The sequence below is a fragment of the Lentzea sp. NPDC058436 genome, from assembly GCF_042721515.1.
GTDB lineage: Bacteria > Actinomycetota > Actinomycetes > Mycobacteriales > Pseudonocardiaceae > Lentzea.
Genome location: NZ_JBHXLF010000001.1, coordinates 1659144 through 1833466 on the forward strand (window position 1 = coordinate 1659144; position 174323 = coordinate 1833466).

Genomic DNA, 174323 nt, shown 5'->3' on the forward strand with positions numbered 1-174323 from the left:
GACCGGCCTGCTGCCGTTCACCACGACGTTCGGCGACGTGCCGCTGTTCGGCGAGCCCGTGGCCTGGTGGGTGCCGCTGCTCGTGGTCGCGGTCTTCGGCACGGCGGTGGCCTACGCGAGCGGCATCACCGCGTCCGGGATCCTCGGCTCGCGGCTCGCGTCGTTCATCGCGCTGCTGGAGGTCGTCTCCGCCTCGCTGTTCGCGTGGCTCCTGCTGGGCGAGGCGCTCTCGCCGCTGCAACTGTTCGGCGGCCTGCTGATCCTGGCCGGCATCGCCTCGGTGAAGGCGGAACGGCAGAAGGTGGAACCGGTGGTCGCACCCGCGATCGCTTAGCCGGGGTGGAATAGTTTCGGCATCGAGAACGCGAATGGCGCATTTGTAACAACGCGCGCCGCGCGGGCTATGTGCCGTGCATGACTCCGCCCAGCCGAAGATCTCCGACCTCCTGGCAGAAACGACTCGGTGCCGGCCTCGTGGCCGCATTCCTCACGCTGGCGCCTGCCGCCGTGACCGCGCCGGTCGGCCACGCACAGCCCTCCACGTGCGGAAAAGTCGAGGTCGTGACGTTCCGCGGCAGCGGAGAGGGCGAGGTCGGCGACGGAGACCGGTCGAACGGATTCTCCGGCGCCACCCTGCAGAAGATCATTGACAAGGCCCGCGCCGTTCCTTCCTCATCGGGCTTCTCGCTGGCCGACATCAGGGTTTACGGGGTGCCCTACCCGGCCATTCCGGCGGAGGAGTACCTCGATGAGGACCAGGACCTGTTCGACTCCGTCGAGTACGGCCGCCTGCTCGGAAACGGATACCTGCAGAAGCGTCACAAGGAATGCGAGTCGGCCGGGACGCGGTTCGTTCTCGCCGGATATTCCCAGGGTGTCATCGCCGCGCGCGAGGTCGCCCAGGACGTCCCGCAGAGCTGGATCGCCGGGGTGTTCGGCGTGGGTGACCCGGCGCAGAAGGCGAACGCGCGGGGAGTCACCGGGGGCGGGGCGAACGGCACGGGCGTCTACCGGAAGCTGACCGAGAAGGACGACGGCACGGCGAGCAGCGACTCGTTCTACGACCTGCTGGTGCCGACCTACCTGCTGTGCCACGACAACGACCCGATCTGCGACATCACGCTCAGGGCCTGGTGGCCCCCTGCCGACCTCGCACCGCACCTGGACTACGGCGGCACCGACGCGGAACTGTCGGACCTCGCCACCCGGCTGCGCGACATGGCCGAGGACGCGACGACCACGCCCGCTCCCCCGGACGGGTCGGGCACCGGGCCCGCGGACCTCATGTTCGCGATCGACACGACCGGGTCCATGACGCCCTACCTCGCCGCCGCGGTCGCGAGCGCCAAGAGCACCGCCGACGCGCTGCACGCGGTGAGCTCGAAGGCCAGGGTCGGACTGGTCGAGTACCGCGACCACGGAGACAGCTACGCGGCGCGCACCGTCGTCGCGCTGACCGAGGACTTCTCGGCCTTCGAAGCGGGACTGCGCGCCCTCGGCGCGAACGGCGGCGGTGACACGCCGGAAGCCGTCTACACCGGACTCGTCACGGCACTCGGCGCGGACTGGGACCGGTCCGCCACACGTGCGCTCATCGTGCTCGGCGACGCCCCCGCGCACGATCCCGAGCCGGTGACCGGGCTGACCGCCGCCGCCGTGACCGAGATCGCCAGGGGTGTCGCGCCGATGCCCGACCTGCCACCGACCGTGGGCACCGACGCACGCATCGCCGCGGAGACCACGGCTCCCGGCCAGGAACGCGCGGACAGGATGCGGACCACCCCCAGGATCGCGGGAGCGCCCGGCGAGAAGATCCCGGCGGTGCCCGTCTACGCGCTGTCCGCCAACGACGCCCTGAGCGCGCAGATGGGCCCGATCACGGCGGCGACCGGTGGTGCCACGTTCCCGATCGGGTCACCCGACGAGGTGACCAAGAGCGTCGTGCGCGCCGTCGAGGACGCGACCACCGCGCCGACCGCGCGGCTCAAGGCGGCGGCCACCGTGCTCGCCGGCAACAAGACGACGCTCAGCGGCCTCGGCTCCAGCTACTCCGGCGACGCCACGTTCGCGTTCGACTTCGACAACGACGGCACGGTCGACCAGACCGGCCCCGAAGCGACCGCGGCGCACACCTACCCGTCGCCCGGTGGCGTGAAGGCGCGGCTCGTGGTGACGGACAGCCGCGGCCGTTCGTCCGAGGTGGTGGTGGACATCGAGGTCCGCGCCCTGGAGTCGTTGCGCCGCAGTGAACCCGCGCCCACCACCGAGCCCGGCACCCCGCCGCCGACGGCACCGGAGACCACCTCGACACAGGTGTCGGCACCGGAGCCCCCGGCGACCGGCGGCCTCGCGTTCACCGGCACCACGGGGCTCGGTCTCGCGCTCGGACTCGGCTGCGTCCTGCTCGGCTGCGGGATCTTCGTGTTCGTGCTGGCCAGGCGCCGCAGGCGGCACTGACCCCGAAGACGCGTGTCAGGCGACGACGACCTCGACCCCGGCCGCCCGCAGCTTGTCCAGTTCCTCCGCGGGCGCCGAGGAGTCGGTGATGAGCACGTGCACGTCCGAGATGCTCGCGATGCGGGAGAACGCGCGCTTGCCGACCTTCGACCCGTCGGCGAGCACCACCACGCGGTCGGCGGTGCGCAGCAGGCAGTTGTCGGTCTGCGCCTCGACCTCGTCGTGGGTGGCGATGCCGCTGCGCGCGTCGATGCCGTCCACGCCCAGGAAGACCAGGTCGAGGCTGATGCCGGCGAGGGCCCGGTCGGCGATCGGGCCCACCAGCTCGTAGCTCTCCGGCCGGACTCCGCCGCCGGTCACGACCAGGTCGATCATGGGGCGCGGGCACAGGTCCGACGCGATGTTGAGCGCGTTCGTCACGACCTTCAACGGCCTGGTGACGGCCAGGAGGCGCGCCAGTTCGGTGGTCGTGGTGCCGCCGTTGAGGCCGACCGAGTGGACGGACTCGGTCACGAGCCTGGCCGCCGCCTCGGCTATCTGGCGCTTCTCCTCGCGGCGGCCCACCCGGTAGCGCAGCGGCAGCTCGTAGATGACCTCGACCGCCACCGCGCCGCCGTGGGTGCGTTTGAGCAGCTTCTGCTCTTCGAGCGACTGGAGGTCGCGCCGGATCGAGGCGACGGACGTGCCCAGGTCCTCCGCGAGCCCCGTGACGCTCACCGAGCCCGTGTCCGCGAGCCTGCCCAGGATCGCGGCGAGACGCTGCTCTTGACGCATTCGATCAGCATAGCGCACGAATGATGCTCGGTTTGGTGTTGAATGACCGGGAATCACGCAAGTTGTGTGCTCGTTATGTCCTCCGCAGCGCCGCGGGCAGCAGGTCGCCGTGCGCCGTCGTCATGGCCGCCACGAGGTCGTCGATCTGGCCGGCGGTCAGGGCCGCCGCGGTCGCCGGGTCGCACAGCGCGGCGTGCCGGACGTGGGCCGGGTCGCCCTCGACGGCCGCGGCCACGGTCAGCTCGACGACGTTGAGGAAGCTCCGGTTGACCGCCGCGAGCTGACGGGGCAGTGCGCCGACGCGGTGCGGGTGCACACCGAGCCGGTCGAGGGTCGCGGGCACCTCCACGGCGGCGCCCTCGGGCAGGTTGGAGATCAGGCCGTGGTTCGCGACGTTCACCTGGATCGTGCGCTGACGACCGGTGACCAGGCTGTGGATCACCTGCGGCGCGTACTCGACGGCGTCGTCGGCCAGCGGCGGCAAGGGCTCACCGGCGGTGAGCGCGTCGCGGGTCTTCTCGTACGTGGCCACGTTCTCGGCGCTGATCGTCGCGTAGTCGCGGACCGGGATCCGCAGTCGCTCCACTTCGGACTCGTGCCGCAGGTACCACGGCACGTACTCGGAGGAGTGCTCGCTGGTCTCCGTCGGGTAGAAGCCGAGCCGGCGGTACAGGTCCACGCGCACCCGCCGCGCCAGTCCGGGGTCGGCGGCGATGGCGGCGTCCAGCGCCGGGTACAGGTCGCGGCCCTGGTGCTGCCACCGCAGGATCCACGCCTGGTGGTTCACGCCGGCCGACAGGAAGTCGACCTCGTCGTGCGGGACGCCTACCAGCGCGCTCAGGTCGTGGATCGTCCAGTACACCGAGTGGCACAGCCCGACGGCCTTCAGCCGCGGCGCCACGGTCGCGAGGTACTGGATGTTCATCGCCATCGGGTTGGTGTAGTTCAGCAACCACGCGTCCGGGCACACGGCGAGCATGTCGGCGGCGAGCCCGTCGAGGAACGGGAACGTGCGCAAGCCGCGGAAGATCCCGCCGATGCCGAGCGTGTCGCCGATGGTCTGCCGCAGCCCGAACGACTCCGGCACGTCGAAGTCCCGCATCGTCGCCGCGTGACCGCCGATCGCAACCATGTTGACGACGACGTCCGCGCCCTCCAGCGCCTCGCGGCGCGAGAGCGAGGTGCGGATCCGGGCACCGGTGGAGCCCGCGGCCAGGCGGGCCAGTCCGGCGGCCACCTCCAGCCGTTCGGGATCGATGTCGTGCAACGAGATCGCGCAGTCGGCGAGCTCGGGGAACGACAGGACGTCGCGGAGCAGCTGGCGGGTGAACTCTACGGAACCCGCGCCCACGAACGCGATGGTGAACATTGATCAGCCTTCCAGTGCGAAAGTCGGGTGGCAGGCGAACGCCGGGCAGCGGGCAAGCGCCACCGTCGGCTCCTTCACGGCGTGCCGTCGAGGATCACCGACCGGCTCAGGTTGCGCGGCGTGTCGGGGTCGAGTCCCCGCAGCAGCGCCACCTCCACGGCCAGCCGGTGCACGGACACGAGCTCCGCGAGCGGGTCGCGGTCGCGGGCGAGCCACCTGCCGCCGGTCGCGGCGACGTCGGAGTCGAGGCCCTCGGGCGCCGGGCCGAACACCCACACCAGCGAGCCCTCGTCGGTGATCGCGATCGGTCCGTGCCGGTACTCGGCGGCCGGGTAGGACTCGGTCCAGCTCAGCGACGCCTCGCGCATCTTGAGCGCGGCCTCGGCGGCCAGGCCGGTGGTCCAGGGCGCGCCGCCGAGGAACGTGAACTGGTCGCGCTGCACCAGGTCCGCGGGCACCGGTTCGGCGAGGGCCTGTTCGGCGTCGAGGATCGCGCGCTCCAGGCTTTCGCCGAGGTGGGTGCGCAGCAGGACGAGCGCGGTGGTCGCGAACCGGGTCTGGACGACCGAGCGTTCGTCGGCGAACTCCAGCGCCACCACCTGGTCGGCCAGTGCGGTCACCGGGGTGCCGGGGGTGCCGACGATCGCTGTAGTCGGGACGGTCAGCCGCCGCACCACGTCGATGACCTCGGTCGTCGTACCGGAGCGGGTCAGTGCCACGACGCGGTCGTAGGTGCGGCCGAACGGGAACTCGGACGCGGCGAACGCGTCGGTCTCGCCGTGGCCCGCGTCCTCGCGCAGCCGGGCGTAGGCCTGGGCCATGAACAACGACGTGCCGCAGCCGACGACGGCGACGCGTTCGCCGTGCCGGGGCAGGGCTACGACGACGTCCGGGGCGGCGGCGAGCGCGACGGCTCGGCGCCAGCAGCCGGGCTGGGTCGCGATCTCCGCTGCGGTGTGCTGTGCGGCGGACCTGATGTGCATGGCGGAATCCTCCGGTCGATCGGTCACTTGATGCCCGCCGCGGCCACCGACCGCACGAAGAACCGCTGGGCGAAGAAGAAGACGAGCAGGACGGGCAACTGGCTGAGCACGGTGCCGGCCATGAGCTTCGGCCAGTTCGTGGTGTGCGCGCCCTGGAAGCTCTGCAGTCCCAGCTGGACGGTCATCACCTCCGGGCTCTGGACGGCGATGAGCGGCCACAGGAAGTCGTTCCAGGTCTGCAGGAACGTCAGCACGGCCAGGGTCGCGAGCGTCGGCCGCATCAGGGGCAGCAACACCTGGAGCAACGTCCGCAGCCTGCTCGCCCCGTCGATCCGCGCGGCCTCCTCCAGCTCCCTCGGCAGCGTCGTGAAGAACTGCCGCATCAGGAACACGCCGAACGCGGTGGCGAGGTTGGGGGCGATCAACGCGCCGAGCGTGTCGACCAGCCCGAGCGACCTCATCATGATCAGCAGCGGCAGCATGACGATCTGGAACGGCACCATCAGCGTCGCGAGCATCAGCACGAACGCCACCTTGCCGCCGATGAACGGGATGCGCGCGAACGCGTACCCGGCCAGCGAGCAGAGCAGCAGGTTGCCGGCAACGCAGACGACGGACACCACCAGGCTGTTGCCGAGCCACGAACCGAGGGGCGCGTCGTTCATCGCCGCCGCGTAGTTCTCCCACTCGAACCCGCTGGGCAGGCCGGGCGGGAACCGCCGCGACTCCTCCCGCGTGGAGATCGACACGAGCAGCATCCACACCAGCGGCGTCACCATGACGGCCGAGAGCGGCAGGAGGATCAGGTGCAGCGCGCTGGGCCTTCTCATCGGACCTCGTAGTGGGACGTGCGGCGGTTGAACCGCAGCTGGACGAGCGTGAACGCGCCGATCACCAGGAACACCGCGCAGCCGATCGCCGCCGCGTACCCGCCGTCGAAGCTGACGAACGCCTCGTTGTAGAGGTGGTAGACGAGCACGGTGGTCGCGCGCAGCGGGCCGCCCTTGGTCGTCACGTACACCGCGTCGAAGAGCTGCAGGCCGTTGATCGTGAGCCACACCAGCAGGAAGCCCGTGGCGGGCGCGACCAGCGGCAGTTCGACGTGCCAGAACGACCTGGCGCGGCCGCAACCGTCCAGAGAGGACGCTTCGATCAGGTCCTTCGGCACGTTCTGCAGCGCTGCCAGGTAGATGATGACCGCGAAGCCGAGCCAGCCCCACACCGTCATCGCCACGACGGCGAACAGCGCCTGGCCGGGATCGGAGAAGAACCCCTGCTTGGGCAGGCCGACGGCGTCGAGCGCGGCGTTGACCAGGCCGAACTGCGGGTTCGCGAGCCAGCTGAACATGATGCCGGTCGCGACGGTCGAGGTCACCAGCGGCACGGACACGGCGAGCCGGTAGAACACGACGCCGCGGATCTTCTGGTTGAGCATCACCGCGATCGGCAGCGCGAGCGCGAGCGTGACCGGCACGAACAGCACGACGTAGACGAGGGTGCGCCTGGCCGCGTCCCAGAACAGCGGGTCGGCGACGAGCTTGGCGTAGTTGTCGCCGCCCGCGAACGTGCCGGGCGAGGTGAGGTCGGTGTGCTGGAACGACAGCACGAACGACCACACCACCGGGACGAGGCCGAACACGCCGATGAGAATCACCGCGGGCGCGGCGAAACCCCACCCGGCGAGGTGGTCCTCCAGCTTGCGCCGGTCCACTCCCGAACGCCCCCCGACCTCCGCCGTCACGAGGCCGCCAGCTCCTGGTCGACCTCGGCGGTCGCCTGGTCGAGGGCCGCCTGCGGTTCGGCCTGGCCGAGCAGGACGGACTGCACGGCGGTGCCGAGGATCTGCGAGATCTTGGGGTACTGCGGGATGTTCGGCCGCGCCTTGGTGACGTTCTTCGCGAGGTTGTCGACGAACACCTTGGTGCCGGGGTACTTGACCTCGAACTCGGCGTAGCCCGCGAGGTCCACTTCGGACTGCCGGATCGGCAGGTGCCCGGTCTCCATCGCGAACTCCAGGTGGATCTCGGCGGAGAGCAGCCACTTCAGGAACGGCAGCGCGTTCTTGCGGCCGTTCTCCCCGAAGACGACGAACGTGTCCGGGCCCGCGATCGTGGCGTGGTTGACCTTGCCGGGCAGGATCTGCACGCCGTAGGACACGTCCTCGTTGATGGCGCCGAGGTCCCACGGGCCGGTCCAGAGCATGCCGATGCGGCCGGAGTTGAAGAGGTTGAGGTACTGCTGGTCGCCCGCGTCCAGGTACACCGACTTGTCCGTGACGGCCATGTCCCGCAACAACCCCATGGCCTGGCGGCCCGCGTCGGAGTTGAACGCCGCCTTCTTGCCGTCCGCGGCGAGCAGATCGCCGCCCGCCTGCCAGAGCAGGGCGAGGAAGCGCCAGACCGTGTCCTCGGTGCCGTCGTTGACGTAGGCCCAGCCGAAGCGTCCGTCGGCGGTGAGCTTCTGCGCGGCGGAGCGGAAGTCGTCCCAGGTCCACTGCTCGGTCGGGGGCGCGATCTTGGCTTCGTCGAACAGCTTCTTGTTGTAGACGAGGGAGAGGTTGTCGACGAGCGCGGGGACGCCGTAGATCTTGCCGTTGACCGTCGCGGCCTCGCGTCCGGCCGGGAAGAGGTCGTCCCAGTCGAACGCCGAGTCGCCGCGCAGCAGGTCGGTGAGGTCCTGGGTCTGCGGGCGGTCGATGAGGCCGGTGAGCGAGGAGCCGTACTGGTAGGCGACCTCGGGCGGGTTGCCGGACGCGAACGAGGCCAGCGTCTTCTGCAGCACGTTGTCGTTGCCACCGTTGAACACCGCCTCGACCTGCTGCTCGGGATGCGTCGAGTTCCAGCGCGCGACGAGCTTGTCGAGCGCGGCGGCCTCCTTGTCGGTGTAGCCGTGCCACACCTTGACCTTGCCGTCGCCGCCGGAGCCCGATCCGCAGGCGGCCGTCATGACGAGCGTGGCGCCCATCATCAGCACCGTGCGGCGACTCAGCCCTCTGCCGTGCGCCATGTCGACTCCCTCGCGTGGTGGGTCCCGGCTGTGTGGTCGCGAACACTAAGCGCGAATCGCTCAAACAAGCAAGCATTCTGACCGAATGAGATTGCTTGCTGGTCACTTCGTCCGCTTCTCGCTACTGTCGCTCAGACCCGATCACCACTTCTGATCGATCAAGGAGACAGGCGCCTATGAAGTCCCCTGCACGCGCCCTCACCGGCTCCGCACTCGCCGCACTGGCGTTGGCGGCCTGCGTGGCCGGACCCCTGACCTCGGCCAGCTCGGCGGAGGGCATCTCCGCGGCGGCGGTGGAGCTGCCACCGGCCGGTGCCGTCCTCGACTACCAGCTCGGCGCGGCCTACACGCCGCCGCGGGGCGTGAACCTCGTGACCCGCGACGCCACCGCGACACCGGCGCCCGGCATCTACAACATCTGTTACGTCAACGGTTTCCAGACCCAGCCCGGTGACCGGAACGTCTGGCTGAACCAGCGCGGGCACCTGATCCTCAAGGACTCGCGCGGCAACCCGATCATCGACCCGAACTGGCCGGACGAGTTCCTGCTCGACACCTCGACGTCGGCCAAGCGCACCGAGCTCGCCGGGATCATCGGCGCGACGATCGACACGTGCGCGAACAAGGGCTTCAAGGCCGTCGAGGTGGACAACCTCGACTCCTACCTGCGGTCCAAGGGCAAGCTGACGGTCGGCAACAACCTGGCCTACGCCAAGCTGCTCGCCGACCGCACCCACAACCGGGGCCTCGCGATCGGCCAGAAGAACTCGGCGGAGCAGGCCGCGCGCGGACGCTCCGAGGTCGGCTTCGACTTCGCGGTCTCCGAGGAGTGCCACCGGTGGGAGGAGTGCGCGTCGTACTCCGACGTGTACGGCTCACGCGTGATGGACATCGAGTACACCGATGACCTGCGCGGCACGTTCGAGGACGTGTGCAACGACCCGGACACCCCTGCCACCACCACGTTGCGCGACCGCTACCTCGTCGGGCCCGGCGACTCGGACTACGCGTTCGACCACTGCTGACGACCGGCCGGCTCGTGGGCACTCCGCTCACGAGCCGGGCGGCGGGGCCTGCGCCGCTCCAGAATCCAGTCCGTGAGCAGCAGCAGGAGCAGTGGGCTCAGCCAGACTCCGATGCTCGTCGCCGTGTTGCGCATGAGCTCCTCGCTGCCCCCGAACGCCGAGTCGACCCGCGGCGTCAGCACGATCACGGCCGGGACGTTGATGACGCGGCTCAACGCGATCGACATCGCGAGCGCGAAGCTGCGGGACATCCACCGGCGGTGCTCGTCGTAGCGCCGCTTCAGCGCCATGCGCAGTCCGATGACCGTGACGACGAGCCACAGCGCCGACCCGGCGAGGTTGGCCACCAGCACCGACGGGCCGGCAGCGGTGTGCCAGCCGATGTAGAGGCCGAGCACACCCGCGGGCAGCGCCCCTGCGTAGACGTAGATCCGCCCGGTGATCCGGTGTCCCACCCGGTGACGCGCGCGGAACGCCGGCCAGACCTGGAAGCAGGCGGTGGCCATCGCGACCGCGCCGAAGAGCACGTGCGCCACCAGCAGCGGGTAGTAGAGGTCGTTGCCCTCCGGCGGTTCCAGCCGGGAGCGGGCGGGGTCGAACGTCAGGTAGGGCGGCACGGAGAACGCCAGGAACGCCGCGACCACCAGCATCAGCGGCACGATCCAGGGTCGCCGCCACCAGACGACGTTCTGGCGGGTGGGTGTCGCGTTCGAGTTCATCGCAGTCCGTTCAGGTGGGGACCAAAACTATGTACACCATACATAGAAACGTATGTCGTACATAGTTTTAGGATGGCACCCGACGACCGAACGGGATGGGCGGATGACGACACGTGACAGCAAGGGCCCTGACCTGGAGCGCAGCCTCACGCTGCTCTGGTCGGGCCGCACCCGTGGCCGGCGCGGCCCCCGGTCCCGGCTCAGCGTGGAGCTGATCGCGCAGGCCGCGGTCCGGGTCGCGGACGCCGACGGGCTGGAGGCGCTGTCGATGCAGCGGGTCGCCACCGAGCTCGGCTACTCGACGATGTCGCTCTACAACCACGTCCCGAGCAAGGACCTGCTGCTGGAGGTGGCGGCGGACGTCGGCGCCGGCGCTCCCCCGGACCTCGGCGACACCGCGGACTTCCGCCGGGCGGTGCGCCAGTGGGTCGGCGCGCTGTGGGCCGGCTTCCACAGCAGGCCCTGGATGCTGCGCGTCCCGCTCGACCACGCGCCCGTCGGCCCCAACCAGCTCGCGTGGCTGGACCGCCTGCTGCGCCCGTTGCTGGCGGCGGGTCTGGCCGGCGGTGAGGCCCGTGCGGCGGCCCTGCACCTGACAGCGGTCGTCCGCGGCACGGCGCAGATCAGCATGAACATGGCCGCCGAGGCCAAGGGCGGCAACGGACTCCCGCACGCCGGTCTCGCCAGGGTCGTCACCGAGCTCGTCGACCCCGAGGACTACCCGGCGCTGACGGCCGTCCACGCCGCGGAGGCCGCCGCCCCCGCACCCGCGGACGACTCCCTGCCGTTCGAGCTCAGCTTCGGTGTGGACCGGTTCCTGGACGGCGTCGAGGGATGGGTGGCCGCCCGGCGCTGATCACGCGAACTCGACCACGGCCCGGTACCGCGTGCTTCCCTCGCGGACGCGGCCGAGCGCCTTCTCGAACTCCGCGACCCCGAACGTCTCCACCACCGGCCGGATGTCGTGCCGTGCGGCGAAGTCCAGCATCTGCCGGGTGTGCGCGGCGGACCCGACGATGCCGCCGACGACCCGCTTGGCGGCGGGCAGCAGGCTCATCGGAGACAGGGCGATGGGCTGCTCGGGCACACCGACGACGCACAACGTGCCCTGCGGCCGCAGCAGGCCGACGTAGTCGTCCCACGGCAGGTTCGCGGAGACCGTGCACAGGACGAAGTCGAACGAACCGGCCGCCGCCCGCAGTGCTCCTTCCTCACCGGACGCGATGAAGCCGGAGGCTCCGAAGCGTTCGGCGTCGGCCTTCTTGGCGGGCGTGGTCGAGATCGCGGTGACGTCGCAGCCCCACGCGGCCAGGAACTGGATCGCGAGGTGGCCCAGGCCGCCGATGCCGACGACGGCGACGCGGTCGGTGGGCCGGACGCCGTTGACCAGGAGCGGCGAGAACACCGTGGTGCCCGCGCACAGCAGCGGTGCCGCCTGCGCCGACGGGATCGCGTCGGGGATCGGGTGCACGTGCCGCCAGTCGCTCGCCCGCACGTGACCGGCGAACGCACCGCGGTCGCCGCGCATCACGGTGTCGTCCCTGGCCGGGCAGAGGTTGGTCTCGCCGCGCAGGCACCACTCGCAGTGGAAGCAGGAGCCGGCGATGGCCCCGACGCCGACGCGCCGGCCGACGGACAGGCCCTCGACCGCATTCCCCACGGCCTCGACGACACCGATCGCCTCGTGGCCCGCGACCACCGGGAAGCGGGAGATGCCGAACTCGTCGTCGAGCAGGCCGATGTCGGTGTGGCAGATGCCGCCGTGCGTGACCCGGACGTCGACCTCGTTCGCGCCCAACGGCCCGCTGTCGTACTCGTACGGCCGCAACGGTCCCCCGGCCTCGTGTGCCGCGTATGCCTGAACCCGCACGTCGATCACGTCCCCTCGACTAAAAGAAACTAGTTAGTTACTCCTCCAGGTAAGCATGAGGTGACAGATAGCGCAAACCAACGAGTTAGTTACTATGGTCGTCATGAACGACGGCAAAGCCACCAGGCAGCGGCTGCTCGACGCGGCCGCCGAGGAGTTCGCCACGTACGGCATCGCGGGCGCCAGGGTCGACCGCATCTCGGCCAACGCCAAGGCGAACAAGGCGCAGCTCTACGCCTACTTCGGCGACAAGGACCGCCTGTTCGACACGGTGTTCCAGACGCACGCCGACGAGCTCGTCACCGTCGTGCCGTTCACCGCCGACGACCTGCCCGGCTACGCCCTCGCCCTCTACGACTCCTGCCTGACCAGGCCGAACCTGGTGCGGCTCGCGACCTGGGCCCGGCTGGAACGGATCCCCGCCGGCGTTCTCGTCACGTCGATGCCCGAGGCGACGGAACGCAAGCTGGCGGCGATCGCGGACGAGCAGCGGGCCGGGCGGATCGATCCGGCGCTGGAACCGGGTGACGTCCTCGCGATGGTGTCCATGCTCGCCCTCACCTGGTCCCCCGCCAGCCTCTTCTTCACCGCGACCGCGGCTGACGACGACACCGCCCACGAGCGCCGGCGCCGGGCACTCGCGGACGCGGTGCGCCGCGCCTTCAGGCCGTGACTCAGGCCTGGACGATCCAGGTCACGCCGAACCTGTCGGCGAGCATCCCGAACCCGGCCGCCCACTGCGAGGGGCCGAACTCCTCGATCACGGACGCGCCGTCGGACAGGCCGTCCCAGATCGGCTGGACCTCGTCGACCGAGGCTCCGCCCACCGACAGGAAGAACGGCTCCTTCGTGATCGTGGTGCCGTTCTCGCGGCGGGTCGTGGGCTCGCCGGACGCGACCGGCTCGTTCGCGCCGGGCACGTCGTAGGCGAGGACGCGGAACCCGTTGTCGGCCACGACCTCGCCGAACACGACGTTCTTGGCGCCGGGAACCTCGGCGGGCATGCCGAAGTCGGCGTAGGTGACGACGTTGATCTGTCCGCCGAAGACGGAGCGGTAGAACTCGAGCGCCTCCCGGGCCTGGCCGCGGAAGTTCAGGTGTGCAGTTGCGTTGAGTGCCATGGGAGAGACTTTGTCAGCAGTACCGGACAGGGAACGTCCGCTACTTGTGCGAAGCTGAGAACATGCCGATCGCGACTTCCACGACCACGTCAGGCCGCCTGCTGTCGCTGCTGTCCCTGCTCCAGGTCCGGCGCGACTGGCCGGGCCTGACGCTGGCCGAACGGCTGGGCGTCAGCGAACGCACCGTGCGCCGCGACGTCGACCGGTTGCGCGAGCTCGGCTACCTCGTCCACGCGGTCAAGGGCCCCGACGGCGGCTACCGGCTCGAAGCGGGCAGCCAGATGCCGCCCCTGCTGTTCGACGAGGAGCAGGCGGTCGCGCTCGCCGTCGCGCTGAAGATCGCCGTCGGCACGGGCGCGGGCATCGAGGAGGCCGCGGCGCGGGCGCTGACGACGGTGCGGCAGGTCATGCCGTCACGGCTGCGTCAGCGCATCGACTCGCTGGAGATCGAGTCGGCCGGACGCGGCACGCAGGTCGACACCGAGGTGCTGCTCGCGCTCAGTGGTGCCATCCGCGCGTGCGAGGAGCTGCGGTTCGACTACGCCTCCCCCGGCCGCCCGGAGTCCGCCGGGCCGCCGCGCCGGGTGCAGCCGCACCACCTCGTGGTCCGGTCGGGTCGCTGGTACCTCGTCGGGTGGAGTGCGGAACGCGAGGACTGGCGGACGTACCGCGCGGACCGCATGACGTTGCGCGTGCCGAACGGGCCGCGGTTCACGCCGCGCGAGGTGCCGGGCTGTGACGTGGCGGAGTTCCTGGCCGCGCGGTTCAAGGGTTCGGACACCAACGCGTGGCCGTGCCGGGGAGAGGTGGTCCTCGACCTGCCGCTCACCGAGGTGGCGCCGTTCGCCGGCGGTGGGACCGCCTCGGAGGCCGGTCCTGGACGGACCCGGTACGTGGCGGGCGCGTGGTCGTGGGCCGCGCTCGCGGCGAACCTCCTGCGGTTCGACGCGGACGTCGAGGTGGTCGGGCCGCAGGAGCTGCGGGACGCGTTCGCCGCGCTGTCGCAGCGCGCCGCCCGCGCCCGGTAGCCGTCACCGGGCGCGGTCCACTTAGGAGCGTTACGGCGTCACGGGTGCGTTGGTCAGCCCCTTCACCGCCCCGGTCACGGTGTTCGACGCGTACACGACGTTGGGCAGCGCCGAGCACTTCGACACCGAGGTGACGTTGATGGCGTACTGGCCCACGCCGCCGAGGTCGGAACGGTTGCCGCGCCACGTGTTGCCGCACCCGTTGGGCAGGGCCGGGGTGGTGCTGGTGTTGTGGGTCTCGTAGCCGTTGGCGAACGTGCCGGGGCTGCGGAACGTGCCGGTGTTGTCCTCGATCAGGTAGCCGATGCCCTTGACGTCGACCCACGAGTCGGCCGAGTTCTGGCCGGTGATGCCCTGGCCGTCGAACGTGTTGCCGCGGATCACGCCGTCGTAGGTGCCCTCCTTGACGTCGATCGCCTCGGCGGCGACGTTCGGGCCGATCCTGTTGCCCAGCACCTGGATCCGGTCGCTGCGGTCGATGCCGCCGTTGTTGCCGTGGCAGGCCCAGTTGGAGTTGGCGGAGCCGAGGTAGACGCCCTCGCCGTAGCCGGGCTGCACGAGGCCGGTGTCGGTGATCACCGAGTTGCGGATGACGCTGTCGGCCGACGAGCGCCGGAAGTGGACTGCCTCCTCGTCGAGGTGGTGCACCGACACCGAGTCGATCGTGGTGTGGTGCGAGTTGTCGAGGACGATGCCCTTCTTCGACTCCTGCACGGTGAACCCGGTGAGGTTCCAGTGCGGCGAGTCGAAGACCCACAGGCCGTAGCCGGAGTCCCAGCCCGCGGTGGGCGCGGGGCAGGACGGGGCCTCACCGGACGGGCCGTCGTTGATGATCACGGCCGTGCGCGGGCCGGTCAGGGTGATGGGCTGGGACGCGGTGCCCGCGCGGGCGTTGACGACGAACGAGCCGCGGTAGGTGCCCGCGGCGAGCCTGATCGTCTGGCCGGGCGTGGCCGCGGCCAGTGCCGCCTGGAGCTGGGCGGCGGTGGAGACGTCGACGGTGGTGCCGCCGCCGCTGCCGGGGCTGGTCGTGGCGCTCACCGGCGTGCTCGCGGCCGAGGTGTTGCCCGCCGCGTCCTTGGCGCGCACGGAGAACGAGTACGCGGTGGCTGCGGAGAGGCCGCTGATCGTGGCCGACGTGCCGGTGGTGGTCGTGGTGACCGCGCCGCCTTGCAGCACCTCGTAGCCGGTGACGCCGACGTTGTCCGTGGAGGCCGTCCAGGACAGCGCGACCGAACTCTGCGTCACGCCCGTGGACCTCAAACCCGTTGGCACCGTGGGCGCCTGGGTGTCGGTGGGCGGGGTGGTGCCGCACGGGGCGCCGTTGATGGTGCAGTTCGTGGGCAGGCTGCCGCCGGAGGCGTTGAAGCCGAACTTCACGCTCGCGCCCGGTTTGACGGCGCCGTTGAAGCCCGCGTTGGTGAACTTGTGGTGCTGGCCGGTGCTGGTGCGCACCGAACTCCACGAGCTGGTGATCGTGGTGCCGGACGGCAGGTCGAACTCGATCGTCCACGACGTGCTCGCGGTGTCACCGGAGTTGGTGATCGTCACGTCCGCGCCATAGCCGCCGTTCCACACGGAGGTCTGGGTGACCGCGGCCTTCAGCACCGGGGCGGCTTGGGCGGGTGCGCCGCTGAGCAGTGCCGCGACGGTCGCGGCTCCCACGGCGAGTGCTCGTGTCTTCATCGGGTGCCTCCGCAGGGGTTGCCGTTGAGCGTGCAGCCGGTGGGCAGGCCGGCGCCCGAGGCGTTGAACCCGAACTTCGTGGTGGCGCCGGGTTTGATCGCGCCGTTGAAGCCCGCGTTCGTGAACTTGTGGTGCTGGCCGGTGCTGGTCCGCACCGAACTCCAGGAGCTGCTGACCTTCGTGCCGGACGGCAGGTCGAACTCGACCGTCCACGACGTCGTCGCGGTGGCGCAGGCGTTGGTCAGGGTCACGTCCGCGCCGTAGCCGCCGTTCCACACCGAGGTCTGGGTGATCGCGGCGGTGAGGCACGAGCCCGGCGGCGGAGTGGTGGTGGTGGTGGTGGTGGTGGACGTAGTGGTGCTGGTCGGCGGGGTGCCGTTGATCGAGATGAGGAACAGGGACGCGGACGGGTCGGTCCTCGTCGCGTCCACGCCGTGGCCGCCGGTGAAGTCGCGCTGCTCGTTCGAGGCCCAGTCGGTGATGGGCGTGCCGCCGACATCGAGGTGCTGGTAGCCCGTGCCGTTCCAGCCGAACTGGTAGATCCGCGTGCGGTCGGCGTAGAAGTCGGTGAACGGGCCGCCGGTCGCGGTCTGCTTGGTCATGGTGTTGTTGAAGAAGACGTTGCGGGGGCCGGACGCGCCGGACCACTTGATCGCCTTCTTGCCGGCGCCCCACCAGATCGGGAACCAGTTGGAGTTGTCGGGACCGCCGCCGCCCTCCTCGCCGCAGTTGGCGCGGCAGTTGGCGGAGCGGTGCGCGTAGGGCACCCGGACGGTGTTGAGCTCGAAGAGGTTGTTGCGCTCCCAGCCGCCGTGCAGGTTCAGGTCGGAGTCGAAGTCGTTGCCGATCACGACGTTGCCCGAGGCGGACCACTGGAACGTGAAGTGCCGCAGGTTGCGGGAGGTGTTGCCGGCGTAGAGCGAGTCCCACACGCGGGAGCCGCGGAAGTAGCCGTTGCCGCCCTTGCCCTTGTTCCACGAACCGTCCAGCTCGTTGTTCACGATCTGGAGGTTCTTGGCCTCCTCGGTGACGATCGGGTGCGACCCGGTCATGTCGGCGCGGACGCCGCGGACCCACGAGTTGGCCGCCCACTTGAAGACGATGCCGTGCATCTCGGCGGCGGGCGCCATGTTGCCGTAGTTGTTCACGGAGTCGGCCTGGTTCAGGCCCGGCATCGCCTGCATGAAGCCGAAGTCCTCGAAACCGACGCCCTCGACCGGGTCGACCAGCGGCGACACCTTGGAGTCGTACGGCGTGCCGTCGATCGGCGCCGAACCGTCCGAAGTGGAGTTGACGGGGACGTCGAACTCCAGCGGCCTGTCGAGCGTCACCACGTTCCCGGAGACCGAGGTGACGGTGAAGATCTGCTGCCGCATGTGCATGTTCAGCATCGGGTACGGCGTGCCGGTCGCCTGCTGCTGCTCGTAGAACTTGACCGAGTTGGCCGCGCGGACGTTGACGAACATGCCCGCCTTGATCCTGGACGCCGACTGCACGCTGACCGTGCGGTCACCGGTCCTCGCGGCGGCGGCCACCTTCGCGCCGACCTTCCAGTGCACGTTCACCGTGCCCTCGAAGATGTCCTTGCGGTTCTCCGGCGCCGCCGCGTGGTCGCTCGCGTAGCTCGGGTCGACCCCGCGCGACTGGACCCGGAACAGGCCTCGGCCCGGCCACAGCCAGCCGCCCTTGCCCGCGCCCGAGGTCATGCCGTCCTCGTCCCAGTCGGAACCGTCGGGCGTGAGCGCGTCGTAGAGGGTGTTCGCGTCGGGCCGGTAGGTGATCTTCGTGGCGTCCTTGCCGGCGCCGCGGATGATCAGGTGGTCGGCGTCCACGTGCAGTTCGCGCGACACGGCCAACTCGCCGGCGGGCAGCGTGATCAGGCTCAGTTTCGTGTAGCTCGCCGTGGGCGAACAGGTCGACTTGATCGAGTCGATCGCGGCCTGCAGACCGGCCGAGTCGTCCTGTCCGTCGTTCGGCCTGACGTTGAACTGGCTCGCGAGCTCGGCCGCGGTGATCTGACAGGCCGCGGCGGGGTTGACCTCCCCCGCGCCGGGCAGGTTCTGACCGCCCCGATATCCGGTCCTGCTCCAGTCGTACAACCCGCTGACGGGCGCCCGGCGGTTGCCCGCCGAGGTGTCCAGACCGGTCAGCGCACCCGCCCCCGGCGCCGCGCCGGCCACGTTCACCAGCACGGCGATGCCCGCCGCGGCGAGTGCGCCCGCGGTGCCGAGCGCGGCGGCTCGTCGCAGGCCTTGACTTCGGGACACGCTTGCCTCCAAAGGAACTGATTCGTGTCACGGTTGTGGGGCGGCTCACACCGTGGAGACGAATTGTGAATAGCTCCTCAGGCAGCGTCAATGATTCGCACTCAATTCGCGGAAATGTTCGAGTACGTGAAAAGTCAGGTATGTGAATTAGGGAATTGCGACCGTTTGCAGAACTCTATTCGGCGTTCTTGAAGGCGATCATCACCTCGTCGGCGGCACGTTCGCCGGACACGACGGCGCCTTCGAGAAAGCCGTTCCACACCGACGAGGTCTCGGTACCGGCCCAGTGCACGGTGCCGGTCGGCGCGCGCCAGCCGTGTTCACCGTGGTCGGTCCAGCCGCCGGGCGTCACGAAGCACCCGTAGCCGCCGATGGTCCAGCCGTCCTCCGACCACGCCATCTCGGCGTAGTCGACGGGCATCCGCGCTCGCGGTCCGGCCACCTCGTTCAGCGCAGCCAGAACCTCGGTGCGGCGAACGGAGTCGGGCGCGGTGGCCCAGCCGTCGACGCGGTCGCCGTGCAGGAACGCCACGAGCACGCCGGCCGAGCCGTCCTCCGGCGAGTTGTCGAACACCAGGCCCACGGGGCCGCGGCTGAGGAACGTGGCCGTGCCGGAGCGTTCCTTCCTGCGCCAGAACGGTTCCTCGTAGACGGCGTGCACCTTGGCGACCCTGCCCATCGGCGCATAGCCCGCCCAGCCCCGACGCGCGGGCGGGAGCACCGGGTCGAACGCGATCCGTTCCAGCGCGGCCGGGGGCACGGTGACGATCGCCCGGCGTGCGCGCACGACCCCGTTGGCGGTGACCGCCTCGACGCCGTCGGCGGTGTGCCGGATCGTCTGGACCGGCTCGCCGAGCCGCACGACTCCCGGCATCGACTCCGCCAGCGCCACGGCGACCGCGTCCCCACCGCCCGCGAAACGGGACTCCTGCGCGAAGCCGGTCTCCGTCAGCCGTTCGAACCCACCGGCCGAGGCCAGGCAGAACAGCACGTGGAAGAACGAGATCTCCCTGGGCTCACAGCACCACACGGCCTGCACGAGGAGCGCGAGCCGCCGTTGCGCGTCCTCGTCGTGGGTCTGCGCGGCGAAGTACTCCTCGGCGGACTGGGCGTCGAACTCCGCGAAGTTCGGGGTGCGCCAGGGCTCTTCGAGGTCGACGGTGACCCCGAGCTCGTCGAGCTGCGAGGTGACGCGGCCGTACTCGGCGACGCCGGGGCCGGAGTGGTCGGTGCGGGCGCCGTCGTGCCCGATCTCGGTGTGCGTGCCGGTCCGCCACGCGGGGAAGGTCCTGCCGAACCGGGCCGCGAGCTCGTGGAACCGTTGCTGGGACTGGCCGATCCACTGCGCGCCGTGGTCGACGCGGACCCCGGACGGCAGCTCCTCGCTGAACGCCCTGCCGCCGACCCGGTCCGCGGCCTCCAGCACGACGACGCCGAGCCCGGCCGTCACGAGACGGGAGGCGGCGGCCAGTCCCGCGTAGCCGGCACCGACGATCACGACGTCGGTCGAACCTTGATCCGCTGCAGTCACGCCGCACACGATTGGGCAGTGGCGGCCCTCAGTCAAGGTCTCCGGTCACAGCTCCGTGTTGATGATCGCCTCGACCAGCACCTCACCGTCGTCGGTCAGCGCGACTCCCCCGGCGTCGACCGTCACGAGTCCGCGTTCGGCCAGTGATCGGAACTTCTCCCGCCACGGACCGTCCTGCAACGAGCTGCCGAAACGGGCCTGGTGCAGGTCGTCGCGCACCGGCTGCAACGTCGACAGCGCCATCTTGACCGCACGGGCCTCGCGCGCGGTGGCGTCGAACCCGGTGGCCGAGCCCAGCGGCACCCTGCCCTCGTCGACCGCTTGGGCGTAGTGCTTCCAGTTCACGTCGGTGATCGCCTCGGACACCCGGCAGCTCGAACTGCCGCCCAGTCCGATCGCGACCTCGGCCTCCTGCTTGTCCTGGTCGACCATGATGGACTTCCACTTCTCCGGACCGAGGCCGTCGCGGGCGAAGTACATCGTGGGGTGCTCGTTGTAGCCGGCGGCGCGCAGGCCGTCCGTCAGCACCTCGCGCATCCGGTACTGCTCCTGCAGGGTGGGCCAGAAGTGCCCGTCCCGCACCAGCTTCTCGCGGTACTGCGGCAGCTGCCACGGCGCCGGCTGCTCCCCCGCCACCCCGGTCCTGGTCTCGGCGTAGGACTTCAGGTGCAGCTTGGTGCACACCACGGCGGTGACCTCGTTCTCCAGCACCACGTCGAGATCGCGCCTGACGCTGTCGACGGTCTGGTCCAGCAGGCCGTACATCAGGTCGATGCTGATCCACTCGAAGCCCGCGGCCTGGGCGTTGCGCACGAAGTCGACGCACATCTGCGCCGAGTGCTCGCGGCCGCACTCGCGCAGCACGTCGTCGTCGAACGACTGCACGCCGCTGGACAGCTTGGTGCAGCCCAGTTCCCGCAGCACCTCCAGCTTCGCCGGGGTGAACGTGCTCGGGTCGCCCTCGAAGCGGATCGTCGTGTCCTCGGTGAACCCGAAGTTGTCCCGGTAGAAGTCGAGCAACCGCCGGATGTCCTTCTCCGGCAACAGCGACGGGGTGCCGCCGAAGACGTTGAACTCACCGACGGGCGCGGTCGCGAGCTCCGGCACGCGGTGCAACCACAGCTCGGCCTCGCGGATGTTCCAGTCGACCCACTGCGTCAGCTTCTGCTCGTTGCGCCCGCCCTTGACCAGCACGACCGGGTACTGGCAGAAGCGGCACTTGTAGGCGCACGTGGGGATGTAGGACCAGAGGTGGATCGGGGCCGTGGTGGTGAGCTGGTCGCTCAGGTCGTTCAGGAAGTCCTCGACGCCGTAGCCGGGCACGTTGCCCGGGAACACGTGCGCGCCGAACGGGTCCTCGGTGACGTAGTCGAGCAGGTGCGCGTTGGCCGGGTCCTGCAACGCGGCCCACACCCTCGGTTCCGGATCCGTCAGAACACGATCCATCAGAACACGCCTCCATTGCCGAAGTAGTTGTGCGCCTCCCCCGACTCGCGGTCCTCGCAGTAGTACTTCACGAACTCGGCGAACCGCGCTTCCGGCACGTCGTCGAAGCACTCCGGCAACGGCGGCGGGAAGCCGATGTCCTCGCCGACGGTGGCGCGCAGCCTGGCGAAGATCTCGTCGCGGAACTCGAGGTACAGCCGGTAGGTCGGCGTCTTGTAGGAGTGGATCGGGACGAAGTCCACGACGCTCATCTCGGCCTTGATCTCCGCGACGCGCGCGCCGAGCCTGGCCGCCAGGTCGTCGCCGAAGAACTCGACCACCGCGTCCTCGTCCAGGAACGACGGTGTGAGCAGCACGGGGAGAATGGCGTTCTTCGGTGTGAAGTCCTTGATGGAGAACTCCCATGCCTGCAGCGCCTCGGCCTCGGTGAGGTCGGCGGTCTGCGCCGTCTCAGGCGCCTCCGGACGGATGTCGCGCATGACGATGATGCCGTCGCTGCCGTACGCGCGGCCGGTGATGACCTCGTCGATCGCGTGGTTGACGCGGCGCGGGTTGATCTCGACCTTCGACTTCGGGGCGTAGGCGATGTCGTGGCCGGAGCCGCGCACCCTGATGCCGAAGTCCCAGTCGTCGGACAGGTGGTTCACGAACCGCCCGCCCTGCAGCTGGTAGAAGATCTCGATGCCGCCGACGTCCTCGTAGGCGTCCCGTTCGACGGCGAAGCCCTTGCCGTCCGGGAAGCCGCCGAACAGCGAGAACGTCACCGCGCGGCACCGCAACGTGCGCTGGATGGCGTCCCACAGCCGTGGCCTGCCGACGAAGTGCTCGGCGTTGTAGTAGTAGTCGCACACCCCGATCGCGGCCTTGTCCTCGTCCATCACGGCGAGGAGCTCGGTGATCCACCGGCCGTCGACCCGGCAGTCCGCGTCGGCCGACAGCAGGTAGAAGCGCTCTCCCGGGTCCTTGCGGTTGCGGCTGCGGCGCACCGCGAACTCCATGCCCGCCCTCCGCGCGCACGCCACGCCCTGCTCGCGTTCGCTGATCACGTGGATGTCGACCGGTGAGGTCTCGGCGAACCTGCGCGCGATCTCGACCGTGTCGTCCGTGGAGTTGTTGTCCACCAGCACGATCTCGTACTTGCCCGGGTCGACGTCCTCCTGGTCCCGCAACGACCGCAGCACCGCCTCGATGTTCGCGGCCTCGTTCAGCACGGGCAGCACGACGCTGGCGCGGACGTCCGCGCCCATCACGGGCGGGAACAACGTGCTCACCAGGTCGTCCGCGACCTCTCGGGTGTGCGTGCCGAGCTGCCGGTTGTGCGCCACCACTTCGGCCCGCCTCTCCGCGTTCGTCATGAGTTCGTGGACCTGCCGGGCGAACTCCGCCGTCGGCAGGTCGTGCTTCACGATGTCGAGCACCGGCGCCTCGAAGCCCGCGTACACCGTGTCGTACAGGGCGTAGCGGCTCGCGATGTACGGCACTCCGGCCGCGATCGCCTCGCCGATGGGGTTGCCGTAGCTCTCGTAGTCGTACGACGTCAGGAACGACACGACGTCGGCGTGCGCCAGCAGGTCGCGCACCGAGAACCCCGGGCCGGCCGACTCGCACGGCTCCAGCACACCGCCGAACACGACGTCCACCCGCAGCTCCCCGGCGAGCGCGCGCAGCCTCGCGGTCTCGGCCGGGTCCTCCTCCGTGTCGCCGGCGACGAACAGGCACGTGCCCGGCAGCCGGGCCAGCAGGTGCAGGTCCCGGTCGATGCGCTTCTGCGGGATGATCCTCGTGCACCGGGCGATCAGCCTGGTGTCCGGCGCTATTCCGTGGTGTTCCCGGAAATCAGGCCGGCCTGGGCGACTTGGCGGCGTGAAGGTGTTCGGCAGCACGTCCAGGTTGCGCAGGTGCGGCATCCACTCCAGCGTGCGCCGCCGCGCCTCCTCGTGCAGCGCGAAGTAGTGGATGTGCGGCGAGTTCACCATCGGAGGCGTCGCCGGATAGGGAAAGCTCCCGTACTTCGCCGGCTCGCTCTGCCACATCAGGTCGTGATCACGCCACAGCACATATCTGCCGAGGTCATGTCTCGCACCGTAGATGGCAATGGCCTGGTAGAGCGCTTTGGTGTAGGTGACGTTCTCCGGCAACGTGCCGTTCTCGACCATGACGAGCTCGACACCGCGGTCTTCCCAGGTCCGGACGATCGCGTCGGCGAGTTCCCCGGTGACGCGATCGGTCCGCGGCGGCTCGTCGCGCCGCACGGACTCCAGCGTCGCCGCCACGAATTCCCGGTCGTATCCGGCAATGCGCCCGAGACCGTCGACGCGGTCCAGCGTGACCCATTCCGGCACGTGTTCGTGCCGGTAGTCGTGGAAGAAGCGGCCTTTGTCCGCCTTGATGTCGTACCCGAGGTCGAGATGTACGCGATAACCGCGGTCGGCGAAGGATTTCGAGGTTTTGAGGAATTCGACCACCACGCCCGACATGGCCGTGGCATCGAACGAGACACCCCAAAGCACCGGCATGGGCTGCTCCGTTTCGAGTGGTGTCACTCTTCTCCGAACCTAGCATGAAAGCGCTTCCCCGCCAGGTCGCGTCTCAATCGGCGGTCCCGCGAAAAGCAATCCGCGCCAACGGGTTTGAGCCGTCCGCGGCCGGGTAGTTGATCACGGGATCGTGGATCATCCGCCGGAGGCCGTTCATGTTGTTGCCCACCGCCCGTGGACCGCTGAGCGCCGGCATCATCGCCGCCCTGCTCGACGTCGGCCAGAGCCCGCCACCGCCGACGGTCGACGAGCCGGAGGGCGCGGACTTCCAGCTCGCGCTGTGGATCTCCCTCGAAGACGGCTTCGCACCGGATCGGACCCAGCACCCCGACGTCCTGCGCTGGCGGGCGGAACTGAGCCGCCACTGGATCGCGGCACTGCGTGCGACGACCACGCCCGCGGTCCGCGAGGCGGGCGGCGACACGGCATCACCCGCACGGATCGGCGACCACCTCATCAGCCTGATGAGGACGGGCCACACCGCTCTCCACTCGTTCATCGAGACCGGGGCGACCGCCGCGCAGATCCGCGAACTCCTCACCGCGAGGTCCCTGACCGCCGTCGAACGCGTCCCCACCGCCGCGATCGCCGCCCACAACACGATGCGCGTGCTGAGCCGCGCGGACACCGCCACCGCCGTCGGCCACCAGGCGGCGTCGGCCGCGCTGTCCCTGCTGTCGGAACGGAAGCTCGCCGCCGGTCTGCACCGGCTCGGACTCCCGCACACCGCACCGGAGGAGACCGCGGACCAGCGGTGGACCCGGCACCTGGCGCTGTGCCGCGACCACCTGTCGGCGAACCCGGCCAGGACGCAGGACCTCCTGCACGCCGCGGCCGCCGCCGTCGAGATGGAGGCCAGGCTGTGCCGGCACCTGCTGCGCTGCTGGACCCAGGCCACCCCCGCGCTGGAACCGCAGCGGCCGGTCGCGGTGACGGTCGTCGGCGAGCGCGTGCTGACACCGCCGACGAAGCTCGGCACTCCCTAGTCCGGCGGGAGGACCCGGTGGATCACCGGCAGCAGGACTGACCGCGGCGGGTCCCAGACGTGCCGGTCCTCGTACCGCCACGCGTAGGTCAGCGCGCCGTCGCGAACGCAGTCGAGCAGTCCGGGCGCCGAGAGCTCCCCCGCCGACCACTCGTAGAGCCGCTGCATCCTCGGCACGATCATGCCGAAGTCCACGAGCCGGGCGAACCCGTGCTCCTGCGCCAGGTAGTGCGGGACGCGGGCCCGCAGCGGGTACTCGTCCGGCAGCACGCGCGACAGCTGCAGGAAGATCCCGGTCATGCCCAGCCGCGGATCGCCGAGGAACGGCGCCAGCACCCTCAGCGGCCCCAGCGAGAACCGCGGCGCGGCCACCAGGGCGTGCGTGTAGAGCACCCGGCACAGGATGACGTTCAGGAAGAACCGCTCGGGCTCGTTCTCCGCCTCGGCGAGATCGCGGTGCTCCAGGTAGGCGGCGACCACGCTCCCGTTGTGCGCGCGGTACCAGGCACGAGCGGTCGGCTCACGCGCGAACGCCAGCCACAACCCGGCCGTGTGCGACGACGGCGGGCCACCCAGCCCGCCGCTCAACGCCACCGCCTCGCACCCGTCACGCAGGATGCGCTCGTTCACCGCACGCCACCACGGGCTGCCGGACCCCGGCCGCAGCACGCCCCGCCGCAACTGCCAGCGCATGAACGACCGCGCCGCCCGCCGGAACGGCAGGTGCCGCGGCGCCTGGCCGAACGGACCGGAGTAGCACCGCTCCATCAACGCCAGCCGTCCGGCGGGGTCGTCGCGCACGGCCGCGACCAGCTCCTCGGCCCAGGCCGCGGCCTGTGTCATCGGGCTAGAAGTGGTCGGAGCTCGTCAGTTCGTGCTCGAGGACGTCCGCCCGGCCGACCAGCAGCTGCAACGGGCGTTCGAACTCCTCCCGCACGCTCAGGTCCTCCAGCGGCGCCACGTGCTTGAGCAGCGCGACCCCGTCCACCACGGCCGCCCCGCCGACCTGCGACTCACCGGCCAGTTCGAGGAACCGCAGCAGGTCGATCTCGCCGGCGCGCCCGACCGGGGAGGACAGCTCCACCCACGCCGAACCGCCTTCGTCGGTGATGTGGTGCACGGAGACCTGCTGCGTGCGTGCGCCGTCCGTGTCGAGGCGGAAGCGGAGCCAGACGTCCGACTCCTCCAGCACCTCGTACCGCAGCCGAACATAGTTGATCACTTCGACCCAGGACGTCACGCCCGGTTCCGCCTCTCTCACGGCCTCTTTCCGACACCACCGTAATGCGCGAACAGGGCGTTCGTGTTGCTTTGGACGATCGTGTCGGACGGCGTGCCGCACGCCCGCCCCCGTACGATCCGCCCGTGGCCCCTGCCAACGACAGCGCCGTGAAGCTAGCCGTCCTCATCGACGCGGACAACGCCCAGCCCTCGATCACCGAGGCACTGCTGGCCGAGATCGCGAAGTACGGCACCGCCCACGTCAAACGCGCCTACGGCGACTGGACCGGCACCAGCCTCAAGGGCTGGAAGGACCACCTGCTGGCCCAGTCGATCCAGCCCATCCAGCAGTTCGCGTACACGACCGGCAAGAACGCGACCGACGCCGCCATGGTCATCGACGCGATGGACCTGCTCTACTCCGACCGCTTCGACGGCTTCTGCATCGTCTCCAGCGACTCCGACTTCACCCGCCTCGCCGCCCGCCTGCGCGAGTCCGGCCTCACCGTCTACGGCTTCGGCGAGCGCAAGACGCCCAAGCCGTTCGTCGCGGCGTGCGACAAGTTCGTCTACGTCGAGAACCTCGCCCACCCCGAGGCCTCGGCACCGGAGCAGGCTCCGTCCGCAGGCAAGTCCACGGTCTCCGGCGCTCAGCTCAAGGGCGACACGACGCTGGTCAACCTGCTGCGCAACGCCGTCGAGGCCGCCTCCGACGAGGACGGGTGGGCGTCGTTGTCCGCCGTCGGCAGCATCATCACCAAGCAGCGGCCCGAGTTCGACTCCCGCACCTACGGCTACTCGAAGCTCAGCGACCTGGTGACGGCCACGACGTTGTTCGAGGTCGACCGCCGGGCTCCTGGCGAGGGCAAGCAGTCGGCGGTGTACGTGCGGGACCGGCGTAGGTGATTGTTTTCGGTCAGCACTGAAGCAATAGAGATGCCTGTATGTTTGAGTCCTGGCCGATTCGGGTATGCGGAGTCAGGTCGAGAACACCAGGAGGTTGACGTGATCGGGTTCATCGTGGCCGGACTGATCATCGGCGCACTCGCCCGACTGATCAAACCCGGCAAGCAGAACCTCGGCGTCGTGGCGACGCTGCTGCTCGGGCTGGTCGGCTCCGTCATCGGCGGCACCATCGCCAACCTGCTCGGCACCGGGGACATCTTCGAGCTCAACGTGCTGGGCTTCATCATCGCCGTGATCGCTTCCGTGCTGCTGATCGGCGTCGCGGAGGGCATCGCCGGACGCAACCGGTCGAGCGCTCGGTAACCACGAACCCCAGCGGCCCCGGTCACCTGTCCGGTGACCGGGGCCGCTGTCCGTTCACCAGGCCAGCCCGAGCCCCGCGACGTAGTCGGTCAACAGACCGGAGATCAGCCGGTGGTCGCGCTGGGAGAAGTGCCAGTCGCACCCGAGCCGGTCGAGTGCGGGATCGGCGTAGTTCCAGTAGCGGACGCGGCCATCCTCCCGCGCCACCTCACGGACCGCGTCGGCGAACACCCCACTCGCCTCCGGCACGCTGACGACGATCGTCGTGCGGGGCCCGTACCGGGCTCGCAGCCCGTCCAGGAACCCGTGGTAGGCGCTCTTGTACGCCGCCACCAGGCTCTCCGGTGTCGGCCACTGCTCGCCGGGCCGCAGCGCGGTGGAGAAGTCGTTGGTGCCGAGCCCGATCACGACCAACTGGGGCCGCCACGTGCCGGGGTTCTGCCACACGTCGCCGTCGACGTTCAGCAACGCCCGTTCGTAGTAGGTGCGGTAGCTCGTGCCGGGCTCACCGCCGTTGTAGTTGCGCACCATCCCCCGGCCGGAGAACGCGTTGACCTGGTAGTCGGCGCCGAGTGCCCGTGCGGCGAGCGCGCCGAAACCGAGGTCCGCGTTGGTGTTCTGGTCGACACCACCGTTAGCGGAGCAGTCGCGCGTGGTCGACAGGTTGCCGTAGCCCGCCGTCAGCGAGTCCCCGATGAACTCGATCTGCCGCCTGCGATCGGGCGGCTTGGGCAGCACAGCCCCGACGAACCCACCGAACTCCCCCACCGCCCAAGGACTTTCGGACCGCTTCACGACCCTCACCCGGTGCTCGCCGTTGCTCAGGTTCCGCACGCGGTAGGTGATCCGGCCGGGCTTGGCCAGGGTAGCGACGGTGCGCCCGTCGATCTGCACGTCGTAGTAGCTCGCCGCGTCGTTGAGCACGACGCCGACGCCGGTGCCGCGGAACCGGCCCTCGAAGTAGACGCCGGGCCAGGAGTACTGGCCGGACTTCGTGACCCTGCCCGCGGTGTGCGCCCTGTCGAGCGGACCGGGCGCGGCCTGTGCCTGTGCCTGTGCGGCCGGGACACCGACCAGGGCGGTGAGGAGGAGGACCAGTGCCGGGCGGAGTGACCGCCCGCCGATGAGCGGTCGCGACATGGTTCGAAGCTGGCAGGGCGTACTCGCCCTCGTCAAGGTGGTGAGCCGGAAACCGTTGTGGGATCGACGAATTCGATTCGCCGGGGCGTCGAACGGCCGGTCGCCGGCAGCGCGATCAGCAGCTGTGCGGCAGGTCGACACAAGCGCCCGAGAGGACAAGCAGCCCGGTGGGAACGACTCGCGGCGTCGGCGCGCAAGGCGCTGGGGCCGACAACAGATCGACGTTCGCACATCGACCTCCGCTAACCATCGCGTCGAGCGACTCCGCACTGACGGCCCACAGGAGTCCGCACCACGACGCGCACCGGCGGAGGCCGAAGATCATGGGGATCGAGTGCCGTCGAACTTCACGGCATGCCAGGCGACATGGCATCCGACTAACGCCGCCCGCCAGCTGTGCGACAGCACGGACATGGCGACAGCGATCTTCGGCTTCGTTGGAGTGCTGCTCGGCTCGCTCACCACGTTGGTGGCGGCCATCTACAAGGAGCGCGTGACCGACCGGCGCGAGACCGCCCTTCGTGAACAGCTGCACGAGCGAGAACGTCTGAACGCGCGCAACGTCTTCCAGCGCGACAGCATTCTCGCTCTGCAGTCGGCGGTCACCGACATGATCGGCTCGGCCTACGCCGAGCTCGATCGCGTCATCGCGGTCGAGCGGGAGACGGGCACCTGGCCTGCCCGCCAGTGGGCCACGCCCACCGCCGAGGGGTGGTCTCAGGCGCTTCTGGCGCTCGAAACCGCCCGAGCGCGGGTGTTCAACGACGAACTGCGAAGGCGCGCCGACGAACTCCGAACCCGCGCCGGCGACTCCGTCTGGGCGCCCAGTCGCGCTGTGGCGGAGCAGATGAGCGAACCTCTTGAGGGTCTCCTGGGACAGTTCCACGAGGTCGTCACCAGGACGTTGCCAGACCTCTACTGACCACAAATTTCGGTTAACACTGAAGCAACAGGGACAACGAGACGCGCGGACCGACCAGGCCCGCGCGTCCCCCGGCTCACCGCCAGCCCAGCCCCGGCGCCACGTGCGTGAGGATGCTCTCCAGCACGTGCACGTTGAAGTCCACCCCGAGCTGGTTGGGCACGGTCAGCAGCACGGTGTCCGCCTCCGCGATCGCCTCGTCCCCCGCCAGCTGCTCGACCAGCACGTCGGGCTCCGCGGCGTAGGAACGGCCGAAGATCGCCTGGTTGGGACCGTCGATGAAGCCGACCTGGTCGGTGCTCTTGCCGTCGCCGCCGAAGTACATGCGGTCGAGGTCGGTGGTGAGCGCGAAGATGCTGCGCGACACCGAGACCCGCGGCTCGTGCTTCCAGCCGGCCTCGGTCCAGGCCTTGCGGAACGCCCTGATCTGGTCGGCCTGCTGCACGTGGAACGGGGCGCCGCCCTCGTCGTACTTCAGGGTCGAGCTCATCAGGTTCATGCCCTGCGCGGCGGCCCACTCGGCGGTGCCGTTGGAGGCGGCGCCCCACCAGATGCGGTCGCGCAGGCCCGGGGCGTGCGGTTCGATCCGCAGCAGGCCCGGCGGGTTCGGGAACATCGGTCGGGGTGCGGGTTCGGCGAAGCCCTTGCCCTCCAGCACCTTCAGGAACAGTTCTGTGTGCATGCGGGCCATGTCGGCCTCGGTCTGGCCTTCGGCGGGCTGGTAGCCGAAGTGCCGCCAGCCGTCGACGACCTGCTCGGGTGATCCCCTGGAGATGCCGAGCTGGAGCCTGCCGCCCGCGATGAGGTCGGCGGCGCCCGCGTCCTCGACCATGTACATCGGGTTCTCGTAGCGCATGTCGATCACGCCGGTGCCGATCTCGATGCGGTCGGTCTTCGCGCCGATCGCGGCGAGCAGCGGGAACGGGGACGCCAGCTGCCGCGCGAAGTGGTGCACGCGGAAGTAGGCGCCGTCGGCTCCCAGCTCCTCGGCGGCGACGGCCAGGTCGATCGACTGCAGCAACGTGTCGGCCGCCGACCTCGTCTGCGAGTGCGGGCTGTCCGTCCAGTGCCCGAACGACAGAAAACCGATCTTCTTCATGCCACCAAGATAGTTCAACTTTCAAGTAAACGCCGGGCGGTGTCCGTCACGTGCGGCGGAGGAGCCTGTGCGTGCGCCGGACGGCCGCCAGGCGTTCGTCTCCGTTGATCGCTAGCGCGCGCACCACCGGGTCCTCCGGGCCGCGTCGCTGGCGGATCTCGGCGAGCCTGCCCTGCACCGTCGTCGGCTGGCCGTCGGGGCCTGTGCTCATGTCGCAGTACCAGAGCGCGTCGCGCAGCCTGCCTCGCTGGTCGGCGAACTCGCCGAGGCCGTCGGCCAGTCCGACCAGGCCCGCGACGGCGGACGCGCCCGAGTGGTGCGCTACCAGGCCGCAGATGCGGTCCGAGACGCCCGCCCTGCGCAGGTAGCGGGCACCGTCGAGGGAGTGCAGGCCGGTGTCCTTCAGCTCGGAGGCGTAGCCGATGTCGTGCACCCACGCGGCGGCGACCAGCAGTTCGCGTTCGTCTTCCGGCAGGACGCGGGCCACGTGCTCGGCTCGGCGTGCCACTCCGGCCGTGTGCGCCCAACGGCGTGGCAGCTCCGCGGCGAGCAGGCGGCGCGCGGTGTTGCGGGCCCAGCTCGACAGGTGTGTCCCCGTCGTCCCGGTGACGGGGAAGGCCTTCGCCGACGCCCGCACCTCGCGGGCCACGAACAACGGCACGAACTCCTGCACTCTCGCGCCGCCGAAGCGCGCACGGGCCCGTTCGATCCACTCGTGCACGAGGCTCGGTGGCACCGCGTCGTACTCGCGGACCAGCTGGGACTCCAGCCGCCGGATCCGTTCGTCCGCCTGACTCGCAACTTCCGCCGTGGTCGTCACGCGTTCCACGGTAAGCCCTCGCAACGCCCTAGCGAACGACTCCGCGCAGCCGGAGCAGTTCGGCACGGGCGTGGACGACCTCGTTCGTCTCCAGGCCTTGCGCGCGGGCCAGTTCGCGGGCAAGATCCGCCGCCGCGTCGAGCAGATGCCGTGACCTGCTGCGACCGTGCACGAGCTTGCGGAACGCCTTGCGGTCACCGCGCAGGCCGCTCACGGCGGCGAGCAGTGCGGGATCGATCACACCGGCGTCCGCCTCCGGCTGCAGCAGCTGCCGGATCCAGACCCGTTCCTGCCGCGCGGCGTGCCGCAGGACGTAGAAGAGGGCGACGAGCTCGACCGCCGCGATCACGAACGGCAGCACGACCGCCAGCGCGCCGATCCCGCCGCTCAGACCCGTCATGTCGTCCCACGCGAAGTGGAACACCATCGCGGCCAGCATGGTCAGGACGCCGCGCGGCACGTTGCGCTCGCCCGGCGTGCGGCCGAGCACCCACATCAGGCCAGCGCAGAAGACCGCGCTGAACAGCGCGTGCGACACGATGCCGGCCGCGCCGCGGACCACGAAGATCTGCAACGACGACGCGATCTGGCTCGCGCCGAACGTCTGCGCGGCGCCGTTGTAGACGTAGAGGACGTCCTCGAAGACCTGGAAGCCCAGGCCGAGGAACGCGCCGATGATGAACCCGTCGTAGGCGCCGCGCACCAGCCTCGGGGCCAGCCCGATCAGCAGGACGAGACCGAGCGCCTTGGCGAACTCCTCGTTGATGGGCGCGGTGAGCCCGGCCGCCCAGTCCGCCGCGAACGCCGTGCCGCCGAGCTTCGTCCAGATCTCCAGCAGGGCGGTGTTGGCGGGCAGCGCGATCCAGAACGTCGCCGCGAGACCGCCCCACGCGAACGCCGCCGCCAGCAGGGACGCCGGCTGGGCGGTGTAGCGGTTCTGGTGGCGCAGCAGGAGCAGCCACGGCACGAGGTACAGGCCGAACAGCAGCACGCCGCCGGTCAGGGCCGGGCTGTAGAAGTGCGCTCCCGGACCGAAGTAGCGCAGGATCGCCAGCACGCCACCGCCCACGCCGAGCAGGTAGACCCAGAACGCCAGGTTGCGCGGCTGGACGAACCGGAACGGCTGCCCCCAGCCCGACTCCTCGATCGCGGTGAGCTGGGCGGTCTTCACCTCGGAGGTCGTGGTCATCGGGCCACCCCCGCCGTGATGCTGCGCACGAACGTCCCCACGGTGTCCTGCTGCCGCTCGAACTGGCTCGGCGCGGTGCGGACCCGTACCAGCAACGCCGGTGCCGACTCCGCGTCCGCGGCCGTCCTGGTCATCTTGAACGCGACGTCCAGGCCGTCCCCCTGCGGTGACGTGCTCGCCTGCGCGACGCCGACCAGGCCGCTCGCGGTCGTCACGGTGCCGCGCGACCCGTCGATCCCCGGTGCACCGCCCTCCGAGCGCAGCACCTGGTCGAGGAACGCGTCGGCGGATCCGCTGAACGCGACGCCCCGCAGCGAGATCGCCGCGCCGCCCGTCGTCAGCTGGACCTCGACGCTCGCCGGGGACACCGAGCCGCCGGTCAGCGCGCCGGACTCCAGCTGCCAGCCCACCGGCGGGACTGCGGTCGCGCCGTCGCCCAGATCCAGCACGTCACCCGCGCGGATCTCGTTGTGCCACGGGATGAGCGCGTTCAGCGCGGGCAGCCCGTACAGGAGCAGCAGCGCGATGACCAGAACGCTCAGGGCCGGCCTGAACGTGCGCCGGTCGAGCCCGAGGAACCTGTGCTCGACCGGCACCCATCCGTGTGGCGCTGTGTCCGTCATCCGGTGCCCTTCTCCCGCCCGGCACGCGGTGAGGGCGCCGGATCAGCCGTTGAAGTTCGCGAAGAGAATGCTCGCGAGTCCCAGGCCGACCAGCAAGTTGAACACCGCGGCGCTGGCGAAGACCCCGATCGGCCTCCACCCCGCTTCGCGCAGCGGAGCGACCCGGAACTCCAGTCCGATCGAGACGAACGCCAGGATCAGGAACAGCGTGCGCAGGTCGTTGACCGTCGTGATGACGGTCTTGTCACCACCGGACTCCAGGAAGACCGTCGCCACGATCGAGGCCAGCAGGAAGCCGAGCACGAACTTGGGGAACCGCTCCCACAGCGCCTTGCCGCTGACCTTCGCCTCACCCGTGCGCTCGACCTTGAAGGCGAAGTACGCGGTCAGCGCGACGGCGACGACACCGAGCAGCGCGTTCTGCGTCGTCTTCACGATCGTCGCGATCTGCAGCGCCTCCTCGCCGACCAGCGCGCCCGCCGCGCTCACGGCGGCGGTGGTGTCGATGTTGCCGCCGATCCACGCGCCCGCCACCGGTGCGGACAGGCCGAGCGCGTCCACGGCCAGCGGCAGCAGGAAGATCGAGGGCAGCGCGAAGATGATCACCAGGCTCGCCGTGTACGCGAGCTGTTCGCGGCGGGCCTGCACCGCGCCGGCGGCCGCAATGGCCGCGCTCACACCGCAGATCGACACCGCCGACGCCAGCAGCGCCCGCAGCTTCGCGTCGATGCCGAGCTTGCCGCCGAGCCACCAGGTGAAGCCGAAGACCAGCGTGATGAGCAGGAACGCCTGGGCGATGGCGGGACCGGCCGCCTTGACGATCACCGCGAAGTTGATCGACGCGCCGAGCAGCACCAGACCGGTCTTGATGAAGAACTCGGTGCGGAAGCCCGCGGCGAGCTTGTCCCGGAACCCGAGCCCGGTCAGCACCGCGTTGCCCAGCAACCCCAGCGCGATCGCGTAGACCGGGTACTCGATGCTCTTCGCGATGTCCCCGAGCCACGTGCCCTTGGTGAACACCGGTACGTTCTGCTCCAGGTACCGGGTCAGCGCGCCCAGCACCACGACGACGGCCACTCCGCCGACGGCCCACCAGACCTGAGATCGTTGCCGCGTCTCGACTTCCGCCATCACGGCACCAGCCAGCCGGGCAGGATCTTCGCCAGCACCAGGGTGAGCAACACCAACCCGGCTATGGTCGCCGCCCAGTCCTCGTTCAGCGCGAGCTTGCGCTCACGGCCGACACCGTCCTCCGCGCTCATGTCGCCCCTCCGTCCACTCCGTGGTGGCGGCAATGGTCGGAGCAGGAGGTGTTCAGCGGCAAGGGCTCCCGCGATGTGGAACAGTCAGGCCGGGTAGACGTGGATCTCGGTCGCCTTCACCGCCGCCCAGAGCCCGTCGCCGGGCCGCAGGCGCAGTTCGGCGAGGGTGGCCGTGGTGATGTCGGCGAGCACGCCCGGCGGTCCATCCAGGCGGACGCGGGTCGTGTGCGCGTGCTGCTCGATCGCCGCGACCGTGACGGGCCAGACGTTGCGCGGACTGCCTTCCGGCTTCTCCGCGTGCAGGCTCACCGCGTTGGGCGGGAACACGACGTGCACCGGGCCGTCGGCGGGTTCGGCGACCGTGAGGCCACCACCGCCGTCCAGGTCGACCCGCGTGCCGGATGCCTTGCCGCGGAAGAAGTTCAGGCCGACGAGGTTGGCCACGTAGTCGGTGCGCGGCTGCCGGGCGACCTCGGCGGGCGGGCCGGTCTGCACGGCACGGCCGCCTTCGAGGATCACCAGGCGGTCGGCGAGGACCATGGCGTCCAACGGGTCGTGCGTGACGAGCAGCGTGTGGCCGCCGAAGTCGGCGAGGTGGCGGCCCAGCTCCGAACGGACCTGCAGGCGCGTGCTCGCGTCCAGCGCGGCCAGTGGTTCGTCGAGCAGCAGCAGGCTCGGACCGGTCGCCAACGCCCGTGCGAGAGCGACGCGCTGCGCCTGACCTCCTGACAGGGAACGGGGTTTCGTCTGCTCGTAGCCGTCCAGCCCGACCCGGTCGAGCCAGCGCGCCGCCTCTGCACGTGCCTCGGCCTTGCGCGTGCCGCGGGACCTGAGCCCGAAGGCCACGTTCTCCAGGGCGGACATGTGCGCGAAGAGCAGGTAGTCCTGGAACACCACGCCGATCGGCCGCTTCTCGGCGGGCAGGAACGCGTCCGGACCGTCCCAGGTGGACTCACCGACGCTGATCCGCCCGGACGTCAGCGGGAGCAGGCCGGCGAGGGCGCGCAACGCGGTGGACTTGCCCGCGCCGTTCGGTCCGAGCAGGGCGACGACCTCGCCCGGCGCGATCGTCACGTCCAGGTCGAGGGAGAAGGTGCCGCGCGTGACGCGCAGTTCCGCGTTGAGGGTCATGTCGGCCCGCTGATCCACCGGTCGCGCAGACCGGCCAGCACTCCGACGGACACCAGCAGCAGCACGATGCTCAGCACGATCGCCGCGTCCGGGTCGGTCTCCAGGGCCAGGTACACCGCGAGCGGCATCGTCGTCGTCTCACCGGGGAAGTTGCCCGCGAACGTGATCGTGGCGCCGAACTCCCCCAGCGCCCGCGCCCAGCACAGCACCGCGCCCGCCACGACACCCGGCAGCACCGACGGCAGCGTCACGCGCCGGAACGTCAGCCACTTCGAGGCCCCCAGCGTCGCCGCGGCCTCCTCGTAGCGAGGGTCGGCGGCCCGCAGCGCGCCCTCGACCGAGATCACCAGGAACGGCATCGCCACGAACGCCTCCGCGATGACGACACCGGCCGTGGTGAACGGCAGCGAGATGCCGAACCACGCGTCCAGGTGCTGCCCGATCAGGCCGCGCCGCCCCAGGACCAGCAGCAGCGCGACACCGCCGACGACCGGTGGCAGCACGAGCGGCACGGTGACGAGCGCCCGCAGGAACCCCCGTCCCGGCAGCCCGGAGCGCGCCAGCAGCCAGGCCAGCGGGATGCCGAGGAACAGGCACAGCACCGTGGCGAGCGAGGCGCAGATCAACGACAGTCGCAGCGCCTCACCGACCTCGGCGCTGAGCAACGTGGTCAGCGACGTCCACGGCGTCTTGATCAGCAGCCCGGCGAGCGGGACCAGCAGGAACGCCAGCCCGATCACGGCGGGCAGGACGAGGACGGCGGGGAGCCGCCCCCGCACCCGGTTGCGCGTCACGGACCGTCGAAGCCCGCCGCGCTCAGCACCGAACGCCCCTTGTCCGACAGCACGAAGTCGACGAACGCCTTCGCCGCGGCCGCGTTCGGCGCCTTGGCGAGCTGCGCGATCGGGTAGTCGTTGACCGCCTGGGAGGCCTCGGCGAACGTGATGCCCTCGACCTTGTCCCCCGCGGCCTTGACGTCCGTCTTGTAGACCAGGGCGCCGTCGACCTCGCCGAGCGAGACCTTGGTCAGCACGGCCTTGACGTCCTGCTCCAGCGTGTCCGGCGCGGCCGTGATCTTGGCGGCCTCGAACACCTTCTTCGACGCCGCCCCGCACGGGACCTGCTCGGCGCACAGCGCGATCTTCTTGTCGGCGTTCGCGAAGTCCGCGAGCCCCGCGATCTTGCCGGGGTTGCCCTTGGGCACGGCGATCTGCAGGGAGTTCTTGACGAACGTCTTCGGCGCGTCGGTGATCGTCTTGGTGTCGGTCACCTGCTTCATGTTGGCAGGTGCGGCGCTCGCGAACACGTCGGCCGGCGCGCCCTGGTTGAGCTGCTGGGCGAGCGCCGAGCTGCCGCCGAAGTTGAACTTGACCTTCGTGCCGGGGTTCGCGGCCTCGAAGTCCTTGCCCAGCTGGGTGAACGTCTCCGTCAGCGAGGCCGCCGCGAACACCGTGACGTCACCGGTGACCTTCGGCGCCTCCGACCCGGACGCCGGCGCGCTCCCCGTCGGCTGGGCGGAGCCGCAGCCCGCCAGCACCAGTGCGGCCGAGGCGACCACGAGGACGCCTCTGGCGATTCCGGACTTGATCCGCAGATTCGGCATACTTCGATCCTAGATGCCGCTGATAGGGAGCAAAAGCACCCCTTTCCTTCCGCAGATGCGCAAGTACTCTGAAACGTGTGACGTCGTCGTTCGCAGGCATACCGGCACCGCGCACACCGCTGTCCGAGGACCAGGTCCTGGTCACCGGAGACATCAACCACGAGTGGGTCTTCCACACGTCCCACCTCGACGCGCATGCCCGCGACCCGGTCAACGTCCAGTACCGGACGACCCGCGTCCGCGAGGTCCACCAGGTGCAGGGGGTCCCGCTGCACGAGGTCCTCGGCAAGGTCAGGCTGCGCACGTCCCGGGGCAGCAAGATGGACAAGCTCAGCTTCGTCGTGGTCGCCTCCTCGGCCGACGGCTACCGCGTGCTGCTGTCGTGGGCGGAGGTCGACCCGGAGTTCGGCGCGTGCTCGGCGCTGCTCGCCACCCGCTACAACGGCAGGCTGCTGACCAGGCCCACCCTCGTCACGCCGCACGACGGGCGGGCCAGCCGGTACGTGCGGAACGTGGCCAGGCTGGAGATCACCAGGTTCGGCGCCGGCGAGCCTTCGGCGTCTCCGGGTCTCTAGCCCGCGCCTGCCACCGGACGAACGCCCTAGGGTGACGTCATGGCCGACCTGGTGACCCTCCACGACGTCCGTTCCGCGGCCGAGGTGATCGAGGGCCGGGTGCTGCGCACTCCGACCCTCCCCTCCCCCGGGCTGTCCGCGCTGCTCGGCGTCCCGACGACGGTGAAGCTGGAACTGCTGCAGCGCAGCGGTTCCTTCAAGATCCGCGGCGCGTTCGCGAAGATCCTCTCGCTGCCGGACGAGGCGAGGGCCGCGGGCGTGGTCGGGGTCAGCGGCGGCAACCACGGGATCGCGCTGGCCGACGCCGCGAACGCCCTGGGCGTGGCCGCCACGGTCGTGATGCCGTCCTCGGCACCCGCCCGATCGGTCGAACTGGCTCGCGCCGCGGGTGCGGACGTGCGGCTCACCGACAGCCTCCCGGCGGCGTTCGCGCTGATGAACGACCTGGTCGCGGCGGGCGCCACCCTCGTGCACCCGTACGACGACCCGATCGTGATCGCCGGTCAGGGCACGGCGGGCCTGGAGTTCGCGACGGACGCCCCCGACCTCACCGACGTGCTGGTGAGCATCGGTGGCGGAGGGTTCGTCGCGGGCGTGGCGACGGCGTTCCACGCGCTCGTGCCCGGCGTCCGCGTGTGGGGCGTCGAGGTCGAGGGCGCCGACGCGATGCGGCAGGCACTGGACGCGGGCGGGCCGGTGGACATCACGCCGACGTCGATCGTGTCGACCCTCTCGGCACCGCACGCGTCGCAGCTGACCTACGACCACGCGGTCGCGCTGGTCGAGGACGTCCTGGTCGTGTCCGACGCCGACGCGGTGCGGGGGTCGATCACGCTGGCCGAGACGCAGAAGGTGTGGGCGGAGCCCGCCGCCGGATGCCTCGTGGCGGCGGCGCGCACCGTGCTGGACCGGGTCGGGCCCGGTGCGCGGCTGGGCGTCCTGGTGTGCGGCGGCAACACGACCTTCGCGGACGTCGTGCGCTGGTCGGGGAACTAGGCCGTGCCGGACGACCTCCTGGCCGCGGTGGCCGCCATCCGCAGTGGTGATCTGGCCGCGTTGAGACGACTGCTGGCGGACGAGCCCGGCCTGGCGACCGCGCGGCTCACCGACGACACGGGCAACCGGCGAACCCTGTTGCACGTGCTGACGGACTGGCCCGCCCGGTGCCCGAACGGCGCGCAGACCGTGGGCGTGCTGGTGGCGGCGGGCGCTGACGTCAACGCACGGTTCGAGGGTGCGCACCGCGAGACGCCCCTGCATTGGGCCGCCAGCGCCGACGACGTCGAGGTGCTCGACGCGCTCCTCGACGCCGGCGCGGACATCAACGCCGACGGCGCGGTGATCGGCGGCGGCACTCCCCTGGCGGACGCGCGGGCGTTCGCGCAGTGGCGTGCCGCTCATCGACTCGTCGAGCGCGGCGCGGTGGTCACGCTGGTGGACGCCGCGACGCTCGGGCTGGCCGACCGGCTGGAGACCCTGCTGGCCGGCGCGCCGCAGGAGGACCTGGACCTCGCGCTGTGGGGCGCGCGCCACGGCGGTCAGCAGGGGTGCTTCGAGCGGCTGGAGGCGCTGGGCGCCGACCCGGACTGGGTGCCGCCGTGGGAGCGCTGATCAGCCGGCCACACCCGCACCAAGCCGGCGACCGGTGATCAGCCGGCCACACCCGCCCCAAGCCGGCGACCGGTGATCGGCCAGCCACTCGCACCAGGTCAACGAACGGTGATCAGCCCAGCCGCTCGCGTGCCCAGTCGGCGAAGCTCGTGAGCGGCAACCCCATCTCACGCGCGAACTCGGGCCGTCCCACCATGCCCGACTCGTTCATCCGGTCGTGCCCCGCGCCCATCTCCGGCATCCCGGCGGCGCGGGCCTGCTCCAGGGTCATGTCCGGAGCGGCCAGCTCCACGCCGAGCACGCCGGAGAGCACCTCCGCGATCTCCGCCATCGACAGGTGGTCGCTGGTCAGCTCCAGTTCGACGCGGTGCCACCTGTCCGGGTCGGCGACGGCGGCGGCCACGGCGGCGCCGATGTCCTGCACCGCGACCAGGGACAGCCGGGTGCCGGGCTTCACCATGCTCACGATGCCGCCCTCCACTCCGCGCGGGAACAGGTAGGCGAACTCCGGCAGGAGGTTGTCCATGAAGAAGCCGGGCTTGAGCAGCGTCCACCGCTCGAAACCGGCCTCGCGGACCCGGTCCTGGATCGCGGCCTTGGTGTTGAGGGAGTCGGCGCGCATCGGGTAGAGCTCGTCCACGACGTGCGGGCCTGCGCCGTCCACCGTGGTCTGGATGAACTGCGGAACGCCCTGCTGGACGGCGGCCTCGACGAGGTTGGTCGCCTGGGCCAGCTCTCCAGGGAAGTCGAAGCCGTCCCCGGTGAACTCGGCCATCTGCACCGAGAAGACCGCGGTCGCGCCCTTGGTGGCGCGCACCAGCGACTCGCGGTCGCGCAGGTCGCCGCTGACGAGCTCGACCCCCAGCGCCTTGGCCCGGTCCGACTCCGGGTCGCGGACCAGCGCCCGCACGGGCACACCCGCCGCGGTCAGGGCGCGGACGGCCGCGCCTCCCTGCTTGCCGGTAGCTCCGGTGACGAGCACGGACATGGCTCTCCTCCACTGCGAACGTCAAAACGGCGGGGCCCGCCGTTTCTGTGTCCGCTACGATATGGCGGGCCCCGCCGTTTATCAACCACGAGGTTGCCATGACCGATCGCCAGCGCGCCGACGCACGGCGCAACCACGAGCGCATCCTCGCCGTGGCCGAGCAGGAGGTCGCCGAGCACGGCGCGAACGCGTCGCTGGAGCAGATCGCCCGCGTCGCCGGCGTGGGGTCGGCGACCGTGCGGCGCCACTTCCCCACCCGGCAGGCATTGCTGCAGGCCGTGCTGTGGCACCGGATCGAGGTGCTGTGCGAGAGGGCGCGCGAGCTGACCGCGTCGGACGACGGCGGGAAGGCGCTGCTCGCGTGGCTGGCCGACCTCGTGACGTACTGCGTCGGTGCCAAGGGGCTCGCCACCGCCCTGGCCTACGACAGCGACCCGACCGGACCGAACTCGTGCGCGTCGGCGATCGAGGAGGCCGCGGAACCGTTGCTGCGCAAGGCGGTCGAGGACGGCGCGGTCGCACGGGACATCACGGTGTCCGAGCTGGTCGGCCTGATCGTCGGCATCGCGATGGTCACCGAGCACCACGGCGAGCCGGAGAAGGCGGCAGGGCGGCTGTTCGCGGTGGCGGTGGCGGGGATCAGTCCCGTTCGCTGACCACGGCGGCTCTGAGCTCGCGGATCAGCTCACGGACCGCGAGCGAGTGCCTGGCCGCGCTCGTCGTCACGTGGACCAGCCTGCGGGACGGGCGTTCGTCGCCCAGGTCGACGATCTCCACGCCCTGCGGCGGGTTGTGCAGCGTCAGTCGCGGGAGGATCGCCATGCCGATGCCCTGGGCGACCATCGACAGCACGACGCTGTCGTCGGCCACGTCGAGCCGTCGCGGTGGCAGCCAGTCCTGCGTCTTCCACCAGTGGCGCGTGTAGGAGGAGCAGTTCTCCGGCCAGTCGAGCAACGGCAGCGTGCGCGGGTCCGGGTGCCCCGCCGGGTGCACCAGCAGGTACGGCTCGCTGAGCAGCTCGCCGTGGTGCAGGCCGGGCAGCTCCGCGTTGTCGTCGAGGGTGGCGATGGCGAGGTCGGCCCGGCCGTCCGCTACCTCGCCCGCGGCACCGCGTCCCAGTTCGGGCACGACCAGGACCTGCGGTTTCAGTGCGGGGAACCGGGTGGTCAGCCGGTCCAGCACCGGGGGCAGCAGGTGCGCGGCGGCCGTGCGGAACGTCGCGATGCGCACCGGTCCGGAGATCGACCCGGCGGCCGCGTCGCGCGCCTCGGTGCGCAGCAGTTCCAGCTGGCGCAGGATCTGCCGGGCGTGCACGAGCGCGCGCTCCCCGGCGGGTGTCGGCCGCGCGCCCGACCGGCCGCGCTCGAACAGCACCGCGCCGACTCGGCGTTCGGACTCCCGCACGGCGTGCGACACGGCGGACTGCGTGAGGCCCACCTCACGGGCGGCCGCCGTGAAGCTGCCGGTGCGGTCCACGGCGATCAGCAGGCGCAGGTCTGACGGGCTGAGGTCCACGGCTCCACTATCCATGAACGCGGCTCATGGAACTCGGCGATCGATCAACGTCGCGGTCTGCCGGGATCGGGCCGGTGATCCCTACGTTTCTCGCCCATGAGCACATTCCTCGCCGTCCGCCAGATCACCCGTCCTCAGGGCGCGCCCACCGCGGACGACTTCACCGTCGTCACGGAACAACTGTCCTCCCTCGCCGACGGGCAGCTGCTGGTCGAGAACGTTTACCTGTCGGTCGACCCGTACATGCGCCAGCTGATGGACACGGGCGAGGCCGGGCTGGAGGGCCGGGCGATCGGGCGGGTCGTCGAGTCGCGGTCGCCGGACTTCCCTGCCGGCACGACCGTGTTCCACCGCGCGGGCTGGGCGACGCACGCCGTAGTCGACACTGCGGACGTCCGGCGCGTGCACCAGGCCGACGGGGTGCCGTTGAGCGCGTACCTCGGTGTGCTGGGCGGCACGGGGCTGACGGCGTTCGTCGGGCTGACCAGGATCGCGCGGCTCCAGCCGGGCGAGGACCTGTTCGTGTCCGCCGCGGCGGGAGGCGTCGGCACCGCGGCCGGGCAGATCGCGCGGCTGATGGGCGCCGGGCGGATCATCGGCAGCGCCGGGTCGGCGGCGAAGGTGGCGCGGTTGAAGGAGATCGGGTTCGACGAGGCGTTCGACTACCGCTCGGGCCCGGTCGGCGAACTCCTCGCACAGGCCGCGCCGGACGGCATCGACGTCTACCTCGACAACGTCGGCGGTGACCACCTCGCGGCGGCGATCGACGCCCTGCGCCCCCACGGCCGCGTCGCGTGGTCGGGGGCGATCGCGCAGTACAGCTCGGCGCCGCCCGCGGCACCGCACAACCTGGCCGACGTGATGTTCAAGTCGCTGCGCGTCGAGGGCTACCTGGTCCGCGAGCACCTCGACGCCCGCGAGCCGTTCGAGCGGTTCCTGGTCCCCCACCTCCAGAACGGCTCGGTGGACGTCGTCGAGACCGTGGTGGACGGGTTCGAGAACCTCGTCGGGGCGTTCCTCGGGGTGCTGCGGGGCGACAACGTCGGGAAGATGCTCGTGCGCGTGGGGTCCACAGAGGACTAGTCCGCCTGGAACGCGCGGATCACCAGCGAGGCGAAGCGACGGGACGCCGCCGCGCGGGTGGCGGTGGTGGTCGCGTGGATCCCGTTGTTGGCCATGAGCACGAGGACCAGGTCGTCCAGCACGAAGTCCTGGCGCAGCCGGCCGGTCCGCTTGGCCTGCCGCGCCAGCTTCGCGACCGACTTCAGCGTGCGCTCGCGGCGGGCCGTGAAGTCCGCCGCGTGGGGGAAGTTCGCCGTGAACGCCGCCGTGAAGCCCCGGTCGCGGCTGTGCAGCTCGCAGATCTTCTCGATCACCGAGCAGAAGCCCTGCCACGGGTCGGGGTCGGCGAGGCCGTCCGCGACGATCGTCTCGCAGGCCCGCATCCGGTCGGCGAACGCCTCCGCCGCCAGAGCCTCCTTGGTCGGGAAGTGCCGGTAGAGGGTCGCGGGACCGACTCCGGCGCGGCGGGCCACCTCCCGCAGCGGCGCGGTCAGGCCGTCGGCCGCGAACACCTCGCGTGCCGCGTCCAGGATCTGCTCGCGGTTGTACCGGGCGTCGGACCGCTCGATCCGAGACGAACTGTCGGCCACGCTCTCACTTTAGCGAAACGGACGGGGGCGTCCATCTAGCTTCGGTGTCATGAGAGCTGTTGTGGTGCGGGCGTTCGGTGACCCCGACGGGATGGAGGTCGTGGACCTCCCGGTCCCGGTGCCCGGACGGCGGGAGGTGCTGGTCGCCGTCGAGGCGATCGGCGTCGGCGGCGTGGACGTCGTGATCCGGCGCGGCGACCTCGCCTCCTACGGGTTCCGGAAGGGTCACGTGCCCGGTGGTGAGGTCGCGGGCGTCGTGACGGCGGTGGGTGACGACGTGGACCGCTCCTGGGTCGGGCGACGCGTGTGGGCGGCCACCGGCACCGGCGGCGGGTACGCCGAACACGCCACCGCGTCGGTCGACGAGGTCGTCGTGCTGCCCGACGGTCTGTCCGGCGCCGACGCCGTGACGCTCGGGAGCGCCGGGGTGGTGGCGCACTTCGGGCTCGCGCACGCCCGCTTCACCGCCGGTGAGTCCGTGCTGGTCCGGGGCGCGTCCGGCAGTCTCGGGATCATGGCGGTCCAGCTCGCGGCGCTGGGTGGCGCGAGCGCAGTGGCCGTCACCACCTCGTCGGCCGACCGCGGCGAACGGCTGCGCGCACTCGGTGCGACCGAGGTGCTGGACCGTTCCGGCGGTGACGGCGGCCACGACGTGATCATCGACGTCGTGGCCGGTCCGGACCTGCCGTCGTTCCTGGACAGGCTCAACCCGAACGGCAGGGTGGTCGTGGTCGGGGCCGTCGGCGGTCAGCCACCGGCCGACTTCGGCACGCGGATCATGGCCTCGTTCCGGAAGTCGTTGTCGTTCGCGGCTTTCAGCGCGGCCACCGTGCCCGGACCGGAGAGACTCGCGGTGCGAACCGAGCAGTTCGCCGCTGCCGCACGAGGTGATCTGCGGGCGGTGGTGCACGAACAGCTGCCGTTGGAGGAGGCTGCGCTCGCGCACCGCAGGATGGACGCGGGTGAGGTGTTCGGCAGGATCGTGCTGATCCCGTAACCGGTCCCAGCATGTGGTAGGTCTTGTCCTGAGACCCTGCCGCGACAAGGCTTTTCCCGAGCGGACAGGAGTCTGTCCACAGGGGAGCGTGACATGACCAGGTACGTCGTCATCGGGGGTGGCGCGGTCGGCGCCACTCTCGCCGCTGAGCTGCACGAAGCCGGTCGCCAGGTGGTCCTGGTCGCGCGCGGAGCGAACCTGGAGGCGTTGCGCGCACGCGGTTTGCGCTACGTCACGCCACGGGGCGCCGCGACGATCGAGCTGCCGGTGGCGGGCGGTCCCGACGAGGTGGAGCTGCACTCCGACGACGTCCTGGTGCTGGCCACGAAGTCGCAGGACACCGAGGAGGTCGTGCGGGCCTGGGCGTGGCGGCCGGTGGGCGAGAGCACGGCGGCGTCCGAACTGCCGATCGTCCTGCTGCAGAACGGGCTGGAGAACGAGCGGGTCGCCCTGCGGCGGTTCGCGGCCGTGTTCGGCGCGGTCGTGTGGGTGCCGACGAGCCACCTGGCCGCGGGCGAGGTCGTGTCGCCCGCCGAGCCCGCCGCGGGCGCGTTGTGGCTCGGCGCCTACCCGAGCGGCGACCACCCGAGGCTGGCCGGGATCGCCGAGGACTTCCGCGCGTCGCGGTTCCACGTCGAGGTCGTCGAGGACGTCCGGCCGTGGAAGGCCGCGAAGCTCGTGTCGAACACGCTCAACGCCCTGGACGCGCTCTACCCGCCGAGCCCTCTGCGCGAGGCCGCCGCGCGCATCACCCGCCAGGAGGCCGAACTGGTGCTCGGCGTCCACGGCCTCACACCGGCCGACGTCACCAAGGCCGTCGTGGTCCACGACATCCCCGGCCACGACCGGCGAGGCGGCTCCACCTGGCAGAGCCTGCACCGCGGCGGCGCACCCGAGACCGACTACCTCAACGGCGAGATCGTGCTGCAGGCCCGGCTCTCCGGCCGTTCCGCGCCCTACAACGCCGCGCTGGCCGAACGCGTCCAGCGCGCCGCCGCCGAGGGGGTGAGCCCGAGCGGCCTCGACGACGCCGACCTCCTCGCCACGCTGCCCGACCTCCCGCGCCGGTCCGTCCTGGTCGAGCCGTCCGAGCTGCAGGACCTGCTCGCCGCCAGTCGTCCGCCGCTGGTGCTCGACGTGCGCTGGGCGCTGGGCGACCCGGCGGGCCACGACCACTACCGAGCGGGGCACGTCCCGGGCGCGGTCTACGTCGACCTGGACACCGAGCTCGCCGCGCCTCCCGGTGGGGTGGAGGGCCGGCACCCGCTCCCGGAACTCACTGATCTGCAAGCCGCCGCTCGCCGCTGGGGCGTCACCGCGGGCCGCCCGGTCGTCGTGTACGACGACAACGGCGGAACCGCAGCCGCCCGCGCGTGGTGGCTGCTGCGCTGGGCGGGCGTGAAGGACGTGCGCATCCTCGACGGCGCGCTGAAGTCGTGGCGGGAGAACGGGTTCGTTCTGTCCACAGGGGACGAGACCGCGGAACCGGGTGACGTCGAGCTGTCGCCCGGCCACCTGCCGACGCTGTCCGCGGACGAGGCCGCCGTGCTGGCGGACAAGGGCGTGCTGCTGGACGCCCGCGCGGCCGAACGGTTCCGCGGCGAGGTCGAGCCGGTCGATCCTCGCGCCGGCCACATCCCCGGCGCACGGTCCGCGCCCACCGCGGGCAACCTGCGGGACGGCGCGTTCCTGCCGACCGAGGAGCTGCGGGCCCGGTTCGCGGACGTGCGGGGTTCGGACGTGGGCGTGTACTGCGGGTCCGGGGTGACGGCCGCGCACCAGATCGCCGCCCTGGCCGTGGCCGGCGTCGATGCCGCCCTGTACCCCGGTTCGTGGTCGGCCTGGTCGTCGGATCCGGAACGGCCGGTCGAGACCGGAGAGTGACGACCAGGGGCTCGGGGCGGGTGCCCCGAGCCCCTGGTTCGAACGACTACACCGACGGCGCCCAGCCCAGCGCGGGCGCCACCGTCGCGGCCAGGTCCGTGAGCAGCCGCACGTTCTCCGCCAGCTCGAACCCCGGCGGCAGGAACAGCACCACCTCGTCCGCCACCGCCAGCCCGGGGTCCGCCAGCACCGCCGCCGTGACCTCCTCCGGCGAGCCGTGGAACACCGGGCTGATCCGCATCCCGGCGGGCAGGTCCGCGCTGATCACCGGTTCCAGCGCGCCACGCGGACGGGACGCGGCCATGCCCTCCGTCCGGCGTTGCAGGTCGTAGGACGCGTACTTCTCCCGCAACTCGGCGGTCGTGCCCGGCAGGATCGACGCGGCCACGGCGACCGGCGGTGGCGTTGTGCCGTGCTTCTCCCGCCACGCGACGCGGTTCGCCTCGATGATGCGGGCCTGGTACTCGCCGAACGTCTCGCCCTGGTCCAAGTCGTGCAGCACCGTGCCGGTGATCAACCCGATGCCCAGTTCCGCCGCCCGCACCGCCGAACCGAGGCTCGCCGCGCCCTGCCGCACCCGTGACAGCAGGCCGGGGCTGTGCGGTGTCACCTTCAGCGCGGTTCCCGGTGGGGCGCCCTGACCGGGTCCGTCGACCACGTGCAGGGTCTCGCCGCCGACCGCCGCGAGGAAGCGTTCCTGCCTGCGTTGCGCCTCGGTGCGGGCGTCCGTGCCGACAGTGCCGAAGACCGCGTCGAACGCGGCGTTGGCGCCGGTCGCCACGGCCAGTTCGAGGCGTCGGTCCACGAGCAGGTCGGTGGTGCCCGCCGCCTCCGCCAGCAGGATCGGGTCCTGGTAGCGCATCGGGAGCACGGCGGTGCCGAGGCGGATGCGGTGGGTGTGCTGACCGGCCGCGGCCAGGAACGGCAGCGGCGAGGACAGGTAGTGGTCGAAGTGGCGCTGGTAGACCCAGCCCGACTGGTAGCCGAGCGCCTCGGCCGCGCGGAACAGGGCGATGCCGTCGCGCAGGCCTCGTTCCGGGCCGTTGTCGTCGTCGAACGACACGCGGGTGTTGAAACCGAGCCGCATCAGAGTCCCTTCACGCCGGCGGGCACCGACTCGACGAGCGCGCGGGTGTAGGGCTCGCGCGGGGCGTCGAACACGGTCTCGACGGGGCCGCTCTCCACGATCCGGCCCCGGTGCATCACCGAGACCGTGTGCGCGAACTGGCGGACCAGCGCCAGGTCGTGCGACACGAACACGTACGTCAGCCCGAGCTCCGCCTGCAACGACAGCAGCACCTCGACGATCCCCGCCTGCACGGTGACGTCGAGCGCCGACGTCGGTTCGTCGAGGACGATGACGTCCGGTCGCAGCACCAGCGCCCTGGCGATCGCGACCCGCTGCCGTTGCCCGCCCGACAGCGCGGAGGGCTTGCGGGACAACAGCTCCGCCCGCAGTCCGACGGCGTCGAGCGCCTCGCGCACCCGTGCGGACCGCTCCCGGCGGTCCCCGATCTTGTAGCGGTCGAGCGACTCCCCCACCAGGCGCTCGACCGTCCACGTGGGATCGAGTGAGGTGAAGGGGTTCTGGTACACCAGCTGGAGGTGCCGACGCACGGACCGCAACGACTGGTGCGAACGCCCGGTCACCTCCTCCCCTGCGACGGTGATGCCGCCGCTGTCCGGCTTCTCCAGCCCGAGCAGCAGGCGGATCGTGGTCGTCTTGCCCGAGCCCGACTCGCCGACCAGCGCGTGGGTCTCCCCCGCACCGACGGTGAACGACACGTCGTCGACCGCGGTCAGCCGGAAGCCCTCGACGGTGAACGACTTCGTGACGCCGCTGACCTCGATCTTCGCCGGGCCGGCGGGCGACGTGCGCAGGTGCGCGTAGCGGCCGGGGTTCAGCGCGGGCACGTCCGCGTGCAACTGGCGGGCGTAGGCCGAGGCCGGCGCGGCGAACACCGTTGCCGTGTCACCGGCTTCCTGCACCACGCCGTCCTTGAGCACCACCAGCGAGTCGGCTCGTTCGGCGGCGATCGCGAGGTCGTGGGTGATCAGCAGCAGACTGATGTCCAGTTCTTCGCGCAGCCGGGACAGCAGGTCGAGGATGCGCTTCTGGATGGTCACGTCCAGCGCCGACGTCGGTTCGTCGGCGACGATCAACGCGGGCCTCGGCAGCACGGTGAGCCCGATCAGCACCCGTTGCAACATCCCGCCAGACAGCTCGTGCGGGTACGAGTCGTGCACGCGCCGCGGATCGTCCAGGCCCACCTGGGCGAACGTGTCGAGCACCAGGCCGGTGCGCTCGGCGCGGGAGGCCGGGCCCAGCAGCGCCGCCGCCTCCTGCGCCTGCGACCCGATGGTGCGCACCGGGTTCAGGGCGTGGCCGGGGTCCTGCGGCACGAACCCGATGGCACGGCCGCGCAACGGGCGGAAACGCCGTTCGGGCAACGACAGCACGTCCTGGCCGTCGAACGAGACGACCCCGCGCGCGTGACCGGAGCGCGGCAGCAGCCGCAGCACCGAGCGGGCGATGGTCGACTTCCCGGAACCGGACTCCCCGATGAGCGCGAGGCTCTCCCCGCGCCGCAGCGAGAAGCTCACGTGCGACACCACCTCGTGGTGTCCATAAGCGACGGTCAGGTCGTCCACCCGCAGCAACGCCGCCGTGTCCGGCACGACGTCGACGCGGTCGAGGGTCAGTCGGTCCTGCGTAGCCATCGGCTGATCCTGTTCACGGAGAGGACTGTCGTGATCATGACGAGGGCCGGTGCGTAGACCAGCCACGGGGACAGCGGGTAGTCCTTGCCGACCGAGATCAGCAGGCCCCAGTCGGAGGCGGGCGGCGGATCGCCGTAGCCGAGGAACGCGAGCCCGGCGATGATCAGGATCGAGTAGCCGAACTGCAGCACCGCCAGCGAGAGCAGCGACCGCGAGGCGTTCGGCAGGACGTGCCGCACGAGGACGTGCCACTGCGCCCCGCCCTGCAGGTGCGCGGCCTCGACGAACACCGCCCGGCGGGTCTTGATCACCTCCGACCGCATGACCCTGGCGAACACGCCGACCGCCGAGACGCCGGTCGCGATGGCCGCGTTGGTCGTCTCGAACCCGAGCGCGCTCACCACGATCACCGCCAGCAGGAACTCCGGGATCGCCAGCAGCACGTCGACCAGCCGGGCCAGCACCGTGTCGGCCCAGCCGCCGGCGAACCCGGCGACGAGCCCCATCAGCCCACCGACCAGCACGGCGATGCCCACGGCGATCAGCGCGCTGCTCACCGACGACGCGGTGCCGTGCACGACGCGGGCGAACAGGTCGCGCCCCAGGTGGTCGGTGCCGAACCAGTGCGCGAAGCTCGGCGCCTGGAACTTGTCGGCGGGCACGCCCGCGGCCGGGTTCTGGCCGGAGAAGAGCCCCGGCACGACCGACCACAGCAGCACGATCCCGACGACGCCGAACGACAACGCGGCGGTGAGCGGGACCGCCCTGCGCTGCCTGGTGAGGGTGGTCGTCACGACGCCACCACCTCCTTGTCCCGCGGCCGGACCCGCGGGTCGAGCAACGGGTAGACGAGATCGGCCAGGAGGTTCACGACGACGAACACCACGGCCGCGAGCGCGACGACGGCCTGCAGCACCGGCAGGTCCTGGGTCGTCACGGACCGCTCGACGAGGCTGCCGATGCCGGTGCGTCCGAAGATCTTCTCGGTGATCACGGCGCCGCCGAGCAGTTCGCCGACGGTCAGCGCGATCACCGTGACGACCGGCAGGGACGACGGTTTGAGCAGGTGGCGGAAGAACAACCGGGTCTGGCCGAGCCCGCGGGACCGGGCGACCGCCGCGTACTCCTGCCCCGCCTCGTGGTCGAGGTTCGCGATGAGCACCTCGGCCACCCGCGCGGACACCGGGATGCCCAGCGCGACCGCCGCGAAGAACGTCGGCAGCACGGCCTCGGCGTCGATCACCCGGAACCACCCGAGCTGGAACGCGAACACGTTGATCAGCAGCAGGCCGATCACGTAGTTCGGCACCGAGAGGAACAGCGACGGGAACGCCCGCAGCAGGCCCTGGCCGTAGCGGACCGGCAGGTACCGCGTGCCGAACGCGACCGCGAAGGCCAGCAGCACCGCGACCGCCAGCGCCGACAGCGCGAGCACGATCGTCGACGGGAGCACCTCGCCGACGAGCCGTGACACCGGCAGCCCCGACCGCAGCGAGATGCCGAGGTCGCCGGTCACGAAGCGGGACAACGACTCCCACAGCTGCACGTACACCGGGCGGTCCAGGCCGTAGTAGGAGACGATCCTGGTGATCTCCTCCTCGGTGAACCCGTTCTGCGGGTTGCGCAACGTGTTCGTCACCGGGTCACCGGGCAGCACGCTGATCACGACGAACGTGAACACGTAGGCCAGCAGGATCACCACGGCCGCCTGCACCACCCGGCGCAGCGCGTAGATGCCGTAAGCGCGGTTCATGACGTGAGCGAGGCGGTGTAGTAGTTGGCGTACGCGATGCCGTTGTACGTCACGCCGGTGAGCTTGGGCGACTGCAGGTAGATGCGCTGCACGATCTGCGTCAGCGGCACGTAGTAGCCCTGCTGCAGCACGTAGCCCTGCAGTTCGTCGAGCAGCTTGGCGCGGGCCTCGACGCTCTCGGACCGCGCGACGCCGGTCGCCAGTTCGACGAGCTTCTGGTCGCTCTGGCCGAGGCCGAACCAGTTCTCACCCTTGTTGGCGTCGGTCAGCACACCGGCGACCGTGCCCGCGTCGATGAAGCTGCGGGTGATCTCGTAGGCGGGCACGGTCGGGCTGTTGAGCTTGATCCGCTCGCCGTAGGTGACGACGTCGAACGACTGGATGCCGACCTTGAAGCCGAGCTTGCCCAGCTGCTGGGAGACCAGTTCGTCGATCGACTTGGACGCCGCCAGGTAGGGGTTGGAGAAGAGCGTCAGCGCGAGTGGCTTGCCGTCCTTGACGCGCACGCCGTCGGCGCCCTTGACCCAGCCGGCCTCGTCGAGCAGCTTGTTCGACTTGGCGGCGTCGAACGCGAAGTCGGCGCTGCGGTCGGTCGCGCCCGGCACGTTGCTCTGGAACAACGACTTCGCGGGCAGCCAGTCCTCGGTGTAGACGGTCGAGATGATCTCCGCGCGGTCGATGCCGTGCTGGAACGCCTGGCGCACCTTGAGGTCGTCGAACGGCGCGACCTTCGTGTTGACCGCGTAGCCGTTGACGAAGCCGAGGTAGCGCGGGGTCGCCGTGGTGAAGCCCTGGTCCTTGAAGGACTTCAGCTCCTGCGGCGACGGGTTGTAGGCGACGTCGGCCTGTCCCGACTGGACGGCGGAGGTGCGCACGGACGGTTCCGCGACGAGCTTGTACGTGATCGTGTCGAGGGTCGCCGGCCCCTGCTTGCCCAGTGCGCCCGGCGCCCAGTTGTAGTCGTCGCGCTTCTTCAGCACGACGCTGTCGCCCTCCTTCCAGGACTGGACGACGAACGGGCCGCTGCCGATGTCGTTGGACAGGTCGGCCTGCTGCGCCGCGGGCAGCGCGATGGTCTTGGGCGAGATGAGGATCGAGCCGTGGTAGCCCAGCGTCGGGATGAACCCGAGCGTCGGCGCCTTGAAGAACACCTTGACGGTCTGCGGGTCCACGGCCTCGGCGCGGTCGTAGGTCTTGGGGAACAGGCCGATCGGGTTGATGCCGCGGGCCGGGTCGCCCTTGGACCAGATGTCGAGGTTCGCCACGACCGCGGCGGCGTCGAGCGGTGTCTTGTCGGAGAACGTGACGCCGGTCTTGAGGTGCAACGTGAACTCGGTCGCGGTGGGGTTCTGCTCCCACTTCTCCGCGATCCACGGGCTGACCTTGCCGTTCTCGTCGACGTAGACGAGCTTGTCGGTGACGTGGCCCCAGATGTGGCCCTGGAAGCTGGAAATGGCGCTGTTGTTGGGAATCCAGGTGTCACCGAGGGAGTCGATCAGGAACGTGATGCCGCCGCCCTGTTTCGCTGCACCACCTCCCGGGGTGGCGCCGGCCCCGCACGCGGTGAGGGCCAGCACGGTGACGAAGCCGACGATGGTCCGGAACGCGCGGGTGGTCTTCATGCGAAGACGGTAAGAGCGGGCAGGTCAAGGGGTCCAAGACGAAATGGGGATCGGTTCCCATCACGGAGTCTTATCTCTGACACCGCCTGATCGCGGCTACCGTCGCCGGTGTGGAAACCAGCGCGCACTGGGGAACGTACCGCGTCGAGGCGTCCGGCGGCGAGGTCGTCTCGGCACACCCTCGCGACGCCGACGCGGCGCCGGCCATCGGCAACGTGGTGAGCGGCAACCGGCACCGCTCGCGGGTGGCACGGCCGAGCGTGCGGCGCGGGTGGCTGGAGAACGGTCCCGGGCCCGGCCCGCGCGACGGCGACTTCGTCGAGGTCGGCTGGGACACCGCTCTGGACCTGCTGGCGAACGAACTGGACCGGGTGCGGTCGCGGTTCGGCAACCAGGCGATCTTCGGCGGCTCGTACGGCTGGGGCAGCGCGGGACGGTTCCACCACGCGCAGAGCCAGCTGCACCGGTTCCTGAACTCCGTCGGCGGCTACACGCGCTCGGTCAACGACTACAGCCGGGGCGCGAGCATGGTGCTGCTCCCCCACCTCGTCGGCGCGCAGGCCGCCCTCGAACTGCGCTACCGGCCCACGTCGTGGGCTGACCTGGCCGAGCACACCGACCTGCTGGTCAGCTTCGGCGGCGTGCGCCGGTCCAACACGTGGGTCGCGCCGGGCGGGCAGGCGCGGCACATCGGCTCCGGGCACCTGAGGGCGGTCGGCCGCACCACCGAGGTCGTCTCCCTGTCCGCACAACGGGACGACGCGTTCGAGGACCTCGGCGCCGAGTGGATCGGTGTCATGCCCGCGACGGACACCGCCGTGATGCTCGCGCTGATCCACGTGCTGGTGACCGACTCGCTGGCCGACGACGCGTTCCTGGCCCGCTACACCGTCGGGGCGGACGAGGTGCGCCGGTACGTGCTCGGCGAACTCGACGGCGTGGCCAAGACCCCGGAGTGGGCGTCCGCGATCAGCCTCGTGCCCGCGGCGACGATCCGCGCACTCGCACACCGGATGGCCGTAGGGCGGACCCTGATCAACGTCGTCTACGCGTTGCAGCGCGGGGAGAACGGCGAACAGCCGATCTTCGCCGCGCTCACCCTGGCCGCGTTCCTCGGGCAGATCGGGTTGCCGGGCGGTGGTTTCGCGCACGGCTTCGGCTCGATGGGCGACTACGGCGTCGGCATCGCCGGGCCGCGCCTGCCGACGTTCCCGCAGGGCACCAACCCCGTCGCCGACTACGTCCCGTGCGCACGGATCAGCGACATGCTGCTGCACCCCGGCGAGGAGTTTCCGTACGACGGCGGACGGTTGCGGTTCCCGTCGGTGAAGCTGGCGTACTGGGCGGGCGGGAACCCGTTCCACCACCACCAGGACCTGCGGCGGCTGCGCGACGCACTGTCCAGGTTGGACACCCTGGTCGTGCACGAGACCCACTGGACGCCGACCGCCCGGCACGCCGACATCGTGCTGCCGGTCGCCTCCACGCTGGAGCGCGAGGACGTCGCCGCGGGGGCCGGGGACAGCCGGCTGCGGGCGATGCCCCGCGTGGTGGAGCCGTTCGGGGAGGCGCGCGAGGAGTTCTGGATCTACGGCCGGTTGGCGGCACGGCTGGGCGCGGACTTCGACGAGGGGCTCGGTTCGCGGGAGTGGCTGGAGAGGATCTACGAGGAGTGGCGGGCCTCCGCGGGATCACCTCCCGCGCCCCCGTTCGCCGAGTTCTGGCGCGACGGCGGCGTGGACCTGCCCCAACTCCCCTACTCGGACCCGGTCTTCACGGACTTCCGCGCCTCCCCCGGCACCTCGCCGCTCGCCACCCCGAGCGGCCGCATCGAGCTGTCCTCCCCGGTGGCCGGCCAGGCCCGCTGGCGTGAACCCACCCAGTGGTGGGGCTTGCCGCTGGCCACCGAGTTCGACCTCCACCTGCTGTGCAACCAGCCGTCGCACCGCCTGCACAGCCAGCTGGACATGGGAGACGCGAGCCAGTCCACCAAGATCGCCGGCCGGGAACCGCTGCGCCTCAACCCCGCCGACGCTCAGGCGCGCGGACTGTCCACAGGGGACATCGCACGGGTCCGCAGCGCCCGGGGAACCCTGCTGGCCGGGGTGCTCGTCACCGACGCGCTGCTACCGGGCGTGGCGCAGATGCACACCGGGGCGTGGTTCGACCCCAGCGCGCCGGAGGTCGCCGACTGCGTGAACGGCAACGTCAACGTCCTCACCAGGGACGTCCCGACCTCACCGCTCACGCAGGCGACCAGCGGAGCACACGTGTTGGTCGCCGTCACGAGGTTCGACGGCCCGGTGCCGCCGGTGCGGGCCTACGACCCGCCGAGCACGCGCTGACCCGCCGCGATCAGAGCGGCGTCCTCCTGCGGTGGGTGCACGCGCACGCAGAGCACGTCCCGCAGGTGCCGTTCCAGCGAGTTCCGGCGGGACAGCGCGGGGTTGCCGAGCGCCGCCACCGCCGTCTGCACGGCGGAGACCACGGACCGGGCGATGGCCACCTTGATCACCGAGAGCTGCGGCCCGATCGCGTCGCCCGCCTCGATCCGCAGCAGCGCGCCGTGCAGCAACGTCTCCGCCTGCGTGATCTGCAGGTCGATCTCGCCCGCCACGGCCTGGATCCGTTCGGTCTCGGCGATCGGCTTGCCGAGGGCGGCGGGCACCCGTGACCGGGTGAACTCGGCGAACGCGGTCCGGGCGGCCCGCGCCACCCCGATGTACAGCGCGGGGTGGCCGAAGCTGCCGGGACCGGCCGCCGCGGCGGGATCGCGGTAGACGCCGTCCGGCGAACGCGGGATCTCGACGAACGCGTCCAACGGCAGCTCGACGCCGTCGTAGATGACGTCGTGGGTGTTGGAGGCGCGTAGTCCCAGGTGGTCCCAGGTGTCGACCCACGTGATGCCGGGCAGGTCGCCGGGGACGATCACGTGCCCGACCCGCGGTTGCGGATCGTCGGTGACCACCCACACCTGGTGGTACGCCAACGCGGAGGCACCGGTGGCGTAGGCCTTGTGGCCGTGCAGGAGCCAGCCAGAACCCGAACGCGAAATGGTCGTCTTCGGCAGGCCGCCACGGGCGGGAGCACCGAGCTCGGGTTCGGCCCGGATGGCGTTGACCGGCGCCGGACCGGCCAACGAGCGGCGCAGCACGTCGTCGTAGTACGCGGCGGGCCAGTGCGCGTGAGCCGCCTGGGCGGAGTGCGCCATCAGCGTGTTCGCCACGATCAGCGCCACTGACGGGTCGCCCTCGCCCAGCGCGGTGAGGATGCGCGCGGTCTCGCGGGGGCCGGCACCCGGTCCGCCGAACCGGGTGCCGACGGTCGCCGTGAGCAGCCCTGCCCGGTGCGCGACCTCCAGGCCCCGCACCGGGATCGCGCCGCTCTGGTCGTACTCCGCCGCCGTCTCGGCGAGCTCCGCGGTGACGGCGGTGAGGTCCTCGACCGGGACGGGGAGGTCGTACGCGGTGCTCGTCATGCCTGTCCCGCGACGGCGAACCGGCGGTACTCCTCGCCGTAGCCGCCGAGGTGGTCGGCCTGCAGCGTGCCGCGGGTGCCGGTGGCCTCCCGGTGCGCGATCTCCTGCCGCACCAGGGGAAGCACGTGCCTGCCGTAGTCGACGGCGTCGGCCAGCGTGTCGTAGCCGCGGATGCTCACCAGGTCGGCGCCCCGGTCGACGTAGTCCAGGATCGCCGCCGCCACCGTCTCCGGGGAGCCGACGAGCGCGGTCGACGCACCGGCCGCGTTCGTGACGGCCGCCGTTCGAGTCCACAGTGCACGGTCGTACAGCTCGCTCTTCTCGGCGAACGACAACGCGCGCTGCGAACCGACGTTCTGCGGGTTCCCGGCGGTGATGAAGCGCTGCTTGCCGTACGCGGCCTTGCCGAACGTGTCGGCGATCTTCGCGACGTACTCGTGGGCCTTCTTCCACGCCAGTTCGTCGGTCTTGGCGATGATCGGCCGGAACGTCACCCAGATCCGCGGCAGCGTCGTGCGGCCGGCGGCGCGGGCGATGGCGTGCACGCGGTCGATCTCCCCGCGCAGGTCGTCGAGCGGCTCGCCCCAGAAGCTGAAGATGTCGGCCTTCTCCCCGCCGACCTGGAACGCCTCGTCGGACTGGCCGCCGATGGAGATCGGGATCGGTGAGCCGTACGGCGCGAAGCCGGGTCCGAAGTCGTCGAACTTGTAGAACTCACCGTCGTGGCTGAACGGCGCAGGTTCGGTCCACGCCCGCCGCAGCAGGTCGATGTACTCGGAGGTGCGGGCGTACCGGCGGTCCTTGGGCAGGTAGTCGCCCTGCCGGGCCTGCTCGGCGTCGCTGCCGCCGGAGATCAGGTGGACGACCGCGCGTCCCTCGGTGAGCTGGTCCAGGGTGGCGAGCTTCTGCGCGCCCACCAACGGGAACGTCGTGTTCGGCCGGAGCGCGACGATCGGCCTGATCCGTTCGGTGAGCTGGCCGACGGCCGACGCCACGACGAACGAGTCGGCGCTCGCGGCACCGTACGGCAGCAACGTGTAGTCGTAGCCGCCCTCTTCGAGCGAGCGGACGTACGTGCGGAAGTAGTCCAGGTCGATGCCGCGGGTGGGGATCGGGTTCAGCTCTGTCGACGGGTTCAGGTGCGACAGGCTGATGAACTCCACCTTCGGCGAGGCGGCGGCGGGGATCTTCGCGTCGAAGACGGGTTCGCTGGTCACGGTTTCGACCGTATGCGCCGGTCAGACGGGGCGTCCAAGACAAGTCCGCGAAGCAAACCGATAGCCGCGCCTTATCGACTCACGCCCCTTTCGGCACCAGCTGCAGGTGCGGCCGCTGGGCGAAGAAGTCGGTGCCCGCCGACAGGGCGGTCTGCTCGACGTCCGCCGCCAGGCCGCGTCGCGCGACCATCCGCAGGTGGGTCGTCCCGGCGTCGGGGAGGTCGCCGTGGACGGTCAGGCCGGTCGGACGGCCGCCGGCGCTCGGCAGCAACGCGACGCCCAGACCGGCGCGGACCCCGGCCAGCACGCCTTCCAGGGTCGTGGACTGGCCGACGACCTCGACGCGGTGGCCTTCGGCGGCGAGCACCGACAGCGCGCGTTCCCGCAGCCCGCAGGGTTCTTCGAACGCCACGAGCCGGCACGCCGGTTCCGGGGTCCAGCCCCGCGGCGCGTACCAGACCAGCGGCAGCTGCCCGACGAGGTGACCGGCGCCCTGCCCGCTCGGGTCGAGGACGAACGCGAAGTCGACGGTGCCCTTGTTCACCGCCTCGGTGAGCTGGGTGGACCTGCCGATCTCGAACCTCGTGGAGCAGCCGGGGAACGCCGACTGCAACGCCCTGATCATCTCCGGGAGGATCTGCTCTGCGCTGTGCTCGGTCGAGCCGACCACGATGGTCCTGTCCTGCTCCGCGACCAGCCTGCGCAGCGACGCGTCGTGGACCTCGATGATCGCGCGTGCCTCGGCCAGCACGCGTTCTCCCTCGTGGGTGAAGCGCATGTTGCGGCCGTCGCGTTCGAAGAGCTTGCGCTTGAGGCCGCGTTCGAGCTGCCTGACGTGCTGGCTCAGCGCGGGCTGGCTGATGTGCCGGACCGCGGCGGCCTTGCTGAACCCGCCGCACTCGGCGATCGCGATCAGCGTTCGCAGGTGTTCGAGGTCGAGCGAATTCGTCATGCCTCGATTAGAGCCGACCCGAGCACGATTCGAGATGCCTGACCGGCATGTGAGAACGTGCGCGCGAGGGGCTTGCGGATTCATCACGCATCCGCATCGGTAGTCATCGAGAAACGCTCTTGGACTTCGCCCGCGCCCGCCGACCAGGGTGGTGCCCGTGACCACCACCTCCAGCACCGGCGCTTGGGACGAACCACCCGGCCTCGCGGCGCGCGGCACCGTCATCCTGCTCACCGGCCGCGGCGAGACCGCGCGGACCTACCAGCGCTTCGGCCGCCGGATCGCCACCGACGCCTACCGGGTGCGCGTGGTCGAGACCGACCTGGACGACCTCGTGACCACCCGCAAGCAGGTCGAGGCGCTGCTGGCCGACGACGACCTGCCCGCACCCAGGGTGCTCGCGGGTTCGGACACCGGCGCGTCGTTCGCCTCCCAACTCGCGGACCTGGCCGACGGCGTGGTGCTCGCGGGGCTCGCGCTGCCGGACAGCACGCCGGTCACCGGCTGGCAGTCCGAACTGGACGCGCGGTCCGCGTGCCCGACGCACCAACGCGTTCTGAGCGAGGACGCGGACTTCACCCGAGGCGCGCTCGCCCGGCCCGTGCCGAGCGACTGGGTCGTGGCACCGTCCACGGTGCCGACGCTCGTGCTGCACGGCGACAAGGACCCCGTCACTCCCCTGGCCGCCGCGTTCGCACCGTTCTCCGAGGCGCGCCTGCGGACCGTCGTCGGTGGCCACCACGACGTCCTCAACGACGTCTCCCACCGCTCGGTCGCCGCGACCGTCGTGCTGTTCCTGGAGAGCCTGAAGCTCGGCGGCGACCTGCCGGACATCGTGGTGTGATGGGGTTTCTCGACGAACTCACCGCCTCCGTCGGCGGCGTGTCCACCACCCCGGACGATCTCGCCGCGCTCGCGACCGACCGGTCCGGCGCCTCGTCGGGGAGTCTGCCGCTGGCGATCGTCCGCGCGTCCACCGTGGACGACGTGCGGCAGACCCTGCGACTGGCCCACGAGCGCCGCGTCCCCGTCGTTCCGCGCGGCGCGGGCACGGGACTCGCCGGGGGCGCGGTGGCCGGGCGCGGTGAGGTGGTGCTGGACGTCAGCGGCCTGAACCGGATCCTCTCGATCGACCCGGTGGACGAGGTCGCGGTGGTCGAGCCCGGCGTGATCACCGCGGCGCTCGACCGCGCCGCCGGTGAGCTCGGGCTGCGGTACGCCCCGGACCCGGCCAGCGCGGAGATCTCCACGATCGGCGGGAACATCGCGACGAACGCCGGTGGCATGCGGTGCGTCAAGCACGGCGTCACCAGGGAAGCCGTGCTGGGACTGGACGTCGTGCTCGCGGACGGCCGGTTGATCAGCACCGGGCGGCCGACCGTCAAGGGGGTGGCGGGTCTCGACCTGACCGCCCTGTTCGTCGGGTCTGAGGGAACGCTGGGCGTCGTGGTCGGCGCGACCCTCCGCCTGCGCCCACTGCCGGTGCACACCCTCACCGCCGTCGCCGCGTACGACAGCGTGCTCGCCGCAGCCACGGCGTGCAGCGAACTCGCGCGGGCCCGCCGTGAGCCGAGCCTGCTCGAACTGCTCGACGGCGCCACCCTGCGCGTCATCGACCGGGCGCAGGGCACGGACTTCGCCGAACGCGGCCAGGCGCTCGTGATCGCGCAGGCCGACGGCGCCGCCGCCGAAGCGGAGATCACCGCGATCGGCGAGGTCCTCGGCAAGGAGGCCACCTGGACGTCGCTCGCCGCCGACCCCGCCTCGTCCGAGGAACTGCTCTTCGCGCGCCGCAAGGCACTGCCGTCGATCGAACGGTTCGGCCGCGCGCTGATCGAGGACATCTGCGTGCCCCGCTCCCGCCTGGCCGAGGCGTTCCAGGGCGTCGAACGCATCGCGGACGCGCGAGGGGTGGAGATCTACTCGTTCGCCCACGCGGGCGACGGCAACCTGCACCCGATCATCGCCTACGACAGGACCGCCGACCGCCCGCCGGAGGCCGTGCGGCAGGCAGGGGACGACGTCTTCGCCCTCGCCCTGGAACTGGGAGGAACGGTCACCGGCGAGCACGGCGTCGGCCTGCTCAAGCGGGACTGGCTCGCGCGCGAGGCGGGCGACGACGTGCTCGACGTCCACGCCAGGATCAAGTCCTCATTGGACCCGCGCGGAATCCTCAACCCCGCCAAGGGTTTCTGACGGCGTCAGCGCCGCCGTTGCGGTGGCACGGTCCGGACCGCGGCGAGTGCCTCGGCCAGGCTCGGGTGCAGCGACAGGACCGCGTCCGCGCCGGACATCTCCAGCGGGCGCGAGACCGTGCGGCCGCCGACGACGGCGAGCGGGACGCCGTCCGACACCGCGTGCCGCCACACGTTCAGCACCAGGTTGATGCCGGCGGACCCGAAGAAGCTCACCGCGCCCAGGTCGACGACCAGACCGGCGGGCTTGCGCCGCACGGCCGAGAGCGCCTGGTTCAGCGGCGAGTCCTCGGTCGTCATGTCGATCTCGCCGGCGACGACCACGACCGTGATCCCGTGGTGGTCGACCGTGTGGGCGGTCAGCACGCTGACCGTTCCGTCCGACTGCCGGTCCATCGCCCGCTCTCCCATCGGCACTCCGTGCGAAGCATCGGAGGTCAACCCTACCTCCACGCTATTGCCCCGCGGGGATCGTCACAACCGCTGGTCCTCGCACCAGACCAGCGCGTACACCGTCTTGCCGCCCTCCGCACGAGGCCGCGTGCCCCACGCGTGGGTGATGTTGTCGATCATCACCATGCCCCTGCCCCGGTTCCCGCCGAGCCTCGACTCCCCGTACACCGGCTGCTGCACCGAGTCGTCGTCGGCCTCCACCGCCACCTGGCAGCCGACCCGGTTGAGCAGCAGGCGCAACCGCCCGCCGCCGGTCGTGTGGTCGAGGACGTTCGACACGAGCTCGGTCACCACCAGCAGCACGTCGTAGAGGTGGTCCTCGCTCAGGCCGGGCAGGGCCTCCTGGACGTGGCCGCGCATCGCCGACACCACGGTGCTCCGCTCGATCGGCAGGTCCATGACCAACGACCAGAGACCCTCGCCTGTGGTAGTCACGGATGCAGTGCCTCCAACGTGCCGAGCCGTTCGCCACCCGGCACGGACCGTACCGTGATCCGTTGCTCAGCGGGCACTTTCGGGCGGGACACGACCGGCGGCCACCGCCACGACGACCTGCACGACGGCGAGCACGCCGACCAGGGCGAGGGACGCCGTCCACGAGCCGGTGCGCTCGGCGAGCACGCCCGCCAGGACCGGGCCCAGCGCCGCGAACAGGTAGCCGAGCGACTGGGCCATGCCGGACAGCTGCGTGGTCCCCTGCTGGCCGCGGCCGCGCAGGCTGATCAGCGTGAGCGCCACGACCAGCGACGCGCCCGTGCCGAGACCCGCGACCACCGCCCACACGATGCTCCACGACGGCAGCAGCAGGAGCCCGGTCACGCCCACGACCATCGGCACGCTGGCGGTGACGGCAGCGGTGACCTGGCTGTCGCCGCGCCGCATCAGGCGGGGGATCGCGAGGCCGGACGCGACGCCGACGATCTGGTAGACGAACAGGTGGACGCCGGCCTGCCCGGCGGGCACGCCCGACGCCATCTCGACGGTCGGCAGCCAGGTGACCATGACGTAGAACGTCGTGGACTGCAGTCCCATGAACGCCGTCACCAGCCACGCGGTCGGCTGACGCCACACGCTCACGGCCGCCTGCAGGTTCGTGTGCGCGGTCTCGACGACCGGCCTACCGGTCCACGCTCGTGGCAGCCACAGCACGGCGACGACCAGCGCGGGGATCGCCCAGAACGCGAGCGCGCCACGCCAGCCCGCGGCGTGCGACAGCGGCACCGCCACCGCGGACGCGACCGAGGCCCCGACGGTGATGCAGGCGGAGTAGACGCCTGTCGCCATCGACACGTGGTCGCGGTAGTCGCGCTTGACGATCGTCGGCACCAGCACGTTGCCGATCGCGATGGCCGATCCCGCGACCGCCGTGCCGATCCACAGACCGGCGTCACCGAGGACGGCCCGCAGCGCGGTGCCGGCCGCGAGCACGACGAGGGCGGCCAGCAGCGTGCGTTCCACCCCGAACCGCCGCGCGGGATGCTGCACCAGCGGGGAGATCGCCGCGAACGCCAGCAACGGCAACGCTCCCAGCAGCCCGAGCGCCCCCTCGGAGAGCCCGGTCTCCTCCCCGATCTGCGGCAGCAACGGCCCCACGGAGGTCAACGCGGGCCGGAGGTTGAGCGCGACCACGAACACCAGCGCGACCAGCACTGACGCGCGCACTCCCGTACGTTCGATCATCGGACCACCTCCGACCGCATTGTTCGCGTGCCGACCGGAAGCGCTTCGAGCGGGGCCTACGTGCGGACGGCGGTGAGTCCCCAGGTGGCGTACGGCAGCGTGACGGTGCCGCCCAGCTCGTCGACCGCCGCGCCGACAGCGGCCAGCACCTCGGCCAGCTGCTCCGGCGGAAGGGTCGTGAGGCCACCGGACGTCGGAACCAGGTCCAGCAGCTCGTCACGGCTGTAAGCGCGTTCCCAGTCGTGACGCCACAACACCGGTTCACCGAACCCGCCCGCCTCGCGGACCCCGTCGGCGGCCCGGACGTACAGCCCCTGATAGGCGTCCAAGATGGACACCTCGGATCTCCCCGCGATCGGTGAGTCAGGCGCGAGCCGCCGGTAAGTGGCAGCGAGGGCCTCCGCGACGACGGGCGGCAGTTCGTAGACGTGCCCGAACGGCGCGAGCACCCCTCCCGGACGCAGGACCTGGGCCGCCTTGGCCGCACCCGCGACGGGGTCGACCCAGTGCCACGCCGTGCCGGAGACGACCGCGTCGAACGTGCGCCCCGCAGGCTCCCACGCCTCGAACGTCGCGACCTCGACCTCGACGCCGGTCCCCCGCGCGAACTCGGCCATGCGCGCGTCGGGTTCGACACCGAGGACCGTCCGACCGGCCGCCCGGAGCTGCCGCGCCACAATGCCGGTCCCACAGCCGACGTCGAGACAGCCGGGCCCCACGGCCGCGATCCGCTCGATCACCGCTTCGGGGTAGGCGGCCCTGGTGCGGTCGTACCGCTGGGGATCAACGCCGAACGACTCCGCCAGCCGACGGTGCCGATGCGGTTCCGGTGCAGGTGGGGGCGCTAGAGTGACCATGTGCCCACTCTAGTGGGCAAGTGCCCACTCATGGGTTCGCCCTGAGCTGAAGGAGAAGGTGTGCCCACTGGAGTGGCGCTGCGCGACCCGCGTCAGCAGCTGTTCGACGCCGCCCGGCGCGTCCTGCTCAGGGACGGGGCCAGCGAGCTGACCAGCCGCGCGGTCACCGCCGAGGCCGGCGTCTCCAAGGGGGTGCTGCACCGGCACTTCGCCGACTTCGACGCGTTCCTCACCGAGCTGGTGCTGGACCGCATCGCGCAGGTCGAGGCCCACGCCGCCGACCTCGTGGACAGAGCGGGCTCCGGCACCGTCACGGACAACCTGACCACCGCCCTGGTCAACGGCTTCGACCCGGTCGTGGTGGCGATCGTGGTGCTCGTCATCGCCAGGGACGAGCTCCGCACCCGCCTCCGCGCGGCAGGCACCGCCCGGTTCCCGCTGGTGGGCGAGACGACGGCCGTGGTCGCCGGCTACCTGAGGGCCGAACGCGACCTGGGCAGGATCGCACCCGACGCCGACGTCGACGTGCTCGCGCCCACGCTGATCGGCGCCGCGCACCTGCGGTTCACCGAGAACGGTCCCGAGGCGCCCGAGTCGGTGCGCAAGGTCGTGACGACGGTCCTGGCGGGCGTTCTGCGGTGACCGTCAGCAGGTCACCGACGGCTCCACCACGTTCCTCAGCCCGGCCGCCATCCCCGTGAACCACGCGAGCGTCGGCGTGACGGGTTTCCCCGTCGCCCGGCCCGACTCGTCCGTCACCGCGTCGAGCACGGCCAGGTACCAGCGGACGACCCGCGCCCACGCGACCACGGCGTCGGGTCCGAGCGTCACCAGGCCTCCGGCGGGCGGCAGGCAGCCGAGGTGCGTCCGCACGCACTCGGCCACCTCCGCCAGGCAGGGTGCCTCCTGACAGGCGAGCACCCAGTCCGGTTCGGACTCCCCCAGTTCCGCGCGCAGGATCGCGAGCAGCCTCGGGTCGGCCGTGGTCCCAGGGGGAAGCGCACGGCCCGCCACCCCCGTGTAGGTACCGGCGCGGTGCGCGATCAGCCGCAGCAGGCTCGCCGCGTACCCGCGCAGCACACCGATCTCGAACTCGTCGAAGTACCCGACGACCTCGGTGTCACGGCGGTCCCAGCAGATCACGGTCCGAGTAGACCCGCTCCGGGAACGCCGGACGCCAGAACCGGCCCCACCCGACACCTTGGTGCGGAAACAGTGCCCTCACGTACATCGGAGGGCATCATTTCGTGGATCCCGCGAGCACGCCCTGCACGAAGTAGCGCTGGAAGGCCAGGAACGCCACCAGCGGCACCACCATCGACAGGAACGCACCGCTGGCGAGCAGGTCGATGTTGCTGCCGAACTGCCTCAGCTGCGACCGCAGCGCCACGGTGAGCGGCGCCGAGTCCGGGTCCGCGAACACCAGCGCCACCAACAGGTCGTTCCACACCCACAGGAACTGGAAGATCGTCAGCGACGCGATCGCGGGCTTGCCGATCGGCAGGATCACCCGCCGGAAGATCAGCCACTCCTTCGCTCCGTCCATCCGCGCGGCCTCGATCAGGTCGCGCGGGATGCCGGTGAAGAAGTTGCGCAGCAGGAAGATCGCGAACGGCAGGCCGAACGCGACGTGGAACAGCACGACACCCGTGATGGTGCCGAACAGGTCCAGTGCGCCGAACAGCTTCGCCACCGGGATCAGCGCCACCTGGATCGGCATCACCAGCAGGGCGACGACGACCAGCGTCAGCCAGTCGCGGCCGGGGAAGTCGATCCAGGACAACGCGTACGCGGCCAGCGCGGAGATCACGATCACCAGCACCGTCGACGGCACGGCGATGTAGACCGTGTTGAGGAACGACCGCAGCACGGTCGAGTCGGCCAGCAGCGAGGCGTAGTTGCCGGCGGTGAGCTCCGCCGGTTTGGTGAAGATCGTCCACCAGCCCGAGGACGTGTTGGCCTGTTCGTCCCGCAGCGACGCGACGAACAGGCCGAACACCGGTACCAGCCAGAAGAGCGCGACGAGCGCGAGCAGCACCTGGACCGCACCGCCACCCAGCCGCGCCACCAGCCTGGCGCCGCCCCCTCGCCGGGGAGCCCCGCTCACCGGAACCTCCACCTGCCCGGTCTCCCTGGTCATCAAGGTCGTCACGTCTGCTCCCGGCGGAATCGGCGGATGTTGAAGAGCATCGCTGGGGCGACCAGCAGGAACAGCAGCACCGCGAGCGCGCTGCCCGCGCCCTGGTCTCCGCCGGCGCCGAACGACACCTGCCACATCTGCAGGGCCAGCACGTTCGCCTCCTCCTGCACCGAGCCCGGCGCGATGACGAACACGAGCTCGAAGATCTTGAGCACGTTGATCACCAGCGTCACGAACACGACCAGCAGCACCGGAGCGAGCAACGGCACGGTGACCTTGCGGAACACCTGCCACTCGGTGGCGCCGTCGACGCGCGCGGCCTCCAGGGCGTCACGCGGGATCGCGGCGAGCCCCGCGGCGATGAACGTGATGGCGAACCCGGTCATGATCCAGATCCAGGAGGAGATGATCACCGGGGTGATCAGCGACGGACCGAGCCACGTGAGTCCGCGGAACGGCAGCGCGAAGTTCTGCTCCACGAGCCGGACGGTGTACTCCCCCTGAGCCAGACCGGCGAACGCGAACTGGCCGTCGTCGCCCGTCATCGTCCTGCCCGCCACCTGGCCGGACGGGTCGAGCGCCTCCACGGTGAGTCCGGGCAGGCTCCTCTCCGCCCTGTCAGGTGTACCGGTCACGCCGCCCGCGGACACGTCGAGCCACGCGACACCGCGCAGTTCGCCGGGGCGTGCCTGCGGTGGTGCGACGGCGGAAGCGGTGTCCGGCAGGTCCTTCGCCGGGAACCCGACCAGCGGCACCGTCACCACGTCGCCGGGCGCGTACCTGTCCGCGGTGGCGAATCCCTCGTCCCCGGCCGCGAAACCGGTGTTCTCCCTCGGCCGTGCACCGGGATAGGGCGACGGCGAGTCGAACACGTCGTGCACGCCGACCGCCGCCGCGTTCACGATGCCCTGGTCGGGGTCCTCCTCGTAGACCAGCCGGAAGATGACCCCGGAGGCGAACAGGGAGATCGCCATCGGCATGAACAGCACGAGCCGGAACGCTGTCGCCCAGCGGATCCTCTCGCTCAGAACGGCGAAGACCAGGCCCAGGCAGGTCACCGCCGCAGGGGCGACGACGACCCAGATCACGTTGTTGCGGAAGGCGGTCAACGTCCGGTCGTCGGTGAAGGTGTCGACGTAGTTGCGCACGCCGACGAACTCGGTGCCGGTCTGGTCGAAGAAGCTCCGCACGAGCGAGAACACCAGCGGGTACACGACGAGTGCGAGGAGCAGGATCGCGGCGGGCAGCAGGAACAGCACCGCGTTGCGGGGGGAGCGCCCCGGCAGCGCGGTGCTGCCGGGGCGCGGGGTGGGGCGGGTGGTGGGCACTCGTGTCACTTCCCGTAGGCCTTGGCGGCGTTGGCTTCAAGGCTCTGCACGACCGCGTCGAGCTTCGAGGGGTCGGCGAGGAAGTCCTGGAGGTCCTTCCACATCCCGGCGCCCTTGGTGCCGCCGAACGCGGACGGCGTCAGGTCGGACAGGTCGAACCGGACGTTGTCCCCGGCCTCGACGAGCTGCGTCGCGAGCTCCTGGCTCACCGAGTCCACGTAGGTCTTGACCGCGATGTTCTTGTTGGGCGAGAGGTAACCGCCCTTCGCCGCCCAGACCTCGCCGGCCTTCGGCTGCGCGAGGAACTTCATCAGCGCGTTCGTCGCTTCGTCGTCGCGGAACTGCACGGCGATGTCACCACCGACGACGGCGCCCTCGGGGCTGCCCCCGACCGACGGGAACGGGAAGAACTTGGCCTTGCCGCCCACGTCCGCCTTGGTGTTCGCGCGGATCACGCCAGCCACGAAGTCGCCCTCGAAGACCATGGCCGCCTTGGGCGGGTCGCTGAAGACGTTGGTGACGGACTTGGCGAAGTCGGTCTGCAGCGCGGTGGACGCACCGCCGTCGATCAGCTTCTGGTCCGCGAAGAGAACGGCGAGCACTTCAAGCGCCTTGCGCACCGACGGATCGGTCCACGGGATCTCGTGGAACGCCAGCTTGTCGTACATCTCGGGACCGGCGGTGCGCAGGTAGACGTTCTCGAACCAGTCCGTCAGCGTCCAGCCGTCCGCGCCGCCGATGGACACCGCGGCGGTCCCGGTCTCCGAGACGGTCTTGCTGACGGCGATGAACTCGTCCCAGGTCTTCGGCACGCTGACGCCGGCCGTCTCGAACGCGTCGGAGTCGTACCAGACGGTGGACTTGTTGGCCACCTTGAAGGTGATGCCGTACATCGTGCCGCCGACGCTGCCGAGCTTGCTCCAGATCGGCGCGTAGTTGTCGGCGACGGTCTGCTTCACCTCGTCGTTCAGCGGCTTCAGCACGCCCTGCTTCGTGAACTGCTCGACCAGGCCGGGCTGGGGCACGAGTGCCACGTTCGGTGGTGTGCCGCCCTGCGTTCTCGTCTGCAGGACGGTGGGCAGCTCGTCGCCCGCCGCCGTGTAGCGCACGGTGGCACCGGTCTGGGACGAGAACTCCGCGAGCACCGCCTCGAACGCGGCCTGCTCGTCCCCCGTCCACGTGCCGACGACGTCGAGCGTCGCCCCTTTCAGCCCGCCCTCACCGCTGCCGGCGGAGCCGGAACCGCAGGCGGTCAGCGTCAGCAGCGCCGCGAGTGCGACGGTGAACTTCTTAGCGCTCATCAGGTCTCCTGGAACCAGATTGACGACCCGTTGGCCGGGTCGAAGAAGTGCAGGCGAGACGTGTCCACCCAGACCGCCACCGGCTGGCCCTCGTAGACCTTGGTGCGGGGGCTGAACCTGCCGACGAGGACCGACCGGCCGTCCGCGGCGGGCAGGACGTCGTCCGCGCCGGTGTCCGCGGCCAGCGCCCGCGTGTCGTCGGTGACCACCGGGGCCGCCTCGACCGGGAAGTGCACGAGCACGTCGGACCCCATCGCTTCCACGAGGTCGGCGACCGCGTGCAGGATGCAGCCCTCGGAGGCCTCCACGAGCGTGGCGTCCTCCATGTCCTCCGGACGGATGCCGACCACGACGTCCTTGCCGACGTGGTTCCGCAGACCGGGCCGGTCGTGCAGAACGGACTCCGGCAGCAGCAGGGCGTCGGAGTTCAGCTCGACCCAGAGGCGGTCGTCGTCGTCCAGCGTCAGCCTGCCTGCCACGAGGTTCATGCCGGGCGAGCCGATGAAGCCGGCGACGAACAGGTTGACCGGACGGTCGTACAGCTCCTGCGGTGGGCCGACCTGTTGCAGCACACCGCTCTTCATCACCGCGACGCGGTCGCCGAGGGTCATCGCCTCGGTCTGGTCGTGTGTGACGTACACGGTCGTGACGCCGAGATCCCGCTGCATGCGCGCGATCTGGGCGCGCATCTGCACGCGCAGCTTCGCGTCCAGGTTGGACAGTGGTTCGTCCATGAGGAACACCCGCGGCGCGCGGACCATCGCGCGTCCCATGGCCACGCGCTGCCGCTGCCCGCCGGAGAGGTTGCGCGGCTTGCGTTCGAGGTGGTCGCCGAGCTCCAGCATCGCCGCGACCTTGCGCACGCGCTCGTCGATCTCGCTCTTCGACAGCTTGCGCAGCGTGAGGCCGAAAGCGATGTTGTCGTACACGTTGAGGTGCGGGTAGAGCGCGTAGGACTGGAACACCATCGCGACGTCGCGATCACGCGGCGGCACGTCGTTCACGACCGTGTCGCCGATGGTGATCGTGCCCTCGCTGATGGCTTCGAGGCCCGCGATCATGCGCAGCGCGGTGGTCTTGCCGCAGCCCGAAGGCCCGACGAGAACGAGGAACTCGCCGTCGGCGATGCTGAGGTCCAGTTCGGTCACGGCGCGGGTGCCGTCGCCGTAGGCCTTGCCCAGGCCGGTGAGAAGTACTTCTGCCACGCCAACTCCACAGCTGTGACTGAGAACACCGCTGGTGCGGGTCGGCGACGAACATAAACGTCGTTGCCCTAAAAGGAAGTTAAAGCGACGACACGGTTTCATAAGCCGTTCACGTGACCGAAACACCACGAGACCTGCCCGAAAGTTCGTTTCCGGGGAACGACTTCACGACTACCGTCGAACGATGGGCGCAACGCTGGTGGTCGAGGACGACGCCGCAATCCGGACCGCGATGACGCAGACCCTGCACGGACTCGGGCACACGGTCCACCCGGCCGCTTCGGCGGCGGAGGCACTGCGCGCGGCGGCGGCGATCGACCTGGACCTCATCCTGCTCGACCTCGGGCTGCCGGACCTCGACGGCGTGCAGGCGTTGCGGATGCTGCGGGGAATCACCACCACACCGGTGCTGGTCTCCACCGCGCGCACGGACGAGGACTCGATCGTGTCCGCACTTGAGGCGGGAGCGGACGGCTACATCACCAAACCGTTCTCCGCCAGTCATCTCACCGCACGGATCGGCGCGCTGCTGCGCAGGAGTTCCGGCGCCGCGGGTGGCCCCGCCGTCGCGGTGCTGCGCGTCGGTGAGCTCACCATCGATCTCGACGTGCGTTCAGCCGCTCTCGGAGAACGCCCGCTCACGCTGACGCGCAGGGAGTTCGACCTGCTCACCTTCCTCGCGCGCAAGGCCGGTCAGGCGATACCGCGCGACGAGATCTGCGAAGGCGTGTGGGGCAAGCGGTTCGATGGTGACACGAGGAGCTTGGAGGTGCACGTGTCCTGGTTGCGCCGCAAGCTCGGCGAGACGGCCGCCCGCCCGCGGTTCGTCCACACCGTTCGAGGAATTGGTTTCAAGCTCGCGGTTCCCCGGTGACGAGAGCGCTGCGCCGGGCGGTGTCGGCAGCGCTCCTCCTCGTCACCGTCGTCGCCGTTCTCGTGTCGTTCGCGCTGATGACCTTGCGGGACCGCGAGAAACGCCTCCAGGACGAGCGGGACGTCGAGCTGATCGCCGCGGTTCTCGCGGTCACGCAGGACCGGGAGGCGCTGCGCGGTGCCGTGGCCAGGACCCGGTCAGGTCCGGAAGGCCGCCTGCTGGTGCGGCTGCCGGACGGCGGCACCCTCGGCACCACCCCCGGTCCGGCGGCGGACCTCTCCGCCCGCCACCTGGCCGCGCCCGGTGGCGGGGTGCGGGTCGAGATCACGTCGTCCCCGGCGCGGTTGCCGCTGGTGGAGGCGGGAGTGCTGCTGGTGGCCCTCGCCGTCACGTGCCGCGCGGCCGCAGCCCTCGCGAGCCGCCTCTTCCACCCCGTCGTCGTCTCCCTCCGCGCGCTGACCGAGGCTGCGGGCAACGGCGAGCGAGTCGCGCTACCGGGCCCTCCCGAACTCGTCGCGCTCGCCGGTGCCATCAACGCGGCGACCGACGGGGCGAAGCAGTCGCTGGCGCGTGAACGCGAGGTGATCGCCGACGTGTCCCACCGCCTGCGCACGCCCCTGACGGCGCTGCACCTGGAGGTCGACGCGCTGGACGACGACCCGGCGACCCAACGCATCCGCGCCTCGGTCGTGGCGATGGAGCGCGACGTGGACAGGCTGATCCGCGCCTTCGCCACCACGGCACCGACGACAGCCGCCGGCACCTGCGACCTGGTCGCCGTGGTGGCCGCGCGCATGGCGTTCTGGTCGGTCCACGCGGAGATCCAGGGCAGGCACTGCGAACTGGCACTGCACGCGGACGCGGCGACCGTCCCGCTCAACCGCGACACGGTGGAGGCCGTGCTGGACGTCCTGCTGGACAACGTCTTCCAGCACACCCGACCCCCCACTCCCCTGCTGGTGGAGGTGGTCGCGCACGCCGGCTGGGCCAGACTGGTCGTCGAGGACGGGGGCGACGGCATCGCGGACTCCGAGGCCGCACTGCGCCGCGGCTCCAGCGCACGGGGCTCGACGGGGCTGGGACTCAGCATCGCCAGGACCGCCACTGAGGCGGCGGGCGGGGGCGTCCGGGTGGATCGCGGAAAGCTCGGCGGTGCCCGCGTGATCCTGTCGTTCCAGGAGAACGGCGACCGCTCCGCGCCCGAGAGCCCGCTCGCGTGGCGGTTGTGGACGGAGGCGCGCCGGCCCTCGTGAGCGGCGGCCTCGCATGGCGTCGGATCGAAGCGCACCGGTCGCCCCGAACCACGGCACAGCCCACGACCTCGCGCGCCAGCGGCGGGAGATCGACGGCGCGCGAGGTGGAAGCCCCGGTGCCCCGCGGATGGCGGCGGCACGGACGGAGCACCGGGGCGGTCTGGCGGGCGGTGTTCGCGAGGCGGGCGGAGTACGCAAGGCGGGCGATGTTCGCGAGCCGAGCGGAGTACGCAAGGCGGGCGGTGTTCGCGAGGCCGCCATGCGGGCGGTGAACCGACACTAATCCGGCGAACGCGCCGCGCAGCCCGATGTCCGCCCCGATGCGGCTGTTCGGGAAGGAACTCAGCCCGAACAGCCACCCCGCAACGCGTTCACGCCCCGGCGGTGGCGCCCAGGAGCTCACGTGGGCGTGCCAGTGCCGCCTCGGCCGCGACGTCGACCGACTCCTCCACCACCGTCCGGAAAGGACCGGGGGCCACGATCCCCGCGAGCAGGTCGAGCACCTGCAGGCGCAGGCGTCCGACGTCCTGGTTGTAGGAGCGGACCGCGGACCCGGAGTGTGCGAGGTCGCAGAGCGCCACCCGCGCGTTCGGCGCGGTGGCGGCCTCCTTGCGGAGCCTCGCGAGGCGGTCCTGGTTGGCCGGGTTCGCGGTGAACGCGTGCGCGAGCAACAAGGGCGGCGGAGGTGCGATCCCCGTTGCGGCCGACGATCCCGCAGCCGACCATCCCGCGACTGAGGATCCCGCGGCCGACCATCCCGCAGCCGCTGGACGGCAGGCACGGGTGGCGTCGTCGGCGTTGTCGGCGCTATCGGCGGCGATGCCCTGCAGCACACCGTGCATCAGGCCGAACTGCCGCCAGCGGTTGACGTCCTGTCCCGCCAGGGACGCGGCCATGGCGGTGTCCCTGGCACAGGCCGCGCCGAAGGTCGCCATGTGTTCACCCAGTACGCGCTCCCTGGTCATGACCGGCGGCTGTGGGGCGAAAGCGGCGAGCAGGCTGTCGACGGCCGAGGTCGTCGCCCTGGTGAGCGCCTCGCTCCAGGTCGCCCTGACGCGGCTCCTGCCCGGCAGGGACTCCAGGTACCGGTGCGGCAGGAGGGTCATCGTCGCCATGGCGCTTCGCACGGCGTGCGGCCCGCGCGCGTACCTCAGGCGTTCGAACCCCGACCACCAGAGGCTCGACACGACCGCGGCGGGCCGGGCGGGCGCTCCCGGCCGGCCCAGCGCTTCGAGCAGCACGACCGGCAGGAGCCTGGCGTGCCGGGTGTCCCGGTCGGCCAGGTCGCCGAGCGTGGTCAACGCGACGGTGGCGAGCGCCGGACTGGTGGCGCCGAGCTCCTCCGCGAAGGAGCTCACCTCCTCGCACAGCGCGTCGCCGTGTCTCACCAGCTTCGATCGAACGTCCATGGTGTCCCCGCAAACTCAAGGTTGCGTCCAAAGTAGGCAGACGAACCTCCCCCTCCACACGGGACGGACGCGTTCACTGTCCGGATTCCTGCCGCGGACCGCACGAACGCGCAACGCGGCGGTGCTCATCCGATGAGCCCGTTCCTGATCGCGGTGCTCACCAGGTGGGCGCGGTCCGCGGCTCCCAGTTCGGCGCGCAGGGAGGCGATCCGGCGCTTCACGGTGTGCGGCGACAGGGTGACCGAGCGGGCGATGGACCGCAGCGAGTGGCCGCCGGCGAGCATCCGCAGGACGTTCTGGTCGACGTCGCTGATCGGGCGCAACCCGGTGGGACGCGGGTCTTCCGCCTGTGGCTCTGCTCGTTTGACCAGGAGGCCGACGTTGCGGAACCGCGTCACCAGGTCCGCCGCGAGCGCGACGTCCTCGGGCGCCACCAGCAACATGAGCCGGGAGGACGGGGATCCGCCCACGTGCCGCACCAGCTCCGTCACGCCGACCTCGAACGGGTCGAGGTCGACCACCACGAGGCCGAACGTCCCGGCCTCCCAACGGGACACGGCCGCGCCGGCCGAGCTCTCCCGGCACACGGCACGCGCACCGGCCCGCACCAGGTCCGCCTCCAGACGTGCGCCCGTCAGCGTGTCGGGCGTGACCACCAGCGCGGAGAACCCGTCCTCCGCCGCGTCGATCGAAGACAAGCCTTCACTTCCCAGGAGTCGAGCCACGGGGACCGTTCAGGGACGAGGTCTGGACTCCAGCGGACCCACCGAGCCGACGCCACCTCCGGCCACCACGACACGGGCGAGCCCGGAGGCCATGTCGTTGAGCCAGGAGAACGTCCGCCACAGCACCACTTCCGAACGCGTGCGGCCCGACATCGCGAGCGCCCAGGTGCTGAGGTCGTCCAGCCCCCGCTGCCACGCCGCCACGTCGTCGGCGTGGGAGAGCTCCACGTGCCCGCGCGCGTTGCGGAGGGTCCTGAGCATGAGCGCCAGCGCGCACCACGTGCCGGTGAGGCTGTCGAGCTCGCAGGCCCTCAGCACCTCGTCCGGTTCGTCGAGTCCGAGCCCGTGTCCGAGTTGGACGATCGCACGCAGCCGGCTGTCCGTCGTGAACTCGTCGGGCGTGTCGGGCACGAACCCCGTCCTCACCGGGTAGGCGCTCAGCCGACGGTCGATCAGGCCGGACAACGCCGTCACGTAAGCGCGCAGCACCGCCACCTCCCCGGGATCGATCGTGCCGACGACGCCACCACGGTGAGTGGTCCAGCAGTTGCTCATCGTCGAAGTAAATCGGTACTTCTTCCGGGTGAACGGATTGACAAAAACTCCGTTGCACGAATGTACGGCCGATTCTGCACCGGACGGCCCGGCGGTTCACGCCGTTCCGCTTCCGGCACTGCCACAGACCGACGTTGCACGTAGGTGCAGAAATCGCCTCACCAAAGTTCCGAACCCCTTCAGGCGCAACGAATCCGTCTAATCTCGGCGCGATCACGAATGAGTTTCTTTTGCCCATCGGAGATGGATTTGTCAACGCCTCGAAGAGCCCTCACCGCGGCCTTGCTGGTGACGTGCGCCATGATCGGCGCCGGCGGCTGCGGTGGCCCACGGGCACTCTCCCCGGTCCTCTCGACCAGCGCGGAAGCCCACCTGACCATCGGTGTCACCTTCGACCAGCCGGGGCTCGGTCAGCGCCTGCCCGACGGCAGTGTCCGCGGTTTCGACGTGGACGTGGCGAAGTACGTCGCGCAGGAGCTGCGGGTACCCGCGGACGGCATCACTTGGAAGCAGGTCCTGCTCGCCGACCGGGAGAGCGCCATCACCCGGGGTGAGGTCCAGCTGGTCGTCGCGAGTTACTCGATCACCGAGGAACGGCAGCAGCACGTGTCGTTCGCGGGGCCCTACTACACCGCGGGCCAGGACCTGCTCGTGCGCGAGAGCGAGAAGACCATCAACGGCCCGAGCGATCTCGGCGACCGGCGGCTCTGCACCGTGCAGGGCACCACGTCGAGCGAACGGGTCCGGCAGCACCACGCGGCCACCGTCCGCCTCGTCGAGTACGCCAGGTTCGACATGTGCGTCAACGCCCTGCTGGCCATGCAGGTCGACGCCGTGACGACGGACGACCTGATCCTGGCCGGCTACGCCGCGAAGAACCCCGAGCTGCTGCGGCTGGTCGGGAGGAGGTTCAGCGAGGAGCGCTACGGGATCGGCCTGCGCAAGGGCGACGACGAAGGACGGCAGCGCGTTGACGAGGCGCTCGCGAAGATGATCGCCTCCGGTGCGTGGGCCGCCGCCCTGAAGAGGAACTTCCCGGACTCGGAGTTCCTGCCCGCCCCTGCGCCGCACGTCGGCGAGAACTGACGTGTCCTCGTCCCCACCACGTCCCAGCGCCAGGAGAAGTTCCTTGTCCGAGAAGACCTCGCGGTTCGCGCCCGGACGGAGGCGCCTTCCGCTGCTCGTCCTCTGCTCGTCGGCCCTGCTCCTCACGATCACGACGGGCATCGGCCACGTCGCCAGGACGCCGGCGTCGAGCACCGCGCCGAACGTGGTGCCGGCCTCCCGTTCGATAGCCGTGCCGAGCCTCGTGCCGCCGAGCACCGGCGAACCTGCTGTCGTGCCACCCTCGTCCGCACCCACGACGCAACCGCCCCAGGCGACTCAGCGAAGGCAGACCGCGGTCACCCGCACGCCCGAGCCCGTTCCCGGACCGGTGACGACCTCGGCTCCCGGCACCTCGGCGAGCCCCACCGCGACCTCGTCCAGCCGTTCGTCCGCCCCGAGCACGACCCCGTCGTCCTCCACCCCCGCCGCCAGCACGAGCGGGCGCTGAGAAGTCCCTACCCCGCTCGTTCGTAGACCCGGACGTGGTCGACGACCAGCCGGCTCGGGAACGGGGTCGTGCCGTCCGGCGGCCCTGGCCACCGCCCGCCGACGGCGAGGTTGAGCAGCAGGTGGTGCGGGCGGTCGAACACCCAGCGCGCGCCCGCCGGCAGGGTCGCCGGGGTGAAGGTGGCGGTGGCCCTGCCGTCGACCAGCCACGTCACCGACCCCGGCTCCCACTCGACGGCGTAGGTGCGGAAGTCCTGCGTCGCGCCGGGCGAACGGGTGCTGGCGGTCGGTCCCTGCGGGCCCGAGTAGCCCGGCCCGTGCAGCGTTCCGTGCACCACGTCGGGTTCCGAACCGAGGTGCTCCATCACGTCGATCTCGCCGGCGTACGGCCAGGCGTCGCCCTCTCCCAGCATCCAGAAGGCGGACCACAGCCCCCGCCCCTGCGGCACCCGCACCCGTGCCTCGAACCGTCCGTGCAGCCGGCTGAACTTCCCCGAGGTGTGCAGCCGCGCCGAGGAGTACGCGCAGGAGCCGTACCAGCAGGTCCCGCCGGTGGCCCGGTCGGCGGTGATCACGAGGTGTCCGTCGCCGTCCTGCTCGGCGTTGCGCGCGTCGTAGTCCTGCAACTCCTCGTTGCCCCAGCCGCCGCCCCCGGTCGCCGCCGTCCACCACCGCGGGTCCGGCGCCTCGCCGCGGTCGCCGTCGAACTCGTCGGCGAAGACGAGCTCCCAGCCGGGCAGCGAAGGAGCGCACGACCCGAGCAGCAGCAGGGCGCACAGTGCCAACGCCCCGCGGCACCTCACCGGTTCGACCAGACGATCACCGGAAAAGTGTTGCAGTCGAACACTTCCCGGACAGCCGAGCCGTACTAAGAGGCAGCTTCTCTGCCTCTACGTACCGGGCGATCAACATGAGCGTGCGCGCCCGGCCGCATCCCCAGTTCAATCGAACGCTGCCTCCCACGTCACACAACAGGAGTTCGTGGATGTCCTACGGTCTGGGTGTCGATCTCGGCACGACCTACACCGCGGCGGCGGTGTCGGACGCTTCCGGCACCCGCGCCGTCCCCCTGGGACGCGACGTCACCGTGCCCTCCGTCGTGTACCTCACGGACAACGGCGACCTGATCACCGGAGAGGCGGCGGACGGCGAGGCCAGGAAGCGGCCGCAGCGCTCGTCGGTCGGCCACAAGCGGCGCCTCGCGGACCCGGCACCGCTCAAGATCGGTGAGGCCGTGAGGTCGCCGGCGGCGTTGATGGCGGCGCAGCTGCGCGACGTGATCGCGTTCGTGACGGCGACGCAGAGATGCGCTCCCGAGTCCGTCGTGCTCACCTGCCCCGCGGTGTGGGGCCCGTACCGCCGCGAGCACTTCTCCGAGGTGCCGCGCCTGGCCGGGCTGAAGAACTGGCGCATCATCACCGAACCCGAGGCCGCGGCCATGCACCACTCCGTCGAACGCAGGCTCGGCGACGGTGAGCTCATCGGCGTGTACGACCTCGGCGGGGGCACGTTCGACGCGACCGTGCTCCGGGCGCGACCTCACGGCATGGAGATCCTCGGCACGCCGGAGGGCGTCGAGCAGCTGGGCGGAATCGACTTCGACCAGTCACTGCTGACCTTTGTGGACAGTCGCCTGGACGGGGAGATCGGGAGGCTGGACCCGGCCGATCCCGAGCAGGCCCGCGCGCTGCACGGCGTCCGCCAGGCCTGCAAGGAGGCCAAGGAGGCCCTGTCCACCGAACCGGACACCGTCCTGCACCTTGCGCTGCCCGACGGCCCGCGCAAGGTGAAGGTGAGCCGGTCCGAGTTCAACCAGGTCATCAAACCGCACCTGGACCTCACCACCGAGGCCCTCATCCGCTCCGTGAGCTCGGCGGGGCTGAAGCCCACCGACCTCGCCAGCGTGCTGCTCGTGGGCGGGTCGTCCCGGATCCCCCTCGTCACGCACACCGTGTCGACCGCGCTGGGCAAGCCGCTGCGGCGCGGGCTGCACCCCAAGCTCGGGGTGGCGCTCGGCGCGGCCACCGTGGCGCGACACGAGATCACCAAGCCCCGTCACACCGCTCCCACGCCACAACGCATCCCTCTCCCTCCAGCGCCACCTCCACGGGTGGGGCCGCCGAGCGTGACGGGACCGTTCACGCCTCACCGCCCCTCGCTGCCGGCCGGGCCACCGGAGCCCACGACACCGATGGCGCGGTTCGGACGGCGCAGGCTCGTGTTCGCCGCCGCGGCTGCCGCCGCACTTCTGTGTGCCGGCACGATCTCCGCGGTCGTGCTGACCGGGGACGGCCCGGACACGAGCACGGCACCCGTGGGCAGGACCTCACCCGACTCCCCCGCGCCGAGCTCGCAGCCGCCCGACTTCGTCCGCGACGGCAAGGACGTCTCGCCGTTCCGCAGTCTGATCGGCTCGGACGCGAACTGGACGGGCACGCCGCTGTCCGCGGACGGCAGCGTGACCCAGCCCGCCATCTCCGTGAGCCCCGCCGACGTCAACTCGACGCGGGACGGCAGGAAGGTCACCTGGACGGGCAACGGAGCCGGGCAGTTCTACCTGCAGAACTCCCAGGGAAAGCTCGACGCGCGCCCGTTCCTGAAGTCGGGCACGCTGACCTTCGACGTGGTGCTCCTCAGGGCCCCGACGGCCCAGGTCTCCCTCGCCATGCACTGCCACTACCCCTGCCAGGCACCGCTGAACGCCACCGGCCTGTTCCAGCAGCTGCCTCCCGGGCAGAAGACCACGGTCAGGATCCCGCTGGAGTGCTTCGCCTCCGGCGGGCTGGACCCCTCGAACGTCGACGTGCCGTTCCTGGTGCACACGACAGCGCCGTTCGAGGCGACGTTCGCCCAGCTGCGCTGGGAGTCCGCGGGCACTGACGCGGGCGGGCCCGTCACGCCGTGCGCGAGCCTGAGCTGACCGAGGCGGGGAAACGCGTGGAAGAGTTCTCAGGCAGGTCCGATCTCGCCCAGGTCGCACGCGTCCGAGCGCTGCGCAGGCAGCTCATGGCGAAGGCCGGCACCTGTTCACCCGACTACCTGGTGATGCTGCGCGACCGGCTCCACCGGCAGGACGGCACCGGCGTCGCGGACCACCTCCACCACCACGACTGCCAGACCGAGAGGGCGACCGCCCTCCCCAACGCGCACGTCGCCGCCTCGACCCGGTACGTGCTGCTGGACGACGAGGCGACGCAGGAGGTCAAGGCGACACCGGGAGCGACGAGCCTGCACGCGGCATGGCGCAAACAGGGCGACGACGCGGCCCGCAAGACCTACCTCGTCGGGTTCGACTGCCACACCACGGATCGAGCAGTGCTCGCGTCGACCCTCCGGCTCCACAGCACCCTGCACACCTCCGGTGTGAGCCGCGTCGTCGTGGAGTCCTTCAGCGCGTTCGACGAGCTGCCGGACTTCTACGCGTCCCTGCAGGAGAACGGCGAACTGCTCTGGCGACACCGGTGACCGGCCGGGTCACCGACGGGGCCGTGTTCGACGCGGTCCTGGACCTGCTCGCGGAACGCGGGTACGACCGGACCACGACCCGTGCGATCGGCGAGGCGGCCGGGGTGAACGAGTCCACCCTGTTCCGCAGGTTCACCTCCAAGGCGAACCTCGTCGAGCAGGCCGTGCGCAGTCGCCCCACCCCCGCGCCGGACCGCCTCCTGCCCACCGGTGACGTGGCCGCCGACCTGCTCCTCGTCCTGCGTCACTGCCGGAGTCGGCACGAGCCGGGATCGTCCACAATGGACCTCGATGTGCTGCGGCAGGCCGACGAGGTGATCCGGCACCACCAAAGGCGAGGAGCGCTCGTCGCCGAGTCACCGGGAGACGCGCTGTTCGCACTGGCGGGTCCGGTGATCATGCGCGCGTTCGCGGAGCCGGTCACCGATCTCGAAGCCTGGGTCCACCGGTTCCTCCACGGGCATCGTGTGGCGCCCGACATCCCCTAACCGACCCCGCCTGACCGCACTGGCTGCAGCATCGCGCCGGCCGGCACGGTGCGGAGTTCGCCTGCCTGCTCAACGGCTCCGCGCAGTGGTGCGGTCAAGCGGACTCCGTCGGGCCGGTCGCCCAGCGCGCCGTCGAGCAGGACGGCGAGGTGCTCGCTCGCCACTCCGCACAGCAGGAGTCCGGCGGCGATCAGCTGGGTCTGAGGGCGTGCCGCACCGTCGCCCACCTTGACCGCGACCGCACAGCCGTTCGCGAGCGCGGCGACCTGGACGCCCTCGGCGCCGTCCTTGGTCACGACGCCGGGCACGGCGCGGAGCAGTGCCGTGACGCCGCGTCCCGTGCCTCCCACCATCTCGGGGTGGGCACGCATGGCGGCCGCCACCGCCGCCGCGGCGGTCCCCTCCCGGCCGGCGGCGATCACGCCGATGGCGCGTGCCAGACCGCGCAGGGTGAGCGCGAAGGCCGGCGCACCACAGCCGTCGACGGCGACGTGCGCGGGCGTCTCGCCCGACAGTTCCGCGACGGTGGCGGCGATCGCCTGCTGCACCGGGTGTTCCGCGCGTTCGTAGTCCACAGTGGACCAGCCGCGAAGACGGGCCGTGGCCACCATGGCGGCGTGTTTGCCCGAACAGTTGTGCGCGAGCTTCTCGCGCCCGCGTCCCGCCGCGAGGTGGGCACGCCTGACCTCGGGATCCATCGGAAGCTCCGGCGGGTTGCGCAGGTCTTCCGGGCTCAGGTCGTGCAGCGAGAGGAGCTCGCGGGCACCCTCGACGTGCCGTTCCTCGCCGGAGTGGCTGCCCGCGGCGAGCGCCAGCAGGTCCGCCGGCAGGGTGAGCCCGAGTCGCACCATCGCGATGGCCTGCACCGGTTTCAGCGTCGATCGCGGGTGGTGCACGGCGTCCGGCTCTCCCGCGGCGAACAGCACTTCGCCCGCCGGATCGAGAACGATCATCGACCCGTGGTGCACGCTCTCCACCAGCCCTGCCCGCAGGACGTGGGCGAGCGGTTCGTGCCGTGGCGCGTCAGGCATGCGCGGGCACACCGGCGTCTTCGAGCAGGGGCACCACGTGACGCCGGAAGTCGCGCATCCCGGTGAGCACCTGGTCTCCGTCCTGCGCGAAGAAGTCGAACCAGAGCATCAGCCGGTCGTCGGGGTGGAAGCGGTGGACGATCTGGTCCGCGACGTCCTCCGGCGCACCCACCAGTGCGTTGTCCACGGCGTCGGCGACCCTGCGGTCGTCGAGCGTGCCTTCCATCGCCCGCCAGTACGCCGTGAGCGCTTCGCGAGCGTGGTTCTGGGCGCGGTCACGGCGCGTGGCACGAGAGGCGCCCGCGCTCGCGTCGAGGAACACGAAGGTCGTGCGCGGCATGTAACTCCGCTGCCACTTCCCGCCGTCCGGGTGGTAGTCGCCGGTCAGGCGGGTGTGGGTCTCCTCGATCACCGCGGGGGCGGTGATGCTGAGGTTGAAGGCGCGGACCGGGAAGAACTCGTTGAGGTGGGTCTGCAGGCCGGCGTCGTGCGTGCCCGCGTACAGGCGCAGCAGGCCGGTGCGGCGGTCCGGCACGATCCTGGTCGCCTCGAAGTCCCAGCGCCTCGGCACCCGCACCCGTTCCCGCCCTGCCGCACCGGCGAGCGAGGCGACCCGCGCGAACGCGTCGGCGTCCGGGAAGTCCTCTCGTTCGAGCCAGCGCTCCGCCACGTCCTGGGCGGCCAGCGTCTCACCGCGCAGCAGGCGCACGAACACCTCGCCGGCCTCCCACGACAGCGCCCGCTTGACCTGGGGCCACGCCAACGCCTCCCACTCGCCGCGTGGTGCGACACCGGTGGTGCGGGCGATGAAGTCGAACCGCCCGCCCGCGAAGCCGATCCGCAGGCGACGCCGCTCGGCGGGGTCGAGTCCGTGCCAGGCCACCGCGGTGGCCACGCGCTCCGCCGCCACCACGGGTCCGCCGCCCGCGACGATGTTGAGGATCGCGGATCCCACGTCGATCCGGCTGGTGCGTGCGAACACCTGTGGCGCCAGCTGGCACACGTCCGTGTTGACGCCCACCTCGCCCGTCCAATGTGGAATCACCGGGCGCCGGTGGCGCTTCTGCACCTCGCTGCTGAAGTGGCTCTCCGCGACCCACACGCACTCGTAGCCCAGTTCGTCGGCGAGCACGGCCTGGTCGAGGAACTCGCGCAGGACCGTCGCGTGCGGCGGCAACCCGTCCGGGCGCGGTGTCTGCGCCAGGCTGCAGAAGAGGTCGAACCTCATGGCCGTGCCCCTGCCCGTGCCACGACCACACCGTTGGCCCCCGCACCGCGGAACCGGACGACCTCGGCGTCCTCGAAACCCGCGTCCCAGAGCCAGGTGCGGTAGTCGAGCTCAGAGTGGTTGCGACCGCCCTGGGACTCCACGACCATGTTCATCCCCATCAGCGCCGCGAGTGGTGGCCCGCCGCGGTCCTCGTCGAGCAGCAACTCGCTGATCAGGATCGTGCCGCCGGGCTCGATCGCCTGGCGGCACTTGCGCAGCAGGTCGCGGCACGCCGCCTCGTCGAAGCAGTGCAGCACCATGCTCAACAGCATCACGTCGTGGCCGGCGGGCAACGCGGCCCCCGGCGCGCGGAAGTCTCCTGCCACGGCGTCCACGCGATGCTCCAGGGACGCCTCGGCAATGCGGCCGGCGGTCTGCTCGCACACGTGCGGCAGTTCGTACACCGTGGCCATGAGTTCGGGATTGCGGCGGCACAGCTCCAGGCTGTAGGCGCCGGAACCACCACCGACGTCCAGGAGCCGCCGGTGGCCGCCGAGGTCGACCGCGTCGGCCAGTGCCTCGGCCGTCGAGCTGGACAGCGAGTGCATGGCGTTCCAGAAGAGGGCGGTCATCACCTCGTCCTCGACCGCGTACCCGGTCTCCTGCTCGTCGGGGTTCCAGGTCTGCGGGCGGTCCGTGCGCAGCGCCTCGCCGAGGCTGAGCCACGCCGGGTACTCGCGGCGGTCGGCGTAGAGGACGAAGTCCCCGAAGTACCGGCGCCTGCCGGGCACCAGCAGGTCCTCCGCGAGGTCGTCGTTCGTGTAGCCGTCCCGCTCGCGGCGCAGCAGCCCCAACGAGGCGCACGCGGCCAGCAGCATGTCCGCGGGACGGTCCGGAATGCCCAGCTCGGCCGCGACCTCGGCACGGTTCAGGCACCGTCCGTCGCGCAGCAACGCGAACAGTCCCAGGTCGACGGCGGCGGCGAGCGTCTTGAAACTCCAGAAACCCGCCGTGATCAGCATCAGCTCCTCGGATGCCGCGTGCCGCGCCTGGTCGTTCGTCTCCCGTCGCCGGGGAGTGGAGGTCGTCATGATCGGATCCTGTTCGCCGTGTTCGGAGTCATCCGCGCGACATCACGCACCTTCGGCGCGGACGGTGGAGGCGTTCTGGTCGTGCACCGAGGAACGCGCCCGCCACAACGTCCCGAACGGTGCCGCGGTGCGCCTTTCCAGGTAGGCGGCACCACTGCTGCCGGCCGTCCCTCCCGCGTCGCCCAGCATCCACGCGGCCAGCCGCAGGTGCTGGTTCTGCCACTGCCAGACGGACTCGGAGAGCGTCAGCATCGCGTCGGCGACGCGCCTGACGACGTGGTCGGGGCTCAGACCGGTGAAGACGTCACCGATCTGACAACCGGTGTCGGCGAGCAGTGCCTCGAACGCCTCGAAGAGAAGGCCGTTGCGCTCGCCCGAAAGTCCGAGAACCAGTCTCAGCTCGCGGAACTGAGCCGACTGAGCGCCACTCGCGTTGCCGAGCAACGGCCGGAAGGAGGCGAAGGAGTCGACGCGCATCGAGTAGAGCCCGGACGTCAGGCCGGTGACGAGCCCGACCACCTCGCCGCTGCGACGCAGGTTGCCGACACACATCTCCAGGTCCCGGCCCGAGTCCGGAGAGGACATGACGCGAGCGGCCTGCCGCAGGTCGATCAGGACCTGCCGGAGCATCAGCTCACAGCTCTGGTGGACGACGATGAACAGGTGCTCGTCACCGTGCGTCCAGGCGTCCTCGGCCGGGTACCTCGGATGTTGCAGGTCGAGGAGAGGCGCCAGGCGCAGGTACTCCGCGTAGTCGCTCCCTCCGTTGCGGGGCACGGACATCAGGGACAACACCCCCAGCGGTCGCACGCCCGTGGCGCGGTCCCGTGGAACAGCGGTCGCTCGCGAGCGCTCATGTGGACGAGGTGGTCAGACCGCGACGGCTTCGACCACGGCGAGCACGCCCTGCGCGGGCACCACGCGTTCGAGCCGGAAGCCGGACTTCTCGAACAGCACGCCGAACTCGTCCGCGGTGCGCTCGCGACCCGACTGCATCATCAGCATCATCACGTCCATCATCTGCACGTCGTCGGCATCCCTCTCGGGCAGCACCACCGACTCGAAGACGGCGAGTCGAGCACCGGTCTCCATCGCCGCTCGCACGGTGCGGAGGATGCGCACGCAGTCCTCGTCGTTCCAGTCGTGGAGGACGTAGCAGAGGACGTAGACGTCGCCGCCGGACGGAACCGACTCGAAGAAGTCGCCGGCCACCTCGGACCACCGGTCGGCACCGACTCCTTCCGGCACCGCACCGGGGACCACGTGGTCGCGGTCGAACAGAACGCCCCTCAGGCCGGGCGACGTGAGCAGGATGTCGCGCAGGAACCCGCCCGTGGCACCGCCAACGTCCACGACCACACCGGTTTCCGGGAACCGGTAGCTCTCCAGCGCCAGCCTGCGGGCCGCCGCCGAGAGGCTCGCCATGCCGCGGTGGAAGAGATCCGCCTCCGCGCGGTCGCCCTCGATGAACTGGAAGTACGACCTGTCGAACAGCGTCTCCGCGGCCGAACGCCCGCTGCGCACGCACTCGACCAGGTCGAACGCGCTGTGCCACGCGTGGTTCATGGTGACCATCCGGATGCCCCACGCCGCGGACGAACGGGAGTCGGTCCGCAGCGCCTGCCCGAGCGGGGCCAGCGCGAACCGTCCTTCAGCGTCCTCGTGGAAGATCCCTCGTTTCACGAGCAGTCGCAGCACGCGACGCAAGAACTCCACGTCCGCACCGGTCTCCTCGGCGAGCTGCTCCACCGGACGGGCATCGTCACCGAGGCGGTCGGCGATCCCCAGCACCGCGACCGACCGCAACGCGGCGGCACGCAGGTAGCCCAGCGCCTCGCTGAACAGGTAGACGGCCGAGGTCTCCGGTGTGACCGTGTCGAGAGGACTGTTCATCCGAAGCACCGCTTTCCTTAGCGCCGGCAGGTTTTCCCGACCCTATGCAGCTCCGAAATGCTCGACGAAGGCGAACGTCCCGCCGTACCTCGCTCCTTGCATGAAAGCTCCACTCGACCAGGACCGAGCCGCGAGGGACGCCACCGATCCACATCGGACTGGCCAGGTTGCCCAGGCGTACGAACATGCTGCCCCTCCGGCGCTTCCGCCTTCGTTTCGCCTGCACCGCGCTTTAGTGTCGCTCGCGTGGGTGACCAGGAGCTCTTCGACCCGTCGTCGTGGAAGCCGGTCGAGGGCTTCGACTTCACCGACGTCACGTACCACCGCGCGCCCGACCAGGGCCGAAAGCCGCGAGACCGGCAAGATCCGCAGAAGAGCGGTGGCCGGCTCGCTGACGCACTGATCCCGTCCCGATTCCCCGCCCGCGGGAACGATCCGGAGGTCGTACATGTCAGGTTGTCCTCAGCACGACGAACAGCACGACGAGTCCGGCGCCACCGCCGAGAAGCCGATCCCCGAGGTGCCCGGACTGCCGGTGCTCGGGTGCGTGCCCAGGATGTTGCGTGGCATGGAGGAGTTCTTCCTCGACTCCTACCGGACGCACGGTCCCGTCTTCCGGGTTCCGGTGCCAGGACGCAGGATGCTGGTGCTGGCGGGAGCGGAGGCGGCGACGTTCCTCGGGTCCCGCCGTGCCAGGGAGGTGTTGCGCCAGATCGACCTGGTGCGCGAGGTGGCCGACGAGTTCGAGGCGTCCGAGTCGCTGGTGGGCATGGACGGCGACCGGCACCTGGAGCTGCGGGCCGCACTCATGCACGAGTACTCGGACAGGATCACCGAGGGGCACCTGGGCACGCTGGTCGAGCGACTCGACGAGTTCCTCGACCACGACTGGCCCGCCGGTGCGGACGTCCACGTGATGCGCGCGGTGCAGGACCTGGTCGTGGATCAGCTCGGCACGTTGATGACGACCCCCGTGCCGCGGAAGGCGGCGAACGACCTGCGCTACTTCTGGAGCCAGATCATCGCCGTGGTGTTCGCGAACCTGCGCCCGCCGCTGTGGCTCAAGCTGCCGCGCTACCGGCGTGCCCGCGACCGGGCGCGCCGGCTCGGCCGCGACTACCTGAGGTCGGTCCTGGCCGGCCGGCGTCACGACCGGCGCCTCCCGCCTCTGATCTCCCGGTTGCTCGACCTGCACGAGCAGCAGCCGGACCTGGTGCCGCGGGAGAACCTGAACCTGCTCGCACTGATCCCCTACTTCGCCGGGATGGACACCGTCGCGAACGCGCTCGCCAGCGCCGTCTACGCGATCACGAAGCATCCGGACGTGCACGCCCGCGTCGTCGCGGAGGCGGACGAGCTGTTCGACGGCAGGCCGGTGGACGTCGCCGCGCTCAGGGCCATGACGGCCACCAACGGCGCGATCATGGAGACCATGCGGCTGTGGCCCGTGGTCGTCGGTCTTCCGCGTCGCACCACGCAGGAGTTCGTGTTCGAGTCGTACCGGATTCCCGCCGACACGGACGTCTTCTTCGCCATCGCGATCCCGCACCTGATGGAGGAGTACTTCCCGAACCCGCGGGCCTTCGACGTCGACCGGTACTCGCCGCCGCGGCTGGAGCACCGCGCGAAGGGCGCGTACTCGCCGTACGGACGGGGCACGCACCGGTGCATCGGCCAGTCGCTCGGCGAGGTGCTGATGGCGCTCATGGCGGCACGGATCTTCCACACGCGCACGGTCACGCTGCCGTCACCGGACTACGTGCTCCCCCGCACGCTGCGGCCGGCGCCGGGGCCGTCCAAGCGGTTCTCGGTCCGCGTCGGCGAACGCACGCGCTAGCACACGCGAGACCGTTCCCGCAGGACGGTCCACAGCGAACAGCGGCGCCGCCCGAAGAGCCGTTGTCCCAATGTGCACGAATGTTGCCCGGCCGGAGGCACGCGGGGAACGAGCACTGGCAGTACGTCGGAGGCGGGCGTGAGATCGGGCAAGCAGATGCGATCAGTCGCATCCGCTTCTTCCCCCCACCCCCTCCGGAGGTACGGCAGTGCCTGTTCTGTGCACCCCTGCGGTAGCGGTTCCCGAACACGTGGTGACCCAGGCGGAGACCGTGGAGCTCGGCCGGCGCATGTTCGCGGGCCACCCGCACCTCGCTCTGGCGACGAGGATGATCGAGAACACCGGTGTGCTCAAGCGCCACCTGATCAGGCCGGTGCGGGAGACGTTGACCAGTGTGGACTTCGAGCACCGCAACCGCGTCTTCGAGCAGGAGGCGAGAACCAGGGTGCCTCCCGTGGTCGAGCAGGCGCTGCGGCTGGCCTCGCTCGCCGTCGAGGACGTGGACGCGATCATCTTCGTGACGTGCAGCGCCTACCAGATGCCGGCGATGACGGCGTGGATGATCAACGAGATGGGCTTCCGGCTCGACACCACGCAGATCCCCATCGTCCAGCTCGGCTGCGCCGCCGGGGGCGCAGCCATCAACCGCGGGTTCGACTTCTGCCGGGCGCGACCCGGTTCGAACGTGCTGATCGTGTCCTGCGAGTTCTGCTCGCTGCTCTTCCAGCCGGACGACCTCGCGGTGGGAAACCTGCTCTCCGACGGGCTGTTCGGCGACGCCGTCGCCGCCGCCGTCATCCGCGGCGACGACGCCGTGCCGGGGCTGCTGCTGGAGGAACGCGGTTCGCACCTCATCCCGAACACGGCGAGCTGGATCTCCTACGACGTCACGAACTCCGGCTTCCACTTCAGGCTCCACAAAGGAGTGCCCGGCGCGTTCCGGGACGCGATGCCGGTGCTGACGAAGTTCGTCGCGGAGAACGGCCGCAACCTGCCGGAGCTCGACTTCTACGCGATCCACTGCGGCGGCCCGCGCATCCTCGACGCGCTGCACGAACCGGGCGGTGTTCCCCGCGAGGCACTCCTGCCCAGTCTCGCGACCCTGCGGGACTACGGGAACATCGCGTCGGCCAGCGTCTTCGACGTCTTCCGCAGGATCGCCGAAGCAGGTCCCGCGGAAGGCGACGTCGGGCTCATCGCGGGCTTCGGGCCCGGGATCACGATGGAGCTGGTCATCGGCACCTGGACCGGCGGCCCGGCCCTCAGCGACACGGGGGCGAGCCATGTCGTTCGGTAGGTACTTCGAGGACTTCACCGTCGGGCACGTGTACCGGCACTGGCCGGGCAAGACCGTCGCGGAGTCCGACCACCAGTTCTTCTGCCTCCTGACGATGGTGCGGCACCCCATCCACCTCGACGCCCACCACTCGAAGTCCGCGACCAGGCTGGAGAGCCAGCTGGTCATCGGGACCTACGTCTTCTCCCTGCTGGTCGGGCTCTCCGAGGCCGACGTCACCGGGAAGGCGCTCGGGCACCTCGGATTCGACCGGGTCCGGCACCTCGCGCCGGTGCGCCACGGGGACACGATCTACGGCGAGAGCGAGGTCCTCGCCAAGGAGCCCGTGGACGGCAGGCCGGACCGCGGTTCGGTGGACGTGGAGACCAGGGCGCGCAACCAGGACGGTGAGCTGGTCATGAGCTTCCACCGCCGGATGGTGGTCGCCACGAGGAGCTACGCCGGCACCAAGATCGGCCCGCTCGGCGGGGAGGGGTGACGCCGTGCCCGAAGCCGTCATCGTCTCCGCCGTGCGCTCCCCGATCGGCCGTGCGCACAAGGGATCGCTCACGAGCATCCGTCCTGACGACCTGACCGCGCAGATCGTCAGTGCCGCGCTGGACCAGGTTCCCGAGCTCGATCCCGTGGACGTCGACGATCTGCTGCTGGGGTGCGGTCTGCCCGGCGGTGAGCAGGGTTTCAACATGGCTCGCGTGGTCGCCGTGGCACTCGGGTACGACCACCTGCCCGGCTGCACGGTCACCCGGTACTGCGCGTCCAGCCTGCAGACCACCCGGATGGCCCTGCACGCCATCAAAGCGGGCGAAGGCGACGTGTTCGTCTCCGCGGGCGTCGACACCTTCTCGCGCTTCGTGCACGGCAGCTCCGACACCTGGCCGGACACGCGCAACCCGCGGTTCGCCGGGAACAGCGATCTGCCGGACGTCTACACACCGATGGGCCTCGCCGCCGAGAACCTCGCGCGGCTGAAGAACGTGTCGCGCCAGGAGATGGACGAGTTCGCCGTCCGGTCGCAGAACCTCGCGGAGAAGGCGATCGCGAACGGCTTCTGGGCCGAGGACATCACACCGGTCACGATGCCGGACGGCACGGTCGTCGCGGCGGACGACTGCCCCCGCGCGGGCGTGACCCTCGCGGCGCTGTCAGGGCTGCGACCCGCCTTCCGGCCGGACGGCCTGGTCACCGCGGGCAACTGCAGCCCGATCAACGACGGCGCGGCCGCGCTGGTCGTCATGTCCGACGTCAAGGCGAGGAACCTCGGCCTCACCCCGCTGGCCCGCATCGTCTCGACCGGTGTTTCCGCGCTGTCACCGGAGATCATGGGCCACGGCGCGGTCGAGGCGTCCCGGCGCGCACTCGCACGCGCCGGGTTGTCGGCCGGTGACATCGACCTCGTCGAGATCAACGAGGCGTTCGCGGCGCAGGTCGTTCCGACGTACCGGGACCTCGGCATCGACCTCGGCAGGGTCAACGTCAACGGTGGCGCGATCGCCGTCGGCCACCCCCTCGGCATGACCGGTGCGCGGATCACGTCCACCCTGCTCACCTCGTTGCGGTACCACGACCGGCAGTTCGGCCTGGAAGCCGTGGCGGTGGCCGGCGGCCAGGGCATGGCGATGGTCCTCGAACGACTCTCCTGAGCCACGAGCGAAACGGTGATCTTCATGAACGCGGTGACCGAAGTGAGCAACCTGATCCTGTGCGAGCGCCAAGCCCGTGACCGCGGCTGGTGGACGACGATGAGCGAGAGCTTCCTCGAAGGCGCGCCCGTGTTCCTGAGCTGGATCGACGGAACCGCGGAGGAGTTCGTGGCCGGATCGGTCGGGATGTTCGACGCGGGCGAACGGCCCGTGCACCGGCTCGCACCGCCCGCCGTCACGGTGGCCGCCGACCGCGCGGTGGCCGAGGTCGGCGCCGCGATCGCCAACCGCATCACCATCGGTGGCGTGCAGGCCGACCTCGTCTCGCACTGCCGCCTGCTCTACCAGGTGTGCCTTACGGGCGGCGCGTGGCGGATCGCCTCGCTCACAGGCATCTACGAGAACGGGACCCTCACGCCGTCCTGGCCGGGCACCGCGGTCCCCTACGACCTGGAAGTGTTGCGGGGCATCAGGTACCCGTTCCGCTACCTCGGCTACTACCTCGCGATCTCGGGCAGGCAGGTCCCCGAGGGCCTGTACGGGGACGACGAACCCGAGCGGCTGGCCGGGCTCTACCGGCACGCCTTCGCCTGGCTGCACGACCACGACCTCCCGCCGGGCCGCCCGGTGGCCGTGAACACCACAACTCGTCGAGAACGGGGCTGACCATGCCGATGATCGAACTGACCGCGCCGGCCGGATCGCTGACCGACACCGGACGAAGAACCGTGCAGCGCGACCTCGCCGCGATCGCGCTGAAGTGGGAGGGCCTGCCGGACACCGAGTTCATCCGCTCACTGGCCTGGGCCTACCTGCACGAGCTGCCCGCGGGCGCGCAGACCACGGCGGCCGACGACCTCCCGCGGTTCCGGGTCGACGTCCGGGTGCAGGCGGGCGCGTTGTCCGACCAGCGCAGGGACGGGCTGGTGCGGGAGGCGACGGCCGTGGTGCTGAAGGCGGCCGGGCTCGACATCGCCGACGCGGCACGGGTGTGGGTGCTGATCCACGAGCAGGCGGTGAGGACGTGGGGCGCCGGCGGGCAGGTCGTGACGCTCGCCGCTCTCGACACGGCCGCCCCGCAGACGACCTGACCGGCGGCTGACCTCCACGCAAGCCTCACACGCCGAGTCAGGACACCAGTCGGGGTGGGTGGCCGCGGCACGGTCCCGCGACCACCCACCTCGCTACCACCGGCACCAGGCCATGACGACCCGCCCCCGCTCACACCGCCGCGACCACCCACCCTGGTCACACCGGCACCAGGTTGCGACCACCCGCCCCGCTCACACCGGCACCAGGTGGCGGGCCAGCCACCCTGATCACACCGGCACCAGGTTGCGACCACCCGCCCCGCTCACACCGGCACCAGGTTGCGGGACAGCCAGTGCTCCGGCCGCATCGAGATCGCGACCTGCTCGCCGTGCAGCGCCTTGGCCATGGCGAGGTAGGCCTCCAGCCTGTCCGGCGGCATGTACCGGGTCGCCATCGTGCGCACCATGGCGTCGGTGCCCGCCTCCGTGCGCACCACCGGCCCCTCGACGCTGACGTAGCAGACCTGCTGGGGTGTCATGGTCTCCACCATCAGGCTGAACCGGCCCGCCTCGGCGATGAGACCGGCCTTGCGCGACTGCGCGCCCGTGATCACCAGGACGTCGCCACCGGGGCGGTAGCTGTACCAGATCGGAACGGTGAGCGGGCCCCTTCCGCTCCCCGCCACGACCGAGATCGCCGCGATGTGCGGCTGGGCGAGGAACTCCTCGCGTTCTGCGACGGTCAACGACATGATTCGCACCTCCGTGCTGCCGTGGAACTGTTGCGCGGCCGGGTTCCCGCGCACCACGCCGCGGGCCTGGCGCGCTCGGGTCGCTCCTGCCGCCGGACGGAGAGTCCGGCGAGCACCGCCACCAGCGCGGCGACCTCGTCCGGTGACGGGTCACCGCGTTCGATCCTGATGTCCGGGGTCACGGGTGGTTCCCGTGCTTGCGGTCGGGTCGCTGCACGTGCTTGTTCCGCAGCGCCACCAGGGAACTGATGAGGATCGAGCGCGTGTCCGCCGGGTCGATCACGTCGTCGACGAGGCCCCGTTCCGCGGCATAGTAGGGGTTCATGAGTTCGTCGCGGTACTCCGCGATCTTGCGGCGGCGGGTCGCCTCCGGGTCGGCGGAGGCGGCGATCTCCTTGCGGAACACGATGTTCGCCGCACCCTCCGCTCCCATGACGGCGATCTCGTTCGTGGGCCACGCAAGGGAGACGTCCGCGCCCACCGACTTCGAGTCGAGCACGATGTACGCGCCCCCGTACGCTTTCCGCACGACGACCTGGAGGCGTGGGACCGTTGCGTCGCAATAGGCGTACAACAGCTGGGCGCCGTGCCGGATGATGCCGCCGTGCTCCTGGTCGACGCCGGGCAGGAAGCCAGGCACGTCGACGACGGTGACGAGCGGGACGTTGAACGCGTCGCACATCCGCACGAACCTCGCGGCCTTCTCGGCCGCGCTGATGTCGATCGCGCCCGCCAGCACCGACGGCTGGTTCGCCACGATCCCGACGACGTCACCGCCGAGCCTCGCGAGGGCGCAGACGACGTTCCTCGCCCACCCGGCCTGCACCTCGAACAACGTGGCGTCGTCGACGATCTCGGTCAGCACGTCCAGCACGTCGTAGGTGCGCGACGGGTCCGCGGGGACGAGGTCCAGCAGCTTCTCGCAGCGCCGGTCCGGTGGGTCGTCGCACCGGGTCTTCGGCGGCAGCTCCCGGTTGTTCGCGGGCAGCAACGACAGCAGGTACCGCACGTCCGCCAGACAGGACTCCTCGTCGTCGTAGACGAACGACGCCAGGCCGGACCGTTCCGCGTGCGCCTCCGCACCACCGAGCTGTTCGCGGGTCACGTCCTCCCCCGTCACGGCACGGACGACGTCGGGGCCGGTGAGGAACATCTGGGCGGTTCCGCGGACCATGAAGACGAAGTCGCACAACGCGGGCGAGTACGCGGCGCCTCCCGCGCACGGGCCGAGCATCACGGCGATCTGCGGGATCACGCCGGAGCTGCGGACGTTGCGGGTGAAGATCCCGCCGAACCCGGCCAGCGCGCCGACCCCTTCCTGGATCCGCGCGCCGGCACCGTCGCACAGCGCCACGAGCGGAGCGCCCGCAGACGCGGCCAGGTCCATGACCCGCTGGATCTTCGCGGCGTGCGCCTCCCCCAGCGACCCGCCGAAGACCTGGAAGTCGTGAGCGTAGGCGAAGACGGTCCTGCCGGACACCTCTCCCCAGCCGACCACGACTCCGTCGCCGTGCGGTCTGCGCTCCGCCATCCCGAACGCGGTCGCGCGGTGCCGGCGCAGGGCCTCCAGCTCGGTGAAGGTGCCGGGGTCGAACAGCAGGCCCAGCCGTTCCCGCGCGGTCAGCTTGCCCTTGGCGTGCTGGATCTCGGCCGCGCGATCACCGGCGGCCTCGGACTTCAGCGCGGCCAGGGAGGACGTGCGCTCGCGCATTCCGGAGTGGACGGTCACAGGAAGCACCAGTCGCCTGGGAGTTCGGTGCCGCAGCTCTGGCACCTGTCGTGGGTGCTGGTGTCGTTGATGCGACGGCACCCGCCGCACCGGGCGAGCATCCGGACGCTGTCGGCACGCCACAGGCTGTGGGCACCGCCCAGCGTGAACCCGTCGCGCACCACCTGGCGGACGGCGTCGCGATGCGGTCCCGGTCGCTCGCCGAGCAGGCGCGGGCCCGTCTCGTCGGCCCACGAGCTGACGGTGAACATCCGGTCGCCCGCGACGAACAGCGTCGCCCCGAGGAACCCGGGCACGGAGCGCAGCTCGGCCGCCAGCGCGGGACCGCGGCGTCCTATCTCCTGCCGTTCGTCCTCCGACCTCGTCTCGATCGTCGTGACGCCCAGGTACGCCGGTCTCCCGCTGGACGTCGAACGGACGTGGATGCCGAATCCGGGCACGAGGTGGTCCGGCAGGTTCTGGGGTGGGAAGTCGCTCATGGCCGACTCCTCTCAGCTCGGCCTGGCTTCGACGACGCACATCGGGGAGGCGGTCCGCGTCACGCCGGTCAGCTCGAACCCGGCGTCGGCGAGGAGCCTGCGGTGTTCAGGACCGGACCGCTCCCTGCCTCCGACCACGAGCAGCATCTCGAGGTCGAAGACCTTGCTCATGTGCGGGGAGTTCCCCGGCGGGACGATCAGGCCGATCAACAGCAACCGGCCGTCCGGCTTGATCACGGACCTCACGTTGCCGAGGATCTCGCGGACCTGGTCGTCGGTCCAGCTGTGGATGATCCCCTTCAGCACGTAGGCGTCACCGCCGGCGGGCACCTCGTCGAAGAACGACCCGGAGGCCACCGCGCACCGCGAGTCGACGCCCTCCCCGCGCAGCAGCGCACCCGCTCCCGCGGTCACCGAGGGCAGGTCGTACAGGACACCGCTCGTCGCGGGGTTCTTCTTCAGGATGGTGGCGAGCAGTGAGCCGTGCCCGCCGCCCACGTCCACCACCGTGCCGAACGGCGAGAAGTCGTACGCGGCCACGATCGCCGTCTTGGCGAGGTCCGACATGGACGTCATCGCGTCGTTGAAGATGGCGCCGTACTCGGGGTTCTCGCTCGCGTAGGCCCACACGTCCGTACCCCGGACCGACTCGACCTGGGGTCGTCCGGTCCGCACGGCCTCAAGCAGGTGCGACCAGTGTTCGCGGTGCTCGCTGGTCCCGAACAGGCGTGCCATGGCGCGCATCGAGGTCGGGCCGCCGGAGCACAACGTCCGTCCCAGCGCGGTCAGCGAGTACCGCGCCCTTCCGTCCTGGGCGAACACGCCCCTGGCGGCGAGACTGCGCAGCAACCGGCTGAGTCCGTCCTCGCTGACGTCGAGGCGCCGCGCCAGCTCGGAGGCCGTGCGCGGGCCGCCGGCGAGCTCGTCCGCGACCCCCAGCTCCGCGGCGACGGCGACCGCCTGGCTGAGCATTCCTGCCGTCACCAGTTCGAGCATGGCCGCGGGCGGCGGCATCAGGCGCTGCTCCAGAGCTCTCAACCGGCGTCTCAGCGCGTTGGAGGCACGTGCCACCGCTGCCGTTCGCAGTCGCGTCGTTGTCATGATCCCGGGTCTCCTCTCGGTCACCAGACGACGGGCAGGGACAGGGGAAGCCGGTTGACGTTGCGGCTCTCCCACTCCACGTCCTGCGGCCGCACCGCGAGCCGCAGAGCCGGGAAGCGCGTCAGCAGCGAGCCCACCGCGACCGAGATCTCCATGCGGGCCAACGCCTCGGCCGGGCACCGGTGCGTGCCCCAGCCGAACGCAAGGTTCGGCACGTGCGGCCGGTCCGGGTCGATGACCTCGGGGCCGGGGAAGCGGTCGGGGTCCTGGTTGGCCGCGATGTAGGAGACGTGGACGATCTCGCCCTCCCGGATGGTCCTGCCCCCGATCTCGACGTCCTCCAGCGCGACCCTGGGCGTGCCGACACCGCGCCGGTACGGGAGGTAGCGGACCAGCTCGTCGAGCACGGCCGGCAGGTCGGCCCTCGCGCGGGCGAGCAGCTCCTGGTCGGTCAGCAGCGTGAAGCAGATGTCCCCGACCTCGTTGGTCACGTTGTCGTGCCCGGTGAGGATGAGCGACACGACGAGGGACACGAGCTCGGCCTCCGTCAGCTGCTCCGCGCCGTCGGCGGGAGCAGCCAAAGTGGACACCAGGTCGTCGGCCGGTTCGCGTCGCCTTCGCTCCACCAGCGCGACGACGTAGTCGTGCAGGGCCTGCTGGGCGGCGATCGCGGCGCGCTCGTGGGACGGGTCCGTCACCTTGAGCGCGGCCGCCTGGTCCTTGAGCCAGTCCCGCTCGTGCGGCGCGATGCCGAGGACCTGGCTGATGACCCTCGTGGGCAGCGGTGCGGCGAGCGCGGACATGAGGTCGGCGGGACCGCCGACCGACTCCAGCGCGCCGAGCAGGTCGCCGACGACGGCCTGCGTCTGCTCGCGCATGCGTTCCAGCGGCCGCGGGGCGAACGCGCGCCCCAGTGCCGCCCTCAGTCGTCCGTGCTCCGGCGGGTCCAGCACGAAGATGCTGCCGGGAGGCGCGATCGGTTTCGGGGTGATGCGGGGGAAGTCCCTGCCCACCAGCGCCGCGCGGCTGAAGCGGCGGTCGGTGGTGACCGACCTGACGTCGTCGTACCGCGTCACGATCCACACAGGACCTTCGCCGTGGGCGAGGCGGACCCGCGCCACCGGTTCCTCGTGGAGCAGGCGGCGCAGCTGCGGTTCGAAGCCCAGTCCGTCCACGTGGTCGAACGGGCACCGCGGCGGTTCCTCTGGTGCTGCCATGTCTTTCACACCCCGAACGTGCTCAGTGCTGCGCGAGTTGACCGGAGAGTTCGGCGAAGGAGTAGGGGTTCTCCCAGTGCTCGACGATCTTGCCGCCGGCGAACCGCCACAGGCCGCAGAACGGCATGGCGACGGTCACCGGGGCCTCCGCCCTGAGCACGCCCAGGACCGTGCCGAAGTGTTCGGTGGCGGTCACGTGCAGGACGTCCATGAACAACGTCCCGGACGTCGCCTCCAGCAGGTTCCGCTCGTGTGCCAAGACGTCCGCCAGCCCGTGCACGTCGTCGGACGAGCCGGTACCGCCCGCGGGGTGCAGGACGACGTCGTCCGCCGAGGTCTCGGCCAGGCGCGAGAAGTCCTGGTAGACGTAGCGCAGGGTCTCGCAGTTGCGCTGGTGCCCGGTCATCGTCATGCCACGTCCTCCCCCGTACCCGACGGCGCCGGCTTCCAGTTCGTGATCTTGTCGCCGATCCGCTCCACCTCGTCCCACTGCGCGGCGGACAGGTCCACGGCCGCGGCGGCGGCGTTCTCCTCCAGGTGCGCGATCGAGGTGGTGCCGGGGATGAGCAGGATGTTCGGCGAGCGGCGCAGCAACCAGGCCAGGCACAGCTGGGCGGTCGTGACGCCGAACCTCGCGGCCACGTCCGCCAGCTCTCCTCCCGGTGCGACGAGATCGCCGTGTCCCAACGGGAACCACGAGATGAACGCGATCCCCCGCTCCCGAGTCAGGTCGACCATCGGATCGCTCTCGCGGTCCGCCAGGTTGTACAGGCTCTCCACCGCGGCGATCTCGGTGACGGCACTCGCCGCGTCGAGCTGCTCCAGGGTGACGCCGGGCTGGCCGGAGAGCCCGATGTGCCGGATCTTGCCCTGGTCCCGCAACGCCGCCAGCGCGCCGACCTGGTCGGCCAGCGGGACCATCGGGTCGACGCGGTGCAGCTGGTAGAGCTCAATCTGGTCGACACCGAGGTTGCGCAGGCTCAGCTCCACCTGCTGGCGCAGGTAGGCGGGCCTGCCGAGACCGACGATGTAGGGCACGGTGCCGGGACCGTGGCCCCAGTCGTCGGGGCCGGACCTCAGCATCCCGCCCTTGGTGCTGATGACGAGCTCGTCGGGGTAGGGGTGCAGCGCCTCGCGGATGATCTGCTCGTTGAAGGCGGGCCCGTAGGAGTCCGCGGTGTCGATGAACGTCACGCCGAGGTCGTGGACCGCGCGGCGCAGCAGGGCCTTCGAGGCCTCGGGGTCCGCCGGCGGACCCCACATCCCCGGCCCGGTGAGGTGCATCGCGCCGTACCCCAGGCGGTTCAGCGTGCGGCCGCCCAGGTCCCAGGTTCCGGTCGTCATCGGGCCACTCCTGTCAGCTCGGCCTCGCGAGCGGCCTCGTGCCGCCTCGCGGGCGCCGTCCACGTCCCGAGGGAGACCTCGGCGGTGATGCCGGGGCCGAAGCCGGCCAGCATGCCGCGCGCGCCCGTCGGCAGAACGTCGTCGTCGAAGAACCGTTGCAGCACCGCGAGCACGACACCGGAGGCGATGTTGCCGTAGTCGGCCAGCACTCCCCTGCTGTGGCGGAACGCGTCCGGGGCCACACCGAGGAAGCGCGACAGGTCGTCGAGGATGCGGGGCCCACCCGCGTGGATCACGTAGAACCCCAGCGCGGAGGCGTCCCAGCCCTGGTGCGCCGCGAGTTCCCGGAGCGTGGGGGCGATCATCGACATGGTGCCGGGCACCCGCCGGTCGAGCCGGAAGTGGTACCCGGTCTCCTTGACGTCGAAGGAGATCCACTGCTCCGTGTCCGGAACGACGTGGGAGGCGTTGCGGCTCAACGACATCCCGCTGCCACCGCGTCCACGCAGGACGGCCGCGGCGATCGCGTCGCCGAACAGGGCGTTGGACAACAGCGTTCCCACGTCCGAGTCCGTCGGCTGGTAGCACAGCGAACACAGCTCGCAGGTCACCACCAGCACGTTGGTCCCCGGATACGCGACGCAGAAGTCGTGCGCGCGGTTGATGGCGGCTCCACCGGCCGCGCACCCCAGCTGGGCGATCGGGATCTGCCGCACGTCGTTGCGGAAACCCAGCTCGTTGATCATCCAGGTCGTCATCGGCGGCATCGTGAAACCGGTGCAGGACACGAAGACGATCGCGTCGACGTCCGCGACGCCCAGTTCCGCCGAGCGCAACGCCTCCTCGACCACGCCGGGCAACGCGCGCTGGACCTCCCGGCGGTAGAGCGCCGTGCGGGCCTCCACGCCCGGATGGCACAACGTGTCCTCGATCGGCTGGACGAGGTGGCGCTTGAGCACCCCGGTGTTCTCGATCATCCGCAGCACCGTCCCCAGTCGCTCGTGACCACCGTGCAGGCTGCGGCACAGTTCCAGCGTCCGGTCGACCGTGATCGTGTGCTCCGGCACCCAGAGGGACGGCCGGCACAACGTCGGCGCGATCGCCGTGCCGGGGCTCCGCGCGGATTCTGGGGAGTGCGACATGGGACCTCACCTTCACAGGGCAGGTAGGGAACGACGTCCGCCGAGAGCGTCGGCGGGAACAGACCTCGGGAGAGATGACCGTTGTCGTGGTGGCTCAACGGGAGCGAGGATCACGACCATCCTGTTGAGCGTCCGGTTGGCCGTCAACCGCGCTGTGACTGAATGTGCGAACTTGCTTCCCTTTGATACAAAGACACCGCCGACCCGACCGTCCACAACGGATGGAACGCCACGGTGGAGGCGACCTCCTCAGGCCGTCCTATCCGGCCTGCCACCACGCCCTCGGAGAGCCTCTGCTTGGCCGCCTCGTGGTTCTCCTCGACGATCATCGCGCCACCGCGGTGTGGATCTGGACGATGCCGCAGTCGACCGGGTGCCACGAGACGTCGTGCCACCCGGCCTCGCGGATCAGCTCACCGAGCGCCTGCGGCGAGTGCCACCCCAGGATCGTGTTCACGAAGTACTCGTAGGCCTGGGGGTTGCTGCCCAGCCGCGCTCCGATGCGCGGGATCGCGTGCCTCAGGTAGGCCGTCCACAGCACGCGGGGCAACCGGCTCGACGGCACGCTGAAGTCGCACACCGCGAGGCGCCCGCCGGGTGCCGTGACGGCGCGCATCCGGCGCAGCGCGGCGAGCGGGTCCGCCATGTTGCGCAGCCCCATGGAGATCGTCGTCGCGTCGAACAGGCCGTCCTCGAACGGCAGCACCTGCGCGTCCGCGACCACCCTCGTCAGCCTCGGGTATCGCTGGGCCGCGACCGCGAGCATCTCTGGTGAGATGTCCGAGGCGACCACGGTGGCGCCGCGCTCCATCAACGCGGCCGACGAGGTGCCGGTGCCCGCCGCGACGTCGAGCACGATCCTGCCCGGTCCGGCGCCGGCGAGCTCCGCGGTCCTCCTGCTCCAGCCCTCCGCCCTGCCCCACCACATCCGGGCCCTGGTGCGGTCGTACCCGGCCGCGATCTCGTCGAACATCGTCGTGACCGTGCCGGTGTCCTTGCTCATGTCCGCGCTGACCATCGTGGGCCTCCTGTTCGCCGAGCCGGGCAACTCACCTGGTGGGTGCGAGCACGCGCGCCCGCCGTTCGGACTCCGCGAGCACGGACTCGGCCAGCGCGGAGAGCATCGGCCGGGTCTTCCACCTCGTCTCCTGCCACTCCCGTGCGGCCGTGGAACCGGCCACGACGCCGCACCCCGCGTAGACCAGCGCGGTGTTCCCCGACACCTCGGCGGACCGGATCGCCAGCCCGATCTCACCGTCTCCGCTCGGACGCAGCCAGCCGACGCCGCCCGCGTACCAGCCGCGGTCGAACGACTCGGCGTCCGCGAGCCACGCCGCAGCCCGGTCCGGAGGCACCCCTCCGACCGCGGGAGTCGGGTGCAGGTCGGCCAGCAGGTCCAGGAACGCCCCTGGGCCGGCCGGCGCCGTCGCCCGGACCCTCGTGCGCAGGTGCTGCACCGTCGGCAGGGCCGTCAGCTCGGGACCCGCGACCTGGACTCCTGTGCAGCGGCTCGCGATCCGGTCCACCAGGTAGGCGGCGGTGTAGTCGTGCTCGCGGCGGATCTTGTCGTCGGAGAACAACGCCCGGCCGAGCTCCGCGTCGGCCGCCGGGTCCACCGAGCGCGGCGCCGACCCGGCGAGCCCGACCGTGGTGATCTCGTCGTCACGGCGGGAGAGCAGTCGTTCCGGTGTGGCGCCCACGAACCACCGCTCACGGTCGCGGACCGCGAACACGGCGCCTTCGCGGCAGCCGGCTTCGAGCCGCGCGAGCAGACGCGGCACGTGGAACGGCCGGGGCGCCGACACCGGCAACGCGCGGGCCGTCACGACCTTGTCGAGCACACCGGCCCCGATCGCGTCGAGGGCCTGCCCGACCAGCCTGTCCCACTCGGCGCGGCCCGCGCCCTCGTCGACGTGCAGCGGTGTGCTGCCTGCCACCGGTGCCCGTGCACCGGAACCGGGTCGCAGCCACCGCAACGCCCGGACCGCCGCGTGCGCGGGGTCCTCCTCCGGCCGCACCACTGTGGACAGAGTCCAGAAGGCGCGGCCTTTCTCGTCACGCTGCCACAACGCCTCCGGCACCCAGAACAGGCAGTCCGGCAACCAGTGCGAGCGCTCCTCCCTGGCGTGGAACGAGAACCCGCCGACGAGCACCGGCTCCTCACCGGTAGCGCACAGACCTCGCACCCCGGCGGCGAGCCGGGCGAACCGGTCGGGTCCGGTGGCCGGCAGGTCGGCCGCGGTGCCCAGGCCGAGCATCGACCGACCCGTCCAGGACGAACGCCAGTGGAACGTCCTCGGCGCCCGCGCGCGCAGGTCGCCGGGGTCCTCGGGGACACCGCCACGCAGGCGTGCCGAGACCAGCACCGGTGATCCGCTCGCCACCGCGGCGGCGTGTGCCGCCGCGCAGCGGTGGAAGAAGTCGTTGCCGCCCAGGGCACCGAGCTTGCTGCTCACACCTTCCTCGCCGTGAGCAGCAGGAACGACGCGGGCGTCGTGACGTCCAGCACCTCCATGCCGCTCGATCGCACCCACTGCAGCACGTCGTCCAGCCGGAACGACTTCGTGCCGAACACGGTCTCCTGCTGGTGCTGGAAGTAGCGCTGCAGCGGGCGCGGCGCGTGGGTGAGGCTGGCGAGCGTGAACGTACCTCCCGGCGCGAGGACTCGGCCGAACTCGCTGATCACCTTCGCGGCGTCCGGCATGATCTGCAGGGCCGCCGAGCAGTTCACGCCGCCGAGCGACCCGTCGGCGAACGGCAGGTCCATGCCGCTGGCGCGGACGAGCGAGATGCCGGGCAGCGCCTCGTGGATCGCGTGCAGCATCGCGAGGCTGAGGTCGAGGCCGATCACCCGGTCCGCGCCGAACTTCTCCACCAGCACCCGTGTCCACCGCCCGGGACCGCAGGCGATGTCCACGGTCGGACCGCCGTCGGCGCCGGCGTGCTCGCGCAGGTACTCCTTCTCGTGCTCCTGCGTGCACTGGTTCGCCCAGTTCGCGGCGGCGACCTGGAGGTAGGAGATCCTGGTCTGGTCCTCGTAGCGGGCGACCTGCAACGGGTCCTGCAGCAGCAGCGGCCCGAGCCCGATCTTGGTGGGCATCGCGAAGTCGGGGACGAGGTCGAGGAAGCCGCCCTGGTCCGGATAGGCGCGTCCGCAGGACGAGCACTGCGCTCCCCCTGGTGTCGCGACGAGGCCGGACCGGCAGCGTTGGCACGTCAGGAGGTCCGCGTGGCGGACGAGCAGGTCAGTGGACATCGGAGGCCTCCCAGATCGCGAACTCGGCCTGTGCGCCGAGGAATGCCAGCACCGCCGCGGTTTCCAGGCCGGCGATCACCTTCACGTCGTCCTCGCTGAACCCGAGTCCCGAACGCCACGCGACGTCCAGCTCGCGTTCGGCTTCGGTCAGCTGCCAGATCGCCGGGGTGGGCCAGGCGCGGCCGACCTCGTACTGCCCGGCGTCGTCGTCGGCCGGGGGCGTGAGACAGCGGTGCAACCGCGCCCGGTCGTCCTCGGTGAGGTCGAGTTCCAGACCCTCGATCTCCGCGCGCCGCGAGCGGAAGTGCGCCAGTAGGTACGTGAGCGCGAGGAGCAACGGGGGCGATCCCGCGGCGGTGGCGGCGAGACCGAGCACCTTGTCCACATCGGACTCGATGGCGGCCTTGGTGGCCGCGGCGGTCGCCGGGTCCGGTGCCGCGGCCTCGTGGAGGACTCCGAGTGCGACGAGCACGCTCGCCGAGACCAGCGGGTCCTCGTGGGGCAGGAGGTCCAGCAGACGACTGGTCACCGCCGGCGCGGCCGGGGTGAGGTGTTCACCGGTCCACGCCTGCGCCACCGCGGCGCCGACCTGTGCGAACGCCTCCTTCCTGGCGGCTCGTTCCTGATTCCTGGACGCGGTCAGCATGACCATTCTCCTTCGCTGGAACAATCTTCTCCGCAGTCGGTTCCACGAACTGTTCCGTCACGCGTTCGACGAATTCCGCGGAGCCGCGAAGTAACCGGGAACGCGGTGTTCGACCATGCACTGGTGGACCACCTCGTCGGTGATCGCCCACGGACATCCCCCGACGAGGAGAACGGCGCGCAGGTGCATCGTCAGCACCGAACCGCCCGCGCCGTCCGGTGTCTCGACCAACGTCGGCGTGGCGGTCTGCCGCAGCACTCCCATCGGCTGCAGCGCCAGTCCGAGCGGCACACCCCGCTGCAGCTCCCCGATCGCCGACCGGGGCAGCCTTCCCTTCGCGACCAGCGAGTTCGCCGTCGCGATGAGCGCGTTGTCCCCGGACAGCTGCGCCCTCAGCACCGTGCGGCGGTACTGGGCGGTCGCACCGGCGGGCAGCTCCAGCTCGTGCGCCTCGTCGTCGGTCACCGGCCGGGACTCCTCGCTCAGCAGCTCGTGGCTGACGCCGTTCGAGCTGTAGTCCTGGATGGCGAGCCACGTGCTCAGGGAATTGCTCAAGGAGTTACCCGACCGGATGAGCCGCGCGAGCATCAGCATTCGATGACGCAACTCCTGGCCGGACAACGCGGTCACGACCATGGGGTCCTCCGGGAATCACCGATCGAGCGCCGCACCTGCATTTCGTGCTGACAGCGAATCAAAGGGAGGACGCCCGATCCAGGTGACAGGGCTGTCCCTGCCCGAATGGCCATCGGCTGCCGGACAACGGCCGCTGTCCCTTCTGCCCGGACGACACCGGCCGTCTCACCGCCGCGGTCAGCCGAGCAGTCCCCCTTCGCGCACCGGCGCGAACCGGGCCAGGAAGAACCTCAGGGTGGCCGGCTCGTGCACGAACCGGAGCCCGCTCGTGACGTCACGGCCTGCCTCGACGGTCCTGATCACGCTGTCCGCCACGACGTCCAGGTGGCTGCGCGTGTACACGCGGCGCGGGATGGTGAGGCGGATGAGCTCCAGGTCCGGATGCCGGTTGGCGCCCGTCCGGGGATCTCGTCCCGCGGAGACCACGCCGCGTTCGGCGCAGCGGGTGCCGGAGTCCAGGTACAGGGCGGCGGCGAGGGTCTGCGCGGGGAACTCGTCGCGCGGGACGCCGGGCAGCACCGCCGCCGCGTCCACGCAGACGGCGTGGCCGCCGATCGGGCGCACCACCGGCACACCGGCGTCGAGGAGCCGGTCACCGAGGTAGGTCACCTGGTCGACGCGGGCTCGGATGTTCTCCTCCCGCACCGACTCCTCGATGCCCTGCGCGACGGCCTCCATGTCACGGCCCGCCATGCCGCCGTAGGTGTGCAGGCCTTCGAAGACGACGAGCAGGGACCGGGCGTTGTCCGCGAGGTCCTGGTCCCGCACGGCCAGCCAGCCGCCGATGTTCGCGTAACTGTCCTTTTTGGCCGACATGCAGGCGCCGTCGGTCAGGTCGCACATCCTGTGCAGGATCTCCGCGATGCTGTGGCCTGACCAGCCCGGTTCGCGCTGCTGGACGAACCAGGCGTTCTCCACCGCCCGCGCGGCGTCGAGCATCACCGGGATCCCGTGCCGCGCGGTCAGTTCGCGCACCGCTTCCAGGCTCGCCATGCTGATCGGCTGACCGCCCGCCATGTTCACGGTGGCCGCCACGCTGACGTACGGGATCGCGTCCGCGCCGACCTCGCGGATCAGCGCTTCCAGTGCGGCGAGGTCGACGTCGCCCTTGAACGGGTGCTCGGAGGCGGCGTCGTGGGCCTCCTTGACGATCACGTCGTGGAACGTGCCGCCGTTGAGCTCCTGGTGGGTGCGGGTGGTGGTGAAGTACATGTTGCCGGGCACGTGGCTGCCGGGCCGGATCAGGCAGCGGGACAGGATGTTCTCCGCTCCCCTGCCCTGGTGCGTGGGGATCACGTGCGGGTAGCCGTAGTACTTCCGGACGGCGGCTTCCAGCCGGTAGAAGCTCGCCGAGCCCGCGTAGGCCTCGTCGCCCACCATGACGGCGGCCCATTGGCGATCGGACATCGCGTTCGTGCCCGAGTCGGTGTACAGGTCCATGTACACGTCCTGGGCCCGCAGCAGTGTGATGTTGTAGCCCGCCTCGACGATCGCCTCGCGGCGTTGCTCCGCGGTCGGGACGTGGATCGGTTCGACGACCTTGATCCGGTACGGCTCCGGCGCGTAGGAGGCGGTCACGCCACACCTCCGCGCACGTCGTCGACCCGGCGTGCCAGCGTGATGCCGTCCGCGATCGGCAGCATCACCGGCTCGACCCGGGAGTCGGCGCTGACGTGCTCGTTGAACGCGCGGATGGCGGCACCGTTGACCGAGGGCGACTCGCCGACGACCTCGCCGTAGTAGAAGACGTTGTCGGCCACCAGCAGCCCGCCCGGCCTCATGCGGGGAACCAGTTCCTCCCAGTAGCGCACGTAGTTCACCTTGTCCGCGTCGATGAAGGCGAGGTCCACCACCGGGTCCCTCGGCAGCGCGGCGAGCGTGTCCGCGGCCTGGCCGAGCCGCAGGTCCACCAGGTGGTCCACGCCCGCGCGTTCCCAGGCGTCCCTGGCGATCGCCGACCACTCCTGCGAGACGTCGCAGGTGACGACCTGACCGGCTCCCGCGAGGCCCCTCGCGAGGCAGAGCGTCGAGTAGCCGGTGAACGTGCCGACCTCGACGACGTTCTTGCAGCCCAGCAGTTTCACGAGCAGCGTGAGCAGCGCGCCCTGTTCCGCCGGGATCTGCATCTCCGCCGCGTCGCCGAGCCGGGCCGTGCGGCCGATCAGGTCGAGCGCCACCGGGTCCGGCGGGCTGCCGTGAGCGATCAGGTACTCGTGCAACGCGCTGCTGACCGCGACGTCCTTAGAGCTGTCCATCAGAGCCTTCCAGGTGTTTTTCCAGTGAGATCAGGTGTTCCACGAAGGTGGCGACGGCCAGCGACTCCAGTTCGGTCGCGCGCGTCCGGCAGGTGCCGTGCGTCATCGAGTCCGACAGAGGCGGGCCGTCGTGGTAGAGGCCGACGGCGTCCAGGTCGGCGACGATCCGGTTCAGCCAGTGCAGCAGCCGGACGGTGAAACCACGGCCGCACAACGACGGCCGCCGCCGCACCGAGAAGAAGGAGTCGAACGAACGCCGTTGCTCCCCGGTGGGTTCGTCCGCCTGTCTGCCTCCGGCCTTGCGCAGCAGGGAAGGCTGCCCCGGCACCAAGGCGTTCATGATTCCGACGTGGACGTGCTGGTGCGTTCGCCACGCGGTGCCGAGGCGGCGGGAGGTTCCGGCCTCCGCGCCTCTCACGACGGCGGCGCGCACGAGTCCCGGGATCGGCCGGTAGTCGGCCGCCCAGGTGCCGCTGAACGCCGGGTCGTGCTCCTCCATCGCCGGCCGGATCACCGCGAGGTAGTCGCGGGCCGGGCAACTGCCCGTGTAGAGCAGCAGCGTCGAGCAGAGGTCCGCGAGGTCCGCAGCGGACCCACCGCCGGCGAACTCCCTCTGCCCGTCGTGCACCTCGGCCCGCAGCGCGTCCGCGAACAGCCGCCACACCATGAACAGCGCCTGGTGGCCGATGTTCCAGCGGAACCAGGCGATCTGCGCGCTGCCGGCAGGTGACCACGGCGGTTCGGCCACCGGTTCGGGTGCGGGGGCCGGCGCGGGACAGTCCACCGCCAGCCGGACGCCCGCCGGGGGCAGGTCGAGCACGTCGACGGCGAGCGGATCGCCGCCCCAGGGCACGACCGGTGCGCAGCACACGGAATCACGACATCGCGGCACGCTCATCACACCTCCAGGACGCGGTGCCGGGAGCGTAGGAACCACCGGAACGGCCACCAACGAGGTGGCCTCACCTTTTGCCCCGGGAGGCATCCTTTGGTGCCCGCTCGGCGGATCAGCGGGTGCGCAGTGCGACGAACGCCCCGAGCGAGCCGGGGACGGCGAGCGAGTCGCGGCCCGCCACGTCGGCGGGGTCGGAGCCGAGCAGGACGCGCTTCACCGGCACCTCGAGCTTCTTGCCGGTGAGGGTGCGCGGGACGACCGGCACGAGCACCACCCGGTCCGGCACGTGACGCGGCGACAGCTCCCGGCGCAACGCGGTGCGAACGCGGTCGCGCAGGCCGTCGTCCGCCGGCACCGGCGTGGCGGGAGGCCCGTGCGCGGGAACGACGAACAGCCACAGTTCGCCATTGCCTCCCAACGCGTCCTCCAAGTGCACGACCAACGAGTCCGCGACGCCGTCGAGCCGTTCCACCACGCCGTAGAACTCGGCGGTGCCCAGCCGGACACCGCCCCGGTTCAACGTCGCGTCGGAGCGCCCCGTGACGCGGCACCCGCCGCCGGGCTCCAGCACGATCCAGTCGCCGTGGCGCCACACACCGGGCCAGGTGCTGAAGTACGCCTCACGCAGGCGGGTGCCGTCGTCGCCCCAGAACCCGACCGGCATGGACGGCATCGGTTGCAGCACAACGAGTTCGCCCGGCTCGCCGACGACGTCACGCCCCTCGTCGTCCCACGCGTGCACGTCGACGCCGAGGCACGGGCCCGCGATCACGCCCAGGCGACTCGGCGTCAGCGGGTTGTCCTGCACCAGACCCGAGCACACGTCGGTGCCGCCGCTGCCGACGCTCGGCTGCACGTGCGGGCCGAGGTTCTCCCTCAACCACCGGTAAGCGCTCTCCGGCAGCGGGGCTCCGGCGGCACCGAACACGCGCAACCGTCTCAAGTGGACGTCGTCCAGGCGGAGACCGGCGCGCTCGCAGGCCATCACGAAGCCGGGACTCGCCCCCATGGTGGTCGCACCGGTCTCCTCCGCGAGCCGCCACTGCCACTCAAGGCCGGGGAACGCCGGATCGCCGTCGACCAGCACCGCCGACGCGCCCACCAGCAGCGCGGACACCAGCGCGTGCCACATCATCCAGGACGTGGTGGTGTACCAGAGCAGGCAGTCGCCGGGGCCGAGGTCCCACGACAGCGCGTGGTTCTTCAGGTGTTCCAGCAGAACGCCACCGTGGCCGTGCACGATCGCCTTGGGCCTGCCCGTGGTGCCCGACGAGAACAGCACCGCCAGCGGGTGGCCGAACGGCACGGGTTCGTAGGCAGGAGCCGCGTCCACGTGCTCGGCGAGCAACTCGGACCACTGGAGCGCCCCGCCGACCCGCCACTCGCCGTAGCCCACGTCCACGGTGTGCCGTACGGACAACCCGCCTGCCACCGCGGCCACCTCGGCGGTCCGGTCGAGTCGCTTGGCGCCGTGGACGTATCCCCCTGCCGTCACCAGCACCACGGGGTCGACCTGGCCGAGCCGGTCGAGCGCGCCGGACGGGCCGATCTCCAGCGCACAGCAGGCCCAGACGGCACCGAGGCTCGCCGTCGCGAGGAACGCGACCAGCGCCTCGGGAACGTTCGGCAGGTACCCGGCGACGCGGTCACCCGGTCCGACTCCGAGCTCGCGCAACGCGGCGCGGCAGGCCGCGACCTGCTGTTCGAGCTCGGCGAACGTGAGCGTGAGGTCCGGCCGCGTCTGGCTCCTGGCGTGCACCGCGATCGCGTCCGGAGCGGCGCGGAAGGCGTGTTCGGCGTAGTTGAGAGTCGCACCGGGAAACCACCGCGCGCCGGGCATGGAGGCGTCGGCGAGGGCGGTCCGAGGTGGCGTGTGCGCACGGACCTCGAAGTGGTCCCAGATGCTCTGCCAGAACGCGCCGACGTCCGCCACCGACCACGCGTGCAGGTCGTCGTAGCCCTCGAAGGTCAGTCCGCGTCCGGCGAGCCAGTCGAGGTAGTGACCGATCCGGCTGGTGGACCGGGCGTCCGGAGCGGGCGTCCAGACGACCTCACCGGTCATGGCGGGCACGGCGCAGTGCGTCCACGACCTCGCCCAGCCCGTCGACCACGAGGTCGGGCCGCTCGCCCGCGGGCAGGTTCGCGGCGTCCTCCCGCGAGTGGGTGCCGGTGGTGACCAGCACACCCACCGCGTCGGCCGCGATCGCCATCGCCACCTCCAGGGTGAGGTCGTCTCCCGCGACCAGCGTCCGCGAGCTCGGCACGCCGAGCCTGCGGGCAGCGGCGGCCACGGCGAGCGAGGACGGTTTGCCGAGCACCTCGTACGGCACACCGGTGACGTAGGTCAGGCCGTTCGCGATGAAGCCGCTCACCCCGGCGGAATGCCCTCCCGCCGTCGCGAACGCCGGGGCGTCGCTCGTGACGAGCAGCGGTGCGCCCGCCCACAGCGCCTCCGCGGCGACCTGGAGGCGTTGCTGGTCGAAACCGGTGTCCCAGCCGACCAGCACCGCGGCGGCGAGCCGGGCGGCCCCCGGTTCGCGGTGGTCGAGGACGGTGATCCCCTCCTCGTTCAGCACGTCCACGACCCCGCTGCCCCCGAAGGCCAGCACGGGTTTGGCGCCACAGCGCTCCTTCAGCACCGCCGCGGCCACGACGGACGGCGTCATCACGTCGTCGGCGCTGACGGGAAAGCCCAGCTCCGCAAGCGACGCCGCGATCCGCGCGGGCGGCCTGCTGGACGCGTTGGTGAAGACGAGGGTCCGCAGACCCATGTCCCGCAACGCGCACATCGCCTCGACCGCACCGGGCAGGACCTTGGCGTCCTCGCCCGCGGGCTGGGTCGCGAGGACCAGGCAGCCGTCGATGTCGAGCACGACGCCGCGGACCTCCGCGAGCCGGCGCTCAAGTGGTGTCGCCGGGTGGACCGAAGCGCTCATGCCCTGCCTCCGTCCTGGTTGCGGCGCAACCGGACCCGTTCGGCGCCGACCTGGACGTCCAGCTCCCGCCAGCCCGGCAGGGCGCAGGCGGCGCGCACGAAGTCGGCGGCCGTGCGCACCTCGGGGCTGTGGGTCTGTCGCGGGGCGGGGCGGGTGGAGTCGGCCTGCTCGGCGGCGGTGCGCACCTCGGGACCGGGCTCCTGTGCCGACGCAGACCCGACGGCGTCGACCTGATCGCCGACCGCGCGCACCACGGAACCGGCCGCCTGACCCGACACAGGCCGGACGGCGTCCACCTGCTCCCCCGGCACCACAGACCGCCCCTCGGGAGAGGGCGTCCACCGCGGTGCGGGCCGGATGGCGTCGACCTGGCCGGCAGGCAACACCGTGCGCAGCAACACCTCCCCGTCCACCACAGGCCTGCCGACCTGTGCCGCGACGTCCGCGCGCAGGTCGGCCTGCGACGGCTCGGGCAGCGGCCTGTCCAGCTCGCGCGTGCGCGGGTGGCCGGACGCGCGGTCCGCCACCTCGGGGTCGACGTCGCCGGGCGGGGTGCCGAAGTGGCCGAGCAGGTAGCGCAGCACCTCGTCCGGCATCCGCGACCACCGCGCCTCGCCCGACCGGACGGCGAGGACGTTCAGGACGGCCTGGCTGCCCACGAACTGGCTGTACGGGGTGACCATGATCGGCCAGCCCAGCTCCTCGCGCACCACCGCGACCTCGTCCAGCACCGCGCTGAGCAGGTCGGGCCTGCCGATCTCGGCGAGCTGGCGGCGCAGCGTGCCCATCATCCCGCCGGGCACCTGGTGGCGCTGGTAGGCGAGGTCGAGCTCGGTGGGCCTGCCCGGTTCGAGGCCCTGGGTCCGCGCGATCTCCGCGATGATCCGCTCCGCCTCGCGCAGCGGCCCGGCGTCGATGTCGGTGCTGATGCCGACGGCGGCGAGGTTCTCCACCAGGCGCAGCGCCGAGGGCTGGCTGGTGCCGTTGCTCAGCGCGCCGATCGCGGTGTGCAGCACGTCCACGCCGAGTTGCGCGGCGAGCACGTACACCTGTGGCGCGAGTCCTGTCGTGCAGTGGCCGTGCAGCTCGAAGGTCAGGTCGCCGACGGCGGCGCGCAGCTGGGGCACCAAGGCGCGGGTGCGTTCGGGCGTCAGCAGACCGCCGGGGTCCTTGAGGTACACCACGTCGACGTTCTCGTCGGCGGCGAGGACCTTGGCGGCGCGGGCGTACAGCGCGTCGTCGTGCACCGGCGACTCGGTGAACGTGACGGCGGCGGCGACCTGCTCGATGCCCTCCTCCTTGGCCATGCGGGCGATCGCGGACGCCTGGGCGGTGTCGTTCATCGGCTCGGCGATCTGCATCCGGCGCAGGCCCGACTCCGCGAGCAGCCTCGTCGACAGGCGCAGGACCGACTCGGGAGAGCGGTCCCACGACATGAACCGCATCCCGGTGGTGATGAACGACAACGGGGTCGTCGGCACGACCGCGCGCATCCGGGAGATCCGCTCCCACGGATCCTCCTCGTGCCACCGCACTCCCACGGACAGGTGGGTGGACGAGGTGAAGTCGAGCGCGGCGAACCCGGCTGCCTCCAGGTGCGGTCCCAGCGCCTCCACCATGCCGGTGGTGAGCCCGGTCGCGCCCCACAGGCTCTGGTTGCCGTCCCTGGTGCTCGTGTCGACCAGGCGCACGCTGCGAGGGGTCATGACACGGACTCCTCTCGCGGTGGCCAGGCGGTGGGCAGCCATTCCGTCGTGACGCCGCCGCGCCGGAAGTCCGGGTGGGCGAGCACGGCGCGATGCACGGGGACGGCGGTGCTGACGCCCTCGACACGGGTGGTGCCCAGCGCGGCGAGCATGGCGTCGACGGCGGTGTCGCGGTTGTGTGCGCGAACGACGATCTTCGCGAGCAGGCTGTCGTAGTAGGGCGGGAACACGTAGCCGTCGAACACGTGCGTGTCGACGCGCACTCCGGGGCCCCGCGGCCAGTCCGCCCGCGTGACCCGTCCCGGCGACGGGCGGAAGTCGTCGTGGGGGTCCTCGGCCGTGATCCGGCACTCGATCACGTGCGCGGGCGGAACCGCCGGCAGGGCGGGAAGTCCGTGCGGCAGACCGGCGGCCTGCCGCAGCTGCGCCGCGACCAGGTCGACGCCGAACGCCTCCTCCGTCACCGGGTGCTCGACCTGGATGCGGGCGTTGACCTCCAGGAACACCACCTCGTCGCCGTCCACGAGGAACTCCGCGGTGCCCGCGCCCCGGTAGCGCAGGTGGGTCACGAGCCTACGAGCGCTGTCGTGCAACACCTTCCGGACGGAGTCGGCGATGCCCGGTGCCGGGCACTCCTCGATCAGCTTCTGGTGCCGGCGCTGCACCGAGCAGTCACGGTCCCCGACGACGACGCACGCGCCTTCACCGTCGCCGAAGAACTGCACCTCGACGTGCCTGGCCGCACCGAAGAACTTCTCCACGTACAACGCGTCGTCCCCGAACCCGGCACGTGCCTCGGCGGCCGCCTGCTCCAGCGACGCCGGTAGGTCCTCCTCGCGCTCGACGAGGTGAATGCCGCGGCCGCCACCGCCGTGCACGGCCTTGAGCAGCACCGGATACCCGATGGCGGCGGCCGCCTCGACGGCGTCGGACAGGTCCTTCACCTCGGCGCCGGGGGCGACGGGAACGCCCGCCTCGACCGCCACCGCACGAGCCGTCGCCTTGTCCCCCACCGCCCGCAGCGTGCCGGGACGGGGACCGGCGAACGCGATTCCCGCCTCCTCCAGCATCTCGCCGAGCTCCGCCTTCTCGCTGCAGAACCCGTAACCGGGGTGCAGCACGTCCGCGCCGGCGTGGACCGCCGCCTGCACCAGCAGTTCCGGCCGCAGGTAGGACAGCGCGGGTTCGGCGGGACCGATGACGAGGGTGAGGTCGGCCAGGCGTGCGGCCAGCGAGTCGCCGTCCGCCTCGCTCGCCGCCAGCACGGCCTCGAACCCGAGCCGGCGGCACGCTGCCACGACCCGGACCGCTATCTCGCCGCGGTTGCCGATGAGGACCCTCGTCATGCCGGCTCCACCCTCATCAGGACGGTTCCGTGCTGCACCAGGGCACCGTCCTCGACGACGACCTCCACGACCCGGCCGCGCACGCCTGCGGTGACGGTGTTCATCATCTTCATCACCTCGACGATCGCCACGGAGCTGTCCGGCTCGACGGTGTCACCGGCCCGCACGAACGGCGGTTTGCCCGGCGCTGGTTGCAGATGTGCGACCCCGAGCATCGGCGCGGTGACGTCCACCAGTCCGCTCGCCACCGCGACCGGCGCGGGATCGGACGACTCCGGCGCGACCGGTAGTCCGCCCTGCGAACGGGAGTAGCGGACCGTCATGCCGCCCGCCACGACCTCAGCTTCGTCCACACCGGACTCTTCGAGCTGTGTCACGAGAGCGAGCGCCTCGGCCCAGGTGGTCATCGCCGCCCCCTGCCCAGTCCGCTGAGCGACTGCACCACCGACAGGTACGACGGCACGGCGACCGGTGCGGCGGGTCGCGCGGACACGACCGTCTCCGGCCGCGACTGCAGCACCACGAACCGCTGCTCCCCGGTCAGCGCCCACTCGATGTCCTGCGCGCTGCCGTAGTGCCGCTCGACGCGGAGCATCACGGCGGCCAGCTCCGCGAGCTGCTCGTCGCTCAGGCACGGCGCGTCGGCCAGTTCCTCCGGCACCGCAACGGTTTCAGTGCCGTTGCCGGAGGGCGACGGAACGCAGCGGAGGGCCTTGTGCGTGATCGTCCTGCGCCGCACGCGGTGGCTGATCTTGTCGATCCAGTATTCGTCCGGCGTCACCTCACCGGACACGACCATCTCGCCGAGGCCCCAGCTGGCGTTGACCGCCATCACCGACGGGTCGCCCGAGTGCGGGCTCACCGTGAACCCGACGCCCGCGACCTCGGCATCGGCCATCTCCTGCACCGCGACGCCCATCAGCACCGCCTCCCCGCGCACCTCCTCGCCCAGTCCGGCTCGGTACGCGATGGCCTGCGGTGTGTAGAGGCCCGCCCAGCAGGAACGCACGGCGGCGAGCACCCGATCGGCGCCCGCCACCCACAGCAACGTCTCCTGCTGACCCGCGAAGCTGGTCGCGGCACCGTCCTCGGCCACGGCGGAGGACCGCACCGCGACCGGGAGATCAGCACGTCCGCTCAGCTCGCACAGCCGGGCGTACGCGGCCCGGATCCGCTGCTCCAGTCCCGCCGGAAGCGGTTCGGCGGCAACGAGTTCCTTCGCCTGGTCGTGCACCCGGCGCAGCGCGGCGGGATCAGCGGCGTCGCGCACGAGCCCGTCGAGTCGTTCGCTCAGCCCCCGGCCGGACACGCGCCGCCACGCGTCCACGGTCACCGCGAACCCGTGCGGCACCGGGATCCCGGCGTGGATCAGCTCGCCGAGGCCCGCGCACTTGCCGCCCACCCGAGGACGGTCGGCCGTGCGGAGGTCGTCGAACCACAGGACGTCAGGCGTCAAGGAGGGTCACCGTCCCCGTGTTCCCGTCGACCCTGACGAGCTGGCCGGTGCGGATGGTGGACGTGGCGTTGCCGGTGCCGACGACGGCAGGCAGCCCGTACTCGCGGGAGACGATCGCCGCGTGGCACATGATGCCGCCGATGTCGCTCACCGTCGCCTTGATCCGCGCGAAGACCGGCGTCCAGCTCGGCGACGTGATCGGGGCGACGAGGATCTCACCCTCCTGCAACGCGTCCAGGCCGTCGGGGGTCAGCACGACGCGCGCCGGGCCCTCCGCGACACCGGGTGAGCCCGCGAAGCCCTCCAGGGTGGTGCTGCCCTCGACCGCGTTCAGCCAGCGGAGCACCTGTTCGTCGGTGATGCCCCACAGCATGATCGTCATCGGTTCGACGATCGCCGTGGGCGCGGGCCCGAGTGCGGGTGGCGGGCTCTCCGCGCGCAGGGCGGCGAACATCTCGCGCCGGCGGGCGACGACGGGCGGCCAGTACGACGGGCCGATCGCCTCGCCGCCGGAGCCCCACGCCATCTGCAGGTCCACCACCGCGTCCGAGATCTCCGCGCGGCGCAGGAAGAACAGGTCGTCGACCTCGTCCAGGAACCCGAACCGGACGAACAACGCGCCCAGCTCGCGCATCTTGCGCCAGAACTCGGTCATGTACCAGTGCTCGACGTAGAAGTTGTGGTTCTCCACGTACGGGAACACCGTCTTCGACAGGCCGAGCGCGTCGTCGAACGCCTGTCGTGGCTCGCCCTCCGGGATCAGCTCCCGGTAGCGCGCCGTCACCTCGTCGCGCCGGCGTTCGACCTCGGCGAGCGGCCGGGACAGGTCCTCCCCCGCCCTCAGCCGTCCGATGTAGTCGCCCACCATCGCCAGCGGGAACGCCGGGTCGTCGGACCAGCTGCGGTGGTGGTGGTAGAAGCCGTTGCCGTAGGAGAAGTTGAACCACGGTTCGGCCGAGGTCCTCCACTCCGCCAGCCAGGTCCGCCCGGCCTCGGAGGCCTCCAGCTCGGTGGTCAGCGCCGCGAAGTCGTCCGCCTGCCGCACCTTCTCCGCGAGCCCGAGCTCGATCGCCTGGGCCGCCAGGCGTTTGAGCTCGTCGTCCGGGCGGAACAGCAGCACGTCGACTCCGCTGACCATCTCGGCGACCTGCTGGTCGGCGATCTCCGGGAAGTGCGACCGCATCAGCATCAGGAAGTTGAGGTAGGCCGCGTAGCCCATGTTCAGCATCTCGCTGTGCAGGTTCCACGTGCCGTCCAGCGACGCCAGGATCTGCTGGTAGGCGACGAGGAGGTCGTTGGACTCGGTGATCCCGCGGCCCGCGAGCACGTTCTCGACCGGTTCGAAGTCGCCGAGCGCGGGGATCCGCACCGCCTTGATGCCGGCGATCTGCGCGCGGACCTTGTCCTCCCACTGCGCGTACAGGTCCGTCCAGTTCGCGTAGTAGTGGCCGACCCGCACGCCGAACTCCTGCGCGCGCCTTCCGATCTCCTCGGGGTCCTCGACGCCGAGCGCGGACATGTAGACGTACCCGTTGAGGACCCGGACGTCCATGCCCAGCGCGGGCGGCAGCGCGAACACGCGGGTGTTCATCACGCCGACGCTCATGAACGCGCTGTCGGAGGTGACGACGTCGAAGGGCGGCATGGGTTCCGGGAAGTGCATGCTGTTGCGGAACCACGTCCTGGCGCCGTCCGCGGCGCGGCGCTGCGGCAGGAACCTGTTGTAGTACGGGTACATCTCCTCCCAGCCCTCGGCACCGGCGGGCGCGCCGATGTCGTACGGGTCGGGGAAGCGGCGGTCGGCGGGCGCATCGGGCCGGACGCTTCCGGGCGCGGGGTCCAGGGTGGTCATGCGTCCTCCTTCGTGAGGTCGGACGAGGCGGCGGTGTGCGTGGCGTCGGGGTCGATGCCCAGGTCGGCGGCTACGGCGTGCCAGCAGTTGAGGCTGTTGCCGCGGCCGATGCCCGATCCCGAGTGCATGGAGGACGAGCAGTTGTAGAGGTTGGGCAGCGCGGTGCGGTAGCCGGAGAGTTCCGGTACGGGCCGGAACCTGCCCTGCTGGCTGGCCATCGTGGTGCCCTGGCTGTAGCCGCCCTCGATCATGTCGGGATGGGTCGCGAGCACGTCGCGAGGCAGCGTGATCCGCACCGACTCGATGTTGTCCGCGGTCATGTTGGGCGCGTAGCGGGGCCATTGCTCGCGCAGCAGCGCCTCGGTCTCGCGTTCGATCCGCTTCCAGCCGTCGCGGTCGAAGAACCGCAGCGGCGCGCAGAACTCCTCGACGCCGACCAGGTGCCTGCCCTCGGGCGCGCGACCGGGGTCCCACAGCGTGTCGGTGCTGGAGAGCGCGTAGAACCGGCTGCTGTGGCCGCGGGTCATGATCTCGGCCTGGTACCGCGTGGCGAGCCAGTCCGGGTCCTTGGGCCCCCAGTAGAGCCGCGGCTGCGGGCCGATGTCGGGGTCACCGGTGAACGCGGCGTAGTCCGGCGGCTCGTGCACCGCCACGTTGATCCACAGCAGCTGGCCGCGGTCGTAGTGGACGTTGCGCAGCCGGTTGCGGGTCCGCCGTGACAGCGGCACGTCCGGCGTGAGGTCCAGCAACGTCTGCGGCAGGCCGAGCCCGCTCACGACGACGTCCGCCTCGACCGTGTCGCCGGACGCGAGCCGCACGCCGGTGGCCCGTCCGTCGCGCACCAGGACCTGCTCGACGGGACTGTGCGTGTGGTATTCGACGCCGCGTCTGCGACCGGCCGAGACGAGCGCGTCGGTGATCGCCTGCGTGCCGCCGACCGCGATCGCCGCCGGTTCCAGCGACAACGTCAGCGCGAGCACGTGCACGAGGCCCTGCAGCCCGGGAACGTCGTCGCCGTAGCAGCCGGTGGACGTGGTGGCGGCGCGCAGGAAGAGCGTGCGCAGCTCGTCGGACTCGAAGAAGTCGTAGGCGAGCTGACGGGTGGTCATGAACTGGTGCACCGGTTCGAGCAGCCCGCCCTCGGACAGCAGCTCCTCCAACGGGTCCGGTGTCCCCCACGGCCGCGGCGCGCTGTAGCGGTGCTTGCCGAACGCCCGTTTCCACGACGCCGCATAGGCCTCGTGGATCCGCAGGTAGGTCTCGGCGTCGGCGGCGGAGAACCGGCGGATCGCGTCCTCGGTGCGTTTGACGCCCTCTGGCCACGGTTCCTGCGTGCCGTACGCGTCCGTGACCTTCCAGGCGGACCAGCCGACGAACGACGAGCCGTCGTCGAACACCATCGCCTCGTTGCCCTCGGGGAACTCGTAGCGCAGGCCCTCGGCGTAGAGGTCGAAGTCCCGGTAGGCGGGGTGCGAGTAGAACCGGGTCCAGTGCGCGTAGTTGTTCATCCGGTACCCGGTGAGCGGGCCCTTGCCGCTCACCGCCGCGCCGCCCAGCCGGCCGCTGCGCTCGAACACGGCGACGGACATCCCGGCGCGCGCCAGGTAGGGCGCGATGATCGTCGCGTGGTGCCCTCCTCCGAGCACCACCGCGTCGTACCTCGCCGACACCGTCACACGAACCTCCTTCGCTGCGCCTGCACTCACAGTGACGAGAATCGCCTTGTGAGGCAGGCTACGCTTTCATCCAATGAAAAGTTCGGTCCGAAGAGGAGCAACCCATGGCGGTGGACCGGACCGCTCCTGGCGAGTCGGTCACCTTCCGAGCGCTGAGCCTGCTGGACGCGTTCGACGAGAAGCACCGCGTGCTCAGCCTGAGCCAGATCGCCCGCCGCACCGGCACACCGCTCGCGACCGCGCACCGGCGGCTGCGCGACCTGGTGGACGGGCGGATCCTGCAGCAGCGCACCGACGGGTTGTTCGAGATCGGCGCGCGCACCTGGCACCTGGGGCAACTGGCCAGGCCGACGTCCATGCGGGAGGCCGCCCTGCCGTACCTGCAGGACCTCGTGGTGCGCACCGGGCACACGGTGCACGTGGGGGTCCGGGATGGACTGTCCGCTTTGGTCGTCGACCGGCTCGCCCGCTCACGCAGCACCGCCACGCGGCACACGCCGGGGTCGCGCCTGCCGCTGCACTCGACGGCGCTGGGCAACGTGCTGCTCGCGTTCGCGCCCGACCTCGTGCAGGAGCAGGTGATGGCGCGGCTGACGCCGTTCACGCCGTTCACGGTCACCGACCGTGAGGTCCTGCGCCAGCAGCTCGCCAGGGTGCGGGCCGCGCGGCTCGCGGAGAGCGTGCAGCAGAACCGGCTGGGAGCCGCGTCCCTGGCGGTGCCGGTGTTCGGCGTCGGCCAGACGGTGGTGGCCGCGATCGCGGTGATCGCCACCACCGAGACGAACCTGGCCGCGCTGGAGGAGCCGTTGCGGGCGTGTGCGCACTCGGTGGCGCGTGCGGTCGAGGAACATGACCGTCAGTGGTACGAGGAGTAGCGGCGGGTTTTCATCAGTTGAAAGAGTTCGTTGCCCGTCCGCACCCGGCGGGATGCACTCGTGTCCATGCTGCCCCGTCTGCGTTCGACCAGGAACGACCTCGGAGAGCCGCTGCCGCCGGACGTGATCCCGGCCATCGGCCCCGCGCTCGGGCTGCCCACCTTCCGGAACGTTGATCTCGCGGTCTGGGAGAAGGTGCTCCCCCACCTGCGCCACCGCGACAACGACGTGCACACGCTCTACTCGTACGGACTGGCCCGAGTGCTGGTCGACGCCCATCCCGACGCCGACCCGGACGTGGTGCTGCCCGCGGTCCTGCTGCACGACTCGGGGTGGTCCGCCGTGCCGTTGCCGCGGATCATGGCTGCGCTGTCGCCCGTCGCGTGGTCGTCGAGCGAAGAATCGTTCGCCACTGTGCGCGTCCACGAGGTGGAAGGCGCCCGCATCGCGCGTGAGGTCCTCGGCTCGCTCGGCTTCGACGCCGCCCGCGTCGACGAGATCTGCGCGGTCGTCGACGGCCACGACACCCGTCGCGACCCGCTGAGCCTCAACGACGCGCTGGTCAGGGACGCCGACCGGCTGTGGCGGATCACGCCGCGCGGCATCGACGTGGTCATGGACTGGTTCGGCCTCACCCGCGAGGAGTCGCTGCGGCTCAACGCGGGCCGGGTGCACGGGCACCTCAGCACCGCCACGGCCCGCGCGATGGCGCTGGCGCTGGGCGCGGTGGGCTGGGCCGACGTCAGCCCGCACCGCGTGGCGCTCGACGGCGTGGGGTGATCTTCCCCGGACGGAGGCGCACACCCGCACGAGCACTCACACCCCCGGAGAGGTGACCGTGGCCGCGACCGACTACCCGACGTACTCCCCCGCACCGGCGCGCGGATGTCCCGTGGCGCACCACGGCTACGAACCCTTCGACCAGAGCGACCCGTTCGCCGCCTACGCGGGCCTGCGCCGTCACGAGCCGGTCTTCCTCGACGAGCGCACCGGTTACTTCGTGGTGAGCCGCTACGAGGACGTCCGCGCGGTGTTCGCCGACTGGCGGACGTTCAGCAGCGAGAACGCGCAGTGCCCCGTCACACCCCGTTCGGCGTCGGCGCAGCGGGTGCTGTGGGACGGCGGGTTCACGGCCTACTCGGGCCTGTCCGCCCGCGTCCCGCCGGACCACACCCGCATCCGCGACGCGGCGGCGGTCGCGTTCACCCCTCACCGCTACCGCGCGCTCGAACCCACGATTCACGCGCACGTCGAGCGGCTCCTGACGCCGCTCGTGTCCACGCCAGGGCGCCGGGCCGACCTCGTCCCGGCCTTCACCAGCACGCTGCCCGTCCTGGTGCTGCTGAGCCTGATGGGGGTGCGCACCGAGCACGCCGTGACGTCGTTCAAGCGCTGGTCGGCGTCCAGGTCCGCGTTGACGTGGGCGCATCTGACCGACGACGAGCAGGTGCCGCACGCCCACCACCTGGTCGAGTACTGGCACGCGTGCCTCGACCTGGTGCTCGGGGCGCACACCGGTGAGCACCAGGACAGCCTGATCGGTGACCTGGTCAGGGGGCAGGGCTCGCCGGACTCGCTGACCGACCACGAGATCGCGTCGCTGTGCTACAGCCTGCTGTTCGCCGGGCACGAGACGACGACCGCGTTGCTGGGCAACGCCGTGCTGATGCTGCTGTCGCACCGCGAGCAGTGGGAGAGGCTCGTCGCCGATCCATCGCTCGCCATGGGCGCGGTCGACGAGACATTGCGCATGAGTCCGCCTATCGTCGCGTGGCGGCGGCTCGCGACCCGTGACGCCGTCGTGGCGGGAACGCGCGTCCCCGCGTGGTCGGAGGTGCTGGTGCTGATGGGTGCGGCCAACAGGGACCCCTCGCGGTTCGGGGAGCCGGAGACGTTCGACATCGGCCGCCCCGACGCGGGCGAGCACCTGTCGTGGGGGTTCGGCATCCACCACTGCCTCGGCGCCGAGCTCGCCCGGCAGCAGTGCGCGATCGCGTTGCGGCACCTCGCCGCGGCCCTTCCGACGCTGCGCCTCGACGGCTCGCTCGCCGACGTCGAGTACCCGGACAGCCTGTCGATGCGGGTGCCGTCCGCGGTCCCGGTGGCCTGGTGAGCCCCCGCACGGTCCTCGTCACCGGTGCCGCCGGCGGACTCGGCCGTGCCTTCGCGCTGGGCTTCGCGGCTCGCGGCGACCGGGTGGCCGTCGCCGACCTCGACGCGGCCGGAGCAGCCGAGACCGCCGACCTGGCGGCACGGGCGGGCGCCGCCGCGACGTGGTCCGGCAAGACCGATGTGTCCTCTGTGGACGACACGACCGCACTGGCCGCCGAGGTCGCCGCGTTCGGCGGAGGGCGCATCGACGTGGTGGTGAACAACGCCGCCGTGTACGCCGGGTTGCACCGCGGGCCGCTGGAGGAGATCGACCCGGACGAGTTCGACCTGGTGCTGCGGGTGAACGTCAAGGGGCCGTGGCTCGTGGTGCGCGCGTGCAGCCCGTTCCTCGGGGCGGGGTCGAGCGTCGTCAACGTCGCCTCCGCCACCGTGTTCAGCGGCTCGGAGCAGTGGCTGCACTACGTGTCGTCCAAGGGCGCCGTGCTCGCGATGACCCGCGTGATGGCGAAGGAACTGGGCCGGCGGGAGATCCGGGTCAACACGCTCGCGCCCGGTTTCGTGCTCACGGAGGCGAGCTTCGGCCACCTCGGCGAGGACGCGGAGACCTACGGCGTCGAACGGGGTGCGCTGCGGCGGTCGTCCACTCCGGACGACGTCGTGGGCGCGTGCCTGTTCCTCGCGGGCGACGACGCCCGGTTCGTCAGCGGGCAGACCCTCGTGGTCGACGGCGGACGGCAGTTCCTCTGACTCACAGGCCGAGCACGCCTGCCGCGTTCTGCTTCAGCACCAGCGGAAGCACGTCGTCCTTCAGGCCGAGCGCCGTGAAGTCCTCGATCCACCTCTCCGGCGCGATCAGCGGGTAGTCGCTGCCGAACAGCACCTTGCGCTTGAGCAGGCCTCCCGCCGCGCGGACCAGCTCCGGCGGGAAGTACTTCGGCGACCAGCCCGACAGGTCGATGAACACGGTGCTCTTGTGCGTCGCGATCGAGATGGCCTGCGCCTGCCAGGGCACGGACGGGTGCGCGAGGATCACCGTCAGGCCGGGGTGGTCGGCGGCGACGTCGTCGAGCAGCATCGGGTCGGAGTACCGCAGCTTGATGCCGCGCCCGCCGGGCAGTCCCGCGCCGATCCCGTTCTGCCCGGTGTGGAACAGCGCCGGCACCCCGAGCTCCTCGATCGCCGCCCACAGCGGGTCGAACCGCTGCTCGTTCGGCGCGAAGCCCTGCAGGCTCGGGTGGAACTTGAAACCGCGCACGCCGTGCTCGGTGACCAGCGACCGCGCGTGGTCCACCGCCGCCTCACCGCGCAACGGGTCGACCGAGCCGAACGGGACGAGCACGTCGGCGTGGTCGGCCGCGACCGCCGCGATCTCCTCGCTGGACAACGGTTCCCGGCCCAGGTTCGTCCGCGCGTCGATCGTGAACACGACGGCGGCCATGCCCGTGCGCCGGTACCGCTCGGCGAGATCGGCGACCGTGGGCGTGCGGTTGTCCGAGGACCGGAAGTACCGCGCGGAGGCCTCCATCAGCTCGTCGTCGAGCGACAGGCACCCGTGGGCGTCCTGCTCCACGTGGACGTGCATGTCGATGGCGCGCACGAGCTCAATGTCCACTTCGGACCGGTACATCGCTCTCCCTCCGGCGGCCCCGAGTCAAGCCGGGAACGCGCACAGGGGCCAGCGAGGCTTTCGCTGGGTGAAAGGAATGTTCTGATCGACAGGGATCCGCGGAACTTCGGGCAAGGCGGTCTTCGGTGCCGTCACCCCACCTCGCCGCCTACCTAGCCTTCGTGGCGTGCCCGCACCACGTCAGCCGAGCTCCGCCGCACTCGCCCAGACCCTGGTCGACGAACTGGCCCGCCAGGGCGTGACCGACGCCGTCCTCTCGCCCGGCTCCCGATCCGCTCCGCTCGCGGTGGCGTTCGCCCGTCATCCGGGCATCACCACCCACGTCCGGATCGACGAGCGCAGCGGTTCCTTCCTGGCACTGGGCATCACCAAGGTGACGGGCCGCCCGGCGGCGTTCCTCTGCACCTCCGGCACCGCCACGGCCAACGCGCACCCGGCGGTGCTGGAGGCGCACCACGCACACCTGCCGCTGGTCGTCGTGACCGCCGACCGGCCGCCCGAGCTGCGCGGGATCGGCGCGAACCAGACGACCGACCAGGTGCGGCTCTACGGCCAGGCGGTGCGCCTGTTCGCCGAACTCGACTCGGCGGGCGCCGAGCCCGACACGCACTGGCGCACCGTCTGCGGCCGCGCGATCGCCGCGTCCGAGGACGGTCCGGTGCACCTCAACGTGGTGATGCGCGAACCGCTCGGGCACGCCGAGTCCGCCCTGGAGCCTTCGAGACGCACCAACAGAATCGGCCGTCAGGTTGCCGTCGCGGGAACGGTGCCCGGACACCCGCACGGCGTGGTCGTGGTCGGTGACAACGCCGACCCGGCCGCTGCCCTGCGGTTCGCGGAGGCCGCCGGGTGGCCGGTGCTGGCGGAACCGCAGAGCGGCGCCCGGCGCGGTCCGAACGCCATCACGCACTACGCGGACCTCCTGCGGGTGAAGGCGTTCCGGGACGCCGCCGCGCCTGACGTCGTGGTGTCCGTCGGCAGACCGGCGTTGTCCCGCGCCGTGCAGGCCTACCTCGCCTCCGCGCCCGAGCACGTGGTGGTCGACCCGCACGGTCAGTGGGCCGATCCGACCTCGACCGCGACATCGGTCATCCAGGCGCTGGGCGTGCCGACGTCGGAGAACCACGACACGACGTGGCTCGACTGGTGGCACCGCTGCGACGCCCGCGTGCACGCCGCCTACGAGGCGGAGCTCGACTCCCCGGACCTCAGCGAGATCGCCGTCGCGGCACACCTCCTCGCCGCCGCGCCGCCGGGCGCCCTCGTGTTCGCCGGGGCGAGCATGCCGATCCGCTACCTCGACCGCGTCCTCACGCCGCGCTCCGACCTGCGGGTGCTCGCCAACCGCGGCCTGTCCGGCATCGACGGCACGGTGTCGTCGGCGATCGGCGCCGCTCTCGCCCACCAGCGGGCCGGTGGAGGGCGGGCGTTCGCGCTGCTCGGCGACCTCACGTTGCTGCACGACCAGAACGGCCTGCTCGCCGGTGCGGGTGAACAGCTCCCGGACGTCGTCATCGTCGTCATCGACAACGACGGCGGTGGCATCTTCGCCACCCTCGGCCACACCGCCGATCCCGAGCTGGTCGCGCTGTTCGGCACCCCGCACGGCATCACCATGACCGGTGTGGCCGCGGCCGCCGGCTGGGCGCACGAGGAGGTCCGCGACGCCGACGAGCTGCGCAAGGCGGTGGCCGAGCCCGGCCCGCGCATCGTCGTCGTCAGAAGCCGGCGGGACACCAACGCGGCCCACCTCGCGGAGCTCGACCGCGCGCTCGCGTCCGTTGTGGACGAAGCGGTCGCCACCGACCCCCTCTCACCGGACCGACCTGGAGGCCCACCGTGACCGAAGACCCCACGGCCGAAGTGGTGCGGATGGCGATGGCCTACCGGGTGTCCCGCGTGCTGCACGTCGCCGTCGAACTGCGTCTGGCCGACCACATCGCCGGCGGCGCCACGACGACGGCCCTGCTCGCCGATGCGACCGGCGCCCACGAACCGTCGCTGTCCCGGCTGCTGCGCAACCTGAGCAGCGTCGGCGTCCTCGTCCAGGAGGCAGGCGACCGCTACTCGCTCACGGCGCTCGGCACCGCTCTGCGCTCCGACGTCCCCGGCTCCGCCTACACGGCCGTCCGCGCGCAGAGCGTGGAGACCACCTGGTTGGCGTGGGGCCTGCTCGGTGGCACCGTCCTCGGCGGCGGGACGGGCTTCGGCGCGGCGACCGGCAGCACCTACTTCGACAGGCTCGCCGAGAACGCGGCGGACACCGCCACCTTCAACGACTACATGTCCGCCACCTACGGACCCGAGGCCCAGTCGGTGGCCGGCGCGTACGACTTCACCACCACGAACACCGTGGTGGACCTGGGCGGCGGCACGGGAAACCTGGTGATGGCGGTGCTGGAGAAGCACGCGCACCTCACGGGCGTGCTGGTCGACCTGCCGCACGTCGTCCGGGCGTCCGAGGAGGCCGTCGCCGCACGAGGGCTGGCCGACCGGTGCCGGTGCGTCGCGGGCGACCTCCGCGAGCAGGTGCCCGCGGGTGGCGACGTCTACCTGCTCTCCCACGTCCTGCACGCGTTGCCTGAGGAGGACTGCCGGGCGGTGCTGCGCGGGTTCCGGGCGATCGCGACGGAGAACACCCGCCTGCTCGTCGTCGAACGCCTTCTGACCGGGTCCGGCGGGCCCGACCCTGCGACGACGACGGACATCTCGATGCTGGTGCTCACCGGAGGCCGGGAGCGGACCCTCGACGACTACGCGGCGCTCTTCGCGGAGGAAGGCCTGCGGCTGCTGGGTGTCGAGGCGATCGAGGGCACGTCCAGCGTGCTGGAGGTCGGCCCGGCCTGAGCAGGTCCTGGTCAGCTCCTGCGGCGCCAGATCTCGTCACCGCGGGCCACGAGCTCCCGGTACCCCCTGGGCAGGACGTCCGTCGGCCGGTAGGACTCCACCGAGCGGTTCGGCACGTGCCACACGTCCAGCGCCTCGTCGAGCGCACGAGTGGCGACCAGGACGTCGTGGTCCGTCACGTACCTGGCGAACTCCACGAGATGCACGCGCACAGGCGTCCTGCCCGCGCGCCACGCCACCCTCAGGCTCACCGCGTCGCGCACCTCCGTGCACGCATCCACCGCCGCCCGGTCCAGGAGAACGTGCTTCGGCGCGGTCGAGACGCGGGACGGCGGCAACACGGGCACCGCGGTGGACTGGTCGGTGACCGGACGCAGCCGGACGAGCCGGGCCGTGACGACGGGATCCCCGGTGAGCGCGCCGAGCCCCTCGACCTCCTCGGCCGTGAGACCGATCACCCCCGCGGCAGCGCAGTGCGTGACCAGCTCGACGCACGACGCCACCTCCTTCTCGCACAACAGGTTGCGCGCTTCGGCCGCGAGGCCCGCGGCACCCGCCGACGCCAGGCGCATCGTGATCGCGCGCAGTCGCGACGACAGCGCTCTGGCGCGGACCTCCCGCTCGTCCAGCACGACGACCACCTCCCGTGTCAGCGCGTGATTCGACCACGAACGACATCGTGACGAGGCCGGAAACCGTTCAGCCAGGGGCATCACCGCCCCTTCAGCACCCAGGTCGCGTAAACGAGGGCAACACCGAAGTCCTTTGTGGACAAGAGTTGGATCTTGCCCTGCCGGTGCCCAGTTCTCTGTCCGAAGGGGACGTTCACGACCCGATCGGCGTTCCCGCGACCCCACCCGTCCCACACTGCACGCCTGTTCCGGCTCCACCCGAAAGGCTCCGTTCGATGCGACTCCCCGTCACCGCGGTCTGCTGCCTCCCGCTCCTGCTGGTCACCGGCTGCGGTGCGGACCTGGCCCCGGCACAGGACACCGGTCCCGCGGTGGGGGTCGTCCTGCCCGACCGCACGACGTCCGCGCGCTGGGAGGAACAGGACCGGCCGCTGCTCCAAGGCGCCTTCGAGCGGGCGGGGGTGCGGGCGGCGATCGAGAACGCCGAGGGGGACGAGACGCGGTTCGCCGCACTCGTCGACAGGATGATCGGGCAGGGCGTGCGGGTGATCGTGATGACGCCGCTCAGTGCGGACGGAGGCCGTGCGGCACAGGAGAAGGCGGCCACCGCGGGGGTCTCCGTCATCGACTACGAGCGGCTCACCCCCGGCGGCCGGGCCGAGTACCACGTCGGTTTCGACAACGTCCGGGCAGGCAGGCTCCAGGCCGAGGAGCTGCTGAGGTGCACCGGTGCCGGCGCACGGATCGCCGAGCTGCTCGGCGGCGCGGACGACCCCAACACCGCCCAGTTCGCGGCGGGCAACCAGGAGGTGCTCGCCGATCGCTACCTCAAGGGGGAACGCGTCCTCGTCGAACGCCGTCACGTCGACCGCTGGGATCCCGAGGTCGCCACCCGGCAGATCACCGAGATCCTCGACCGCACCGGCAACGACGTCGACGGAGTCCTCGCGGCCAACGACGGCATCGCCTCCGCCGTGCTGACCGTCCTGCGCGCCAGGGGGCTCGCGGGCAGGGTGGCGGTCACCGGGATGGACGGGACGACCGAGGCGTTGCGCGCCGTGCTGCGCGGCGAGCAGTGCATGTCCGTGCACAAGCCGATCCGCGACGAGGCCGAGGCCGCGGCTCAACTGGCGCTGGCCCTCGTGCGCGGCAAGCCGGGCTCCGCCGACGACCTCGTGTCGGGCAACGTCCGGGACGGCTCCCGCAACGTCAAGGCGATCCTGCTCGGCCCCGAGGTGGCCACCCGGCGGACGATCGGCAGGCTCGTGTCGCAGAACGCGGTGCGCGGACGCGCGTTGTGCGCTGGCGAGTTCGCGCAGCTGTGCCAGGAGAACCAGATCACCGTGCGGTGAGTCGCGCTACCTCCTCGGGTCGACCACGTCGCGCAGCTGCGCGCGGGTGGTCACCCCCAGCAGCGGGAACGACTTGTACAGGTGGAAACCCACCGTGCGGTGCGAGAGGAACAGCCGTTCACCGATCTCCTTGTTGGTCAGCCCCTCCGCCGCCAGCCGCACGATCTGTTGCTGCTGCGGGGTGAGCACGCCCAGCACGTCCTGCTCCACCGGTCCGACCGACGCTCCCGCCGCCCGCAGCTCACCGGCGGCGCGCTCGGTCCACGGACGGGCACCGAGCCGGGCGAAGACCTCGTGCGCCGCGCCCAGTTCCGCTCGCGCCCGAGAGATGCGCCGCTGCCGCCGCAGCCATTCGCCGTGGTCCAGCCGCACCTGGGCCCGCAGGAACGGCCACCGCTCCCCCTCGTCGTCCCCCAGCGCCAGCGCGAAGAACTCCTCCGGCTCGTCCGCCAGCATCGCCCGTGCCCGTGCCACGACCTGGCGCAACCGGGCCGACCCACCGGCAGGTGCGGCGCGGTCCAGCACCTTCAGCGCGTCGTCCGCCTCTCCCACGACGACCGCCACCGCCGCGAGATCGCCCAGCACGTACGGCGACAGGTGGAAGTGGACCGGCGTGCCGTCGGCGTCGAACGCCGAGCGCAGCGACCGGTACGCGGCCTCGTGGTCCCCGTCGGCCAGCGCCGCCAGGCCCGCCGCCCACCGCGCCTGCACGAGGAGCTGCGCGCCGCCCGCCGGTTCGGCGACGGAGATCACCGCGTCGACCAGCTCGCGCGCCCGTGCGGTGTCGCCGGACGTCGCGGCGAGGGTGGCCTCCAGCACCTGGCCCCAGGTCACGGCCACCGGCGACATGCCGCCGACGGGCCGGGCGAGGGCGAGCCTCGCGTCCTGCCACCGGCCGAGGTGGTACCAGGCCAGCGCCAGGTGCCGCGACGCACGCCCGCCGTGCGCGACCGCGGCGTCCTCGCGCGCCGGACCGGCGACCTCCTCCATCAACCTGGCCGCGACCTCGTGCTCGTCGAGCACCAGCGCCAGCGACCCCAGGTAGACCTTCGGCTGGTAGCCCGGCACGCCGTGGGCGAACACCTCGCGCATCCGCGCGCGCAGCTCGCCGACGTTCTCGTGCGGGTGCAGAACCGACCGCAGCCACAACGAGAACGGCAGCTCCGGACCGATCAGCGGCCAGGACGCGCCGTCGGCCTCCACGAGCCCGCGCGTCAGCTCGCGCACGGCGTCGCGCCGGTCCACACGACCCGTCTCCCAGATCGCGGAGCCCGCGACGCTCGCACTGCCGACCAGCACGTCCCGCTGCGCCTGCGGGTGTCCGGCGAGCACCGGCAGCGTCAGGTCGAACACCTCGTCGAAGCGCAGTTCGAACAACGCGATCAACGCGGTGGTCGGCACCGCCGCGTCACCGACCGACTGCTCCCCCGTGAGCGACCGCATCCGCGCGGCCAGCGCCGCCGCGTGCTGCAACCGCCCGGACAGCACCGACAGGAACGCCGCCTGGGCGAGCCGTTCGCCGTACCGGGCGGGATCGGTGCTCAGCTGGGCGGCGCGTTCCAAGGCGCGGAACGCCTCGGGTACCGCGCTGCGCCGCACGGCCCGCATCGCGACCGCCTCCAGCGCCGCCGCCACCCGTTCGTCGGGCACCAGGGTCGCCGCCGCCAGGTGCCACGCCTGCCGGTCCGGGTCGTCGTCGAGGGCCGCCGCCAGTGCCCGGTGGGCGGCGCTGCGCACGAAGTACGTGGCGGACCCGTACACCGCGGACCGCACCAGCGAGTGGCGGAACCGCACGTGCGCGTCGCCGACCTGGAGGTAGATAGGCGACGTCACCGCCGGGTAGCGGAACTCGAGCTCGCCCTGGTCCACCCACACGAGCCCGGCCCGTTCGGCGGGCGCCCACACCGAGAGGTCGTCGTGACCGAGCGCCCGGTGCAGCAGCATCAGCGTCGCGGTCTGCTCCGCCGCGGCGACCACGAGCGCGTGCCGGGTGTTCTCGGGCAGCACGGCCACCTGGTCGGCGAACGTGCGCTCCAGCAGTTCGGGCAACGGGAGCGCGTCACCGTCCGCGGGGCCCGCCCGAGCGAACTCCACCAGCGCCAGCGGGTTTCCCGCCGCCTCGCGCAGGATCCGTTCGCGCAGGGGGCCGGTGGGGACCGAGGGCTGGTCGTTGAGCACCCGCTCCGCGTGCGCCGGCGTCAGGGGCGGAACCACCAGCGACGGCACGTCGTCGAAGACCTCCGAGCGCCCCGCCATCAGCAGCCCGACCGGCTCGCCTTCGAGGCGCCGCGCCAGGAACTGCAGGACGTCCCGCGTCGCGGAGTCGAGCCAGTGCGTGTCGTCCACGACCACCAGGACCGGTCCCGCGTCCGCCAGCGCCGACAACACCGACAGCACGGCGAGGCACGTCAGCATCCGGTCCGCGACCACGGCCTCGCCCAGGCCGAACGCGCCCCGCAACGCCTCGCGCTGCCGTTCGGGCAACGCGTCCACCACGTCCGGCACGGGTCGCAGCAGCTGGTGCAGCCCGGCGAACGGCAGGTCCGACTCGGCGACGCTCGCCACCACCGACAGCACCCGGACGCCGCGGTCCCGCACCCGCCGCGTGACGACGTCCACGAGCGCCGACTTGCCGATGCCCGGATCACCGAGCAGGAGCAGCACCCCGGACCCGCGGGGAGACAACGCCTCCAGCACCGCGGCGAGCTCGTCGTCGCGTCCGACCAGTCCGTCCACTACCACCTCATCGCTCGACGACGTCGCGCAGCTGGGCGCGCGTCGTGACCCCCAGCAGCGGGAACGACTTGTACAGGTGGAAACCGACGGTCCTATGCGACAGGAACATCTGCTCACCGATCTCCCGGTTGGTCATCCCCGCCGCCGCCAGGCGCACGATCTGCCGCTGCTGCGGCGTCAGCACCGTCAGCAGGTCCTGCTTCGCCGTTCCCACCGACACGCCCGCCGCCCGCAGCTCACCGGCCGCCCGGTCGGCCCACGGCCGGGCTCCCAGCCGCGCGAACACCCCGTGTGCCGCCGTCAGCTCCTCGCGAGCCTCCGCGATCCGGCGTCGCCGCCGCAGCCACTCCCCGAAGTCCAGCCGCACCTGCGCGCGTTCGAACGGCCACCGCTCACCACCCGCGTCCGCCAGTGCCCGCAGGAAGAACTCCTCCGGCTCGTCCGCCAGCAACGCCCTGGCGCGGCTCACGACCTGCGCCAGCCTCACGGAGCCGGCGGCCGGTACCGCGTTCTCCAGCAACGCCCGGACCTCCTCGCCCGCTCCCGCTGCCACGGCGGCGGCCGCCAGATCGCCCAGCACGTAGGGCGAGACGTGGAAGTGCACAGCCGCACCGTCCACTTCGAACACGCGCCGCAGCCGTTCGAAGGCACGCGCGGGCTCCGCGTCCGCGAGATCGGCGAGGCCCTGCGCCCACAGCGCCCGCACCACCAGTTCCGCCGCCCCCGCGGGCTCGGCGACCGCCAGCACCGCGCGGGCCTGCTCGCGGGCCTTCTCGGTCTCCCCGGTCAGCGCGTTCAGCACCGCCTCGATCGCACCACTGGTCACGGCGACGAGCCGGGACTCACCGGCCGGCTGGTCGAGACCCAGCCGCGCCTCGTTCCAGCGCCCGGTTTCCAGGCACGCCAACGCGAGCTTGCGCGAGACGCGGTCACCCGAGGTCGGCGCGTCGTCGCGAGCGGGACCCGCGATCTCGTCCAGCAGCCGCACCGCAGTCTCGTGCTCGTCCAGGTACACGGCGAGCGTGCCGATCATCCCCGCGATGTGCGGGCCCGGTGGCAGTGCGGCGATCGCGTCGGCCAGCTGCGCCCTGGCCTCGTCGCCGTGCGCGTTCGGGTCGCTCAGACCGAAGAGCCACAACCGGAACGGCAGGTCCTCCTTGCCCAGCATGTGCCACACCCGCTCGCGCGACCCGGTCATCGTCGGCAGCATCGCGGCGACCTTGGCCAGCTGGTCGGCTCTTCCGGTGTCGTAGGCGACCTGCGCGACGACGCTGACACATCCCGCCGCCGCCGCGTTCTCCTCCGTGAAGGGGTAGGACGCGAACTCCAGCGCGTCGTCGAACGCGTCGTCGAAACGCATGTCGTTCAACGCCACCAGGGAGGCGGCCTGCGCCACGAAGCCCTGCTGCGCGCGGTCCAGCGGCACGTCGGACAACCGGGTGAGGAGCTCGGCGGCGCGGTCGATCTGGCCCGCGACGATCGCGATGGTGGCGGCAGACCCGAGCCAGGTGCCGATCCGCTTCGGGTCGGCGCTCATGTCGACCGCCCGTTCGAGCGCGCGGATCCCCCCGTCGAGCGCACCGCGGTGCAGAGCGCGCCAGGCCGCTCCGGTCAACGCCAGGGCGACGTCCTCGTCGGGGCTCGTGGCGCCCGCCGCCAGGTGCCACGCACGCCGGTCCTCGTCACCGTCGAGCACAGCGGCCAGCGAGCCGTGCGCGCGCTCCCGGGACGCGACCGGCGCGGAGCCGTAGACCGCGGACCTCATCAGCGGGTGCTGGAACACCACCCTGCCGTCGACGATGCGCACCAGCCCGGTCTCCTCGGCCTGGCTCCACACGGCCGGGTTGTCGTGGCCGAGCGCGCGGTGCACCACGGCCAGGTCCCCCGTGCCCTCCGCCGCGGCCACCACGAGCGCGTAGCGGACCTCCTTGGACAACGCGGACACGCGATGGGCGAACGTGCGCTCCAGCAGTTCGGTCAGCGGCAGCTCCCCCGCGAGGGTGCCCTCGCGCTCCACCGCCTTCGGGAACTCCACCAGTGCCAGGGGATTTCCCGCCGCCTCAAGGAGAATCCGCTCGCGCAGGGCACCCGCCGGCGGGGACGGCTGGTCGTCGAGCACCCGTTCCGCGTCACCGCGGTCGAGCGGTCCCAGGACCATCGTCGGCACACCGCGTTCGAAGGTGGACCCGCGAGCCGCGATCAGCAGCCCGACCGGCTCGCCCTCCAGTCGCCGCGCGAGGAACGACACCACGTCGCGCGTGGCCGGGTCGATCCACTGCGCGTCGTCCACCACCACCAGCAGCGGTCCCTCGTCCGCCAGCGAGGACAACAACGACAGCGCCGCCAGGCAGGTCGCCATCCTGTCGCCGGCACCGCCTCCCCCGTCCAGGCCGAACGCGCTCAGCAGCGACCGGCTCTGGCGTTCCGGGAGGAGCTCCACCCGGTCGATCACCGGGAGCAGCAGCCGGTGCAGCCCGGAGAACGGGAGGTCGGACTCGGTCGCGCTGCCGGCGACGGACAGCACCCGCACGCCCCGCTCGCGGGCGCGTGCGACGAGCACCGCGACCAACGCGGACTTGCCGATGCCGGGGTCGCCCAGCAACACCAGCGCGCCGGGCCCCTCCGGAGCGAGTGCGTCGACGACGGCACCGATTTCACGATCGCGTCCGATGAGCTGTGGCACCGTCACATCGTGACACCGCCCCGGCGGAGCGTTCCGGTCAGCACGGCGGCACTGCCGTCGGGCCGCCGGCGCACCGCGCGCAGCACTCCGTTCGCGAAGTCCTCCAGGTGCGTGACGTGCGTGCCGGAACTCTCCTGCCACGTCGTGAAGTACAGGCCCGGCCGGACCTCGCTCATGGCGACGGCGACGGTCTCACAGCGACCCGAGTCCACATCGCCCTCTCCGTCCACAACGGTGACGGTGATGCGCGAGGCCGACTCGTAGTGCAGCTCGATCACCATCTCGCCGAGATCCGCGAGGTACTTCTCACCGAAGACGAGCACACCGCACCACCCATCGGCCACCGTCCACCGGCGACGCTGCCTGCCGCGGCCAGGAGTTCCGTTCCGCTTCCACCGTTCGAGTGTCGCCGAACTGGTCGTTTCCCACCATCTGTCACACGACCAGTCACGTGACGGATGGTTCATCGACGTGAAATGGAACCAGACTGGTCCCGTGACCACCATCGTGTTGATCCACGGCACCTGCCTCACGGCGCGGTGCTGGGACGGCTGGGCCCGGCACCTCCGGGACCGGGGGTTCGACGTGCTGGCACCGGCGTGGCCGGGCCTCTCGTCCGATGTGGAGGCGCTGCGGGCCGACCCGGCCCCGCTCGCCGGCCTGGGCATAGCGACGATCCTCGACCACCACGAGTCGATCGTGCGCGGTCTCGGCGAGCCGCCGGTGATCATCGGTCACTCGACCGGCGCGACGATCGCCCAGCTCCTGCTCGGCCGCGGTCTCGGGGCGGCGGGGATCGCGCTCGCGCCCGCCCCGACCAAGGGCCTGCACACCCTTCCACTGGCGGCGATGACCGCGGCGTGGCCGGGGTTGCGCGATCCCCGCAACGTCCACGGCGTCGTGGAGCTCGACGCCGAGCAGTTCTGGTACCGCTACGCCAACACGCTCTCCGAGGAAGAGTCCGCGCGGGCCTACGAACGCCACTACGTGCCGGCGAGCGGCCGGGTGCTGTTCGAGTCGGCGTTCGCGAACTTCGGCGAGGACTCCGTCACCGAGGTCGACCTCGGACGGGCTCCGCTGCTGGTGGTGTCCGGTGGCCGCGACCACCTGAGCCCGCCGTCGCTGGGGCTCGCGAGCGTGCGGCGCAGACGTGCCTCCGGCGCGCTGACCGGGTACCGGGAACTGGCGGGGCGAGGTCACCTCATGATCACCGAACCGGGGTGGGAGGAGGTCGCCGACCACGCGGTCGAGTGGGTGCGCGCGGCCCTGGACGCGGAGTCGGCGCAGGCGGCCTGACCTGCCTCTTCAGAGTTCCGTGACGAGTCCGGTGCACGACCGTCACCGGGCTCGGCGGTGTTTTCCCTTGCCGCGCGACGACGTACCACGAGACTGGAGGGCCAGGCTTCACCGACGACGTTCGGAGGTTTCGTGCTGCGGGTGCGGTTGCTCGGTCGGACAGGCGCGTGGTGGGGAGAGCAGGAGCTCTCCCTGGGCCCCGCCCGGCAGCGAGCCCTGTTCGCGGTGCTCGCCGCACACCCCGGCCGGGCGTTGACCCGCGACGCGCTGATCGACGCCGTGTGGGGCGACTCGGCACCCGCGACGGCGTCCGGCAGCGTGCACACCTACCTCTCCGGGCTGCGCCGCGCCCTGCGTCCCGTCCCGGACGCGCTCGTCTCCGGCCCCTCCGGGTACGCGCTGCGCGTCGACGAGCGCGACGTGGACGCCGTGCTGTTCACCCGGTTGAGGTCGATCGCCCAGGACGCACTCTCCCGCGGCGACGTGCCGGCCGCGTTGGAGGCGCTCGACGACGCCCTGTCGTTGTGGACCGGTGACGCGTACGCCGACGTACCCGGCCCGTTCGCCGCGAACGCGCGGGAACGGTTCGCGGAGCTGAGGCTGTCGGTGGTCGAGCAGCGCGCACGGATCGTGCTGGACCTGGGCGGCCACGACGCGTTGCTGCCGGAGCTGAGCCGGCTCGCCGACGAGCACCCGACGCACGAGGCCGTGCACGAGCTCCTGATGCTCGCGCTGCACCGCGGCGGGCACCGGACCGAGGCGCTGGAGGTCTTCACGCGGATCGAGCGCACGCTCTCCGCCGAGCTGGCGCTGGAGCCGGGCCAGGCGTTGCGGCACCTGCACGGGGCGGTGCTCGACGGCGGCGGGGAACGGCAGGGGCTGCTGGTGCTGCCGTCCGATGTGGACGTCGCGCTGCGGGACGGGGCGCGTGCGGCCGCGTTCCTCGGCAGGGCAACAGAACTCGCGGTGCTGCGCGAGCTGGCCGACGGCGTGCTCGCGGGCACCGGCGGGTCGCTGTGGCTGGAGGGCGAGCAGGGCATCGGCAAGACCGAGCTGCTCGTCGCGGCGTTCGCGGGGGTCGCCGAGCGCGGCGGGCAGCTCGCGTGGGCCCGCGCCGACGAGTTCAGCCGCCACTTCCCGATGCAGGTCGCGATCGACGCCGTCGGCAGTGCGGTGCCGCACACGCAGCACTGGGACGCCGACCCGCACGTGCTGGCGGAACGGCTGCTCGGCGCCGTGCGGTCGGTGTGCGCGGAAGGACCGCTGATCCTGGTGCTGGACAACCTGCACTGGGCCGACCACGACAGCATCGCGTGGTGGGGCAGGCTGGTCGCGGAGTCCGCGGGGCTGCCGTTGCTCGTGGTGGCGGCGACGCGACCGGACCTGGCGCGCGAGGAGCTGTCCCAGTGGCGGTGGGGCGTGGACGCGCGCGGAGGAGCCGTTCTCGACCTCCCGCCGCTGCCGGAGCCGGACGTCGAGGACCTGGTCGTCGCGATCACGGGTGCGCCGCCCACGCCGAGGTTGCTCGGGACGCTCGCCGACGCGGGCGGGAACCCCTTGTACGTCAAGGAGTTGCTGGAGACGCTGCGGCGTAGGCTCCGGGTCGTGCGCGGCAGGACCGACGTGGACCGGGAGGAGGTGGCCGACTCCCTGCCCCGGTCGCTCGTGTCGGCGACGACGCGCGCGCTCGACGGCCTGTCCAAGGACACCCGGCAGGTGCTGCGCTCCGTCGCGTTGCTGGGCGAGGAGTTCACGGCCGCCGAGGTCGCCGAGGTGACCGGGCGAGCCCACTCCGATCTGGCGCACGTGCTGGACGAGGCGATCTCCGCGCGCGTCGTCGCCGACACCGGCGCGGTGCTCGCGTTCCGGCACCCGATGGTCCGCCGCACGATCGTGGACGGCGTCGCCAGACCGGTGAGATCGGTGCTGCACCGCCGGATCGCCGAGGCGCTGGACCGGCTCGGGGCGCCGGTCGTGCGGATCGCCGGCCAGCTCACCGCCGAGCAGGTGATGGTGGACGGATGGGTCGTGGACTGGGTGGTCGCGCACCACGACGAGCTCGCGAACCGCTCCCCCGCCGTCGCGGCAACGCTGCTGCGCCAGGTGCTCGACTCCGCGCTGCCCACCCCGGAGCAGCGCGACGCGCTGCAGGTGACCATGGTCAGGGTGTTGTTCCGCACGAACCAGCTGCCGCAGGTCGAGGCGCGCCAGGCACTCGCCACCGTGACCGATCCGGCGGCGGCCGCCGAGCTGCGCCACCTGCTGGCGGCGATGCACTACCGGCGAGGAGAGCACCAGGTGGCGGTGGAACTGCTCACCGTCGCGATCGAGGACCCCACCGTCCCCGAGGAGTGGCGCGCGCTGCACCAGGCGATGCTGGTGAGCTTCCGCCGCGGCGACGTCACGGACCTGCACGCCGCCGAGACGCGCGCGACGGCCGCCCTCGACCGCGCCGAGGCCGCACGTGACGCCGAGGGAACAGCGCAGTCGCACCAGACCCTGTGGTTCCTGGAGACGATGCGGCGCGACCACTCCTCGGCGCTCGACCACGTCGACGCGGCACTGCACGCACTCGGCTCGCGACCGGACCTGGTGCCGCTGCACCACGACCTGCTCGACAACCGGGTGTTCAGCCTCAGCAACCTCAACCGGCTCGACGAGGTCGAACCCACCCTCGCCCGAGCGGGCAGGTCCGCGCCGGACGGCCTGCGGGTGGCCGCGGCGGTGCACCACTACTGGACCGGCGACTGGGACAGCGCACTGTCCGAACTGGACTCCATGAGCGACGAGAACACGCTCGTCGTGTTCGACGGCATGCGCGAACCGGGCCCGCTCGCGTTGCTGCGCCACGGCATCGCCGCCCTCATCGCGGGCCGCCGCGACGACCGCGCCGCCGCCCACTCCCACCTCGACGCCACGACCACGCCGTTCCCGGTCTCGGGCGCGGAGAAGGAGAGCTGCGACTTCCTCGTGATGGCAACGGTCCTGGCCGCGGAACAGGCGGGCCAGCGGCGCGAGGCGCTCACAGCGGCCGCCCCGATCCTGACCCCGGCCTACGCGCCGATGATGCTCCGCCACCAGTGGCTGCCCGCGATCGCCCGCATCGCCCTCGACGCCGGCGACATCGCCGTGGCGCGGCAGGCGTGGGCGATCTGCGTGGAAGAGGCGGCACGGGAGACCGTGCCCGCACGCGCCCAGGCCGCAGAGGCCCGGTGCCGCGCACTCGTGTCGGGAGACCCGGTGCCGGCGCTCATCGCCGCCGAGTCGTACCGCGCCGTGGGACGGACCACCGAACTCGCCACGGCCCTGGAGGACGCGGCGGCGTTGCTGCACGCGAGCGGGCGGGTCGCGGAGGCGCGTGAGGTCGCGGGTGAGTGCGAGACGCTGTACGAGGCGCTCGGGGCGGAGTGGGACCTGCGGCGGTTGCGGGAGCGGTTGCTGCCGCCGGCACCGTTGCCGCGCACCGGTACCTGACTTCGGGGCGGCGCGGCGCGGGACGGGGCGCCACGGGACGGGCGGGGTGGGCGCTCGAAGTCGCTGTGCTGGAGCAGGAACCGGCTGGTTCGAACGGGGCCGCTACCCGCTCCGGAGCGGACCGGTCACGGCGCTGCGACCGGCCCGGCAACACGGCCTGTCCCCCGCTCTTCACCCACCCGACCGAGCGGCCGCCGCGGTTCAGAGCAGGCCGCCCCGGATCGCGTGCGCCACCGCGTGCGTCCGGTTGCGCAGCCCGAGCCTGGCCAGCATGGTCTGCACGATGTTCTTCACGGTGCGCTCCGCACACCCGAGCTCCTCCGCGATCTCCGCGGTGTCGTGCCCGTCCGCGAGCATCCGCAACAGCACCAGCTCACGTCCGGCGAGGGTCGCGTAGGCGCGTCCCCTGGGGCACAACGCGTCGCGGTCGACCCGTTCGAGCTGGTCGAGCAGTCCCGTCAGCCTGGCGTTCAGCCCGGCCGCGCCGGTGGCGAGCGCCTCGTCGACGGCCGTCACCAGTTCCTCGGCGGTGAGGCCGGTGCGTGCGCGCACCGCGACCACGCCGCAGCGGGCGGCGGTGCGCACGGCGTTGTCGGACAGGAGGTTCGTCAGCAGCAACACCCTCACCCCGGACTCCTCGTGGAGGTGGCGCAGCGTCGTGGTCGTGGTGTCGTCGAGCGCGCCCGCGGCGAACACGAGCAGGTCAGCGTCCGCCGCGTCGCGGGAGGGCACCGGCTGGTGGGCCGAGCCGTCCCGGAGCAGGGCGGTCAGGCCGAGCGCGGTCAGGGGGTCCGGCGAGTACACCGCGATGCGCCTGCGGTCCGCGGACCTGTCCGCGTCCGGGGTGCGGTCGGGCCGGCTCATCGTTCGGTGATCTCAGGCGGCGTCCTGCTGCCCGCCCAGGTGCTCGGGAGGTGTCGTTCGAGGGCGGCCGACCAGGCGCCGTCGTCCACCATGCGCTGCAGCGCCGCGTTGACGCGCGCCCTGCCCTCGGTGTCGTTCCTGCGGATCCCGATGCCGTACCTCTCCTCGCTGAACGGCGACCCGACGACGCGCAGCGCCCCTCCCGACCGCGCGGCGAAGCCGGTGAGCACGATGCTGTCGGTGGTGACGGCGTCCACGCGGTGGTCGCGCAACGCCCGCACGCACTCCGCGATGCCCGACTGCTCCACTAGGCGCACGTCCGCGCCCGACCGCGTTCTCATCCGCTCCACCGAGCTCGTGCCCGCCACCGAGCAGACGACGCGGCCGGTCAGGTCGGCGGCCGTGGCGATGCCCGACTCCCCGGTGCGCACCAGGACGTCCTGGCCCGTCACGAAGTACGGGCCGGCGAACGTGACCCGCGCCCGGCGCGCGTCGGTGATGGAGTACGTCGCCACGACGAGGTCGACGGTGCCCGACTCCAGCGCCCTCTCCCGCTCGTCGGCCCGCAGCGGGTGCCAGGTGATCTGGGAGGGCGAGGTGCCGAGCCGGAACGCCACGTAGGTCGCGACGTCCACGTCGAACCCTCCGAGCCGTCCGCCGTCCTCGCGCAGGCTCAGTCCCGGCTGGTCGTCGAGCACGCCGACGACCAGCCGGGCGGCACGTCCGCTCTCCACGACCGGCGATCCGCTCGCCCCGCGTCCGCAGGCGGCCAGCGGCACCAGCAGGACGGCCGCCAGAGCGACGAACCACGATCTTCGCTGCACGGATTCCACTCCTCGCGGTTGCTTCGTTTCCGGCCAAGGCGGCCGCGACGCTACTTCTTCTTTCCAGAACGCCTGGAATCACGGTGAGCAGCACTGCCCGGCCGCTACCGCGCCCTGCCCGAAATATCAACGCGCCTTTCCCGGAATCGGGGGAAACCGGGAAACGCGGGCACGTTCCCGACTTCCCGGGGGCAAGACACGCGCCGGAATCCGCGGCCGCACCGCCACCAGTGGTGTGATCGCGTGGTCGGGACAGAACCGGGATTCACCATTGGCTCGAGGTCACATGAGTTCGATTCTTCTCTCGGAGAGCGACCCTCACACGTGCCGCACGCTCTCGGGCAGGCTCGTCGCCGCCCGCCACACCGTCACCTCCGCGACGACGTGGCACCAGGTCGTCGCGGCACTGCTGCGCCCCGTCGACCTCGTCGTGCTCGACCTCGACCTCCCGGGCATCGACCTGGACAACGCCGTGGGCCTCGTCCGCGGCGCGACGAGGGCACCGGTCGTCGTGACGACCCGCTGCCACGACGACCTGGTGGTGCACGCGCTCGACTCGGGCGCCGACGACTTCATGACCAAGCCGTTCGTCCCCGACCTGCTGATCGCCAGGGTGGCCGCGAGGTTGCGCCGCCACGCGCCGCTGGTCAGATGACGCCCGCCCACAACGCGTACGCCACCGCCTGCGGCCGGTTGCGCAGGCCGAGTCGCTGCTGCAACCGCTGCACCACGCTCTTGACCGTCCTCTCCGAGTAGGAGATGGCCTGCGCGATCTCGCTCGTGCTCAGCCCCTCCGCGAGCAGGCTGAGCACCTCGACCTCGCGTTCGCCCAGCCCCGGTCCGGCGCCGACCGCCGTCCGCAGGAACCGCTGCCTGCGGTTGAGCTGGGAGAGCAACGCCCCGGTCAGCCGCGGTGGCATCACGCCCTCGCCCCGCGCCACCGCCAGCACCGCTCCGACCAGCCGGGCACCCGTGGCCTCCGCGCTGGGCACCACCGCCATCACCCCGCACTCGACCACCGACACCATCTGGCTGTCTGCCATCTCGCCCACCACCAGCACCGCCGGACGCCGCGGCTCACCCCGTTCCGGGCGCAACGACCGCAGACCCGACGAGGTCAGCCGCTCGTGCACGTGGACCCGCACGTCGGCGGACGACCGGACCGGGGAGGAGAGCACCTCGACCGACCAGTGGGACCTCAGTTGGCTGACGACACCGGAACGGAGAATCGGGTCCTCCGCGTGCACGCGGACCCGCACTCGTTCCACCACAGCTGCTCTTTCATTCCTCCACCACACGAGGAACGATTGTCCACCGACGAGCCCTAACGGTTCCCTAATGAACGGGAACAACTTCCCCATGGCTCACATCGGGCGGTTCAGAAGAGGAAATCGGGCAGTCTGACGACACCTTTCTTGCGCAACGTTCCAGTGCCGAAAAGAATGGATCAGACCAATCAGGTCACCAGCCGGACGATCCCGCCAGCATTCGCGCGGCGACCTCCGAACGGGACCGCGCGCCGAGCTTCTCGGCGATCCGGCTCACGTGGGCCTGCACCACCCGGTCCGACAGGTCCATCGCCGCCGCGATGGACGGGTTGGGCAGACCGGCGGCGACCAGCCGGGCGATCTTCGACTCGGTCGGCGTCAGGCCGGTCGTGCGTTCGGGCCGGGCAGGGGCGACGCCCCTGCGCGCCACCCCCGCCCGCCGCGCCCTGCGCAGGGCGCGGTCGAAGTCCCAGGTCGCCCCGGCCGCGCGGAACCCCGCCAGCGCGTCGGCGAGCGCGGACTCCGCGTCGTCGGCGAAACCACCGGCTGCCAACGCGATCGCGGCGTGCTCGCTCGCTTCCGCGTGCTCCCACCAACGACCGGAATCGGCGTGGTGCCGCACCGCCGCGACGAGCGGCTCCGGGTCGCCCGTGCGCAGTCCCTCGCAGACCTGCCACGCCGTCGCCGCGCGGAACTCACCGTCCTCTTTGGACTTCTCGGCCGCGGCGACCGCCAGCGCGCGCTCCAGCCGCGCGTGGTCGCTGACGTCGAGGGCGAGGCGGGTGATGTGCGGCAACCACTGGTGGCGCAGCATCATCGGCGCGTGCGCGGGGTCCAGCACCGGCTCCAGCACGTCCAGGGCACAGCCGAGCCGGCCCTGCTGCTCCGCCACGAGCGCGCGGCCCATCAGCACGAAGTCGCTGTTCTCCCGCTCGTCCTGCGCGCCGGACTCCGCCGAGATCTCCTGGACCGCGTCGAGGTGGAAGGCGGCCTTGCTGCCCTGCTGCCGGTGCACCGCGACGTACCCGGCGACGCCGTGCAGCAGGATCCTCGTGCCACCCGGCGCGCGCTGGCCGTAGAACGTCATCGCGGCAGGGCCGACGTCCTCCAGGTCGTCGAGCTCCGCGAGCGCGTCGTCCCACGCCCCCGTCCAGAAGTGGTGCACGGCCGCCGTGACCTGGAGTCCCTTGGGCAGCGCGAACTTCGCGGCCACCTCCCGCGCGTGGCGCAGCGTCTCGTACGCGGTGTCGAGGCGGTCGACGTTGTGCAACGTGAAGATCTTGTTGTCGAGCAGGTCGAGGTACAGCTCCGCGTACTGGCTGTCCGCGGCGATCAGGCCGAGCGCGTGGTTCACGGCGTCCAGCGCGCGGTGGTGCTCGCGCCGGATGGTGGCGAGCTGCCACTGGGTCTGCAGCGCGTGCGACATGCAGTACAGGTCACCCGCCGTCTCGGCCTGCGCGTACGCCTCGTCGGCCCGGCGCTGGCTCGCGACGAGGTCGGTCACCTCGCCCCGCCGGAAGTTCACGAGCAGCGACTGGTGCCGCGCGAGCCAGACCGGGGGCACGTCCGGTGCCGCGATGCCCGCGGTCAGCTCGGCGATCGCCTCGGCGCGGTCGCCGCTGCGGAACAGGACGTTCGCCAGCAGGTGCCGCATCTCCGCCACGTCCGCCGGCGTGGAGGCGAGGGCCAGACCGTGCCGGGCGTGCCCGACCGGTGTGCGGCCGAGCCGGAAGAGCACCTTGACCAGGTTCGCCACGAACGCCTCGCGCCGCGGGTCGTCCTCCTCGCACACCTCCAGCGCCCGTTCCAGCAGGCCCGCCACGAGCTCCGGGGCGCGGTGCACGAGCGAGGCGACGTTGAGGTGCAGCCAGTCCAGCGCCCACGGCGCCAACGGTCCCGCCGAGGCGACGAGCTGCTCGGTCACCTTCGAGACCGGCGCTCCGGCGTCCGCGAGTGCGCGCGCCGCCTGCTCGTGCAGCTCGGCGAGCGCCTCCGGCGCCACCGCCTCGTAGAGCGCCTGCCGGAACAACGGGTGGCGGAACGCGAGCTGTGCGCCCGCCTCCACCACGACCTCGGCCGCCACCGCCTCCTCGACGACGTCGAGCAGGTCGAACGGCGAGACCCCGAGCACCGCCGCGGCGTCGCTCACCTCGAACTGCGTGCCCAGGACGGCCGCCCAGCGGAGCAGGGCGCGCACCGGCGCGGACAGGCCCGCGAGCCGGCGGCCGACCGCGGCGGCGAGCGAGGCCGGCAACCGGAACTCCTCGGCCTGGGCCAGGTCCGCCACGCCACCGCCGACGACGAGGGCCCCGTCGCGCACGAGCCCTTCCGTGAGTTCCTTGAGGAACAACGGGTTGCCGGCGGTGCGCGTGGCCGCCTCGCTCAGGCCTGGTCCGGGTGCGGCCCCGACGATGCGCTCGATGAGGCTGTGCACGTCCTGACAGCCGAGCGGAGCGAGCCGGACGACCTCCCCGCCCCGCTGCGCCACGTCACGACCGAGCTGGTCGAGCAGCGGCGACCTCGGCGTGGACCGGGTGGACGCCACCAGCAGCAACGGCATCTGCCCCACGGCGGCGCACAGCCGGTGCCACACCAGCGTGCTGGCCTCGTCCGCCCACTGCAGGTCGTCGGTCACCAGCACCAGCGGGCCGTCCGCGCACAGCTCGGCGACGAACGCGAGCACCTGGTTCACCGCGGCGTGCAGCTGGTCGGTCGCCTCCCAGAGCCGTCCACCGGTCTCGTCCGCCGCGCCCCCGCGGATCTGGTCGGCGAGCGCGGACCGGCGCGGGTCCGGCGACTGCGGGTCTATCCCCAGCGCGTCCACCACGAGCCGCAGCGGCACTCCGCGCTCGAACTCGTCCGCCACCGCCCACGCGACCTGCACGCCCCTGGCCTGGGCGTCGGCGAAGGCCACGGCGAGCAGCTCGGACTTGCCGATGCCCGCCTCCCCCTCGACCCACAGCACGCCGCCGCGCCCCTCGACGAGGGCGTCGGCCGCACCGCGCAGCAGGGCGAGCTCGGCCGCGCGTCCGACGAACCGGCGGTCGGTGCCGCGGGCCCGGCGCATCGCGCTCACCACCCCGGCGGGTGCGACGAGGCGGGGACGGTTCGCCGACTGGGCCCTGCCAGGGGCGGGGAGCACGCCGATCCTGCCGCCGTCGCCCGCGAGGATCTCGGCGTGCAGCGCCGTCAGCTCAGGTCCGGGCTCGACGCCCAGCTCGTCGTGCAGCACGCGCCGGCCGTCCTGGAACACCCGCAGCGCCTCGGCACGCCTGCCGCTGTTGTGCAGCGCCGTCATCAGCAACCCGCGCAGGTGTTCGCGCAGCGGCCCCCGTCCGAGCAACGTGGTGAGCTCGGCGACCAGGTCGCGGTCGGCACCCAGCGCGAGCTGGATCTCCGCTCGCCTCTCCATCGAACCGAACCGCAGCTCCGCCAGCCGGTCGCGCTCCCGTTCCGCGTTGGGGCCGGGCACACCGGAGAGCGCCTCGCCGCGCCACAGCCCCAGCGCCGCGTCCAGCTGGCGGGCGGCCGAGCTCAGGTCGCCTTCGCGGGCCTTGCGGTCGGCCAGTTCACGAAGGCGTTCGAAGACGAAGACGTCGCAGTCGTCAGGGGCGATCCGCAGCGCGTACCCGGCGTTGCCGGAGATCAGCAGCTGCCCCGTCGACCAGCGCGACCGGCCGGGTTCGAGGCTCTTGCGCAGTCCGGACACGTAGGTGTGCAGGCTGCCCTCCGCGCTGGACGGCGCCGACTCGCCCCAGACCGCCGCGACCAGTTCGGAGCGGGAGACCACACTGCCCGCGCGCAGGGCCAGCGCCGCGAACACGGCGCGCTGGCGGGCCGGCCCGAGGGACAGGTCCTGCCCGTCGCGCCGCACCCGCGGGACACCGAGCAGGTCCACCGCGAGAGGTGCTGTCACGTCTGTCGTCATGCGCTCACTCGTTCTCGTCGACCACGAACACCGTACTGCGGGGATCGGCCCGTCCGGATCTGACACATGACTGGTCGTCCGTCGATTTCTCCGTCCCGCCGCCGAACCACACTCCAGTTCTGTTCCTCCGCCCGACCGCGATCATCACCTGCTCTGCCCGTTCGTACTCCGCGCGTTCACGCCGGGACAACCGGCTTCGTCCGCGTCCGCGAGTACCGGGAAATCCGGGCAGGATCTCACAAATTCGGTCACGACGTTCTTAAGAAGAACTTGAGGCGTGTGACGGTGCGTAACATCCCTCGACGAAATGTTCCGCCGCGGTGTCCGGAGGTGGATGACCGAATGGCCCGCACCGTTCTGGTGGTGGAGTCCGACCGGAGGGTGGGCGCGGCGTTCGCGGCGGGGCTGCGCGCCCACGGCCACCTCGTCCTGGTCAGCACCACGGCGGCGGACGGACTGAGCGCGGTGCTCACCGGCCGGCCCGACCTCGTGGTGCTCGACCTCGCGCTTCCCGACCTGGACGGGGCAGCGGCGCTGCGGATGATCAGAACCGTCACCGACGTGCCGGTGATCGTCACCGCGGAACCGCACGACGAGCGCTCCGCGGTGCGCCGCGTCGCCGCCCTCGCCGACGAGCACCTGGTCAAGCCCTGTGCGGCGGAGGTGCTGGCCGCCCACGCGGACCGGTTGCTGGGCCCGCGCGGGGGCACGTCGCGGACGTTGCGGTTCGGCGGGCTCCTGATCGACCTGGACCTGCGCGTGGTGCTGCGCGACGGCGTCGAGGTGCGCCTGACCAGGCGCGAGTTCGACCTGCTGGCGTTCCTCGCCGAACACGCCGACGAGGTGGTCGACCGAGCGACCGCGGCCGCCGGGGCGTGGGGAACCCGCGGGCCCTCCACCGATCACGCGCTCCACGTCCACCTCTCCCGTCTGCGGCACAAGCTGGGCGAGTCGGGATCCGCTCCCCTGCACCTGCGCACGGTCCACGGGCAGGGTCTGGTGCTGCGGTCACGGCCGAACAGCTGACCGGGCGGTTCGGGGCACGTTTTCCGCCCCTCGGTGCACCTGGTTCCCGGCACCGGGAACCTTTTCACCCGGAGGTGGTCTCCGGGCCGTTGAGCGACCTGTCCTCAGAGCAGCCGGTTTCTTCCGGGCAACGCTTTTCTCTCGCGTTCGGTCACGTTCTTCTAAACCATTTTCGCGTTTTTTCGCCGGCCGTAAGGTCTTGATCACCGGACCGCACGTGCGATTACGCAGGTGCGGTTCCTTTGTGAACGTGGCCGCCCCCGGTTTCGCAGGAGAAGAATTGTCCGTCCCACCGCGCCGTGACGACCAGACGGTGGTCCTGCTCGTCGAGAACCACCAGCCCACCTCGGCGGCGCTGACCGAGTCGCTGACCGCCCGCGGCTACCACGTGATCGCGGCGACGACGGCGGCAGAAGGTCTGCGCGCGGCGATCGCGGACAAGCCCCACCTGGTCGTGCTCGACCTGGCACTGCCCGACGTCGACGGCGAGACCCTGCTGCAGATGTTGCGCAGCAGCAGCGACGTGCCGGTCATCGTGCTGTCGTCGTTCGCCGACGAACACCACGTCGTGCGAGCCCTCGACCACGGCGCCGACGACTACGTGGTGACGTCGTCCGGCCTCGACCAGGTGGCCGCACGAGCGCACGCGTTGTTGCGAAGGCTCAGTCTCGGCACCGACGTGCTGGTCGTCGGCGGCCTCCGGATCGTTCCCCGCGACGAGCGGGCCCTGCTCGACGACCGCCCGCTCCCGCTGACCCGCCTGGAGTTCCAGCTGCTGCACCTTCTCGCCGTCAACCAGGCTCGCGTGGTGGACCGCCGCACGCTGCTGACCGGCGTCTGGGGAACCCCCGACGCCGGCAGCGACCAGGCACTCGACGTGCACATCTCGTCGTTGCGCCGCAAGCTCGGCGAGCACGGCCGGCACTACCTGCACACGGTGCGCGGCGTGGGGTTCAAGCTCACCGCGCCGTGACCGGCTGTTCCTCCACGAGCCAGTCGCCCTCGCGGAACATGATGGTGCTCAACCACTCCGCGACCCGGTGCGCCGAGTAGGCACCGCCCCCCGCGGCCTGTTCCGCGACCACCGCCCGCACGTCGGCGGGCAGGTGAGCACCGACCCGGCACCCCAGCGCCTGAAGCCGCCGGCACGCGAGCACCGCCAGCTCGTCCGGCGTGTGCTCGGCGAGCCGCAGGTAGTCGGCGAAGGTGCGGGTCAGGTCGTTGTCCTCCCCGCCGAACACCACCGCGAGCCCGTCCCGCGTGCCGACCACCACCACGACCTGGTGCGGCCGCGCGCGCATCGCCACGGCCAGCCCCGCCGCGGCCGCGTGCCACGCCCGGTCGTGCACCGGCGGCCGGTCGTCGACCTCGATCACGAGCAGCCCGTCCTCCGCCCGCGCGAAGGCCTCGGCGAACAACGCGTCCTCCTGCCCGTCCCAGTCCGGAACGAGGTCGTCGGCGAACGACAGCTCCGTCACGCCGCCCGTGCGGAGGACGCCCGCCTCGACCAGGCAGGCGGCATAGCGGGCGGCCAGCTCACGGCGACCGGTCCCCCGCGGTGCTTCGAGGACGACGCTGGCCGGACCGCCCAGGGGCTGCGGGCCCGCCTTCGCGAGGGTGTGCAGGCGGTCGAGCAGGCGGGCCTTGGCGTCCTCGTGGCCGACCAGTGCCGCGAAGCGCCGGAACGCCCTGGTGTCGTTGAGCGGCTCCTTCGGCGGGGTGGGCTCGGTGGGTGCCGGGGTGTCGGCCGGCGCGGTGGTCTCCGAGGACTCGGCCTGCGTGGACTCGGCCTGCGGTGAACCCGCCTGCGGGAACTCGGCTTGCCGTGAACCGGCCTGCGTGGACTCGGGCTGTCGTGAACCGGCCTGCAGTGCTCCAGCCCGTGGGGACTCGGCCCGCGGCGGAGTCGGCTCCGGTGATGCCGTCTCCGGTTGCGCCATCTCGGGCGGCTCGGTCACCGAGCGCTCGCTCTCCGGCGGCGTGCCCTCTGACCGCTCGGCAGCCGGCAGCACACCCTCCGGCGCCCCGCCTTCCGACAGCCCGCCCTTCGATCGCGCACCCCCCACCCCCTCCGGCACAGGCGGCGGACCGGTGAGCAGGTCCTCCCGCCTCACCGCGGGCACGGGCTCGGTCGGCGGCTCCTCCTCCGTCGCGATCGACGGCTGGCCGAGGTCCGCCGCCGTCAGCGTGGTGAGCGCACTGCCCTCCAGCTCCGGCTCGTCCATCAACCGCGACGCCTGGTTGCTCACCATCGACTCGAACAGCTGCCGGGCCACGCGCCCGTTGCCGAACGTGCCGCCCTTGGGCACCTGCTCGAACCACTCGCGCACCGCGGCCACGCCGTCGACGCTGAGCTGGTACTGGTGCTTGTGGCACAGGCCCGTGGTGATGGTGACGAGCTCGTCGACGCTGTAGTTCGGGAACTCGACGGTGCGGGTGAAGCGGGACGCCATGCCGGGGTTCGACGCGAGGAACCTCTCCATCTGCTCGGAGTAGCCCGCGACGATCACCACGAGCGAGTCGCGGTGGTCCTCCATCAGCTTCATCAGGGTGTCGACGGCCTCCTGGCCGAAGTCCGGGCCGCTGCCGCCGGACTGGCTGGTGAGCGTGTACGCCTCGTCGACGAACAGCACGCCGCCCAGCGCGGTCGTGACGACCTCGGTGGTCTTGATGGCCGTGCCGCCGATGATCTGCGCGACCAGGTCCGCGCGTGCCACCTCGACCAGGTGGCCCTTCTCCAGGATGCCGAGCTCGGCCAGCACGGCGCCGTAGAGGCGGGCGACCGTGGTCTTGCCGGTGCCGGGAGGGCCCGCGAACACCAGGTGCCGTGACATCGGTGGCATCGGCAGGCCCATGCGTTCGCGGCGCTGGCCCATCTTGATGAGGTTGATTAGGGCGTTGACCTCCTGCTTCACCCCCGCGAGGCCCACCAGTTCGTCGAGTTCCGCGAGCGGGCCGGTGAGTCTGCGGCGTTGCTTTCCGGAGCCCTGCCTGCGCGCCGGTTCCGGTTCGTCCTCCTGCGGGGGCGCGGCGGGCTGGTCCGCGGAGAGGTTCTCCACCACCAGTCCGGACGACGACCCCACGTCCCGCAGCGCCTCGCCGCCGTTGCCGCGCACCACGCAGTCCGAGACCACGACCGTCAGTTCCGAGTCGACCCGGATGCCGTCGCCCTGTTGCTCGAACACCTCGCACGACGCGATCTCGGCCCGCGCACGTTCGACGGACACACCGTGCCGTCCCGAGGCGTGCACCCGGCACCGGCGCAGCGTCGCCGACGCACCGTCCGCGACGACGACGCCGTCGGCCTGCGCGTCGCGGATCTCGCTGTCCTGCATGGAGATCTCGGTGTTCTCACCGGTGACCCGGACGCCCCGCAGCCGCGACCTCGTCAGCGAGACCTGTCCGCCGCCGCGCACCTCGACCGCCCACGGACCGGTGGTCGACGCTTCGACCTCGTGCCCCTCCAAGCGTCCGCCCTCGGCGATCTGCAGCGCCACACCGGTGCAGTCCAGGGAACCCGCGGTCAGCCCGACACGCGCTGACCCGCTCACGACGACACCGTCCGCGCCGGAACCGACCTGCAGACCGGAGAACACCGGCTGGGCGCTGCCCGCTACCCGCACGGCGATCTTCTCCGTGCCGTCCACGACCACCGTGCCGAACTCGGGTGTGCTGGAGCCGTCGATCAGCAGGCCCACCGCGGACCCGGTCACCGAGCACTCGCTGAAGCGCGGGCTCGCGTCGTCGGTCACCCGCAGGCCGATCCGCGCCGCGCGTTCGACGCGGACCGCGGTGAGCTCGGGCGAGGACCTCCCCGCGATGTGCAGGGCGGGCCCGGCCGTGTCGGAGAAGGTCCCGTCCACCATCGTGACCGCGCCCGAGGTGGACACGTAACAGCCGACCGCGCCGCAACCGCGCACCGCCACGCCCTGGAACGTCGCGGTCGCCTCGTCCTCCACCACCAGAGCGGGCTTGACCGCGCCGACGATCTCGCACCGGTCGAGCACCACGGACGAGTTCCCGTTGGCGCACACACCGTTGCCCTTGGCCTCGACGATCTCGCAGCGCTGCGCGGTCACCTCGCCCTGCTCCACCACGACGAGCCCGGACGAGCCCAGGTCCTCGAACCGGGTGTCCACGATCGTGTTCGATCCGGGCGACATCACCACCACCGCGGCGCCCGCCGGGTTGCGCAGCGTGCACCCGCGCAGGGCGAGGCAGCCGGTGCCGCGGGCCAGCACCGCCGTCCACGCGGCGCCGGTCACGGTGCACTCGTCGATCGCCGCCTCGCCGCGCTGCACGTCGATCACCGGCACGTCCGCCGACTCGCACGTGAGCGTGAGCCCGCGCAACCGCACCGCCTCCGCGCGCACGACCACGGTGCTGGCACCGACACCGTGCACCCGCACCTCACCGTCGCCGTCCGCGACGATCGACACCACCCTGCTCAGGTCGAGGCACTCCTCGTACCGGCCCGGCATGACGGTGATGAGCGCGCCCTCGCCCGCGTTCGCCACGGCCTCGCCGATCGACGCGTAGGCACCCTTGAGACCGGGCCCCACCACGAGCATCTGCCTGTTCACGCGGTTGCCTCCAACAGGCGTCGCACGGGTCCGGGTCATCGCGCCACCACCAGTCCCGGCAACGCCGACAACCGGGCCAGCGCCGACGCGGACGGAGTGGGTCCCGCTGTGGCGGTGGCGGCGCGGTCGAGGCCGGCCCTGGCGAGCTGCTCGTACCGCTGGGACGCCTCAGCCGCCAGGTCACCGCCCCCGGTCTCGGCGGCACTGCACTCGCGCAGCACGATCCGATGCGCGCCCTCGTCGTCGCGCACGAGGTCCAGCAACGAGAACCTGGTCCCCGGCAGGAACACCACGCGTTCGGCGAGCCCGGAACCGGGCGGTTCCAGCCCGGTCGTGCGCCGCCCGCTGAGCGACCAGATCTCGATGTCGCAGTTGCCCGGCCAGTCGCCGGCACCCCAGGGCACCGCGTTGACGAAACCCCAGTCGCTGAACGACGGGGTGTCCCGGTACCAGTCGAGGTGCTCGGGCTCGACCTGCGCGCGCAGACTCACGCGCCCGCGGTGCGTGCCCATCCGCCGCAACCCGGCCACCACGCACCGCGCGAACGGCACGTGCGGCCCGACCGTCGCGGTGTGCAGGGCCTCGTCGAGCGCCTCACCCTCCTCGGAGAGGTAGAGCCGCAACGCCACCAGATCGGTGACCACGTCCTGGTCCTGGCCGTGCGCGCGCAGGCCGGGCTGCTCGGACAGCAACCGGGCCGCCGACGTCGACAGGTGGTCGAACTGCCTGCTCAGCGTCCGCCGCAGCCACGCACGTTCCTTCTCGATGCCGACCGCCGGCAGCAGCGCGGCAGCTTCGGCCTTGGGCTCCGGCTGCGCCCGGACCTCGGCCGGACGCCGTTCCACGACCTCGGGCTCGACCGCGGGCGGCTCGTCGCCGGGCTCGGGCTCCTCGACGGCGTCGTCGCCCAGTCCGAGCTCCCGCAGGACGTCGTCGTAGTCGAGCGAACTCTCCAGCCGGACGGTGCCGGCCGCCGCGGCGAGGGGTGGTGGCTGGGGAAGAGGGGCGGGGTGCGGCGGGGAGGGCGGGACCGGTGCGGACTCCTGCCCTACCAACCGATCCGCGATGCCTTCAGTCGCACTGCCCGCCGCAGCACGGCCCTCCACCGTCGCACTGACCTCCGCCGCCGCACTGGTCTCCGCTGCCGGACTGCCCTCCGCCGCCGCGGTGGCGGACTGCTCCGGCGGCTGGACTTCCCGCACCACAGCAGCATCCTGAGCCGCAGCAACGTCCCCAGCTGCAGCAGCATTCCCGGTCGTGGCAGCATCCCCGGTCGCGGCGCCGTCCTCCGACTCGCCCTCACCACCGAACTCGCCCTCACCACCGGCCGACGCCGTCACGACCTCGGCCGCGTCGGGCTCCGGTACAGCAGACTCCTCCGCCCACACCAGGTCCACCGGCGCCGGAACGTCGGCGTACGAGCCGTGGCGCAGTGGACCGTTGAACTCCGCTCCCCCGGCAGACCCCAGCCGCTCGGCGGTCCGCCGCACCGCCCCCAGCTCCAGGCTCGTCGTCGGCAGCAACCGGCAGACCGGCTGCACGTCCGCGCTCAACCGCGCCATCACGTCCTGCGCCAGCGTCCGCATCCGCGCGCTGACGGCCTCGTTCTGGCAGTCGTAGACGAACCAGAAGTGGCTCGGGTCCAACGGTGTGCCGCGCACGGTGTCCGGCGAGACGGCGCCGTCCGGCGACCGCATCCACAGTCCGCCCTGCACGACCTCCAGCACCGCGTCCGGCGTGTACTGGAAGACACCGGGCGCGATCTCCGGCAGGCCTTCCAGCGGCGTGCGGTGGTCGAGCACGGTCGGCAGCGACGCGACACCGCCGGTCATCCTGCGCGGGTTGAACCCCAGCTCCCGCACGAACGGCATCCAGCCCAGCGCGCCGCTGGGGTGGACGATGCGCACGACCGAGCCGTCGACTCCCTCCACCGGCATGCCCTGCGACACGACCACCGGCTGGTCGACGAGGTCCGCGATCGCCTGGCCGAGGCTCACGCCGTCCGGCAGGTCCACCGGCCCGAAGCGCACGAACCTGATGTCCCAGCGCGCCTCCGGGGGCACGTTGACCCACAGCCGCGCGATGTCGTCCAGCGACAACGGCACACCGCCGGGACAGCCGAGCACCACCGACATGCGGTCGCGGCGCACCAGCATCGACTGCGCGAGCGTCCTGCGGTGGTCCTGCATCCTCGGCGCGGTGTGCACCGATCGCAGCCACACCCCACCGGGAACGGGTTCCGCGACACCACCGGAGCTGGTCGGCCACGGGTGGTCGACCGCCGCCGTCTCCCAGCGGGGGCGCGGAAAACGCTTCGACTCCCAGCGCGGCGGTTTGCCGGGGGTGAACCGCACCCAGCCCGACTCGCGTCCTGAGTGGACGAACAGGGTGCCCGCCGCGCCGCGCACCACCATGCCGTCCGGGGCGAACACCGTGCGCCGCAGTCGTTCCGAGAGCCACTGGCCGGTCATCGCGGTCATCTCGTGCGACCGCTCCCCCACCACGAGCCGCAGTCCCCGCCGCCGTTTGGGCAACGACTTGGCGACCGCCTCCCACATCCACACCGGGCAGTTGTGCGGGATGTCCAGCACGACGACGTCGTTGTCCGGGTCCTCCGCGATCGACCAGGCGAGGGACTGGGCCGCGGGGCTCATCCGCCCGCGCCGGTGCACCACCATCGCCCGGCCGACCGGCTTGCACTCGACCTGCTCCTCCGGAGCGGCGCCGAGCGCACGCCCCATCTCCCTTGCCATCGCCGTCCTCCTCCGTTCATGTCCTAAATGGACACAGATGCCGCCGTCAACACGGCACCGGGCGGCATCGTGTTCATCACCGCGTCCGGCACGACCATCGGGACCACCGAGCGGTAGCCGAGCGACGACACGTCCCTCTCGGTCGGCATCAGGTGCCGCACACCGGTTTCCGTGACCAGAACCCGCCACTTGTCGCGGTCCTTCACCGGCACGGCGCCCGACACCGCGACCACCCCGCCGCCCGGTGGCACGTTGACCGCGAACGTCCCGGGCTTGCCCGGCCGCAGGGCGCCGGCGTCCACCAGGCCGATCACGGGGGCCGCGGCCGAACCGTCGGTGGCCGAGGACACGCACAACCCCGACCCGTCCGACCGCAGGTGCGTCGCCCGCACCAGGTCGGGCAGCCGCCCGACCAGAGAGGTGGCGGACCTGTCGGTACCGGCGACGTCCGCGGCCGACACCTCCTTCACCGCCGCCCCTCGCGCCGACGCCAGCGTGAAGTCCGTCGTGGACAGCGCGGCCAGGCCGTCGGTGAGCATCACGTAGTGCTGCTCACCGACCCGGAACAGCGCGCCGACCTGACCGGTGGCGCCGGCGACCCTGCGGCCCTGGGAGCCCGCGTTCTCCGGCGCGTACGGGGCGATCGGCTCACCCTTCGGCACGGTGTCGAGCCAGGCCTTCGTCACGGCGACGGCGGGCAGCGCGTCCAGTCCGAACGCGGCGCTGGCCACCCGGTCGGTGACCTCGTGCCGCTTCCCGTCGACCACCAGGTGCCGGGCGCCGTCCGGAGCGGTGACCGTCGCGACGACCCCGGCCGGCAGCGCGGACACGCTCACGGCCGGGTCGAGCACGAGCGTCGTCGCCACGTCCTGACCGGCTCTCGTGGGCGTGCACAGAGCCACCGGTCCTGAGTGCAGCGCGGACGCCTCCGGCACCACGTCGGGCGCGTCCGGCAACCCGACCGGAGCACCGTGCGGCACACCGGCGAGCGACTTCCGCGAGACCGTGACGATCTTCATCCCACCGGTCACGAGTGCGGCGGAGGACAGGTTCCGCACGGGCCTCAGCACGTCCTTCACGAGCACGTACCGGGTACCGGTCTCCTTCTCCACGACGATCGCGCCCTGCTGCCTCCACGCCGTGCTGGATCCGGGTGACAGCAGGCCGAGGACGAAGAAGACCCCGGCCGCGAGCACCGCGACGACCAGTCCGGAGACGAGCCCGACGGTCGCGCGGCGCGCGGGGGCCACCGCTCCGGAGGCGTCGCCGAGCACGAGCGCCGCCGCCAGCCTCCGTTCGGTGAACTGGTGCGCCTGGACCTGGTCCTTCGCCGACTGCACGACGGATCACCCGCCCAGGCCGCGGAAGAACGAGTACAGGTCGAACAACTGGCCGAGCAGCGGCAGCACGGCCACGGCGGTGACCATCTCCAGGACGTCGCCCACCCTGCGCCACATGGGCACCGGCCTGCGCGCCATCAGCCGCACCGAGGCCGCCAGCAACGCGCCGACCACCAGCGCGCCGACGCCCATGAGCACCGCCGACGTCACCGGTCCCGAACTCGTCACCAGGTCGGCGAACAACGCGAACACCACCAACGCCCCCGCGAGCAGCACCGGGCCGCGTTGCGCGGCGGGCACGAAACCCCGTGCCCGCAACAGAACGGCGAACCCGACGACGCCCGTGAACACGGCGGGCGCCCAGCCCGGCGCGGTGAGCACGACCCCGGTGCCGGCCACGATCGCGAGCGACGCGGGCACCACGAACATCGTCACGTGTCCGGCGGCCCACCTGGCACGGGCGAACACGCCGGCGGCGGGCTCCGGGTCGATGTCCTCCTGCAGCTCCTCGGCCGTGCGCGGCAGCTGCGGCCCGTTGATCCGCGCCATCCGCAACGCGAACCGGGCACAGCCGACCAGGACCGCGAACGCGGCGGTCACGACGGTGGCCGCGGCGGTGAGCGGGGTGAGCCCCGCCGTGACCACGAGAAGGACGAGCAGTCCCAGCCAGGCGGCGGTGAGCAGCACGCCGCCGAAGAACGACACGGCCCTGCGGACCGTGTACAGGATCGCGGCACCGGCGGCGCTCGCGAGCACCACTCCGAGCATCGCCAGCAGGAACCGGGACGAGGTCTCCTGGCCGCGGATGACGCCCGCCGCCGCGGCGAACAACACCGCGACCCCGGCGAGCAGGCTCGCCACCACGGGTTCGCGCAGCTTCGTCACCGCAACGACCGCACCGCCCAGGGCCAGCGCGACCATCGCCAGCGCGGGGACCACCGTCCCCGCGCCAACGAGCACCACGGCCAGCGTCGCGGCTGCGAGCAGCGCCGCCGACCGGAACGCTATCTGGGTGTACCGCGGCTTCCACATCTCCCGCCGGGTGTTCACCGACTCGGCGACGCCGTCGGGCAGGTCGTCGTACGCGAGCTCCGGCAACGCGTCGTGGTCCGGCCGCAGGTACAGCTCCTCGCCGTCGCGCAGGTCGGCCGAGTCCACTGTGCACTCGAGGTCGAGCGGCGCGGATCCGAGGCGCTGCAGCACCCAGCCCGCGGCGTGCTCGGCCTCGGGCACCGTGTGGCGCACCAGCACGGGCAGCAGCCCGGCGAGCGGCGCGCTCACCGGGACGGCGAGATCGGCCGAACCGAACGGGCTGGTCACGGTGACGCGGCACATGTCGGTGCGGCCCGCGGGAACCGGTGTGGTCACGGACACGGGTGTTCCTCCGAGTCGGTCAGGACGGTGGACTGCGCGAACGGCCGGGGCGTCACAACGACACCTGCCCCGTCTGCACCAGGCGCACGCCCCGCCGGGTCACCAGCTGTGCCCTGCCAGGTGGCAGCCTGCGCGGCTGCGCCTCGCCGAGGAACTTGCCCTCTTCCTTCGGGTACGACAGCACGAGCCCCGGGGTGCCCAGCTCCCACATCCGCCGGATCACCGGGTCCATCGCCGCCCGCATCGCACCGGACGTGCTGCGCGCCAGCACCACGTGCAGCGAGATGTTCACGCCACGCGCCAGGAGCGGCACGAGCGCGTCGAGCGGTGACTGCACACCGCCCGGTGCCAGGAGGTCGTAGTCGTCGACGAGGACGAACAGCTTCGGGCCGGTCCACCAGTCGCGCGCCTTGAGCCTCTCCGGCGCGATCTCGGGACCCGGCACGCGCTTCTGCATGGACACCGCCGCGCTGCCGCACAGCTCGGTGAGCGCCTCGGTGGAGATGGCGTACCCGATGCGGTACTCCTCGGGGACCATCTCGTACAGCTCCCGCTCGGAGTCGCCGAGCAGCAGCTTCGCCTCGTCGGGCCCGTACCGGCCGGTGACGTGCTTGATCACCAGGCGCAGCAGGTTCGTCTTCCCGGTCTCGGTGTCGCCGAACACCATCAGGTGCGGACTGACGCCGAAGTCGTGCCAGACCGGGCCGAGCCGGTTCTCGTCCCAGCCGAGGCAGAGCTGCTCGCCCTGGCTCACCGGCAGTCGCGCGGCGGGCAGCACGTCGGGCAGCAGCCGCACCGGTGGTGCGGAGTCACCGGGCCAGAAGTCGGCGATCTCCTCGACCGCGGCCTTGGTGGCGGTGGTCAGGTCGTCGACGCCGCGCAGGCCGTCCAGCCTGGGCAGCGCGGCGAGGAAGTGGGCGGCCCGCCCGGTGAGACCGCGGCCCGGCTGCTGCGGGATGGTGGCGTTCTTGCGGGAGCCGTGTTCGGACTCCAGCGCGTCGCCGAGGCGCAGCTCCAGCTTGGTGCCGAGCAGGTCGCGCAGCGAGGGCCTGATCTCCGACCAGCGCACGGCCGAGACGATCAGGTGGATGCCGTAGTTCAGGCCGCGGGAGGCGATCTCCTGGATGCGCTGGTCGAGGTCGGTGAAGTCCTGGCGCAACGTGAAGGCGCCGTCGACGACGAGGAAGACGTCGCCGTACGGGTCGTCGATCTCGCCACGGGCACGCGCCTGCCGGTAGGCGGCCATGGAGTCGACGCCCGCCTTGGCGAACGCGACCTCGCGGCGTTCGGAGAGCTGCGCCAACTCCTCGACCGTGCGCAGCACGCGGTCGCGGTCCAGCCGGGAGGCGACCGAGCCGACGTGCGGCAGGGACGCGAGTGCCGCGAGTCCGCCCCCGCCGAAGTCCAGTGCGTAGAACTGGACCTCGCGCGGGGTGTGGGTGAGCGCGAGCGAGAGCACCAGTGAGCGCAGGAGCGTGGACTTGCCGGTCTGCGGTCCGCCCGCGACACCGACGTGCCCGTCGGCTCCGGAGAGGTCGACCACCAGCAGTTCGCGCATCTGCTCGTGCGGCAGGTCGACCATGCCCAGCGGCACCCGCAGGCGTCCGGTGCCGGGATAGGCGGAGGCCATCAGGCCGCGGCGCAGGTCGGGTTCGACACCGGTGAACAGCGAGTCGAGGCTCGGGGAGTCGGTCAGCGGCGGCAGCCACACCTGGCGGGCCGCCGACCCCGCGCCGGCCAGGCGCGACACCAGCACCTCGATCAGCGTCGGCAGGTTCGCCTCGTCCTCCGCCGTCCGGTCGGCCGCCTCGTCCGGCTCCGGCTCGTCCACCACGAGCCGCTGGGTCATCGGCCGGGGATGCACCTCGAACCGCACCACGTCCCGCGCGGCCCTGTCCTCGGCCTCGGCGACCAGTCCCTCCGACGACGGCGGGCACACCCCGGACACGTAGGCGGCCTTGAACCGCACCAGCGTGCTGTTGTCGATCTTGAGATAACCGTTGCCCGGCGCGGAAGGCAGCTCGTAGGCCTTCGACACGCCGATGACGCTGCGCGACTCCATCGAGGAGAACGTGCGCAACGCGATCCGGTACGAGAGGTGGCTCTCCAGCCGGTGGATGCGACCCTCGTCGAGGCGCTGCGAGGCGAGCAGCAGGTGCACGCCGAGCGACCGGCCGAGGCGCCCGATCATGATGAACAGCTCGATGAAGTCGGGCTTGCTGGTGAGCAGCTCGCTGAACTCGTCCACGATGACCAGCAGGGTCGGCAGCGGCGCCAGCGGTTGTCCGGCCGCACGCGCCTTCTCGTACTCCAGCAACGACGAGTAGCCGCTCGCGCGCAGCAGTTCCTGGCGCCGCACCATCTCGCCGCTGATCGAGTCCTGCATGCGGTCGACCAGAGGCAGCTCGTCCGCCAGGTTCGTGATCACCGCGGACGTGTGCGGCAGGGCGTCCAGGCCGAGGAACGTCGCGCCGCCCTTGAAGTCCGTCAGCACGAAGTTGAGCACCTGCGAGGAATGCGTGGCGGCGAGACCGAGCACGAGGGTGCGCAGCAGCTCGCTCTTGCCCGACCCGGTGGCGCCGATGATCAACCCGTGCGGTCCCATGCCGCCCTGTGCCGACTCCTTGAGGTCGAGCTCGACGACCTCGCCCGCCTCGGTGACGCCGATAGGCACCTGGAGCCTGCTGCGCAACGGCATCCGCGTCCGCCACGTCGCGGCGACGTCGAACGTGTGCGCGTCCCGAAGCCCCAGCAACCGGACGAGGTCGAAGTCCGCCTCCAGCGCCTCCTCGGTGAGGTCGACCGTGCCGCCGGTGCGCATCGGCGCGAGCACGCGGCCCAGCGCGGCCACCCCGGGCAGTCCGAGCGCGTCCGCGGTCACCGACGCGGTCTCGTCACCGGCGGCGAACTCGACCTGACCGTCGTTCACCTTGAGCCGCAACACCTTCGGCCCGCCGGGCAACGCACCCGTGGCGTCGAGCAGCACGACGTTGCGCAGCCCCGCGCCGAGCAGCCTCGACTCCTCCGGCACACGGGCGCCGTGCGCGACCACCACGACGAACGGCTCACCGACACCGGCCTGCGCGCCCTTCTCGTGGTCGCCCCGTTCGCCGAACTCACCGCCCAGCAGGTCGAACAACGCGTCGTGGTCGCCCGCGAACAACCGCATCGGACCGGCCGGGTCGTGCTCGGACGGGTGCGCGCAGTGCGGCAGCCACTTGATCCAGTCCCACTCGCCACGCCGGTGCTCGTCGGCCAGGACGGCGACGCGCAGCTCGTCCGGCGAGTGGAACGTGACGAGCTGCGCGAGCATCGCCCGGATCAACGCGCACGCCTCGCCGCCGTCGCCCTCGAACTCGATGCTGGTGAAGCTGCGCAGCCCCACCGAGATGGGCAGGTCCGGCACGGTGCGGTAGGCGCGGGTGAAGCGCCGCAACGAGATCGCGGCCAGCGGTTCGAGGTCCTCGACCGGTTTCGTCTGCGGCGCGACGAACTCCAGCGCCGCGAGCTGCGTGCCGATGCCGATGCGCACCCGCCCGAAGTCGGGGTGACCCGGCCTGCGCTCCCACAGCCGGGGCCCGCCGGCGACCGTCCACAACCGCTCCGGCGCCGGGTTGTCCCACAACGTCGCCGCCTGCTGCTCACGCGCCGCACGCCGGGCCTGCTTGCGCAGCTGGGCCAGGTACCGCAGGTAGTCGCGGCGTTCGGCACGCATCTTCCGCTTGCGCTCACCGGCGGTGCGGGTGAGCTGGCCGACGGCCATGGTCACCATGCCGATCGCCATCATGCCGCCCATGAGGAGCATGAACGGCGGAAGCCCGCCGGAGCCCACCATCGAGACCATGAGCACCATCGCGGCGGCGCCGAGCCCCATCGGCAGGTAGGTGAGCATCGAGCTCATCTCCGGCTCGGGCTCCTCGCCGAGCACCGGCGGCTCCTGCAGCTCCACCTGGCCTTCCGGCATCGCCGGGCCCTCAGCACGCGGCGGCCGTCGCACCACGACTGTGTTCATCGGCTGGCTCCCGGCTACGGGCCGGACGCCTGGCGGCCCGGCCGAAACTCCTGCTGCAAGAGGAAACCCGTGTTCAGGCTTCCGGTACGTCGAGGTTAGGAGCGTCACGGCCGCTCCCTCGCCCACCACGTCCCCGGCTTGCCCCAAAGTGCGGCGAGGTTGCCTCCGGATGATCATCCGGAGGCGCCGGCCTCACTCCAGGACGCCCGGAGCCGCCCTCTCCCTGCCCTGCCAGCTGCCGTTCTCCTCGTTGAGCAGCAGGGCGAACCGGGTGGGCGCACCGCCGGCGGGCGGGGTGTCCGGCTTCTCCTCGTCGTCTTCTTCGGGCTGCTCCGGCATGACCCCGTCCCAGTCGCCGGAACGCGGCATGGTGCTCGGGTCCAGCAGCACGGGCTGCTTCCTCTCCGGCTTCCAGGTCGCTCGCGCCGGTTCGCCCGCACCGGACCTGCCCGCGGGCCTCTCCTCGTCGTCTCCCGTGTTGTCGAAACGGTCGAGCGACCACCGCGCACCGGCGGGGGCCGCATCGGTGTCCCACGGATCCACGTCGACGGACGTGCGCGTCACCTCAGGCCCGGAGGGCACCGCCGCCGAGGTGGAGTCGGTCCACTCGGGACCTTCCTCCTGGGAGTCCACTTCGGACTTGACGTCCTCGCCGGAGCGGTCCCGCCGTTTCGCGGCGCCAACGATCCCGAGACCCGCGGCGGCCGTGAGCCCGGCGGCACCGAGCGCCGCACCGGCCGTCGCCGCCGCAACCTGCCCGGCCACCTGTTCCTCCTGGGCGGCGGTCTGCTCCTCCCACTCCGGTCCGGCCGAGGAGAAGAGTGCCGCGACGTTGTCGCCGGAGTCGTCAGCGGGTCCGCCGGTCGTGACACCGGCGACCTCGGGCACCATCGGCTCGACCACCTCCGCTGCGGACTCGCCGAACCGGGACTCGGCTTCGAGCCCGGACAGCGCCCCGGTGCCCGCGGAGGCGCCCACCAGGTGCTCGCCGGACAGGATCTCTCCTGCGGAGGTGGCGGACTCGCTTCCCACCTCGACCCACGGCGCGTCGTCCGCGGCGATGAGTCCGGAGGCGTCCGACCTCTCGTTGCCCGTCTGGCCGGGCTGCTGCCCCATCCCGCCCATCATCGGCGGCATCATCGGCATACCGCCCATGCCGCCCATGCCCTGCGCGGCCGCGGCGGACTGGCCGGCGTCGGTGCCGGTGACCACACCAGCGTCACTGGCCGTCGGCACCTGGACGTTCGCCGCAGGGTCGACCCCAATCTGCCCGGCGCTCTCGGTGGAGCCGATCCCGCTGGACTGGAACGGCTGCACGTCGCCGACGCCGCCCACACCTCCGACGCCACCGGCGTCGAAGCCCGCGGACGGGAACGGCCGCACCTCACCGACACCACCGGTGTCGAGCCCCTCCGACGGGAACGGCTGGATCTCGCCGATGCCGCCCGAGCCGATCCCGCCGAGCTCCGGCTCGTCGAACTGTCCGGGTTCGAAGGGTTGGACGCCGGGGTTGAGCAGGCGGTCGAGCTCGGGGTTCACGCTGCCCACCGGCCCACCGGCGAACCGGGAGGCTCCGCTGCCTCCCGCACCGGTACCGGCGGCCGATCCGAGGCCGGGGAAGGGTGCGATCGCGCCCAGGCCGGTGGCGCCGAGTCCGGTGTCCCCTGCCGACCCCGTCCCGGCGTCGAAGCCGGACGCACCGGCGCCGGGATCTCCCAGGCCGAGCTCCCCGAGTCCCGGGAACTCGGAGATCGGCGCCGGAGCTCCGGCCTCCGCTGCGCCCACAGCACCGTCCGACTCGAGTCCGGGGAAGGGCGCCACCTCGCCGAGACCGGCGGCGCCGGGGTCACCGAGCCCGTCCACACCAGGTATCTCGCCGCCCAGACCCTCTCCGCTGAACGGGGTCACGTCACCCGCCCCGAGGCCGGGGTCGGCCGCGCCCAGCCCCTCCGCACCGAATGGTGACGGCCCATCCGCTCCCAGCCCCGCGGGATCGAGCGTCGGCAGCCCGGTCGCGGGGTCGATGCCGAGTCCGGCGGCACCCCCCGCCAGTGGCGGCGCGATGGGCTGGGGCGGCCGCACCGCGCTGATCGTGATCGAGTAGCGCTCGGCGAGGTCCAGCAGCACCCGCCGCATGTCGTTGCCGATCATCTCGGCAAGTCCGGGGACCATCGAGACCGGGATGAGGCCGTTGTCCATGGCGCCGAGACCGCGGCTGGTCAGCTGGCCGCTGGTCATGGCCTGGTTGGCGTACCAGTTGTCGATGGCGTTCACCGTGGCGATCGCGCGCGCGAGGTTGTTGGCGTTGGCGAGCAACTGGTCCGGCACCGCGTGCAGGCCCGCGTCACCGCCGGAGAGCTGCTCGGCGTTCGCCCGCACGCTCGCGGCGAACTGGCGCATCGCCAGCAGGAAGGACGCGGCGGCGGGTCCCTGCCACGCCGAGTCGGCCCGGCCGGCCACGGCCTCGGCCTGCTGGACCATCACGTCCGCGAGGCTGCTCAGCGTCACCTGGATCCGGTAGAACGTGTTGGCCGCCTGGCGCAACGTCTCGGGGTTGCTGACCGCCGACGCCACAGCGTCGCCGGCACCGGTGTGCGCCGCACCGCCGGTGATGGCGGCCATGATCTGCCGCCAGTCCCAGGTCTGGTAGTCCGCGACACTGCTCTGGTTGTTCGGGACACCGTAGGTGCCACCGCCCGGCCCCTCGGTGAACTCGGACCCGTAATCGGGTTCTTCCGGCATTCGCCACCACCCCGTGTGTACCGCGTCGACATGAACCGGTCCCGGAGTCGCGGTGCGACCACACCACGCCGACGACGCCGGGACCGGTCACCGTGCAGGCTGAGCAACCGGGTCAGGTCGTGCTGCCGGTCGACCCCGTCGAGACGCCGCCAGGACCGGCCGGCGCGGCGGGGAGCTGTGCCCCGGGCTCGGCGGCCATCTGCTGTGGCGCGGCCGCGGCCGCGTTCGCACCGACGTCCGTCAACGCCTCACCCATCAGTCGTTGCACGTCCGCCGCCGTCGTGACGTTGCGGGTGTCCGCGTTGTCGTAGCCCGCCGCGATCTGCTGCAGGGCACCGCTGACGTCGGCCACACCTTCGATGATGTTGGCCAACGTCGTCGACAGGTCGTCCTTCAGACCGCCGTTGCCCTCGGCGCCGACGACCCTGCTCCTCATCTCGACGGCGTGGTGGAACGCGCCTGGCGCGATGTCCACCTGGGAGAGCTGGTCGAGCAGGTCGGTGAGGACCGGCCGGTAGCTGTCGATCACTCCGGCGACGTACCTGATGGCCTCGGTGCTGACGACCACCTCACCGTTGCCGCCTTCGGCCGTGCCGGTCCACGCGCCGGGCGCGGTCACGGTGTAGCCGATGGGGTCGTCGACCGGGCCGGGCACCTGCACGCTGCCCTCGTCGAACTGCTCGATCGGACGCGCCTGGGTGCGCCCGCCGCCTGTCATGAAAACCATGACGTACCTCCACGCCTCGGTGAGTCAGCGGCCGAAGATCGCCTGGCCCTCGGACTCGGCCCGCCTGATGGTGTTCTGGATGTCGCCGAGCGCGGTGCCCGCCGCCTGCAGCGACACCGGCATCTGCGCGGCGGCCGCGTTCCACTCGCTCCGGCGGCCCTCGTACGCGGTGCGCGCGTCGCTGGTCCACTCGCGCAGGCTCGCGCCCACCTCCTGCTCCACCCCGTTGAGGATGTTGCGGATCTGGGTGTTGATGTCGCCGAGCTGCGATAGGACGTTGTTGACCATCGGGCCGGTGTACTCGTAGGTGGCCATCGGTGCTGCTCCTGGTGGTTGTGCCGGGTGGGTGCGGAAGCGGGTCAGAGTCCGGGAAGACCGGCGGGGGCCTGGCCCACCTGGCTGAGCGCGGCCTGGGCCGTGTCGATGTTCATGTTGTTCGAGCGCTGGTAGTTCTCGATGCTCGTGTTCAGGTCGTTCTGCAGGGCGGTGAGCGCGCTCAGCACCGACTGGTAGTTCTGGTTCCACCGGCCGAGCGCGCCGTCGAAGATCGTGGCCGCCTCGCCGGTGAGGCCGGCGCGCAGCTGCGACTGGGCCACCTCGAACTGCTGACGCTGACCGTCGAGGCTCCGCTTCGCGGTCTCGACGTCCTGGAACGCCTGGAGCATTCCGGGAATCGATACGGAGGTCTCTGCCATCACCACTCCTCGGTGGTCGGGTTCATCAGGGGAACAGGCGACGGCGAACCCGCCGTGACGCCCTGGATCGTGGGTAGTGGCCTCCCCCTCCCGACGGCGAGCGGCCGAGGGTGATCTCGTACCGCGTTTACCTCCGACGTTGCCCGCAAGAGCGCAGGTGCCCCAGTTGAGACGGGGGACGTGAATAAAACGTGGAGTCTCGGAGTGGATCCTCGACCTCGACGCCCAGAGCCCGAGGAGGTCGCCATGAACAAGATCAAGGTCGCGGTGTACGCGGCTGACCCGCTCACGCACGCCGGGGTGAGCAGGCAGCTGCGGTCGACACCGGGGGTCGAGCTGGTGACCGGCGCGATGGTCGGTCAGGCCGCGGTCACCGTGCTCGTGCTGGAGGAGACCGAACGCGCCGCGACGGCCTCACTGCGCCGCGCCACCAGGCAGGTGACCGGCCCGGTCGTCCTGGTCAAACCGACGGGTCACGAACCGAACGCGGCGGCGCTCGCGGACCTCGCGGTGGGCGCGGTCCTCGCACGCGAGGACGCGGACGAGGTGCGACTGCTGGCCGCGGTGCGCGAGGTCGACCGGATGGACGCCTCCGCGCCGATCACGGCGGCCGTCGAGGAGCCCGTGGCGAAGACGGTCCTTCCTGCGCACCGCACCAGGCCCTCGGCGTTCTCGGAGAGGGAGAAGGACGTGCTGCGCCTCATCGCCGACGGGCTCGACACCGCGGCGGTCGCCGAACGGCTGATGTTCTCCGAGCGGACGGTCAAGTACATCGTCCACGCGCTGACGCTGCGGCTGAACCTGCGCAACCGGTCCCACGCCGTCGCCCACGCGCTGCGCACCGGAGCCATCTGACGGCCGGGGCCGCCCGCTCAGACGATGACGAAGTCGGCCGCGTTCACGCGCTCCAGCAGCAACGCGGCCTCGCGCATGTGCTCCTCCGAGTCGCCCCGCTCCCCCGCCACCATCTCCCGCAGCGCCCTGGCCGCCTGGCTGTGCGCGTAGAGGTACGACACCAGACTGTCGCGGGCGTGCTCGGTGGGCTGCAGGCGCACCTGGTCGGCGAGGTGGTCGACGACGGTGTCGAGCTGGTCCGCGAGCATCAGGTGGGTGAAGGAGTCGTCGCCGGTGATGTCAACGGTCTCGTTCACTGAGCCTCCGGTTCGACCTCACGACGTCACGTGACGGGACGGGCCCATCCGTTCTCCGACAACGATGACAGCGCGACGGTCCGGACGCGCGCCTGGACGACGCCGGCGCCCCCGGAGGGCGATTGGTCCGAACCTTCTCGGGGAATCGCGTCACCAGCCCAAGCTAGACCGGCCGGGTTGTCGGTGTGAAGGGCCTGCCTGGCTTCTGCCCGGTTGTCCCGGTCGTGTGCGTCGAAGGACCGGGAACGTTCCGCGCGCTTGGGGTGCGGACGGTCGAGCAGGCCTTCCGGGGGAGGCACACGCCCGGCGGTCAGAAGGCCGTGCGGTCAGAAGGCCGCGCAGTCGCACAGCCGCGTCGCGCAAGCCGCGCGGTCGCACCCGCCACACCGCGTGGGCCGCGCGTTCACACCAACCGCACCGCGCGGCCCCGCCGTCACACAGCCCCTTCGCGCGGCCTGCGCGGTGGCACGGCGAAGCGCACCCGCCTCACCCCACCGCCCGCCACCCCCTCGCGCGTAGCGGCCCGGTAGCGGCCCTCGCCCTCGTGCAGCACCACGACCGTCGGTCCGGTGCCCTCCTGCCGTCCGTCGTGCTCGGACGGCACGAGCCCTCCCCGCCGCCACGGCAGGTCGGCCCTGCCCGGCACCGGCCCCGGCGCCTGGTCGTCGAGCACCACCACCCGCACGCCGAACGCGCTGGCCATCTCGGCCGGGGTGCCGTCTAGCGCGGCCTGGTCACCGGCGGTCAGAGCGGCCGGGGCGTCGGCGCGCAACGCGGTGGTGAGCGCCTGCCGCAGGTCGGTGGCGGTCGCGCCGATCCCAAGCAGCCCGAACGGGGTGCGCACGCGGTCGCCGACGCGCTCGAAGTCCGGTGCGCGGGCGCCGAGCTGCTCCTCGAACCGGTCGGCCTGGTCCGAGGGCACCCGCACGTAGACGTCACCTCTCACGGTGTCGCCGCGCGTGCCCTCGCGGAACGCCGTGCTCCGCACCTCGAAGCTGCTGCGGACCCGCAGCCGGAACAGCACGGACGTGTCGGTGGTCTCGCCGAGCCGTTGCACGAAACGCACTTCCGGCCTGCCGACGACGATCCGGGCGCTGTGGCCGGTCCCCGCGACGGGCGCGGGCAGGCGCACCTCCTGCGAGGTGAGGCCGTGCGCGAACAGGTCGGTTCCCCCGGTGCGGAACGCCTCCTCCGCCAGCAGGTCCGCCGCCTGCGCGCGCAGGTGGGCCAGGCCGGTGTGACGGCCCCCGCCGCGGACCTTGGCGACGATGCGGTCGACGCGCCGCCGGTAGGCACCGGGCAGAGTCTCCAGACCGGAGAGGAAGCCGGTGAACCTGCGGTAGGCACGCGTGATCCGCCCGCCGGTCCGCCCTTCGTCACCACTCCCCGTCCTGGTCGCGAGGCCGGGCGTGAGCTCGTCGAGCGCGGCCATGACGACCTTCCGGCCCGTCACCGCGAGGTCCGTGGCGACGACGGTCAGGTCCGTTCCCACGACCGCGTCCGGACGGGTGACCGGTCGCGGCAGGCCGGGTTCCCCGGTGGTGCCGGTCGGGAAGCGAACCCGGAGCGCGCCCGGCACCACGCTGCGGTGGGAGACGGGCTCCGCGCGGCCGTTCAACGGCGTCACGGTCGCCCGCACGGCGATGTCGACGTCGAACGTGGCGGTGGCCGCTTCACGCCGGGACGCGACCCGGTACCCCATCGGCGGGGTGACGACGTCCGCGCCGGCGCTATGCCGCACCGCCAGGTCCGGCACGGTCGGCTGGCTGCCGGGCACGAGCTCCAGGTCGACCCACACCGCCTCGGCACCCTCACCGACGACCACCCCGTCGCCGCCCAGCACCCTCTCCAGCGCCCGTGCGGCGCCCCGTTCGGCGACGAGCGCGCGGGTCGCCGCCACCACGGGCAGCCGGAGATCCCCCGGCAGGTCACGCGTGGTGAGCGCGATGATCGCGTCGAGGTTCTCGGCGTCTCCTCGGGGAGCCACGCCCATGACCTCCTCGACCCGGCCCTCACCCAGCACGCCGCGACCGGTGAAGTAGGAGGGCGGCTCGACTCCCGGCAGTCCCCGCCGCCAAGCCTGCGCGAGCAGCTCGTCCTGCGCGAACTTGGCCTCCCAGTACCGCGCCGACGCATCGGCGTCGTCCCTCGCGGCGTCCCACTCGCCCTGCCGCCGCTCCACCTCCTGCCGTGCCGCCCTGATCGCGTCCGTCTCCAGCTCGACGGGCAGGTCACCACCGGCGTCCGGTGCCTCTCGCCGGTCGCCGGGTGAGTCCGCGGTCGGGTCGACGTCCACGTCCGCCTCGGCGCGGGCGACCACCTCGCCCGCGCGCCGGATCTCCAGCACGGCCTGCGACGGCCCGCCCAGCACCGGGCGGTGGAAGCTCAGCTCGGCGACGTGGACACCGGTGGGATGGGCCAGCTCGACCCGTTCGGGCACCCGCTGCAACCGCGCCGCGCGTGCCGCGTCCACGCCACCTGCGAGCAGGTCGGCCAGCAGAGCGCGGTTGCCGGTGCCTTCTGCCACCGACAACAGGGTCGTCGAGGGACCGTTGAGCCGCTTCTCGACGGCGGCCGTCAAGCCGTCGACCGTCCGGAACCTCGGCCCGTCCGGGATCGCGCGGGGCTCACCGGCCCTGGCGGGCAGGGCCGAACCGCGCTCCTCGCCGGAACCCTTCACGACGGGCGCGGTCAGACCCAGCTCGGCCAGAGCGACGGCGTCCACCCACAACCGCATCGGCTCGTCGACCTCGGACGGGACCGGCGAGGCGGTCCTGCCGTCCCGGTACTCGGGCGTGACCACCCAGCGCGGCGCGGCGCGCACCCCGTAGTGCTCGGTCGTCGTGGCCTTGTTCTTCTTCGGAGCGATCCGCGGCAGCACGGTGACCGCCACGTTCTCCTGCTTGTTCGACATCGACGTGAGCGGCAGACCCGTCGACATCAGGTCGACCCTGCCCTTGCTCGCCTCGCCGCCGAGGGGTGGGTGCAGCGCCAGCGAGGTGCCCACCTGCAGGTCGTACACGTAGTCGGTGCCGCGGGTGTGCGTCAGCGTCTCCCGCTCCTGCCGTTCGACCTCGCCGGTGTGCACGGACTCCAGGGCGCGTTCGCCCAGGTCGAGGTGAACGATCAGCGCCTTCAGCGGACCGCGGCCATGCGCCGTGATCCGGTACCCGTTCTCCGACAGCAACTCCGGCAGGTGGCGGTGCAGGCTCTGGAAGCTCAGCCCCACCTCGAGCCCGTGCATCGCCTGCGGGCGCAGGACGCTCACCGAGGACACCTCCATCCCGTCCCGGTCCAGGCCGAGCGCCTGCCGCACCGCGGCGCGCAACTCCCTCGCCGAGTGCCACGACATCAGCATCCTCGCGTCCGGGCGCACCGACAGGGGCCTGCCCGCCCACTCCCGCTGCGCGCGCCACGAACCGCGCACGACCTCGATCGGTGCCCGTTCGGTCAGGTCCGACTCCGGCACCACCGACCTCACGGCGTCCTCGACCGCGAACCCGTCGTCGACCACGTTGTTGCGGTACTTGCTCGTGTCCGACACCAGAGGCGACACCACGGTGCCCAACGGCGATCGCCGGGCGTAGGTGCGCACGGTGACCTTGACGTCCAGGTCGTGCAGGAAGCGGCGGGCGTCTCCCTTGTTCTTCCTCTTCAGATCGGAGACCTGGTCAACGGTGTGCTCCGACGTCTCCGCGGCGTCCCGGCTGACGCCGAACCGGCCTCCCGTCGCGAGCAGCACCCCCTCGCCGAGCGGGCTGCGCACCGACGTGCCGGTCACGTTGACCTGGTCGGTGTGGTGGGAGTTCTTGCCGGACCGGTCCTTCGTCCTGTCCCGCTGGGTGTTCGTGACCTCCTCGCCGGCCAGCCGGCCGTCGTGGCGACCGTTGCGGAGCACACCCCTGATGTGGACGTGGTGCTCGATCTTGCCGATGGCGACGTCCATCGGGACGAAGATGCTCAGCCCGCCGTTCAGCATCGCGTCCAGCTGCTGGTTCACCCCGAGCCTCGACAGCCTGAGCTGCACCTCCTTCACCGTGCGCTGCACGCTCGGGAACTGGGCGGCGTGCGTCGTGAGCAGCGCCCCGACCCGTTCGATGAACTCGGCCTCCTTGCCGTGGTGGTGCAGCTGGACGTACCCGATGCCGCGGCCGGTCAGGGGTGGTGGCGCCACGGTCTCCGGTGTCGCGCTGTCCGGTGTCGCCGCGCCGGGGGAAGCCTCCTGTGCCGCCGGCGCCGCGGCCGCGTTCTGCCCGGCCGCCTCCCGCTGCGTCTCCGCCCGCACCCGTGCGGCGTCCTCCTCCACGAGCCGTGCCAGGCTCTCCTGATCGAGCTCGCCGACGAGGTGGATCTCGCTGGCCGGCACCCACACCCGCACGGCGTCGTGGACGATCACGTTCTTGGCCGCCGTGAGGACGTCCCTGGGGCCGGAGCCCTTGTGCTGGAAGCCGAGCGCGTCCCACCAGTCGTTGCGCGCGCCGGCCCGCAACTCGTGCACGGCGGTGTAGGAGACGAGGTAGCCGCGGTCCGTCCTGGCCCGCGTGCGCCCGTCCCGCCCGGTCCTGGTGCTGGACCTCTCGGTGCCCCGGGAGTACCGGTCGAGGACCTCCATCCCCGGATAGCCCCGCGCGGCGCCCCACGGGCTGATCGCGGCCAGCCTTCCGCTGAACGACAGCGCCGAGGTCCGCTGGTCCTTGCTCTTGTCGCTGACGCTGGTGGTGCTCTGGAACTTGAACTCGTGCTCCTCCACCGCGAGCACGCGGGGGTCACCCAGGAACGTGACGAGATCGGCCCGGCCGGTGAGCTCCCGCCAGCCGACCAGTCCCCCGGTGCCGGGACGGCTCGGCCTGATGGTGTCCCGCCACACCGCGGCCTGGTGGAACCTCCCGATCCGGGCGGTGACGTCGGCGAACGCCTCCAGTTCCGCGAGCGTGCCGTCGTGCTCGTCCACGGTGGGCCGGGCACGGTCGGAGCTGCCGACCCAGCGCTGGGACACGTGCTCGTCGAAGTTGCGGCGCTTGGTGCCGACCAGTGGCGAGAGCACGCCGTTCAGGACGCGGTTCACCTCCGGTCCGGTGAGCATCGCGCTGAGGGTCGTCAGCAGCCGCGGGATCGGCCGCAGCACGGCGATGTCGTAGTCCATCGGCAGCACGCCCTGCCGTTCGAAGTACTCGGAGGTGTCGGTGGCGACGCTGTCGAGGTCGTCACGGACCACGTCCCTCCACGAGTGGTCGGCGGGCCCGGTGGGAAGGGGACTCCGCTCGGCGGTGGACAGCCGCGGGGCCCGCACCTCCACCTGGGTGTGCAGGTCGTCGCCGCCCGGCCAGGTGAGCACCGGGGCGCGCTCGCCCCACCTGCCGCCGAACGACACCGACAGGTCGAGGTCGTACAGCCAGCGGTGCACGTCCGCCTTCGAGGACTGCTCGATCGTGCTCTTCTCCGCGGTGCCCTCGGTGCGCTCCCGCTTCGTGCTGTAGCTGACGGTGGCCGCCGCGACCTCCGTTACGCGGTCGGAGACCGCGCGCACCGTCACCGACGCGTCGACCTCGGTCTCCACCGCGCGCGTCCTGGTCTCGACCTGCTCGTAGCCGACGGTGGTCTTGACGCTGACCTGCTCCCCCTCGACCTTGCCGAGGTACGGCCGCTGCGCCGGGGTCATCGCCGCGCTGATGAAGACGTCGGGGTAACCGCGCCGCACCGCGCTGAGCGGGTAGCGGACGCCGTCGGTCGTGGCGGCCAGCTGCCGGGCGTTGCTCTCGACGAACAGCCGCAGGTCAGCGAGCACCTGCGCGACGTCCTTCCGCCGGACGACCCCCTCGGTGTGCAGGCGGTGCACGATCGGCTGCACGACGGCGTCGACCTGGTCGCGGTTCATCACGTAGGCGGCGGTGACCCGGTTCCTGACCTCGTTCGCCTCGGTGGCGCCGGGCTCGGCCTCCACGACGGGGCCGGGTTCCGGAGCCGCCCGCACGCCCGCGGTGTCGCTCAGGGGCCACTCCCCCGTCTCCGACAGCACCATCGCGTGTTCCGCGAGCACCTCCATCTCGTCCTGCTCGACGGGGTGGTCGTCGGTCTGCGGCGGCGCGGGCGGGATCCTCATCCAGACCGCGGCCTCCGCCTTCACGAGCGCGGCCTCGTCGAGGCGCCTGCCGTCCCGGTCGAACACCCCGAGGACGTACGTCACGGCGAACCGCTGCCGTTCCAGGTCACCTTCGTACGAGTTGGTCACGGTGCGCTCGTGCTCGTAGGTCGACAACGACGTGTCTCCCGACTCGCGCGTCTGGCCCGCCGACGTGCGCACCCACAGGCCGTTGTCCAGCAGCGGCACGGGTGAGGGGTTGCCGTAGAGCGCGACCTGGCCGCCCCGCTTGCGCTTCACGCCCCGTTCGTCCTTGAACTCCTGGCTGCGCCACTCGGAGTGGTCGACCTTGCCCGCCACCTGCCTGGCCCTCAGCAGGGTTCTGGAGCCGGCGAGCCGGATCACGACGGCGGTGCCGCGGTGGCCGTGGAAGTCGAACCGCATCCGTGCGTCCCGGCCCTTGAAGAGGTGCCCGACGTCGTTGTGCAGCCCGTCCAGCCACGTGCGGAACCGGCGGACCTCCGGGTCGTTCGCACGGAACCCGCCCACCCGTTCCGAGGTGCGCTCGAACAGGTCCTGCAGGCCCGTCAGGTCGGCGTGCTCCACGTTGTCCCGCACCGGGTCGGTCCTGGGGGTGGCCACCTCCGTTCCTTCGGCGGGCCAGTTGAACCCGGTGGTCATCGAGGCCTCGGCGAACGACGGCCGGGCACCGTCCGACGGCCAGCGGGCCTCGACGCGCACCCGGACCCGGTACGGAACGGGGTCGATCACCGACGCCGTCTCGACCAGCTTCCCGGTGGCCGAGAGCTTGCGGGCGAAGGACGACTTCTGGTTCCTGGTGTTGAGGACGTTGCCCGCCTTGATCTCCAGGGCGGAATGGGGAAGCGGGAGGTAGAGGGCACGCGTGAGCGCGCTGGGGGCGGCGCGGGTGGTCTCCGCCGTCGTCTCGGCGGTGCGGGACTTGTTGGCGGCGACGAAGAGCGCCGACTGCTCCCGCAACGCCTTGTGCGCCGACTCGTCGGCCTCCTCCTCGGTGTCGTGGCCTTCGAGCGTGCCGGTGGTCTGCTCGATCCCCACGACGGTCACGACGAACTCGGGCACCGGGTCCCCCACCCTGGTGCCGAGCTGCAGCGGATAGCCGCCGTCGAGCGCGCTGGGGAACCACAGGCGCACCTGTTCGTCCGAGAAGACCGCGGCCACCTGGTCCCGCCGGTCGTCCGCCAGGTCGCCGAGCAGCCCCAGCACGGCCTCGCGCAGCCCGGCGGCATCGGGCCGGACGTGCATCTCGGGCCGGTCCCGCCGGACCTCGTCGAGCCGGTCCTCCTCGCGCGGCACGAACGACCGGAACTCCCCTCCGTCCCGCAGGACCACGACGTCCCCCGCCGAACCCACGCGCGTGGTCGGCGCCACCACCCGCACGGACTCGCCGCGCAGCTTCGCGAGCGCCGTGGCGAGGTCCTGCGCCGGCCCGTCCGCCCGAGCACCCGCCTGACAGGCGATCAACGCGATCACGGACGTGTCCTGCGGCAGCAGCCCGTCACCGACGACCCTGCGCGCGGCCTTCGCCGCGTCCAGCCCGAGCGTGAACCCCGTGCCGTCGGGAGTGCCGTGCGCGAAGACGAAGAACGGCCTCTCCCCGCGCCACGGCGCCAGGCCGCCGCGCCGGACGACGGTGCGGGTGAGCACCATGCGGTCGCCTCGCAGCACCGGAACCGGTCTTCCCGTCGTGGCAAGCGACTCGGACCTGCCCGGCAGACCGCCGGCGCCCTGCACGAACCGGGTCGCGAGCGCGGGCGTCGCCGTGTCGGAGGGCGCGTGGAAGACGACGCCGACCGACCTGCCCGCGGCGTCGGTCAGAGGGGTGTGTGTGACGGCCTCAGCCGCATCGCCGCCGCCCCACCACCCGCCCGCCGGGGTCGCACCGGCCAGGACGGTGTCCGGCTCGTGGTCGACCATCAGCCAGTCGGCAACGTCCATCTCCGCGTCGGGCAGGTCGGTCCTGCGCGGGGCTGCCAGCTGCACGCCCCTGGCCGTGACGACGTGGGTGGTCGGCCCGCTGTCCTCCGGCGTGAACGCGACGGAACCGAGGCCAAACCGGTCGGCGATGCGCCCGTGGCGGCTCTCCAGCCCGAGCTCCTCCACCGCGGCGACGCGCGGGGAGCGCGGTCTGTCCCCATCAACCACGACCGCACCGACCGGCCGGTAAGCCCCACGGCGGTACAACGGCAGGATCGGTGGCGCCACCGAGACGACGGGGTGCTCCGCGGCAACCGGCCTGCTGTCGACCCCCTGCCACTCGAATGCGGCCACGTCGCCGTAGTGGTGCGCGAACGTCTCGCGCACCACCGAGACGGCCTCCGAGAGCCCCCGCACCGTGCCCGACGTCAGCAACCGGTACCGGGCAGGCGTCACTCCCGGCACCAGGAGTTCCTGCGCCCGCATCACCAGATGGGCGAAGTGCCGTGGCGACACCCACCGGGGCGGGCCGTACGCGCTCTCCACCAGGAAGTGCACGCCGTTGAACCCGACGCCGACCAACCACGCGCCGGTCCGCTCCTGCCCCGCGTGACGCTCCGCCCGCAGGGCGTGTTCGGTGTGCGGCGCGTGGAACGACAACCCGATGGCGTCCCGCGAAGGCCCGCGCAACACGACTCCCTCCACGTCCGGCCGGCTGTCCCCGAGGGTGACCGTGTCGCCGCTGTCGCTCAGGTCGTCGAGGTCGAGGTCGCGGAGGTCAGGCGTTGGGTCGGCAGGCACGCCCCGGTGGGAGGGAGCGTGCGGGGCCGCCGCGACGGCGGTGTCCTCCGGTGGTGTGGAGAGGGCGGGCGTGGGACCGGTGGCCGGGGTGGCGAGCACGTGCGGCGCTGGATCGGTGTCGGTCGGCACCGATGCCGGCGCTGGCGAGGGGGCGCTGATGGACGACCGGGTCACCGGTGTGGGAATCGGGGCCGTGGCGGAGGTGGGCGAGGCCGTGCCGACCGTGGCGGTGCCAGCGGTGGCGGTGCCAGCGGTGGCGGTGCCAGCGGTGGCGGTGCCAGCGGTGGCGGTGCCAGCGGTGGCGGTGCCAGCGGTGGCGTTGGAGGCGGTGGGGGTGGCGTTGGAGGCGGTGGGGGTGGCGCCGGGGGTGGGGGTGGGCGAGGCCGTGCCAACGGTGGCGGTAGGGGTGGCAGTGTCGACGGCAGGGGTGGCGCTGGCGACTGCCGCGGTGGCGGCTGCGGTATCAGCGGGAGCTGGGGCCGAGGTTGTGGTGGGCGGGGACGAGCCCAGGTCTGCGGCCATCGTGCCGACGGTGCTCGGCACCGAGCCCAGGGCGGCTGGAGCTGGGGTGGCCGGATCTGGGGTGGCCGGAGCAGGCGTAACCGGGGCAGGAGCGGCCGGGGCCGAGTCCGGAGTTCCCATGGCGGGAGTCGGCTCAGCGGTGCTGGGCGCCGCAAACGCAGCCATCCCGGCCGGCACGGAGCCAGAGGTCGCGTCGACAGGTCCCGGCGAGCTGTTCGCGGTGCTGGGAGCGGCGAGACTCTCTGCCGGGGACGAAGCCTCGGCCGTCCCCGCGGTGAGTGGTGAGGTGTCGGCGGCGGACATGACCGTTGCGGCAACGGGAGATGTGGCCAGTCCGCTGGCCTCGACGGCGCCGGCCACGTGCGGATCGCCTGACACGGCAACAGCTTCTGGCCGCGCATCGCCTGGCCCTGACGAGGCAGGCGTCTCCGGGGCGGAGGCGATCCCCCGCGCCACGTCACCAGGCGCGGTCTGCGACGTCGGAACCCGTGACCCGGCAACGTGATCCGGCCTGCCCGCTCCGGACGTGTGCGGGGCGTCGACGACGTAACCACCGGCCGAACTCCCCGAAAAACCGCCATTCCCCGAAACAGCCGAAGGATTCGGGACCTCGTCCATCTCGAAGCCGTCGCCCGGCATCTCCGGAACGTCGATATCCGGGACCGTCGTCGACAACCCCGAGAACCCGCCCACCAAACCCGTCACGCCGCCCGACAACGCCGACAAACCGAAATTCTCCCCCGACGTCCCATAAATCCCCTGCATCGCCCCACCCACAAAAACCTCGGTCGACGCCTCCGTCACCGCCCCCGACACCAAACGACCCCACCCATTCGCCAACACCGACCCCACCACCCGATCCACCCCCACCCCCGCCACCCCGGCAAAACCACCCGCCAACACCCCACCCACCGCCGACGCCCCCAAACTCTCCCCCGACACCGAATCCCGGCCGCCCAACGCCGCCATCTGGAACAACTGCACACCCAGGTCCTTCAACACCTCATCCGCCAGCTCATGCACCCCCGCCAACGCCAACCGCCGCACAATCCCCATCACC

The 174323-nt window shown here is 71.6% G+C and carries 147 protein-coding genes and 1 pseudogene (1 of these 148 only partly in view); 47 read left to right on the plus strand and 101 right to left on the minus strand.

Going from position 1 to position 174323, the window contains the following annotated elements; translation table 11 throughout:
- Positions 1 to 334 carry the 3' end of a DMT family transporter gene (locus tag ACFWN2_RS06785; protein WP_382425345.1) on the plus strand. 602 nt of this gene lie to the left of the window's left edge, so the window shows 334 of its 936 coding nt (coding positions 603–936); its start codon lies beyond the left edge, outside the window; the stop codon is at positions 332 to 334.
- Between the two features lie 140 nt (positions 335 to 474).
- On the plus strand, positions 475 to 2457 hold the full coding sequence (locus ACFWN2_RS06790) for a cutinase family protein (protein ID WP_382425346.1): 1983 nt from the start codon (positions 475 to 477) through the stop codon (positions 2455 to 2457).
- A gap of 15 nt (positions 2458 to 2472) precedes the next feature.
- Here the strand turns inward: ACFWN2_RS06790 and ACFWN2_RS06795 are convergent, their stop codons facing one another.
- The 6 genes from ACFWN2_RS06795 to ACFWN2_RS06820 all read right to left on the minus strand — a co-directional run bounded on the left by ACFWN2_RS06795 (position 2473) and on the right by ACFWN2_RS06820 (position 8589).
- Positions 2473 to 3231: a DeoR/GlpR family DNA-binding transcription regulator gene (locus tag ACFWN2_RS06795; protein WP_382425347.1), complete on the minus strand. Its 759-nt coding sequence runs from the start codon at positions 3229 to 3231 to the stop codon at positions 2473 to 2475.
- A gap of 73 nt (positions 3232 to 3304) precedes the next feature.
- On the minus strand, positions 3305 to 4600 hold the full coding sequence (locus tag ACFWN2_RS06800; protein ID WP_382425349.1) for an alpha-glucosidase/alpha-galactosidase: 1296 nt from the start codon (positions 4598 to 4600) through the stop codon (positions 3305 to 3307).
- 74 nt (positions 4601 to 4674) lie between these two features.
- The gene (locus tag ACFWN2_RS06805) at positions 4675 to 5583 is read right to left on the minus strand and encodes an SIS domain-containing protein (protein ID WP_382425350.1); all 909 of its coding nucleotides are present in this window, start codon (positions 5581 to 5583) and stop codon (positions 4675 to 4677) included.
- A 23-nt stretch (positions 5584 to 5606) separates the two neighbouring features.
- Positions 5607 to 6413, minus strand: a complete 807-nt coding sequence (locus tag ACFWN2_RS06810) for a carbohydrate ABC transporter permease (protein WP_382425352.1) — start codon at positions 6411 to 6413, stop codon at positions 5607 to 5609.
- Positions 6410 to 7324: a carbohydrate ABC transporter permease gene (locus tag ACFWN2_RS06815; protein ID WP_382425353.1), complete on the minus strand. Its 915-nt coding sequence runs from the start codon at positions 7322 to 7324 to the stop codon at positions 6410 to 6412. The genes ACFWN2_RS06810 and ACFWN2_RS06815 overlap by 4 nt, the downstream gene beginning before the upstream one ends.
- A complete protein-coding gene (locus ACFWN2_RS06820) occupies positions 7321 to 8589 on the minus strand; it encodes an ABC transporter substrate-binding protein (RefSeq protein ID WP_382425354.1) in 1269 nt (422 codons plus the stop codon). Before ACFWN2_RS06820 ends, ACFWN2_RS06815 begins: the two co-directional genes overlap by 4 nt.
- A gap of 176 nt (positions 8590 to 8765) precedes the next feature.
- Here ACFWN2_RS06820 and ACFWN2_RS06825 point away from each other — a divergent pair, with 176 nt between their 5' ends.
- On the plus strand, positions 8766 to 9614 hold the full coding sequence (locus ACFWN2_RS06825; RefSeq protein ID WP_382425356.1) for an endo alpha-1,4 polygalactosaminidase: 849 nt from the start codon (positions 8766 to 8768) through the stop codon (positions 9612 to 9614).
- Here ACFWN2_RS06825 and ACFWN2_RS06830 read toward each other — a convergent pair.
- Positions 9593 to 10333 (minus strand): DUF2306 domain-containing protein, encoded by a 741-nt coding sequence (locus tag ACFWN2_RS06830; RefSeq protein ID WP_382425358.1) that lies wholly within the window; start codon positions 10331 to 10333, stop codon positions 9593 to 9595. The two genes, ACFWN2_RS06825 and ACFWN2_RS06830, sit on opposite strands and share 22 nt — an antisense overlap.
- Before the next feature lie 103 nt (positions 10334 to 10436).
- Here ACFWN2_RS06830 and ACFWN2_RS06835 point away from each other — a divergent pair, with 103 nt between their 5' ends.
- Positions 10437 to 11189: a TetR/AcrR family transcriptional regulator gene (locus ACFWN2_RS06835; RefSeq protein ID WP_382425360.1), complete on the plus strand. Its 753-nt coding sequence runs from the start codon at positions 10437 to 10439 to the stop codon at positions 11187 to 11189.
- Here the strand turns inward: ACFWN2_RS06835 and ACFWN2_RS06840 are convergent, their stop codons facing one another.
- On the minus strand, positions 11190 to 12203 hold the full coding sequence (locus ACFWN2_RS06840; protein WP_382425361.1) for an NAD(P)-dependent alcohol dehydrogenase: 1014 nt from the start codon (positions 12201 to 12203) through the stop codon (positions 11190 to 11192).
- A gap of 103 nt (positions 12204 to 12306) precedes the next feature.
- Between ACFWN2_RS06840 and ACFWN2_RS06845 the strand changes: the two genes are divergently transcribed.
- Positions 12307 to 12876, plus strand: coding sequence for a TetR family transcriptional regulator (locus ACFWN2_RS06845; protein ID WP_382425363.1), 570 nt, complete (start codon positions 12307 to 12309; stop codon positions 12874 to 12876).
- A 1-nt stretch (position 12877) separates the two neighbouring features.
- Here the strand turns inward: ACFWN2_RS06845 and ACFWN2_RS06850 are convergent, their stop codons facing one another.
- Positions 12878 to 13324 carry a VOC family protein gene (locus ACFWN2_RS06850; RefSeq protein ID WP_382425365.1) on the minus strand — a complete coding sequence of 149 codons (447 nt, stop codon included), beginning with the start codon at positions 13322 to 13324 and terminating at the stop codon, positions 12878 to 12880.
- Positions 13325 to 13386: 62 nt separating this feature from the next.
- Here ACFWN2_RS06850 and ACFWN2_RS06855 point away from each other — a divergent pair, with 62 nt between their 5' ends.
- On the plus strand, positions 13387 to 14352 hold the full coding sequence (locus ACFWN2_RS06855; RefSeq protein ID WP_382425367.1) for a helix-turn-helix transcriptional regulator: 966 nt from the start codon (positions 13387 to 13389) through the stop codon (positions 14350 to 14352).
- Between the two features lie 30 nt (positions 14353 to 14382).
- Here the strand turns inward: ACFWN2_RS06855 and ACFWN2_RS06860 are convergent, their stop codons facing one another.
- The 5 genes from ACFWN2_RS06860 to ACFWN2_RS06880 form a co-directional block, all read right to left on the minus strand.
- A complete protein-coding gene (locus ACFWN2_RS06860) occupies positions 14383 to 16038 on the minus strand; it encodes a cellulose binding domain-containing protein (RefSeq protein WP_382425368.1) in 1656 nt (551 codons plus the stop codon).
- Complete coding sequence (locus ACFWN2_RS06865; protein ID WP_382425369.1) at positions 16035 to 18305, minus strand: cellulose binding domain-containing protein; 2271 nt, start codon at positions 18303 to 18305, stop codon at positions 16035 to 16037. Before ACFWN2_RS06865 ends, ACFWN2_RS06860 begins: the two co-directional genes overlap by 4 nt.
- 175 nt (positions 18306 to 18480) lie before the next feature.
- The gene (locus ACFWN2_RS06870; RefSeq protein ID WP_382425371.1) at positions 18481 to 19836 is read right to left on the minus strand and encodes a flavin monoamine oxidase family protein; all 1356 of its coding nucleotides are present in this window, start codon (positions 19834 to 19836) and stop codon (positions 18481 to 18483) included.
- A 45-nt stretch (positions 19837 to 19881) separates the two neighbouring features.
- The gene (locus ACFWN2_RS06875; RefSeq protein ID WP_382425373.1) at positions 19882 to 21282 is read right to left on the minus strand and encodes a radical SAM protein; all 1401 of its coding nucleotides are present in this window, start codon (positions 21280 to 21282) and stop codon (positions 19882 to 19884) included.
- On the minus strand, positions 21282 to 23798 hold the full coding sequence (locus ACFWN2_RS06880; protein WP_382425375.1) for a glycosyltransferase: 2517 nt from the start codon (positions 23796 to 23798) through the stop codon (positions 21282 to 21284). The genes ACFWN2_RS06875 and ACFWN2_RS06880 overlap by 1 nt, the downstream gene beginning before the upstream one ends.
- Positions 23799 to 23974: 176 nt before the next feature.
- On the opposite strand from ACFWN2_RS06880, the gene ACFWN2_RS06885 reads away from it, so the two are divergent.
- Complete coding sequence (locus ACFWN2_RS06885) at positions 23975 to 24805, plus strand: hypothetical protein (RefSeq protein WP_382425377.1); 831 nt, start codon at positions 23975 to 23977, stop codon at positions 24803 to 24805.
- Here ACFWN2_RS06885 and ACFWN2_RS06890 read toward each other — a convergent pair.
- Positions 24802 to 25647 carry a hypothetical protein gene (locus ACFWN2_RS06890; RefSeq protein ID WP_382425378.1) on the minus strand — a complete coding sequence of 282 codons (846 nt, stop codon included), beginning with the start codon at positions 25645 to 25647 and terminating at the stop codon, positions 24802 to 24804. The two genes, ACFWN2_RS06885 and ACFWN2_RS06890, sit on opposite strands and share 4 nt — an antisense overlap.
- A 4-nt stretch (positions 25648 to 25651) precedes the next feature.
- Positions 25652 to 26044, minus strand: coding sequence for a hypothetical protein (locus ACFWN2_RS06895; RefSeq protein ID WP_382425380.1), 393 nt, complete (start codon positions 26042 to 26044; stop codon positions 25652 to 25654).
- Positions 26045 to 26169: 125 nt separating this feature from the next.
- On the opposite strand from ACFWN2_RS06895, the gene ACFWN2_RS06900 reads away from it, so the two are divergent.
- Entirely contained in the window at positions 26170 to 26931 is a 762-nt protein-coding gene (locus ACFWN2_RS06900; protein ID WP_382425382.1) for an NYN domain-containing protein, read from the plus strand.
- A gap of 99 nt (positions 26932 to 27030) precedes the next feature.
- Positions 27031 to 27294, plus strand: coding sequence for a GlsB/YeaQ/YmgE family stress response membrane protein (locus ACFWN2_RS06905; RefSeq protein WP_382425384.1), 264 nt, complete (start codon positions 27031 to 27033; stop codon positions 27292 to 27294).
- A 54-nt stretch (positions 27295 to 27348) separates the two neighbouring features.
- Here the strand turns inward: ACFWN2_RS06905 and ACFWN2_RS06910 are convergent, their stop codons facing one another.
- On the minus strand, positions 27349 to 28434 hold the full coding sequence (locus ACFWN2_RS06910) for an SGNH/GDSL hydrolase family protein (RefSeq protein WP_382425386.1): 1086 nt from the start codon (positions 28432 to 28434) through the stop codon (positions 27349 to 27351).
- A 412-nt stretch (positions 28435 to 28846) separates the two neighbouring features.
- On the opposite strand from ACFWN2_RS06910, the gene ACFWN2_RS06915 reads away from it, so the two are divergent.
- Positions 28847 to 29356 (plus strand): hypothetical protein, encoded by a 510-nt coding sequence (locus ACFWN2_RS06915; RefSeq protein WP_382425388.1) that lies wholly within the window; start codon positions 28847 to 28849, stop codon positions 29354 to 29356.
- A gap of 76 nt (positions 29357 to 29432) precedes the next feature.
- On the opposite strand, the gene ACFWN2_RS06920 is transcribed toward ACFWN2_RS06915, so the two are convergent.
- The 9 genes from ACFWN2_RS06920 to modA all read right to left on the minus strand — a co-directional run bounded on the left by ACFWN2_RS06920 (position 29433) and on the right by modA (position 37083).
- Positions 29433 to 30455 (minus strand): LLM class flavin-dependent oxidoreductase, encoded by a 1023-nt coding sequence (locus ACFWN2_RS06920; protein ID WP_382425390.1) that lies wholly within the window; start codon positions 30453 to 30455, stop codon positions 29433 to 29435.
- A gap of 46 nt (positions 30456 to 30501) precedes the next feature.
- Positions 30502 to 31275: an HD domain-containing protein gene (locus ACFWN2_RS06925; RefSeq protein ID WP_382425391.1), complete on the minus strand. Its 774-nt coding sequence runs from the start codon at positions 31273 to 31275 to the stop codon at positions 30502 to 30504.
- A gap of 28 nt (positions 31276 to 31303) precedes the next feature.
- Positions 31304 to 32464 (minus strand): PrsW family intramembrane metalloprotease, encoded by a 1161-nt coding sequence (locus ACFWN2_RS06930; RefSeq protein WP_382425392.1) that lies wholly within the window; start codon positions 32462 to 32464, stop codon positions 31304 to 31306.
- Positions 32461 to 33087, minus strand: coding sequence for a hypothetical protein (locus ACFWN2_RS06935; protein WP_382425394.1), 627 nt, complete (start codon positions 33085 to 33087; stop codon positions 32461 to 32463). The genes ACFWN2_RS06930 and ACFWN2_RS06935 overlap by 4 nt, the downstream gene beginning before the upstream one ends.
- A gap of 42 nt (positions 33088 to 33129) precedes the next feature.
- Positions 33130 to 34218, minus strand: a complete 1089-nt coding sequence (locus tag ACFWN2_RS06940; protein WP_382425395.1) for a YeiH family protein — start codon at positions 34216 to 34218, stop codon at positions 33130 to 33132.
- Positions 34218 to 34349 carry a hypothetical protein gene (locus tag ACFWN2_RS06945; RefSeq protein ID WP_382425397.1) on the minus strand — a complete coding sequence of 44 codons (132 nt, stop codon included), beginning with the start codon at positions 34347 to 34349 and terminating at the stop codon, positions 34218 to 34220. Before ACFWN2_RS06945 ends, ACFWN2_RS06940 begins: the two co-directional genes overlap by 1 nt.
- Before the next feature lie 84 nt (positions 34350 to 34433).
- The gene (locus ACFWN2_RS06950; protein WP_382425399.1) at positions 34434 to 35480 is read right to left on the minus strand and encodes an ABC transporter ATP-binding protein; all 1047 of its coding nucleotides are present in this window, start codon (positions 35478 to 35480) and stop codon (positions 34434 to 34436) included.
- On the minus strand, positions 35477 to 36274 hold the full coding sequence (gene modB / locus ACFWN2_RS06955; RefSeq protein ID WP_382425400.1) for a molybdate ABC transporter permease subunit: 798 nt from the start codon (positions 36272 to 36274) through the stop codon (positions 35477 to 35479). The genes ACFWN2_RS06950 and modB overlap by 4 nt, the downstream gene beginning before the upstream one ends.
- Entirely contained in the window at positions 36271 to 37083 is an 813-nt protein-coding gene (gene modA, locus ACFWN2_RS06960) for a molybdate ABC transporter substrate-binding protein (protein ID WP_382425402.1), read from the minus strand. Before modA ends, modB begins: the two co-directional genes overlap by 4 nt.
- Positions 37084 to 37160: 77 nt before the next feature.
- Between modA and ACFWN2_RS06965 the strand changes: the two genes are divergently transcribed.
- Genes ACFWN2_RS06965 through ACFWN2_RS06975 form a run of 3 tightly spaced genes read left to right on the plus strand, consistent with a single transcriptional unit; the run spans position 37161 to position 39269 of the window.
- Entirely contained in the window at positions 37161 to 37658 is a 498-nt protein-coding gene (locus tag ACFWN2_RS06965) for a molybdopterin-binding protein (protein WP_382425404.1), read from the plus strand.
- Positions 37659 to 37697: 39 nt separating this feature from the next.
- On the plus strand, positions 37698 to 38654 hold the full coding sequence (locus tag ACFWN2_RS06970) for a threonine/serine dehydratase (RefSeq protein ID WP_382425405.1): 957 nt from the start codon (positions 37698 to 37700) through the stop codon (positions 38652 to 38654).
- Between the two features lie 3 nt (positions 38655 to 38657).
- Positions 38658 to 39269, plus strand: coding sequence for an ankyrin repeat domain-containing protein (locus ACFWN2_RS06975; RefSeq protein WP_382425407.1), 612 nt, complete (start codon positions 38658 to 38660; stop codon positions 39267 to 39269).
- A gap of 112 nt (positions 39270 to 39381) precedes the next feature.
- Here the strand turns inward: ACFWN2_RS06975 and ACFWN2_RS06980 are convergent, their stop codons facing one another.
- Positions 39382 to 40257, minus strand: coding sequence for an NmrA family NAD(P)-binding protein (locus tag ACFWN2_RS06980; protein ID WP_382425408.1), 876 nt, complete (start codon positions 40255 to 40257; stop codon positions 39382 to 39384).
- A 98-nt stretch (positions 40258 to 40355) separates the two neighbouring features.
- Here ACFWN2_RS06980 and ACFWN2_RS06985 point away from each other — a divergent pair, with 98 nt between their 5' ends.
- Positions 40356 to 40913, plus strand: coding sequence for a TetR/AcrR family transcriptional regulator (locus ACFWN2_RS06985; protein ID WP_382425409.1), 558 nt, complete (start codon positions 40356 to 40358; stop codon positions 40911 to 40913).
- Here the strand turns inward: ACFWN2_RS06985 and ACFWN2_RS06990 are convergent.
- Positions 40897 to 41772 (minus strand): LysR family transcriptional regulator, encoded by an 876-nt coding sequence (locus ACFWN2_RS06990; protein WP_382425410.1) that lies wholly within the window; start codon positions 41770 to 41772, stop codon positions 40897 to 40899. The two genes, ACFWN2_RS06985 and ACFWN2_RS06990, sit on opposite strands and share 17 nt — an antisense overlap.
- Positions 41773 to 41868: 96 nt before the next feature.
- Here ACFWN2_RS06990 and ACFWN2_RS06995 point away from each other — a divergent pair, with 96 nt between their 5' ends.
- A complete protein-coding gene (locus ACFWN2_RS06995) occupies positions 41869 to 42855 on the plus strand; it encodes an NADP-dependent oxidoreductase (protein ID WP_382425411.1) in 987 nt (328 codons plus the stop codon).
- Here ACFWN2_RS06995 and ACFWN2_RS07000 read toward each other — a convergent pair.
- The gene (locus ACFWN2_RS07000; protein WP_382425412.1) at positions 42852 to 43424 is read right to left on the minus strand and encodes a TetR/AcrR family transcriptional regulator; all 573 of its coding nucleotides are present in this window, start codon (positions 43422 to 43424) and stop codon (positions 42852 to 42854) included. The two genes, ACFWN2_RS06995 and ACFWN2_RS07000, sit on opposite strands and share 4 nt — an antisense overlap.
- 49 nt (positions 43425 to 43473) lie before the next feature.
- Here ACFWN2_RS07000 and ACFWN2_RS07005 point away from each other — a divergent pair, with 49 nt between their 5' ends.
- Complete coding sequence (locus tag ACFWN2_RS07005; RefSeq protein WP_382425413.1) at positions 43474 to 44421, plus strand: zinc-binding dehydrogenase; 948 nt, start codon at positions 43474 to 43476, stop codon at positions 44419 to 44421.
- Between the two features lie 93 nt (positions 44422 to 44514).
- Positions 44515 to 46305: a rhodanese-like domain-containing protein gene (locus ACFWN2_RS07010; protein ID WP_382425415.1), complete on the plus strand. Its 1791-nt coding sequence runs from the start codon at positions 44515 to 44517 to the stop codon at positions 46303 to 46305.
- A gap of 46 nt (positions 46306 to 46351) precedes the next feature.
- Here ACFWN2_RS07010 and ACFWN2_RS07015 read toward each other — a convergent pair whose 3' ends face one another.
- The 5 genes from ACFWN2_RS07015 to ACFWN2_RS07035 are packed head-to-tail and all read right to left on the minus strand — an operon-like array spanning position 46352 to position 52401.
- Entirely contained in the window at positions 46352 to 47392 is a 1041-nt protein-coding gene (locus ACFWN2_RS07015; protein ID WP_382425417.1) for an LLM class flavin-dependent oxidoreductase, read from the minus strand.
- The gene (locus tag ACFWN2_RS07020; protein ID WP_382425418.1) at positions 47392 to 49026 is read right to left on the minus strand and encodes a dipeptide ABC transporter ATP-binding protein; all 1635 of its coding nucleotides are present in this window, start codon (positions 49024 to 49026) and stop codon (positions 47392 to 47394) included. Before ACFWN2_RS07020 ends, ACFWN2_RS07015 begins: the two co-directional genes overlap by 1 nt.
- Positions 49005 to 49820 carry an ABC transporter permease gene (locus ACFWN2_RS07025; protein WP_382425420.1) on the minus strand — a complete coding sequence of 272 codons (816 nt, stop codon included), beginning with the start codon at positions 49818 to 49820 and terminating at the stop codon, positions 49005 to 49007. The genes ACFWN2_RS07020 and ACFWN2_RS07025 overlap by 22 nt, the downstream gene beginning before the upstream one ends.
- A complete protein-coding gene (locus ACFWN2_RS07030) occupies positions 49817 to 50779 on the minus strand; it encodes an ABC transporter permease (protein WP_382425421.1) in 963 nt (320 codons plus the stop codon). The genes ACFWN2_RS07025 and ACFWN2_RS07030 overlap by 4 nt, the downstream gene beginning before the upstream one ends.
- A complete protein-coding gene (locus ACFWN2_RS07035) occupies positions 50776 to 52401 on the minus strand; it encodes an ABC transporter substrate-binding protein (RefSeq protein ID WP_382425423.1) in 1626 nt (541 codons plus the stop codon). The genes ACFWN2_RS07030 and ACFWN2_RS07035 overlap by 4 nt, the downstream gene beginning before the upstream one ends.
- A 110-nt stretch (positions 52402 to 52511) precedes the next feature.
- Between ACFWN2_RS07035 and ACFWN2_RS07040 the strand changes: the two genes are divergently transcribed.
- A complete protein-coding gene (locus ACFWN2_RS07040; RefSeq protein WP_382425424.1) occupies positions 52512 to 54746 on the plus strand; it encodes a molybdopterin-dependent oxidoreductase in 2235 nt (744 codons plus the stop codon).
- On the opposite strand, the gene ACFWN2_RS07045 is transcribed toward ACFWN2_RS07040, so the two are convergent.
- The 3 genes from ACFWN2_RS07045 to ACFWN2_RS07055 form a co-directional block, all read right to left on the minus strand.
- Positions 54722 to 55879 carry an acyl-CoA dehydrogenase family protein gene (locus ACFWN2_RS07045; protein ID WP_382425426.1) on the minus strand — a complete coding sequence of 386 codons (1158 nt, stop codon included), beginning with the start codon at positions 55877 to 55879 and terminating at the stop codon, positions 54722 to 54724. The genes ACFWN2_RS07040 and ACFWN2_RS07045 overlap by 25 nt on opposite strands.
- Positions 55876 to 57096 carry an LLM class flavin-dependent oxidoreductase gene (locus ACFWN2_RS07050; protein WP_382425427.1) on the minus strand — a complete coding sequence of 407 codons (1221 nt, stop codon included), beginning with the start codon at positions 57094 to 57096 and terminating at the stop codon, positions 55876 to 55878. Before ACFWN2_RS07050 ends, ACFWN2_RS07045 begins: the two co-directional genes overlap by 4 nt.
- 79 nt (positions 57097 to 57175) lie before the next feature.
- Entirely contained in the window at positions 57176 to 58048 is an 873-nt protein-coding gene (locus tag ACFWN2_RS07055) for a LysR family transcriptional regulator (RefSeq protein WP_382425428.1), read from the minus strand.
- A 157-nt stretch (positions 58049 to 58205) separates the two neighbouring features.
- Between ACFWN2_RS07055 and ACFWN2_RS07060 the strand changes: the two genes are divergently transcribed.
- Entirely contained in the window at positions 58206 to 58892 is a 687-nt protein-coding gene (locus ACFWN2_RS07060) for an alpha/beta hydrolase (RefSeq protein WP_382425430.1), read from the plus strand.
- Positions 58892 to 60244 (plus strand): FAD-binding oxidoreductase, encoded by a 1353-nt coding sequence (locus tag ACFWN2_RS07065; protein WP_382425431.1) that lies wholly within the window; start codon positions 58892 to 58894, stop codon positions 60242 to 60244. Before ACFWN2_RS07060 ends, ACFWN2_RS07065 begins: the two co-directional genes overlap by 1 nt.
- Positions 60245 to 60249: 5 nt before the next feature.
- Here ACFWN2_RS07065 and ACFWN2_RS07070 read toward each other — a convergent pair whose 3' ends face one another.
- The 4 genes from ACFWN2_RS07070 to ACFWN2_RS07085 form a co-directional block, all read right to left on the minus strand.
- Positions 60250 to 60654, minus strand: a complete 405-nt coding sequence (locus ACFWN2_RS07070; protein ID WP_382425432.1) for an STAS domain-containing protein — start codon at positions 60652 to 60654, stop codon at positions 60250 to 60252.
- Between the two features lie 63 nt (positions 60655 to 60717).
- Positions 60718 to 61131 (minus strand): ATP-binding protein, encoded by a 414-nt coding sequence (locus ACFWN2_RS07075; protein WP_382425433.1) that lies wholly within the window; start codon positions 61129 to 61131, stop codon positions 60718 to 60720.
- Between the two features lie 66 nt (positions 61132 to 61197).
- Entirely contained in the window at positions 61198 to 62376 is a 1179-nt protein-coding gene (locus tag ACFWN2_RS07080; RefSeq protein WP_382425435.1) for an MFS transporter, read from the minus strand.
- Positions 62377 to 62432: 56 nt separating this feature from the next.
- Entirely contained in the window at positions 62433 to 63233 is an 801-nt protein-coding gene (locus tag ACFWN2_RS07085; protein WP_382425436.1) for a class I SAM-dependent methyltransferase, read from the minus strand.
- Positions 63234 to 63293: 60 nt separating this feature from the next.
- On the opposite strand from ACFWN2_RS07085, the gene ACFWN2_RS07090 reads away from it, so the two are divergent.
- Positions 63294 to 63875, plus strand: a complete 582-nt coding sequence (locus ACFWN2_RS07090) for a TetR/AcrR family transcriptional regulator (RefSeq protein ID WP_382425437.1) — start codon at positions 63294 to 63296, stop codon at positions 63873 to 63875.
- 3 nt (positions 63876 to 63878) lie between these two features.
- On the opposite strand, the gene ACFWN2_RS07095 is transcribed toward ACFWN2_RS07090, so the two are convergent.
- The 5 genes from ACFWN2_RS07095 to ACFWN2_RS07115 all read right to left on the minus strand — a co-directional run bounded on the left by ACFWN2_RS07095 (position 63879) and on the right by ACFWN2_RS07115 (position 69207).
- Positions 63879 to 64376 (minus strand): hypothetical protein, encoded by a 498-nt coding sequence (locus ACFWN2_RS07095; RefSeq protein ID WP_382425438.1) that lies wholly within the window; start codon positions 64374 to 64376, stop codon positions 63879 to 63881.
- Between the two features lie 97 nt (positions 64377 to 64473).
- On the minus strand, positions 64474 to 65385 hold the full coding sequence (locus ACFWN2_RS07100; protein ID WP_382425439.1) for a carbohydrate ABC transporter permease: 912 nt from the start codon (positions 65383 to 65385) through the stop codon (positions 64474 to 64476).
- Positions 65382 to 66701 carry an ABC transporter permease subunit gene (locus ACFWN2_RS07105; RefSeq protein ID WP_382425441.1) on the minus strand — a complete coding sequence of 440 codons (1320 nt, stop codon included), beginning with the start codon at positions 66699 to 66701 and terminating at the stop codon, positions 65382 to 65384. Before ACFWN2_RS07105 ends, ACFWN2_RS07100 begins: the two co-directional genes overlap by 4 nt.
- Positions 66702 to 66706: 5 nt before the next feature.
- The gene (locus ACFWN2_RS07110) at positions 66707 to 68002 is read right to left on the minus strand and encodes an ABC transporter substrate-binding protein (RefSeq protein ID WP_382425442.1); all 1296 of its coding nucleotides are present in this window, start codon (positions 68000 to 68002) and stop codon (positions 66707 to 66709) included.
- The gene (locus tag ACFWN2_RS07115) at positions 68002 to 69207 is read right to left on the minus strand and encodes an ABC transporter ATP-binding protein (RefSeq protein ID WP_382425443.1); all 1206 of its coding nucleotides are present in this window, start codon (positions 69205 to 69207) and stop codon (positions 68002 to 68004) included. The genes ACFWN2_RS07110 and ACFWN2_RS07115 overlap by 1 nt, the downstream gene beginning before the upstream one ends.
- 184 nt (positions 69208 to 69391) lie before the next feature.
- Here ACFWN2_RS07115 and ACFWN2_RS07120 point away from each other — a divergent pair, with 184 nt between their 5' ends.
- Both ACFWN2_RS07120 and ACFWN2_RS07125 read left to right on the plus strand, forming a co-directional pair.
- A complete protein-coding gene (locus tag ACFWN2_RS07120) occupies positions 69392 to 70081 on the plus strand; it encodes a response regulator (protein WP_382425444.1) in 690 nt (229 codons plus the stop codon).
- Positions 70078 to 71334: a sensor histidine kinase gene (locus tag ACFWN2_RS07125; RefSeq protein ID WP_382425445.1), complete on the plus strand. Its 1257-nt coding sequence runs from the start codon at positions 70078 to 70080 to the stop codon at positions 71332 to 71334. The genes ACFWN2_RS07120 and ACFWN2_RS07125 overlap by 4 nt, the downstream gene beginning before the upstream one ends.
- A 371-nt stretch (positions 71335 to 71705) precedes the next feature.
- Here ACFWN2_RS07125 and ACFWN2_RS07130 read toward each other — a convergent pair whose 3' ends face one another.
- From ACFWN2_RS07130 to ACFWN2_RS07140, 3 genes are all read right to left on the minus strand, one after another.
- Positions 71706 to 72743: a hypothetical protein gene (locus ACFWN2_RS07130; protein ID WP_382425446.1), complete on the minus strand. Its 1038-nt coding sequence runs from the start codon at positions 72741 to 72743 to the stop codon at positions 71706 to 71708.
- Between the two features lie 125 nt (positions 72744 to 72868).
- On the minus strand, positions 72869 to 73441 hold the full coding sequence (locus ACFWN2_RS07135; RefSeq protein WP_382425447.1) for a response regulator transcription factor: 573 nt from the start codon (positions 73439 to 73441) through the stop codon (positions 72869 to 72871).
- Positions 73442 to 73477: 36 nt separating this feature from the next.
- Entirely contained in the window at positions 73478 to 74023 is a 546-nt protein-coding gene (locus ACFWN2_RS07140; protein WP_382425449.1) for a hypothetical protein, read from the minus strand.
- A 300-nt stretch (positions 74024 to 74323) separates the two neighbouring features.
- On the opposite strand from ACFWN2_RS07140, the gene ACFWN2_RS07145 reads away from it, so the two are divergent.
- Together ACFWN2_RS07145 and ACFWN2_RS07150 are read left to right on the plus strand one after the other, a co-directional pair.
- On the plus strand, positions 74324 to 75109 hold the full coding sequence (locus ACFWN2_RS07145) for a glutamate ABC transporter substrate-binding protein (protein ID WP_382425450.1): 786 nt from the start codon (positions 74324 to 74326) through the stop codon (positions 75107 to 75109).
- Positions 75110 to 75152: 43 nt separating this feature from the next.
- A complete protein-coding gene (locus ACFWN2_RS07150; protein WP_382425452.1) occupies positions 75153 to 75578 on the plus strand; it encodes a hypothetical protein in 426 nt (141 codons plus the stop codon).
- A gap of 7 nt (positions 75579 to 75585) precedes the next feature.
- Here the strand turns inward: ACFWN2_RS07150 and ACFWN2_RS07155 are convergent, their stop codons facing one another.
- A complete protein-coding gene (locus ACFWN2_RS07155) occupies positions 75586 to 76362 on the minus strand; it encodes a family 16 glycosylhydrolase (RefSeq protein ID WP_382425454.1) in 777 nt (258 codons plus the stop codon).
- Positions 76363 to 76562: 200 nt separating this feature from the next.
- Between ACFWN2_RS07155 and ACFWN2_RS07160 the strand changes: the two genes are divergently transcribed.
- From ACFWN2_RS07160 to ACFWN2_RS07170, 3 genes are read left to right on the plus strand one after another with little or no spacing between them, the layout of a single operon-like run.
- Positions 76563 to 78497, plus strand: a complete 1935-nt coding sequence (locus ACFWN2_RS07160) for an Hsp70 family protein (protein WP_382425456.1) — start codon at positions 76563 to 76565, stop codon at positions 78495 to 78497.
- Between the two features lie 17 nt (positions 78498 to 78514).
- A complete protein-coding gene (locus ACFWN2_RS07165; RefSeq protein ID WP_382425457.1) occupies positions 78515 to 79042 on the plus strand; it encodes a hypothetical protein in 528 nt (175 codons plus the stop codon).
- Entirely contained in the window at positions 79039 to 79530 is a 492-nt protein-coding gene (locus tag ACFWN2_RS07170; protein ID WP_382425458.1) for a helix-turn-helix domain-containing protein, read from the plus strand. The genes ACFWN2_RS07165 and ACFWN2_RS07170 overlap by 4 nt, the downstream gene beginning before the upstream one ends.
- Here the strand turns inward: ACFWN2_RS07170 and ACFWN2_RS07175 are convergent.
- The 5 genes from ACFWN2_RS07175 to ACFWN2_RS07195 all read right to left on the minus strand — a co-directional run bounded on the left by ACFWN2_RS07175 (position 79527) and on the right by ACFWN2_RS07195 (position 84755).
- Positions 79527 to 80561, minus strand: coding sequence for an asparaginase (locus ACFWN2_RS07175; protein WP_382425459.1), 1035 nt, complete (start codon positions 80559 to 80561; stop codon positions 79527 to 79529). The genes ACFWN2_RS07170 and ACFWN2_RS07175 overlap by 4 nt on opposite strands.
- Positions 80554 to 81789 (minus strand): LLM class flavin-dependent oxidoreductase, encoded by a 1236-nt coding sequence (locus tag ACFWN2_RS07180; RefSeq protein ID WP_382425460.1) that lies wholly within the window; start codon positions 81787 to 81789, stop codon positions 80554 to 80556. Before ACFWN2_RS07180 ends, ACFWN2_RS07175 begins: the two co-directional genes overlap by 8 nt.
- Positions 81786 to 82862 carry a methyltransferase gene (locus ACFWN2_RS07185; RefSeq protein WP_382425461.1) on the minus strand — a complete coding sequence of 359 codons (1077 nt, stop codon included), beginning with the start codon at positions 82860 to 82862 and terminating at the stop codon, positions 81786 to 81788. The genes ACFWN2_RS07180 and ACFWN2_RS07185 overlap by 4 nt, the downstream gene beginning before the upstream one ends.
- Positions 82863 to 82904: 42 nt before the next feature.
- Positions 82905 to 83645, minus strand: a complete 741-nt coding sequence (locus tag ACFWN2_RS07190) for a tryptophan 2,3-dioxygenase family protein (RefSeq protein ID WP_382425462.1) — start codon at positions 83643 to 83645, stop codon at positions 82905 to 82907.
- A gap of 87 nt (positions 83646 to 83732) precedes the next feature.
- Positions 83733 to 84755 (minus strand): methyltransferase, encoded by a 1023-nt coding sequence (locus ACFWN2_RS07195; protein WP_382425463.1) that lies wholly within the window; start codon positions 84753 to 84755, stop codon positions 83733 to 83735.
- A 448-nt stretch (positions 84756 to 85203) separates the two neighbouring features.
- Between ACFWN2_RS07195 and ACFWN2_RS07200 the strand changes: the two genes are divergently transcribed.
- The 6 genes from ACFWN2_RS07200 to ACFWN2_RS07225 all read left to right on the plus strand — a co-directional run bounded on the left by ACFWN2_RS07200 (position 85204) and on the right by ACFWN2_RS07225 (position 90620).
- Positions 85204 to 86592, plus strand: coding sequence for a cytochrome P450 (locus tag ACFWN2_RS07200; protein ID WP_382425465.1), 1389 nt, complete (start codon positions 85204 to 85206; stop codon positions 86590 to 86592).
- Between the two features lie 208 nt (positions 86593 to 86800).
- A complete protein-coding gene (locus ACFWN2_RS07205) occupies positions 86801 to 87889 on the plus strand; it encodes a type III polyketide synthase (protein ID WP_382425467.1) in 1089 nt (362 codons plus the stop codon).
- Positions 87876 to 88367, plus strand: a complete 492-nt coding sequence (locus ACFWN2_RS07210; protein ID WP_382425469.1) for a MaoC family dehydratase — start codon at positions 87876 to 87878, stop codon at positions 88365 to 88367. Before ACFWN2_RS07205 ends, ACFWN2_RS07210 begins: the two co-directional genes overlap by 14 nt.
- Positions 88368 to 88371: 4 nt before the next feature.
- Positions 88372 to 89529 (plus strand): acetyl-CoA C-acetyltransferase, encoded by a 1158-nt coding sequence (locus ACFWN2_RS07215; protein WP_382425471.1) that lies wholly within the window; start codon positions 88372 to 88374, stop codon positions 89527 to 89529.
- Positions 89530 to 89553: 24 nt separating this feature from the next.
- The gene (locus ACFWN2_RS07220; protein WP_382425472.1) at positions 89554 to 90195 is read left to right on the plus strand and encodes a nuclear transport factor 2 family protein; all 642 of its coding nucleotides are present in this window, start codon (positions 89554 to 89556) and stop codon (positions 90193 to 90195) included.
- Positions 90196 to 90197: 2 nt separating this feature from the next.
- Entirely contained in the window at positions 90198 to 90620 is a 423-nt protein-coding gene (locus tag ACFWN2_RS07225) for a 4-oxalocrotonate tautomerase family protein (protein WP_382425473.1), read from the plus strand.
- Between the two features lie 263 nt (positions 90621 to 90883).
- Here ACFWN2_RS07225 and ACFWN2_RS07230 read toward each other — a convergent pair whose 3' ends face one another.
- The 26 genes from ACFWN2_RS07230 to ACFWN2_RS07355 form a co-directional block, all read right to left on the minus strand.
- Positions 90884 to 91312 carry a pyridoxamine 5'-phosphate oxidase family protein gene (locus ACFWN2_RS07230; protein ID WP_382425474.1) on the minus strand — a complete coding sequence of 143 codons (429 nt, stop codon included), beginning with the start codon at positions 91310 to 91312 and terminating at the stop codon, positions 90884 to 90886.
- The gene (locus ACFWN2_RS07235) at positions 91303 to 91494 is read right to left on the minus strand and encodes an acyl-CoA carboxylase subunit epsilon (RefSeq protein WP_382425476.1); all 192 of its coding nucleotides are present in this window, start codon (positions 91492 to 91494) and stop codon (positions 91303 to 91305) included. Before ACFWN2_RS07235 ends, ACFWN2_RS07230 begins: the two co-directional genes overlap by 10 nt.
- Positions 91491 to 93023, minus strand: a complete 1533-nt coding sequence (locus ACFWN2_RS07240) for an acyl-CoA carboxylase subunit beta (protein ID WP_382425605.1) — start codon at positions 93021 to 93023, stop codon at positions 91491 to 91493. The genes ACFWN2_RS07235 and ACFWN2_RS07240 overlap by 4 nt, the downstream gene beginning before the upstream one ends.
- A 14-nt stretch (positions 93024 to 93037) precedes the next feature.
- Complete coding sequence (locus tag ACFWN2_RS07245; RefSeq protein WP_382425478.1) at positions 93038 to 93520, minus strand: hypothetical protein; 483 nt, start codon at positions 93518 to 93520, stop codon at positions 93038 to 93040.
- 12 nt (positions 93521 to 93532) lie between these two features.
- Positions 93533 to 94621: a methyltransferase gene (locus tag ACFWN2_RS07250; protein WP_382425480.1), complete on the minus strand. Its 1089-nt coding sequence runs from the start codon at positions 94619 to 94621 to the stop codon at positions 93533 to 93535.
- A gap of 20 nt (positions 94622 to 94641) precedes the next feature.
- Positions 94642 to 95838 (minus strand): cytochrome P450, encoded by a 1197-nt coding sequence (locus tag ACFWN2_RS07255; protein ID WP_382425481.1) that lies wholly within the window; start codon positions 95836 to 95838, stop codon positions 94642 to 94644.
- 22 nt (positions 95839 to 95860) lie between these two features.
- Entirely contained in the window at positions 95861 to 96250 is a 390-nt protein-coding gene (locus ACFWN2_RS07260) for a nuclear transport factor 2 family protein (RefSeq protein WP_382425482.1), read from the minus strand.
- A complete protein-coding gene (locus ACFWN2_RS07265; protein ID WP_382425484.1) occupies positions 96247 to 97182 on the minus strand; it encodes an aldo/keto reductase in 936 nt (311 codons plus the stop codon). Before ACFWN2_RS07265 ends, ACFWN2_RS07260 begins: the two co-directional genes overlap by 4 nt.
- A complete protein-coding gene (locus ACFWN2_RS07270) occupies positions 97179 to 98324 on the minus strand; it encodes a type III polyketide synthase (RefSeq protein WP_382425486.1) in 1146 nt (381 codons plus the stop codon). The genes ACFWN2_RS07265 and ACFWN2_RS07270 overlap by 4 nt, the downstream gene beginning before the upstream one ends.
- Positions 98325 to 98467: 143 nt before the next feature.
- Positions 98468 to 98653, minus strand: coding sequence for a hypothetical protein (locus ACFWN2_RS07275; protein WP_382425487.1), 186 nt, complete (start codon positions 98651 to 98653; stop codon positions 98468 to 98470).
- On the minus strand, positions 98650 to 99342 hold the full coding sequence (locus tag ACFWN2_RS07280) for a ubiquinone/menaquinone biosynthesis methyltransferase (protein ID WP_382425488.1): 693 nt from the start codon (positions 99340 to 99342) through the stop codon (positions 98650 to 98652). Before ACFWN2_RS07280 ends, ACFWN2_RS07275 begins: the two co-directional genes overlap by 4 nt.
- A gap of 31 nt (positions 99343 to 99373) precedes the next feature.
- Positions 99374 to 100780 carry an isochorismate synthase MenF gene (locus ACFWN2_RS07285; protein WP_382425489.1) on the minus strand — a complete coding sequence of 469 codons (1407 nt, stop codon included), beginning with the start codon at positions 100778 to 100780 and terminating at the stop codon, positions 99374 to 99376.
- Positions 100777 to 101580, minus strand: a complete 804-nt coding sequence (locus ACFWN2_RS07290; RefSeq protein WP_382425490.1) for a methyltransferase domain-containing protein — start codon at positions 101578 to 101580, stop codon at positions 100777 to 100779. Before ACFWN2_RS07290 ends, ACFWN2_RS07285 begins: the two co-directional genes overlap by 4 nt.
- Positions 101570 to 102226 (minus strand): hypothetical protein, encoded by a 657-nt coding sequence (locus ACFWN2_RS07295; protein ID WP_382425492.1) that lies wholly within the window; start codon positions 102224 to 102226, stop codon positions 101570 to 101572. The genes ACFWN2_RS07290 and ACFWN2_RS07295 overlap by 11 nt, the downstream gene beginning before the upstream one ends.
- Before the next feature lie 57 nt (positions 102227 to 102283).
- Positions 102284 to 102781 carry a hypothetical protein gene (locus ACFWN2_RS07300; protein ID WP_382425493.1) on the minus strand — a complete coding sequence of 166 codons (498 nt, stop codon included), beginning with the start codon at positions 102779 to 102781 and terminating at the stop codon, positions 102284 to 102286.
- A gap of 258 nt (positions 102782 to 103039) precedes the next feature.
- A complete protein-coding gene (locus ACFWN2_RS07305) occupies positions 103040 to 104440 on the minus strand; it encodes a tryptophanase (protein WP_382425494.1) in 1401 nt (466 codons plus the stop codon).
- On the minus strand, positions 104437 to 105117 hold the full coding sequence (locus tag ACFWN2_RS07310) for an O-methyltransferase (RefSeq protein WP_382425496.1): 681 nt from the start codon (positions 105115 to 105117) through the stop codon (positions 104437 to 104439). The genes ACFWN2_RS07305 and ACFWN2_RS07310 overlap by 4 nt, the downstream gene beginning before the upstream one ends.
- The gene (locus ACFWN2_RS07315; RefSeq protein ID WP_382425497.1) at positions 105104 to 106015 is read right to left on the minus strand and encodes a hypothetical protein; all 912 of its coding nucleotides are present in this window, start codon (positions 106013 to 106015) and stop codon (positions 105104 to 105106) included. Before ACFWN2_RS07315 ends, ACFWN2_RS07310 begins: the two co-directional genes overlap by 14 nt.
- A gap of 109 nt (positions 106016 to 106124) precedes the next feature.
- A complete protein-coding gene (locus tag ACFWN2_RS07320) occupies positions 106125 to 108074 on the minus strand; it encodes an acetoacetate--CoA ligase (RefSeq protein ID WP_382425606.1) in 1950 nt (649 codons plus the stop codon).
- Positions 108064 to 108948, minus strand: a complete 885-nt coding sequence (locus tag ACFWN2_RS07325) for an HAD-IIA family hydrolase (protein ID WP_382425498.1) — start codon at positions 108946 to 108948, stop codon at positions 108064 to 108066. Before ACFWN2_RS07325 ends, ACFWN2_RS07320 begins: the two co-directional genes overlap by 11 nt.
- Positions 108945 to 110654 (minus strand): biotin carboxyl carrier protein, encoded by a 1710-nt coding sequence (locus tag ACFWN2_RS07330; protein WP_382425499.1) that lies wholly within the window; start codon positions 110652 to 110654, stop codon positions 108945 to 108947. Before ACFWN2_RS07330 ends, ACFWN2_RS07325 begins: the two co-directional genes overlap by 4 nt.
- Positions 110651 to 112000 carry an acetyl/propionyl/methylcrotonyl-CoA carboxylase subunit alpha gene (locus ACFWN2_RS07335; protein WP_382425501.1) on the minus strand — a complete coding sequence of 450 codons (1350 nt, stop codon included), beginning with the start codon at positions 111998 to 112000 and terminating at the stop codon, positions 110651 to 110653. The genes ACFWN2_RS07330 and ACFWN2_RS07335 overlap by 4 nt, the downstream gene beginning before the upstream one ends.
- Positions 111997 to 112407: an acetyl-CoA carboxylase biotin carboxyl carrier protein gene (locus tag ACFWN2_RS07340; RefSeq protein ID WP_382425503.1), complete on the minus strand. Its 411-nt coding sequence runs from the start codon at positions 112405 to 112407 to the stop codon at positions 111997 to 111999. The genes ACFWN2_RS07335 and ACFWN2_RS07340 overlap by 4 nt, the downstream gene beginning before the upstream one ends.
- Positions 112404 to 113456: a PEP/pyruvate-binding domain-containing protein gene (locus tag ACFWN2_RS07345; RefSeq protein WP_382425504.1), complete on the minus strand. Its 1053-nt coding sequence runs from the start codon at positions 113454 to 113456 to the stop codon at positions 112404 to 112406. The genes ACFWN2_RS07340 and ACFWN2_RS07345 overlap by 4 nt, the downstream gene beginning before the upstream one ends.
- A complete protein-coding gene (locus ACFWN2_RS07350; protein WP_382425505.1) occupies positions 113446 to 115308 on the minus strand; it encodes a PEP-utilizing enzyme in 1863 nt (620 codons plus the stop codon). Before ACFWN2_RS07350 ends, ACFWN2_RS07345 begins: the two co-directional genes overlap by 11 nt.
- The gene (locus tag ACFWN2_RS07355) at positions 115305 to 116984 is read right to left on the minus strand and encodes a phytoene desaturase family protein (RefSeq protein ID WP_382425507.1); all 1680 of its coding nucleotides are present in this window, start codon (positions 116982 to 116984) and stop codon (positions 115305 to 115307) included. Before ACFWN2_RS07355 ends, ACFWN2_RS07350 begins: the two co-directional genes overlap by 4 nt.
- A gap of 104 nt (positions 116985 to 117088) precedes the next feature.
- Here ACFWN2_RS07355 and ACFWN2_RS07360 point away from each other — a divergent pair, with 104 nt between their 5' ends.
- The 4 genes from ACFWN2_RS07360 (at position 117089) to ACFWN2_RS07375 (ending at position 120718) form a co-directional block, all read left to right on the plus strand.
- Positions 117089 to 117859, plus strand: a complete 771-nt coding sequence (locus tag ACFWN2_RS07360) for an IclR family transcriptional regulator (protein WP_382425509.1) — start codon at positions 117089 to 117091, stop codon at positions 117857 to 117859.
- Positions 117860 to 117925: 66 nt separating this feature from the next.
- On the plus strand, positions 117926 to 118639 hold the full coding sequence (locus tag ACFWN2_RS07365) for an HD domain-containing protein (RefSeq protein ID WP_382425511.1): 714 nt from the start codon (positions 117926 to 117928) through the stop codon (positions 118637 to 118639).
- Positions 118640 to 118697: 58 nt separating this feature from the next.
- Positions 118698 to 119972: a cytochrome P450 gene (locus ACFWN2_RS07370; RefSeq protein ID WP_382425513.1), complete on the plus strand. Its 1275-nt coding sequence runs from the start codon at positions 118698 to 118700 to the stop codon at positions 119970 to 119972.
- Entirely contained in the window at positions 119969 to 120718 is a 750-nt protein-coding gene (locus ACFWN2_RS07375) for an SDR family NAD(P)-dependent oxidoreductase (RefSeq protein ID WP_382425515.1), read from the plus strand. The genes ACFWN2_RS07370 and ACFWN2_RS07375 overlap by 4 nt, the downstream gene beginning before the upstream one ends.
- Before the next feature lies 1 nt (position 120719).
- Here the strand turns inward: ACFWN2_RS07375 and ACFWN2_RS07380 are convergent, their stop codons facing one another.
- The gene (locus ACFWN2_RS07380; protein ID WP_382425517.1) at positions 120720 to 121598 is read right to left on the minus strand and encodes an amidohydrolase family protein; all 879 of its coding nucleotides are present in this window, start codon (positions 121596 to 121598) and stop codon (positions 120720 to 120722) included.
- Positions 121599 to 121764: 166 nt separating this feature from the next.
- Between ACFWN2_RS07380 and menD the strand changes: the two genes are divergently transcribed.
- Positions 121765 to 123441, plus strand: a complete 1677-nt coding sequence (gene menD, locus ACFWN2_RS07385; protein WP_382425519.1) for a 2-succinyl-5-enolpyruvyl-6-hydroxy-3-cyclohexene-1-carboxylic-acid synthase — start codon at positions 121765 to 121767, stop codon at positions 123439 to 123441.
- The gene (locus tag ACFWN2_RS07390) at positions 123438 to 124445 is read left to right on the plus strand and encodes a methyltransferase (protein WP_382425521.1); all 1008 of its coding nucleotides are present in this window, start codon (positions 123438 to 123440) and stop codon (positions 124443 to 124445) included. Before menD ends, ACFWN2_RS07390 begins: the two co-directional genes overlap by 4 nt.
- An 11-nt stretch (positions 124446 to 124456) precedes the next feature.
- On the opposite strand, the gene ACFWN2_RS07395 is transcribed toward ACFWN2_RS07390, so the two are convergent.
- Entirely contained in the window at positions 124457 to 125077 is a 621-nt protein-coding gene (locus tag ACFWN2_RS07395) for a hypothetical protein (protein WP_382425523.1), read from the minus strand.
- A gap of 275 nt (positions 125078 to 125352) precedes the next feature.
- Here ACFWN2_RS07395 and ACFWN2_RS07400 point away from each other — a divergent pair, with 275 nt between their 5' ends.
- A complete protein-coding gene (locus ACFWN2_RS07400; protein WP_382425525.1) occupies positions 125353 to 126429 on the plus strand; it encodes a sugar ABC transporter substrate-binding protein in 1077 nt (358 codons plus the stop codon).
- 6 nt (positions 126430 to 126435) lie between these two features.
- Here the strand turns inward: ACFWN2_RS07400 and ACFWN2_RS07405 are convergent, their stop codons facing one another.
- From ACFWN2_RS07405 to ACFWN2_RS07415, 3 genes are read right to left on the minus strand one after another with little or no spacing between them, the layout of a single operon-like run.
- Entirely contained in the window at positions 126436 to 129165 is a 2730-nt protein-coding gene (locus tag ACFWN2_RS07405; RefSeq protein ID WP_382425526.1) for an AAA family ATPase, read from the minus strand.
- A 7-nt stretch (positions 129166 to 129172) separates the two neighbouring features.
- Entirely contained in the window at positions 129173 to 131848 is a 2676-nt protein-coding gene (locus ACFWN2_RS07410) for an AAA family ATPase (protein ID WP_382425528.1), read from the minus strand.
- A 2-nt stretch (positions 131849 to 131850) separates the two neighbouring features.
- Positions 131851 to 132171: a hypothetical protein gene (locus ACFWN2_RS07415; RefSeq protein WP_382425529.1), complete on the minus strand. Its 321-nt coding sequence runs from the start codon at positions 132169 to 132171 to the stop codon at positions 131851 to 131853.
- A gap of 172 nt (positions 132172 to 132343) precedes the next feature.
- Here ACFWN2_RS07415 and ACFWN2_RS07420 point away from each other — a divergent pair, with 172 nt between their 5' ends.
- A complete protein-coding gene (locus ACFWN2_RS07420; RefSeq protein WP_382425531.1) occupies positions 132344 to 133144 on the plus strand; it encodes an alpha/beta hydrolase in 801 nt (266 codons plus the stop codon).
- A 141-nt stretch (positions 133145 to 133285) separates the two neighbouring features.
- Positions 133286 to 136618 (plus strand): BTAD domain-containing putative transcriptional regulator, encoded by a 3333-nt coding sequence (locus ACFWN2_RS07425; protein ID WP_382425533.1) that lies wholly within the window; start codon positions 133286 to 133288, stop codon positions 136616 to 136618.
- Positions 136619 to 136819: 201 nt separating this feature from the next.
- On the opposite strand, the gene ACFWN2_RS07430 is transcribed toward ACFWN2_RS07425, so the two are convergent.
- Both ACFWN2_RS07430 and ACFWN2_RS07435 read right to left on the minus strand, forming a co-directional pair.
- Positions 136820 to 137482, minus strand: coding sequence for a LuxR C-terminal-related transcriptional regulator (locus ACFWN2_RS07430; RefSeq protein ID WP_382425535.1), 663 nt, complete (start codon positions 137480 to 137482; stop codon positions 136820 to 136822).
- The gene (locus tag ACFWN2_RS07435; RefSeq protein ID WP_382425536.1) at positions 137479 to 138306 is read right to left on the minus strand and encodes a glutamate ABC transporter substrate-binding protein; all 828 of its coding nucleotides are present in this window, start codon (positions 138304 to 138306) and stop codon (positions 137479 to 137481) included. The genes ACFWN2_RS07430 and ACFWN2_RS07435 overlap by 4 nt, the downstream gene beginning before the upstream one ends.
- A gap of 286 nt (positions 138307 to 138592) precedes the next feature.
- Here ACFWN2_RS07435 and ACFWN2_RS07440 point away from each other — a divergent pair.
- Positions 138593 to 138952 (plus strand): annotated as a pseudogene (locus tag ACFWN2_RS07440) (response regulator); the annotation flags it as partial.
- A 1-nt stretch (position 138953) separates the two neighbouring features.
- Here ACFWN2_RS07440 and ACFWN2_RS07445 read toward each other — a convergent pair.
- A complete protein-coding gene (locus ACFWN2_RS07445) occupies positions 138954 to 139574 on the minus strand; it encodes a LuxR C-terminal-related transcriptional regulator (RefSeq protein WP_382425537.1) in 621 nt (206 codons plus the stop codon).
- A gap of 193 nt (positions 139575 to 139767) precedes the next feature.
- Complete coding sequence (locus ACFWN2_RS07450; protein ID WP_382425538.1) at positions 139768 to 143502, minus strand: BTAD domain-containing putative transcriptional regulator; 3735 nt, start codon at positions 143500 to 143502, stop codon at positions 139768 to 139770.
- Between the two features lie 342 nt (positions 143503 to 143844).
- Between ACFWN2_RS07450 and ACFWN2_RS07455 the strand changes: the two genes are divergently transcribed.
- Positions 143845 to 144528, plus strand: coding sequence for a response regulator transcription factor (locus tag ACFWN2_RS07455; RefSeq protein ID WP_382425540.1), 684 nt, complete (start codon positions 143845 to 143847; stop codon positions 144526 to 144528).
- 280 nt (positions 144529 to 144808) lie between these two features.
- Entirely contained in the window at positions 144809 to 145501 is a 693-nt protein-coding gene (locus tag ACFWN2_RS07460) for a response regulator transcription factor (protein ID WP_382425542.1), read from the plus strand.
- Here ACFWN2_RS07460 and ACFWN2_RS07465 read toward each other — a convergent pair.
- The 9 genes from ACFWN2_RS07465 to ACFWN2_RS07505 form a co-directional block, all read right to left on the minus strand.
- Positions 145488 to 149111 carry a right-handed parallel beta-helix repeat-containing protein gene (locus tag ACFWN2_RS07465; RefSeq protein WP_382425544.1) on the minus strand — a complete coding sequence of 1208 codons (3624 nt, stop codon included), beginning with the start codon at positions 149109 to 149111 and terminating at the stop codon, positions 145488 to 145490. The two genes, ACFWN2_RS07460 and ACFWN2_RS07465, sit on opposite strands and share 14 nt — an antisense overlap.
- Positions 149112 to 149146: 35 nt before the next feature.
- The gene (locus ACFWN2_RS07470) at positions 149147 to 151864 is read right to left on the minus strand and encodes a hypothetical protein (protein ID WP_382425545.1); all 2718 of its coding nucleotides are present in this window, start codon (positions 151862 to 151864) and stop codon (positions 149147 to 149149) included.
- A gap of 23 nt (positions 151865 to 151887) precedes the next feature.
- Positions 151888 to 153204, minus strand: coding sequence for a type VII secretion protein EccB (eccB, locus tag ACFWN2_RS07475; protein WP_382425546.1), 1317 nt, complete (start codon positions 153202 to 153204; stop codon positions 151888 to 151890).
- A gap of 6 nt (positions 153205 to 153210) precedes the next feature.
- Positions 153211 to 154578, minus strand: a complete 1368-nt coding sequence (gene eccD, locus ACFWN2_RS07480) for a type VII secretion integral membrane protein EccD (RefSeq protein ID WP_382425548.1) — start codon at positions 154576 to 154578, stop codon at positions 153211 to 153213.
- Positions 154579 to 154630: 52 nt separating this feature from the next.
- Positions 154631 to 158590 (minus strand): type VII secretion protein EccCa, encoded by a 3960-nt coding sequence (eccCa, locus tag ACFWN2_RS07485; protein WP_382425549.1) that lies wholly within the window; start codon positions 158588 to 158590, stop codon positions 154631 to 154633.
- 192 nt (positions 158591 to 158782) lie between these two features.
- Complete coding sequence (locus ACFWN2_RS07490) at positions 158783 to 161332, minus strand: WXG100 family type VII secretion target (RefSeq protein WP_382425550.1); 2550 nt, start codon at positions 161330 to 161332, stop codon at positions 158783 to 158785.
- A 112-nt stretch (positions 161333 to 161444) separates the two neighbouring features.
- Complete coding sequence (locus ACFWN2_RS07495; RefSeq protein ID WP_382425551.1) at positions 161445 to 162059, minus strand: hypothetical protein; 615 nt, start codon at positions 162057 to 162059, stop codon at positions 161445 to 161447.
- 24 nt (positions 162060 to 162083) lie between these two features.
- Positions 162084 to 162374, minus strand: coding sequence for a WXG100 family type VII secretion target (locus tag ACFWN2_RS07500; RefSeq protein ID WP_382425553.1), 291 nt, complete (start codon positions 162372 to 162374; stop codon positions 162084 to 162086).
- Between the two features lie 44 nt (positions 162375 to 162418).
- The gene (locus tag ACFWN2_RS07505) at positions 162419 to 162754 is read right to left on the minus strand and encodes a WXG100 family type VII secretion target (protein WP_382425554.1); all 336 of its coding nucleotides are present in this window, start codon (positions 162752 to 162754) and stop codon (positions 162419 to 162421) included.
- 246 nt (positions 162755 to 163000) lie between these two features.
- Between ACFWN2_RS07505 and ACFWN2_RS07510 the strand changes: the two genes are divergently transcribed.
- The gene (locus ACFWN2_RS07510) at positions 163001 to 163609 is read left to right on the plus strand and encodes a LuxR C-terminal-related transcriptional regulator (protein ID WP_382425556.1); all 609 of its coding nucleotides are present in this window, start codon (positions 163001 to 163003) and stop codon (positions 163607 to 163609) included.
- A gap of 17 nt (positions 163610 to 163626) precedes the next feature.
- Here the strand turns inward: ACFWN2_RS07510 and ACFWN2_RS07515 are convergent, their stop codons facing one another.
- Together ACFWN2_RS07515 and ACFWN2_RS07520 are read right to left on the minus strand one after the other, a co-directional pair.
- Positions 163627 to 163905 carry a hypothetical protein gene (locus ACFWN2_RS07515; RefSeq protein WP_382425557.1) on the minus strand — a complete coding sequence of 93 codons (279 nt, stop codon included), beginning with the start codon at positions 163903 to 163905 and terminating at the stop codon, positions 163627 to 163629.
- Between the two features lie 433 nt (positions 163906 to 164338).
- Positions 164339 to 172870: a hypothetical protein gene (locus ACFWN2_RS07520; protein ID WP_382425558.1), complete on the minus strand. Its 8532-nt coding sequence runs from the start codon at positions 172868 to 172870 to the stop codon at positions 164339 to 164341.
- Positions 172871 to 174323: the final 1453 nt, after the last annotated feature.

What these genes read in the sequence shown, in the direction of transcription:
- ACFWN2_RS06795 (WP_382425347.1), bottom strand. Translation starts at nt 3,231, where the DNA reads ATGCGTCAAGAGCAGCGTCTCGCCGCGATCCTGGGCAGGCTCGCGGAC.
- ACFWN2_RS06800 (WP_382425349.1), bottom strand. Translation starts at nt 4,600, where the DNA reads ATGTTCACCATCGCGTTCGTGGGCGCGGGTTCCGTAGAGTTCACCCGC.
- ACFWN2_RS06805 (WP_382425350.1), bottom strand. Translation starts at nt 5,583, where the DNA reads ATGCACATCAGGTCCGCCGCACAGCACACCGCAGCGGAGATCGCGACC.
- ACFWN2_RS06810 (WP_382425352.1), bottom strand. Translation starts at nt 6,413, where the DNA reads ATGAGAAGGCCCAGCGCGCTGCACCTGATCCTCCTGCCGCTCTCGGCC.
- ACFWN2_RS06820 (WP_382425354.1), bottom strand. Translation starts at nt 8,589, where the DNA reads ATGGCGCACGGCAGAGGGCTGAGTCGCCGCACGGTGCTGATGATGGGC.
- ACFWN2_RS06825 (WP_382425356.1), top strand. Translation starts at nt 8,766, where the DNA reads ATGAAGTCCCCTGCACGCGCCCTCACCGGCTCCGCACTCGCCGCACTG.
- ACFWN2_RS06830 (WP_382425358.1), bottom strand. Translation starts at nt 10,333, where the DNA reads ATGAACTCGAACGCGACACCCACCCGCCAGAACGTCGTCTGGTGGCGG.
- ACFWN2_RS06835 (WP_382425360.1), top strand. Translation starts at nt 10,437, where the DNA reads ATGACGACACGTGACAGCAAGGGCCCTGACCTGGAGCGCAGCCTCACG.
- ACFWN2_RS06845 (WP_382425363.1), top strand. Translation starts at nt 12,307, where the DNA reads ATGAACGACGGCAAAGCCACCAGGCAGCGGCTGCTCGACGCGGCCGCC.
- ACFWN2_RS06850 (WP_382425365.1), bottom strand. Translation starts at nt 13,324, where the DNA reads ATGGCACTCAACGCAACTGCACACCTGAACTTCCGCGGCCAGGCCCGG.
- ACFWN2_RS06855 (WP_382425367.1), top strand. Translation starts at nt 13,387, where the DNA reads ATGCCGATCGCGACTTCCACGACCACGTCAGGCCGCCTGCTGTCGCTG.
- ACFWN2_RS06860 (WP_382425368.1), bottom strand. Translation starts at nt 16,038, where the DNA reads ATGAAGACACGAGCACTCGCCGTGGGAGCCGCGACCGTCGCGGCACTG.
- ACFWN2_RS06875 (WP_382425373.1), bottom strand. Translation starts at nt 21,282, where the DNA reads ATGGATCGTGTTCTGACGGATCCGGAACCGAGGGTGTGGGCCGCGTTG.
- ACFWN2_RS06880 (WP_382425375.1), bottom strand. Translation starts at nt 23,798, where the DNA reads ATGCCGGTGCTTTGGGGTGTCTCGTTCGATGCCACGGCCATGTCGGGC.
- ACFWN2_RS06885 (WP_382425377.1), top strand. Translation starts at nt 23,975, where the DNA reads ATGTTGTTGCCCACCGCCCGTGGACCGCTGAGCGCCGGCATCATCGCC.
- ACFWN2_RS06890 (WP_382425378.1), bottom strand. Translation starts at nt 25,647, where the DNA reads ATGACACAGGCCGCGGCCTGGGCCGAGGAGCTGGTCGCGGCCGTGCGC.
- ACFWN2_RS06910 (WP_382425386.1), bottom strand. Translation starts at nt 28,434, where the DNA reads ATGTCGCGACCGCTCATCGGCGGGCGGTCACTCCGCCCGGCACTGGTC.
- ACFWN2_RS06915 (WP_382425388.1), top strand. Translation starts at nt 28,847, where the DNA reads ATGGCGACAGCGATCTTCGGCTTCGTTGGAGTGCTGCTCGGCTCGCTC.
- ACFWN2_RS06920 (WP_382425390.1), bottom strand. Translation starts at nt 30,455, where the DNA reads ATGAAGAAGATCGGTTTTCTGTCGTTCGGGCACTGGACGGACAGCCCG.
- ACFWN2_RS06930 (WP_382425392.1), bottom strand. Translation starts at nt 32,464, where the DNA reads ATGACCACGACCTCCGAGGTGAAGACCGCCCAGCTCACCGCGATCGAG.
- ACFWN2_RS06935 (WP_382425394.1), bottom strand. Translation starts at nt 33,087, where the DNA reads ATGACGGACACAGCGCCACACGGATGGGTGCCGGTCGAGCACAGGTTC.
- ACFWN2_RS06940 (WP_382425395.1), bottom strand. Translation starts at nt 34,218, where the DNA reads ATGGCGGAAGTCGAGACGCGGCAACGATCTCAGGTCTGGTGGGCCGTC.
- ACFWN2_RS06945 (WP_382425397.1), bottom strand. Translation starts at nt 34,349, where the DNA reads ATGAGCGCGGAGGACGGTGTCGGCCGTGAGCGCAAGCTCGCGCTGAAC.
- ACFWN2_RS06950 (WP_382425399.1), bottom strand. Translation starts at nt 35,480, where the DNA reads ATGACCCTCAACGCGGAACTGCGCGTCACGCGCGGCACCTTCTCCCTC.
- modA (WP_382425402.1), bottom strand. Translation starts at nt 37,083, where the DNA reads ATGCCGAATCTGCGGATCAAGTCCGGAATCGCCAGAGGCGTCCTCGTG.
- ACFWN2_RS06970 (WP_382425405.1), top strand. Translation starts at nt 37,698, where the DNA reads ATGGCCGACCTGGTGACCCTCCACGACGTCCGTTCCGCGGCCGAGGTG.
- ACFWN2_RS06980 (WP_382425408.1), bottom strand. Translation starts at nt 40,257, where the DNA reads ATGTCCGTGCTCGTCACCGGAGCTACCGGCAAGCAGGGAGGCGCGGCC.
- ACFWN2_RS06985 (WP_382425409.1), top strand. Translation starts at nt 40,356, where the DNA reads ATGACCGATCGCCAGCGCGCCGACGCACGGCGCAACCACGAGCGCATC.
- ACFWN2_RS06995 (WP_382425411.1), top strand. Translation starts at nt 41,869, where the DNA reads ATGAGCACATTCCTCGCCGTCCGCCAGATCACCCGTCCTCAGGGCGCG.
- ACFWN2_RS07005 (WP_382425413.1), top strand. Translation starts at nt 43,474, where the DNA reads ATGAGAGCTGTTGTGGTGCGGGCGTTCGGTGACCCCGACGGGATGGAG.
- ACFWN2_RS07010 (WP_382425415.1), top strand. Translation starts at nt 44,515, where the DNA reads ATGACCAGGTACGTCGTCATCGGGGGTGGCGCGGTCGGCGCCACTCTC.
- ACFWN2_RS07015 (WP_382425417.1), bottom strand. Translation starts at nt 47,392, where the DNA reads ATGCGGCTCGGTTTCAACACCCGCGTGTCGTTCGACGACGACAACGGC.
- ACFWN2_RS07020 (WP_382425418.1), bottom strand. Translation starts at nt 49,026, where the DNA reads ATGGCTACGCAGGACCGACTGACCCTCGACCGCGTCGACGTCGTGCCG.
- ACFWN2_RS07030 (WP_382425421.1), bottom strand. Translation starts at nt 50,779, where the DNA reads ATGAACCGCGCTTACGGCATCTACGCGCTGCGCCGGGTGGTGCAGGCG.
- ACFWN2_RS07035 (WP_382425423.1), bottom strand. Translation starts at nt 52,401, where the DNA reads ATGAAGACCACCCGCGCGTTCCGGACCATCGTCGGCTTCGTCACCGTG.
- ACFWN2_RS07045 (WP_382425426.1), bottom strand. Translation starts at nt 55,879, where the DNA reads ATGACGAGCACCGCGTACGACCTCCCCGTCCCGGTCGAGGACCTCACC.
- ACFWN2_RS07055 (WP_382425428.1), bottom strand. Translation starts at nt 58,048, where the DNA reads ATGACGAATTCGCTCGACCTCGAACACCTGCGAACGCTGATCGCGATC.
- ACFWN2_RS07065 (WP_382425431.1), top strand. Translation starts at nt 58,892, where the DNA reads ATGGGGTTTCTCGACGAACTCACCGCCTCCGTCGGCGGCGTGTCCACC.
- ACFWN2_RS07070 (WP_382425432.1), bottom strand. Translation starts at nt 60,654, where the DNA reads ATGGGAGAGCGGGCGATGGACCGGCAGTCGGACGGAACGGTCAGCGTG.
- ACFWN2_RS07080 (WP_382425435.1), bottom strand. Translation starts at nt 62,376, where the DNA reads ATGATCGAACGTACGGGAGTGCGCGCGTCAGTGCTGGTCGCGCTGGTG.
- ACFWN2_RS07085 (WP_382425436.1), bottom strand. Translation starts at nt 63,233, where the DNA reads ATGGTCACTCTAGCGCCCCCACCTGCACCGGAACCGCATCGGCACCGT.
- ACFWN2_RS07110 (WP_382425442.1), bottom strand. Translation starts at nt 68,002, where the DNA reads ATGAGCGCTAAGAAGTTCACCGTCGCACTCGCGGCGCTGCTGACGCTG.
- ACFWN2_RS07120 (WP_382425444.1), top strand. Translation starts at nt 69,392, where the DNA reads ATGGGCGCAACGCTGGTGGTCGAGGACGACGCCGCAATCCGGACCGCG.
- ACFWN2_RS07130 (WP_382425446.1), bottom strand. Translation starts at nt 72,743, where the DNA reads ATGGACGTTCGATCGAAGCTGGTGAGACACGGCGACGCGCTGTGCGAG.
- ACFWN2_RS07140 (WP_382425449.1), bottom strand. Translation starts at nt 74,023, where the DNA reads ATGAGCAACTGCTGGACCACTCACCGTGGTGGCGTCGTCGGCACGATC.
- ACFWN2_RS07145 (WP_382425450.1), top strand. Translation starts at nt 74,324, where the DNA reads ATGATCGGCGCCGGCGGCTGCGGTGGCCCACGGGCACTCTCCCCGGTC.
- ACFWN2_RS07160 (WP_382425456.1), top strand. Translation starts at nt 76,563, where the DNA reads ATGTCCTACGGTCTGGGTGTCGATCTCGGCACGACCTACACCGCGGCG.
- ACFWN2_RS07175 (WP_382425459.1), bottom strand. Translation starts at nt 80,561, where the DNA reads ATGCCTGACGCGCCACGGCACGAACCGCTCGCCCACGTCCTGCGGGCA.
- ACFWN2_RS07180 (WP_382425460.1), bottom strand. Translation starts at nt 81,789, where the DNA reads ATGAGGTTCGACCTCTTCTGCAGCCTGGCGCAGACACCGCGCCCGGAC.
- ACFWN2_RS07185 (WP_382425461.1), bottom strand. Translation starts at nt 82,862, where the DNA reads ATGACGACCTCCACTCCCCGGCGACGGGAGACGAACGACCAGGCGCGG.
- ACFWN2_RS07190 (WP_382425462.1), bottom strand. Translation starts at nt 83,645, where the DNA reads ATGTCCGTGCCCCGCAACGGAGGGAGCGACTACGCGGAGTACCTGCGC.
- ACFWN2_RS07195 (WP_382425463.1), bottom strand. Translation starts at nt 84,755, where the DNA reads ATGAACAGTCCTCTCGACACGGTCACACCGGAGACCTCGGCCGTCTAC.
- ACFWN2_RS07200 (WP_382425465.1), top strand. Translation starts at nt 85,204, where the DNA reads ATGTCAGGTTGTCCTCAGCACGACGAACAGCACGACGAGTCCGGCGCC.
- ACFWN2_RS07210 (WP_382425469.1), top strand. Translation starts at nt 87,876, where the DNA reads ATGTCGTTCGGTAGGTACTTCGAGGACTTCACCGTCGGGCACGTGTAC.
- ACFWN2_RS07220 (WP_382425472.1), top strand. Translation starts at nt 89,554, where the DNA reads ATGAACGCGGTGACCGAAGTGAGCAACCTGATCCTGTGCGAGCGCCAA.
- ACFWN2_RS07225 (WP_382425473.1), top strand. Translation starts at nt 90,198, where the DNA reads ATGCCGATGATCGAACTGACCGCGCCGGCCGGATCGCTGACCGACACC.
- ACFWN2_RS07230 (WP_382425474.1), bottom strand. Translation starts at nt 91,312, where the DNA reads ATGTCGTTGACCGTCGCAGAACGCGAGGAGTTCCTCGCCCAGCCGCAC.
- ACFWN2_RS07240 (WP_382425605.1), bottom strand. Translation starts at nt 93,023, where the DNA reads ATGCGCGAGCGCACGTCCTCCCTGGCCGCGCTGAAGTCCGAGGCCGCC.
- ACFWN2_RS07245 (WP_382425478.1), bottom strand. Translation starts at nt 93,520, where the DNA reads ATGAGCGACTTCCCACCCCAGAACCTGCCGGACCACCTCGTGCCCGGA.
- ACFWN2_RS07250 (WP_382425480.1), bottom strand. Translation starts at nt 94,621, where the DNA reads ATGACAACGACGCGACTGCGAACGGCAGCGGTGGCACGTGCCTCCAAC.
- ACFWN2_RS07255 (WP_382425481.1), bottom strand. Translation starts at nt 95,838, where the DNA reads ATGGCAGCACCAGAGGAACCGCCGCGGTGCCCGTTCGACCACGTGGAC.
- ACFWN2_RS07260 (WP_382425482.1), bottom strand. Translation starts at nt 96,250, where the DNA reads ATGACGATGACCGGGCACCAGCGCAACTGCGAGACCCTGCGCTACGTC.
- ACFWN2_RS07265 (WP_382425484.1), bottom strand. Translation starts at nt 97,182, where the DNA reads ATGACGACCGGAACCTGGGACCTGGGCGGCCGCACGCTGAACCGCCTG.
- ACFWN2_RS07270 (WP_382425486.1), bottom strand. Translation starts at nt 98,324, where the DNA reads ATGTCGCACTCCCCAGAATCCGCGCGGAGCCCCGGCACGGCGATCGCG.
- ACFWN2_RS07275 (WP_382425487.1), bottom strand. Translation starts at nt 98,653, where the DNA reads ATGATCGTCGAGGAGAACCACGAGGCGGCCAAGCAGAGGCTCTCCGAG.
- ACFWN2_RS07280 (WP_382425488.1), bottom strand. Translation starts at nt 99,342, where the DNA reads ATGGTCAGCGCGGACATGAGCAAGGACACCGGCACGGTCACGACGATG.
- ACFWN2_RS07290 (WP_382425490.1), bottom strand. Translation starts at nt 101,580, where the DNA reads ATGTCCACTGACCTGCTCGTCCGCCACGCGGACCTCCTGACGTGCCAA.
- ACFWN2_RS07295 (WP_382425492.1), bottom strand. Translation starts at nt 102,226, where the DNA reads ATGCTGACCGCGTCCAGGAATCAGGAACGAGCCGCCAGGAAGGAGGCG.
- ACFWN2_RS07310 (WP_382425496.1), bottom strand. Translation starts at nt 105,117, where the DNA reads ATGGACAGCTCTAAGGACGTCGCGGTCAGCAGCGCGTTGCACGAGTAC.
- ACFWN2_RS07315 (WP_382425497.1), bottom strand. Translation starts at nt 106,015, where the DNA reads ATGAGCGTGCCGCGATGTCGTGATTCCGTGTGCTGCGCACCGGTCGTG.
- ACFWN2_RS07320 (WP_382425606.1), bottom strand. Translation starts at nt 108,074, where the DNA reads ATGACCGGTGAGGTCGTCTGGACGCCCGCTCCGGACGCCCGGTCCACC.
- ACFWN2_RS07325 (WP_382425498.1), bottom strand. Translation starts at nt 108,948, where the DNA reads ATGAGCGCTTCGGTCCACCCGGCGACACCACTTGAGCGCCGGCTCGCG.
- ACFWN2_RS07330 (WP_382425499.1), bottom strand. Translation starts at nt 110,654, where the DNA reads ATGACCCCTCGCAGCGTGCGCCTGGTCGACACGAGCACCAGGGACGGC.
- ACFWN2_RS07335 (WP_382425501.1), bottom strand. Translation starts at nt 112,000, where the DNA reads ATGACGAGGGTCCTCATCGGCAACCGCGGCGAGATAGCGGTCCGGGTC.
- ACFWN2_RS07340 (WP_382425503.1), bottom strand. Translation starts at nt 112,407, where the DNA reads ATGACCACCTGGGCCGAGGCGCTCGCTCTCGTGACACAGCTCGAAGAG.
- ACFWN2_RS07350 (WP_382425505.1), bottom strand. Translation starts at nt 115,308, where the DNA reads ATGACCACCCTGGACCCCGCGCCCGGAAGCGTCCGGCCCGATGCGCCC.
- ACFWN2_RS07360 (WP_382425509.1), top strand. Translation starts at nt 117,089, where the DNA reads ATGGCGGTGGACCGGACCGCTCCTGGCGAGTCGGTCACCTTCCGAGCG.
- ACFWN2_RS07365 (WP_382425511.1), top strand. Translation starts at nt 117,926, where the DNA reads ATGCTGCCCCGTCTGCGTTCGACCAGGAACGACCTCGGAGAGCCGCTG.
- ACFWN2_RS07380 (WP_382425517.1), bottom strand. Translation starts at nt 121,598, where the DNA reads ATGTACCGGTCCGAAGTGGACATTGAGCTCGTGCGCGCCATCGACATG.
- ACFWN2_RS07400 (WP_382425525.1), top strand. Translation starts at nt 125,353, where the DNA reads ATGCGACTCCCCGTCACCGCGGTCTGCTGCCTCCCGCTCCTGCTGGTC.
- ACFWN2_RS07430 (WP_382425535.1), bottom strand. Translation starts at nt 137,482, where the DNA reads ATGAGCCGGCCCGACCGCACCCCGGACGCGGACAGGTCCGCGGACCGC.
- ACFWN2_RS07450 (WP_382425538.1), bottom strand. Translation starts at nt 143,502, where the DNA reads ATGACGACAGACGTGACAGCACCTCTCGCGGTGGACCTGCTCGGTGTC.
- ACFWN2_RS07455 (WP_382425540.1), top strand. Translation starts at nt 143,845, where the DNA reads ATGGCCCGCACCGTTCTGGTGGTGGAGTCCGACCGGAGGGTGGGCGCG.
- ACFWN2_RS07470 (WP_382425545.1), bottom strand. Translation starts at nt 151,864, where the DNA reads ATGGCAAGGGAGATGGGGCGTGCGCTCGGCGCCGCTCCGGAGGAGCAG.
- eccCa (WP_382425549.1), bottom strand. Translation starts at nt 158,590, where the DNA reads ATGAACACAGTCGTGGTGCGACGGCCGCCGCGTGCTGAGGGCCCGGCG.
- ACFWN2_RS07490 (WP_382425550.1), bottom strand. Translation starts at nt 161,332, where the DNA reads ATGCCGGAAGAACCCGATTACGGGTCCGAGTTCACCGAGGGGCCGGGC.
- ACFWN2_RS07495 (WP_382425551.1), bottom strand. Translation starts at nt 162,059, where the DNA reads ATGGTTTTCATGACAGGCGGCGGGCGCACCCAGGCGCGTCCGATCGAG.
- ACFWN2_RS07500 (WP_382425553.1), bottom strand. Translation starts at nt 162,374, where the DNA reads ATGGCCACCTACGAGTACACCGGCCCGATGGTCAACAACGTCCTATCG.
- ACFWN2_RS07505 (WP_382425554.1), bottom strand. Translation starts at nt 162,754, where the DNA reads ATGGCAGAGACCTCCGTATCGATTCCCGGAATGCTCCAGGCGTTCCAG.
- ACFWN2_RS07510 (WP_382425556.1), top strand. Translation starts at nt 163,001, where the DNA reads ATGAACAAGATCAAGGTCGCGGTGTACGCGGCTGACCCGCTCACGCAC.